The following is a 230,686-nucleotide window of genomic DNA, read 5'->3' as shown; positions in this document are numbered from 1 at the left end:
ACAGAGCCTGTAAAAGTAACTATTTTGGTAAATTCATAAGTAGTTCCTTTGCAGGCACTTCTTGAATTTTACCATCAACTTTTACCACCAAACTCTCACCCTTTGCAGCACTTTCTTCTGCCAATTTTCGTAAAGCCTTCTGCACTCCTAAACGAATTCGTTCAGAAAGATTGATATTTTCAATATTTACCTTATCGTTCATTATGGTATTTCGATTTTAGTGTTGACCAAATTTCGCTATTTGAAACGAATTCTCCAAATTTATCACCTTGAGCAATTATTTCGGGTATTAAATCCATGTTATCAAAAACCAGCCATCGATCACATATTGGAATATAAATGTTAAACAGGTTTTCTAAACCACGATGATATCGTCTTTCTATCACATCAGATGGAATATTGTGTCCCCCGTTTTCTACTCTCTTCTTTACACGTTGTATGGCTAATGAAGGTGAGTCGAGCCAAAAATAGAGTACAGTGACTGAATACCCCAGTTTTTGAGCTTCGACTACTAAATTTTTATAGCTTCGAGTGGAGAGCGTTGTTTCAAATGCAAAATCAGCTTTATTCTTCATCAATTCCGCTATACGCTCTAACATAATTCGTCCAGCTGATACAGCTACGCTTTGCGGGTTGAAAGGAGAAATACCTGCTGCTATGTTGTCGGCATTTACAAATTCCCTGCAATCTAATATCTCCGGTAACACGGTGTAACTAGCGGTTGTTTTTCCTGCTCCGTTGCAGCCAGAGATAATGTAGATATTTGGCATATGCTATTTTTTTGTTAAAATAGGGAAAATTGACCAAATTTTAATTTCTTATTTAAAATTGGTTATTTCAGTAGCGGTAGTTTACTCACTTCAAAAGCGGAAGGAGCACAAAGTTCGAGTAGGCTTTTTTTAACAGCTCTACGGTTTCCCGTAACAAATCCTTCCTTCAAACCAGTACCTTAGCCTTCCAGTTTGTAATCATCTTGAAAGTTAATATTGTAAATATATTAATTCAGCATAAATAATGTATATTAGGCTTGGGTATTAACCTTGCCCGATTGAAAAGTAGTATTCTATGATACTAACCACGACCAATTCCAGCCTTCCAATAGCAGCCAATGTAGTCATCGGCACCACTGTCTTTAGCGATATAGGAGCGAGCTATGTCGATTTCTTTGGTGGCCACTCTACCACCTATGAGAAGCAGATGCAGGAGATGTACAAGCGTGTTACCGAAACGCTCAAGCAGCGTGCACAGGCAATTCGTGCTTGCTATTATTGGGCTTAGTGTCGATATCGACGGAATTTTAGGATGTAATACCCAACTCTCGGTGCCAGTGATATAATCCTCCGGGGTCGAAGACATTCCCTTTTAAAAAACGCTGCAAAAACTCTGTGAGGGACGACGTCAATGCAATTTTAGGGTGCGTTGCATTAAATATTTCATATCGGCAATCTCCTAAATACCTTAATCCCCATATATCTGAATTAATCATATATTCTGAAAAATAAAACCAATTATTCCCATAGTTGTCTGAGTACTCCATTATTCCATCAAGTGGTATAATATTGAAAATATCTTCATTACAACCGAAACCATTACATAAGAGATAAAATCTTCTAAACTCATCGGGCAAAGGAAATCCAATTTTTTGCTCAAAGGTATCAATCTCCGAGAGCATTGCTCCAGGATAGATGTCAATTCCATCTTTCTCGTGCTTTTGTTTTATAGCTGTAATTAATTGTCTCATTGCTATTATGCGGTAAAACTGGCGGGGTATAACATCATCTTAAGATAAAGTTATTAAATATATTCGTCCATAAGTAAACGCAGTAGTAGTAAATGTAGTTCTGATAAAGTTAATACCTCCGTTCCAATTTCTCGAAACCTTCGGTGGAACCATAACAAGCATATCAAACTCTTTCGTTTAAATTTTCCATTGTACTCGTACAAAGCAACACTTTAAATTTATTGTCAGCGGCTTTGAATGTTAACAAGTCTCCCTGATTAATATCTGTTATTTTTAGCATAGGATGTTTAATCAATAATTTTAAAGTTCAGTTTGTTATTCCCTATTAAAAGGAGTAGTTCTTCGTTCGTTATACTTCCATCAATTTTTTTCGGTAGTACAACGCCAACCGGATGTCCAAAATTTAAGTATTCGGTGCTGTACATGTTTCCTGTCGAATCAATCAATCGTTCTGAGTCAGACCATTCGTACCCAATGAAATCAACTTGGTCTACTAATTCTTCAATCGTTTCCAATTCAATAATATCTTTGGGATATTTTAAGTCAATTATTATCGAAGGAAACACGGGAGGATTAAATTTGTCCTTGCTTTTCCAGTTTTTCAAGTATTTGGAAATGATTTGCTCAAGTTTGTTGAAATTGAAATTGTCATATATACTCCACATATCGTTAAACAACTCCCTATCTATGTCCTTTATGGGTTGAATGGAGCTTAAATGTAATTCTGCGTCCCTCAATCCCCTTATTGGATTTTTAAAAACATCAAAGGGAATCTTCCTTGTAATTGAATTATTTATATCGACAATTTCTACCCACCAATAATCAACACGTTTAAGTTTTTTTAATCTCTTATATTCGGCTAGTTTGCCCGTAAAAAAATAGTAAATCCAATTCCTCTTAATTTGTGAAGTAGAATTTAACAAGGAATCACTATATGATATTTGTAATGTTTGTATCATGCCATTATTGCTGACAATATTTGCTCGAACTTTTTGATTTTCTCCATTTTAATGATCACCGCCAGAATAGATCCACATAGGCTCTGTTTGACCAGCTCGTTCAAAACCATTCTTTTTATAAAAGTCTATGGCTTTCCCGTCAGCAGTAAGCATCTGCATATGAAAATCCTTATAAATCTCTTGCATTTTATCCATAATCAAACGCCCAACCCCTTTGCCCTGATAGGAGGGTAGCACTAGTAGATGCGGATAATAAACCACGAGATACCCATCGGAAATGGCATTCCCTAGGCCTACTAATGTTGTACCATCCCATGCCGTAACTAGAGAATGCGAGTTTAATAGTGCTTTAATCAGTAGTTCCGGTTTATTGGCTGCACTCCATTTATTGGCTTGATAAAGTTGTAGTATATCGTTTGCGTTTAAATCTCTATTGGCACTAAGCTGTAGGTTCATATATTATTCTGTAGTTTTTGTTGGTATATCTAGCAAATGTTGTTCGCTAGTAAATATGCGGACGAGTGAAAGAAATGCTTACTATTACTCGTAAACTTTCGCTCCTTTGAAAATATCAGCAAACGTTGACCACGCAGCTTTTTCAGCATCTACATTTGCGTCTGTATTATCATAATACCATTGGATATCTTCTGCGTATGAGGCCAAAGCCTCCAGAAAGTCGGGTAAAGTTTTGTTTTCCCAAGTTTCAGGATTTTGGAGCAGATTTTTATGCAGAAGATCAAGAAATTTAATGAAGCTTTGTCTGTCTGTGACTTTTAATTCGTACAATTGATTATCCATGTGTTTTTACATAATTGATTATAACACTTTTGCTAGTTTAATAAATAAATGTCCTTTATTATCAATTACTCGTAAATGTTAGTTGCAATATTTTGCAATAATAGCGGGTAATGGCGAGGGAGCTTACGGCAAGCGAATTAAGTCACCGTTATATGCTGTGCTTCCTGTCATTCTGTAGTCGGTAATAGTTTGTCAGCTAAATATTGTTTCCATTTTTTTCCAATAAATTCGCAGTTTCCGCTTTTGATTTGAGCATTAGGAAAGTCTGCAAGAATTGCTGTTAAGTCGTTCCAAACATCTTTCAATTCATCGTCCTTGTTTTCAAAATTTAAACTAAATTTTCCGTTTTCTGCTTTTATATGCTTGAGAAAAATACCTTCTTGTGTCGAGCTAATTCTATCCGCAAGTTGTATGTAGTAACCTTGATAGTCTGGATAAGGAACTTGCTCTGGTTGTCTTTCTTCACCTGAATAATAACGGAACAAAATGTCGTGTCCGTATTTGCTTAATTTTTCTTTCCAAAACAAAGGTCTCGGAACTTCAGAAAGGTCAGCGGTCAGATACACTTCTTTTTCACTTGTCCAAGGCTTAAATGTTGTTTTTATTAGCTCTTGTTCTTCAATGTCAAGGCTGTTTGTAACAAGGCGAAAAGTCGCAGGTGTAGCGAACTCTAAGCAAATTCCATTTTCAACTTCTCGTGCTTCAATATATTCAATGTAGTTGGCGTCACCAACATTTGTTACATCTATGTCAAAAGTCCATTCGTAAATTTTTGATGGAATGATTTTGAAAGGCAAAATGTGTCTTTCTGAATTTGCCTTATAATTTGCTTTCACATTATAACCAACAATAATTTCAAGCGGATTTTCTTTTATTGCCAAAACGTGTCCGTCTTCAAAATAGAAGTTGTCCGACAACCATTTGTCAAGGTCGTTGAATGTATGTATGGTAGTTTTTAGCATTGTTATATGATAGAGCGGCGACTTAGCGAAATAAGGTAGCCGTATCGAAGATACGAAAGTGGAGCTGTTTTGCCAAGTCGGTTGTAGTAAGCTGTCCTTCCTCAATCTTTAATAATTGCACCTACCTTAAAAGTTTTCTGTCCTCTGTCGGGCATAACGGAATTAATTCTATTTGCAAAAAAATCCTTGATTAATTCCCAGTTACTTATATTCATACTACCATTCCCGTTTTTGTCGAGGTGGTCAATAACATTTAAAGTACCAATAATTTCAAAATTGTCTCGAAACTTCATAAAGTCTTTTCGGAAAATTAAAAATCCGTATGAACCTAAAAAGTATGGCCGAGTCTCAGGATGAATTGACCACATTTTATCAAGTTCATTATCAGAATATTTGAAGTATTCACACTTTCTATTTCCTATTCCAAAGAATTCGATATTATTAATGTTTGAAGTCGTCGGTTTTTCGAAACTGTCGTAGGTCAATGCCGCGAAAGTAAACCATTGCGGACTTCTGTCCTTGCGCGTACTCGTACAAAGCAACATTTTATATTTATTGTCAGCGGCTTTGAATGTTAACAAGTCTCCTCGATTAATATCTGTTATTTTTGCCATAGAACGGTTTGTCTCTGCATTGCAGGTAACAACTGTTTTTGTCAAACTAATATATAAAAAGTTAATAGATTTTGGCAAGCCGATGTCATCTGCTTTTTTTTAATAAAAGTCACAGTAGAAATTCCATTCTTCTGTTTTCGCATTTTTAGCAAAATACATCGTTCCGCTATCAACTATATTCAAATTTGCTTTGTCGTCGGATGCAATTTGAAATACAAATTCAAAGTCGTTGCCAAAATATACACCTGGTTGACAAAAGCTTGGATAACCTCCAAGTTTGTGTCCATATTGATTTTCAGCTATATCATAATAACCTTCAATTATTCCCGAATCTTCAAGTTTTAATATTTCATCTTCCATTTCACTTGTTAAACCACCTCCGTCCCACACAGGATAATCTTCTTCTATTTTTGAAGGTTTTAGGGGGAATGGTTTTAGCACTGAATCAGGATTGTTTAAATCTTTAATTATTAATTTGTCTGATTTTTTATATTCTCGCAATACCCATTCATTTCCGTTGGCTGTTATATCCATTGGAAGTTCTTCTGCTATAAAAACAGTAATCACCATTGTATCAGCTAAAATATCAGGTCTAATTTCAATATCTTCTAAGCAAAGCTGAAACAAAGGAAACATTAGATTTCCATTTTTGTCTTTCGGAATTTCTTCATCTTCTTTGTATAAGTAAACTTTTCCTATCCAACTTTCAGAAATAGAATTTGTTGGCCTAAAACCTCCTGTTTTAAATTCTATAGCTTTTCTTACAATCTGTTGTTTTATTTTATTTACTTCATTCATTGTGAATCGCGTTTGGGCAATTGCAGGTAATAACTGTATTGGCGAAACTAATATACTAAAAGTTTCGCCTATCCATCCTTATATATGTATTTCCACTACCGTCCCAGACGATTAGACAATTTGTATCAAAAAATGACGCATAGTGTTTTCAGTCAGCTTAGACCGGGATAGTGGAATCTGTCCAATCTTGTAAGCTTTATACGTATGAAAATATTTGTGAAGAGGCTACGGTTTCCTGCAACCAGCCCTACTTCCAAACCAACACCTCACCCTTAAAGTTTGTAATAATCTTGAAAGCTAACAGCTGTAAACATATTAATTCAGCATATAGATACCAATTCCAACATTCCAATAGCTGCCAATGTTGACATCGGCACCACTGTTTTTAGCGATATAGGAGCGCGCTATGTGGTTGCTCTACCAGCTATGAGAAGAAGATGCAGGAAATGTACAATCGTTTCATAGAAACGCTCAAGCAATATGTCCACGCAATTTGTGTAATGCTAATATCGCGCTATGAGAGGCTTCATCCATCCAATGGCATATAAAAAATTTGAACCCTAAATATCTTTGCCATATATAATATTACTAATATTATTAGTAATATTGTAAAATGAAACCACTAGAGATCTTTTGCCGAAATCGGGTAATGCACGCTCAAATTACCGTGCATGATAAAAGCATGGGCATGAAAGATTATCATCTCTATAACAAAAATGGTCTTGCTTTTTATGTTTTCAGGAAATTTCAGGGCGTGTGGCAATTGGCATACGGTGTACTTGCCGATGACATCAAGGAAGCGTGCATTGACGCGCTTATACTTCGCTTTGATACGGATGTGCCTGAGTTGTTTTATCACCATAGAAAACGCCAGGTAGTGGAAGTTCGGGCCAAAGAATACAGCCTTTGGCATATTTATCTCAATTATGTAGGAAGTATTCAATATTATAGCTTTACTAAGCAGTTCAATTACCACCTTGATGACAATTGCTTATTGACCGATGATCACGTGCAAAAGTATATAGCCATGATCCAGCGTGGGGAATTAAAGTGGATAAAGGATGATATTCGATGAAAAAGAATATAAAAACAATAAAAAAACCTTGAGTCTGGGAGGATCTCAAGGTTTACCAATTACTACCTAAATTACTACCTATTTTTGAAAAGTACTATTAATACAATATCGAATCCTGTTTGGTTTTAAAAAAAAATTATTCCTTGGTGTTGAGAATGAAGTATTAGCTGTCTAGAAGGTTTTTGTTACTGGATTTTTAACGATAGATAATCTAAGCAGTAAAGAATGTTTTACATTGACAGATCAGGTGTGGATGATTTGGAGTACTCGTCAGGCTAACAATAATATTCGATGAAGTGAAATAGCATTATAAAATCAATTTTTTATCAGTTGGCAAGTTTTGAACAACAATCATCTATCGCTGTGTATTGATAAATCCCTGGAGCTATTTTACAGACGTCCATTTGTACGCGATCACCCGGTATTGGTCGGTTATAACGAGTCTGTCTTTTACGATAGTATCGCTTAAGTTTTAAATACTGTTTCTATTTAAATCTCCAAGCATCATTTTATAATTTGGTTAATATTAAGGTAGTTAATATCCCTAATGATTCAAAAAGGGATTGCTTCCTACCTGAAATAGCTCACATTTTTCTCTAATTTAAATAAATTAGTCCTACTTTGCACCAATAATAGACCTGAATTCCTCTTCAGAATAATTTTCTATAATACCGTGTTTGGTTTTCAGATAATCAAAGATAGCAAGATTGTCCAGCCCATGTGATTCCCGAAGTCCATCAATAATTGTTTTTAAATAGGAAATGCTAGGTTTAGTCGAGGATTGTGAATCCTGTTCATTTGTTATTGTAAAAATAGGATAACCATTATGCTCACCCAAGTATAATAGATTACCATACCATGAAGGCTGTTTAAAAATATAAGAGCCCTTTTCTATAGCCTTTTCAAAGTCAATTTCTAAGTTGGTGCTTGTATTGGTCTCCTGTCTAGCAATATCTATCAATTGGCTTTTTGTTATCAAATACATTCGTCCATAAGTAGATGCAATAGGAGTAAATGTAGTTCTGATAAAAGCAATACCGCCGTTCCAATTTTTCGAGACTTTCGCAAAGTAAAGTTCAGCGGAGATATACATTTGTTCACTGTCGATCGGAAGCGTTTTATCATTACATCCATTGTAAGTTGTGTTTGCACCAGCGGGCTGGCCTCCCTTTATATAGCAAAAAAACCTTTCTTGCAGCATGTTGGAGCCGTAACATGCGTACCAAACTTTTTCGTTCAGATTATTCATTTTTTAGTGTTTTTTGACTTCTTTCAGATGCCAGCGCAATTCCTCAGGAACTAATGCAAAGGCATAGCTAGAGATCCCAAAATCTTTTGAGAATAGTTCCCTATCATTTTGCCAAACTGTTATTTGATCCCAATAAGCCAGGAAGAAATCTCCTTCCTGAATAAAGTCCATCCAACCATCTGCTTTAATTGATGCTTGTTTGTCGATCAATATGATACCCGAGTAATTTTCTAGACTACCATCCAGAAACATTCCATCATGGCCTTCAATACATGATTCTGACCAGTCAAAGTCAAATTCAAAGCTCATACCCAACAAACTATTCAATTCATCAACAAGCTGGATTTGCACGAGTTTCCTTAATTTTGGCCCCATAGAACTTGAAAATCCATATTTACTCCAATTATCTTCCATAGATTCCTATTTATGTGTTGAAAGTACTCTTTTCAATTTAAAGAAAGTATATCCGATCAAGGGAAATATGGCTGAGAGAATAATATAGATGCATTTCGCTTGAAATTGCCAATTTATATTCAATGGGAGTGGCATTTCCTTGATGAGATGAGTTATTAAAACATCATATGCTATGTAATAAGCCTCAGGAATTAGCCATAAAATGGTGATACCTATATTTGTGTTAAACTGATAATTTCCTGTTATGAGTATACAAAATATTAACATCAGTAGTCCAATCAATGCTGGCCAAAATATAGAGAATATCTTTCTATTTCTTTTCGCTTGTAGGTATCCTGCATAAATAAGTGCTGCAACTTGAAATCCAAAAATAATCAGGTTAAAATTTAAACTCCCCGTAAAATATCTCAGCCAATCACCATCTGTGAACACCGTATAAGATGTCAAAGCGATAAAACTGAGATGTACAAATAGGGGAGCGTTAATTCTCTTCATTATCTATATTACGTTTGTGGAATCTCAATGTCTTTATCGATTTAAGAAGATCCTGTTCAGTTTGCGCTTTCAGGTTTGAACCATGAAGGTTAAATCGGACTTTTGAAGAGTCTCCCCATAGGCTGCCGATGTACACTCCGGTGTTTCCTTTTCCGGATATTCTCGGAAATACGATTTTCGCTCTTCTGTTATCGATAGTATCCCAGGATACATTTTGTTTTCTGTAAAGATCAGCATCGAGATCCAAATCCAATATCGGCATATCTTTTACAATAATATAGTTCGAAGAGTCCGTTGCACTTTCCTCCATCATCTGTCTGGTAATGACTTCTATGTTATGCTCTGTCAAACTATTGGAATACATCCCCAGATCGAAGTAAAGCGTATCGTTGTTGTCTACAGCAATTGCGCCGACATAACTGTCGATTCCGTTTTGTTTGACTTGTTGCCATTTATAGGGAACCTCAAGTGTAAATAGACCAAAATCCATTGTCTTTGTGCGAGATGGATCCTTGCAACCAGTAATGAGGATAGTAAGGGCAGAAATGTGGAATAGTTTTATGAACTGTTTCATGCTATGGCTTATACGTTGAATTTACAAAATTAGGCTGGACTATCCATCTATGGCTAGTATTTTTTATTATTAAATCGTAAACGGGTGGAGTGGAAGTGCCAAATTAATCATTAGCTTCGTGCAACATGATTTTCTTTTTAGATATAGACGGTGTCATGGTACATGCCAATCCACATAGGTATGTAGAGCAGGCAACTGATGACTTCTATGTATTCAGTAGTGCTGCTGTAGAGATATTTAATACAATATTCATTGCAAAGGAAGATCAGGTGATCCTCTCCACCTCGCACCGTGCTAGATATACAATAGCAAAATGGAAAAAGATATTTCTTGATAGGGATATTCGAATTGATTCACTTCAACTGTTGGATAATACTGAACAACATTTGATTGATCACTATACGCGAAAGATTGAAGACTATACTCAATAGGTAATTTCCTATTAATAGTTGTCGCATTGATTATAAGTCAATCAGAGAAAAACTGGAAAGCTGGATAATCTTTCAATTTGATAAAGTCAAATCTGTAGTAACAATTCCAATAGCTTATTATTCTACTTCGGATCGCCCTTTCATATAATGTGTTTTCAGTAAAGAATTCTTTGATCCAACTCTTTTGCTGCGGGGTAATGCATGCAATAATGGTCAAATGGATTTCCATAACATACTCACCTAATAGCTGCACTACATATGGAATGCTTTCCGAGGGAAAAAGATTCATTAGTTTCGCTATTGCTATTTCACGAATGTACCCATCATGATGACGGGTCATGAGACCTAGTTCCTCAAAATCCTTCATCGTTTCAACGTCATTTTTCGTTGTGGATCTATATATCCGATATGGAAATTGATTAACTTTTCCCTGCCATAGGACGTCGATTTGTTCCATTCTCATTGTTGTTTTTTGTTCATATCTCTATAACAAGGTTCTTATTAAACCCATTATAAGGTTCATTGATATAGCCGTGTGGATTGCATATAATTTCAGTGTTACCGATTTTATAATTTACGGGAGTATGTATATGACCATGAATCCAGTAGGAGGGTTGATGCTTTAAGATAAAGGCTTCCATATCCGAGACGTAGGCGGCGCTGATCGGATCGTCCAAATACTTCTTTGGTAAGGATCGCATGCTCGGAGCATGATGCGTCACTACGATGTTATGTTTTGCTTCGCTGACACTAAGACTTTCCATCAGCCATTGTCTCGAAGTTTGGTGGATTCTAAACGTATCGATGCTTCTTAATTTTACATAATTGTCACCTAATCTGATCTTCTTATAATCATTCATACGGCTTTGACATAGCGATCCATATGCAGCAGGATTGCCCTTTAACGAAAAATCAGTCCAGAGTGTGCAGCCATGGAAACAAACGAGGTTGATCTCCAAAGATTCATTTTCCAGCACATGGATGTTTGAATTGCTTGCAGCGTCTTTGATTTTATATAGTGTTTTCGGATATGCGCCCTTATAATACTCATGATTTCCCAGCACATAGATGATCGGTATATCCAATGAAAGTGATTTGAGCCAGCTGATCCCTTTTACCCCTAGATCCGTATCTCCAGCCAATACAAGTACGTCTGCTAATTTCAGATTGATATCGTTGTATCCAAATTCTCTATGCAGGTCGCTAATAATATGGATTTTCATCTTTGTCTTTTTGTATATCCTTATCTAATTTTATTTCACCATTACTAAATGACAGGGGATATGTATAGCCGCATTTTACAGCACGTCCATCTTGATATCCCGGTTTCCAGGGACTAGATTTTCTAATTAATTCAATTAATGCTTCACCTGTATGATAACCAATATCTTTGGTTATCTGAAAATTACTGAGCCGTCCATTTTTCTCAATCGTAAAATTGATAATCAGTTTGCCATTTACTTTTGCTTTCTTGGCAGCAGTTGGTATCTTATAATTTTTAACAATCCAATTTTTAAACCCGTTTGTACCATAAGGTGGCTCAGGAAATATTTCAATCATGTGAGGAGAAATATCCGCTATTGAGTCATCCAAAACAAGGGACTGACCAACAGCTTGCGATAAGATGCTTATCGATACAATACACATAAATGATAACTTGTGAACCCAAAAAAATCCCATTGTATTAATATATATAACTAAGCAACTAATTTACATATCTAATTTGTATCTTGATGCAACATCTTTAATCTAGTTATAAGGAAAGTATTGAACGATTATGTCACTTTCATAAACGATTTCAAATATCAGTTCTCTCCAAATATGGATGAATTTGAACAAAAGAGCAGTCGAAATCGCTCGGGACAAATTGGTGGATTCAATTACCAGTTTCATGGTGCGGGCTGCCGTTTAGAGAAAGACGGTATAGTATGTGAATTTGACTTTATGCCAACCAATGAATATCCCATAAAATTTTCTTTATGGAAAATGAGCGAATTTATTTTGACCAACAAGGTATATGGAATAGATAAATTAGAGGAATCGGAATTACATGAGGTACTACATACACTGGTTGAAGATGGGACTCTTGTCAAATTGGTATTAGGTGGCGTGATTTCGGAAATATACCAAATTTAACGCAAAATTCTATTTTCGGATATACTCCTTAGGTATAGGATGTTTTTTCAGAAAATCAATAGCATCTTCGTTTTTTTTCTTAAAAAATGAAGATGTATTATAAATATTTTGGCGATCTTGAGCCGTCATATCATGATTATTTTTATCTTTTTTATTCGTATTTGTGCTCATGTTTTAAACCTCCTGATACAAAGTTCGTTATTATTTTTTAAATATAAAAAACGCATCATAATTTTTACCTCTCTCAAAGGATTCCCACTTGTCTTTATAATAGGCTTTCACTTCAAATATTTCTTGAATATCTTCCCAGAATTCCGCTATTCCCATTTGATACAATCTCGTTCTGGATGCCGTACTACCTTTTGCCATTACGATGACTTGAGGATGTTTATGAATAAAGTCTAAGACAGCTCTAGCTACAGTAGTAAGGACCTTTTTTGTATCTAAATTATTTGATGTTGTTAGATCACTTATCTCTTTTGTACTAGGATCAAAATCTCCAAATCCAAGATTATATATGTTTTCCTCAATACTGATCTGTTGAAACTGAATTACTTTTCTTATGTTGCCTTTTGGGCCTATACTGAAAAATTCGTAATAGTGTATGTCAGGCGTTTTTTCAAAACTATAATACTCCTCATGCATAAAAAATTGGTTATTTATCCAAATAGGTTTGGTAATCCTGTTACTCTGGACTGGTACAAAAATACACAATTTCTCGGAAAGCTAAAAACACGCAACTTTATTCATCATAAAAGTTTCCGCTTTGCGTCCTCAAATTCGGCTTGTGTAAGTATTCTTTTTTCCATCAATCCATGTAATCGCTCTATTTCAGTAGCAGCATCCTTTTGGGGAATGGGGGAGTTAGGCACATAATTATGAACGATGAGCTGCGAAAAATATATACGGTTATATTTCAAATCAAAACTCTCTTTATTCATGGAGAGAAAAACGATAAAGTCAATCAAAGCGATAAATGCGGGTATAAGCGTCCAGCAGAAAAGGAGATAAAGGAAGCATAATCCGGTCTGCCCTAGGTAAAATCTATGTGCACCAAATCCTCCAAGGAAATGAAAATGTATTATCTTTTCGATTTAGGGAAACTAAAAATCGTGTTAATGCCCGAGGAACATTAACTTATGTCAAAGGAAATCCTGATAAACTAGTTTTAAAACTTATATTAGCGGAAGGTGGGGGAATGATAAGTATAGATGGTAAAGGTGGTCAATATAAACTTCACGTTCCGAATAATATTGAGTTGAAAAGAGTAAAATAAAAAACAATGTACAGTGCGTGATTAATATTTGCGCAATTTCAGATTAACACAATAGCTAAAACGCTTCTCTCTGTAAATCAGATGGAAGCGTTTTTTATTTAAGTATTCACTTTATTGTCTCAATAAAGCTGCTAACTAAATCTGTTACGATTTCCCGCAACCAATCCTACTTTCAAACCAATACCTTAGCCTTACAGTTTATAAAAATCTTGAAGTTAATAGCTGTAAGCCTATCAATTCAGCATACCAATTCCAACATTCCAATAGCTGCCAATGTTGACATCGGCACCATTGTCTTTAGCGATATAGGAGCGCGCTATGTGGTTGCTCTACCAGCTATGAGGAAGATGCAAGAGATGTACAAGCGTATCATAGAAAATTCCAAGTAACATGTCCACGCAATTTGTGTAATGCTAATATCGCGCTATGAGAGGCTTCATCCATCCAATGGCATATAAAAAATTTGAACCCTAAATATCTTTGTCATACACAATATTACTAATATTATTAGTAATATTGTAAAATGAAACCACTAGAGATCTTTTGCCGAAATCGGGTGATGCACGCTCAAATTACCGTGCATGATAAAAGCATGGGCATGAAAGATTATCATCTCTATAACAAAAATGGTCTTGCTTTTTATGTTTTCAGGAAATTTCAGGGCGTGTGGCAATTGGCATATGGTGTACTTGCTGATGACATCAAGGAAGCGTGCATTGATGCGCTTATACATCGCTTTGATACGGATGTGCCTGAGTTATTTTATCATCATGGAAAACGTCGGGTAGTGGAAGTTCGGGCCATGAAATACAGCCTTTGGCATATTTATCTCAATAATGCTTATGTTGGAAGTATTCAATATTACACCTTCACTAAGCAGTTCAATTACCACCTTGATGACAATTGCTTATTGACAGATGATCACGTGCAAAAATATATAGCCATGATCCAACGTGGGGAATTAAAGTGGATAAAGGACGATATTCGATGAAAAACGATATAAAAGGAATAAAAAAACCTTGAGTCTGGGAGGATCTCAAGGCTTACTAATTACTACCTATTTTTGAAAAGTACTATTAATACAATATCAAATCCTGTTTGGTTTTAAAAAATAAATATTTCTAGATGTTCAGAATGAAGTATCAGCGGTCTAAAGGTTTTCTATTACCGGATACCTAACTATAGATGATCTAAGCAGTAAAAAATATTTCACTTTGACGGATCAGGTGTGGATGATCATGGAAGAACTTTTTAACAAAAGACGGTTGTCCTTATCCAAGAGTGGGTTGATTTGGAGAATTCGTGAGGCTGAAAATAATATTCGATGAAGTAAAATAGCATTTCAGAATGCAATTATTATCAAGTGGCAAGTTTTGAACAACATTTTCAGCGAAATGAACAACTATCATCTCAAAATAATTTACGATCTTTACACTAGATGAATGCCCAAAGCCGGTTAACATCTAGCTCAAGCGGACATCTAGCCAAAACTGCCCCCCCTTAACGGTTATAAGGGGGGCTTTTTTTTGTTTAATTATTTATCTTGATTTCTTATTAGAACTGAAAGATTATCAGTTACGGTTTCCCGTACCATAGCACCTTTCAAACTCATACCTTAGCCTTACAAATTGTAATCATCTTGAAAATTAATATTTACAAACATATTAATTCAGCATAAATAATGTATATTAGACTTGGGTATTAACCTTGCCCTTTTGAAAAGTAACAAACCATGATAGTAACCAGTACTAATTCCAGCCTTCCAATAGCAGCCAATGTTGTCATCGGCACCAATATCTTTAGTGATATCGGAGCAAGCTATGTCGATTTCTTTGGAGGTCGCTCTACCAGCTATGAGAAGAAGATGCAGGAAATGTACAAGCGTGTCACCGAAACGCTCAAGCAGCGTGCACAGGCAATTCGTGCTGCTGCTATTATTGGGCTTAGTGTAGATATCGTCGAAATCTAAGGAAAGGGGAGTAAACTGTTTATGATTACTGCGGGGGGAGAGGTCAGTGACTGGAATTTTTTAGTTTTGGATGTAGCTAGCTAGGGGAAGATTACAGAAAGTTACTAACTAGTATTGACAAAAATTGAATTAAAAGCTTAAGAAAGGAATAACTATTCAAAATTCATGACCTTACCATATTTCCGAAGTTTGGCTTTATTCGCTTGAAGAGCGGTATGTTGTATTATAAAGCAATATTTTTTTTAAATTTTAGGTAATTGCCACTTTTTGATACTATATTTATAATATTATTTTATAGAAAAGTCATTTGTGCAGCGATGAATTGAATAATGTTCTCTTTCAAATATTATTAAGCTTGTATTAATTTGTTTGTAAGTTTGTTATTCATTTTCTTCTTAATTTTATAGGATAACATTTTTTCTTTATTGTATTTTTTTTATTTAACCTATTTAACCTAATTTTATGAGTAACCACATGAGAAAAGGCATTTTATTAATTTCAGTTATTTTATGCGCCTTGATTATTAAGGGACAGAACAAAGATTTTATACCTCCTTCTCCCGAAGTTAACCGATTGGTTGAATTTCACAAAATTAAGGCGAATGAATTTCAAGGGCTTCCTGATTACTCAGTGCCCCTATACGAAATTAACTCGGGAAAACTCAGGTCTGCAATTTCTCTTTTTTACTACTATACGGGGTTTAAGCCCCATGAAACTTACAGTAGGGTAGGACTGGGCTGGGGATTAAAGGCAGGAGGTAGTGTTTCGCGTGTCATTCGGGGAATTGCAGATGAAAGACCCTCTGGTAAATTGAAATTGAGCAGTACAATAAATTCGATAGCAGATCTTAATAGCCAGACTGTACTACAAGAGTATTACCAACTGAGAAAAGCTGTAGACGGTGAGGCTGATACTGAACCTGATGTATTTACTTATTCGCTTGGTGATAGATCCGATAGCTTTATCCTCCGTAGGGTAAATAACAGCGTCCAGGTTGTTACACTCTCGGGTGATACACTTATAAAAATTATTCCGCTAATTGATGTAACTAATTCTACGATTAGTGGATTAAATGGGTTTAAGATTATTGATCAGGATGGAACCAGTTATGATTTTGGTGAGGGAAGTGAAATTGAGAGGTATATGTATTCTTCAAATGGGGAGCCGACGACCTGGTTGCTGAACCGTATGGTCGATTACAATAAGATCGATACAATATCATTTGAGTACGAGCAAAACCCGAGACTCATCACTAGTGATGACAGCTATCTAGCTAGCGACCGAGTATACAACGCAACTCCTAGTACTTGTGTACCTATTTTTGATTACAACAACTCAACCAATAGTCAAATAAGTTATTATTATACAAAATATCTCAAGCAGATCAAATTTAGGGGGGGGGCAGTTGATTTTGTCTATAATAATATTAATCTTCAGAATGTAATTGTAAAAAATATGTTCCAGGAAGTTGTTTATAATTCCACTCTTTCTTATATGCCGCTTTCAACCAACCATCCGCACAGTAAATTGGAACAAATTAAGTTTTTGGATAATTCGACTTTTAAGTTTACTTATCTTTCCTGCCCAGATAATTATGATTTTAGAAGTTCGACCGGTTACAGGAGGGACTGGTATGGCTATTATTCTGGGTTGGGAAATTTTATTAACGAATCTTACGATGGCAATGGTAATGTAATGACCAATAGGAGACAACCCTCGCCGTTATTTACGAGTTCTTTTGCACTATCTACTATAGAGCTTCCGACGAAAGGTTTATATAATTTTGTCTGGGAGCAGAACAAAGTCTTGAAAAATGGAGTGTTGGATAATTATTATGGTATCCGTTTGAAGCAGATCAAATATAGTTCAGAAGATAGTCCAGCTATTATAGAAGAATTTAGATACGGTCTGAACGAAAATGGTGCGGGTGAACTGGCTGTCAGTATTAGTGATAGAGATCTGGAGACCTTCAAACTTGTTTTTACAGCAAATGAGCCCCACACATCTTGGAACTATGGAAATAGTTTTCCAGTGGATCTATATATGCCAATATCAAGTAATTACCCACGAAATATATATTACAGAAATGTAGCAAAATATATCGTCAATACTGTTACTGGGAAAAATATTCGGGAAACCTATGAATTCGAATTTCCTCTTATTTTTATGAATACTCAAAAAAAGAGTTATTTATCAAGGTATTGGCCACTTATCCCTGAGCCGGGATTTGAAAGCGTTCCGGGTTTCCCCGTTTTTGATGATTTGATTGGTAATGAATTCAACATTGCCCAACTGAAGAGAAAGAATATTTTTGATTTCAGGAATGGTCAGTACGTTCTAATCGGTTCTGAGAAGAATATCTACCGTAAAATTAATAAACAGCAGCTACAATATTTTAAAGCTGTTCGGATGGCTGAATATAAGAGAATCTTGGTCAACGGCCCGGTACTAAGTATTGAATACGAACCTCAGCTGGTTTCTGGGCTCGGCTTGAATGTTGCGGGAGCCTGTGTTACTTTCAAAGTGCCACCAATTATTTATAAACCCCTAACGATTGATATTGCGACTACAGTTCTTGATCAGTCTTTGAAAGTTGAATATTATGGGGCGGACAGTATAGTTAACCAGGCAAAGTATGAATATATAGGACCTAGATTGCAGAGTTCCATTTCCTCGGAAGTGGAAGAATATTCGACTTCCAGATTTCTTAAGACAAAAACGACTGTTTATGCAATAAAAAACTATTCCCAGTATCCCTTGCTTGTTACGGATAATGCTATCCAAACCAATTATGGACAACTATTATCTCAGTTTAACCAAAGTAATTTTTATCCGAGTCTTGCTGAGAGCAAATTTACCTTTGTGAATGATGGTACCGAAGTTAGAATGCGCTCGGTTAATAATTCCCAGGTAACGGAATACGGATACTTCAACAGTTCTAAAGTTTATCCAAAATATATTTACCAGGTATCAGATGTGGCAAATTCAATGACAAATGAATACCATGTGAAAAGAAATGGAACAACCGAATTTACAGTTTATGATAAATATGGAAATCCTGTAGAGATCAAGGAGCAGGACGGCAGACTTACAACCTACATTTGGGGCTACAAAGGAAAATATCCCATTGCAAAGATAGATAACACAAGTTACTCTCAGGTTTTTGCCATCATTGGACAGTCAACAATTGATCAGCTCAATTCTAGTAATATTTCTGATAACCTTGTTATGAACGTTCTAAAATTACTCAGGTCACAGCTTTCAAATGTAGAGATTACTGGTTTTACATACAAGCATTTGGTCGGGGTGACTGGAATAATTGATAACAATCTAAAGAAAAAAGAATTCCGTTATGACAGCTCTGGCCGTTTGGAAGGTATGGTTAATTTTGAGGGAAGTTGGTTGGAGCAATACAAATACAATTACAAGCATTAATTATGAAAAAGATTTGGATATCAATAATGCTTTTGGGAATGGCAAAACAGGCTACTTCACAACAGGTCGATTTAAAGCTCAGTTCTTATGGAGGACAGCCTACTATAACTGCTATCTCGAGTATTACCCTTCAGAACGGTTTTGTTATTCCTACAGGAAGCAATGTACGGCTATATATATCAAATACGGTCAATGTTGGTAGTTTGCCAAGTAACACTCAAAATTACATACTTACAAGGAAATTTAAAAAGGAGGGCGTCAATCTACTTAATATTGATAATGAAAGAAGTATTTTTGAAGAGAACCAGACTATTTCATATTTTGATGGACTGGGGAGACTGATTCAAAAAATAGATTTAAAGGCGAGCCCAGCCTATCGTGACGTAGTAAGTTATAAGGAGTACGACGAATACGGAAGGGAAAGCAAATTATATGAGCCTTATGCCGACAACCTTAGTAATGATGGTAGTTTTAAGACGAATGTAAAGCAACAGCAATTGGATTTTTATTCGGCTACAACAGGTTGGGATGATTCTACTCCCAAAACAACCAAACCTTTTTCAGTGATTTCTTTTGATCTCTCGGCTTTCGGCCGCACCTTAGAGCAGGGCGCAGTCGGAGAGCATTGGCAACCTTTCAGCTCGGAAATTGCGAATTCCGGCCATACCGTAAAGAAGTCCTATGAAAATAATATTGAGAATGAGGTGAAGTTTTGGTTTCCCTCAGTTGGAGGTGCAGATGGCACCGAATACTATTTACGTGGTAGATTAAAGAAAAATATTACTAAAGATGAGAACTGGATCGCGGGAAAGCAGGGTACTATCGAAAACTTTATTGATGATAATGGCCAAACGGTCTTAAAACGGATCTGGGAAACCGAAACAAAGAAACTGGACACATATTATGTATACGATGATTTCGGGGCTCTGAGCTATGTTATCCCTCCTGGATTCACTGGCAACACAATAGACGAAAACACAACGGATTTCTTTGAACTCATTTATGCTTATCGGTATGATGACAAAAGAAGACTAGTGGAGAAGAAGATGCCCGGAAAGGGGTGGGAGTATTTGATCTACAACCGCGGCGACAGAGTCATATTGACTCAGGATGCTAATCAACGGAGCGCTAAGAAGTGGTCTTATATAAAGTATGATGCTTTTGGTAAGGTTGTATCTTCCGGAATTTATACAAATTCGATAATTAACCAAACGACAAGAGTTCAAGTGCAGGCATTGGCTGATGCAGTCTCTGTACAGTATGAAAGCAGAAATGGGGCCACAACTTATACGAATGCGAGTTTTCCCAGTACTCTTTCACAGCTTCAGGAACTTATTGTAAATTATTATGACGACTATAAATTTAAACCCGTAACGACCCTTGCTGCAGGAAATGGAATAGATAGTACTTATTTGGTCAAGGGATTACTCACTGGGATAAAAGTAAGTAGGGAAGATGGAAGTTATCCACTGATGTCTGTTAACTATTATGATCGTTATGGACGGATCGTAGAAATTGTTGCGGATAACAATTTGTCAGGGGTTGACAGGACCGCTAATACTTATGATTTTACAGGAAAACTATTGACAAGTAATAGGCAACATAGTATCAACGGAACTAATTCGGTAACCAAGATATTGACCACTAATAATTACGATCACGTTGACCGGTTGGTGCAGATCAAAAAAAAGATCAATGAACAGGATGAGGTGATCCAGAGCAGGCTTGCCTATAATGAGATCGGTCAATTGAAGACCAAGTCCCTTCATAGTGAGAACGGTGGTGGCAACTTCATGACTAGCATTGGGTATACCTATAATGAACGTGGATGGCAGACCAAAGCAAGCTCAGCGCAGTTCACCTCGCAATTGAACTATAATGTCAATGGTACAACCGTGCTTGCTAATGCGCAGTATAATGGAAATATTGCGCAGCAAATGTGGGGCTATGCTGCTACCACAGGCAATACATTCACCTACGCTTACGATGCGCTCAACAGGTTGATGAGTGGAGTGAGTACAGGTACGGTGATGAGCGAGGTATTGACCTACGACGATATGGGCAATATCAAAACCCTTGTTCGTGACAATGGTACGGCGATTACGTACAACTATAACAATGCAAATAAGGGCAATAGGCTGGCCAGTCTTTCGGGCGGTTTGACCGGGGGATTTACCTATGACCTGAACGGAAATGCGACCAAGGACCGTACGGGGATGATCCTTAGCTACAATTATCTGAATCTTCCAAAAACAGTGAGCGGTACAGGTAAGAGCATTGCCTACACCTACGATGCATCTGGTGCCAAGCTTAACCGCAAATCTACGGTCGGCGGTATCACTACTGAGCAGGATTATATTAGCGGGATTGAATACATCAAAGCTAATGGAGCAAATCCAGTGATTGAACGTATCGCTACAGAGGATGGTTTTCTTTTGAACAGTTCAGGAAACTATAGTTACTATTATAACCTGACAGATCATCTAGGCAATGTGCGGGTGGTACTCAAGAAAGATGGTACGTCAACAGCACCTGTTGCTACAGTGATGCAGAAGCAGGATTACTATCCATTCGGTAAGACGAAATCTATTGCAACAAGTATCAATAATAAGTATCTTTATAATGGCAAGGAGATGCAGACCGACCTGAATGGTGGTACGCACACCTTGGGAGCTTCTTATGTACTGGAAGGACAGCTGGATTACGGGGCAAGGTTTTATGATGCTGAGATAGGGAGGTGGAATGTTTTGGATCCACTTCAAGAGGATGAATATTGGAGTGCATATGATGATACTTATGCTAAGGAACTTTCAAATTTGGGATATGATGTGGACCTTGCTGAAGGTAGAGTAAATGCAGGTAACTATTTTAGTTTATTAGGTCCACGCAATGTGATTACTGCTGATAATTCTGCGGTTCATTATAATTCAAGTCCTTATGCCTATGTATTGAACAATCCTCTTAGTTTTATTGATCCTATGGGACTTGATACAACTAAAACATTGCAAGAAGTTACGGTTACCGATTACAAAAAAATTAATCCTTGGGGACCTAGTTTGATTATGCTGGGGCAACCGGTTCTTCCGAAAGATGGAGTTATTGTTAAGTATTTTTACGGCCATGCACTTGCAGTAGGTAAGAACAAGAGTACCTCAGTTGCTTCTCTAGCTTCAAGAGTAACAGTACGAACAATTGAAAAAAAAGCAGGTGATAAAGTTGCAAAAGCTATAGGCAAGAAGACTGCTAGTTTAATTTTTAAGCGTTTGGGTGGATTATTAGGTAGAGCCATCCCTGTGGCTGGATGGGCGATAACATCAACTGATTTATGGGAATTTAGAAAAGAAATTGCAGCGGGCGCTAAAGCATTTAGTATGGGAGGAGGAGACTATTATAAACTTCAAGCGGATCCAAAGAATGGCTGGATGTATATAAAGTAAAGCATAACTATTATAAATAGAGCTTTCTTAGATTCTAAAATTATGGATATGGAAGATGAAATTTTAAACGAAATCAGAACATTCGTGTATGATGGTGGTTGGGGGTATACTTTACCATTTCCATTTTTGTTTAAAAAAAAGGAAATTAATAGGGATACAAAATTAGTAGTTGATTTAAAAATAACAGGTGATGATGCAGATGATTTTTTTATTGCCTTTGCTGAAAAATTTAACGTTGATATAAGCCGATTTAAAATAGGAGACTATTTTGGCAATGAAGAAGACTTTGTTTCCAGCCTGATCAAAGACCTCTTTAGAAATAAGGAAAAAGGTATAAAATCATTAAACATAGGTCAATTGGAAAAAGCGGTTATAGCTGGTCGTTTAGATGAGGATGTTATAAATTCTTAAATAATATTTTACTATAAATGCAGGAGGCTTAGTGGAGATTTCTGAAAGTCGGACTGCATTCTTTTGAGAATTTATCGGAAGAGATAATGTACAAAATGATATAAAAAACGAATTAAAACTTGTTTAGGTTGATTTTTTTTGCTGGTCCAAGTTATCCATATTGACTGGCCTCCGATTTCCGAATTTACCTCGTTAATGCTAGCGGAATCTCCAGCCAAACTAAAACCATGCATAAAAGCAGAAGTCTACCTGAATAATGAGGGAATCAGAAGAATTCAGAGATAAAACTCCAGCACCTTTAACATATACAGATTGGATAAATGGCCTAAATAAGTGAAGATGAGAAAAATTATAATACATGGAGACGATAGTTCTATTCTGTCTGTGCGACTTGAAGATATATTGAACTGTTTTGAAAGAAAAAAGGATGAAATTTTTTGGGGGTTGTTATGGGTATACGTGACAACAGTCCAAGAGGTGGATTGTGATATTGTTAAATTTGAAGAAGAAATCAACAAATCAAAGCGTGGCAAATTAATCTCTTTGGATAGCATATTGAACTTGTCTTCTAAAATCGATCAAGCAATTGAACTTTTAGTGATTGGCGACAGTAATATTGAAAATATCAGAAAATATGAGGGTGATAAGTTGATGTATGAAAATTGTGAATACATAATTGAGTTGGTTGATTCATCCTATTGGCTAGTCTGTAGTAAAGATGATAGTTTCATTGGGAATATCTTCGAAAAAATGCAGGGAGTTGAATATGATAATTAAATTGACTACTCAAAGTAGCGAATATAAAGCCCAATCCAATGAAAGATTAGGCTTTTCTTGTTATTGTATATAAGCTTTTCACGGCTTATGAGCCGTAATATCCGTTCGGCACTTAAATTAGTGCAAATGGATGGATCAAACTGGTGGATCGTCTTACAAATTAGGGGCTAGGAGAGGCTTCATCCATCCAATGGCATATAAAAAATTTGAACCCTAAATATCTTTACCATATACAATATTACTAATATTATTAGTAATATTGTAAAATGAAACCGCTAGAAATCTTTTGCCGAAATCGGGTAATGTACGCTCAAATTACCGTGCATGATAAAAGCATGGGCATGAAAGACTATCATCTCTATAACAAAAATGGTCTTGCTTTTTATGTTTTCAGGAAATTTCAGGGCGTGTGGCAATTGGCATACGGTGTACTTGCCGATGACATCAAGGAAGCGTGCATTGACGCCCTTATACTTCGCTTTGATACGGATGTGCCTGAGTTGTTTTATCACCATGGAAAACGGCAGGTAGTGGAAGTTCGGGCCAAGGAATACAGCCTTTGGCATATTTATCTCAATAATGCTTATGTAGGAAGTATTCAATATTATAGCTTTACCAAGCAGTTCAATTACCACCTTGACGACAATTGCTTATTGACCGATGATCACGTGCAAAAGTATATTGCCATGATCCAGCGCGGGGAATTAAAGTGGATAAAGGATGATATTAGATGAAAAAACAATATAAAAAGAATAAAAAAACCTTGAGTCTGGGAGGGGCGAATCCTGTTTGGTTTTAAAAAAAATTATTTCTAGCTATTGAGCACGGAGTTCTAGCTGTCAATAAGTTTTCTGTTACCGGATTTTTGACTATAGGTGATCTAAGCACCAAAAATATTTTACGGTGACGGATCAGGTATGGATGATCATGGAAGAACTTTTGATAAAAGACGGTTGTCATTGTCGAAGATAGGGTTGATCTGGAATATGCGAGACATTGACTATAATATTTGATGAAGTGAAATAGCTTTTTGGAATTAAATTATTATTAGGATATAATTTTTGAACAACATTTTTTAAGAAATGAACAACAATTATCTCAACTAATCTCGCGATCTTTACAGTAGATGAATGCCCAAAGCCGGTTAACATCTAGCCCAAGCGGACATCTAGCCAAAATTGCCTCCCTTAACGGTTATAAGGGGGGCTTTTTTTATTTTATTGTCTTACTAACAGGGTTGAATAAATCAGCTACGCTTTCCCGTAACCAGTCCTATCTTCAAACCCATACCTCAGCCTTACAATGTGTAATCATCTTGAAAGTTAATATCTGTAAACATATTAATTCAACATACCCCGACCAATTCCATCGAAGGGACGGAGATTTGATGATATAATGATCTAATAGCAGCCAACGTTGTCATCGGCACCAATACCGTTTGCGATATAGGAACAAATAAAAAAGTGATTATTTAATATGGCGACAGGGGATAAATTATAGAAGGAAAGCGATCGCCCAATAAGATCAGGGAAATGCGGCTAAAAGAATTGCACTCGATACCAACGATTTGGACAAATGGATCTTTAATGAAATAAATGACACCCTGCCCCAAAAGCCAGGTCGGAAAGGCTATGTAATGTACTGTTACCTCTAATAAAGTTTAAAGTGTTACACTTTTGTTCAATAATTGGCCATATTATGGAAATTTCCCTAAGGGATACCTATCTTACCTTGACAATTAACCAATTATAGATCAACTATGAAATCGTTTATTTTGCCATTTTTATGGTTATGTTTTGTCGCGTGCAACAAAATAGCAACTTCAAAAGAAGAAGCTGAATTTCTGAAATCAGCAAACTCGACTGTCCAAGCTAATTTAAGCACAGCAGTAACAACTTATCCGCTGCCCAGTGGCCTGCCAAATCAGTACAAATCAACGGCCTATACTGTTAGTGCCGGTGGGAATCCAGTCGGCCTCTATCAAGCTGGAAATAATGGCTGGGGAAATAGCGTTAGCTATGGTTACTTCGATTTCAGCGGCACTGTATCAGTATCGATCACCCCTTCCAGCGGCTTCAGCAGCTTCAAATTAGTACCTTCATCATTGGGTATTACAGGGGTGAGATCCGGCAACACGATTACTTTCACGCTCGCTCAGCCGACTAATATATCACTTGTATTAGACAACGATTACCAAGGAAAGATACTGCATTTATTTGCGCAGGAGCCCGAAGCTGATGTTCCATCTGCGACAGACCCCAATGTACTGTATTATGGTCCGGGATATTACGATTTGAGCGCACAGCCGCCATTAACCTTAAGTTCTGGAAAAACTTTATATATCAGCGGCGGAGCCGTTATCAGAGGAAGGGTAAAAATAGATAATGCGTCAAATCTGACAATAAGGGGTAGGGGTATTCTGCTCAACGATTACAACAGTCCCACGGATGATATCGCCCTGGCATTAGGCACAGTAAGCAACTCGACTGTCAAAGATATCATTGTCAATCGAAACGTAGGAAGCTGGACTTCTGCCATGCACAATTGTTCTTTTGTAAATGTAACTAATTATAAAGCTGTCAGTCCATATTTTGCTAGTTCCGATGGATTTAATATTAACAGTAGTCACGATATCACTTTTGATAAATCTTTTATTCACTCTGCAGATGATGCAGTCGCCATCAAAGGAATGTCGGATCAAATTCCCGCAAATTCACTGCCCGTTTATAATATAATCTACAAAAATGCACAATTATGGGCTGATGCAAATAACACAATCGGTATCGGTGCGGAGACACGCGCAGCCTATTTTCAGAATATTAAGTTTCAAAACATAGATATCCTATATAATTACGATGACAAAAATCATCCGGATGTGCTCCCTGATCGTTCCGCTATCAATATTTTTGCCTTGCATGGCACCTATTTTAATGACATAACCTTTGAAGATATCCGTGTAGAAAGAGCAAAGAGACTAATAAATGTTCAGATGGATGAAACATTTTATTTTGGTTCGTTGACCGGAAACTGGAATTGGCCCGGAGCAATGACAAACATACTTTATAAAAATATTGCATCCACATCTGGCGGCAGTAACGAAATCAAATTAATCGGTTGGAATGACAGCCATAGTATTGAAGGAGTGACCCTGGAGAATGTTAAGATTAACGGTAACTATGTTAAAGATTTTAAGGATAGTCATCTGACGCTGAATCAGTATGCGAATTCGGTCAAGATTATCAGTCCATCGGGTACAGTTAATAGCGATGTATATAATGCATCGACCGATTTTTCGTCGGTACAGGGAACCCGCAGGTGGTACTATAAATACTGGCAGGCTGGAATAGGAACAAGTTTGATGAGCTGGAATCCGGACGGATCCAATCATTGGCGCGGTTCGGGTAGCTATGACGCCATATGGAACGGTAGCGGTAACATCTATATTCATCCCGATAATAGCCAGCCGATACTTGTTTGGAATGCGCCAAAATCGGGTACCGTAAAAATTACCGGATTGGTTCGTAAAAATGATACCGGGGGCGGGGATGGTGTAAACGTAAGCATTTGGAAAAATAATGTGATGATTTGGCCATCCAGCAGTTGGCAGACTGTCGTTTATAATAATACTACTGGATTTTGGCATGACATTAATGTACCTGTCACTTTTGGCGACGAATTATCCTTTCGTGTGGATCAGCGTTCCAATTCAGGCTGGGACACTACATACTGGAATCCAGAAATTGCATATCAATAAGCATTTTTGCTATCCATTTCAATCGTCAGGATTGAAATGGATAGTGACTATTTAGCCTTTCTATAGTGACTTGGCGTTATACCAAAGAAATCCTTAAACTGCTTGCTAAAATAGTTTGCATTGGAATAGCCTAACTTATATGCAATTTCAGAAATACTAAAAGATGGATCTTTTAGTAGTGTTTTAGCATAATCAAGCTTAACTTTGATAATGAAATCAGTGGGAGTGAGATCTGTTATTTTCTTCAGCAAAAGATACAGTTGGGTTCTACTGATTCGCATCTCTTGAGCGAGTTGAGGGACTGAAAAATTATTCTCCGCAATGTTTCTAACGATAATTTCTTGCACTTTTAAAATAAATGTCTCTTCCTGTGAGTTTGCTTCTTCTTTGATACGCAATGGTTCAGCCTGACTGTAGTAGTGGCGTAAAGTAGCTTTATTTTTTAATAAACTACCCATTTTAGCCAATAGCTCCTGCGTGCTGAAGGGTTTATTGATATATCCATTTGCGGCTAATTCATAACTTTTAATTTTATTGGCAATGGTGTCATAAGAAGTCATTAAGATTACCGGAATATGTTTGGTCTTCGGATTGCTTTTCAAATGCTTGCATAATTCATATCCATCCATGATAGGCATCATAATATCGCTGATCACCATGTCGATCGGATTATTTCTAATGTATTCCAAAGCTTCTTGTCCATTGTGAGCAATGACGACATGGTAGGATTCCAGTAGTTTATTTTTAAATAGTTCTGCCAGATCAGTGTGATCTTCCACCAAAAGAATTTTATGTGTATTGCTTTCCGGCGGAACATCAGATCTTATCTGGCTGTTATCCGTGTAGATCACGTCGTCTATGAGCTCCATTGTTGCATGCAATTCGAGATCTGGGTCATCTGGAAGCTTTGATTCAAAATTAGCCACCGGTATTGTAAGCGTAAATTGTGTTCCAGCTTCTATACTGCTCTTCACATCAATCTGTGCTTTTATACGCTTTGTGAGTCCTACGACTAAAGCGAGTCCAATGCCATTATTGTCATAATAATTGCCGCTTGACTTTTGCCTGAAATAAGGTTCAAATATTTTTTCGATCTGATCTTGTGGTATATAGCTGCCCGTATTGCTCACATGAATAACAACTTCATTGGTATCTTTTGAAACGCATAGTACAAGAGCTATCTGTCCACCCACCTCACAGTTTTTGAACGCATTGCTCAGCAGGTTGCTGATTATTTTTTCCAGTTTGTCAAAATCGAGGTCGACATTTACTTCTGACGCTGGGTGTTCAAATTGATATGCAATGTTTTTACGGTCAAATAAAGGCGCAAACATCGAAAAGATATTTTGACAAAATGTGATCAGATCCCCATTAATGGTATTTAATGGCAAATTACTGCTTTCAATTTCTCTAAATTCCATTAATTGACTTATCAAGAACGTAAGCCGTTTAACATTTTTTTGGGAGATTTCATATTCCTTGATGTTTTCAATCTTATGATTGGAAAAAAGGTCTTCCTGTATCGCCATAATAATGGCTAAGGGAGTCTTGAGTTCATGGGACATGTAGGTGAAAAAATCAAGCTTGCTTTTATTCAGTTCCTCTAATTTAGACTTTTCTACTTCAGCCAGTTTTATCTTCAAGATTTTCAAATGCCGTCTTTTTAAGAACTTTCTAAATAGGATGAGGGCTACAATCAGCAATGCTCCATATACACAGAGCATAATATTGCTCAGCAGGAAATGGGGTTTGATTTTGATCAGCAATTTTTTTGTTGCGATGATGTTATTGTTCAGATCTACTAACTTAACATGGAGTTCGTAATTTTTTGATTTTAAGGAAGTAAAAGTTATTGTTCCTGAAGCTTTCGAAAGTTCATACCAACGCTTGTCAATGTCTTTTAAAGTATAATATATGCGATAGTTTTCGCGGCTTTGCGGATCGAAATTTACTTGGTTCACCTCAATCGAAATCATATTTTGATCATAAGGCAGCACGATCTCATCCGTGTGATCAATACCTTTTTCAAAATACTTTTTGTTTCTGAGTTGGCTGATATTAAATATTTTAAAATCAGAAAAGTAGAGTAAAGGTTTATGTGCAGGAAGTGGATCAAGCTGTGGCGCCTTAAAAAAACATATTCCGTCAACAGATCCAAAATATAAGGTATCATTGTAATAGTAGGCGGAACGCTCGTTAAACCAAGACGTGTTTAAACCCCAACTGACATTGAAGTTTTTAATGGACCGGTCGGTATCAATACAATATAAGCCATTTGTTGTCGATAGCCAATACCGCTTCGAATTGTCTTTCTTGATACCATGTATTTGAATATTTATTTTCCCTAGACCGGGATAAGGCAGTAGATGACCATTGCTATCAATAAAATAAAGATAGTTTTGCTTTGTTCCCAAAAGAACATTTTCTCCATCAAGGAGCATGGAAAGGAATTGTACCCTATTTCCCTTCTCAAGTTCTTTCTTATATATTTTAGTTGTCTTTTTGCTCCAATCATAACATAAGATCTCATCGAGGCAGCAAATCCATATTAAATTATTGTTTACCGCGATGTCATTGATCGTCGAGGTCGTTTTAAGTAGGGTTGTAAAATTATCTTTATGGCGGTCATATATGCTTACAAAACCATCTGTCCCCACAAGTAGATAATCCTGGTTGAAGTTTCGTATGGAGAATATTCTATTATTTGGCAGCGATGATGCTTTGTTCTTATCATATTGGTAATGCCTGATTTTGTTGCCTTGATAAGCTAGGCAGTACAGACCGTTTGATTCTGACCCAGCCCAAATATTGCCCTGCGCATCTTCTTCAAGTGATATGATATTATCACTGATGTTGCTGTTTTTCTGATTGAACCTTTTTATTATCTGCGATTGCCCATTGTATACATTTATCCCGATGGCGTTGGTTGCCACCCAAAGCTGCTTTTTAGACGACATGAGTATATTGTTGATCACAATTCCACGGGCTCTTTCCGGATTGGTGACGTGTAAAAAATCTAGCCAAGAGTCATTTTTTGAAAGACAGAATGCTCCATTAAAATAAGTCCCCAATATCATGTCATCGAGCTTACTTTTGTAGATCGCACAGACAGTTGAATTAAGCTCATTGTCAAAATTCTCTATTAACATCCGATACTCTGTATACTGGTTGATATAGTCAAATACGGCCACGCCTTTGTTATGTCCTATCCAGAGTCTTCCCTCTGCGTCTTCGGCAATACTGCATACATTTTGGATCTGTGTGGGCTGCGGTAGCTGTGCCTTAAATTTATTTTGGATGGGATCGAAGCGCAGGATACCATGCCTTTTGGTTCCTACCCAAGTCAGATTTTTACTATCACAGTACAGAGAGGTAATCAGCACATCTCTGTCATAGCTTTCCGCGAAATTAAAACTGGCTAAAACATTTCCTTTTTTGTCACATTTGGCAACTGTGGTGAAAGTAGCTCCCCACAGATTACCTTGATTATCCACCTGAATCCTATTAAAATATACATTGTTATTGAGCACAGTAATCTTTTGTTCAGCCCATTTATATAACGTATTGTTGCATAGTATTACAACACCATCTATCGTCAAGGCCAAGGCTTTCGACGTATTATGCAATTCGGTTTTGATCAATAGACTATATTTGTTGGTGCTGAAATCATATCCATATATGCCATTATCCGCAGCAATGATCATTTGCTGTTTGAATGATTTAATTTCGATGATTTTACCCGGTTGAAAGATTGAGTCACTAATGGACTTTGGATTGTCCATGACGTGGGCGCCATCATATAGGTTAATGCCATCGCTCGTTCCGATCCAGATACGGCCAATAGGATCTTCAGAAATTGCGGTTACCCGATTTGAGAGAAGGCCATTTTCTTGTGTGAGCTTATTGTATTTTCTGATATGTTGTGCCCCCAGTGATAGACAGGTGAACAGCAGATAATAAAATATGAGAAATGTTTTTTGAGTCATTTTCTTTAGGCTTTGCTTATTCATCAAATAAACAACTATGTATAGATTATTAAATATAATATCGTTTATTTAATTGTAATATCGTTCAGTGCCTCAAAAAAAATTGATGAAAAATTAAATTCATCCATATTTAAACCAGATTATCTTTTTTAGTTGGAATAACTCCTTATTTTCGGGACAATGTTGCGGATCACCTTATTCTGCGGCACAATATAACCAATAACCAAATTTAGGAAGAGATGAACCGAAAAAAGTTAAACCATAATGTGCTCTATTTTCTCTTTGTTTTTCTATTAGAGCCACCTGTCGTTCATGCGGCGTGGAGAGCGAAAGCAATTTCTGTAGATCGCTATTGCGAACAGGAGATTCGCAGCGGACGTGTCATGGACCAGCAGGGAGTTCCACTTGCTGGTGCTAATATTAAAATAACGGGAACGCAGATAGGTACCAAGACCGATAGTGAGGGACGGTTTAGTATTAACGTTCGTTCTGGACAGAGTTTGCAAGTTTCATTTTTGGGTTATAAACAGACTGTTATTCAGGTCGAATCGGGCATGGGCGAACTGATGATCAAACTTGAGCAGGACAGTTTTGGACTACAGGATGTTGTTGTCGTAGGATTTGGAAAGCAAAAGAAAGTAAATCTCACGGGAGCAGTTACCTCCGTTTCCATGACTGATATAGAAAGCCGTCCCATTACAAACGCTTCCATGGCGTTAGCTGGAAAAGTGGCCGGACTACAGGTTACGCAAAATTCAGGACAGCCAGGTGCTGATGGCGGTACCCTAACCATCCGTGGCATCGGTACATTGAACAATGCGTCGCCGCTGGTGATCATAGATGGGTTTGAAGCAGCAATTAACGATGTGGATCCAAAAGATATTGCCTCCATATCCGTATTAAAGGACGCTGCATCGGCATCTATATATGGCAATAAAGCCGCTAATGGTGTTATTTTGATTACGACAAAAAGGGGGCAGGAAGGCAGACTGAAAATCAAATATGATGGATATGCCGCGGTTCAACAGGTGACTCGTTACCCAAAATTGCTGAATTCCTATGATTATCTGACACTACTAAACGAAGCGAAAACTAATTCAGGTTTCCAGCCACAATATGATGATGAATACATAAGCCATTATAAAGATATTAAGGATCCTGTACGCTATAGGGATTACAATTGGGCAGATTTTTATTTTAAGCCCGCATTACAGCAAAACCATTATTTGCAGCTTAGTGGCGGCAAGGAAAATATTGTATATGCTATTTCCGCAGGATACCTCAATCAAAAAGGTATTGTTGAGGGGACGAACTACGATAGATATAATTTCCGGTTCAATACACAACATTCATTTTTGAACAATAAAGCACGTCTGGGGCTTACTGTCTCGGGATATATCGGCAAGTCAAAGGACCTGATCGAAGGGGCTGGCGCGACGATTGCCCGAATTACCCAAATGGCGCCGTTTGTAGTTCCAAAGATAGAAGGGTATGGATGGACCGACTGGTTCTACAGCGATGCGATTAAAGAAGCAGGAGGAGGGCAGACCTTTGATAATAGCAATTTGAATACAATCGCAAATTTGACTGTTAACGTTACGTCCCGGCTCACATTTGAAAGTGCATTGAGCTATGTGACCAACAATGACCGGCAGCTGTCTTATGCGCCAAATGTAGATTTATTTCTGGTTACTCGGGCAGCCGACGGAACCAGCATCATTGGAAAAAACAATTCCAGAGAATCTTCCATTAGCAAAAGCTCAAATAAATACGGTACTATTTCTAGCTGGGCAAACCTTAATTATGCCTATGACTTAGCAAAAGATCATCATTTTAAAGCGCTGGTCGGTTTTCAGCAATTTCAATGGAAAGGCAATTATTTCCAAACATCAATCAGGCGACTGTCCGCCAATCTGCCTTACTTTAGCGTGGGTGACCCCTCCTCTGCCAAAAATAGTGATTGGGGAAGCAAGGAAACCTCAGTTGGATTTTTTGGAAGGTTAAACTATGATTATAAAGGCAAATATCTATTTGAGGGTAACTTGCGGTATGATGGCGCTTCCAAATTTGCACGGGGCCATAAATGGGGTACATTTCCTTCTTTTTCTGCAGGATGGCGCCTGTCGCAAGAGCGTTTTTTCAAGAATATTACCTTCGTTCAGGATCTAAAGATACGCGGCTCCTGGGGGATACTCGGCAATCAAAATATTGGCAATCCCTATGCTGGTGCAGATATATTAGCATTAGGGGGAAGGCAGAACAATTATATTTTTAACAACCTGGACAATGTAGGTGCAGCCGTTTCGGTCATAGCCAATAAGGGGCTTACCTGGGAACAGACTACACAGACTAATATCGGTGTTGACCTGCAGATTTTTAAGGATTTTAGTGTAACAGCCGACTATTATATCAAAAATACCAGCGGCATCCTGCTACAGCTGCCTATTTCCAGCACCTTCGGTTTTACAGACGTCCCCTTCCAAAATGCAGGAAAAATGCGCAATAAAGGGCTTGAGCTGACACTGGGATACCATAAGAAAGTCAACGAATGGCTATTTAAGGCGAATGTTGCTGTGGCCCACAATCAAAATCGCGTCACTGATCTGAAGGGAATGAGTCCAATTATTTACGATGGTGCAATATTAAAAGAAGGGGTAGAGTCTACTTCATTATTTGGGTACGACATCGAGGGCATTTATCAGAGTGAGAGTGAGATACAGCAGCACCTCCGGACCTTCGATGAGGATGGGTATTCCTTGTTAAATTCATACGCAGGCCTGCGGGCCCTGCCTGGAGATGTTAGGTTGAAGGATCAGAATGGTGATCGGATTATTAATGATAAGGATAAGGTCGTACTGGGTCATACCGCTCCTGATTATGTATTTTCTGCTGACTTGAATGTTCAGTACCATAGATTTGAGTTGCGTTCTCTGCTGGAGGGCACGTCTGGTGGCAAAGGATGGAGTGCAGGGCAGCTGGTTACACCATTCTTTAACGGAGGGTATAATGGAGCCAGCTGGCTTATGGACAGGTGGACACCTGAGCAGCCCAATAATACCTATCAGCGTGTTTACTTTGACAATCAACGCAGCAATCTAAAGTCCAGTTATTTCGTGGAAGACCTCTCATACCTTCGGGTTAAGAACATCGAAATCAGTTATAACCTGTCTGATCAGACACTTCGTAAGCTTTCGATCCAAGGCTGCAGATTTTTTATAAGTGGACAAAATCTGTTAACACTCACAAAGTATAAAGGCTTTGACCCGGAAGCTTCGGGCAATCCAAGAGAAGGGACAAGGATCGGAAACTATCCGCAAGTGAAAACCTACACCGTTGGCGTGAATTTGACATTCTAAACTAATCGACATGAACTCAAAACTATTGCTTTATACATTTATTATTTCAGGAATGCTATCCGCTTCCTGCCAAAGTTATCTGGATACGGTTCCCGAAGACAAAGTAACCCCCGAAAGCTATCTGACAGGAGTAGAGCAAGCTAACACGCTATTAAACGGAGTATACAATCAATTGTACTATGACAGTCCTGATAAGATGGTTCCTTATGTCTACGACAATATGAGTGATAATTCCTTCAATTCGCATTCCTGGGATCCTGCGCCACAATTTGCATCTGGTACACAGACAGGTGACAGTGATTTCACATTGGTCAAATGGAAATATAACTTTAGAGGCATCTCACGTGCAAATACATTGCTCAAAGGGCTCGCCGGCGCAGATGCGATCGCTAATTCGGAAAAGGCTAAAATCAGTGCTGAAGCGCGTTTTTTAAGGGCGTACTATTATTTTGACTTGGTCTGTTTTTATGGCGAGGTACCCATTTTGGACGAACAGACCGTTTTAAACAATCCCGAACGAGGCAAATTGGATGCGGTACTATCGTTTATAAACAACGATCTTGATTATGCGATAGATCAGCTGCCGGTCGCATTAGGAGGAGAGCGTGCATCCAAAGGTGCAGCTTTGATGTTGAAACTTCGGGTAGCCGAATGGATGAATAAGCCCGAGCTTGTCATTTCCCTGGCCCAGCAGATCCAAAAACTCGGTTATCAGCTGTATCCAAATTATTTTGAGCTTTTTCAACCCGCCGGTATTGAGCAAAACGATAACCCCGAGATTATCTTTAAAATAAACTACGCCAAAGATCTGCAGAGCAGCGAAGTCTCTAAAATTTTTGGGAATTGGAATAACTTTACGCCGACCCTGCAGATGGTTGATAGTTATTATTCCGCAAATGGATATCCAATCCATGACATCCGTACCGCTGACGGCGCATTTATCGGCGGAGACCCTACTTATAACAAAGACCGGCCTTTTGACAATCGTGATCCGCGGTTGCAGCTATCCATCGTTGTTCCCGGTTCCGAGTTTAGATTGGATGGCCAAGGTTGGTATCAGGCACATTACATACCGGCCAATTGGGATGTTGCCACGTCATTTACAGTGCGCAAATTTGTTGATCCCTATCTCAAAACACTGACCAACGAGACCACAGATCGAATTGTGATGCGTTATGCAGAAGTATTGCTCGCCTGGGCTGAAGCAGAGAATCAGCTCCATGGACCCTCGGCTCAAGTTTATGAATTGCTCGATAGAGTAAGATCACGTGTCGGGATGGTGAAGGTATCTCAGGCAATGCCCAATATTTCCCAGGCCGTTATGACAGAGGTAATTCGCAACGAGAGGCGTGTAGAGTTTTTTGCGGAGGGGAGGCGATGGTTTGATATCCGACGTTGGAAAATAGCCGAAACCGTTATGGTCGATGCATTGGGCTATGATAAATCTAAGCTTTCCTGGTATTCGGATGGCAATCTTACAGCCTACTGGCAGTATATTCCGATTGTCGTTGACCGTAGGTCTTTTAATCCCAACAGAGATTATCTGTGGCCGATACCGAATGAAGAGCTCAATGCTAATCCCAATATACAACAGAACCCAGGATATTAATGTTCAATTCCTTAAAACTGAAACGTATGAAGATAAAATCCATCTATTTATTCATGCTCCTATTATTGATGTCATGTACAGAAAAGATAGAGTATGTTAACCCTACATGGGTACAACAATTGTTACCGATGAATAGCACACAAATAAAAATTGATTATTTTGACAATGAGACGATGCAGGAATTCAGCTGGGTACAGCGGGAGGGAGCTACCTATACCTTAATGCTGGGCATTGACGAGGATTTTGACAATCCAATTCGATACGAAGTTGGAGCAAAAGCCAGCTATAAAATTCCCAATCAAGAATTTTTGGATGATCTGAAGAAACTAAATCCATCATTTAAGAATTCAGGTCGATTTTTTTGGAAACTAGAACAGCAAAATCAGGGAAAGGTCGAAAGTGTATGGCGCTATTTTGATGCTTTGGTTTCAGTATCCAGCTTTATCGACCCCCGGGATCAAGAGCATTACAAGGCATTACAATTTGTCTTGCCTGGAGGGAAACTTGTCACCATGATGTCCGAGAATCTTAGGGCGACGGTTTATGCGGATGGTACGGCGCTGCCACTTCCCCGAAAACTAGCTCCACAAGACAGCCCTGCTGCTGTACGAAATATAGCCGGAGGATTTTATTCATGGGGAACGGTTGTCCGCGACGAAGCCCTGGCGCGGGAGAAAGCGTTAGCTAATGAAAGTATTCAGGGTATTTGTCCCGATGGTTGGCATGTCCCTGCATTGCGCGAGTGGAAAGAGGTCATCAATTACCTCGGGCCAAACTCAGGTAATAAAGTCAAAAATCCACAGTTCTGGATCCAGAATGGTGTAATTACCGATGAGGTTAAATTCAATATTGTGCCGACGGGGTTTTATTGGAATGAAGGGCTTTCTTTTCTCACGGATCCGGGCTCGATGTGCGGATTCTGGACCTCGTCGCCAGCTTTAAAAGGCTATCAATATTCTTGGGAAACACTTTCAGCGGACCGCGCAGGTGAAGCATCAGCTGTGATTATTTACAACGATCCCGGTAATCCAGATATCAACACACAGTCAAGGAGCAGTGTAGGTGGAGGTAATTTCCACTACAATGTACGCTGTATTATGAACTAAATTTAAAGATAGCCATTATGAAATATAAAGTATATATCAGTTTCGTTTTCATTAGCGTAAATCTGTTTTTCTCCTGTAAGAATGATAATGAATTTTATGAGGTGGGCTTTCAGCCGACTACACTGCTCAAACCTGTGGCAGATTCCCTGATCATACTGGATAAGAATAACCCAAATACATTAGTTGGTTTCGAGTACTTTTCAAAAAGGCCCTATATAGATTACAATCTTCTTCTTGCTGTAGACCCCACGTTGACCACTGAAAGAAAAGTGATATCTGCCGGAGTAGGTGAAAAATATTTTTTGACTCACTTTGTGCTGGATTCGCTGATGAATACAATGCATTTTAAATCGGGTGAACAAGGAGATATTTATTGGAAAGTTGAAGCTAAAAATTCCGAATTCAGTACGACCGATGAGGTACGGCGCTTAAAAGTACAGCGGTTTAAATAACGATAAACCATAGGCTTAAAAATAGAAATTATGAATAGAAATTATATTCCAAAGGCACTCTTGTTATTCCTGTGCTCAATTTTGCTGGCCGGGATTTTAACAGGCTTTAAATGGATGTCTGATCAAAATGATGAAAAGATAACGATCGTTATGTTTGGTGATTCGATTACAAAAGGGGGAGATTGGGCAACATTATTAGGACGTAGCGACGTCAAAAATAGCGGTTTCCCTGGGTTTACCACCTCACATCTGGTCTGGCTATTGAAAGAAAACGTTATTGATCTGGCGCCCCGGGTGTGTTTTCTCGAGGGCGGTATCAATGACATAGGCGTAGGGATCCCTTTGGATCGTACCAAGAGCAATTACCGTTCGCTCATCAACGGGCTGCTGGAACATCAGATTACACCCGTCGTCCAGTCCATTCTCTACCAACAAGATAATCCGGAGAGTAAGGTTCAGGTCGATAGCCTCAACAGCTATTTGAAAGCCTATTGTCAAAACAAGAACGTTTACTATTTAGATATCAATGACAAACTGAGTTCACAGACAGGTCTTAAGGCTCAGTACACCACCGATGGCACACATATCAACCAGGAGGCCTATGAGATCTGGGCATCTGAAGTCAACAACCTCTTAAAATCTATGTTAAGGCATTCATCTCTTTAGGCGATTTTTATGACACGATTAACCTTTTTCACGCTTGGAATACTGGTTCAATTACTGTTAGGTTGGACAGATTTAAGTGCAAAAATTATCAATGTAACGCAGTTTGGAGTGCTACCGGATGACGGGCAAGACGACCGTCAGGCTTTACAGTTGATTTTGGATCGTCTCCAAGATGGTGATAAAATATACTTTCCAGCGGGTACCTACGCGTTTTCATCGGCATTGAGACTCTCTGGCAAGATCGGAATTGAGATTTATGGTAGCTTTGGTAAGAATACATCCACACTGATGGCTACCGGTTTCGATCCTTTCAGTTCCAATACCAGCTGGACAAGTTTATTGGAAGCCAACGACTGTAAAGATCTCATTATACGCGACCTTTTTATTGATGTCGATCGGCCCGTGAGTATCAATGGCACAGTCGTAAGCATAAGTCACAGTCCGGAAGGGTCATTCTATGTACTCGATCTTTTACCTGAGTTTTCTGAATATGCGGATCGTTTAGCTGAGCTCAAGATCATGCATCAGCTCAGCTATAATGCCGATGGAACACCCAATTATCATATTTCCACACATTGTGATCTTAAGAACGGAAATTGGCCACACATCGAAAAGCTAAGCGCGTTACGTCTGAAAATTTATAATGATGAGGCTCCTAAACTCAGCAAAGGCGAACTTATCAACCTGAGACTAAAGATTACGGGCAATCCCTGCTTTAGTTTTTTAGGTGTCAACACATTAACAATACGCGATATCACCATCTGGCAATGGCCTGCATTTGCGATGTACGTATCAGACCTAGCAGACAGTCGTCATCGCTCCGGGGATATGACGCTGGAGCGTATTCGTATGAAGCCCAAACCAACTTCCGGGCGTTTGATGTCGATTAGTGCGGATGGCATACATGTAGCCTCAATGGCGGGTACGTTTAAGGCCGAGCATTGTGAATTTGTTGGATTGGGCGATGACGCCATTAATATACATAGCCGGTTGTGTAGTATAGGTCAGGTCAACGGGGACTCAGTTCTATTAATCAATGGCTGGACGAAAGCTCCTGTCGAAGATGATTGGGCTTTCAAACATGATATCATTGAGTTTCTGGACGGGAAGACAGGGTTATCTAAGGGCAAGGCAAAAGTAAGGTTCCGCGACAAGGGACAATACCAATTACAATCTATTCCAAAGAATATTAATGTAGGTGATTTCGCCGCAAAAGATACGCGTACTCCATCAACAATTATACGGAGTTGTATGGTTTCAAACAGCCGTGCTCGCGGATTTGTAGTTCAGTCCAAGAAAGTTGTTATCAGCAATAATAAAATATGGAATATTTCTGGTCCAGCGATCTTACTTTCCTGTGATATGGAGCGTTGGTTTGAAGCGACGACTGTGAAAAAGGCGGTTATAACGGGCAACAGAATAGATAACTGTGGCAAGTACCTCAGGTGGGACGATACCCTGACAGGTTATGGCGCCATAGCCGTTAAGACAGGGCACGAAATAGGAGGGATTGACAAGCCCGCGGGTGTACATCAAAATATAATCATCCAGGCAAATGCGATCAGCGACTGTGCAAATTCGGCAATCTTTGTATCTTCGACTGATGGCGTTAAAATTAGGAAGAATGATATCGGGAATTGTAGTAATCGTTCCAGTATCCCATATTATGGCAATTATGCAATTTACTTGAAAAATTGCATCAATGTTGATGTTGCCGATAATATGTTTAGCGAGGTGAAGGAATTAGTAGGGAGAGACTAGTTGTTGTATAGTCATAAAGATGTCGTTTCAGCGCCTGTAATAAAACATTGATGTGTTTTTTTAATAATGTGATCGTTGTCGCTTGCACAATTTTTGGTCGCTATTAAATATGTTCGATCCGTAAATGTTTGCACATATCATAAAATTAGCACTTAATTTTTATCAGAGATTAGGGGAAACCAGAATTATTTAAGATAATATGAAACTCATCTTAAATAGAAATTATCATTAAGTTTTGGTGAGTAGCATGATTGTTATATCTATTACGGTTTCCCGTAACCAATCCTACATTCAAACCCATATCTTAGCCATATAGTTTGTAATAATCTTGAAAGTTAATATCTGTAAACATATTAATTCAGCATAAATAATGTATATTAGGCTTGGGTATTAACCTTGCCCGATTGAAAAGTAGCATGCCATGATAGTAACCACGACCAATTCCATCTCAGGAAGGGATATTTCACGATATAATGATCCAATAGTTGATTTTGATCAAAAGTTATTTTGACATGGGATATCTTCGCATAACACTTTTTCAATAAGACTTTGTATAGCTAACACTTTTAAAATGATAAGAGTATTTTTATTTTTTATCGCATTTACATTTACAATAGAAAATGTATTGTCTCAGAAACTTTATGAATGGAAGCCACCAGCGGTGAATTTTGCTGTTCGTAATGATATATCTATTAATGACACTGTTTTTTTAATTATAAAAGATAGAAGGGTAAGCCCTGAAAAACTCAAATCAGACACAGATTCAAAACAAATTTTATCAACAATAACATCTGATGTGAAAAGAGCATTTCCGAATGTTTTGATAAATGATAAACTCACTCCAAAAGAGGGTAAATTTAATATAATAATTAATCTATCATCTTATGGTGCCGGATTCGGAACAGAAATTTCAGCTGGAGTTGGAGTGGTTGGGGGGAATATTAATTCTTTTATCTTTCCAAAAGGAAAATGGAATGCGATTACAGCACTTACGTGTACAATGATTAAATCTAATAAAAAGGAAACAAGAGAGTTTTCAAATGTTTCATCGAAAGACAATCTGTGGGGCTATAAGAGCTCTCGAAAGGCATTGGAAGAAACATATTCATCTACAATTAACAAGTTGCTCCTTTACATTGAAGACGCATTTATGTTTTAATTTGATATTGATTGAAATTGGCGTTTCTTTTCAGTTCCAGTATTCTTTTGGATAATGGAAATGGAAGTATATTTTTAATAGACTTTCTTTACTTATTGTGACGAAAATAACAAGGCCGATGAATGCGATAACATATAGTGTAAGCGTCTGGCGGAGAAAGAGAACAAATAAAGATATAAATTAACCCTAGATATTTTTTATGAATACAATTACAGAAAAGTTACTGGAATTGGAAAAAGATGAACATTTTCAAAAATTGAAAGAATTGTTACAGCGGCAGAATATTTTCCAAATTTTAAAATTAGATAGGTACGAGATACGACATTCTAATTTTATTGCCTGGCTGTTGAATCCAGATGAAAAGCATGGTCTTGGTACTCTATTTCTAGATAAAGTTTTAGGAGATCTTATCCCAAAAGAAGTGCTTTCTAAACGCGGTGCTTTTAAATGGATAAAGCGAGAGTCTGTTAATGACATCGATTTATTTATTCAATTTGATGATTTGATTATAGCAGTCGAAAATAAGTTTGATAGTGATGAGCATTCTGATCAACTAACAAAGTACCGAGAGTATGTCGATCAACATTTTGTTCATATCTCAAATCGATTTTTTGTTTTTCTTACGCCTGGTGGTAAATTAACAATATCAAATAATGAGTATAAAATTTATTCTTATGCTACCATAGCCAAACACTTGAATCATATTTTGACAGATAAAACAATTAACATAAATGTTCATAGTAGAATATATATAGATGATTACTTAAAAGCAATACAAGCTACCTTAATGAAAACAAACCCTGAGAACCTACTTGCTGCGCAATTGTACAATCAATACAAGGATGTATTCGATTTTGTAAAGGAAAATATCAATTCGGACGTCAATTATATCACCCATCAGTTTAACCTGCTTCTAGAACAAAATGTTCCCAATTACGTAAGAGGGTCTGAGTATTATAGTTTCAGTAGATTTACGACTTCTCTTATTACCGAGATCATGAAACCTATAAAAAATACTACTAGTCGCGCATGGAAAGGAAAAGAACCATTTTTATTCGAAATATCAATGGAAAAAGAAGAGAGAAGGATTGTATTTCTTGTAGGTGTTTCTGATTTTAATAAAGAATTGAATCAATTTATTCATCAATTATTTACAAAGAATGGCTTGATTTGCTTAGATCCTATGACACCATGGAAAGTGTATAATATCACTAGTATTTATTTTGATTTTAATAGTTATAAAGATGATGACTATATAAAACAAAGATTTGATGAGATATATCAGATCGCTAAGCGAACAATTTTATTGGTCGAAAGTCTCATCCTAAATAATCGAGTGAATATAGATCAGCTCTACAAGATTCAAAATATTTGATTGTAATTAAATGTTGTTATGGGATACATTCCTGTCGCGTCAAAGGCTAGGATCTATTAAATACAAATAATAATCTAAGAAAGCTTTATTATACCCAACTTATGAATTTAAAAGATATCCAAAAACGATTTAATCTCGACCAAGTGTGGATAATGACCATACAGGCATCTTTCCAGAGAGCAAAAGTATATAAAGGCCATACAAATAAATATCAACGAAAACGTGAATTGAGGAAACAGATTGAAGATTTGGCTCATCAATATGATAAAGTGGTTTCAGATGAGCAGCACATCCAAAATATTTTATCGCTGAGGTGTCAGGACGATATTGGACTGAACATTAATTTCGGTGTCGCTCAAAAACTCTTGAATCTTTATCTTAAATATTTATGGACATTGGGGTATTTGCGATATCCACCCCCTCACTTTCCCGTCGATCGAATGATTCAACAGGCATTAAAATATGAATTCTTATTTAACTGGACGGAATTGGATAACGTCGAAACCTATAAACGATTTATTGAATTTGCCAAAGTTAGGATGAGTAAAGAATCATTTGATTCTATAGCTGAGTTAGAATTGGCAATATACAATGGTTGGATTAATAGAAATCGGAGTTAAAATTATGATTTAGCTATTGGACTGAACAAAATGCATAGGTTTCAATGTCGATTTAATTCAATTACATGAATTTCATATTTTATATAATCAATGAAATTTAAAAACTAATTATGTCTGAGACTTCCGAAATAAACTGGCAAGACTACGAGGCCATTACTAAATACGTATATGAGTCCCTCGGTGCGCAATATGGTATCAAGGTCTTAGGTTACGGCAATACATGTAAGTTGAGAGGTAAATCTGGTGTAATGCATCAGATTGATGTCTTGACGGAGCAATTTGATGGTAAGAAAAGCATACGCACTGCGATTGAATGTAAATACTGCAAAGAGAAAGCAAATAAGGATATTGTTATGAAACTATCTGAAACTATGCTTGACTTGGGGATAGAAAAGGGAATAATTGTATGCAAATCAGGATTTACCAAAGATACTGTAATGTATGCCGAACACAAGGGCATAAAGCTAGTTAAGCTCTGGGAAGCTGGAGAAAGTGATGCGGATTACAAGAAGGAAATAGAGTTTGGAACTTTGGATATTCGTCTAAACATCACACGCACTCGTGCTAATATAACCAGTATAACCTTTGGAGATAAAACTATTCATTTTGATCCTTTGATAGGTGCGGCCTATTTATTTAAACTTCATGATGCTTCTGGAAGAGAAGTTAGCTTAAAGCCATATCTGCTAGAATTTGCTTCTGAGATTACCAATAGGAAAGAGGTTCTAAAAAATATTTCTCTTGATTATTCAACAGATAAAAAATTATTCATAGATGTTGAAAATAGAGTATTAACCGTTGAGAAGTTCTCTGTTACTGGGTTTCTAACAATAGATGATCTAAGCACTAAAAAATATTTTACGTTGACGGATCAGGTGTGGATGATCATGGAAGAACTTTTTGATAAAAGACGGTTGTCATTATCGAAGAGTGGGTTGATCTGGAGCTTTCGTGAAACTGATAATAATATTTGATGAAGTGAAATAGCCTTTTGGAATTAAATTATTATTAGGATTCAATTTTTGAACAACATTTTCTAAGAAATGAACAACAATTATCTCAACTAATCTCACGATCTTTACAGTAGATGAATGCCCAAAGCCGGTTAACATCTAGCCCAAGCGGACATCTAGCCAAAATTGCCTCCCTTGACGGTTAACGAGGAAGGCTTTTTTTTTATTGTCTTCTTAAAACAGTTGAATAAATCAGCTACGGTTTCCCGTATCTTACCACTCTTCCAAATCCATACCTTAGCCTTACAGTTTGTAATAATCTTGAAAGTTAATATCTATAAACATATTAATTCAGAATAAATAATGTATATTAGGCTTGGGTATTAACCTTGCCCGATTGAAAAGTAGCAGGCCATGATAGTAACCACGACCAATTCCATCGAAGGGAGGGAGATTTCACGATATAATGATCCAATAGCAGCCAATGTTGTCATTGATACCAATGTCCTTAGCCATATAGCAGGGAGCTAGTATTCAACGTTGGAAATCAGGACTTGGAATTACGTCGACTGTAGTATGATTATTAGTAAACAAGATTAATAAATTAACTTTTATGGAAATTAAAATTGAAATGCCGAATATCGGTGATGGAGATGCTATTATCGTTCATTTAAAAAGAGGGCTTGAAGACTTAGTAGTTCTTATAGACGGCGGTAATGCAAAAGATGCAGATAAAGTAATACAAAAGCTTGACCCAATTTTAACCAAAACTGGAAAGAGTGGTCCAGATTTAGTTATTTGTACGCATTATGATTCAGATCATATTGGTGGACTAAAAAAAATTGCCCAACACTACCAAAATAAAATTGGGACAGTTTGGGTTCATAAGCCTAATATTGAGGATTTACAGAAGACTATTTCAACTTCTAATGACTTGCTTCAACATAGAAAATCCGAGGAAGTCAATGCTTTAAAGCAACTTTTTCTTTTAGAAGAGAATTATTCTAGCTTTCAAAATGTTCTGCTTGAAAGTTATAATGATATGGCGGAATTTGTTGATTTCCTAATCAATACGAGCATTCCAACTATTGAACCATTTACAGGTTGTCAGTATCCAGGTTGGGAGGAGGTAATAATGGTGCTTGGGCCATCTGAATCTTTTTATAAAACATTATTACCTAATCTTAAGAATTCGAAATCACAAATAGGAGAACAGTTGTTATATGAATCATTTGTAAACAAACCAAGAGGTATGAAAACTTTGATGATGATGGGATTTCCTTGTCAGACCTTAGATAAAACGCCTAAAGCTCAAGTGACAACAGTAAATCAATCAAGTATAATAATAAGTATAGTTGTAAATCGTAACAAATTTTTGTTTACAGGAGATGCAGCTATAAACTCATTTAAAGAAATACCAGGATATCCAGATACCATTAAGGATATTTTTTGGTTAAAAGTGGCTCATCATGGGAGTCGAAATAATAGTTCTAGCGAACTTTTCAACATAATGCGACCGAAATATGCGTTTGTGTCAGGAGATAGGCATATAGATCAAGAAGTAATCGATTGCTTAAAAGAAAAATCTGTCAATGTAAAAACAACGAGAGATGATAATGATCTATCATTTAAATATCCTTAATACAGTCTTTAAATGGATAGGAATAAATTTAATGCCAATCCCGTCGAAGGGAGAGAGATTTCACGATATGATGATCCAAGCGCTGCCAATGTTGCCATCGGTGGCAATATCTTTAGCGATATAGGAGCAAGCTATGTAGGTATCTTTCTTGGTAAGTTAAAATTATTAAAATCTAATGGCTCTATAGTTCGGTATATTTTCACTACCATCTATCGACTAACTAATTAACTCTATTCAAAAATAATTTAAAACGATATCGAAATGGAAACAAATAACACAGAAGAGCTTGAAAATCTAGAACTTGATAAAGACCTAAAGAGAAAAGAGGACATTCTTAAATTGAATGAAAATATAAGATCAAATAATTTTGATAGATTAAAAGATAGGGTTGCTTTCATTTTGAGTTATTTCCCGCAATCGCGAAATTCCGATGCGGAATTAGCTTGGAACTATTGGAAATATTTTGAGCATGAGATTTTGGGTGATGGGGAGCTTACAAAAGATAAATTATTCAAGTTAACAAAGCAAACATCGCTTTCAAGAGCAAGAGCTAAGATTCAAAATGAGTATAGACTATTTCAAGCTGATCCAGAGGTAAAAAAATTTAGACGAAAACTAAGGGAAGAGTTTGAAACAGATAACGTTAATGATAAGCCTTTAGACGATAACTTTTTTGTTTATGTAGATGAGTCTGGTAAAACGAACGATTACCTAATTATAGGATCAATTTGGTTGTTTTCCTTCGGTCCCTCTTTGAGACAGAAACAAAAAGAATTGTTTGATTGGAAAAAGCTAAATGATATCAGATTCGAATTTCATTTTAAAGATTTGAAGACTAACAATCTAGATAGATATAAGCAATTCGTCGAGAAGTTCATTGGTTTAAATCCTGAGATTAGTTTTAAAGCTATTGTATTAAAACGGAAGGGTGTTTCAGATAATGACAGAGCCTTAGAAGATCTGACAACTCATTTGCTTTATGAGGGAGTGCTGCAAGAACATAACTCAAATAGAGCTAAATTGCCTCGAAATTTAACTCTTACAATAGATAGAGAAGAGGATGGACGAGATAAGCTTAAACTAGCTAATATAAAGGAAAGAATAAGGAGTCAAAAAATTAATGGGTTATATTTATTAAATTTTGTCGCTGAAGATTCTTTTGGAAATGAATATATTCAAATGGCTGACCTTCTAACTGCTTCCTTAAGCAGGATAGTAAATTTTCCTCAAAATACTGGTGCTAAGGACGAATTTGCACGTTATCTGTTGAGCTTACTTAAAGTCGATGTTGAATCTTTTAAAGATGATAATTATAATGACGTTCTTAATGAAGCTGACACAGCTAAAATTTTCAATTTAAATTAGATTTATCCATTTTTTAAATACCCACGATAAATAATTTTTTGATCGTGGGTATTTTTATTTACTTTTTCCGAAGATTTAGCTGTTACAATCTATACTTGTAGATCATGTATATAGACATTTGATATATGCTAGAGGTTGTTTTTTAGCCAGTTTGAACATTCATTTGAAAAGCCAGTCCAAGCACCCTCGCCGCTTAGCCCTACAACGAGTAGCTCGTCGTTGGAGTCAATGAAAGTCATTAGATGGTTCCTAATTAGAGTGGCTGTAGATGTTGATTTAATTATAAATGTGCTATCTAAACAATGCCACCAAGTGCCAAGTTTTTTTATTTCGTCAATTAGAGTTTCGTAATCTTGGCCGGTTCTGTTTAAATCATAGCCAATTAAATAGGTTTTTTTCATATTTTTTATATCTTAAGAAAGCAAATCTAATACAGCTAAAATTATATTATCTACGGTTTCCCGTAATGTAAAATATATCAAATTTCTCAATTTTTAGATTCTTGAAATAAACAATTGTAGGTATTAGAATCAAAGAAATCGTTATGTAATCTATTGGTTATATTTCTTTTTACTATATTAGTATTAACGATAAATTGCCATTTTATGAACAGAAGACTACCACATTTATATTTAAGAAACCCATTTGGGGTTGTTAATAAATTTAAGAAGGATCGAGGTATTGAAAAGACAGATCTTATCGACCAAAATCCGGAAGCCTATCGTAATCATAAGCAAAAGTTGAATGGCTCATTTAACCAATTATTGCTAGATCGAGAGAAACGTCTTAGAAGTAAGACTCTTATAAATGTCAATATAGATATCGTTGAGATTAGATTTTTAATTCCATTTAGTAATGGTGTCAATTTTAAAACCCGAACAAGATTTCTAAATGAGTTTGGTTTAACAGCTGTTATGTTGGAAGATTTTAATAGGACAGTACTATTTGCGGTAGAAAATCAAGCCAAATTCAACGAATTTCACAGAACTTTACTTAAATACATTAATAGTAGTAATCAGACCTCTCCTAAAAATACGGATTACGCTATTATGACTACTATTTACGATATAAAATATCATACTGCTGACGATATCAGAAACCATTGTAGTGATGATTTGATTCTAGAATTGATTAATAATACCGCACCGATATTTCAGCAATATGATCATCAAAAAGGAGCTCTTAAAGAGAGGTTGGAAGATTTAAAACGATTAGGTAGCTTACAGGACTTCAAGTTTGACCCATATGAAAAGATGGTTCAACTAGAGGGTATCGAATCTTCACAATTAAATTTATTAGTAAACAACTTCGATATCCTTGCTCAAGGGCATTCTTTAAGAAGTGTAGCTGTAAGACCTAATCAATATAATCAAGAGGAGTTGACTTGGAATTTACGTATTGCTCCGAAGAATAGATCGACAACGATTGGGGTAATCGATAATGGAATACGTAGAATTCAACCTATAGAAGCGGTTATATTAGATGAAAAACTTGACATTACAAATACTCAGGATGGACATCAGGCAATTCATACACATGGCACAGTAGTGGCCAGTTTAGCAGCCGTTGGAGAGTCTTTTTTCTCTGGTGATAGGAATATTGAAGCTGATGCAAAGATATTCTCTATAAAGATTTTAGAAGACCTAAATGGCTACATAGATGTAGTTAGTGTTGTTGAAGCAATCAGGCAAGCAAACCTTGTATACGGAGTGCGTATTTTTAATTTATCTGTTTGTGCTCAAAGTAAACGTTATAATGAAGCCCCTTCACACTTTGCTTATTTATTGGATAAATTAAGTTATGAATTAAATATACTAATATTTATCGCTGCTGGAAATATGCCTTATGACGACTTACAGGGGATGCAAGCAATACCTAGTCAAAGACATCAATACCCATTTCATTTTTATAATCCCCCAGAAAACGAAATGGAACTTCATAATTGTGTATATACTAATATCTGTATTCCCGCCGAGAGCATAAATAATATGACAGTAGGAGCACAGGCCGAAAATTTTAGGTCTGAAACACGTACAGATTTAAGCCTAGATAAGAATTTAGCGGCTTATTATTCAAGGAAAAATCATTATGACTTTAAACAGAAAATTAATGGTGGTGAATTAAGTATAAATCATAGTAATAAAAACTTGTTTAAACCGGATATATTAATGCCAGGAGGAGATCTGCTAACTCCAGAATCTTCGATGCAAGTGATTGGCTTTGGAGAGCTAGGATCCGATTTTTATGCATTTGATGCAGGTACAAGTTTAGCATCTCCTTTAGCAGCAAATTTAGCTGCTAAATTGCTAAATACGTATCCTGAAATTTCTATACAATCTGTCAAAGCACTATTGATAAATTCTGCGGAAAACTATCCGTCAAACTATTTGGATGAGTTAATAAAAGTAAGAAAAGATGAATTAGCTATAGAAAAATATGGAATAGTATATAATAAACTAACTAGCAAAAGCAAAACAAATATTACTAATAGTGTGATATCAGCAGATGATCTTCACCGAAATCTATCCGGCTATGGAAAACCAAATGTTGAACAATTATTGTATTCAAAGGAAAATACAGTCTCTATACTTATTGAAGATTCTATACAACAAGATCATCATAAAGTGATCTTAGTAAAAATTCCAGATTACTTATTAGAGGGTAAAGGTAATGGTGCTTTGGATATTAAGGCAACTTTATGCTTTAAAACAAATCCGGCTTGGGGTAATCATGTTGACTATAATCCACTCCATATTTCCTTTAACTTTGCAAATTCTTTGATTAAGAATTCAATTGACGAGTTAGCAAATGTCCTTGCTGACCGTGATCACGATCTTTATGAGAGATATTGGACACCAAAGTTACATAATTTGAAAGAGAGGATGCAGAGTGGTAGCCTAACCGAAGGAGAAATAAAGCAATTCAATCTTTTAAAGGGAGTTCAAAGAAATAAAATACTCGGAGTCAAATCAAAAATACAAAGCTGGTCGGAAGATTTCTTTCCTCTAGTAAATAAACCTCTATCAAATCGGCAACAGCATTCTATTAAAATAAATAAAAATGAGTTACGAAAAATAGGTAATCAATTAGCTATCGTAATGAGATGTGCCATTAAAGAAAATCTAGATACGGAATTAAGCGAATGGGCTCGTACTATCAGAGATCATCAGTTCTCATTAGCTCTATATTTAGAAGATAAATCTAATAATCCCAAAGGAAATTTGTATGAAGAGTTAAGCGTTGTCAATATATTGGAAGCTATCCCTAACGTGATAGAAGATCTCGATCAAGAAGCAGATTTGGACGTATAATTCTCTGAGATTATTGATGTAAAAAAATGCCTTAGCTTATTTAATAGCTAAGGCATTTTTTTCTTGCTCTAATAGATCTTTCCAGATCTGAGTATCTATTTTTGGTTTGATACTTTTTACAGACTTTATAGCAAACAAACTTCGTTTTATTGCATTGATCAATGTCTTTTGAATACTGTAATAGGAGAGGCCTTTAGCACTTTCTATTAGTTCAGTTTTCGAGACCTTTTTATCAAAAATAAATTGGTCTTCCTTGAGTACCAAATTGATCATCTTTTCTATTTGCTCTTTTTCTGGCAACTCCAATGAAATAGAAAGATCAAAACGACGAAGTAGCGCCTCGTCCAACATGTCTTTCTGATTGGTAGCAGCGATTACCATGCTACTTTGAGGTAGATAATCAAATAATTGCAAAATGGTATTAACTACCCGTTTCATTTCTCCATGATCTTGGCTGTAGTCACGAACTTTACCAAGAGAGTCAAATTCATCGATAAAAATAATGCAATCTTCCTGCGCAGCTTTACGAAATATCTTCGCGATATTTTTACTAGTTTCACCCAATTTTGATGAAACAATGGCTCCAAGGTTGACAACGATCATCAATTTATTAAGCTCGCCGGCAATAACATAAGAAGCTAAAGTTTTACCACATCCCGACGGGCCATAAAACAAAAGCTTATTGGAGACCGGTAGATTGTATTTCGACAATAACTCACTTTGACGATGTTCCTCAAGAAAATTATTCAATTTATCAGCAGCGGCGTCGGTTAGTACCAAATTATTGAGTGTATAATCTGAAGTGAGCTTTTCTAAGATTAGCTCATCAGTCTCTCTGTCTTGTACTGTTTGATAATGCGTAGGCGAACCGACCTTCATTAAATGATTGTTCTGCTTACGTAGAGAATCCTTTAATAACGATTGAAGCTGCAAAGCAAAATTCACCTTTTTGGTGTTCTTATTATGTTCAATAAATTCGTTCAACGTAGACAACAGTTTGTCCTGGTCATTTTCCAACCCAAAACGTGCAATGTCTTTTATATAATCTTGTTGACTCATTGTATTAAACTTTTAATGGCTTATCCATTTGGATATATGCAAATATAACAAATATTAGATATTGATATATTGTTAAACTGCGAATTCTTACTTTGAAAAGATGGCCGGCGACGGTTTAAATTAGAATTATTAATTTATCAATTCAGCTCTCACTCCATCCTCGCCAGCAATTAAGCGCCATAGTTTTACGTCTATATTTTCATTCTCGAGTTTCCTTTGGAAGAATTTTGCCTGAATAACATCGTGAGTGCCCATTAAGACTTGAAACCCTTGATCAGTTATGTAATCTCGAAGGAGGTCGAATACACCAGAAGCATGAACAAGATCATGATGTTGAGTTGGATCATCTAGTAACAATGATTTCCACGGCGTCCATTTATAGGTACTAGCCATAGAAAGCATAAAAGTTAATTGTAAGTCTGTCGCTTGGGCTTCGCTAGCTACTTCCATTACACTTACCTGTTCATCATGAAGGTTAATTTTAACTTCTGCCTGAGATTTATTTCTATATGAGTAACTCTCTAATTGTGTCTCTACAAAGCGAGGGTTTACAACAATTTTTTTTAGTAAAGAAACCCATAACGGATTTATGGCTTTGATTTTATCGTGTACACCATCAACTTCTTCACCGATTTTACGATATAATTTTTCAAGGGCGGCTTTTCTTTCTTTTATGAAAGATAGTTCTCCATCTATTATTGATAATCGTTCCTTCATGTTTGATAAATAGACTTGCTCTTCTTGGCTCTCACAAATCTCTTTAATTTCTTTATCCAATGTAGTAAACTTTTCTGCTGCGTTCCAGCGACCTAGTTCGTCACTCATCTTATTTAGATCTTCTAATCCTTTTTTAATAAGTTCATCATTCAGGATGAGTATATTTTTTCCTATGTTAAGATTGCTCAATGAAGGCGGTTCAATTAAGTTACCATCTTTCCATTCTGCTAAGATTTCATTCTGCTGCCCTTGTAACTTCGAAATTGCCATATTTAGGTCTGTGATTTGTTCTTCGGCTTCTCTTCTAAGCTTCACAATTTGTTCACTAGCCCTAGTGTTGTCAGTAATTTTTAATGTTGTAGCGTCAATTTCTGTAGCTATAGTAGAAATTTGTGAGTCTAATAAATCTGTGTTGATTGATAAAAGAGATTGATTTATCTTTTCAATTTCACTTTTTATACTTTCAAGAGATGCCGTAAGTATACTGATATTTGTTTCATTGGATTGAATTGTATCTCTTGTCTGGTCTCTAGCCGTTATTAGTTCACTTAATTCTTTTGAAGATGGTTCTTCCCCAAATTCTGTTTTATCCTTGACAATCTTTTCTATACTTATATTGTTTTTTTCTTTTTCACTTATTAACCATTCGTTTGCTTCAGTGACATTGCTTTTGTCAGGAAATCTAGGGATGCATTTTTCATTAATAAATTCTTGAGCATTTTTTAATTTATCCTCATTTTCAACTAAACTTTCATTGATTTTACTTAATGTTGTTTTTTCATTTTGTATCTGCTGTTTTTTAGTGTCAACTTCTGTTTTTAATGTATTGTTAGTTTCAATTTCACTACTGATGACAGGATCTATTTGTTCCAATGCCAAAGCTATTTGCTTTGAAAGTTCATCAGGTTCATATTCTGCGTTACAAACAGGGCAGTTTCTTTGGTCATCAGGTAAATTTGTTGCTATAATACCTACTGCACCAAGAATAGCATCGGAAGCATTTTTTAGGGAATTAAGTTTGGTTTGGCTTTCATTAAATAACTTTTCTATTTTTACTAAATCAGTTTGAAAATCTTCTATTTTTTTCTGATAATCTGCTTTTTGTCCTTTTTGATTGTTAATAAGATTTTTTATTTCAATCACTTTTAGCACATGGGTATTCCAATCCTCGATTACCGATTGTAGTGAATTTAATTCCCCTTGCTTTTTTAGTGCTTCTGCTTCACTCGCTCTAATAGAATTGAACGTAGCAATTTTAGCGTTGAGCTTGTCAACAAGTTCGCTCTCTGATTTTAATTTTAATTTTTGTTCAGAAATAGAATCGGAGATTGACTTGATAGATTTTTCTGTCGATGCTGATTTTGTTTCTTCCTCTTTCTTTTTATCTAATAATCCTTTCGATTTTTGTAAGTCTTTTTGTAAGTCTGTCTGTTCATTAAAAGTACCTTGGAGTGCAATCAATGAAGTCTTTAATGGTGCGATATCTGTATCCGCTTTCTGTATTATGTCTGTTTTTCCAGCAATCTGCTTCTGCTTTTCTGCTATTTCTGTGTTATTGCTTTCAAAAAGAGAAAGTTTGCTTTCAAGATTTGAAAGATTAAATAAACGCTTTTGATTATCTTCTTGTAATTTGAGTATAATGGAGTTTACAAGTCCTCGATAGCTAGCTACGGCATCTGGATTTTGATCTATGTTTTCCGAATCTGATGAACCATCAAATTGTTTGTGAATGCTTTGAATTTGGTCAATAATTTCGTTTAAAGGCTTAAGGACATAGTTTAACTTTGTAGCATCGCGTTCTTTTAATTTATCTTCAAAAATGGAAATCTTTTCTTTATGTTTGTCCTTCTCGTCCTTTTTTTCATTTATAGTTTTAGTAGCAGCACTCAAAGTATTTGATTTTGTTTTGGCAATGGCGCTTAAATCTTTTCCAATAGATAACTTATCTAACAAATCTCCTGCCTGAGAAGACTCTCCTTTTTGTATAAACCAGTTATTTCCACGTTGCTCTATAAGATGCGTAAGTCTTAAAAGAAATGGAATATCTTTTATGGAGTATTCTGGAAACAATAAATCATGATTTCCAGATATGCTAGGTTCTGCACCTTTTCTGTAATTAACCTCACAGTAGTTTCCATTATCAAAATCTAATCTTACATCCACACCATTTTGTTTGTCACGGATTAATGATAATGGTGGATTTGCTAAACGTTGAATAGAGCCAGTCAATGCAAACTCTATAGCTTCGAAAAGAGTTGTTTTTCCAGTTCCATTTGGAGCGAGAAATATATTAGCTCCAGAACTTAATTCAATTTCGACATCCTTGCCAAAACGTCTTGCGTTACTTATTGTTATTTTTTTAAGATGCTTCATTGCTTTCTGATTGGTTATTTATCAATGTATTAAAAAGGTCAAAACTTGACATGCCAGAACTAAATGCTTGTCGCCACTTGACTTTTTCTTCATCATTAAACCATGCAAATTCTTGTTCTAAGACTGAAAAAGCTGAAATAAGTGGGTCTTGGCCTAAATCCAATGGAGTTGGAGCCTCAACTTTTGTTATAAATGTTCTTTCCAAAAATGATTCCTTAGTTTCGTTTGGACGCAATACAAATTTTCGACAGAAATCCTCACTAGACTCAATCCTTAAACATTCTTCAATTGAAAGCTGAGTTTCTTTAGTCCACATGATAGCAAGATAGATATCAGCCGTTTCGGGATCTAAAAGTAACTCCTTACATAATGCAGCCCATTGTAAAACATCTTTTAGATTGCTATCCGAATTTATACCTACTACAAGTAGCGTTTTGAGAGATGGTTCTGAAGTTTCTAGAGGGCGAAAAAAACGAATTAGTTCTTTGTTTTGAAGATTTTCAGAAGCTACCTCGATCATCTCGTTTTCAATTGTCCCTTGACTTATTATTGAAAAACGAGCTTCAATCTGGTGATGGATATACGATATGAATTGGTCAAAAGTCATGATATGTTATTGTTTAAAGTTTCAGTAAGTGACACGTTATAGATTTTGAGTTTTTGTTTTAGATAGGTTTGAAGTTCATCAATACTTCCTTTTTTGATAATTGAATCAAAAATTCGGTTTTTGGTTATTAATAATTTTGGACTATTTCCTGATGCTAAAGAATGATCAAATTTAGCAGAGTTGCTAATCGATTCTTTATAAATCACACCTTCTGGCTGTTCACTTTGTGAAAGAATTAGAATATCGTATGCTTCTTTGCCAATAAGGTCGTCAATAGATTCTTCCTCGTCTATCTTCCTAACTCTTCTGCCTTTTCCAGCTGGTCCACTCCACCAAGTAAGTCCTATAGCGCCGATACTTAATCCATCTTCAGTTTTCATAATTTCTTCGCCAATTGGATCCAATGCCACTGAAATAAGCAAGCAGTTAAATACTGCATCCGCGATTAATAATTTTGTCTTAGGTCCTATTCGTAGGTGTCCCAAAATTTCGTCTCCTTCAGCATTAGGATGTACAATTTTTTTTAAAAGAGAGGTCAGCTTTGATTCATCATTTTCTATAATTTGTTTCCAAACATTCCAGCGTGTTTCAACTGCGTCTCTTAAGTTTGGTGATTGGCTAATATCCATTTGTGATATTCTTATAAATATTTTTTCAGAAACTAACTCCCACGTCTTTTTTGCCATCTGATTAGTCATATCTTTCGCGAAAGCTTCACGTTCGGAATTTGAATTTATATACATTCCTCCCATTAAACTATAAGGCGCATTATTACTAGAGATGGTAAGATTTTCTAAATCATCCTCTTTATCTCCGAGTGTGCCTCCTAGTTTACTTTCAATGTTTACTTTCCAACCATCCCAATTAGTACATAGTGCATTTACATTTCCTTGGAGATGTATAGCCAATTGAAATACCACTTCGTAAATAGGAGAAAGAGAGGTGTTTACTTGAGAAAAATTAATATGTAAAGCTCTATCTCTACTATTTGACCATAACAATGGTATTATTTTAGACGGCCTTTCAATATGCGTATTACTTTCCAGATCGTGAATCCCAGATATTTCCCATTTGTCATTTATATTATTTATCTGAGTCCATGTTTTTTGGCTATTTAATAAGTAATCTTTTAATTCAAATAATAATTGCCTTGGAGAGATACTTCCAGTGTAGGCTGAGTTATCTTGAGTATATGATTTAATACGTGACAATACATTAAGTGGCTCACTAAAAATTCTTGACAACTGATTTATGCTATCAGAATCAATATCAGTTTCTGTTCTATAGTCAACAATTTTTAATTTTAATAATGCTTTTAGAATATGATCCCAATCACTAAATCCACACCACGTTGTTAACCAGTTATATATATTTATCGCAGTCGCATCTCTAGCGACATTCTGCAAGTTATAAAGGCCTTGATTTGTTGTCGTAGAATTAATATGTAATCCTATAAAATCTTTCAAATTTCGTATCTCAAGATTTCTCTTTATTGATGGTCCTTCATGAGGAAGACATAATATAAAGCTATAGATATTAGAATTTGTCGTTGAGTTATATGTTAATATCCAATTAGCCAATGATAACATTGATCGATCCAATGGTGTTAAGTCTGTAGTTCCATTTTTGATACAGTTACTCAAAGGGGCAAAATCAGTTTGTTGTCTTTTTATTTGAAGATGTTTAAACTCATATAAACTCTCTTGTATTACAAAATCATCCCAACCTGTTATATCGCCTTGTTCTGCTCCTATGCACAATATATGTTTTCTTCCTTCAACAAATGCGCATAACATTTTTGATATTTCGTTTGCAGCTATTGTTTGCTCATATACTGCTGTTCGGTCTAATCTTAATTTAGCTAGCATTAATTGTTCTGTTTTAATTTTAAAAAATATTCTCAACAACTACCATACTCTTCCCGCTCTGCTGTTTGCTCACTTTAATCTGTACAGGGATCCTTTCCGTCATTTCCTGCACGTGAGAGATGACACCCACTTTACGTCCCTGATTGTGCAGGCGTTCAAGAGCATCCATAGCGATATTCAGTGTATTAGGGTCTAGCGAACCAAAGCCTTCGTCAATAAATAAAGATTCCACTTTCATACGGCTAGATGACAAAGAAGCAAGGCCTAATGCCAAGGCAAGCGAAACCAGAAACGATTCGCCGCCCGAAAGGGAATAGACGGTGCGCACCTCATCGCCCATATCCTGATCTACTACCTGAAGAGCCAATGAAAGAGGTATTCGTTCGATTTTGTACCGGTTGGTCAGTGCTTGCAAATGAATGTTGGCATAGCCCAATAACACATCGAGCGTGTATTCTTGGGCAATCTGACGGAATTTTTTACCGTCGGCCGAACCGATGATTTCATTTAGTTTGCTCCAGTTATCCTTGATAGCTTCCTGCGCCGCAATACGTTCCAGCAAGTCACCAATATTCTGTTTATGCACAGCATCTTGTTGTAGGCGGAAGCTGTTTTCCCCTTTTTTGTGTTTATTAGTTTCCAGAGCCGATTTTGCTACGGCATTGAGATCGATGAGTTCCTCAACTGCTCGGTCGGATATACTTTTTTCTTTGTGGGTGTCTAAAGCATGTTTTCGTTCCGAAAGAACGCTACTCGCTTTGGTTACTTCCTCGTCCATCGTTTGCAATTCCCCGCGTTCTTTAGCCATCCAATCGCTGCTCATTGACAATAAATCATGGAGTTCCTCAATGGTTAACGATTGACTGTTCTTTGTGTTGAAATCGTCAAGCCAACCCTGCATTTTTTCCAATGCATTTTGAGCATCGGCTTGTAAAGCTATTATTGAAGCGGCCAATTCATCGTATTGGGTTTGGGCTTTGGTGCTGTTGATATTGAGTTGTTCCCTAGTTATTTTAAGCTGCTCGAGTTGCTGCTGAGCATCCTTTATTGCTTGCTTTAGCTTGGTCTCCGTTTCGCTTGCAGATTGACCTACAAATATCGAATTGCGCTCCTTAAATAAAGCTAGATACAGTTTATTTTCCGCAACATGATTTTCCGTTTTTTTGCTGACATCTGAAGCGAGACTTTTAGCTTGGTGTTCCAGTTGGCTTATCGTGGCTTCGAGTGCTGTATGTTGACGGGTATATTGATCCATCCTTTCGCTTTTTTCTTTCCAATCGCGGGCAAAGGTTTCAATACGCTCAACGAATGCTAGAGGTGAAGCTTTCCAATTTTTCATCCATTCTGGAGCGGTGAAATAGGGGGAGAGCAGCCGTTCAACACTGTCTAAATCACGTGATGCCTTATCACGATCTCTCGTATGGCTGCTTTGCTGTTCTTTGTAAATAGCCAGTTGGTTTTGGATGTCTTTGAGTTGATTGGCAAGGCTATCGGTCTTTTCTTTAAGTTGGTCTATTTGTGTTTTGCCAACTTCTATTTGTCGCTTTTTCTCAGTGTAAGCTTGTATTTGCGCTTGCAGATCACCCTGTTTGATTTTAAGATCCTGTAATTTTGTTTCAATCCAGGCTGCTTTTTCAGCACTGGCTATGGCCTTACTTTCGTCGGCAATATCAAATTGTTCCCAAATTTGCTTTTTAGAGACTAATGCTACTTGCCTTGCTGCAATTTCTTCACTTTGGCTCTCAATGTTTTGCTGTAGCATCTTACTTTCCTGTTCCAGGGCTATATAGAGGTTATTGCTCGCGTGATAGCTCCGATCATGTTCCTCGAATGATTTTTCCAGTTTCACCAATACATTTTCCAATTGCGGATTATGAAGCACATAGGGATGACTTATGCTTCCGCAAACAGGGCAAGGCTCGTTATCCACTAAAGCCGCCCGCAATGTTTCTACGTTTTCGGTCGATGCCAGACGAGCTTGATGTAAAAGCTGCTGCGCCGTATCGCGTTGTGCCTTTTCCAACGGCAGCTGCTGGGCTAAATTTTGTAAAGATTCCTGTTTTGTTTGAAGGTCAGACTTATCATTTGCCTGTTTTTGGTTTAGTGCTTCCAATTCCGTAAGTGCACCATAAAACAGTTGCCAATGTGCCTGTGCTTTTATAGTGTATTCAACCTGTCTGTCTGTTTCGGATTTATCTAAGCCCAAAGTTTCGATAGACGTTATTTGCAACTCTTTGGATAGTAAATCATTACTTTTCTTTAAAATTTCCAGGCGATCTAACTTTTGCTTCCAATCAGAGTCTATCATCGAACTCTTGGCTTCGTCTTTATCATATTTATCTTGTATTTGTGTCAACATAGCGGATGATTGCTGCGCTATTTCTAAAAACTGCTGCGCATCCTTTAGTTTCGACAAGATGAGGTCCTTATTTTCCGCAATCGGGCTGCGGTATTTGTTGTCTGCTTTCCAGTCGGTGATATCTTTTATTTGATTAGCAAGGTTTGCAAACTCCTCTTGTTTAGCCTTCTGTAAGGTTTGATGTTGATTATTGGCTTCAACAGAATTTTCAGCTTCTTCTTTAAGTTTTTCTACCTGTTGTTTTTTCTCCGCCAGCCGCGTATCAAGTCGTCTAGCTTGCTCCAGTAGGGGAAGGGCATTGGTTAGTACATTGTTTTTTTCTAAAAGATTGGTTTCGGCCACCTCCAAATGCTTTTCGAGCTTTTCTTTATCATCCTGTAGGACGGCGATGTTTGCTTTTATTTGTGCGAGGGCTGTTGTTTTGTCAGCATGCTGCTGTTGAGCATGTTTCAAGGCATCTGCCCAGCTTTTGGTTTGCTGTGCTTGCTCAACAGTTTTCAGTTTTTGTTTGCGTGGCTGGGCAGAGCTTTGGATCTCCGTTGCAACATTTAATGCTGTGTACGCTAGATTAAAATTAGATTGCAAATTAGCGAGCTGTTCGTACCAAGAGATTTCAGTAGTAAGTTTTTCAATTTCTTTTTCTAAAGCTTTGATCTCGATTTCCAGTGTCTCCTGTTCATCTGAGAGCGTCTTCAATTCTTCTTCGGTGAGCGTGATGATTCCTTCTTTACGAAGATTAAGGTCACGCAACAGCACTTCTTCAGCTCTGTATTTTTCATAAATCTTTTTCGATATTTCCGAATATATATGAGTGCCAGTCAACTTTTCAAGCAGAGAAGCTTTTTCACCCTTATCGGCTTTCATAAAAGCTGTAAAATCGCCTTGAGCTAGTAACACAGACCGGGTAAACTGATCGAAATTTAGACCTACCAACCTTGCAATCTCACTTAACGTTTCAGCTTTTTTGGCTGGAAAATCGATATTCGTAGTTATATTTTTTAACGTCACAGCATCAGATTGCATGCTACCATCCGCTTTATTTCTCGCACGCCTTACACTCCAAGTAGCACGATGATATTGTTCGTCAATACCGACAAAATCTACTTCAGCAAAGCCATCCGCGGTACCATCGCGCAAGATGCTCCGCACATCACCCTGATTTAGGGTGCTCCCTTCAACATCTCTAATTTCGATACCAGATTCTTTCGCCTGCAGATACCGCGGTGTCTTTCCGTAAAGAGCAAGGCACAAGGCATCGAATATCGTAGATTTTCCAGCGCCAGTAGCTCCCGTAATCGCAAATATGCCAGCGGATGATAATGGCTCGGAAGTAAAGTCAATTTCTGTCACTCCCTCTAGGGAAGCTAGGTTTTTAATTCTTATAGCTAATATCTTCATTCTACTCGGCTGTTTGATTGACTTCTTCCACTACTTGTTGAAAAAGATGTAGGATCTCTTCGGGTACGGCACTATTATATCTCGATTGGTATATTCTTCCAAATACATCAATCGGCTTTAATTCCTGCAACTGCTCTGGAGCGATGAGTTGATGTTGCACCGTTTTGGAGTCAGGATACTTCACATCAATTTTCGCAAGTCTCACTTTCTTCTTCTGCAATGTCACCTCTACCTTATGCCTCAATGCTGGTTCAGGACCTTCTAAAAATACACGAACTTCCAGATAAGGTATTGTAGCTTTGTTAGCTTGATCAGAAGGAGGTAGTTGTTCAAGCAAAGCAATGACATCATGTAAAGGCTGGTGTTTTAACGGAACTCTCAGCAGCGGTACAAACAATGGTATCTCGATCGATCGTAGGTTACGCATCTCGTCGTCGAGATCAAATGCGATGACTTGGTGCTTGTAGTTAATTTCTGAGAAGGACATAGGCAGGGGACTGCCAGCATAACGCACATGGTCTTTGCCGCCTATTTTTTGCGCCTTATGAATATGTCCAAGAGCAACATATTTTATATCATCATGAAAAGCCGTCGCCGGAATACATTCTACACCACCCATAATTGGTCTTTCTGTTGTATCTAGCTCAGTTATTTCAGCATGGTGCGTATGTAGATGCCCCATCGATATAATGATTTGATCGTCCTTAATTTTTTCTTGCGCACAGTCAAATAACTCTTTATAAAGTGCGGTTACACCCTCTGTATAGGGGTTAGAGCAGTCAGGTATGGCTGGGTAATCTCCCATACGCAGGAATGGTACAGCAAGGCAGTATATCTTGATTCTTCCAGCCTGGTCATATATCGGTACAATCAACTTTTCATAATCTATTTTTCCTTCCGCATCTTTCTCAACCAATCCAACAATATGAATTTTTGAAGACAGGAGTAAAGGCTTTGGCGCCTCCAGGCGTGATGCAGAGTCATGATTTCCGGCAGTGATTATAATTTGTAGATCTGGGTTTCTAGAAGTAGCTTGATTCAAGAAGGAATAAAACATTCTGATCGACTGAGCCGACGGATTTGATATATCAAACACGTCTCCGCTAATAAGCAGTACTTCAATTTTTTCATGATGCAATGTTTCGACCAGCCATTCTAAGAATTGCTGATGTTCATAGGTGCGATCATATTCGTGAAATAATTGGCCTATATGCCAGTCTGCTGTATGAAGAATTTTCATTTTTAATAAATGGCTAGTTCATAAATCGTCCTTTTGAACTCGTTTTTATCACGACGGAAAAAAGGTGTGATGGTCTAATAATATGTGAGTACAATATAATAATTGTAATTTAAAACATAAATTTTTTAAGCATTATTTTTACAGCGTTTAATAAAGAATTACAAGAAAAAGTACTTTACAGTTATACTTGGGAAAAGTACAATGTCTAATTTTTAAATTTTTACGGGAAACCATATCTGGCTTAAAGATTCGATAAATATTTTGAGTATTGTTAAATCATTGGATCATTCTTGAAAGAAGTAGGATCCAATGATTTTTACAGTTTTGCCGCATATATGAAATGGGTTTATTATAATAGTATGTAGGACTTTACTTCTTTAAAAGTAATAATTTCCTCTTCATTAGTATTAGTTTTAGTATTAGCTTCACCCATAAATTTAGGCCCATTAAAAAATTCAGAAATGTCTATATTCCTTAAGTCAGGATTGATTGTATGTAGTATTGACAAGAATTGACTTATGCAGTTCACTGCCATTCTGATGTCAAATGGTTCATGCATATCAATATATACTAAATTTGACATGTCATTGCCTTTTAATTTTAGATTTCCTTCAGAATAATAGGCATAAAATGAGGATTCATTATCTAGGCCAATTGACGTTAGAACAATAGTTAGTTGATTATTCATTTTTTTAAATTTTAATTAAGAAATTGTGTTAAAATAGGTCGTTAAGCCTTTAGTGAGAAACAATGCATGCAGGATTAAAAGTAACAGAATAGCATTGCCGTTGCCGAAGTTTAATCGGCTTCATTAGCAAAATACTTAACAAGAGCCTTTATACTTTAGTAGAAAACAATGCATGCAGGATTAAAAGTAACAGAATAGCATTGCCGTTGCGGATGTTTAATCGGCTTCATTAGCATAATACTTAACAAGAGTCTTTATATCATTGAGTAAAGACTGATTAGAAGTAGCATGTTTAAAATGCTAACAGCACTTTTAAAATAGAGTAATTAAACACATTAAACACCATTGATTTCAGCATGATAACAAATAACCTTTTCGCCGATACCATTTTGGTATTTCTTCAAGAATAGTTATTTTCTGTAAATAAACAAGATTTTTTATCAAAATTAATCAGTAATTTCCAAATTCCCCTTCTCAATCTCGAAAAAGTAACTAGAAACAATTGTAGCGATTAAATAGCAGATTATTGGTTGCATAACTCCAGCTGTATTAAACAAACAGATTTTGGTACCAGTGCCAAGAATTGCGGTAGAAATCAAAATTGGTCTAACCTATTTTGTGTTTATTCTGCTATGTTTTTTAAGCCCGTTCAAGAGTAAAATATAGATAATTAGGGTTGGTATAGAGAAGACAAGACTTAAGGCCAAAAGCATCAGTGTAACCACCATTGCTTCTTCAGCACCTAATCCCGTTGCTAGAATAAAAAGAATGGCACCAATTAATAAAGTGCTTCCCGGTTCTGTTTGGGTAGCTCGTTCAAAGCCGTTCCTTATATAAAATTCAATAGCATTACCGTCTGCAGTAAGCATTTGCATGTGAAAACCCTTATAGATCTCTTGCATTTTATCCATGATCAAACGACCAATCCCCTCACTTTGATAGTAAGGTACAAGACATTCAATCTATCATACTTCTTCATAGTGCAAAACCTGCGGAAAAGGATCATAATAGTCGTGCAGTAAGGTTTTCCATTTCTGGTATTGCGGAGACTGTCGGAATCCAACTTCATGTGCTTCGACAGAAACCCATTGCACTAATAAAATGTATTGGTTGTCTACCTCTATACATTTCTTTAAGGAGTGTGTTATATATCCGTCGATAGATGATATATACTGGCTAGCTATTTGAAAATCATTCTCAAACTTCTCCGCTCTACCAAGTTTTACATTTAAAATAGCTACTTCTAAAATCATCGTTTTTTTATTTTTTTAAAATTAGGATTAGCAATATCAGTCAATATAAAAATCAATTTCTTACCAATTAAGTGAAGCCAGATCCTTAATTATGGCCATAACAAATAATATTATCAAAGTACAAAAAAACAGATGCCCCCATAAAAAACATTGTTCGTTTTTTCCTTGGTTCTTCTTTTGCTTGATAGCTTTTCCAGCTATAATATAAACCCATTGGAGGAAATATTAATGCAATTACTAAAAGTAATAGTGTAAGTGCAGATACCAATATTGGATAATTCTTCCGTGAAGGCGGCAAAAGCATAATTATTAAAATCAATATTAATGTCGCAATAGTATAGAATTTGAATATTCTTATAGATTTTTTTAAATAATGTGGTTTCGCAATTTCAGACATATAATCCCTTTTAAGATCGATATTTGTAATTTACTCAATTTTAATTCTGTTTTCCAAATCAGATGTTAATAGGCTTTTCATGCATAACAGATAAAAATTATTTTTCTGTTTTTAATGAGATTTTTAATTAGCTATGTATTTAATTTTCAGATTGAGGTATCAGCCAATAGTCGGAGCAGTTCCTTTTGTATATTCTCTTTATTTAAACCTAGACTTTCAAAAATTAAATTTGTTTCACGTATATCTCTGAGCAATTTAAAAAAATCTACTTTCCCGTATTTTTTTATGCCATATTCACAAACTATACTTGCTACCACATAGCTGGCTGGAAAATCATGTGTCCAATAAGTCCTGTCAAATATATTGGATTGACAAACTTTCCATATATCTATCCGATTGACTTCTTTCTTGAATTTGGCTTTAAGTTGTTCATAAGATAGCGTTCCGCTTCCGCCTAAATAAGTAGCAAGTCCCTCATCGAAAAACTGATTTATCCCGGGAATAGCTTTTCTGATATACAGATGACTGATTTCGTGAGGATAATATTCCGAATTATTTGCCGACAATACATTGTTTTTGTAAACGACGCCACCGGTACTATCTGCATACATCATCGGATGATATTGAAAACCCTGCATATTAAAAAACTCTTCTACTGTCGATGCAGAATAGTAGGTAAAAGGGATCCTGGGAATATCAAAATACTGAGACATTTTTTTATTAAACTTTATCTGTGAATTGATGTCTCTATAAACGTTTTTTAATCTATTGCGACTTATATAGTAGACAATTTCTTCCTTTTCTTTCTTTTGCCAGGTCTGCTCAGTAAAATTTAGATAAGATGAGATTTTTACTGTATCGTTATTGTATTTTGCTATTACATTGACCATAGCTTTTAGAATAGGTTTACTGGATGAGATAAAACTGATCTTGACAATATATTGCTTCTGGGGAACCCAAGGTATAATCTCCATTACGCAAGGATTGAAAACACGCTGACCGCTATTATTGTTCTCCATATTCTGCAAGAAAGAAAACGGACTTCCAAATCGATCAAAGTCAGATTTTTCACAAAATTTATACCTATTAATATTGGTATAGTCGTCCCTTACTCTTAAAAAACTATCGACAGTATTGACAATTTTTTGATTGACCGGTATATTTAAATCAACAATGGGAGACACTGCAATCGGTGGTGTATCCTGGCAATAAGCGGATAATAATAAGCTGCAAAGATTTAAAAGTATTAATAAGTATTTCATAATCAATTTTAATGATCGCCACCGGAATAGATCCACATCGGCTCCGTTTGTCCTGCTCTTTCGAAGCCATTCTTTTTATAAAAGTCTATAGCTTCTCCATCAGCAGTAAGCATTTGCAAGTGAAAACATGTTGTACCGTCCCAAGCAGAAACTAAAGAATGCGAATTCAATAGTGCTTTCACCAGTAGTTCTGGTTTATCGGCTGCACTCCATTTATTGGCCTGATATAGGGTTAGAACCTCATTTACGGTTAAATTTTTATTGGTTTTAAGATCAATCTTCATATTCTATGCTAATGATTTAAATTAATATTTATTTGATGATTGTCTTATCTATGTCTACCGTATCGATTACCTGTTTTAGCGTTCTTATATGTTCCGCCTTTATGAGAGCTACCTTTACCACTTTTATAAGTGCCGCCATGGCTAGTAGTGTGTCTTTTTCCTGGATATTTTATCCGAGCACTTAAATTCTGGAAAGATAGGCTTAGCACGATAATCGTGCATATAGCAATTACTTTTTTCATGTATTTAATGGTTTAAAAATGAATATTAGTTATTAAGACAATAAGAATACATTATTATTCAATTAAAAGTACTTTTCTGTCCTTTTCTCTTCCCCAGGAGATCTGCCACATTCTACCGTCTATTTGATCGAGAAGAATAAAATTAAAAATATTAGTAGTTGGATAAAGAAAAAATCTGCCATTCTTTTCTTCATCCTTATCTACTAAAAGTGTATCTGATAATGTACTTACAAATCTGTTTTTATTGCTTGTATCCCATTGAACTTGCCACATTTGTCCATTTCTTGTATTCAATTTGATAAATGTGAACATATTTTGTGTAGGGAAAAGCTTGTATCCAACTGTACTATCCGAAGAATTAATTTGAATAGGTGCATTAGATATATTTTGAGCAAAAGATTTTGCTACAAACAACAGCAAGAATAGTGTGATAAATCTTGTCTTCATAGTAATTATATAATTTTTTTTTCAATTTGCCGAATAAATGATTTCGATTCTGACAGGGAACCATTATCTATTAATCTCTCCATTAGTCTATCAACAGTTTAGAGAAGCCAGATCCTTAAATATGACCATAAAAAATAGTAGTATCAATGTACAAAACAAAGATGTCCCATTAAGAACATTTTCCGCTTCTTCATAAGTTCTTCTTTACCTTTATAATAATCCCTTAAACTGTAATACAAGCCACACGGGGTAAAAATTAATTTGTACTCAATAACTTCCAATAGATCATTCCTTCATACTCTTTAACCACATTGAAATTTAGAAAAGTTAATATCTTTTGTGAAGCCAAATTCTCTTCTGAACAATTGGCTGTAATTGCTTTAACTCCTTCTTGCCTAAATGCCCATTCTATTAACCCTAAGGCAGCCTCTTTTGCATATCCTTTTTTAGTTTCGGTCTGAACAATGCCATATCCAAGATCAACCTCACCATATTCATTGGGAGCTCCTTTAAATCCAATATCCCCCATTAATATATTTGTATTTTTATGAATAACCATCCATGATTCAAATCCGGTAGGCGATTTTACTTTTTTTAAATTATTTATAATTCTTGGCAATGTATCCAAAGTTTCCATATCTGGCCAATCTCTAGTAGGCATAATACCTAAATCAGTAAGACGTGAAGTCGAGCTCGATAATGCTTGCTCACAAATCTGTATTGTAAACGGTAATAATTTTAATCTATCTGTCTGAATTTCCAGTGGCATACTGATAAGTTTTTAAATTCATTTAATCTGTTTGGCCTGAATTCTTAATTTACAGGAATCTGTTTCAATTTGAAAATATACTCATCTTCGATATTGATTTGTAAATCAAAAATTTAAGATTAGTAAGATATCCGATTTCTTTGGTTGAAGAAAGTGAAAACTTTGTATTCACCTCATTTTTAACCTCTATACAAAATTAATATCAACAGGCTTTTCAGGCATAAAATCTTTTAGGCTACACTCTAATCCCATCGCCAGTTTGTTTAATTGGTCGTAGGTGTACATACTCGGAGAGTTTTCTATTTCAATCTGGCCTATATATCCAGAAGTTACTCCAAGCAATTTAGCAAGTTTCGCTTGGCTGACTTTTTTTCCATTCCTTATTTCTCTCACCAATTTAACAATTTCCCATTCTATTTTAGTCTTTGGTATTTTTTCAGCCATAAATTTTTTAAATTATTTGCATAGCTATAGCTAAGTCCTTATATTTGCTTAGTGATAGCTAAGTTTTAATTTGCTATCTGATTTTTTATTTATGCCCTTAATTATTGGGGCATTGAGTTAACTTGAAAATATTAAGTGTTTTAAACACTTTGATATTATTGACGAGTCTCCAACTTTCCACTTGGTACCTGGGAAGGAGGCGGTAAGGTTAGCTCATTACCTGCGAATATTGTATCTTTGCATACGCGCGGGAATGAGCCTTGCTGAGTAGCCGCTTCCGGGTACCACCTTAAGTTTACTTAAGGCCTAGCTAATGCTTTAGGGCCTTAGCGAAAGAGTGGCGAAAGGCAAGGTTTCATTCCTTCGTTATTTTGGAACTCGTTCACATAAAACCAAAAACGATTATGAGAACGAAACGAACAAACACCACCCATTATCCGCATTCGATCAGAGATCGCATGAAGAGGTATTCCCGCAAATCACTTTTAAAGAACATATTCCGCGCGCCCGAATAGGTTGCGCTCCATCAAACACAGGCTGTAAAGAGCAATAAAAAGGGGAGGTCTTAACTTTCCTTAAAATGAAAAGAAAGCTGAACCCAGTTCAGTCTAATGTCCCGCTATTTACACCTGTAACCGACCTTTACACTTATATAATTGCATTAAAAGGTAATATTGGCCAATAATACAGCTTGATTTAATATTGCACGTTAAAATTAAGCAATTTTTCATTGAGTCCAAACTTTTTATCCGTAGTTTTTATTGCGATCCAATATTGTGTTAGGTCGGTATTTACTTCTTTCCGGCAGGGAGCGCCATAATGAACCCTATTTATGCCTTGAAATTGTATCTCGGCGCTTTTCGGACTTTTAATATTATTTGTCCATTTCGCATAGATCACATTTGATCTGTGCAATGACAAGCCTTTTGAACGTGAAAAATCGCGAAGGGGAAAGCTATGCCTTTAGTTGAGCGAGCATCAAAAGGTTTGTCGTACTCGATGAAACTAAGTTATGAACCAACACGCAAACAATCTGCTACCATTTGAGCTAGCATGTTATGAAATATACGACAATGGATACGATCCATTACATACCATTCGGGAGTTCTGGTCCCAACATGCCATCACCGACTGTCAGGAAAGCCTGTGGACACTCTTTGAAAACTATAGAAAGGGCATCGTACAGGAAGATGCTGCCGATGTGAAGCAGATGCATACCTTTTTGATGAAACTGTGCCGTGTGCTAATGGCTTATTTCCTGGTGCACTTCCGCAAGATCGGTATCGATGCGGTGCCATTCACCTTTGCTGAACCTACCGATGCCATTACGGCCGATCTGGAAGCCAAGCAAAGGATCCACAGTTTCTTTAACCGAATTGCAGAATAATACCTAATCCATAAGCAGATGACAAAAAGAGCCAATCTTTACGCTGCCTTATTGGATAAGGGAGCGCTTGTAATGCTATTCGCATTGTTTTTCAATCTTGTTAATTGTTCTTTAAAGGTGTTAAAGAATACAACAATGGTTTTTACTTGCATTGCTGTATTTTATATGTTTAGTTTATCGGCTCAGACGCCCCGCAAGGACAGCGGGGCCAATGGGCTCAATGGCCTCACAGCGCTCAATCCCGGTGATCCTATTCCCGAAGCTGTATGGAAAATGCCATTAGAACTTAATTATTTTGATGGAAAGAAAAAGATTGTAAAGCTGGCCGACTATAAAAACAAGCTGATCATATTGGATTTTTGGTCCACAGGGTGCGCATCCTGTATCGAGGGAATACCCAAAATGGAGCTCTATCAACAACGCTTTAAAGATGATATCGTCGTTCTGCTCGTAAATAGCAAGCGTAATAAAGATACAGCGAAGCGTATAAAGACGAGATTTGAAAAATACAGGTTTGATTTTAACTATACGCCGATCTTGCCAACGATACTGGATGATACGGTCTTAACCGCTTTGATAGAGCACAATACACTGCCGCGTATAGCCATTATAAACAGGGCGGGTGCTTTTATAGGAACCACCTCATCAGCCAGCCTGTCCGAACAGCATATTAGCGCCATGCTCAAGACGGATAAACTACCTTTCGAAAGTGAAAGAAATATCCTTAATAAGGTGATCGACCATGTCGATATGCCCTTATTGATCGATACAGTGGGGTTGACCTACACCTCCACAATAGCGCGATATAAAGTGAATTACAACGGCATTTACCCGAATGTTTACTATAAGAACGGGCAGACATTATTACAGACTGGAAACGCTACCGTCAGAGCCATGTATCAACATGCTTTTGCGGAGGTGTTCAAAGATAAAGTATACGGTATCTATGTATTTCACAGTTCAGTGCCATCCAAATTTAAAAAAGTGCTGAACGATCCGCATACCTATTTCTGGTATCAGTATTTCAACAGGGACTCGGTAGACAAGTACAGCATCAACCAGGCGTTTCGACGTGCATTGGTCGATAACTTTGGGGTGGATGTCAAACTCAAATTTGGTTTTCAGGATGTCTATATCCTAAAAATTGACCCCTCCAATAAAAGCATTTTGTCCAAAGGTGGTATGCGAATGCAGTCGATCGAAGAGGGAAGCTCTGCGCTGATCATGCAGAATACAAGCCTCATTAGCATCGCGAATTTCTTGCGTACAACTTTGGATAGACCCGTCTTAGTCGAGGGAAAGGATCTTCCAAAAGTGGACCTTATGCTGCCGTCAAATTTCTATGACTTGGATACCGACAGCAAGATAGCACTGTTGGCCAAGAGGGGGATTATCCTCAGTAAAAGTAGAAACCTGCTCGAGTATCCATTTTTCTATAAACCTATTGAATAAACGACCATGTTAAAATATATGATATCGGTTCTGTTATCCTTTTTATTGATCGGCATAGCAAAACCACAGCAAAAAGTTTGGGTAAAGGGCACCATCCTCGCTAAGCGGGATAAATCGCCCATTGTGGGCGCTACCATAAAAGAACAGCGCAGAAACAACCAGGCAGCGAGTTCTGTTGGCGGGAAATTTTCCATACAGGTAAGTGATGACACAGATTCATTGGTCTTTAGCTACGTAGGCTATAAGACCGCCACTGTCGCAACCAAGCAGCTTCTAACACAACAGATCATCCTATTGGTGCAACAGGACAATTACCTGGAAGAGGCAACTGTCAATACGGGTTATCAGGTACTGAAACCAAATGAAATAACGGGAGCGGTAGATGTCGTTTCCAACAAGACCTTGAACGAACAGACAGGAACAAACATCCTGCAGCGTCTGCGCAATGTGGTACCTGCATTTCGCTATGACAATAATCCTGTTAAAAATACGGACCTCAATAAATTGAACATTTCGATCCGGGGATTGAGTACGATCAATGGAAACCTCGATCCACTCATTGTGCTGGACGGATTTATCTACGAGGGCGACATGGCCAATATCGATCCGAATAGCATCGAACAGGTTTCGATTTTGAAAGATGCAGCAGCCTCGGCGATTTGGGGAGCACGTGCTGGCAACGGAGTCATTGTCATCACATCCAAAAAAGGACGGATCAACGAAAGTGCGCGTATATCTTTTAATTCCACCTTCATGTTGCAGGAAAGGTCGGCCTATACTAATCTGTATCGGGTGGACAATGGTACCTTCATGGGTATTGAAAAGATGCTGTACGATAAGGGATATTACAATTTTAATATCAATACCTTGAAATATGTGGCCATGACACCGTTTGTGGATCTATTGGATAAGAGGGCAAAAGGCTTGATTTCTATAGCGGATTCGACGAAATGGGATAATTTTTACAGAACACAAAATGGAGCTCAAAATTATATGGATAATTTTGTTTCCGATGCGGTTACCCAGCAGTATGCCTTAAATATCAGTGGCGGCGGCCAAAGCAATTCGTATAATTTTGGGTTAGGCTATACGCGTGCAGGTACCGAACTGGCAGCGAAGACGAGGAAGCTAAACCTACAGCTCAGCAATAGTTTTAGGCCGACAGAGAAGTTACAGATAGACCTGTCGGTGTTATTTACAGATCAGTTAATGCAATCGGGCAAACCGGCATTCAGCTCTTTTGTTAATTCAAACAAAGCAGTGCCTTACCTGAGTTTCTTTGGGCCTGAAGGGGAGCAAATCCCTTTTGAAAGAGAATATCGTAAACTGTACCTGGATCAAAACTATTCGAATGGCTTTCTCGACTGGAATTATTATCCCTTGTCCGACCATGCAAATTCGCAGACATCAAATAAACTGCGGGAGCTCTACAGTAATCTGGCGTTGAACTATAAACTGTCCTCGTACCTGACAGCTTCTTTGTCTGGTCAGTACCAACAGCAGCAGGTGTTGGCCGGAGGATTGGATAATAGCAACAGCTATATAGCAAGGCGTACGGTCAATCAGTATATGCAGGTAGATAAGAATACCGGAGCAGTGAAATATAATGTGCCTAAAGGGGGCATATTGCGCACAAACAATGGAACAGGATCGTCCTATACATTAAGAGGGCAGCTGAACCTGAATAAATCATGGCCGGAGCATCGTGTAATCGGCGTAATCGGTGCTGAAATGCGCGAGCGTTTGTACAAGGAAAATAGCCAAACGGCCTATGGGTATACGGAAGACCCTTTATTGACAGTTCCTGTCGACTATGTCAATACCTATCCCATCAATCCGACCAATATCAATATGAATGTGGTCGGCACGCCTTCTTTTCTCAAACAGGTAAATCGCTTTGTTTCGCAATATGCAAATCTAAGTTATATCTGGCAGGATAAGTATGGGGTATCGGGTTCGTTCCGGAAAGACGGCGCCAATGTTTTTGGTGCTGCGACCAATGACAAATGGTCCCCACTTTGGTCCGTGGGACTATTCTGGGAACTGGGTAAGGAAAATTTTATCGAAACGAATTTTATCGATCACTTAAAATTGCGCGCCACCTACGGCTACAGTGGCAATGTGGATCTCCGTAAGACAAAAGATCCCGTGGGCGGCGTGTCGGTCGATCGAAATTCAAACCTGCCCATCATCATGATCACTTCTCTAAACGATCCGTCGCTCCGTTGGGAGAAAATAGGTACATTAAACATCGGACTGGATTACGCATTTTTTAATCGCCGCATAGCGGGCTCAATCGACTGGTATAATAAAAATGGACGGGATTTGTATGGTTTATCCAATTACGATTATACATCATGGGGATACCAAAGTACAATTACTAAAAATATCGCCGCCATGAATGGCCGTGGTTTGGATTTATCGTTAAATACGGTTAACCTTGATGGAGCGATCCAATGGAAATCACGGCTGACCCTCAGCTTTAATAAGAATAAAACCACAAAGTATTACTCAACCACTCCAAATACGCTAAATACATTCATTAGTAATGGTTACGGGATCACGCCGATGGAAGGCTTTCCGCTCAATGGTCTTTCGGCTTATAAGTGGATGGGTGTAGACGCTAAGGGCCAGGGTTTGGGCCTACTGGATGGTGAACCGTCGGCAAATTATAGCGCAATCCGCGCCAGTATTGCAAAGAATCCACTGCATTCGGAAAGTATGGCCTTTATCGGATCGTCAAAACCACAGGTATTTGGCAACCTCGCAAATACCTTCGCATGGCGTTCTTTCGATCTTTCGGTGAATATCAGTTATGCGGGCGACTATTATTTTCGAAAACCTGTCACCTCTTATACGACACTATTTTCCACAGGCATGGCTTATCCGGATTTTGAGCGCAGGTGGCAAAAGCAAGGTGACGAGTTGACAACCGCCGTACCCGCCATGTTCTATCCGGTCATATCCAGTGCGGACAGTTTCTATGGGAGCGCGGATATCAACGTGCTCAAAGCTGACCATATCCGTTTGGAATATATCAACTTCTCCTGGCGGAATTCGCTAAAAATAAACAACAGAGCAGTGCAGCTACAGATTTATGGTAATGTATCCAATCTGGGTATTTTATGGCGGGCAAACAAGGAACGCATTGATCCGGAATTTCCGTATCGCATAGCACCTACAAGAAATTACGCACTGGGATTAAAATTAGATTATTAAACGACAGCGATGAAAAAGATAAGATATTATTCGGTTTTACTGGTTTTGATGATGGTCATGGTGACCTCATCCTGCAAGAAATTTCTGGAAGAAAAGGCGAATGCATCCATGGTGGTGCCACGTACCCTAGATGATCTGCAACGTATATTGGACAACGCCCAAAGTATGAACGCCGGCCTATCCTCCATGAGCGAGGCTGCATGCGACAACTACATGATCACAGAGAAACAGTTCAACAGTCTGCAGGAAGAATATAGGCGAAACTATATTTGGGACAATTACGAATACTATTACAACAACGACTGGGCAAAAGGGTATACCGTCGTTTACAACAGTAATCTTGTACTTGATTTATTGAAGGAAATTGGGCGTACTACGGACAATGCGCAGCAATATGATCAGGTGCTGGGGGCTGCATTGTTCTTCCGTGCGAGCCAATATTTGAATTTACTATGGACATACACCAAAGCATATAATGAATCCACAGCGGACGCTGACCTTGGTATTGTGCTTCGGGAATCGGCAGACTTTAATAAAAAGTCTGTCCGTAGTTCCGTTAAACAATGTTATGAAAGGGTAGAAGCCGACCTATTGCAAGCGGCGGAGCTACTGCCTAACAAAACTATTCATGTGAACAGACCTGCAAAATCAAGTGCCTACGGTATGCTTGCCCGTTATTTTCTGTCCAAAAGAAGTTATGTAATGGTCGGTCAGTACAGTAGGCTTTATCTGGAAAACCGAAGTGAGCTGATAGACTTCAATGACGATAAACAGGTAAATCAAAACGCCACTTATCCATTTGAAAAATTCAATAAGGAAATTGACTTCTACCAAGAGCTGAGTGTAAACTATTTAGCTGTATCGCGCGCGTTCGTAGATCCGGTAGTATACAGTTCCTATGCTGCGAACGATCTGCGAAAACTGCTTTATTTTAAAGATAATGGAGCAGGGATAATCAACTTCAGAGGGAATTACAATCCGGCAGAAGCACTTTTTGCTGGCATTGCTACGGATGAGGTCATGCTGATGCAGGCGGAGAGTCTTGTACGGTCGGGGCAAGTGAAAGAGGGCATCGCGTTGCTGAACAAGCTTTTATCGACACGATATAAGACCGGCAGTTTCCAACCTTATGAGTTTAGCGACCCAAAGAGTGCGTTGGAGCTGGTACTGCATGAGCGGCGGAAGGAACTCCTGTTTAGGGGGCTGCGCTGGATGGATATCAAGCGGCTGAACCTCGAGGAGCGGAATATCTCTATTGTACGCAGCGTTGCCGAACAGGTTTATACACTCAAACCCAACGAAAATCGTTTTTCCCTACCTTTACCTTATGATGTTATACTGGAAACCGGCATGCCGCAGAATCCGAAATAACCAATACGGCCCCTAAATGGGGCCGTTCAATGTGAAAATATGTGCAGAGCAGAATTTAATCTCTGTTGATCGGGTTAAATGCCGTTGTGCTACTACCACCCGTTCTGGTCGGAATATAATCGTTGGAAGAAGGACTGCTTTCTTGCGCACCAAGTTGTATTTTGGCAGGGTCCAATTGTCCGGTAGTTGTTAAGTCACTGGAATCGACCTCTTGCGCACAAGCTTTACTGTTTCCATTACAATCTTGACCGTTGGGTGTAGTGGTCCAATTGGACTCGTCCTGTACTTGTGAGGGATCCGAAGAATCACCATGGAAATACAGCATTACACTGGCAAATGATTTGCCGGATAATTTTTCAACAGCTTTTGCGCCATTAAAACATACTGCGAAGGCTATCGCTAACATCATGTAGCCTTTGCGATTAAAGATACTAGTCATATGACTATCCTCCTTTCTGTACAGCAGACAACTGTCATTTTTTGTCTTTATTATAACGAGTTAGCCTGCGACAATTTGTGTTTATAATTTACTATAGTTTTTTTCTGAAACTACAGTCTGATTATCTATATAATATTTATTATTAGTTGATTGAGTGCTTTTATTTAAAATTTTTGTACGGATTAGAGATGCAATAAGCGACACGATAAATAGAATACTATTGATCCATAAATGGGTGATCCGATTAACATTTGTCAGAAAACTGCTGCACATGCAAGGCGCATTTTTGAGTATACCAATTACGCCCAATGCGATATAGATGCTAAACAGCAGGATCAACAGAAGTGAAAGTCTCCAGCCCAGAGATTCCAATTTCCTATTTGGCATAAAAAGCAAGATTGCCAGCAAGATCTCAAGTAGTGGCATTAGCCAGGAAAGGATTGGAGCAAAGTCACCGATAAGTGGTTGTTGAACTAAAGAGAGCTCAAATGCTTCATGAATCCATATCTTGTCCATGCCAACATAGAGCCAGAATAGGATCATTCCGCCTCTTATGATTTTATAAATCCAATGGTATATTTTATCTCCTCTCATGTTATTGACAATTTATCTGCTGCGATTAATGGGTTCACCTTAACAGGCTTTTACTTTCTCAACCATCTTATACCAAAGTTCGCCAGTAAAAAGCAAGTGGGATATACAGAATCTGGACTCTTGTATATACAGAATCTGGGTAATGGATGCCAATAGCCATAAAAATGTAGAATAGGGGCGTGTCAAATCATTGGTTATTGCGCTTGAAATATGCCGTTGGTGTCATGCCCGTTTGATTTTTAAAAAAGCGGACAAAGCTGCTGGGCGATGTGTAGCCGAGTTCATAGGCAATTTCGTCGGTGCGCATGCCATCCGCTATATACTTCTTGGCAAGGCGTACCATAAACGCTATTTTCAGCTCCTGGGGACTCTTTCCATAATAGCTATGGATGAGCTGATGCAGATAGTCTTTACTGATTCCAAACCGGTAAGCAATATCTTCCAGTTTAAAATCCTGGCCATGCGCTGCCACAGCCTGTTTGATGGCTGAATAGGCTGCTTTGGACTGTGCTTGCGATTGCGATATCTTCTCATACTCTTCAAAAATCTTTTCCTTCGATAGCTGGATCAGTTTCTTGATGGCCCAGAGGATATTGACCTCGCTATCCAGGTCGCTTTTTTTGATTTTTGCCGCAATGGACTTCATCAACGAAACTGTCCTGGGGCCCACACGAAAATCAATGCTGCAGCAGGATTGCCTATCTCGGTTGCGGTAGGCATCAATGAGATGATGCAGGAATTGGAAGGGGCGCTCGTTGCCATCCCGGAAAATACTGCCGCGGAAATAAAAGTTTACAAGCGTACAGCTGCCTGCAGGAATGTATATTTCATAATCGCCTCTGTTTAAGTAGAAATAACGTCCGCGATTGCAAGTGATGCTGTAACTGGTCTGCTGGCCGACATCCTTGATCTGGACCGCGGACTCGTCACTAAAAACATAGATGATGTGCATATCGGAGCGCTTTACCCTTACCGGGATGACGATATCGCTTGATACCGCAACATCCAGCAGGTTGATGTAGCCGAGCAGCCCATCAAACTCCTGCAGGCAGGCTTGGCCAGAGGGGTGTCGGTAGTGACTGATCTTTCCATTAAATAGTGCTATTTGTGGCTGAATAGTCGATTCAGCAAGCGGACAGGACGCGCCAAAGACAGATTCAAGATGGAGATGTAATGCTTTTTTCATTCGCTTTAGGCGTGTAAGTTTCCCCCGGCCAGGATTGCGGGATGATTATGGGGAGTGATTTTTCGATAAGGTCCAATTGCTTTCCTACTGTTTTAAATTTTTATTTATCTGATTACTATTTAGTATAAATATGGCGTTTATTTGGTCACGGATGCAAGTGTAGTGTCCTAACCTCCGCTATTTTGGAGGATAATTTTCCTTTTAAGCGCCGTAAATCAGTTTTTAGTAAATTTTATTTAGTAAATTGGGTGATTAAATAATAACATAATAACAACCTAAACCAATTAAGGGAATTTGAATGAGCTTATGAAGGGATTAAAACTAATTGCGCTGAGCCTGCTTATCGCCGTGCTTTTTAATTTGATCGGAACGAACGAAATCGGGCTAAAGCCTTTTTGGCCGCCCATGTCTTGGACCTATGTATTCCAATTTGCCCTATCCATCCTCTTGCCTGTGCTGTTTACGCAGGCGCTCCTAAAAGTTTTTTGGACCCATTGGCAGAAGCAATATCCCGATCTGAAACTGCTCGATAACGGCAAGATCAACACCAAGAGTTTGCCCCGTACTAAGCGCATCAGCGCGATTCTATATACCGCCGCAGGGAGTATATCCATGCACCTGGGTTGCATGTATGTGTTGTTTGATCGCATCGACGGTCAGGATAAGCTGTTAAGCATCTATTACTTGTATTATTTGCCCTGGTTGAGTACAGGGTTGGTCGCCAATGCAATCGTTGTGTTCTGTAAAGGCAGGCTATGGTGGCTAACGTCGGAAAACGTAATGGTCTTATTTGAGAAGGAGATTGTGGCGCAGCATCGCCTTGTTGAAAATAACAGCGAAAGCGCAGCGCGCCCGCAACTGCCGACGGTGTCGGATGCGTATATCGTACCCGGTTTTCTTTTTGATGTGCTGTATCATAGCAGCCCCTTCAATATCGAAAACTTGCAAAAAGATGCGGTACGGATGTTTGATGTACCCTTCTACTTTTCGCATAAAAGAAAAAAAGAACTTATTCTGATCGACGGCAGCCGAGTGGACGGCAGTCATTTTGTGCAGGAGCTGGAACAGCTGGGCCTCGACAAATGGTACTTCCGTATCAGTAAAACGTGCCGGGTGAATATGATGCTCGTGCGTTATCCGGTGGATCCGTATGCGACGCACCTGGAGTTTAGAAAGGAGGTGTTCGATTATCTGCATGCTAAGATGTCTGAACTGGAAATCATGAGCCTACTGCTCGTCACGGAATGGATGCGCAAAGAAAAAAAACTAAAGGAATTTATCGATAACCTTCATACACTGCGGCATGAGAACTGGGATCGCCTTATACCGCTAAACTGATGTATCCCGCAATTGTAAACTGCGATAGACCAAGCGCGGCAGCCAGCCAGTTAGTCAACCAGTCAGTCAGCCAGCCTGCTGCCGATGATCTGTTCCATATCGCAGCGCTGATAGTGTCGTATTTCCATTGATTGCCCAACTTTCTTGGCACTTTCTCCCGACCAACTCCTGCCTTTACAATAATCTTGCTCGTATTGGGCTCGGCTTTTCCTCGGAATAAATTCGATGAGCGCCCGATGCCGTCCCGATGAAATCCCGATGAAAGCTGGGAGTTGATAGGGAATTGATTGCGTGTTGACTTTGCAATGCTATCAATTTTTTTCTGTGTTAGAAAACTCAACGTTGAGACAAATTCGGTCTGTAATCGGTTAGGTTTCCGATGCTCTTCGGTCAGCTGTAAGTCTTTAGGTGATTTGCTTTTTGTTCTTGATTTATAGTTTTTTATCTTTTTCCAATTTCCGAAAACAACCGATCGACATCTTTCTTGGCAAACAGTCCGGTTCCCTCTGCCATTGTGGTCGCCGAGCCGCAGGCGATGCCCATCTGAAGGACCTGTTCGAGATCGCCCTCTCGGGCTAAGACAGACACCATGCCGGCGACCATACTGTCCCCCGCGCCCACAGTACTGCGTACTTTTACCAGTGGGGAAGGCAGCTGAATTCGTTCTGTTTCTGAATACAAGATAGCGCCCTGTGCACCTAGCGAGACCACGATCAGCGTTGCTTTACCTTCCGATATGAGCTGCTGGGCTGCCATGTCCAGATCGGAGTGCCCCAATTCCTCTTTCCCCACAAGTGCAGCAAGCTCCCCGGCATTCGGTTTGATCAAAAAGACACCTTCCTCCAATGCAACGTGGAGTGAATCGCCAGAGGTATCGACAATTATTTTACTGCCCTTGGTTTTGTACATATGGATCAGCGACCGTAAAAACTCGGGCGGTACACCAGCCGGCATACTACCGCTGATAACGACAAAATCCGGAATATACTTCAGTTCCGCAATTGAGGCCATGATCCCCTCCAACTCGTGGGATTCAACATGTTCTCCTGGAAAGCCGAATCGATATTGCTGATTGGTTGAACGGTCAACCACAATAAAATTTTCGCGGGTTTCGCCATTTACCCGGATAGGATCGACGGCAATATCTTCGAGCTTCAATAAGCCTTCGAGCAAGCTGCCAGTCTTTCCACCGGATGTAAAAAGGGCAGTAGAAGCCAGGCCGAGTCTCTTCAAAGCCCGCGATACGTTAATTCCGCCGCCACCTGGTTGGTATATCGGTTGTTCACAGCGCAATTTCTTTTCGGGAACGATATGCTGTACGCTGCTACTCTTGTCTACGGATGGATTCAGGGTGATTGTTAAAATAGATTTTGCCATTTTTTTACGTTATAATTGCGATTCAGAGATAAAATAGTTTATTGTCGAAATGCACTAGCCGATAATTTAAATAAAGCTACTGATTATTGTTGATAGTGTGCGGCCTTATCCACCGAACTTAAAACGAGCGGTTGAAGTAAGCCGGATCGTCGTCAAGACACCTTCATCATCCGTCAAAGGAACCTTGTAGATTGTGGGCACGTAGTTGAAAGCACACGAAAATGCCAACCGCCAAAAAAAAGCCATGCGTGGGCACGGCTCAATGATAGAAGTGGTTGTTAGCTTAAACAGTGGATGGGGAAGTGAAATACTTCCTCAGGAACCAAAAAGCCAGATTAACCAGTGCGATCAAGGCAGGAACTTCAACCAATGGGCCAATCACGCCGACAAAAGCCTGTCCGCTATTTATGCCAAATACGCCGATGGCAACAGCTATAGCCAGTTCAAAGTTGTTTCCCGCGGCAGTAAAAGCAATTGCCGTACTCTGCGAATAATCTGCGCCAACTTTCTTGCCAGCGATAAAGCTAACAACAAACATCAACGCAAAGTAAATCACCAACGGAACAGCAATGCGCAGTACGTCGAAAGGAAGCTGGAGGATCATTTCCCCTTTAAGGCTGAACATGACGACAATGGTGAACAGCAAAGCAATCAGCCCATACCTACGTGCCGGTCAAGAAATTTAAGTTTCGAATGCATGGGCTTAGAGTCTAATGGTATGGAAAACATAGAACATCGCTGTTGCGATCTGAAGACTCCGCTGTTCGTAAACCTGAGTCTGCTGCGGCGTTCCGTCTGATACCTTGGGATCTTCAAAAGTAAGGGGTATGCGCTTGTCTGCACCGGCAATAAAAGGACAGCCACCGTCAGCCTGGGAGCAGGTCATAATTGCCGCAAATTCAGTTGATGGGTTGAACGGACTGTCATACTTTTTTGAAAATCCGATCATGGGCACCGCATTGTCGCTGTGCTTTATAGCATATACCGGATTATCGCCCTCCGCAATCGTAAAGATCTGAAAGCCCTGGGCTGTCAACGTTTCTGCAACCTGTGGGAAAAGCGCCGTTTCTTCTGTACCACCTGAGTAGCAGCAGACATTCGGTATCTTGAAATAAGTGGCGGCAGTTTGCGCCCAAATCTGGGCCAAATGGCTCCGGCGTGAGTTATGGGTACAGATAAAGTTCAGGTTTATGGGTTGCTTAGCTGTTACCTTCTGCTGGATATAATCTATCAGGAGCTGTAAGGCGGCTTTGCGCTCTTCACCAGCGAACTGTTCCCATCCCAACTGTCCGATCGTATCGGATAATGTAGGGTACATCATGCGAGTTTAATGGTTTAGCAGCATCCCGAACCCGGCGTGCAGCTGGATGATTGATTGACCGATAGCTCAATAAGCTTCTTTTTTTGTTTTTCAACGGGAATACCGCAGGCATCCTCAGCAAGACAGGCAGTTGTGCGGCTTTTTAAAACAAAAGTCTTCCCATTGAAATCAAGTCCATATTTACCGATGGTATCGCGCTGATATTCTACTTCGATCTCTGCATCTTCCAATCCCAACTTTTCTTCCGAAAGGTTAATAATGTGGAGCAGCTTGGCGGGTTTCAGGCGGTGCTCGTGATCATCGGCATTCCAAAGCTGAAAGTTTACCGTTTTCTCCTGACGGATAACACCGCCACAGTCAATAAAATTTTTTGTGATCTGGCCCACTTCGGTTACGTGGAAGTGCTCGGGAACCAATGTTCCGTTATCCAATTGGAATTCAATAGTTTCCAATGTTGGTAGGATTTCTTTGATTTCGGATAGTCTCATGGTATTGAATTTAAATTAGTATAATTATATATTGCAATATTACGATATTATTAATTAAAAAAAAGCGCTACGGACAGCAGCTATTTACTTTTACTTCCTGGTTGAAAAACGTATTGAAATTGCGCTGCACCGACTTCCATACCGCTTCGTCAATACAATAGCAAACAGACTTTCCTTCAATAGTGCCATGAATAATACCTGTAGCTTTGAGTTCCTTTAGATGCTGCGAAATGGTTGCCTGGGCAAGTCCCAGTTCATCCACAAGATCATTGCAGATACAGGCTTTCTTATCTATAATGTACTGAAGTATGGCAATTCTTGCAGGATGGCCCAATACTTTGAACGCTGAAGCCACTTTATTCTGCTCGTCCGTAAAAATCTCTGTCTTCGTAAGTCCCATCGTGAAGCTTATTTAATATTGCAATATTACGATGTTAATAGGTAAAATACAAACTGACATAAAAAAATGTCAGCTTAATTGGGTTCGCTGCGTTTTGCCATTATTTCGCCAAAATATTCAAAAAGCAGCTCCGCAGGTATCGCAACCCAAAAGTCTGGCTCATTTTTTTTCTTGTGGTATCTCTTCTACCAGAATTTCGTTTCCGGCCGCATCGTAATACGCGCAGGTCATTTTGTCGAGAAAGACCGTCCATTTTTCGATACCGCATGTCGCACTCATCGCTATAAAAGTGGCGTAATCTGTTTTGCCCTGTTGATGCTCTTTTAGCGCTTTCTTAAACTGTTCCGCATCGACAGTACGACCAAGTATTAATGGCTCATGGCTAGCTGCTGAGCTGGTTTTGAAATGATTATCCCCATAATAATCGGAATGGCCATCTACAACAAAAACTTCGTAAGCGGTAACACCCAATTTTTTGATGTCTTGGATATAGGCAGGGAAGTCCGCGCCTGATTTTACTTTGCTATGCGCAGCCTTTAGTTGTTCTATTGTAAACATGTTTTCTTAATTGTGTGCGTTAAAGACCTGTGAACTATCCTTCCATTCAGTTGTGAAGTAATGAAACAAAAGCATCAAATCGCCAAAACGGTGTTGTTAAGGTTATGTTATTTTTTAGTAACTTGATCGAACTAAAGATAATGAAAACAGACTTAAAATAATGCTTGAACAGTTTAAAAAACACCTGGATAAATTTATAAAAATTTCCGATGATGAATTTGTCGAGATAACCGGATATTTCGAGCGGCAGCGGTTAAAGAAGAAAGAAAACCTATTGACTGAAGGGCAGATCTGCAAAGCCAATTATTTTGTGCTGGATGGAATTCTGCAAAAATTTTTTATTAACGAAAAGGGGGGGCAGCAAACCACTGAATTTGCGATTGAGAACTGGTGGATGACAGAGACCTTCTCTTATATCAATCAGACAGCCACAGCGTTTTACATCCAGGCTGTACATCCAACGGAAGTCCTGGTCATTCGCAAGCAAGCCTATGATGAACTGCTCGAGAAGCATCCGGCCCTGGAAAAGTATTTTCGCATGGTGTACCAAAAAGCGTATGCCGCAGCGCAGATGCGTATCAAGTTCCTTTATGAATACTCTAGGGAAGAACTATACCTTCATTTTCTCAAAGACCAGCCGGCCTTTCTCCAGCGCGTACCGCAATATCTTGTGGCATCCTATCTGGGCTTTACTCCCGAATATCTCAGCGAAATACGCAAAAAAAATCTTTCTTAAACCCGTTTAAGTTTTTCCGGTTTTTCATTTTCCAATTTTGTAGTAGCAAAACAAAAAATAAGAAACATGGAAAAACGAATCAACATCAGTACGTCAGAACCACAGGGCTATAAAGCCATGTTGGGATTGGAAGGTTATCTTTCCAAAATTGACATCTCAAAAACGCTTAAAGAGCTCGTCAAAATTCGTGCATCACAGATCAACAACTGTGCATATTGTATCAACATGCACACCAAGGATGCCATTAAAAACGGTGAAAGACCAGAGCGTATCTTTATATTGAGTGCCTGGAGGGAGGCAACCAAATTTTTTACCGAAGAGGAGCAGGCCATACTGGCAATGACAGAGGAAATAAGCCTTATCCACGAGCATGGATTAAGCGAAGAAACCTACAGCAAGGCGACGCAATTTTTTACTGAAAATCAGATTGCCCAGATCATTATGCTCATCGTGACCATCAATGGCTGGAACCGTATTGCCGTGAGTACGCATCTACAAATAGAGGATTAAACATCAGTAATACAGGGAGCTGTAGCAATAATCGAGAAGCATTGCTTTAGCTCCCTTTATTTAATTTTGAATACACCACGGTGTCAATAAATTTTCCCTTATAAAATTCGTTCTCTTTGAAATAAGCTTCTCTTACAAAGCCGCATTTTTCCAGTACGGTGCTGGAAGCTATATTCTCCGGATCGACTAACGCTTCGATGGAGTGAAGTCCCATCGCCTCAAAGCCGTAGTGGACGACTGCCGCAATCGCTTCAGTGATATAGCCCTTCCCCTGAAATTCCGGGAGCAACATATAGCCAATTTCTGCACGATAATGCTCAGGCTTAATGTGGTAGAAGCCTATTGTTCCGATCATAGTAGGGTCACCCTTGATGCTGATCTTCCAATTGATCATTTCATTGGCCGCAATTTTTTCATCCGTCACCCGCAGGAACTCGGCAATCTCGTCTGGCGAAGTTGCCATGGGGCGTGGAATGTATTTCATAATCTGTTCATCAGAACGCAAGCGATAGAGCTGTGGTATATCCGTTGCATCTGCCCGTCTGAGGGTTAACCTGTCGCTGTGTAGTTCAGGAAATGCAGTGAAATCTAGTGTTAACATAGTAAGTTTAATGTAATGACACGCTATTTCTCTAAAAATTTAGACGATAGCTGATTCAATTGCAATGATAATAAATACGGAAACAAATCCAGCTGTTAATTTAAATTTTAGAATAACTAAGCGGCCTTCTGCGCTTCTTTTTGTGAGGGCAAGCCCCTTAAATTGCTTCCGTCACTCGGACTAATTTTGAAATACTCAATTAACGAAAGCATCGATAAAACGGCTATTAACTGGAGCGCCAAACTAAAATCGCGCATCTGGTAAACCGTATCCTGATAGTAACTGCTTGCCAGGTGCAGCGTCACTGCGCCCAGCGCGATACCCATACCGAGCGCCATTTGCTGCGCCGTATTGTACAGGGTATTGGCATTGCTCATCTTTTCATTCGGTACGTCTGCGTAAGCCAATGTGTTGAGGCTCGTAAATTGAAGCGAGCGCGTTAGTCCGGAGAAGAAGAATACGATGGCCACCAGCCAAATCGGCGTTTGTATGGATAGCAGGGAGAGTCCGGCAGTGACAAGCGTCAGGATAACGCCATTGCCGATTAAGACTTTTCGAAAATCATATTTCCGAGTGATCCACATGGCCACGGGCTTCATGCTCATACTTCCCAGCATATTGGCCATGTAGAGGAGACCGGCGTGAAATGGGCTCAGTCCAAAACCGAGCTGTAACATCAGGGGCAATATAAATGGCGCTACATTGATCACCATACGCGTGATCGAACCCGAATACACCGTAATCCGGAAGGTCTTTACTTTAAGGATACTGTAATCGATCAGCGGATATTTGATGCGTTTGGAGTGCCATACGGCGACGGCCATAAGCGCAAAGCTTGCTAAAATCGTCACGATCGGTTTTGTATAATTGCCGTTGGCAGCACCGATCATTTCAGTCCCCAGCATAATGCCGGCAAGACCGATACCGCTGATAAAAAAACCGACGATATCAAGCGGACGGTTATTTTCTGAATCCATCGCCGGGATAAATCGATGTACTGCCCACAGCGCAAACACGCCGACGGGTACATTGATAAAGAAAATCCAGTGCCAGCTGAAATAGGTGGTGAAAAATCCGCCCAGCACAGGGCCGATAATTGGGCCCAATAGTCCGGCCCAGGCAATATAACCGATCGCTTCAACCAGATCTTTCTTTTCGGTGTGCTTTAGCACAATGAGACGTCCCACAGGCACCATCAGGGCACCGGCGGTACCTTGGCAGATGCGCGCTAGCACAAAGGTTGTTAGGCTGATACTGAGCCCACAGGCGATAGACGAAAGGATAAATCCAATAATCGCCATATTGAACACTTTTTTTGCACCATAACGGTCCGCAATCCAGCCACTGATCGGAATAAATACTGCTAACATAACGGTATAAGACGTAATACCCGCGCTGAGGTGTACTACATTTGTCTCAAAATCATGAGCCATTTTGGGTAAGGCCGTGGATATCGCTGTGGTGTCGAGCATCTCCATAAGCAGCGTGCCCCCGACAATGAGCGATATGATGCGTGATTCTTTCTTCATTTTGCTCTTCTTCAATCCCGAACGGGAAATATTTGCCACAAAAGTAAGCGGATCTCATCAAAGAAAAGTCATGTAAAGGCTATTTTTACCCGATAGTGATGGAGTTATTGTGTCGATGCAGTCGGATGGAGAGGGGGGTGGATTTTAGATTTTTATAATGATTTTTGATATTTATTGAAAAAAGTTTAAATTTATGTCACTTTACTATTACTAATCTATCTGTAGACTTGAAAACAATATCGATCACTGGTGAGGAGGATCTATTACAGAAATTACGGCGTGGCGATAGGAAGGCATTTAAAGAACTTTACGATTTATACCACCGCCGTTTAACCTTAAAGCTTGTTTACCTGCTCAAATCCGAGGAGTTAGCACAGGATGTGCTTCAGGATATTTTTGTGAAAATATGGGAAATCCGTGAAACCATAGACCCAAGCGGTAACTTTGGAGGCTTATTGTATAAAATGGCTGCTAATTTGGCGAAAAATGTGTTTCGCAAGAGCATCTATGATCAGCTTATGCGCAGCGAGTTTGCCAAAAACGATAGCTATTCGCCTTTTGAGGATTTGGACGATGCATCCAATGCAAAGACCATTTTAAACATCGCCCTCGATAGGTTAACGCCGAGGCAGCGCGAGGTGTACTGCCTGCACAAGATTGAAGGCTTGAGCTACCGCGAAATAAGCAAATTGTTAAGCATCAGTGATTCGGCCATTAACCATCACATCCAGCAGGCCAATAAACTGCTTAAAGAAATTCTAAAGACAGATCGTTTATTAATCATGCTATTAATTTCCTTTTTTGATAGCTTTTGATGTGTTGTACGCCCTTTTTTGTTGATAATAACGGTAGACTGTCCATAATATGCAGCTCTTTCATCCGTTTTCAGCGCTAAAAAGCTGCATTTTTAAATTTTGTTTTAATTTTTTTAAAATATTTTCACTTCGGGGTGCTATTTTTCTTTTGTGGCGTGTATTCATTGTATAAGAGCCCTGGAATAGGGCTTCGAAAATAACAAGAACACCACAAATGAGAAACCTATTTCTGAAATATCTTAATAATACAATCAGTGCAGAGGAACTAAAGACCCTCTGCCACTATTGTCAGTTAGATGAAAATGATGCAGAAATTGATATCCTTCTAAAGGAATATTTCCAAGCCGAATCTTTTGCGGATGATGCAGCAGTTTATCGCAATTTGGAAAAACAACGCGAGGACTCTTGGGAAAGCATAGAAAAACGGCTGAATGATGACCGGGCTCCAAAGCGGCTGACGCGTTCCTTCAAGTTGAAATTGAGTATCGCCGCCAGTGTATTGATTTTGGGCTCTTTTTCTTTTTACATGATCGGCCGGTTAAAAGCCGACAAAACACAGGTAATCGAACTGCAGGACCTGCAGGCGAATCGGCAGCAGGCAAAACTTATTGTTTCGGATGGCACCGTTTACGATTTGAATGGAAAAAACCACGAGGTCATTTCCGATAAGAGCGGTATACGCTATAAAAATGGGGATACGCTCGCCAAGGTCAATTCCAGCAAATTGGTAACGTTATTGACGCCTAGCGGCGGGAACTATACGCTGACATTGGACGATGGTACGCGTGTATGGCTAAACGCGCAGTCGTCCTTGCGGTACCCTACATCCTTCAGTGGTGGAAAGGAACGCGTCGTCGAACTCAAAGGTGAAGCTTATTTTGAAGTTGCCCACAACAGCAAACAGCCCTTTATCGTCAAGACGGCTATACAGAAAGTGAAGGTGCTGGGTACATCTTTTAACATCAATGCCTATGCAAATGAAAATAGGACCATTACGACCTTAGTAACTGGGCGTGTTCAAATCAACGATAAATCGGATCGTAAACTGCACATATTGACCCCGCAGCAACAAGCGAGCAACGACGGTACATCGGTAGCGGTGGAAAATGTGGATACCGATCTTTACACGGCCTGGAAAGAGGGCACCTTCAGGTTCAGGTCAACGCCCTTGCCAGTCGCACTGCGACAGATTGAGCGATGGTACGATCTGGAAATTGATTATAAAGATATCCCCGAAAATATTAGAATACATGCGTCCATTTCCCGGGATAGCAATCTGTCAACCGTATTGCATGCATTGGAAAAAATTACAGGTTTAAAGTTTAATGTAAAGGGAAGGAGTGTGCGTATGGTGAAATAAAGGACTATACTTCTAAAATCGGTTCTTATAAAGAATAGTTGATGGTGTGGGGACACCACCAACATAGAGATCCGATATCTGACGATATTGAAAAAACTATCAAACTATCTAATCATTACAAAATTATGAATTATTTCCTTTTCCACAAGGGTAAGGGGAGCTGTGTATTGCCTCGGAGGTATGATCAACTAGCCATTCCATATACATTTTCAAAAATTCTCACGAGAACACTGTTTATATTCATCCTATTAATGGGTGGGCTATGCGCATCACACGCGCAGACCGTGTCGCTCAATTTAAAAAATGCCTCATTTGTAGAGGCTACAGAAACGATCAGTAAACAGACAAGATATGACTTCTCTTATAATGATCAGATCTTAAAAAAAGCAAAGCCGGTAACCTTAAAGGTCGTCAACGAACCTTTAAACAATGTGTTAAAAAAACTATTTGCGCAGCAGCCTTTAAGTTATGAGATCAAAGACCGGATGATCATTATTTTTGAAAAAAGTCCAACCGTTCCCAGACGGGGCGGGTCCGTTTTATCCGTCACGCCGGTCAATGGTCGGGTAACCAATGAATCGGGCAATCCATTGATTGGTGCCACCATCAAAGTCAAGAATGAGGCGTTCTCTACACGAACGGATAAGTTTGGCAACTTTGTGATTCCGGCCCAATATGTCGACGCTATACTCGAAATACACCATTTGGGGTATGCCAAGCTGGAGGTAAATGCACAGCGGGCCCGAACGGTGACCTTACAAATGACGGCCGCTAAGCTGAGCGAGGTAAACGTTGTAGTCAATACGGGATACCAAAAAATTGATAAACGGCATCTTACGAGTGCGGTAACAACACTAAAAATGGATGATATCCTAACGCCGGGCATCAATACCATTGACAAGCTGCTGGAAGGAAGGGTACCCGGCTTGGTCTTTATGGAAAATTCGGGTCAGGTAGGGGCCGCACCTAAATTGAGAATACGCGGAACATCAACCATCTTGGGCAACAGAGAACCCTTGTGGGTGCTCGACGGAATAGTGTTGACCGACCCCGTCAATGTAGACCCCCAGCAGATCAACGACCTTGATTTTGTTAATCTGCTGGGAAATGCCATTGCAGGTTTGAATCCAGAGGATATCGAACAGATTGATGTGCTCAAGGATGCCTCGGCAACCGCCTTATATGGCGCGAAAGCAGGTAACGGCGTTATCGTTATTACAACAAAGAAGGGAAAACCCGGAAAACCGACCATTAGCTACTCAACTGCTGCGACCTATACCAGAAGACCGCGCTATTCGGACCGAAATATGTATATGATGAACTCGCAGGAGCGCATGGACGTGTCGAAAGAGATGATCGATCGGGGTATGCATTATAATAATGTAACGGAATGGGCAGGCTATGAAAAAGCGCTTCAGGATTATTATAAAGGACAGATTGATTATGCTGAGTTTAAACAGCAGAGTGATTATTATGCCAATATCAATACAGATTGGCTTGGTCTGCTGACCAATGATGCTTATTCACACAATCATACACTAAGTCTCTCCGGGGGAGCGCAGGATGTGAGATATTATTCATCCATCGGCTATCTGGACGAACGCGGCGTTATTAAAGGCGAGGGAGCAAAACGCTACTCGGCGATGATGAACCTCACGGCGGATTATAAAAAATTCATGGCGCAGATTTCTTTTAATGGCAATTATTCAAAAAGGAACTATTCACCCACGGACTTAGGGGTAATGGACTATGCGTATAATACAAGCCGAACGGTGCCAGCCTATAATCCGGACGGAAGCCTGTTCTTTTATCCACGGACCGATGGCTCTTTGATCTATAACTATAATATACTGAAAGAACAGGAAAATAGCGGCGATGCGACCGACCTCATGGCAGCCAACATCAAGGCTTTCCTAAAGTACAAGATGTTACGTGGGCTGGATGTAGAAGGAACATTTGCCTATGGTATTAGCAGCAATAACAGGGAGCTATATTATACCAAAGACACGTACTATATCCATAAACTGCGCGCTGATCGATCTTTTCGTAATGACCTGAGCCCTGTTGGTGGCGAGCTGCAGCGCAGCGAGTCGCGCAACCATAACTATACGGCTCGCCTGCAGGCCAATTATGTCACATCGTTGGGCGCGGAAAAAAAACATCTGGTATCCGCGACGGCTGGTATGGAGATTAAGTCCAATGAATACAATGAATTTGATATCACCCGGAGAGGATATTTTAAGGAGATGGGCGGATATTTTGATATTGTACCTACAGAGTATACCGCTTATTATCAGCGATGGATGACCACAAAACCGGCATTGGGCTACTACGGTAGGCAGTTGACCAATGAGTTAGCTTGGTATGGCACTGCAGGATACTCCTGGAACGACCGCTATATATTCAATGTGCATGTCCGCGGTGAACAGTCAAACCTATTCGGAAGACGGTCTAACAACAAATTTATGCCCATATGGGCGCTTTCTGGAAGGTGGAACATGAAACAAGATCTGCTCAGTAAGGTCGAGTGGGTCAATGATCTTGCCATGAAGGCCTCCTGGGGATGGCAGGGCAATATGCTCCCGGGTCAGTCTGCGTACATGATCATCCGGCAGTCTTTAAATACCGATCCTTATTACAATTCGACATTTTCCAATATTGTAAATTATCCAAATCCTGATTTGAAATGGGAGCGTACCTCGTCGTCCAATGTAGGTGTGGATTTCGCCCTTTTTGGAAATAAAGTAAAAGGTACGTTATCCTACTTTTACAAGAAAACGAAAGATGCTTTCCTCAATAAAACAGTATCGGAGATCAACGGATTACAGTCTTATGTCATCAATAGCGGCACACTTGAAAATAAGGGTGTTGAGGTGGCATTAAGTATCACGGCTATCGACAATGCTGGTCTGGACAAGTCCCGCCGCGGTTTTGTATGGCGTTTTGACCCGCAGTTGGGGCAGGTGCTCAACAAGGTATTGAACCGGGCCATAAACAACCGGAATAATGTACTGATCGACAATCTGACCTATAATAATTTTCTGAATGGAAGTGTGCAACTTGCGGGTAAACCCATCAATACGTTTTACTCCTATAAATTTAAAGGGCTAAGTGCTGTGGATGGATCCCCAATTTTCTATGGAACGGAAGCTGAACAGGCGGCTGCGTACCAGGAGAAATACTCCCAAATGGAAAAAGAAGATGTATACCTCGAAGTGATGGATGAATCGGGGCGTCGTGAACCCTTTATACAGGGCGGACTATCGAATTACTTTGGCTGGCGCAACTTTGGATTCTCGTTCAATCTGACCTATTCTTTAGGAAACAAAATTCGTTTAATGAAAATTGCTTCGGGTTATGCATCGACCAATGTCTACCCGCAACAGAATATGCGCAAAGAATTTGTCAGAAGATGGCGCCAACCAGGCGACGAAGCCTATACCGATATCCCTGGCCTGCAGGTTTCAAACAGCATCAACATGTCTTGGTGGCAAATGTATCCGGCAACAGAATATAATCTAGGTGGCAGTGCGTATGAAATGTACGATAACTCGGATGTACGCCTGGTGAGTGCAGATCATCTGAAGCTGCAATCGGCCTCTTTGCGATACAATTTTGCGGAGAAGATGACCAAGAAGCTTGGGCTGAGCGCTGCTTATGTCAGTATTACCGGCACCAATCTGTTTATGCTCAGCAGTAAAAAGCTCAAAGGCCAAGATCCGACACAGTCTGGTTCTACCCCCAATATTAATCTTTCAGTAAGGCCTACCTTTTCGGGAAGCCTTAATGTATCCTTTTAAATCGAGTCTATTATGAAATATATGTATTTGATATTACCATTGATTTGCCTCACAGCTTCATGTGGCAAATTCCTGGAAGAGTACTCAACAGATCAGAAATATGTAGAAACCACAGCAGATCTTAAGAGTCTGATGATCGGTGAAGCCTATATAAATAACCTTACATTTTCGATCTTCGATCAGGCAACCATGGGTACATTAACCGCAGAGACGGGTATCACGGCTCCTTGGTTACACGTGATGGATGATGATAGTGAACCTTTTTTAGTCGATTATGTGGCGACCGATCAATTGACGCCATTTTATATGTTATCGGGTTTTCACAATTGGAGTCAGGAACCTGCACGCAATATCCTTAACATGGAATGGACAGACGTGTTTTGGCGGAAGCTCTACAAACGTATCGGTGCACTGAATGCCATTCTTTTTCAGGCGGCAAGTCTAGCGGAAAAGACGCCCGGCGATGAGGAATTGAAGCACCTGCGCGGTGAAGCTTATTTTCTGCGGGCTTATTATTACTTCCTGTTGCAAAATACGTATGGTTCACCGTATCGCAAGTCCACCGCTGCTGCTGACGAAGGGGTGCCCCTAAAGGTCAGTGAAAAGGTAGAAGACCATTATTTTAAACGCGATAAGAATGAAGCGATTTATAAGCAGATGGTAGCAGATCTCGAACAAGCTGCAAACTACCTCAGCAATTATAATCCTGTTTCCAAATTACAGGTGGGCATTGCGGCGGTCAAAATCTTACAGAGCAGGGTGTATCTTTATATGGAAGATTACGATAAGGTAGTAGCTTCGCTGGATGGCTTCGAATCGTTGGGATATACGGTATCTGACCTGAATCAATATGTGCAAAATTCCAGTTTTAGCGCCCGCAGTTCCAGTGAGACAGTGTTTACCATGGGTACAAATATGATTCCCACGGTTTTTTTAAACGATTCGATGGGTGCGTATGGCGGCAATGACCGCCGTGCATCGGCCTTCAAAAGCTCAGATAACCTGATGGAAACCTTCGAGCAGGAGGATTTAAGACCAGCAGCTTTCTTTACGCGCTCGACAAAGAATAAAGCCTGGTTGCCTGCCAAATACCGTACATGGAAAACCTATAATGATCCTGAACAGGTGTCTTGTCTGTTTTCTTTCCGGGCTGCCGAGGTTTTATTGAACCGCGCCGAGGCGATGGCCATGCTTGGCTCAGACGTTCAGGCACGAAATGAGCTGCAGACGCTTCGTCAAAAGCGCTTAAAGAATGCAACGGCGGCAGTAATACCGCAGTCTAACGCCGAGCTGGTTGATTTTATCCGGCAGGAGCGCCGCCGCGAGCTGTGCTTTGAAGGCCACCGTTGGTTCGACCTGAGACGATATGCAGTCAACTCCAGGTATCCGCTGCCAGCTTCATTTACCGTTAAACACCCGGCATACAATTACGATGCGCAATCCAATGCGTATACACGCGCAGGGTATTATGTGCTCCAAGGTGTCCAGCAGGATGCTGCTAGTTGGCAGGTGCCTATACCGAAGTATGCTATAGAGTTTAACCGTGGCGATCTAACCAATCCTGTGCGTCCGGAACGTGCTGTTCAACCCTTGTAATTCCGTCTTTATGAAAAATATACTTTATATGATTTCGCTCATCGTTCTTGCGCTGACAGGGGGATGCAGCAAAGAGGAGACCACCGCTTTTAACGACTATGACAAAAATTGGTTGGTGGTAGAAGATGATGCCAATGATGCTTCGACCCATGCAAGATACCTTTTCTTTAAAGAAACGGGAATACCGGTATTTGCAAATGACACGATTGGCACGCAGCAGCGCATCGATGTTTTTGGAAAGGAGTATACCCATTATGAAAAGCTATCCATGAGTTATTCGCTGGGTGGGGTGCAGACTGGGGCTCCGCCGCTGGTACAGTCATTTACCTATTGTAATAAAGCCGATGTGGCCACTGCGCTAACCTTTCTCCGGGAAGAAATAATTCCAGTGTTGCCCCAAGGAGTGCATGTCCCGAGCATTCTTTTGGTGGATAATATGACGAGCAATGCTTTTGGATCGTATGCTTTTAAGGGTTTCAATACCGTAGTGATCGCGCAGGTATCTAAAATTACGGGTATGGATGCGGCCACAAGGGCCAATTACAAAGCGGCAATTTTAAGGGCCTTACTGACCAATACCATTCTGGAGAGCAGATTCAACAGCTTGCTGGACAAATTTTATGCAGTATCCAGAAAGTATGTACCCGATCGGGATGCCTATGGTCTTTATATCTATTTATTAAACAGCTCCGTGAAAGGACTTCCTAATGGCGTACCCATCACGACTCAGGCAATAGGCTTTTTGGGTACTGATCCCCGAAATTCCTATTATACCCCCATATCGACATGGATGGATGTGTGTATGTACCTCGAGGCGGCTGTGGCAAATACACAAGCACAGTTTAAACAGAAATATGGCGACAATCAGCGCATTATGGATAAGTATGCCATCATACGCCAGATATTGGAGCAGATAAATTTTAAAATACAATAAGCCAATACGTAGTAAATAAAACAATTGTTTAGCAATTTTTAAAAATGAACAAAAAAACAAATAACATGAGAAACATCGTAATGTTAATGTTGGGAGTTACGCTTTCGACATCGCTTTCTGCGCAGACGACAATCGGGGGAAAGTTTAGTAAAATATTACCGAATGGTGTAAATGTCGATCGGGTATTTTTCTCCAAACCGGACGATGGGGGGCTAATGACGGTGGAAGAAATGCTAAAATCAAAGACTGACCAAACTTTTCAGGCAGAGCTTAAACCGGCCGACCTGAATGTGATCCGGTATGTTGGAGTTTTCGAGGAGCAATATCCGGTTTACCTAAAGCCCGGTGAAAAATTAACGGTAGAAGCCGGGGATGGCAAAATAAATTATTCGGGCAGCGTGAGCAAAGAAAATCAGGTTTTTGCGGCTTGGTACAAGCTTATTGCGCCGTTAAGAAATTACGGCTATACAAAAAAAGGGTATACGCTTCCTCCTGATCGCTATGTTTCTCTGCTTGATTCCTTGGAGAAACCGGTACAGGATTTTGTGAAAAATATTCGTACAGGCAACGATAGCTTCGATAAGCAGGTCAAATATTTACTTCCCTACAGTTATAAGTTTGACGTATTGATGCCGTTGGCTACAGGTCTTTCCTTTAAATCCAAAAACGAATATCCTGCCCAGGTCACTCAATTGATCGATCAAGAAAAATTTGCCGATGCGAATCTATGGTCGCTCCCCATGGCCTATAATTATATGACTAATTTGAGTTTCGTAAAATACATTCTTTATAATAATAAGCAAGGAATTGCAGCAGAGATGCTCGTTCCGGAAATTGCAGATAACCCACTTCGAGCCAACTTTGTGTTGGCACATGCGCAACGCGGGACGACTCAAAGTCTCGTTAAGTTTTTGGAGGGGAATAGTAAATATATGATGAATGATAAGCAGAAAAAAGAATTGGCGCTGTTGCTTCGCCGTGCCAATTTGCAAGTTGCCGGCGGATCGTGGATTGATTTCTCTTACCCTGATGTCAATGGTAAGATGCACAGTCTTTCCGAAAATCTCGGAAAGGTTGTGTTGCTAGATCTATGGGCAACGTGGTGCGCCCCTTGTCTGGCGGAGGTGCCGGCACTCGAAAAATTAGAGAAAGAATTTCAGGGAAAAGATGTTGTTTTTATTAGTTTATCGCTGGATACCGACAAGGCAAAATGGCAGAATATGGTCAAACAAAAGCAATTGTCTGGTGTTCAGCTTTTTTCAAACAGCGAGCAGCGCTTTATGCAGGATTATGAAGTTACTGAAATTCCGCGTTACATTGTGTTTGACAAGAACGGTAAAACGGTCAATTTCAATGCGCCAAGGCCTTCTGACCCTAAATTGAAAACACTAATCGAGTCAAATCTTTAAAATTATCTTAACCAAAATAAAATGAATAAAATTTATACAGCGTTTCTATTCACGTGCTGCTTGTTGTGGCAGGTGACTGTATCCGCACAGGGAATTAATTTTGAGCACCTCACTTTAAATGAGGCCATTTCCAAAGCGTCTAATCCTGCAGATCCAAAACTGATTTTGATCGATTGTTACACGTCCTGGTGTATTCCTTGCATCGAAATGGCTTCGACGGAATTTCCCAAAAAGGTGGCCGGCGATTATTTCAATCCCAAATTTATATCCGTAAAATTTGATATGGAGAAGGGGGAAGGAAAGGAGATCGCACAAAAGTACAATGTTAAAGCGTACCCGACTTTTCTGCTGCTCAATGCCAAAGGGCAAGAACTCAATAGGGTAGTCGGTAAATCGACAGCGGAGGAATTTATCGAAAAAGTGACTGTGGCGCTTGATCCTAAAAATTCACTTCCGGGTATAAAGGCTGCCTATGAGGAAAAAAAGAGCATGGAAACCGGGATGCCCTATGCTTTGGCGTTATACCAAAATTCCCAAGATCCGGTTCCGGTGCTGGACGAGTTATTTGAAAACGCCCAAGATTTTGAGCGTTTTAGCAAAAACTACCTCGAACTGGCCCTGGGTACCACCAAATTTGGCAGCCCGTTCTTCAGGAAATTGATGCTGGAAAAAGTGCGGATAGACCAGGCAATAGGTTCCGAAGTGGCCAATAGAATCATCTTTGATAAAGTCAGAAAGGACATGTATTTTATTGCCAATGAAAACGGTGCGCGCTTCAATATAGCTTATACCCCAAAAGAAGTGGAGGAGGTTGCCTATACCCTCTCGCTCTTAAAGCTGGATCCCAATGTGCCTGAACACCATATGCCCAAGGTTGCACTATATGTTGCAAACAATGACCTGGATGGCATGATCCGCTACTACAACCGATACATCGGTCGATTGCGCTCCGATGATGTTTTTAAAGGTATTTTTGATGGTATTCTGTCGAGTAAGCTGAAAAAAGCTTCTCCAGAACAACATGCCGCTATCAAAGCCTATTTTCAGAATCAGGCCAACCGACTCAAAAAGGAATCAATGCAGTATCAAGAATATACAGATAATATCAAATAAACCAGCTCCGCGCAGTTGCTGCGCGGAGAATCAATAGCATATAGAAAATGGGTAACATAAACATTGGAAAATATCTGGTTGCGGTTATTGTCGCTGCTGGATTGACCGTTGGAAAAGGGAAAGCGCAGGTTTTTACAAATGATGCAAAAATAATGGCTGGGTATGAACGTTCGATAGATTCGTTGCTTGCATCAGGTGAATCGTTGAGTGGCGAGCTGGCACAAAACCAGCTGAAGGAAGAAAGAAGTAGCGTTAAAATTAATGCTGTAAAACCTTTAAAGCGAATGCTAAAGGCTAATGCGCTTTACAACTTAGCGAAGCAGGCAACTGTCATGACAGGCTGTGCCTATCTTTGTCCCAAGTGTGATAAGGTGCACCTTAGCGAATCTTCGGGGTATATCATCGATCCGAAAGGCATCGTTGTCACAAATTATCACGTGATGGCGACCTATGCTTTTATGAAAGATGGCAACAAGCCCAAAGGGTTCTTTGTGCGCCTCTCTAGTGGAAAAACCTATCGCGTAAAATCTATACTAGGTTCTTCGAAAATAGACGATCTTGCGATTTTGCAATTGGATACCCAAGGTGAAGAGTTACCGGCCCTGCCATTGGCAGAACGTGCGGAAGTAGGGGATAAGATCTACGTGCTCGGGCATCCGAAAGGTATGCACTACTATTTTTCACAGGGCTATGTCAATAACAAATATTTGGAACAGACCGGCGAACCGAACAATAGGACGTACCGCGAAATGATGGCTATTTCGGCCGACTATGCAACGGGCTCCAGTGGCGGCCCGGTCTTGGATATCTACGGCAATGTCGTCGGAACCGTTTCCAATACAAACATGTTGTTGCACAGCGACATGAATCCGAGTGTACAGATGGTCGTCAAAAACACGGTCCCCGTAGAGTCGCTGCGGAAAATAGTGTCACCGCTGTAATGATTGAGGGGCCACGTAGGAATACGCTGGCCCCTTTTATCCATACCGGCGTTGTATCCAATCAATATACCGCTAAATCAGGGCTTCGCATAGGGCAGCCGTTCAATCCGATTGGTGGTATGATAGCTATCGAGCCCGCTGCTGGTTACTGTGCCGGCTTCTTCGATATCAATATAGCCATCTTCCTTGACATACGTATCCGGCACCAGCACCGTTGTAATCTGCCCAATGACCAAGGTGGTACCATTCAGCTCAATGGCTGTTTGCTGCACAAAATTACAGGCAAATTTGAGTGTACTTTCGCGCACAAAAGGAGCGGGGATGTTTTCCAGGTATTCAGGGGTGAGCCCAACCTGTTCAAATTCGCTCACGCCTTTTGGATACTTGGCGCTGCACTGGTGCGCCTGTTGTACGAATGCAGGTGAAACATGATTAATGGTGTAACATTGCTGCTCCAGAATATTATCCAATGTACTGCTAAAAGGAGTGGCCGGCCGAAGGATAATACCACAAAGTGCAGGATCTGCGCCCAGGTGGAATAAGCTACTGAACGTAGCTAAATTTTCACTTCCGTCGCTGTTGTTGGTGCCGATCAGTACCAGGCTTTTAAACCCGCCCAGTGAATTGATAAAATTGGCCCTGTATCTTCTTTCAAATGCAGCAATGGCGTCTTTAGTATAAATCATCGTGTCTAAATGCTTATGTTCAATTTTCAGCGACCCTGTGTAACAGCCTCCTGGACAGGAAGCTACAGAAAGCTGATGTGATATACGAATAGTACCTTCTGGCGGTAACAGGTTATCACCGTTAAATTGATGCATAAATATACTACAAACATCGATTGCAACATCATGTTTACAAAAACTTTTGCTATGGCAATGTTGCATTAGCGTAGTACGTCATTGTTTATATTTGTAGCGTATGCAGATCAAATTGCATGCATTAGAAGTAATACAACCTATGTTAAGACGAGTCATATTTCAATTTCTCTTACTGGTGAGTGCGATGCTGCTAGTTGTAAAGCCTTTGATCGGCTTTTCACTCTACCATCAGGCAAAAGCGCAGGGCGAGAATGAGTTTATCACCGTTATCAAAGCCTTTAGTAAACGCAAACAGGAATATTTGGACTGGGTGGATGCAAACGATGGTGTCTGCCTGACGCTATCGCCCTTTCGCCACTTTGTGGCCAAAGTGAAGGAGTTTTCCATCACTCATTTTTTTAACACTTTTGTTCCAAATTTCGACGCGTTTTCTACCGGGCACTTCCTGTCTAAGATATTGCCGCTAGAACGGCTTTACCTGCGTAATCTCCAGCTCACCTTATGATAAAAAAGCCATTTTAATCGTATGGAATGGTTCCCCGTGGGACTACAGACATTCATCTATTTAAAATAAGCTTTTTATATGTTTCAGAAACTTGTCCTTATGGGGCATGTGCTGCTTTGCTGTAGCCTATTGGGCTACGGTCAGGAGCGTCATGTGCCTATCAAACTCAACGAACTGCTCGCTTCGGTAACGCAGCATGCGCCCTCTTTGCGAACCGACTATGTGTGTACACAGGTACAGCAGGCCCGTGCCGCCGAAGTGAAAAATAACCGTCTGCCAAGCCTCCAGCTGTCGTATCAGGCAGATGTCGGATCCAATAATAATGTACCGGGGCCTTACTTCGGATTTGGCCTCGTGCCGACCAACAATGGCGGTATCCGCGCCGGTAATAAGTATCAGGCGGTGAGCAGCAATCTTGGCATCGCAGCCTTCCAGTGGGAACTGTATAACTTTGGTCAATTCAACGCCCAGGACGCACTCGCCCAGTCGGAGATAAACGTCGAAAACCGCCGTTTTGATCAGTCTAAATACGACTTACAGTCTTTTACCATCTATAGTTACCTGCAATTATTAAAGCTGCACGACCTGATCGGTATTCAGTCGCGCAGCATCGCCCGTAACCAGGAAATCCGCCAATCGATATTTGCACTCGTCAAAAGCGGTATCCGGGCGGGGGTAGATACCAGTATGGCCGATGCCGAAATATCGCGGAGCCAGCTTAGCCTCATCGAGCTGGACAATCAGCAGCAACAGTTGCAGATCCAGCTGGCCACGCTGGCGGGGATATCGCCAACTCAGATTGTAGCCGATACCACGGCCGAAAAGATTCTCTTTGAGCAGGTAAAGAATGCCCCCATTGCGCTCGATGGTGGCCGACAGCATCCGATGGTCGCCTATTATAATGCATTGTTCGATAAGACCAAGATGGAAGAAAAGCTGGTTGCCAGCAGCTACCGCCCCAAGCTGTTCCTCTCCGGCGCAGTCTGGGGAAGGGCTTCCAGTGTCCATAGCGACAATAGCTATGGGGCGCTCACCGATGGCTTGGGCTTGCAGCGTGGCAATTACCTCGTTGGCCTGGGCATCAACTACAACCTATTCGACCTGCGCCGCAAAAAGGTAAAACTCCATACGCAGCGCCTTATGGTGGATGAGGCGGGCCAGAAACTACAGGAACAACAGGCCAACATTGCCATGAATATTGCACAGTCGGCCGCCGAAGTGGAAACTGCCGGAAGACGGCTCAAGGAAATACCGCGTCAGACCAAGGCTGCAAATGCCGCCTACCGTCAGAAGTTTTCCCTCTATAAAAACGGTCTCATCGACATCGTGGAGGTTAACGTAGCCCAGAACATGCTCTATCAGGCAGAGCGCGATTACATCACGGCCAAGTACAATTATTACCTGGCATTGTTTCACCAGGTGGTGGCACAGAACAATGTCGATGGCTTTCTTCAACTTTTTAACTAATCACTTATGTCACTAGTCACAGCTGCTTTACGAAGGCCCATTACCACGGTGATCATCACGCTGAGCCTGTTGCTCTTTTCGGTGCTCGCTGTACTGAAAATACCGATAGATATCTTTCCGCAGCTCAATTCGCCGACAATTTACGTCATCGAATCATACGGCGGAATGTCCCCGCAGCAAATGGAAGGTTTCTTCTCCTCGCGGATGCAGGATCAGTTTCTGTATGTAAATGGAATCAAGAATATATCCGCCAAAAATATTCAGGGCCTTACGCTCCTGAAACTTAGTTTTTACGAAAACACCGATATGGCCGAGGCCTCGGCGCAGGTGGCGCTGCAGGTAAACCGGGCGATGAAGTTTTTCCCGCCTGGAGCCTTGCCACCACAGGTGGTCCGTTTTGATGCCTCTTCACTACCGGTGGGGCAGCTGGTTCTTTCGTCGAAAACCAGAAGCCTCAAAGAGATCTACGATATGGCGAGCACGCTGGTACGGCCCACATTTTCGTCGGTACCGGGGCTCTCGGCACCGCCGCCCTTCGGCGCCAACTCCAGAACGATCACGGTGAATGTAGACCCCAATAAACTGCGGAGTTACAACCTCACCGCCGATGAGGTGGTGATGGCCTTGTCCAAATTCAACGTGATGTCGCCATCGGGTAACCTGCACCTCAATAATACGATGTATGTAACCACCATCAATTCATTGATCAAGAATGTCGCCGACTTCGCCGATATCCCTATTCTGACAAAAAATGGGATTCCGATTTACATCAAAGATGTGGCACGGGTATCGGATGCTTCGGACGTGACCGTAAGTTACGCCCTGATCAACGGGCGGCGCTCGGTTTATATTCCCGCCGTCAAGACATCGGATGCATCTACCTGGGCCGTGGTGAGCAACCTCAAAGCCAAATTGCCCGAAATCCAGAATCTGCTGCCCGAGGATGTCAAGGTGTCTTATGAGTTTGACCAGTCCGTGGCCGTAATGAATTCGGTGCAGAGTCTTTTGCACGAAGGCGCGCTCGGTGCTTTGCTTACCGGCCTGATGGTACTCTTGTTTCTGCGCGACTGGCGAAGCAGCCTCATCGTCATTGTAACCATACCGGTGTCCATTCTGATCGGCGTACTGCTGCTCACCTTGTTTGGCCAGACCATTAATATTATGACCTTGAGCGGATTGGCACTGGCCATCGGTATTCTGGTCGATCAGGCCACGGTGACCATCGAAAGCATTCATCAGCACCAGGAACAAGGGGCACACAAGCGTAAGGCCATCTATCAGGCCTGTCAGGAAATTGCGGTACCATTGCTTTTGATCCTGTTTTGTATTTTGGCCGTATTTGCACCTTCCTTTATGATGACGGGCATACCGAGGGCGATGTTTCTGCCGCTCTCTTTGTCCATCGGATTGACCATGATCGCTTCTTATTTCATGGCGCAAACGCTGGTGCCCATTCTATCCAACTGGCTGCTCAAAGAGCATCACATTGGTCATTTCCAGTCGGATTCGCCTGGATTTTTCGATAAGATCAAAAAGCGGTATCGCTTTGGCCTGTACCGCTCCATGCAGCATAAGGGCAAAGTGATTGTCGGTTATCTGCTGCTCACGGTCGCTCTTGCTGCGGCAGCATTTATGTACATCGGCAAGGATATGATGCCCAAGGTCAACAATGGGCAGTTTCAGTTGCGCATCAAGGAACCGGATGGGACTAGGCTCGAACGTACCGAAGAGTCTGTCAAGCAGGTGCTCCAAGTAATCGATAGCACGGTAAACCACCAGGTGGCCATCAGTTCGGCCTACGTGGGTCTGGTACCCAGCAGTTATGGGGTCAGTAACCTGTATGTATTTAATACCGGGACGCATGAGGCGGTGATCCAGGTGAACCTCAATGCGGATTATCATGTCAATATGGATGAGCTTAAAGATGCCTTACGGCGTAACATCCACTTTAAGCTGCCCAAATTGCGCCTCAATTTTGAGCCTATTGATATGACCGAAAAGATTATGAGCCAGGGGGCGGCAACACCAATCGAAGTGCGCGTTGCCGGAAAGAAAATGGACGAACTAAAGGTCTATGCCGATAAAGTGGTCAGCTCACTGCGGCATATCGACTATCTGCGCGATGTGCAGATCGCGCAGCCACTACGCTTGCCGACGATTGCCATTGCCATCGACCGGCTCAAAGCCTCACAGCTTGGTCTGCAGATGGATGATATTGCGCGATCGGTAACTGCGAGTACCTCGTCCAGCCGATTTACGCAAAAGATCCAATGGCTCGACGAAAACAATACCTATACGTATCAGGTACAGGTGCAGGTGCCGGAATATGTGATGAATACCATGGACGAACTGCGGGAGATTCCGCTGGTAAAAGGGCAGCTCACGCCCACCTTGGGGGATATTGCCACGTTCAATACCCAATATGTACCGGGAGAGTATGACCGGCAGGGGCCAAGGCGGTATTTGACAGTGATGGCCAATATTCATCAAAAGGACCTGGGTACAGCAACAGCCGATGTGCAGCAGGCGATTCGCGAGCTTCCGGCGCCGCCGCGCGGTGTTATGGTGGAAATGAAGGGGATGTCGACACTGTTGCTCGATACCATGGGCAGTCTGCAGCTCGGTCTGGCCTGTGCTGTTGTTGTGATCTTTCTGCTGCTGGCCGCCAATTACCAAAGTGTCAAGCTTTCGCTGACGGCATTGGTGACTATTCCAGCCGTAATACTGGGCTCGCTGGCCATGCTTTTGCTCACAGGGTCTACGCTCAACCTGCAGTCTTACATGGGTATGATTATGTCTACGGGGGTGTCGGTCGCCAATGCGATCCTGATCGTGTCCAATGCTGAAACGCTGCGGCTCGACTTTCGCAATGCCCGTACAGCGGCTTTGGCCAGTGCAACCACACGGCTGCGTCCCATCTTGATGACCAGTATGGCCATGATTGCCGGCATGATTCCCATGGCCATGGGCATGGGTGAAACAGGCGAACAGGCTGCTCCGCTGGGCAGAGCCGTTATCGGCGGGCTGTTTGCATCCACCTTTGCCGCCCTTTTTGTATTGCCGCTGCTGTTTGTGTGGATGAAGGAAAAATCATCGTTTGATTCCGAATCACTTTTGCCACAGGACGAGCCCGATCATCGGTCTTTATCCACCGAAACCCATCCGCAGGAACTGCGATGATAAAGGCCGCAAGGGGGATTGCAAAGGAAGAGAATAGTATTAAAGATAAAAACGCCAAAGGCATGCGGTCTGATTGAATGCGGCGCGCATGCCTTAAAGAAAATACCAAATCATGAACAATAAAATAGAACGGATAAAAAAAACAGGCTTTATACTCGTGCTGGCAAGCTTACTTTCGGCTTGTGGTAACACCGAAAAGCCGATTGATCTGACACCGAAAAGTCCGGCCAAAGCCAGTACCTACCAGACCACCGTAATACAAGAAAAAGTAATGTCGAGCAGTGTACGCCTGCCCGGCAAACTCAAACCCTTTAACGAGGTAAATATCTATGCCAAGATGAACAGTTTTGTGAAGCATATCTATGTGGATAGAGGAACCCTTGTAAAAAAGGGACAGCTGTTGATGCAGTTGGAGGCACCCGAGATGTTGGCAGCGGTGCAAGCGGCACATTCCCGCTTTGTGCAGGCTCAGGAGACGGCTTCGGCAAGTAAGGATAAATATAAGAGGCTTAAAAATGCAGCGCAGGAGGAGGGAGCAGTGTCACCCCTTGATCTGGACAATGCGTTATCGAAGATGAAAGCGGACGAAGCGGTTGCCATGTCGGAAAAAGCAAATGTGGAGGAGGTTGAGATGCTGCAGTCTTACTTGAATATCAAAGCGCCTTTCAATGGGGTGATTGTGCAGCGTAACGTCTCCGAAGGTGCACTCGTAGGACCGGGAAAAGGGAATGATCAACCGCTATTGATCTTGCAGGATCTCAATAAACTCCGGTTGGAAGTACAGATCCCCGAGACTTATGTCGATAAAGTGGATCTCTCGAAGAAAGTCACCTATCGTTTTAATAATACACCGAATAAGGTATTTGATGGGATGATTGCGCGTTCGGCAAATTCTTTGGGTGCGATGCAGTCCGAAGCCATAGAGGTGGATGTGCCCAACTCGGATAACAGACTCAAGCCGGGGTTATACTGTGAGGTGGATATTCCCTTATCTGCTGGAGCGAATTCGTTATTGGTACCCTCCAATAGTATTGTACGTTCGACAGAAAGGCAGTATGTGATTCAGCTGATAGACGGCAAAACGCATTTTGTGGATATCAAAGAGGGAGTGTCCACCCATGATTCGACCGAAGTTTTTGGAAAGCTGAATCGGAGTGATCAAATCTTGCTGCATGCCAATGACGAAATAAAAGAGGGGGTCAAACTGCCTTTGGAAGAGTAAGCATACTGTGTGATTTAGTAATTTTGAAAGGCCTCCGAAAGGCCTTTCAAAATTTGATTAGCCATGGGTTTTGACCAATGACTCAGACGTTATACCTAAAAATTCATTTTCTGCAGCACAGCAATTGGATGCAACTATTCGCGTTAAAAAAAGATGATTTATTATCATTTTTTAAAGCAAAGACCGTCGCTTTTGGCACGATTATTTATCGATATTCATACTTTCATCGCATTCGTTTTGGCGTAATTGCCATAGTTTAAAAATTTTAGAAGGTTTATATTTATGCAAGGCACAATTGACAGGATAAACAGCGAGCACCATCGTTCGCAGGTTTTCCGTTTAACTTACAAAGGACAGGATTACCAGTTGATATTGTTAAAAAAATCTTTATCGAAGCTCGATACAGAGCTGCCAATTTTGCTGGATGGAATTGACCAAAAATTAGTAAAGAAAGGCGACAGCTGGTTTTTTGAAAATATGCATTCCGATCAGCACTTTGCTACCGAGATCTGGCGTAATCTATCGCTTCGGTACCGCCTTTAAGCCAAAATAAATCTTGCCTCGTCTTCATGTGGACAATAAAAGAATTGTGCAACTCGGCCAACCTCGAGGCAATTTGTTGTAATTGTTTGATTTTCGTCAGCTATTGTTTCTATTTAGTCACCACCGCCGCCGAACGATGTGCTAACTTTGTCCTATAATATGAATTGATATGGAGACAAATAAAGTATGGTTTATAACGGGAGCGTCCAAAGGTATGGGGCTGTCGTTGGTAAAAAAACTCATTGAAAAAGGCTATCGCGTAGCAGCGACAAGTCGAAAATTAAGCGCTTTAATTGACGCTGTGGGGAATGTAGACATGGCGCATTTTTTACCTCTTGAAGTGGATTTGACAAGTGACAAAGCCATCCGTGAAGCTGTCGAACGGACAGTTGCACACTTTGGGAAAATTGATGTGTTGGTGAATAATGCAGGCTATGGGATAGGGGGAGCGGTGGAAGAAATAGATCAGGACGAAATCAAAGATAGTTTTGACATTAACGTCATGGCCGTCGTCAAAACCATGCAGTCCGTCATGCCTTACTTCAGGCAGCAACGATCGGGCAACATCATTAACATTTCTTCTATTGCGGGTTTCGCCCCTGGAATTGGCTGGGCAATGTATGCTGCTACAAAATATGCGGTAACTGGGCTTTCGGAAGTCATGGCAGAAGATGTAAAGGAGTTTGGCGTGAAGGTGACGGTGGTGGCGCCGGGGGCATTCCGCACTGCGTTTCTGGACGACAGCTCGCTTGTTTTGGCCAAAAGGAAAATCGATGGCTATAGTGCGGTAAGGGCCTCGCACGAAAGATATGCGGCGATGAATGGAACCCAGATCGGTAATCCCGAACTGCTGGCTCAGGTTTTTATCGATCTTGCAGCACATCCCAATCCGCCTGTGCGCCTCTACCTCGGAAGCGATGCCTACAAAAGGGCAAAGGAGAAAATCACGCTGCTTTCGGAAGAGCTGGAAAGTAATAAGCCTGTTTCTTATACTACTGATTTTAAGGAAATTTCTTAAGCGGCAAATAAAGGCGTTGTCATTGTCGAGTGACAACGTCTTGTTTGATTTTCGTATATTCAACACATGGAAAAATTGCAGTCGCTGGAGGAATTTTACCGGTCTAAATTTGACCGCATTCCCGAGAATATCCGACATGGGGTAGGGCATTTCAATGTCTTTAAAATTGATGAATACATAGGGAAGCATACGAAGCCAGTGGTCTATAGCCGAAAAGATTATTATAAGATCACCCTGATTATCGGTAGAAACAGAATACATTATGCCGACAAGGTGATCGAAATAAAAAAGCAGGCCTTGTTTTTTACCAATCCGCAGATTCCCTACAAATTTGAATGGATTGACGATTATAAGTCGGGATTCTTTTGTGTGTTTACGGCATCATTCTTTCATCATTTTGGCAACCTCAATGATTACGAAGTGTTTAAACCGAATGCCTTACCCGTATTTGAGCTGACGGATGGACAACTGGAAGATATCAAACAGGTGTATGGGAAGATGCAGGATGCCTTAGATTCGGATTATGCGCATAAATACGATCTGCTGAGAAATCTTGTGTTTGATCTGCTGCACTATACGCATAGCATGCAGACGGCTTCTAAAGTGGAAAAGCAGCAAGCAAATGCATCTCAACGGATTACGCATATGTTTCTGGAACTCTTAGCACGTCAGTTTCCGATTGAGGATGCGCGGCAAAGGATCGGCTTTCGTTCGCCCTCGGAGTTTGCGGGCCAGCTTGCGGTCCATGTCAATCACCTCAACCGTGCCGTCAAGGAGATCACAGAAAAGACTACCTCCACAATTATTGCCGACCGTCTGCTGCAGGAGGCCAAAATATTGCTGCGGCATACGGAATGGAATGTCTCCGAAATCGCTTATTCTTTGGGTTTTAAAGAGGCTACTCATTTCAGTAATTTCTTTAAAAAAAAGATGCAGATGACACCGCTCCGCTTTCGGGAAATGGATATCGCTGGTTAAATCTGTGATTATTGAACTATTTATGGCCGTCTGGTGTTCTCAAAAAGAACTGTAGATAAATCGTAACGATAAGATTGAAAACATAAATAGCAAAATATGAATGGATTGAATAAAAATATGTTAGGCGGATTGCTCGGTGCGCTTGTACTCAATGTAGTCCATAGTGCTGCCAAAAGGTTTGACTCCAAAGCTCCTGAAGTGGATAAAGTGGGTGAGGAGGCGATGAAAAAAACGGTGCGATTTGCTGGTTTTAAACCGCCAAAAGGTAATGCATTGGTCGCAGCCACCTTTGGGGCCGATGTCGCATCGAATGCGATGCTGTATACGCTTATCGGATATGGCAGTCAGAACAACCTGCTGCTCAAAGGGGCACTGCTGGGTACTTTGGTGGGCGTAGCGACATTGACTATCCCAGAACAGGCCGGACTGAATGCCGAGCCAATAAAAAAGACCGATCGTACCAAGTTAATGACCGTTGCTTGGTATGTAATCGGCGGAATAGCGGCTGGAATGGCGATGAAGGCCATGGGAAAGAAATAATAACAAACAATTTCACCGCGTTATGTACAGGGTGTAGTACGCTGCGCATAACGTGATGAATTGATAAACAGTTTTATGGCCGAAGAGGCAAAGCATAATCGTTAGTCTAACATAAAATTTTCCTGATCCTTCGTCAGTACAATCGGATCTGTCATTATTTTCTGGACATCGCTGAAACTGGCATTCCGAAAGTTCGCAACAAATTTCTCGAGATGAAAAGCATTTTCGGGTAAGAAAGATAAGGCATTATTCTTCGCATTGCCCTGAAACTTTGTGATAACAGGCTGCATCAGGTGGTTGTATTTTTGACAGGCGGACGGCAGGTCATCGGGCTCCAGAGCGATATAATGAGCCAAAGCTTTAGCCCCGTAAATAGACAGTGAAGCGCCCATGCCCGATAGCGCTGTAGGACAATAGCCTGCATCTCCCAGCAACACCATCCTGCCATTGAGCAAGTTTGACGTATGTACCATGCCCATTTTGTCGATGAAAAATAAACCTTCATCCAATAAGCTGTCCAGCAAATGGTTTACTTCAGCATTGTACCTTCCAAAAGCATTTTTAAGAATGGACGGTGCGCTGTTTCTCAACGTTTTGAGGTCTTCAAAACTGCGTATATAACACTGGATGGCTATCTCATCTTCTGCGATGGGATAGATCGACAGCATCTTGTCTACATCGATATAGATTTTAAAAGCACCAACTTTCTTGTGGTGATGTTGCCTTAATTTGCCGCCTACGTACAGCATATTGAAATCCTCAAATTGTACGTTATCAAAATACTGCTGACGAGTAGCGGAACGCAGTCCTTCCGACACGATAATTAAATCGACACACAGCGTACTCCCGTTTGAGAGCTCGACTTCTGCATAATCTTCCTTTTCATTGACTTGTACCAGCGTGGTGTCAAATAGGATATGGACATCGTTTTTGATGGCCTCGTACAATACCTGGTGCAATCCGCCCCGCGATATCAATACCGAGCGTTCGATGTTTTCATTCATTTTGTCATAAGCGATGTGCTGGATAACGGTGTCATTGGTTTCAACAAAATCGACTGTCTCGGAAGGGGATGATGCTGCCTGTAGCGCCCCGCTAAGCCCGAGCTCGTCCATGATTTTAACACCGAAGCTCTTTAGGGAAATAAGAAATCCAGCCTTGCTGAATGAAGGTGAGCGATCAACTAGCGTGACACAATGACCTTGTTGCGCCAGGAAATTTGCTGCGGTCAAGCCGGCAATTCCGGCACCGGTAACTAAGATATGTTTTTTCATTGCTTTTATTTGTAAGGATTAATGCAAATTTATGCATACTTTTAAGGCTAAAATAGTTCAATAAAAAGCAAAATTAGTCCAAAAAAATGAGTAGTGTCGCTAAAAATGTAGAAATGAGCTACTGGGTGGATCGCTTGGGCGTTTCGCTATCGCCCGACAGATCCGAATTGGAAATGCTCGAACTGAATGAGCTCAAGATGGTCGATCTGTTGCCCGAAATGCTGCTTATGATTCGTTCGGTAGTGGCCAAGCAAACCTTTTGCTTTCGAAGGGAGCCGATCAAAATCATCGAAAATGGGGTGTCCATTTCGTTTCAGAATATCATTCATTCACCCTCAACTCCGCAGGTACAACCACATGTCCGCATCGTACCCTTACATGTGGCAACCGAGTTGACATTTCCAAAAGCCGTCAATATCCAGCAGGTAACCATTCTGGTGAGTCTCGATTATTTAAAAAGTTTCATTGGAAAAGCACACCGCACATTCGATTATCTGTTTAATAACGATAAAACGCTCTGGATTGAAGAATTTATGTCGCCAGAAATAGCGGCAATTGCCAATGAGATAGCGAAGTTTAGCTGTGGTGAACCACTCTCTGATGCCTTTTATAGGTTAAAATCACTCGAGTTACTCTTTCATCTGTTTAAAAACCTGTCTGCCAGAACGCAGGTCACTCATCAGCAATTGACAAAATATGAACTCGAATCGATCTATCGGGTGAGGGATCAGCTAGCGAACTACATGGACCGGCCTTTTCTTCAGGAAGAATTAGTTAAAATAAGTGGTATGAATGTCATTAAACTTCGTAAGCTTTTTACACAGGTTTTCGGTATGGGAATGTATCCATATTACCAGCGTCTGCGTATGCAGGAGGCTGGACGGCTTTTACGGGATGAATTATTATCTGTTTCTGAAACTGGCTACCGCTTAGGATTTAGCAATTTAAGTTATTTTGGCAGATTATTCGAAAGCCATTTCGGATCTAAACCGAAAAAATGGATGCAGCTCCACAAGCCTACTTCCTCCGGATCTAAAAAACAGTACGATACATGATGAGCCTATTTTGACATGGCTTCCAACACTTTTAAATGCGACCTAAAGGCAGTCCCAAAGCTACGGAATTCGTTGTACTTTATTTTATACTCGCTACAGGTCTGCTTGACGATGCGGTTGAGTGCGGGATAATGCACGTGACTGATCTTTGGAAAAAGATGATGCTCAACCTGAAAATTAAGTCCGCCAAGCAACCAGGTAAGTACCTTGTTGCGGGTAGCAAAATTTGCGGTGGACTGGATCTGGTGGATCATCCATTCTTCTTCGACCTTAGACTGGTCAATGGTTTTGAATTCGGTCTCCTCAACCACATGGGCCAGTTGAAATACAGTGGCCAGACTCATCCCACATACCGCACCTGAAATCAGCAATCCGATAAGAGTGGGCAGCCACCCCACGAAGATGACCGGAATAATGACAAATAAGCTGATGTGAACAAGCTTACTGACCCAGAAAATAATACGCTCGCTGAGCGGAAAATGAAATCGCTCAATTTTATCACCCATACGGCCACGAAAATACTTCTCATAATCCTGGTAAAAGATCCATGCTAAATAGGAAATCCCATAAAGCAACGGAAAGTAAAACCGTTGATAGCGGTGGTGCTTACGCAGTTTCTGGTCGTGATGTATACGCATAAACTTGACCTCGATATCGTGGTCTTCGCCATCGATGTTGGTGTAGGTATGGTGGGCGATATTATGTTTGAGTTTCCAAAAGTAGATATTACCGCCCAATAGATTGAGCGAGTAGGAAAGTAAAGTATTGAGGCGTTTGTTGTCTGAAAAAGAATTGTGCCCCGCATCGTGCATGATATTAAAACCAATGGCAGCCAGGTTGATGCCAAAAATGAGGCATAATACGATGGCAACGCTCCAATGCAGGGGGGCGAATACGAGCAGGCTATATAACACAATGAAGCTAATGAGCAGGATAGCCGCTTTCAGGTAAATTTTACGATTCCCTGTTTTGGGTTGTAGTGAACTTTGAAAATACGTATTGATTTTTTGTTTTAGCGTTTTAGAGAACAATGTATTTACATTGCTGAATTTTACAGACTGGGACATTTGACTTTTTACGGGAGAGATATGCTTTCTTTTTTTACGATTCGATCTTGAGTGATTGAATTGGTCTAAAGGTACGGTAATTTATTCGAATGATTGTAATAATAAAGTTAAAGATTGTTAAAGCTTATCGTTCTCCTAAATTCAAGTGGGGAGACCGATGTTTTCTTTTTAAATAATCGATTGAGGGACTGTGGCTGTTCAAATCCGAGCTGATAGGCGATTTCGGCGACAGAAAGCTGAGAGCGTGAAAGCAGATTTTTTGCTTTTTCGATGATCTTATGCTGGATGTGGTTCTGTGCGCTCTCACCGGTTTGCGCCCGCAGTAGATCGCTTAAATAGTTTTTTGACATATTCAAACGTTCCGCAAAGTACCCTACCTGCGGAAGGCCGGTGTGTTCTGTGCCGGCGTCAAAGTATTCATCGAGCAACTGCTCAAACCGGCTAACCAATGGTATATTGTGTGCTTTACGGGTGATAAACTGACGGTCATAAAAGCGCTGTGAATACACCAGTAACAACGCGATAAAACTGACAATGGCATCTTGGCTGTAGCTGTCAATGGTACCTTCATACTCGCTCAAAATACCCTTTCCGATCGTTCTGATCTGCTGCTTTTCCTTTTCGGATAGGAAAAGTGCTTCATTGACCTCATAGTCGAAAAAACTATAGCTACCGATGTTGTTTGCCAGCTCATAGGTACGGATAAAATCTGGATGGAAAACAACGGAATAGCCAACTTTGACATCGGAGCTCGTCGGATCTACAGTAATGGCCTGACCGGGTTTAAAGAAGGTCATTAGGCCCTCCCGAAAGTCGTAGTGATGGGGGCCATAACGCAACACGCACTGCGCATCTTCCTTGACGGAAATGCAGTAGAGATTGAGTAGAAAGGTGGTTTCTACCGAGGGATGTGTATGCTTGTTCTGCGAGAAATCGGTGATACTGAAAAGCGGGTGCTGCGGTTTGGGCAACTGCAATGCCTCATGATATTCCGCGATGCTATTTATCTTAACGAATGCTGGTTCTTTTTTTGACATGGTCGTATGGCCTATTAAATATCGTTGACATGGTCGTATTGCCTAGTGTATGATACGCTAATTTAAGTAAAATGTCATGCGCTTTGGGCAAACATGACATTTATATTTTCTAGGATTGCAGCGGTATGCTGACATCGCGCGATCCGGTATCGAGTCCTACGGGTAGAATAGCCTCAATGCGTTGGATCTCCTCGGGGGTCAGCAGGATTTCGGTGGCCGCAATATTTTGCTCCACATAGCGTACCTTTTTTGTGCCAGGTATGGGCACAATGTTTTTTTGGATGAGCCAGGCGAGGGCCAGCTGGGACGGAGTAACTTGTTTTTCTAAGCCGATTTGTTCAAGCTCGCGCACGAGCGCCACGTTTTTGTAAAACTGCTCGCCCTGAAAGCGTGGAATAAGTCTGCGAAAATCATCTGCTGGAATATCGTCCGGCGACTTGATCTGTCCCGTAATAAATCCGCGGCCCAAGGGGGAGTAGGCGACTAGGCCGATGCCGTGCGCTTGTGTGAGTTCGTATACGCCGTTGGTTTCTACCTCACGTCCGAATAGGGAAATTTCGTTCTGCACTGCCGTAATCGGAAAGGTGGCATGTGCTTTTTTTATTTGCTCGGCACTGACTTCTGAGATGCCCAGGTACCGGACTTTGCCGGCTTTGACCAGTTCGGCCATGGCACCGACAGTTTCTTCAATAGGCACATTTGGATCAGGCCGGTGCATATAGTATAGATCAATTACGTCGGTATCGAGGTTTTTTAGGGAGCATTCGATTGACTTTTGGATATAATCTGGCCGGCCATTGATACGCCAGGTCACTTGACCGCTGGCATCAATCTCAAAGCCGAATTTGCTGGCGATGATAAACTCATTCCGTTTACCTTTGATGGCTTTGGCGATAAGTTTTTCGTTTTCAAAAGGACCGTAGAGATCGGCAGTATCCAAAAAGTTGCCACCCAGTGCTAAGGATCGATGGATGGTCGCAATGGATTCTTTTTCGTCGGCCTTGCCGTAAATATCGCCTGTGGACGCAAAACTGCTCATCCCCATACAGCCGAGCCCTATCATTGGAATTTCGAGCCCTTGGCTGCCTAGTTTTCTTGTTTTCATTTGCTGCTTTTTTTTGTTAATCAAAATTACGGTTCAAGACCCGTTGGCCACTTACCCCAATTACAGAATAATGTAACCGAATTACGGATCGTTATGTATACTTGGCCCGTATACCTTTTCCGTACGTGCTCCGATGATCAGAGCAACCAAGGGATTTCCTTGATGGACTGGCAGAACGAGGTGACCGCACGGCAACGAATGTCGGCACAGCGATGACGAATTGTAAACAGCTGCAGTTAAATATTAAATCGCTGAACAAATCGATCATAAAAACGCTTAAATTACATCAAAATTGAGCGCATGATAGGCTTCAATGGATAATTTAAATAATCATGATGAGAAAATATTGTTGTATACTGCTTCTTCTAGCAGCGGTAGTTGGAAATGTACAGGCGCAAATAGTAACGACTAAACTGCTCCCGCAGCGCATACCCGCAAGTTTTGACCGTGTGAAGGAAGCGGTTTCCGACATATCCGGCAGGTACGGAGATAGCAAAATACAGGTCACACCGCTTGCAGCAACCGATACGACGGCTACCTTTGAAATTGAAGAAGAGGGTTTAAGTATCGAAACTGTGGTGGACGACGAAAAGAAGTTTAATAAACTAGTCGCTGAAGCGGCAAAGGACGTTTCCAAACCGAGTATTCATATCTTGCATACCTATACGTTAAAGGATAGAAAATTGAAAGTGCCACCGCCAAGAAAGATTTTCTTCTCTCCGGAGTACGGAGTAACCTGGACGTTGACCCTAAAAAAAATAGCAGACAAGGAAACGGAGCTCGTACTTAACTATAAATCGATAGCGCCCGCATTTGCCAAGAAGATTGAGCGTGAATTTGAAATTGATACCTATTACAACAATAAGATCGTCAAAATTGCTGTCGATGATATCCGGATGCGTCATCTGATCCGTGAAATTTTAATCAATCAAATGCATGTCGACCGGGATTACCCTGCACCAACATATCCGGCGTCTAACTAAAAGAATTTGCTCAGCAATTTGCTAGATAAGGTAATGGCCGAACACGGGGTTCGGCCTTTTTATTATAGGCTATTTTGCATTGGAACATGGCACACTTCGCTGTTGGCAGTGGCTAATTAGGACGGTCGTCAAAGCCCGTTAAAGGTGCCAACTTTTGTAGGAATTCATCTGTTACAATAATTGTAATACTAATAATATTATAAATGTGTACCTTTACCGCGGTTCATAAGGGCCGCTAACTTCAATCAACTGTATGATTAATTTGTATGGTGCGGATTCTACTTTTACAGTATCCCAAAAACATCTCGCTCAGGCGCTTGAACAAGCTCGTATGGGCTTTTGGGAAGTAAGCCTGGTAGAAAATAATTATATGTCTTGCACGGATCAGTGCAAAAGAAATTTTGGGTGGGACACGACGAAGGAATTTAGTTACAGTGATATGCTGGGCTGTATCGTAGAAGATGACCTGGAGGCGATGCAAGATTGCGTGGCCCGATCTATAGAGCTCCAAATTCCGTACCATGCCGAATATCGTGTACGTCATAGCGATAAGAGTATACATTGGATTGAGGCACGTGGATGGGTTACTTATGACGAGGCCGGTTATCCGCAGGTCATATCGGGAACAACGCTTGATATTACCGAAAAGAAAGAACTGGAAATTTTGCGCGACGAAATGTTGAGCATTGCCATGCATGAAATCAAGACTCCGCTGTCATCTGTGAAAGGAACACTGCAGATGCTGGAAAGGAAATTGGAAGTACAAGAAGATACGCTATCGAATAAATTGATTCGCAATGCGCTTAAAGCCACCGAGCGTATCAACCGATTGCTAAATGAAATGGTTGCACCTGTGATGGTTATGGCCAGGGGCATTACATTGGATAAGACCGAAATAAACCTATCACAACTCATCCTTGAAATAAGCCAAAACGCTGGACTGGTGTTCCCTGAAAGTGATATACAAGTGCATATACCTGAACAGGATGTCTTTTTGCATGCTGACGGATATCGTATTGGACAGGTCATCACCAACCTGATCAATAACGCGATTAAGTATAGCGACGGAAAATCGCCCGTGCATATCAATGCGGTAGCCCTTCAGGATGAAGTATCCATCGTGGTGAGTGATCTGGGGATGGGCATAAAATCAGAAGATCGGAAAAAAGTATTTGAGAAGTTTTATCGGGCCAATAGTGAGGGGCATATCGAAGGACTTGGTATTGGACTATTTCTATGCGCCGATATCATATTGCGACACGGTGGCCAGATCAAGATCCTTGAAAAGGTGGGACCGGGTACTGATATCTCTTTTACACTCCCTTATAACAAATAGGACCACAACGCTTCAATAAAAACATCCGCTATACATGCACCAGACTTTTGTTAAGCAATGAAGCTTTATAAAACGACTTTAACGTGGCGTTTAAAGATTGCATATCTATTTTCATTTATTTAAAACTATTGTTGTTGAATGCAAGTTCTGATTTAAATGACCGGAATAATGATTTCCTTTTTTCTGTTCATTTAAAGATGGAAAAAGATGAAAAGAAAAATAATAGTTTGCGATGAGAGCTCAATGGTATTGGAGGCTCTTTCATTGGTTTTAACGGATGAGTATGAGGTGTATACCATTTCCCAATCAAAAAAACTGATAGGTGCAGTTGAAAGCATTCATCCCGACATCCTGCTCATGAGCGCAGAAATGCATTGGCAGTTTGACGGTAATCTGATATTGCAAAGTCTTTTTTCTAAAACCTTCAAAAATATACCGGTCATCATGATGTCTGCCAATCCGGCGGATAGTGATGCAGCAAGGGCATGGGGTGCTGATAGTTTTTTACCAAAACCTTTGGACTTAAATGAGCTATACTATCAGCTCGAGAAATGTACAAAAGTGACGTGCAGGTCGACAGCTTGATCGGCATGCAGTGAAAGTGCTATGGTCGGTTTGCTGACATGAAAAACGATGCGGTATAGTGGGAGAATCAGAAAGCATGGGGTATGGTAAACCAAAAATTACTACCTTTACCCGGTGTGCTATCCACCCCGATTTCACCACCATGCCGACGTACGATTTCAGCAGAAATATACAGCCCCAATCCGAGGCCAGAGTATTTCTTACCGTCGGGATAGACGCGGTAATAGCGTTCGAAAATTTGATGCTGTAGTTCGGGAGCAATACCTTCGCCATAATCCCGCACATGGATCTTAACATAATCCGATTTCTTTTCGATACGCACATCAATTTGATAGGATTCGGGGGCATATTTGATCGCATTATTGATCAGGTTGGAAACGACTTGTTCGATACGCTGCTCATCGGCATTGATCACGGCGTCAAGATCGCCGATCAAGTTGAGCTGATGCTTGCCGATAATATTGATATCTTGGAAGCAGGAGCGGATCACTTTAGCCGCTTCAATGGGGGTTCTATTGAGTTTTAACTGCCCCAAACTAATGCGGTGCATATTGAGCAGGTCATCTACGAGTGCTGTTATTTTTTTGACACTGACGCCCGACATGTCAATCAGTTTGCTGATGGTGGCGTCTGCCGATTTATCCTTGAGCATTTCCAGCATCTGTATTGTGCCCCGTAGACTGGTAATGGGAGTTTTGAGCTCATGGCTGGCGATACTGAGAAAATCCTCTTTCTGGGCTTCGTAATTTTTGCGTTTGGTCACATCTACTGTTACGCCGATGAGGTCTAAAGGTTTCCCTTCGGCATCATAACGGGTTAGCCCCGAAGAATTGATCCAATGTAGGGAACCATCGGGCCAGCAAGTAAGATATTCGGCCTGGTAGGTTATATTTTTAGCAATGGCTTCCTGAACTTTTTGCTCTACCGCCTCACGATGCTCGGGTACAATGGCTTGTATAAAATCTTTAAATTGAAAGTCCTCTGTTGGGGGAAGACCAAAATGACTTTTGCAGGTGGCCGATGCATGGTTTTTCCAGTTTTGAATATCGAGGTGGTAGGTCCCCAGTTCTCCTGCCTTTAGAGCCATTTCCAATTGCTGGTTGAGCCCTTCAAGGTGCTCTTTCTGAAGGATACGCTCGGTTACCTCATTGGCAATTACAATGATCGATTCTGTTTTCCCATCTTCGCCCTTGACGGGTTCATAAATAAAATCAAAATAATGTTGACTAATCTCACCTTCGTAATCAAACAGCACGGGTGCCGTATCACCAATATAGGTTTCCCCACTGGTAAAAACGCTATCAAGGATTCCAAGGTAGGGCTGATCGTGCAATTCTGGCAATGCAATGGCTAGCGGCTTCCCGATTACCGCTGTCGTTTTACCCCAGATTTTGAGCACCATATCATTGGCCACTTCAATCTTCATTTCGCGGCCTGTTAAAATGGCGAAAGCAATTGGTGCTTTGGTAATAAATGATTTTAAACGCTGCTCGCTCTTTTTCAGATTCTTATTGAGCAATAGCGTGATGTCATAGGATTTATACAGCTTGCTGTTGGTGAGCGTGAGCTGCTCGTTGGTAGCCTCCAGCTCGCTGTTGAGGTCGAGCAGCCGCTGCTGCATATTGGCTAGGTTGATATTAGTGGAAGCCACTTCTTGGACATTTTCAATGGCTGCATAACGTAAAGCGACCTGATCCATTGCAGTACGGGCAAATGACGACAGCATGCGCTCTTCGGCGGCACTAAATCCGCGACATTCATAATCAGCAATACTGAATGTACCGATATGAAATCCATCGGGAGTGATCAATGGGGCAGCAGCATAGAAGCGCAGTCCATGTACCCCGCCAAAATTAGCCTCTGTGCTGACCAACACCTTGCCTGGTTGGATGATGTGCGATAGAAGGCTGTCCTTACGGCTAATCTGTATCGGATCGATGCCGATAGCTGACTTAACAAAGATCCGTTCTGCGTCAACAAAGCAGAGTATTAGTATCGGCGTCCGAAAAACCTGTGCCGCTATTTCCAATAGGCCATCAAAAATTTTTTCGGAAGGGCTATCCATAATTTCGTAACGCTGCAGTGCGGCAATCCTTTCAATTTCCCTGCGTGGTGTAGCCGCTTCGCTGAATACATCTTCTGTCATATGACCGGATTATCTTTACGTAAAGATAACCCAATCTTGGCAGATATGCTACGCCGATGCAATAAAATTAATTTTTGTATAATAAAGCTGTTCGAAGTCGTCAGTTAGCTGTGCTGGCTCATTAATGAACATGGTTTAATACCTCAACCTCCTGAAATGTGAAACCTACGCGTATGGCTTTCAAACCGATCAGACCTTGTAGGTCTTCCACCTCAAACTGTTCGATATCAGCCTCAAGCAGGCCTTTGTGCTGAAGCAGGTTGATATAGCCCAGGTATTCGGTTTCTTCGTGAATGGTGGAATAGACTATGACCAGTTTTCCTTTTTGGGTAATGCGTTCCGATTTTCCTTTAATCTTGGCTTTGTCGATGCGTTTCTTGGCAATTTCATACCGTACATTGTAGGAACCATCGATATCAAACTGTTTTTCGTCCATCCGGAAACGGATGGAAATAGGTGTTGCAAAGACAAGCACAAGGGAGGTCACCTCCAGTTGATGTGGCAGTGAGGGCTGCAGCAACTTAAATTCGTGTTCCATTGCGCACATGACCTGCAGCTGCCATAAGCGTAAGTTGCGCAGGTAATACAGCTCAAAATTGCGTTCGGGCGCAATGGATGCACCGATATACATATTGTGTTCGATACCATCCGTTTTGTAGCGTTCGTAATAATGGGGGAAATATTCCTGGGCTTCGACCTGTTTTTCGTCCAACACGGCCACGAGCTTTTTATTGATCAGGGTGATGGAACTGTCATAATCGCGACGCGCCTCATAAAAACCACCGATTGCTAGGTTGATACGTTCAAAATAACGGTCAATTGCGTCGACAATGTTAGTATCTCGCGTGTTTTTTCGGAAGTTTTCCAGGATAGGATGGATGTCAGCATTAAAATAATCGAGCATCTGCTGTTCGGTATCGGTCAGAAGCGCATGCTGAAGTGCCGCCAGGTTTCTTTCCAGATCGAAAATCTTCTGCTCAAACAGGGGTAATTTTTGTGTCTGATTGATGGCCCTGAATAGGGTGATCAAAGCACTGTTTTGGTTGGACAGGTCCTGCCTTATCGCCTGGTTGCGCGATTCGGATGACCCCTGTACGTCGATCTGTCCGTAAAGCGGATACACATGATCGAAGACAATCTCCTGCAGGGCATAGTCTTTCCCGAAAGCGCGGTCGTTCAGAAAGTGGACAGCTTCTTCCTGAAACCGCCATTTGACACTTGGGTGGATGGAGGTGTATTCCTTTTGGATCACTGCCTCGATCTGATTTTCTGTCTCGGAAAATGCTTTGGACACTTTATCTTTAATAAAAGGCAAAATAAAGTTGAGCTTGTTGGCATTGACAGAATTGAGTTCGCGTACACGCGACGATGACATCTCCAGCAGACCCAAAACTTTGCCGCCTTCGACAAGGGGCACAAAAATAAAACTCTTGACCTGCTGTTGCTTCAGCTTATTGATAAAATAGGCCTGTTTCGAATCAGTGATGGGCATCTTGTCGATATCGGGCACGACAAGATATTCATCTTTTGTCAGCAGGCTCTCGAGGGTGTCGCTGCAGAGCATCTCTTCACACTCGGTGATTGTGGAATCGTAGAGCAGATGGCTGTAAAGCTGTTTTTCGACAATCCGTAAGTTGTATTCGTTTCGGACCTTTTCAAATGAGGTGAGACCGATGCGCAGATCGCTAATTTTGTAGATAGACCTAAAAATATTTTCAATTTCTGCCAGCTGGATCGCACTCTTCTCGCGGAGTAGATTACTCTTGAAGCTCGATACCGCATTTTCAATGGTGGCATCAAAAAGGGTCATTATGGCAAAGCCTTTTAAGATCCAGCTCCGTTCGGGGAATTTGGATTTCCATAAGGCAATATCCGAAAAATTGTCGATCAGTTCAATAATATCGTCTTCTGAAAGATGCACAGCGCGTTCAGTGGGGATCACATCCATAAAATCGGCATTGAACAATACGCGGTAATGATGGATAATATTATTTTTATCTGGAATATCCAAAAATTGGGGCGCATCCATAGCGTCTACCTTAAAGCCATAATACTGGCTGATGATGACGCAGCAATTGAGAATATAATAGGTGTCGGGAGAGATGTCGCGAAGACTGAATTCATAGTGATCGCCAGCATCGCGTAAGATTTTTTCGAGCCTTGCGGTGTGATTGAACGTGTAGAGATGAAAGGGAATCGTAACGGCCTTGATCTCATTGTGTGTTAGTGAGCTCGGGAACAGGTCTGCCAACAGTACCCTGATGATGGGCTCGTAGCGCAACAGATCGTCAGCTTTCTCCACACCTTCGATTAGTTGGGGATATTTCTTGATTTCGTCCAGTAACGAGCGCGCGTAAGCTGCCTGAAAATCGATCGGCGATAAGGCGGCCTTTTCAAAGGCGGGTATAATCTTGTGAAAAGCGATCAGGGTTTTGAACGGACTGGAATCAAAGGCGAAATTAAACTGCATAATGGTTGTTCCCGACTAAATTAGATTATTGCTGGAAGATGTACAAAAATAAAAAATAATCGGCGATTGCAGGACGTATTTTTAATACATTTTTCCGTTTTTACGGAAGGATGTCATAGCGGCTCCGTTCACTGCTGTCTAGCTATAGGTTAAAAATAGTAAAAGCATCAAACTGTATGGGCATGCGCTTGTTCTATACACAAAAGACATAAGCAAGCGGAATCAGATCGCACAGAAAGAATGATAGGAGGTTGCTTAAAGCAGCGAATAACTTGAGCTCAGCGATCGGGAAATGAAGGCAGAGGTCAGAAGGCTGGCAACAGCAATAAGGATATGACAATGTATATGAAAATTAAAAACTAATACCATGGAAGAGAGAACTACATTTACCGGGATTCCTGTGACCAACGACGAAGGAATAGAAAAGTATTTTGATTTTGAAGTAGGTCGGGAGGAAGGCCAAAACGAATATGCACGCATTACAATGGATGGATGCCAGCTCATCTTAGATGAACAACTGGCTTATCTCAGCGGTGATCTGCCGGAAGAATGGCACAGGCCAGCGATCGATAAACTACTCTTTTTATTGTCGGTAGACCGTAATAGTGATGATAACGCAGAGTCGCACTAGGTAAAAATAAGGTTGTGTACAGCGAATCGTCTCTATAGGCTACTGGATCGAAGGGACGATGGGTAGGCTTGAAGTGTTGGATGGTGCGGAGAAACAGTCTATGGAGTATAAACAAAAAAAGCTCATCGTATGATGAGCTTTTTTTGTACCTAGGGCGGGAATCGAACCCGCACTCCCTTAACGGGAACAGGATTTTAAGTCCTGCGTGTCTACCAGTTCCACCACCTAGGCAGGTGAGCGAAAAACGAGATTCGAACTCGCGACCCCAACCTTGGCAAGGTTGTGCTCTACCAGCTGAGCTATTTTCGCATTGGAATTACTATTCTTTCAATCGGTCAGAACCTCGCGTTCTTCCTTTTCGGTGGTGCCAGCTGGATTCGAACCAGCGACACAAGGATTTTCAGTCCTTTGCTCTACCAACTGAGCTATGGCACCTTTTCAACGTGAGCTGTTTGCCTTATTGATGATGCAAATATAGACGGATTATTTGAATTACGAAAGCTAAATGCGCTTTTTTTTACGTTTAAACGCCAACCTGCTGATTTTTAAGTAAAAAAAATAAGGGGCTATCCGTATGGAATAGCCCCTGTATAGTTTGTTGATGCTGTCGATTACGACAATTTGCCAACTTCTAAGACCAAATCAACAATTTTGTTTGAATAACCCCACTCGTTATCGTACCAAGATACCACTTTAACGAAGTTGTCATTCAATGAAATTCCAGCTTTCGCATCGAAGATTGATGTACGTGCATCACCTAAGAAATCTGAAGAAACAACTTCGTCTTCAGTATAACCCAAGATACCTTTCAATTCACCTTCAGAAGCTTCTTTCATTGCTGCCTTGATATCTTCGTAGGAAGCACCTTTGTTTAAACGTACTGTCAAGTCAACAACTGAGACGTCTGCTGTAGGAACGCGCAATGACATACCTGTCAATTTACCTTTCAATTCAGGAAGAACCAAACCTACTGCTTTAGCAGCACCTGTAGATGAAGGGATGATGTTTTGGTATGCACCACGGCCACCTCTCCAGTCTTTTACTGAAGGACCATCCACTGTTTTTTGTGTTGCAGTTACGGCGTGAACTGTAGTCATCAAACCTTCAACGATACCAAATTTATCATTTAATACTTTAGCGATAGGCGCTAAACAGTTTGTTGTACATGAAGCGTTCGAAACGATATTTTGATCAGCTTTCAATTCTTTGTGGTTTACACCCATTACGAAAGTAGGGGTATCGTCTTTTGCTGGAGCAGACATCACCACTTTCTTAGCACCTGCATCGATATGTTTTTGAGCCAACTCTTGTGTCAAGAAGAAGCCTGTAGATTCGATGATCACTTCAGCACCTACTTCATCCCATTTCAAGTTTGCTGGATCTTTCTCAGCTGTAACGCGAATAGTTTTTCCGTTAACAACCAAATTACCGTCTTTTACTTCTACAGAACCGTCAAATTTGCCATGTGTTGAATCATATTTCAACATATAAGCCATATAGTCTGGTTCAACTAAGTCATTGATACCAACAATTTCAATTTCTGGACGATTGATTGCTGCTCTGAATGCTAAACGACCAATACGGCCAAATCCGTTAATTCCAATTTTCATATTCTTAATTTTTATTGATATAATATTTAATTAAATTGTGTATTGGTTCCTTGACTACAGTTCCAATACTGATATTAAATTCTTCTGTGGCAACTTCCCGGAGGAGGTTCTCATAATTGAACGCAACCGAACCGGTAAAGTTTACGTCACTGTCGGGATATTCTTTCATTAGCGGCTTGATGTAAGTTTTAATAAACGTACGAAGCCCGTTTTTAACCAGCTGATTGATGAATAAATGATCTTTGTTGTCAAGTACAAAATCGGTGAAGGAATTCAGAAAATTTGTCGGTTGAGGTGCAAAATAAACCCGTTCCAAAATCATTTTCTTATCAATATTAAATTGTCTTTCCAATTTGTCCCGAAGATCAATAGGGAGAGATTCTGTCATATAATGTTTGAGCAGCTGCTGGCTGTTCCAATTTGTTGCTCCCTCATCGGCTAGGATGTAGCCTAGACCATAGTTATTATCAATGATTTTTTTCCCTGTATAATAAGCTGCATTCGATCCACTTCCTATAATCCCAATGATGCCTCTTTCGTCGCCAAACGTAGAAATCGCCGAAGCGATTACATCATGGTCTACCCGCACACGAGCGTTGACAAAAAAACGCTCCAAGACATTCTTTATTTTATCCTTGCGCTCCTTGGACGATGACCCCGCACCAAAAAAATAAATCCGCTTTATTTTCTCGGCGTTGTTGATCAGATTGGTGTTCTTGTGCAGGTGCTGTAGTATGGAACGCTCATCTTGAAGATAGGGATTGATCCCGTTCATGCGAAAACCAGTGGTTATACGGCCTTTATCGGCCAATCTCCAGTCCGAAAATCGCGATCCACTATATACTACTGCTATCATGTCTGTTCAATTTATGATTATAAAATCTCAGCCATTTCCAATAAATCAGGGCTAAGTTTGATTTCCTTATTGCTGATTGCTTCTTCAATTGGAGTTGTTTGGATTTCATTGCCACGCAGACCTACAGTTATTCGTGTATTTCCTGCCAATAATTCATTGACAGCAGCAAAGCCCAATCGACTAGCAAGCACGCGGTCGAAACTCGTCGGAGAACCACCACGTTGCAAATGCCCTAATATACTAACTTTCGTGTCGTAATGATCAAACTTTTCTTTTACTTTTTTCGCTACATAATATGCTCCACCGTTTTGGTCGCCCTCAGCAACAATAACAATAGAAGATGATTTCTTCTTTATAGCCCCATCTTCCAGGTGGCGGATCAAATCGTCAATAGCCGTTTCTTTTTCAGGAAGTAAAATAGCTTCGGCTCCGCCTGCAATACCGGCATTTAAAGCGATACAGCCTGAGTCTCTACCCATTACTTCCACAAAGAAAAGACGCTCATGCGAAGCTGCCGTATCTCTGATTTTATCAATTGCTTCAATAACGGTATTATTGGCCGTATCGTACCCAATGGTATAATCTGAACCATACAAATCGTTGTCTATCGTTCCCGGTATTCCTACTACGGGAATGTCGAATTCTTTGGAAAAAAAGTTTGCACCGGTAAAGGATCCATCACCGCCGATTACCACCAAAGCGTCAACACCGGCAGCTTTTAGATTATCGTAGCCTTTTTGACGGCCTTCTGGTGTTTTGAACTCCATGCAACGCGCCGTTTTCAATATTGTACCGCCACGTTGGATGATATTACTGACCGAACGTGTATCCATTTCTATAAAATTGGCATCGATCAGGCCTTGATAACCTTGGTAAATACCAGTAACTTCTAATCCCTTATGTAATGCTGTACGAACTACAGCACGTATACAGGCATTCATGCCAGGAGCATCACCTCCGGATGTTAAAACGCCTATTTTTTTAATTTCTTTTATCACACGCAATATTTTAGGTGATACGAATATAAGATTTTTATAGTGTATATTCTACACTTTGAATAAATTTTTCAATATTTTTTTGCGCATCACGTTTAGGAAGCGTATAATTGTTACAGATAACCCGATGATTAGTAACCGCTAAATTTAGCTCAGTATATTGCACATAAATAGATTTAGAAGTTTTGTATAGTAATTTTACCGTAGACTGTGTCATATTAGGCTTTCACGAAGGAGAATTAAAAGTTCTTCTGGCCGAAAGAAATGAATATCCTTTTAAGGATTGGTGGGCATTGCCAGGCTTTTTCGTGGATAACGATGAAGAGATGGAAGATGCCGTAAAGCGGATTTTGTATGAAAATACAGGTTTGAAAGACGTCTTTATGGATCAGCTCCATTCCTTTGCGGGTTTAAAAAGGCATCCAAAGGGAAGAATTTTGACCGTGGCTTATTACGCCCTCATTCAATTGGACAGTACCAAACTGAAAACTAAGCCTGTTACAAATTACATGAAACAGGCCAAATGGTTTCCTGTTCGTAATGTACCCGAACTGGCCTTTGACCACAAGCAGATTTTGGACCTCTGTCTGGAAAGATTGCAGCGCCGCCTCGCATATAAGCCTATCGCTTTTGAATTGCTGCCCGAAAAATTTACCCTCACCCAATTACAGCTGGTCTATGAGGGAATATTGAATAAACAACTCGATAAACGCAATTTTAGAAAGAAAATGCAAAATTATGGGTTTCTAAAAGAACTCGACGAGGTACAGACCGGTGTGGCGTATCGCGCAGCAAGACTCTATAAATTGGACAAACGGAAGTTTCTCAAACATTTTCAGAACACGGTCGCATTTTGATCGTACACATTTATCCTATTAAAGGCAAACTTGTAAAGTTTGCCTTTTTTGTTGTCAGACCAATATCAAAATTATTACAATTTCAAAATTTATTTTGTACGGCATGTTACTTTTTATATTTTTGAACAATTTCTGATAAAAGTCAGAAAGTTGAAAGGAGTTTTTTGAAGAATGGAAGATAGAAAAGATCAAATCATCGAGGCGGCGATACGGCGCTTTATGCATTACGGTTTTAGTAAGACTACGATGAATGAAATTGCGGAGGATATAAAAATTACCAAGGCAAACTTGTATTACTATTATTCGGAAAAGAATGCACTTATACGCGACGTAATTGTGCGTTTGACAGATGAGTATAGGGAAGAGGAGGAAAAAGTCGCTGCGGCACATGAAGGTACAACCTACGAGCTGATCATTAAGATTTTGGAGCTGCGTGATGCATTTGTACGGAAATACTATATGTTGCACATGAACGAAAATCTGGAATGGATAAAGGGGCTTTCTATGCATGATTTTTTTCAGTGCCTGCATGACCGGGATGTAAAAGCGCTATTTGAGATTTTGCAGACTGGTGCCGAAAAGGGGGAAATCGATGGTGAGGAACTCTATAAGACCGCTGAAATCTATGTGGAATTGATGAAGAGTCTCTCGCTGATGTGCAATATTTCGGATATCATTTCGGGCATACCAAACCAGGACCGTTTTGATGAAGTATTGCAAAAGCAAAAGTTGGCTACCAAGCTTTTTTTTAATGGTATAAATAAAAAGTAGATATAAAATTAGGATAAACAAATTAGGAATGAAAACAATCAGAATACTAGCCAGCCTTTTATTAGGTACGATGGTTTTCCAAAGTCATGCACAACAACAGTTAACCTTAAGTGACGCCATTAAGTTTGCGTTGCAAAATAAGGCTGACGCAAAAAAAGCAGGTCTTGATATTGCGAATGCTGAGCACAAAATTGCGGAAGTTAAATCAGGAGCATTGCCGCAGGTGAATTTTAACGGTGGAATTACCTACAATCCAATGATCCAAAAAGTTGCGTTACCAGGAGAGCTTGTCGGTCAGCCGGGAACAACTGTCATGGCCGCTTTTGGGCAAAAATGGCAATCTACCAATACCATCAGTTTAAACCAACAGCTGTTTAACCAGACGGTATTTACGGGACTGAAAGCCGCTAAAACGACCCGCGAATTTTATGTGATCAATAAGACTTTGACGGATGAGCAACTGATCGAGAAAGTGGCTAATAGTTATTATGATGTTTACCAGTCTAAATTGCAGTTAAAAACTGTAGATAATAACCTGGAAAGTACCACCAAAACAAGGGATGTGATCGAAGGGTTGGTTAAAAACGGATTGGCGAAAAAAATTGACCTGGATCGTACCAATGTCGCCGTGACAAACCTGAAAGCTTCTAGGCAACAACTTATTAATGCGGTGGAACTGAAAGAAAATGCATTGAAATTTGTTATCGGCATGTCGATGTCCGAGCAGATTACCATGCCGACTTCAACATTTGAAAACGTAGCACTGGATGCGATATATGATCCGCTCGATGTGTCGAATAGGACAGAAATTCAGGTGCTTTCAAAACAGAATGAATTGCTTGAACTGAATAAAAAGGCAGAAATCTCCAAATATTATCCGACGCTGTCGTTGACCGCTAACTACGGAAGACAGGGACTGGGGCCTGTATTCCCGATATTTTCTAAGGCCCAGGGGGTAAATTGGTCTGGCTTTTCTGGTATCGGACTGAACCTTACCGTTCCTATTTTCAATGGTTTCCTCACACGGTCGAAAGTTCGTCAGGCGCAGATTGATATTGATAAATTGCAGATCGATATTGCCGATACGAAGCTAGCATTGAATATGGCTGCTGAGAATTCGCGGGTTCAGATCAAAAACTCGTTATTGACTATCGAGTCGAACCGTAAAAATGTGGATCTGGCAAAATCAGTATTGGATGATACCAACAACAATTATAAAAATGGCCTAGCGACATTGACTGATCTGCTGGATGCTGAAAATGCGTATGCAGATGCGCAAAATAATTTAAATACTTCTTTGCTGGATTATAAAATCGCTGAGGTTCAGCTGATCAAAGCGAATGGAAAACTTAAATCATTGATTAACGAATAATTGACTAATACAATATGAAACGCGGAATTATTACCCTACTTATTATTGCTGCTGGTTTAGCAGGAATATTTTTTGTGTTAAATAAGAATAAAAAGAAAAATGAGGCCGAAACAGCGGAGGTTGCCAAGAAAAATGCAGCAATCGCCGTACGTATCGATACAGCGAAAGTGTCGTCCATGGATTTACGCTATACCGCAAATGGCACTTTCTCACCAAAACAGGAAGTGACCGTGTCGGCCCAAACTGCCGGCAGAGTAGTCAGAGTATTGGTGGATGAAGGTTCCCGGGTGAGCGCCGGACAGACTTTGGCGATCATTGAAGGCGATAAACTGAATGTAAACGTAGCCAATGCGCAAGCCGCATTTACCAATGCGCAGGCTGATCTGCAACGCTTTGAAAGTGCTTACTCTACCGGAGGTGTAACCAAACAGCAGTTGGATCAGGTGAAATTGCAGTTCGAAAATGCCAAGAATAATTTAAAAGCATCTAAATTGAATGCAGGCGACGTGACTATCAAAACGTCAGTATCGGGAATCGTCAATGCGCGTAAGATTGAACCGGGTACCTACCTGAATATTGGCGCTCCAGCCTTTGATATTGTCAATGTAGCCACCTTGAAATTGCGCGTTAACGTCGATGAAAAGAACGTCGCAACGTTAAAGATCGGTCAGTCTGTTGACGTGAGTGCAAGTGTGTATGCAGATCAGCGCTTTACAGGAAAGATAACGTTTATTGCCCCCAAATCGGACGGTAGCTTAAATTTTCCGGTAGAGATAGAGGTCAACAATGCATCAAACAAGTTGCGTGCAGGTATGTACGGTACAGCAATCTTTGGTGAGGGTGTTGCCACCAATACCTTGATCGTGCCGCGCAATGCTTTTGTAGGTAGTGTGAGTGACAATAAGATTTTTGTGCTCAAAAATGGTAAAGCAATTGAAACAACGGTCAAATCGGGTAGAAACTTTGGTGATTACATCGAGATTTTAGGTGGTTTGCAAGATGGTGATCAGGTGATTGTATCGGGTCAGATCAATTTATTTGACCAAAGCCCTGTAGAAATTATTAAATAGAGAATACTGTAATCAATAGCTGATGAAACGCTGTCTTTGCACGGCTATTTAAAATAAAATATTCTAATGAAAATTACCGAAATATCGATAAAACGCCCCAGTATCATTATCGTATTATTTATAATACTGACATTGGGTGGGTTGTTTTCTTATACGCAATTGGGCTACGAACTGGTCCCTAAGTTTGAAATTAACGTAATCACGGTACAAACAATCTATCCGGGGGCATCGCCTGCGGAAGTAGAAAGTTCGGTCACCAAGAAAATAGAAGATGCGATTTCTTCGTTGGAAAGTATTAAAAAGGTGGAGTCGACCTCGCTCGAAGGGGTTTCGATTGTGATGGTTACCCTGAATAACGGTGCAGATGTCAACTTCCTCCTTACAGACGCCCAGCGAAAAATCAACGCTGTCGTCAACGATTTGCCGGACGATGTGAAGACGCCTTCGCTCTCCAAATTCTCGTTTGATGATGTGGCAATCATGAGTCTGGCCGTCACATCCAACTTGTCAGAGAAAGAGCTTTACGACTTATTGGACAATAAAATCCAACCGGTTTTTGCACGGATCAATGGTGTAGCCAAGGTTGACATGATCGGTGGCGAGGAACGCGAAATACAGATTTCCGTAGATCCGAAAAAAATTGAAGGTTATGGACTGACAATTTCTCAGGTGCAACAGACTATTGCATCGTCCAACCTGGATTTTCCTACAGGTAACGTCAGTACCCGCGACAACCGTACAACGATTCGTCTTGCAGGTAAAGTAACCTCTATCGAAGAGTTGCGCAATCTGCCTATCACTACACCTGCAGGCGTGCAGATCTATCTGCGTGATATCGCAGATGTGCAGGATGGTATCAAAGAGATTGAAAAGGTGGCACGTTTGGACCGCCAAAACACGATATTGCTACAGGTATTTAAACAGTCTGATGCGAATGCCGTGGCTGTGTCTGAGGCCGTAAAGAAAGTTATCGCTGTACATGATAAAGATGGAAAAGTTATTAGTGGGGTAGAGAAGGATTATGCGGCACAGAATATTAAAATTCTGGTGGCTAATGACTCTTCTGATTTTACCTTGAATGCCGCTGATAACGTTATTCACGATTTGATGATCGCCATTGCTTTGGTGGGTTTTATCATGCTGTTCTTCCTGCAAAGTTTGCGTAATGCTGCCATTACCATGGTTGCGATCCCGCTTTCCTTGATTGCGACTTTTATCGGTTTGCTACTGATGGGGTATACCTTAAACCTCATGTCCTTACTGGGACTGTCACTGGTGGTAGGTATCTTGGTGGATGATGCGATCGTGGTGATCGAAAACATTCACCGCCATATGGAGATGGGAAAAAATAAAGTACGCGCGGCGTATGACGGGGCTTCTGAAATTGGATTTACGGTAACGGCAATCACCTTGGTCATTGTCGTCGTGTTCCTTCCAATCGCCATGTCAACGGGATTGGTGGCCAATATCCTTGCCCAATTCTGTGTGACTGTCATCATCTCGACGTTATTGTCCTTATTGGTATCCTTTACCGTCGTACCTTGGTTGTATTCACGCTTCGGTAAATTGGAGCATCTGAGCAAGAAGTCGCTGTTTGGCCGTATCATCCATGGTTTTGAAAGTGGATTGAACAGCTTTACACATTGGGTTGCAGGTTTGTTAACCTGGTCATTAAAGAATGTTAAAACCAAATTGGCTACCTTAGGTTTGGCGATCGGTTTACTTATTGCATCATTCGCGCTGGTGGTTAAAGGGTATATCGGTTCGGATTTCTTTCCGAGTGTAGACCGGAAAGAATTTTTTATCCAGCTGGAACTTGATAAGGATGCTTCTTTGGAAAAGACGAACTTGTTAACGCAGAAAGCCGAGGCATATATCACGGCGAAGCCAGATGTCAAGGAAATCATTACCACAGTAGGTCAGTCTTCAGACGGAATGGCGTCGACAACAGGCTCACGTTATAAATCGGAGATCCATGTGATTCTCGACAAAGAAAATTTTGAAGGCAACTCGCAGGTGTATTCAGCAACTTTAAAACGCGAACTGGAAAATAAGCTGATCGGTGCCAAGATCAAAACGGTAAACGTGGGTATCATGGGAGCGGAACAAGCACCATTGAAATTGACCATCATTGGTGCCTCGGTCGAAGATGCGCAGGAATTTGCTGAGAAAGCAGCAGATCTATTGCGGAAAATTCCAGGATCTGCAGGGGTTAAGTTGACTTCCGAAGCCGGTAATCCGGAGATCAATGTGAAGATAGACCGCGATAAAATGACTTCGTTGGGATTGAACGTATCTACCGTAGGTATGACCATGCAGACAGCATTCTCCGGTAATACGGATAATAAATATAGAGCAGGGGATAACGAGTATGACATCAATATACGCTATAACGAAAGTGGTCGTGCAACGATCGACAACGTGCGAGGCCTTAAATTTATCAACGATAAAGGCGCTTCCATTTCATTGGATCAATTTGCTGAAGTGACTTATGGATCGGGACCTACTTTGTTAGAACGACGCGACAAATCGCCAGCCGTATCTATTCAGGGGCAGGCCATCGGTAGACCGATGGGTACTGTCGCTCAGGAGTGGCAGGCGCAGTTTGAGAAATTGCCGCGTAAACCCGGAATTGTATTTGTATGGGGTGGTAATATGGAAAACCAAAGTGAAGGTTTCGGTACATTGGGAATCGCTTTGTTGGCATCTATCATCTTAGTATACCTCGTTATGGTCGCATTGTACGACAGTTTTATCACACCTTTTGTCGTGTTATTCTCGATTCCATTGTCGTTTATTGGTGCATTGCTGTTCCTGGCACTAGGAAATCAGACTTTGAACATCTTTACCATTTTGGGTATTATCATGTTGATTGGTCTAGTTGCTAAAAATGCGATCATGCTGGTCGATTTTGCAAACCACCGTAAGGAAGCCGGCGATAATACGCACGACGCTTTGGTCGCTGCCAACCACGCGCGTCTTCGCCCGATCCTGATGACTACAATTGCGATGGTTTTCGGTATGATCCCTATTGCGATCGCTACTGGAGATGGAGCAGATATGAACAGGGGGCTCGCTATTGTTATCATCGGGGGTCTGTTGTCCTCCCTGTTTTTGACTTTGGTTGTCGTGCCCGTGGTATACTCTATTTTTGATAGTCTTCAACGTCGTTTTGGAAAGAAAGAAAAGACTGACTATGAAGCCTTGATGAAGGAAGATTACGACCATGTGGACGTGGCAGAACATTAAAAAATAAGTAAATGTAATATCCAAAAAAGGCGGTTAATATGTGTTAACCGCCTTTTTTGTATTAATTTTAGGTTAATCAATCGATTGCATAAATATTTTTTATTACATTGCGTCGCATTAACAAAATATACACTTAAAATTGAGACAAGCATGTGTGGAATTGTAGGATACACAGGTTATCGTCAGGCGTACGGTATCGTCATTGACGGATTGAAAAAGTTAGAATACCGTGGATATGACAGTGCTGGAGTGGCATTGCATAAAGGTGATCAGATCGATGTTTACAAAAAGACAGGTAAAGTCGCAAACTTAGAAGAGTATGTGTTCGGTCAGGATCTCCAATCAACTACAGCGATAGGCCATACACGTTGGGCAACACACGGTGAGCCTTCGGACAGAAATGCACACCCCCATTATTCTAATAGTGGACGTATAGCCATGATCCATAACGGGATTATTGAAAACTACGCTTCTTTGAAGTCGGAATTGATCAACAAAGGGTATACGTTTAAGAGCGATACGGATACAGAGGTGCTCGTCAATTTTATTGAAGAGATTCAATCTCAGAACGAATGCTCGCTAGAGGAAGCTATTCGTATTGCCTTGAAACGGGTAGTAGGAGCTTATGTGATCCTCGTATTGGAGGCAGGTCATCCGGATCGTATTATTGCAGCGCGTAAAGGAAGTCCTTTAGTTATTGGTATCGGTAAAAATGAGCATTTTTTGGGTTCAGATGCTTCGCCGATGCTAGCCTACACCAAAGAGGTGGTATACATCAACGATTACGAATTGGCGATCATTACGCCGGACGAACTGATATTGAAAAATCTAGGTAATGAACGCATCACACCTTACGTTCAAAAATTAGATCTTGAGTTGTCAGCAATCGAAAAAGGCGGTTATGACCACTTTATGCTAAAAGAAATATTCGAACAACCCGATACTATTTTCGACTCCATGCGTGGTCGGCTAGACCTGCAGTCGCATCAGATTACCCTGAGCGGTATTGAGAAGTTTGCAAACGAAATCAGTAATACCAACCGCATTGTGATTGTCGCTTGTGGAACAAGCTGGCACGCCGGACTTATCGCAGAGTATATTATTGAGGAACTGTGCCGAATTAATGTGGAGGTCGAATATGCCTCGGAATTCCGCTATCGTAATCCCGTTATCCATCCTGGAGATGTAATTTTGGCCATCTCTCAAAGTGGTGAGACTGCTGATACGTTAGTCGCTTTGGAAAATGCCAAAAAACAAGGTGCTATTATTTTAGGCGTTGTCAATGTGGTGGGATCTTCTATCGCGCGTCTTTCGGATGCTGGTGCCTATACACATGCAGGACCTGAAATCGGCGTAGCAAGTACCAAAGCGTTTACAGCACAACTGACAGTACTGAACCTAATTGCTTTAAAAATCGCTTCATTAAAGGGTTCAATCAGCGACGAACGTTACCAGACACTTGCTCGGGAATTGAATGAAGTTCCGAAGAAAGTGGAATGGATCTTAGATACGCAGGTGGAGAAAATCAAACAGATTGCCAAAAAGTATAAAGATGCCCGCGACTTCCTATTCTTAGGCAGGGGATATAACTTTCCGGTTGCCCTCGAAGGTGCCCTGAAGTTGAAGGAAATTTCATACATCCATGCCGAAGGTTACCCGGCAGCGGAAATGAAACATGGTCCTATCGCATTGGTAGATGAAAACTTACCTGTTGTATTTATCGCCACTAAAGATGCTTATCACGAAAAGATTGTCTCGAATATCCAAGAGATCAAAGCACGTAAAGGAAAAATCATCTCGGTTGTCACCCAAGGCGATACTGTTTCTGAAAGTTTATCGGATGATTTTATGGAAATACCAGAAGCCGATGAAATCATTGCACCATTGATTTCTGTTGTGCCACTGCAACTCCTATCGTATTATATTGGCGTAGAGCTGGGATTGGATGTGGATAAACCACGTAACTTAGCTAAGTCCGTAACTGTAGAGTAAGGAGGCTGATGAGTATATTGAAGAAAAAACCTTTGGAGCAGCTGGGATATGGATTTATCCCAGCTGAATTTATTCCAGCAGGACAGGACGAATATACCCTGCGTTTTCAACAAAATCCGCGGAATGACTTTCGGGATTTGACGGATGAAGAGATTCAGCAGTTAATCAAAAACGGCAACTGGTCCAGCGACTGGTCCAAAGTTAAAGTATCGGCGGTGTTTGATCCAAATCAGATCCAACATTGTAAATTCTATGGTCTGGTCCGTATCGGAAATCTGAGCCCAAGTTACCTGGACTATCGCAATTTGAAATTGCCTATAGGCCTGTATCATTCGACGATTGTAAGTTCGGATTTTGGCGACGATGTTGCTGTCCATCACGTGGGTTTTCTGTCTTACTTTATCGTTGGTAATGAGGTGCTGTTAAGCCAGATTAAGGAAATGGAAACAGGCAGTACAGCGAAATTTGGCAATGGTATCCTCCGCGATGGCGAAGCGCCCGAAAAACGGATACAGCTGGAGCTCTGCAATGAAAATGGTGCACGCTCGGTCTATCCTTTTGATGGCATGCAGTCTGCAGACGTCTACCTGTGGACCCGTAATCGACAGGACCATGTGCTGCAACGCCGATTTGGGGAATTAACTGATCAGAAATTTGGCAGTCAACGTGGCTTTTACAGTCAGATCGGCGACCGTTGTGTCATCAAAAATACCTTCACGATCAAAAATGTAAAGATCGGAACTGATGTATATATCAAAGGGGTCAGCAAACTGAAAAATGTGACAGTAAATTCCTCGCAGGAATCTTATACCCAGATTGGCGAGGGCTGTGAGCTTGTCAATGGTATCATAGGCTACGGCTGCCGCATATTTTACGGTGTTAAAGCCGTGCGTTTTATCTTGGCTTCTTATTCGCAGTTGAAGTACGGTGCCCGTCTGATCAACTCGTATCTGGGAGACAACTCCACCATTTCCTGTTGCGAAGTATTAAATTCTTTGATCTTCCCGGCACATGAGCAGCACCATAACAATTCTTTTCTATGTGCGGCGCTCGTGATGGGCCAAAGTAATATGGCTGCGGGAGCTACGGTAGGATCCAATCACAACTCTAGAGCAGCGGACGGTGAAATTATCGCGGGACGTGGTTTTTGGCCGGGACTCTGTGTCAGTTTAAAACACAACTCCAGATTTGCATCGTATTGTCTTATTGTCAAAGGAGATTTTCTGCACGAGTTGGACATTAGATTGCCTTTTACGTTGGTGAGCAATGACGTACAACATGATCAGCTGGTATTGATTCCGGGCTATTGGTTTATGTACAATATGTACGCGCTGGTGCGTAATGCCAATAAATATGAAGCCAGGGATAACCGACATTTCAAAAACCAATATTTTGAATACGATATGTTGGCACCGGATACGGTGAATGAAATGTTTGAAGGAATGGATCTGTTGGCTTTGGCCGTTGCAGATAGTCTTCATACCGCAGCAGGTAAGGAAGCGCAGGAGCGTATTATTGCCGGCCGGGCACTGCTCGCCAACAATATGGATCTCAAGAACCAGACCATTGTGCTCCAAGGAGCAGAGAATTCCCGAAGACCTACCGTGATTCAAAAAGTAGGTGAGGCGTATCATTTGTATCGCTCGTTTATCAAATACTACGGTGTGTTGCATTTGATGGATGCACTCGAGGACGGTCTTTCGCTGCAGGATATCATTGAATCCTTAGCGGATAAGACGCGTACAAGCTGGCAGAATATAGGTGGGCAGCTGATCGAAAGCAACGCGTTGCAAACTTTTCTGAATGATATTAAATCTAAAAAAATAGATTCTTGGGATGAAGTCCACGAGTTCTATCATGATAAGAGTAAAGCTTATGCCTTGGATAAACGTGAACATGCGCTCTTGTCTTTAATGGAGATTCTAAATTTAGAAGGGATGGCTTTATCAGCAGATAAAATTGTATCTTTGTTGGATCAGGCACTCGGACACCGAATCTGGATTGGTGAACAGATTTACAAATCGCGCGCTAAAGACTACAAAAATCCATTCAAAAACATGGTGTATGCCAATGATGAAGAACGTGATATTGTGGTAGGAAAGCTGGAGGAGAACTCCTTTATCAATCAACAACAAAAAGAATTAGAGACATTTAAGATAAGGGTTGCTAATTTGAAAGGGCAATTTTAAAAGAAAGGCTTCCGCTCGGAAGCCTTTTCTTTTTTGAACTCCACATTGCCTCAAGAATCTCCCACACTGCCCGAAAATCCGCGCTGCTCTCGAGCGTGTGTTACAGTTCTTTAATCATTAATCTTATCAAGAGGTTTGCGTTTATTCTCTTTGATCTGTTTAAAGTGACTCGGTGTAAGTCCAGTAACCTTTTTAAATTGATTACTTAAATAAGCAACACTGGAGTAATTGAGTTTGTAAGCAATTTCACTCAGGGTGAGTTCGTCATAAACCAATAACTCTTTGACATATTCAATTTTCTGGCCAATGAAATATTTTTCGATGGTCATGCCTTCCACTTCTGAAAAAAGATTGGAGATGTAGTTGTAGTCGTGATGTACTTCCTTGCTGATAATTTCGGAAAGATTGAGGTTAGTATCATTATGCTGGTTGCGGATAAGATCCAAAACAAGATGTTTGACCTGCTCAATGATTACCGTTCTTTTATCATCAATGAGTTCAAAGCCAAGCCTGGAAAAGGTGGCAGCAAGTTGCTTGGTCTCCGCTTTGGTTAGTTCTTCTTCGATTTCAACCTGACCCAAGGAAATATGTTTGATATGGAGATTGAGCTTGGCCAATTCATTTTCAACGACCATAATGCACCGATTGCACACCATATTCTTTATCGCAAGTTTCATATGTGAATTATTTTAAATACAAGTTACCAATGTAAACCCAAAAATCGATAATTTATTGGACATGGGGTTGTAAGATTTGGAGATTATCTTGTAGTATTTTTTAAAGCGTTACGGTTTGATTTCAATTGGAGTGCCAATTGGAACTGCTTTAAAAAGTTCATCAATCTCCGAGTTAGTTAGCGCCATACAACCTAAAGTCCAGTCCATGTGCCGCTGCAACTTGCCGATAAAGCCCATACCATTTCTAAGCCCGTGGATCTTAATGTCGCCGCCGGCTGCCTTTCCTAAGGCTTTGGCCTGGGCGATATCTGCTTGATTGGGGTAGGAGACCCCAAGGTTTTTGTGGTAGTCGCTATACTGATTTTTGTCGTTGATCGTATATAGACCCTCAGGTGTTTTTAAATCGCCTTCAAACTGTTTGGCACCGATAGGTCGCCTACCCAGTGAAATCCGGTAAGTTTTTAACAGCCTTCCGTCACTATACGCTAATAGCGACCTTTTCGATTTGTAGACGACAAGCTTGTCGACTTTAGCATTGTTACTTAGTGCAAGTTCCGGATAGCTGTTGTAGCCCAACAGCCCCAGAGCAATAAGGATAAAGAGAGCGATAACCGTTTTTAATACTATTTTACGTTTTTTTTGTCGCTTCATCTTTGATACGTTTTAAAAGTGTATAAATGGGTAAACGAAGTGCCAGACACTGCGCTGGCACTCGGTTTATTTTTATGCTTTCGTTTTCCGGAAGATAAAGTACAATCCGACTAATATAAAAGGTATACTCAATAACTGACCCATGTTTAGAGCCATGCTTTGCTCGAACGCTTCCTGGTCGATTTTAAAATGTTCCAGAACCATACGCGCGCCGAACAATAAGACCATAAAAATGCCGAATAGCTGACCTCTCTGACGGTTGGGATTTGACTTGAATAGGGAACCGATGATGATAAAGATCAAAATATAAGCGATAGCTTCATAAAGCTGTCCGGGATGACGGGGTATATTGTCTACACGTTCGAAGACAATAGCCCAAGGAAGGTCGCTGGGGGTTCCAATGATTTCGGAATTAAAGAAATTCCCAATACGGATAAGTGCGCCGGCAATAGGGACAACGACAACGAGTCGGTCTGCCAGCCACAGAAAATCGGTTTTCGTTTTTCTGCAAAATAAATAAAGAGCGACAAGAATCCCCATGGCCCCGCCATGGGAAGCTAGGCCTGCAAAGCCTGTGATATGAAATCCTGTATTATCCCACTTGAACGGTAGGAAAATCTCCAGGATATGATCTTTATAATACTCAAAATCGTAAAACAGGCAGTGCCCCAATCGTGCTCCGATTAAAGTGCCCAGAAAAATATAAATTGATAGTTGATCTAGCTGCTCCTGTGTACGGCCTTCTTTTTTGAAAATACGCAACATAATGACGTATGAGACAAAAAATGCCAATAGCCAGCACAATGCATAATAACGCAGGGCAAAGGCGCCGAAGTTGAACATTTCAGGGTCAATATTCCAATGTATTGCACTTAATATTGAATTCATAAATTTTATAGCTGTTTAAATTACTTTGGAGTAAAGATAAGCTTTAATCTCATTTTTTTGGGTATAATTTGCTTAAACAGGAGCAACACGATCATGGCGTTTGTTATTTCCGGTAGGCAGGCCTTCTTTCTGCTATTATTTTCCAAAAAACATTTTTACTTTTGCAATTCATTGAAATTTTCATATTTTGACGAAAGTAAATAGAAAAGGAAAAGATGGCAGAAAAAAACAAGAAAAAAGAGCCGAAACACAATACGATTGTGACTAAAGATTCGCTTTCATTTTTTGAAAAATATATCAACAACGCTTCTCCGACAGGATTTGAGTGGGATGGACAGCGTTTATGGCTGGATTATTTAAAGCCTTATGTCGACGAGACGTTTGTAGACAACTACGGTACTGCCGTGGGTGTAATTAACCCGAAGGCGGAGTACAAAGTGGTTATAGAGGCTCATGCTGATGAGATTTCTTGGTTTGTCAATTATATAACAAAAGACGGGCTGATCTATGTGATACGCAACGGTGGTTCGGATCACCAGATAGCACCCTCTAAGCGCGTGAATATTCATACGGAGAACGGTATCGTTAAAGCCGTATTCGGCTGGCCGGCTATTCATACACGTTCGGGCGAGAAAGAAGAGAACCCTACATTAAAAAATATCTTTTTGGATTGCGGTTGCAGCACCAAAGAGGAGGTCGAAGCATTGGGTATCCATGTCGGTTGTGTGATCACCTACGAAGATACATTCTCTATCCTGAATGATCGTTATTATGTCGGACGTGCGATGGACAATAGGGCCGGTGGCTTTATGATCGCTGAGGTGGCACGCTTGCTAAAAGAGAATAAAAAGAAATTGCCATTTGGATTATATATCGTAAATTCGGTGCAGGAAGAAATTGGTTTACGTGGAGCAGAAATGATTGCAGACCGGATTAAACCGAATGTCGCTATCGTTACCGATGTAACGCATGATACGCAGACTCCGATGATTAATAAGATCACGCAGGGGGACCTGTTCTCAGGAAAAGGCCCGGTATTGTCGTATGCACCAGCAGTGCAGATCAATTTGAATAAGCTGTTGGTGAAGGTTGCTGAAAAGAATAATATTCCTTTCCAGCGTCAGGCTTCTTCCCGTTTTACTGGAACTGACACGGACGCATTCGCCTATAGTAATGGTGGCGTACCCTCGGCGTTGATTTCTTTGCCACTGCGATACATGCACACGACAGTAGAGATGGTTCATAAAGAGGATGTCGACAACGTGATCAGACTGATCTATGAAACATTATTGAATATAGAGAATGGTCAAGACTTTAGAACATTTACAAAGTAGAATAAAGTAGAATTTAGAATATATTAACTTATCATTAGAATTATTATGGAAAATAACCAAAATCAAAACGAATTGAGCATCGAGTTGACAGAAGAAGTAGCAGAAGGAATCTACTCAAATCTTGCGATTATCACTCACTCTAATACTGAATTTGTGGTTGACTTTATCCGTGTGATGCCAGGAGTGCCAAAAGCAAAAGTGAAATCAAGAATCGTTTTGACTCCGGAGCATGCTAAACGCTTGTTAGGTGCATTGGTTGATAACGTGAATCGTTTCGAAGCGTTGAACGGACCGATTAAAATGGATGTAGGCGCTGTTGAACAACCTCAACAAGGTGGTGACCCTACTGTAGCATTTCCTTTCGGAACTCCACAAGGTCAAGCATAGTTGATAAAAGCGATCCCTAAGATATAAAAAGCGTCAATGATCCCATTGACGCTTTTTTTTGTCCTTAATTTAACAATTACTGTTGTTTCGCCCTTAAGAACGAGCTTCAAAATGTACTATAGCAACGTTTTATCGCGCCTTCTGAAATCCTATCGTACCTAATCTTTTCGGATTTTCTCCATATAAACGAACTTATGTACTCAAAAGTTGTTATCTATGGATGCTGGCCATTTTAGTGCATGCGACATACTCGGATATTACCTATGGATAGCCCTTGTACCAGGCCTTTACTTTTACTAAATTTAGATAACTAATTTCAAAAAGGAGAATTATATGGATATTCAAGTGCGGAACTTGACAAAGAAGGATTATGTTGATTTGAAAAAATCGATGGAACAGGCATATGATGGTGTAGGTGAAACCTGGTCGAAAGAAAATATTCAAGACCTGATCGATTTATTTCCAGAAGGACAATTATGTGTGGAGATTGATGGGCATGTTGTCGCTTGTGCCCTGTCCATTATTCTGAATTCAAAAAAGAATAATATCTACGATAGCTATTATGAGATTATTGATAATGGCAAGTTTACCAAGCATAGTGATGATGGCGATACCCTCTATGGGATAGAAGTTTTTGTGCATCCCAGTCATCGGGCTCTTCGACTTGGACGCCGGCTTTATGATGCACGTAAGGAGCTGTGCGAACAGATGAACCTCAAAGGTATCATTGCTGGCGGTCGGATACCCAATTACCATAATTATGCAGATAAAATGAGTCCGCGGGTGTATATTGAAAAGGTCAAGCGCAAAGAAATTTTTGACCCCACTTTAACGTTTCAGCTTTCAAACGATTTTCACGTCAAGAAAATCCTCAAGCATTATCTTCCTGAAGATGCTGAATCGATGGAGTTTGCTACGCTCCTCGAGTGGAACAATATTTATTATGAGGCCGAGACGCGATCGATTTCGACAACAAAGCAAACCATCCGTCTGGGGTTGGTGCAATGGCAGATGCGTTTATTTGATAATCTTGATGCATTTTACGATCAGATTGAATTCTTTGTGGATACAGTAAGTGATTATGGAACCGATTTTATTATGTTTCCCGAGTTTTTCAATACGCCGCTCATGAGCCCGTACAACGATCTTCCGGAACGTTTGGCAATGGAAAGGCTTGCGCAGCACACTGCGGAGATTATTGATCGCATTCAGCAATTTGCCGTTTCCTATAACGTTAACATTATAGCAGGCTCTATGCCTTTGGTAGAAAATAAAAAACTCTACAATGTTTCTTACCTCTGCCATCGCAATGGTAAACTGGATCAGTTTAAGAAAATCCATATTACACCGAACGAATTTAAATACTATGGTATGGTCGGGGGGAGTGAAGTGAAGGTTTTTGATACCGACTGTGGTAAGGTAGGGCTATTAATCTGCTACGATGTCGAATTCCCTGAGTTGAGCCGAATCTTGGCAGACCAGGGCATGCAAATTCTCTTTGTTCCCTTTATGACCGATACACAAAATGGTTATATCCGTGTGCGTACCTGTGCGCAGGCCAGAGCGATAGAAAACGAATGTTACGTAGCTATCGCTGGTTCTGTGGGCAATTTGCCGCGTGTGAACAATATGGATATTCAATATTCGCAGTCTGCTGTCTTTACGCCTTCAGATTTTGCCTTTCCAAATAATGCCATTAAAGCGGAGGCAACCCCAAATGCCGAAATGGTACTGATCGCCGACGTTGATCTGTATGCACTTCGGGATCTACATGAATATGGTACCGTTAAAATCAAGAAGGATCGGCGTAAGGATCTATATGAAGTAAAACTTTTAAAGTAATTTTATATATGCTTTTAATTTAATAAAATATGATACAAAAAGTCAAGTGGGGAACGCTGTCGATGGTTTTCATGATGATGTCATGTCAGTCAAATAAGAAAAGCGATACAGCTCAAGAGATCCGGACCAGTTTTTTTGACGTTTCGGGAATGGATACCACGGCGCATCCAGGGGATAATTTTTTTGAGTATGCGAATGGAGCCTGGATGAAAAATACCCAGATCCCGGCATCAGAAACAGGATGGGGGTCATTTTACATTCTCGAGAATGAAAATTTGGAGAAGCTCAGATCTGTTTTGAAAAACGCAGCAAAATCAGCTGACAAGAAGGGATCCGATCAGCAAAAGGCAGGCGATTTCTATGCCAGTGGCATGGATACCGTGACCATCGACAAATTGGGAGCAAAGCCGATCGAAGGAGCAATCCAGAAAATCAATGGGTTGAAAAGCATCGAAGAACTGATCGCTTATGCTGCAGATGGATTTAAGGAGGGTGATGGAGACCTCTTTACATTTTATGTCGCTGCGGATGATCGGATCAGTACGAAAAATGCATTGCAATTTTTTCAGGGCGGACTTAATCTACCTGAAGCAAGTTATTACCTCGATCAGGATGATAAAGCAAAGAAAATCAGAAAGGCTTATGTGGCCTATCTGGTTAAATTGTTTGGACTGATCGGAGAGGGTGCCAACGCACAAAGATTGGCAGAGGAAGTACTTCAACTGGAAACCGCTATCGCCAAATCTCATGCGACTCCGGTAGAATTGCGTGATCCCGTTAAAAATTATCATAAATTTGCGGTGCAGGATTTCCAAAAACAGACGCCAAATCTTAACTGGAGGGATATCCTAAGTCGTTTGGATATCAAAACCGATACCATGCTCGTGCAGCAACCTAAGTTCTATCTTGCTTTAAATAATCTGTTGAAATCACAATCGCTAGCGACCTGGAAGACAAAGCTCAAAGCAGATTTAGCAAATGCATCGGCTAACGCTTTGAGCAAGGAATTTCGAGAAGCTAAATTTGAGTTGTTTGGAAAAATATTGAATGGTCAGCAGCAGGAGAAAGAACGTTGGAAATTAATGGTGAGCTCCGCAGATCAAAACTTGGGGGAGATTGTCGGAAAGTTATATGTGGATGAATATTTCAAACCTGAAGCAAAGAAACGGATGCTTGAATTGGTCGACAACCTACAAAAGGTGTATAAAAGTCGCATCGAGAAATTGGACTGGATGACACCGGAGACAAAGAAGAAAGCAATCGAAAAATTGGAGGCTTTCACCAAGAAAATCGGTTATCCTGAAAAGTGGAAAGATTATAAGGACGTGGAAGTTGCCAAAGATACCTACTATGCCAATTTACAGTCTGCAGCCAAACATGCTTATAAAGAAATGGTAGGCAAAATCGGTAAACCGGTTGACAAGTCGGAATGGCTGATGACAACACCTACCGTAAATGCATACTATAATCCGCCTTACAACGAAATTGTATTTCCAGCCGGGATATTGCAATTTCCATTTTTCGATGTGAACGCAGACGACGCAGTAAACTATGGCGCTATTGGTGCCGTTATCGGCCACGAGATGACCCACGGCTTTGATGATCAGGGGCGTCAATATGATAAAGATGGTAATTTGAGCGATTGGTGGACTGCGGTCGATGCAAAACAGTTTACAGAGAGGGCCAATCAGGTAGCGAAGTTATATAGTAGTTTCACCTTGTTGGACAATCAACATGTGAATGGTGAACTCACGTTGGGCGAAAATCTCGCTGATATCGGAGGACTCAATATTGCCTATGACGCCTTTAAATTGACCAAGCAAGGGCAAGGGCAAGAGAAAATCGATGGTTTTACACCGGATCAACGCTTCTTCCTGAGTTTCGCGCAGGTGTGGCGCGTAAAGAGTAGCGATGAAAGAATGCGGTTGCGTTTAAAAGTCGATCCGCATAGCCCCGAACAATTTCGCGTAAATGGCCCAGTGTATAATATGGAGGCTTTCTACAAGGCATTTAATATACAGCCCACGGCAAAAATGTATGTGGCACCCGAGAAGAGAGTTTTGGTTTGGTAATAACTTTTGGGCACGAATGGTATTGTCTTGATGCTGGTTAGGGCAATACTATTCACAAAATAACGTTTAAGTAGAAATGAAAATGTAAATTTGTCTTTGAATTATGATAAAAACTGATTACTTTTGCCCTTCATTTAATAACACATTTAATTAATTAACAATGTACGCAATAGTAAATATAGCAGGACAGCAATTTAAAGTTGCAAAAGACCAGTTCCTTTTTGTACACCGTTTACAAGGAGATGAAGGCGCTAGTATTGAATTTGACAATGTATTGTTAGCAGAAGACGGTGGTAAATTTACCATTGGTACACCTAGCGTTGCTGGTGCAAAAGTTTCGGCTAAAATTTTGTCTCATTTAAAAGGCGATAAAGTTATCGTTTTCAAGAAAAAACGTCGTAAAGGCTACAAAAAGAAAAACGGTCACCGTCAACAATTTTCTAAAATCCAGATTACTGGTATTACGTTATAATTGAATTTTTAATCAGACAAACAGTCTTAAATTAAGATAAAGAAATGGCACACAAAAAAGGTGCAGGTAGTTCGAAGAACGGCCGTGAGTCACATAGCAAGCGTTTAGGTATCAAAATCTTCGGTGGTCAACAAGCAATCGCTGGTAACATCATCGTACGCCAACGCGGTACACAACACAATCCTGACACAAATGTTGGTATTGGTAAAGACCACACATTGTTCGCTTTAGTAGACGGTAAAGTAGTTTTCCGTAAAAAAGCTAACAATAAATCTTATGTATCTGTAGTTCCTACAGAACAAGCATAAGGTTTTGCAACAATATTTAAGAGGCATCAAGAAATTGATGCCTTTTTTTTTACTACTTATCTGCTTTTTCCTTATGCCAGCGGCCGCACCAGGCCACCTCGGAAGCTGTTGCAATAGCGCACTAACACCATCTTAAAAAGTTTGGTTGCAGCACACTACTGTTTAAAAGTCTCATCCCACTGTACTCAATTTGTTAGGGTTGATAATGAACTGTTTAAGGTTTTTAAACAGATTTAAATTGTTATTTTCTGTTAAATGTAACTGCTTTGGTACAATTTTTATAAAATATTAGTGTTTCTAAAATAAACACCAATTGATGAAATATCGACAGAGACTGAATAGGGCTTTCCACGCAGCAGCAGCGACGCCGGCTTGGTTTGTATATCTGTACACGATGTGCGTGTGTAGACGAGATGATTTAGATATTTTATGCCTATAAAAGAGCGAAATGTGATGGATTCATGTGTCCATATCATGCAAAAAAGAACGAATAAATACTTACATATGAAATACAATAAGTTGGGATATGTTATGTGCGCTGGATTATTTGCCTGTTCATTCTATTCCTGTAGTTCCATTTATATGCCCAATGTGCCATCCGCGCCAATGTTTACAGAAGCGGGGGAAGTATATGTGTCGGGTAATATTAATACCAAAGCCAATGTATCGGCAAACCTCGGTGTAGCTGTCACTGATCACGTGGCGGTGATTGCCAATGGTTCCTATGTAGATAGTAGATCCAATATCAAAGACTATGCGCAAAAGATGGGAGAGGCAGGAATAGGCTATTATACACGGTTTGGTCGTAAAAATAATCGCGTATTTGAGGTTTATGGCGGTTATGGGGTGGGAAATACGAGTGTAATAGATAAGCGTTCATCGACAATGGGACAGGCAATTGTGGAAACGAAGGACATGGATTTTGACAAAGTGTTTGTACAGGTCAACTTTTCATCGGAAAAAAAGGATGCCCTGAAACTATTTGGTAACCGGCATGACATCGATTATGGTACCATCATCCGTCTGAGCAATATGCGCATGAAGAATTTTGCGATCGATGGCCTTCCGGCAGAAAAAGAGGAAAATATGCTGGTAGAACCTGTATTTTATACCCGGATGGGGCTTGGAAAAGGGTGGAAGCTGCAGTATACAAATGGTATGGTTTTCGGTCTCAAAAGTAATACCTATTTAAAAGCAGGATATCCATTGTTTACGTTGGGAGTTTTATATAAATTTGGAGGAAAATAGCGGCTATGAACAAGAAAATATTATTGGCGTTTTTTGTAGTGCTGGGTTTGTTTATTTCCGGCTGTGGAGTAAATCGACAAAAAGCGCAGATCGAGAACTTGGCGAAATGTAAGTTCGATGTAGAATCAGTGGATAGTATCCGGTTGGCAGGCACATCCCTGCAACGACTGATCAGAAATAATCAGATTGACTTAGGAGCCGCGCCAAGCTTAGCATTGGCGTATTTGCGGAAGGATATCCCTTTAGACGCCGTAATCCGGCTTAAAATAGATAATCCAACGCTTAAGAAAGCGTCCATTAATAAATTTCAATATATCATTCTTTACGGTGGGCAGCAGCTTGTTGAAGGTATTGTCAATCAGTCCTTACAAATAGAACCCGGAGAATCTACGGTCGCTAATGTACGTATAGCAACCAACATCTACGATTTGTTGAAAAATTCGGATCTACAGGATTTTTTAATGTCAAGCGATGAAAATAAAAAAGGAATATTCACGTTAAAAGTGAAACCTTCAATCAATATCGCCGGTCAATCTGTTTTCTATCCAGGTTATATTACCATAGATAAAGCGGTAAGCCGCAAGATCCTGCTTTAGCGTATAAGCGTAAGCGGCTAGATAATAAGGTTTTTCATGAAAGTGGAAAACCTTTTTTGTTTATTCGGCGGGCAAAGGATTGGTCAGAGGCAGTTTACCAACTGCTTTCAAAACTGTGGGCCTTGTTGAAATGGGGTAGATTTTAGGAGCTGATTTTTCCATTGTTGCGATTTTTGGAGGGTGGTATGTGATTTTGCTAAACCGTTATTATAAATGGACTATTATGTGAAGAATTAAACTGTAATAAAAAAGTTATAGTGTCAAAGTGTAAAGTATACACCTTATTTTATATTTTAGTCCTTAATTACAAACCTAAATATGTTTAAAAAAATCTTTATTCCTGTTTTATTATTTACTGGCGTACATGCTATGGCGCAAAAGGCCTTCGAGCCATACGAGCAGTCTATTGAAGGAACTAATTTGACATTCAAAATGCTCGCCATCCCTGGCGGTAATTTTAAAATGGGAAGTACGCATGGAGGTAAGGAGGATGAAAAGCCTGCGCATGAGGTTAAGTTGGATCCGTTTTGGATGGGTCAGTATGAAGTAACATGGGATCTGTTTGAGCCATTTCTCTATAAAGACTATGAGATTGCAAAGAGCAAGGACGGACAAGTAACCAAAGAAATCGATGCTGTTACCCGACCGACCAAACCGTATTTGGATATGACTTTTGGTTTTGGGAAAGAAGGACATCCAGCCTTGGCAATGACCCATTACAATGCCATCCAATTCTGTAAATGGCTATATGTGCGCACCGGGGTGTTTTATCGTTTGCCCACAGAGGCGGAGTGGGAGTATGCTGCCAGAGCAGGTTCCAAGACAGCGTATTTTTTCGGTGATCAAGCAACGCAACTAGCAGATTACGCTTGGTTTAAAGAAAATGCGGAAGAGAAAACGCATGTTGTCGGACAAAAGAAGCCGAACCCCTGGGGGCTTTATGATATTTATGGCAATGTAGCCGAGTGGACTTACGACCAATATAAAGCCGATAGCTACAGCGAAGGCACGGGAAAGGTGTTGACCAACCCGGTAGTGGTACCAACTACCCTCTATCCACACGTTGTCCGTGGTGGTGCATTCGATAGCGCTGCTGATGACCTTCGTTCGGCGGCTCGTGGAGCATCAGATCCAGTATGGAAGCAACTGGACCCGCAAGTACCAAAAAGTAACTGGTGGTTTCCAGAAGCACCTTTCGTCGGACTGAGATTGGTAAGACCAGCTACTCCGCCTAGCCATGAGGAGATTATGGCGTATTATGATAAAAAACCAATTAAAGATTTTTAAAAATAAAATAATCAATATAAAACTGTTATGGAGAATCTAGAAAGAAGAGATTTTATTAAAACTTCTGCTGTAGTAGCCGGTGGCGCAATGTTGAGCTCGTTACCGCTATCGGGCGCATATGCTGCAGGTTCAGATGTCATCAAAGTTGCCTTAGTCGGCTGTGGGGGCCGGGGAACAGGAGCTACTTTCGATGCACTGAGCTCGGGAATGAACATTAAGGTTGTGGCTTTGGCCGATGCCTTTAAAGATAATTTAGATAGTACATATAATACTCTCAAAGAAAAATGGCAAGATAAGATCGATGTGAGCGACAACCATAAATTTGTCGGATTCGACGCTTATAAAGATGCGATTCAATTGGCAGATGTTGTTATCTTAGCCACGCCGCCAGGATTTAGACCGGCACATTTCGAAGAGGCAATCCGCCAGGGTAAGCATGTTTTCATGGAAAAACCCGTCGCCGTTGACATCCCGGGAGTGCAACAGGTGTTGCGGGCAGCGGCAGAAGCGAAGCGCAAAAAACTGAATGTTGTTGTGGGGTTGCAACGCCGTTATCAAACAAATTACCGGGAGGCTATCAAACGTATCCAAGAAGGTGCCATCGGTGATGTTACATCGGGACAAGTGTATTGGAACTCGGGTGGTGTATGGGTGCGTCCACGCAAACCGGAACAGACAGAAATGGAATATCAAATGCGTAACTGGTATTATTTCAACTGGTTGTGCGGTGACCATATTGTCGAACAGCATGTGCACAATATTGATATCGCCAACTGGGTAAAAGGAGCTTATCCGGTATCGATTCAAGGCACAGGAAGTAGGGCCCATCGTACCGGTAAAGAGTATGGTGAAATATACGACAATTTTGCATTAGAGTTGACCTATGCGGATAACAGTGTTGTCTACAGCCAGTGTAGACACTTTGAAGGAATTCATAACCGGGTTGACGAACAATTCCAGGCAACCAAAGGACGGGCTTATCTCTCTGCAGGTGGACAGGCTGTATTGTACGACTGGAAAGGAAAAGAAATCTATCGGCATGATGCTAAAGGGAATCCAAACCCCTACCAACAAGAACATAAAGAACTTTTTGCGGCCATTTCTAAAGGCGAATATAAATTTGATAATGCTGAATACGGTGCTTACAGTACATTGACAGGTATTATCGGACGTATTGCTTGTTATACAGGTAAAGTAATCAAGTGGGACGAAGCATTGAAATCGACCATTAAATTGGGCCCTGATGTACTCGCATGGGATGCAAAACCAAAATTGCTGCCAGATGCAGAAGGCTTTTATCCGGTAGCAGTGCCTGGCCAAAATACCAACCTCTATATTTAAGCTTTTGGGCTGATGAAATTAAAGTGGTATGTGTGTGTCCTATTTTTTAGTATCGTTTGTCGCATGCATGTACAGGCGCAAACCCCATTGCCTAAATTACACAAAATAAGGCTGGAAGGTCCCGCGCAGGGGACACAATACCATATCACTTATTTTGCTTCCGACAGTCTTTTGAGACGGTCGGAAGTTGATAGTATATTGATGGCGATCGATTTGTCGATGTCAATATATCGCAAGGACTCGAAAATATCCCAGTTCAATACCGATTCGGTGAGGTCTATTGTCATGGATAACCACATGGCCAAGGTAATAAAAGCTTCCTTTAAGTATCATAAATTATCACGTGGTCAATTTGATATTACGATTGCTCCGTTGGTCAACCTTTGGGGTTTTGGTGCCTATAAGAGTCCGGTAATTCCAGATTCGGCGACGGTATTGAAAGTGAAGCAACTTGTTGGCATGCAGTATCTAAAGGTCCGTGGCAGCCATCTGATAAAAAAGAAAGATGGAATTAAAATTGATGTCAATGGTATTGCACAGGGTTATACGGTAGATGTTTTGGCGGACTATCTTGAGCGAAAGGGAATTGTGAATTATATCGTTGAGGTCGGTGGTGAAATCAGGGCTTCGGGTACGCCGCCTGGAGGGCAGGGGTTTTCCATTGGCATTGTTCAGCCAGATGATGATGGTGGTGAAGAATTGATTACTGCTGTGGCGCAGCTAAGAGAAGGAGCGCTGACCACAGCTGGTAGTTTCGAAAAGTATATTCAATATAAAGGGAAAAAATTGGGACACCATATCGATCCCGTTTCAGGTTTTCCATATCAGAGCGATATCCTAAGTGTCAGCGTCTATGCAAAAACTGCTATGGAAGCAGATGCACTGGATAATTATTTTATGGGCATGGAACCCGATAAAGTGATGACAGAAGCCAAAAAAATGAAAGGTGTGGCAGTATTTGTCATTTTTAAAAATAAAAATCAATCCATTCAAGCGATTTATTCGGAGGGATTTGGTAAATTATTTAAAAATTAATCAATTATAAAATAAAATGAAGAGATCGGATTTTATTAAAGGTAGTCTTTTGGCCACTGGAGCCGGACTAGCTGGTCAGACTTTTGCGTCAACAAATCAACATACAGCTAATATGATGGATAAAGGTAAGACATTCAACCTAAATTACGCACCCCACCAAGGGATGTTCAAAAATTATGCAGGTGATAATTTTCTGGATGAAATTCGTTATATGTATGATTTGGGCTTTCGTGGTATAGAAGATAATGGTTTTTTAGGGAGAACTTTGGATGAGCAGAAAAAGATCGGTGATCTTTTGGCTAAGTTAGGCATGACTATGGGGGTATTTGTGGTGGACGGCGGACAAAACTGGATGCCATCATTGGCGACCGGCAAACAAGAGTATTTGGACAAGTTCGTCGAAACATGCAAGAAATCTGTAGAAGCTGCCAAGCGTTGCAATGCAAAATGGCTAACGGTAGTGCCAGGATTTTATGAACGTAGACTTCCGTGGGGCAATCAGTTTAGCAATATCCTAACAGCTATGCGCAAAGGCGCCGAGATCTTTGAGCCGCATGGTTTGGTGATGGTATTGGAAACATTAAGTGATACACCAGATTTGTTTTTGCAGCAAACACATGAGACGTATGCCTTATGTAAGGCCGTGAACAGCCCATCCTGTAAAATTTTATATGATATCTATCATATGCAGCGTACCGAAGGCGATTTAATTGCCAACATGAATCGTTGTTGGGACGAAATTGCCTACATTCAGATCGGCGATAACCCTGGAAGAAAAGAGCCAACTACAGGTGAAATTAATTACAAGAACGTATTCAAACATATTCACGGTAAGGGATATAAGGGAATTATGGGGATGGAACATGGTATCTCCAAGCCAGGTAAAGAAGGCGAGGATCGCTTGGTGGCAGCGTATCGCGAGGTGGATAGCTTTTTGTAATATTTTAATAGTGTACTATTGACAATTAGATTTAATTTCTTAAATTGAGCTGGTAAAACCAATTAGTAGTATTGTAAAACACCATTTTTTTTATGATTTCATCAACAATTAAATTTAAACTATCTTTTATGATGTTCCTCGAATTTTTTATTTGGGGGGGATGGTTTGTCACATTAGGTACTTTCTTGAGCAAGAATTTGAACGCTACAGAATTTGAAAAAGCTAATGTATTTTCAACGCAATCATTGGGTGCGATTATCGCTCCTTTTATTGTCGGAATGATTGCCGACCGCTATTTTAATGCGGAGCGTATTTTGGGTGTTTTGCACTTGGTTGGTGCCGTATTGATGTATCAGATGTATGGTGCTGCAGACATGTCGACATTTTATCCGTATGTATTGGCTTATATGATTCTTTATATGCCAACATTAGCATTGACAAGTTCAGTTTCGTTTAGGCAACTGACCAATCCTGAAAAACAATTTTCAGGTATACGCATCTGGGGCACAATTGGCTGGATCGTTGCAGGTTTAGTTATCAGTTATTTTTGGGATGCAAAAGCTTCTGAAGGGGCATTGAAAAATACCTTTTTATTATCTGGTGTTGCTTCTTTAGTTCTTGGTGTATTTTCGTTTGCTCTGCCTAAGACTCCGCCAGTTAAATTGGATGAGGGCGAAAAACCTTCGTTTGCATCAATCATTGGCCTGGATGCGATTAAATTGTTGAAAGACAAGAACTTTTTGATCTTTTTCGTTTCTTCGGTATTGATCTGTATTCCATTGGCATTTTATTACTCCAATGCTAACCCTTTTCTTTCTGAGATCGGGTTAGAAAATGCAACTGGTAAAATGACTATTGGTCAAGCATCGGAAGTATTGTTCTTATTGGCCTTACCAATCTTCTTTACAAGATTTGGCTTTAAGAAAACAATCCTGGTAGGGATGCTGGCTTGGGTAATTCGCTACCTTTTATTTGCTTATGGCAATGCGGGCGAGTTATCGTTCATGTTGTTGATCGGTATCGCACTGCACGGTATCTGTTATGACTTTTTCTTTGTTTCAGGACAGATTTATACAGATAGCAAAGCTGGTGTTAAATACAAATCGGCTGCTCAGGGCTTAATTACTTTGGCAACTTACGGTGTTGGACAGTTGATCGGTTTCTGGGTTGCGGGCTATGTCGGAGACAAGTACAAAGATTTGAAGGCAACAGACCTGGCGGCTTTCTGGAATCATACCTGGGTCGTACCAGCAATTATCGCAGCGGTGGTATTCTTTATCTTTCTAGCCCTTTTCAAGGACGAAAAGATCGATAGTACAAATGCTGCACACTAAACAGAAAAATAACTATTTAAAAAACAAATAATTAGAAGAGAGATGGCAACAAATACTTATGACGCAATTGTAATCGGTTCGGGGATAAGTGGTGGATGGGCTGCGAAAGAATTGACAGAGAAAGGGCTGAAAACAATTATGCTTGAGCGTGGTCGTAACATCGAACACATCAAAGATTATACTGCGCCAAATAAAAATCCATGGGAATGGCCTCATGCTGGCGGTCGTACGCAAAAAATGATCGAAGAGTATCCAGTTTTGCGTAGAGATTATCCATTGAACGAGAAAAACCTGGATTTTTGGGTAAATGAAAAGGAAAGCCCTTATACAGAAGTCAAACGTTTTGATTGGTACCGTGGGTATCATGTCGGCGGTAGATCGCTTATGTGGGGAAGACAATCTTATCGTTTAGGCGATTTGGATTTCGAAGCTAACTTAAAAGACGGTCACGGTGTGGACTGGCCGATTCGTTATAATGAAATTGCCCCTTGGTATAGTTATGCTGAAAAATTTGCCGGTATCTCGGGTAATCGTGACGGTGTGCCGTCTTTGCCAGATGGAGATTATATGCCTGCAATGGCGATGAATATTGTTGAAAAAGACTTGGCGGAGCGTTTGAAAAAACAATACGGCGGTCAACGTCATTTCATCATGGGTAGAACGGCCAATATTACCGTTCCGCATCACGACCGTGTAAATTGTCAATATCAGAACCAATGCTGGTTGGGTTGTAATTTTGGTGCTTATTTCAGTACACAATCCGCAACTTTACCCGCTGCGAAAAAAACAAATAACCTTACATTACGTCCTTTTTCCATCGTAACTAAAATTATCTACGATAAAAATACGAAAAAGGCAAAAGGTGTAGAAATTGTCGATGCTGAAACAAATCAAACCTATGAATTTTTCGCAAAGGTCATCTTTGTTTGTGCATCTGCATTGAACTCAACGTGGGTATTGATGAATTCTGCTACGGATGTTTGGGAAGGCGGTCTCGGTAGCAGCAGTGGTGAATTGGGGCACAACCTGATGGATCACCATTTCCGTTGTGGTGCCGGAGGTAAGATTGATGGTTATTTGGATAGCTACGTGTACGGCCGCAGACCAACAGGTTTGTATGTGCCTCGTTTTGTAAACGTAGAAGGTGATACCAAAAAACGTGATTATGTTCGTGGATTTGGATACCAGGGTGCGGCAGGTCGCGGACGTTGGTCTGGTGCTGTTGCAGAAATGGAAGTTGGCGGGGCATGGAAAGATGCAATCTGCGAACCAGGTGACTGGACCGTAGGTTTTACCGCTTTCGGAGAAACACTGCCTTATCACGAAAACAAAGTTACGCTCGATAAAAGCAAAAAAGATAAATGGGGATTACCTGTATTATCATTTGACGCGGAGATCAAGGATAATGAATTAAAGATGCGTGGTGACATGCAGAACGAAATGAAAGAAATGTTGGAAAACATTGGCGTGAAAGATATCTATACCTACGATAATGTATATGGCTTCGGTCAAGGTATCCACGAAATGGGAACCGCCCGTATGGGACGTGATCCAAAAACTTCCGTTTTAAATGGTAACAACCAAGTGTGGGATGCATTGAACGTCTTTGTGACTGATGGTGCTTGTATGACTTCTGCAGGTTGTGTCAACCCTTCATTAACGTACATGGCCCTTACTGCTCGTGCAGTTGACTTTGCAGTAAGTGAATTGAAAAAAGGTAACATCTAATAGCTAAAGATTGATAACAATGGAAAATAACGCAAATAAGACGAGTAGAAGAGGTTTTATAAAGAGTGCCGCAACCGCTGCGGCGGCTTTTATGATCGTCCCTCGCCATGTATTGGGCGGAAATGGCTTTACAGCTCCAAGCGACAAATTACAAGTAGCAGGTATCGGTGTAGGAGGCAAAGGTTTTAGCGACATCAACGCGTTTCATGATTCAGGGAAAGCAGATTTAGCTTTCTTGTGTGATGTGGACGACCGTCGTGCAGCCGGTGCATTAAAACGTTACCCTAAAGCAAAATATTATAAAGACTATCGCGAGATGTTGGATAAGGAGCACAAACGTATTGAAGCTGTTTCTGTTTCGACTCCAGATCATCAACATGCAATTCAGGCGCTTGCCGCTATGCAATTAGGTAAGCACGTGTACGTTCAAAAACCGCTGACACACGATGTTTGGGAAGCCAGAGCATTGACGCATGCCGCTAAGAAATATAAAGTAGTGACCCAAATGGGAAATCAGGGGGCATCGAATGATGGACCACGTTTTGTGCGTGAATGGTACGAAGCTGGTCTTATTGGTGATGTACATACTGTATATTGTTGGACAGACCGCCCGGTATGGCCTTCAGGTATTGCTTGGCCTACAGGTAAAGCTGAGATTCCGAAAGAATTGGATTGGGATCTTTGGTTAGGTACTGCACCTTACAAAGAATATGTCGACAAATTGGTGCCTTTCAACTGGCGGGGCTGGTGGGATTATGGTACAGGAGCGTTAGGGGATATGGGCTGTCACTTGTTGGAAGTTCCTTTCAGTACCTTAGGGCTGACATATGTACAAGATGTACAAGCAACTGTCGGTTCTGTATATGTGGATGAATTCAAACGTGGATATTTCCCTGAAAGCTGTCCGCCATCAAGCCACGCGACATTAACATTTCCGAAAACACCGCGTACTAATGGCCCTGTCACGTTACACTGGATGGATGGTGGTATTCAGCCTGCCCGTCCAGATGAATTAGGTCCAAACGAAATTTTTGGTGATGGTGGTAATGGAATCTTACTTGTGGGTACAAAGGGAAAAATCCTTGCTGATACTTATGGACAGAATGCACGTTTATTACCAACTTCGAGAAAAGAGCAAATTGCCCAAAAGTATGCTCGTGTACCAGGACAAGAAAGTGGACACTATGCACAATGGGTAGAAGCTTGTCAGGCTGGATACGGTAAGAAAGAGGTGAGTTCGCCATTTGAAATCGCCGGTCCGTTGACAGAAGCTTTATTGATGGCTAATTTGGCAATTAGAGGAGCTGATTTACGTATCGATGGCAAATATCCTGGACGTAACCTGAAATTGTTGTGGGATAACAATAATATGCGCGTTACAAACTTTGATCATGTCAATCAGTATGTAAAACGTAATTACAGACAAGGTTGGGAAATGAAATATAATTTCTAAAATTAAGATATTTAGTAGTATGAATAGAAGAGAAGCATTACAACGAGTTGCCTTAATTTTAGGAGGTACCGTTATTGGCGCTAATTTATTTTTGGAAGGTTGTACACGTTCGGCAACGAAAGATGTGCAAGCATTATTTGAAGCTAAAACGACCGATTTATTAGGCGACCTAGCTGAAGCAATCTTGCCAGCTACCGCTACCCCGGGAGCGAAAGAGGCAGGAGTAGGAAGTTTTATTCCTGTCATGGTACGTGATTGTTATACAGAGAAGCAGCAAAAAGCGTTTTTAGATGGTTTGGGCAGTTTGGACGATAAGTCGAAAGAAGTGAAAGGGAAACCATTCCTGGAACTTTCGGCGGAAGATAGAACGGCGGTTGCGGCGGCTTTAGATAAAGAAGCGAACGAGTTTAACAAAAAACAGGCTGAAGATCAGAAAGATATTCGGGAGAAAAATAGAGAGAAACAGAATGAATTGTACAATTATGTGGATAATGATCCACCTCATTGGTTCACCATGTTTAAACAGCTCACGTTGACCGGTTTCTTTAACTCTGAACTGGGCTGTACGAAGGCACTGCGCTATGTGAAGATTCCCGGAAAATTTGATGGTAACCTTCCCTACAAAAAAGGAGACAAAGCATTTGCTTAACAAAGCTTGCAATAGTAAAGATAAAAAGGAGGCCATGGTCTCCTTTTTATTTTGTCTCGATTGCCAGGGCAAAATGGATCCGCTGCTGTTTAGTAACGGTCATGAAATATCCCTGATCGGTAGAATCACCATTGATTTCTACAGTATCATTATAGCGCAGTTCACGAAGATAGTTCATCTCCAGCGATTTGATCTGATTAGTTAAGACGAGCTCCATAGGCAACCTGTCCATACACCAGTCGAGATATTTGACATTGTTGGCGTGGTTGACAATATCCAGATCGGAAAGTTTTACGATATATTCATCCCTATTTTTGACCGTGCTGGAGATATCGAGTTTCGAAAACGGCCGCTGAGTAGCCGGACGGTCGGGGTATGTCACAAAATCCCCAGTCGAAATTGCGAGTGTTTCGGAACTTCTTTTCACCGTATTGATGACAGCCCAGTAACTGCTTGATGTCACATAAAGCTGCCCATTCACTGTAATTTCAAAATTTCTGGTCGAGCGCGCGCCTTCTAATTCTTGTACCCAGGTCTTCACCTTGACAATATCCATCCATTTGGGTAATCTCGCAATCTCAATTCGTATACGGCTTAGTACCCACGTTTGGTTATGTTTGGCCATTTCTTTAAATCCAAAACCCGCTACATTGGCATGCTCTCCAGCGGTGAGCTGCAAAATATTAGACAAATCGGAGAAGCGGATGCGACCATTGGAGTAGCACTGGGTGAAATTAATTTCCCACTCTCTTTCGAAAACAGAACGTTCCATATAGCATATATTTTCGGCAAAAATAGATAATATGAATGATTTGTGCCATCCTCACACTATGAAATGACACTATATTCAGATAACGCGCACTCGCCCCAAGGTGCAAACGTTTTTTTATTGTAAAATAAATGATAGTTTTCTATTATAGTATTGATTTTTATAAGTGGAATTGGTAGATTTAAATAAGCCAATGGCAGAAAGGAATAAAATAAGATTGGCTTTTGCGCGTTATCAATAGTGTAACGCAAAGAATATTTTTACACATTAAATGCTCGTATTATGGTTGGACAACTAATAGCTAAAGAGGAAATTCCTCAGTTTAAATTTATCCCGGCGATTGAAGATAAAACAGCTACCTTTATGGATAAATTGAAAGGCGCGCTTCGGTTGGGAAATGAGTTTAAATCCAAAACCGAAATTGCCTTTCAGACAGATTCCGGACCAAAGCGTATCGAAACCACTGTGTGGTCTTTAACCGATAGATATATTCAGATTAAGAGTGGCGTTTTAATACCATTAAAGTCTATTATAGCAATTGATTATTAAGCAATAAAACGAGAGGCTCCTAATTTAAGGAGCCTCTTGTTTTATACGATTACATCTTGCCTGTTGGCAAAAAGAGTTTATTGTCTTTTCTTCAAAAGGGAGCTTTTGTAAACCGTAATTTTTAGTACGATTCACCGGTCAATTCTTTTAGTCGTATCTCCGAGACTTTAGCATCGTATTGTGCAGTATAACTACGCGTCATTGCATTTATGTAATTTAACTGCGCTGTTCTTACTTCCAACGTTGTTATGGTACCGATCCGGAATTTATCCATGGTGATGTTTAAATTTTCTTTTGCCAGTTCCTCATTTTTCCGTTCTACATTGGCCAGTTCGATGTTGGTAATATAGGTTTGAAACAAAGTCCTTACCTGAGCCTGTATATCTTGTTTTTGCTGTTTTATCTGTATTTCAGAACTTTTAATCTGAAATTTGGCGATACGTTCGTTTCTGTTTTGCAAAAAGCCATTGAAGATGTTAAGGGATGCTGATACACCGTAGGTGAGACCTCTATTTTTGTTTTCTGTAGAGAAACCAAGTGAGGAGTGAGATTCGTTCCAATTATACCCACTATTTAAACCAATTTTAGGGTAACGTTCGGCTTTCACTGCCTTTAGGTTGAGTTCGGCGACACGATTGTTGATGATGGCAAGCTGAATTTGAGGATTTTGTTGATCAGCAATTTCGATGAGATTACCCAGTTTAAGATCCGTATCCAGTTTCATTTCATCTTCAACTTCAAAGTCTAGGCTCAAATCTCTAGTCATCAATTGGTTGAGGTAAGTCTTGGTGTTTTTAAAGCTTTCGAGTTGCCTGAGCAGGTTTGTCTGATCGGTATTCAGATCGACTTTAGCATTCAGCAGATCGAGCTTGGAACCTTTTCCGATCTGCAGGCGATTTTCGGCCAGAGTAACCCGATATTGAGAAAGTGTAATGGTTGTATCTAAAGCGTCAATCAATCGTTTTTGCTGTACAAGATTATAATAGGTGGCTATGACTTCACTGAGTTGTGTAATGACCTCATATCTAATCTCCGCTTCACCCTGACGCTGTATCTCTTTAAATCGATCTCTACGCGCAAACATACCCAATCCGTCAAATATCGTCCAGTTTAAGTTAACGCCATACGACATATTGTCATTTTTTGCATTGGAAACCTGCTGTACTTGTCCATCGGCCCTAACCTGTCGTGAATTCTGAACCGAATTGCTTCTGTTAAATGTGCCGGTTACTGCGGGAAGCATACCAGCGCTTCCCAAACTGGTATTCTCGATATCAATGTTGTTGTCATTTTTAGCCAAAAGAATATTGAAGTTATTGTTCAACGTTGTTTTTAGCGCATCTTCCAAGGTCAATATCTCTTGGGCACGAGCTTGAAACATGATGGAGCAAAGCCATATTAGTAGGGTGAAATTTCTCTTCATGTTTTAATTATTCGTAGCTTTTAATGTTATCAAATTCTGGTCTATGCTTTTTTTGTCGTGACCACATATAGTAGATGGCCGGGATGATGAACAAGGTCAGAATAAGCGAAAATATGGTACCCCCGACGATTACTACCCCCATTCCAATTCTGCTGGTCGAAGCAGCACCGAGCGACATCGCAATTGGCAATGCACCGAGTGCGATGGCCAAACTGGTCATTAAGATTGGTCTAAGACGCGATTCGGCTGCATGCATGATTGCCTCAAATTTTTCCATTCCTTCTTCTCGCATCTGGTTGGCAAACTCGACAATCAGAATACCATTTTTGGTGACGAGGCCGATTAGCATGATTGTCCCAATTTGGCTGAATATATTCCAGGTTTGGTCAAATAACCACAAACTGATCAGGGCGCCGGCTACAGCCATCGGTACCGTAAGGATAATGATAAATGGGTCGAGAAAGCTTTCAAATTGAGCCGCTAGGATCAGGTAGATAAGCAACAAAGCAAGGCCGAAGGCAAATAGGGTATTGGAGCTACTCTCAACAAAATCACGCGATTCACCGCTAAGATCGGTCGTAAAGCTCTGATCGAGTACCTTTTCCTTTATACGGTCCATTGCAGCAATGCCGTCGCTCATACTCATACCAGGAGCCAAGCCGGCGGAAACGGTAGCGGACATATAACGGTTGTTATGATAGAGTTGGGGCGGACTGCTTTCTTCTTTCACACTTACAACGTTGTCCAATTGGATAAGCTGCCCCATGTTATTGCGAACATAGATGGAAGAAAGATCCGTTGGGGTCGCCCGACGGTCATTCTCAACCTGGCCAATTACTTGATATTGTTTACCATCCCGCATAAAATAGGCAAATCGTTGACCGCTCAGCAACAGTTGTAAGGATTGAGATACATCCAGTACAGATACGCCAAGGCTCAGCGCTTTTAGACGGTCAATTTCGACATGAAGTTCTGGTTTGTTGAACTTTAGGTTGATATCCGTTGTCGAGAACGTTGGATCACTGTTCACCTCAGTCATAAATTGAGGTATTTTTTCCTGCAGCTTTTCGAAATTCTGCGCCTGAATAATATACTGAACGGGTAATCCGCCTCTTCGGTTCATGGATATCGTTGGCGTCTGTGAAACATTGACGCGAACAGCATCGTATTGTTTGGTCCACTTGGTCAGTTCTTTGGCGATATCGTCCTGCGATTTCTGACGTTCACTTGGGTCAACCAACGTCATCCGGATACGGCCGGAGTTGACCGATGCGGCGCCAAATCCCGGCGAAGTGATGTTAAGACTGATCTTATTCTCCGGGATCGAATCATACACCAGTTTATCAAGTTCCTGCATATAGCGATCCATATATTCATAGGTGGCACCCTCTGGACCTGTTACATTGACAGAAATATTACTTCGGTCATCATAAGGTGCAGTTTCCTTTTTAATGGACGAAAAAAGGATTCCAATAATCACAAAGCAGATGATCAGGATTGGAAAGCTGATCCATTTAAATTTCATGAATTTGTCAAGGGTATTGGCATACCCCTTGTTCATCTTGACAAACATGGGTTCGGTCCAATTATAAAATTTCGTCTTCTTGTGTCCACCACCCTTGATCAAATAGGCATTGAGCATAGGGGTGAGGGTCAGGGAAACAAATGCAGAAACCAGTACGGCCGAAGCGATAACGACCCCAAATTCGCGAAATAAACGCCCCACAAAGCCTTGAAGAAATATAACAGGTAAGAATACGGCTGCAAGTGTGATTGAAATCGAGATAACGGCAAAGAAGATTTCCTTCGAGCCCTTCAAAGCAGCCTCTATGGGAGACATACCTTCTTCCACTTTCTTAAAGATATTTTCCGTCACTACAATCCCATCGTCGACGACAAGACCTGTCGCGAGTACAATAGCGAGCAACGTAAGTACATTAATCGAAAATCCGAAAATGTACATAATAAAAAAGGTTGCAATCAATGAGACGGGAATATCCAGAAGAGGCCGCAATGCAATACCCCAGTCGCGGAAGAAAAAGTAAATAATCAAGGTAACCAAGATAATTGAAATCAGCAATGTCTCGGCGACTTCCTCAACAGATTTCTTAATAAATGTGGTGTTGTCAGAAGCAATGTTAAGGATAATATCTTGGGGTAGATCTTCCTTGATCTGATCGAGCATTTTATAAAAATTATTGGCAATATCGAGGTAGTTTGTACCGGGTTGAGGAATAATCGCTATACCAACCAATTGCTTCCCATTGCTGACCATTTTTGTTTCCAGGTTTTCGGCATCTATTTCTGCCCGGCCAATGTCGATGAATTTGACAATACGGCTGCTATCGGATTTCAGAATGATATCATTAAACTCTTCGGGTGTAGAAAGATTTCCTACTGTCTTTACGGTGAGCTCCGTGGTGTTTCCGACAATTTTTCCAGAGGGCAATTCAACGTTTTGGTTATTCAGAGCCGTGCGGATATCCGAAGCCGTAATGCCATACGCAGCCATACGGTCGGGGTTGAGCCATAATCGCATGGCGTAGCGTTTTTGACCATAAATTTGGGTACTGCTGACACCTGGAATCGTCTGTAGTCTTTCCGAGATCACATTTTCTGCGTAGTCGCTCAGCGAAAGTTTATCGCGCGTTTCACTTTGTAGCGTCAACGTGATGATAGGATCGGAATCAGCGTCAGCTTTGGAAACAACGGGTGGGGCATCAATATCCTGAGGTAAACTTCGGATGGCCTGAGAGACCTTATCACGGACATCATTTGCCGCCTCTTCAAGATTTTTTTGCAGACCAAATTCGATGGTAATATTACTGGACCCCTGGTTACTGGAGGAGGATATATTCCGGATACCATCGATGGAATTGATAGCCTTTTCTAAGGGCTCGGTAATCTGAGATTCAATGATATCTGGATTTGCACCCGCATAGTTTGTTCTAACAGAAACAATAGCCGGGTCAATGGAGGGGTATTCGCGGACGCCCAAAAAGCTAAAACCAATGTAGCCAAATAATATAATGGTGATATTGACGACAATAGTTAAAACCGGGCGTTTAATAAAAATAGCAGATAAATTCATGCACAGTTAGTTAGCTAATGATACCTTAACTTTTGATCCATCTTTTAACGACAGGACACCTGTGGTTAGAACGGTGTCACCGGCACTGATCCCAGATAAAATGACAATATCTTTGTCCGTACGTGCACCTGTTTCAACCTTCACTTCTTTGGCTAGGCCATGCTGTAATACAAACACTTTTTTTCCGTCCTGAACAGGTACGATGGCTTCAGTTGGAATGGATATCGCATCGTTTTCTACCTCGATTGGAACGCTAACGTTAACAAATGATCCTACTTTCAACTTTCCCTGCTCATTATTTGCGCGGGCTCTGACCGTGAGCGTTCTGGTGTTAAGTGATACTTGAGGTTCTATAGCGTAGATGTTTGCTTTCATGACGGTTGGGTCATTAGCAACACTAAACTCGATCGGCATATTCACTTTAACGATACTGCTGTATTTTTCGGGAACTGCGAAGGTGATTTTTACCAAGTTGTCCTTGACCAGATTTGTGATCAGCGTGGTGGGCGAGACAATGGCTCCAACAGAAATATTACGTAATCCAATCATCCCACTAAATGGTGCCCTGATGGTGGTCTTTGATATTTGTGCCTGGATCAACTGGATCTGTGCGGCTGAAGTTTTTAAGGCCGCACTGGCAATATCAAACTCCTCCTGACTGATAGCGCCTTTTTGCAACAGCAATTTGGCCCGGCGTTCATTTTCTGCATTGAGCTGATTGGTCGTTTGTGATTGTCTTAATTGCGCCTGCAGTTCTATATCATCAATCTTGATCAAAGGTTCGCCCTGCCTGACCCGCTGTCCTTCTGCAAAATATATTTTGGTAATTCGACCACTGACTTCACTTCTGACTTCGACCTGCTCTTCTGCATCGATGCTTCCCGAAAGATTGATCGATCTATCGGCGACAGAAGATTTGGCAATGATTGCCTGTGCCGGCACTGGCACATCTTTTTTCTCCTTCGGCTTATCGGTTCCCTCTTTATCTTTTTTAGCAGTAAGCAGAAAGTATCCACCTCCAAAAACAGCGCAGGCCAAAAGAAGGTAAATGATCGATTTTTTATTCATATGGTATAGTATCTTATGTACTTTTTACATTTAACTGGTAAATATAGGTTTATTATAATGCCGATACGGGTTGTCAAAAGGATTTTACAATACACACAAAACTCAGGCAAGAAACTGCACTGTGCGTTTACTGGGAGCGAAGGGAGATAAAAAAAGCTAGAAATTCATTTCTAGCTTTGCGTCTACTATTTTTTTGATTTTGTTTTTTGTTCAATTTCTTTTGGCTCCGCATTATCTACTTTTGGCTTGATTGCTGCTCTTGACAAATGTGGTCTTCTTTTTCCAAAAGAACCATTCGATATTTTTCCTCTTCTGGTTTTGATGTCACCTTTTCCCATAGTGTAAAATATTTTGGTTTTAAAAATTATATATAACCTAAATATAGGGATTTGTTTTTAAAGATTCAACTGTTTTGTCTTCAAATGATGGGAAAAATGCGTTTTTGAACATCAATTTTGAAATTTTGGGTAATGGTATCGAAAAATAAATTATTGACTGGCTTGTTTTCAGCAACCAAATAGGGGATTTCCAATATGTTATCTTTTAATTTGATACGGTAATAGCCATATAGTAATCCTTTGGTCGTCTGAATGGATTCGATTTTCTGCACGGCCTCGATATCCTTAAAAAGGTTAAAGCTATAATTTTCTCCTTTTAATTGTTCAATAAAAACTTCATCAGTTTTGGCATTATACCATATTTGCTGGCTTTTTACCTTACTAAAATGATTGTTGAATAAAAATAGATAACCCAAAAGAAAGATTGCAATTGGAAGTAAGAACAGTACGATTTTTATCTTTATGAAAAGCAATACGACAATCAGCACGAGGATAACCCCCATAATGACATTGGAAATGGTTTTTTTTAGATTCGCCTGAATGACTGCGGGTGAAGCCTCAATCAATTGAAAGCCTGTTTTTAAATCCTTAGATACATCGGCGGCAAACCCAAAGAAATTAAATTTTTTGCGTATCATCAGATATGCAATTAGAATGATAAGTCCAATGATCAGAAACCGCATATTGTATACCTAGTATTGTTCGTCTTCGTTTGGGTATTTTACTGCTTTCACCTCAGAGACGTAATTGCTTACTGCGGTGATAATTTGCTCATGCAAGTTAGCAAAATGACGCATAAATTTAGGTTTAAAATCTGCATTCATGCCCAGCATATCGTTAATGACAAGTACCTGCCCATCGCAATCCGGTCCTGCACCGATACCTACCGTAGGAATTGTCAATGTTTCGGTCACTGTCTTGGCCAATTTAGCAGGTATCTTTTCCAAAACAATGGCAAAACAGCCGGCGTCCTGTAAAGCAAGCGCATCTTCGATTAGTTTAGCTGCCTCTTGCTCTTCCTTCGCACGGACACCAAAATTGCCAAATTTGTTGATAGATTGGGGAGTGAGGCCCAGGTGACCACATACGGGAATGCCTCCGGCAATGATTTTTTTAATGTTTTCTATGATTTCAATACCACCTTCCAGCTTCAATGCATGTGCACCAGATTCCTTCATCATACGGACGGCTGCGTTATAGGCCGCATTGGCAGATCCCTGATAGGATCCGAACGGCAAGTCTGCCAGTACCATGGCGCGCTGCGTACCCCTTGCCACTGACGCCGCGTGGTAAATCATATGATCAAGTGTAATAGGCAAGGTAGTTTCGTATCCAGCGAATACATTGGCGGCAGAATCTCCAATCAAAATAACATCAACACCAGCCTGATCGACCATTTTAGCCATAGAATAATCGTAGCTGGTTAGCATAGAAATCTTTTCCTGACGGTCTTTCATGGCTTGTAGCATAGCGGTGCTAACGCGTTTCATTTCTTTGTTTACAGACATCTTAACTTTTATTTTGTGTTCAAAAGTAAGCTTTTTATCATACATTGGCCAATATTCTGCCTTGTGTTTTGTATTTTTGCCAAATGATACAAAATGAGAATCGTCTATTTAAATTTCCCAAATTTTCAGACTTAATCATCCATGAGGATGAAAATTTGATTGTTATCAATAAGCCACCGTTTTTAGCTTCTTTGGATGAGCGCGAGGGTGGAGAGGTTAATATCCTTCGATTGGCGAAAAAATACCATCCGGATGCGCAGGTGTGCCACCGTTTGGATAAAGAGACTTCGGGTATTTTATTAATTGCCAAAAACCCAGAGACGTATCGTACAATTTCGATCGCATTTGAAAAAAGAAGAGTGAATAAGACCTACCATGCGATCATAGGCGGTACGCATACCTTTCAGAATTTGCTGGTTGATTTACCGATCTTGAATCAAGGCAATAAAAATGTATCTATTGACCGTGCCAATGGCAAAGCAGCAGAAACTATTTTCAATTCGATCAAATATTACAAGAATTATACATTAGTAGAGTGTAAGCCAATTACGGGACGTATGCACCAAATCCGTATTCACCTGGCAACACAACATGCAGCTATTGTGGGCGACGATATGTATCGCGGTAAACCGGTTTATTTATCTCAAATCAAGAAAAGAGGCTATACCTTGTCGAAAGATGAGGAAGAACAACCTATCATGAAGCGTTTTGCCCTACATGCCAAACATATCGAATTCGAACTGAATGGAGTTAAAATGGTTTTCGATGCGCCCTATCCAAAGGATTTTGCGACATTATTGAAACTGTTAGATAAGTTTGATTCGTAAATAGCCCAGTTACACATGAATCCGAAGACAAAAAAAATAGTCGGAAACGTTGTATTTGTACTGGTTATTGGTTTGCTGATTTGGCCAACAAGTAGAAGTTATTTTCAGCAAGCCCTAATGAAAATAGGCTTCTTTAAATTAAAATTAGAAGTTCCGCCGGACGCTAGAAAATCTTTTGCGACTTCGCCCAAGATAGGCACTGAGGTATCTTTTATAAACCAGCAAGGGGAGCCTGTAAAGATGGCTGATCTCAGAGGAAAGGTGATTTTTATCAATTTCTGGGCAACTTGGTGTGCCCCTTGCCGGGCCGAAATGCCCTCGATCAACAAGCTTTATAATACGTATAAGGATAACGTCCATGTCGTGTTTTTGATTGTTGAGGTGGAGGGTGATCGAGCGAAGGCCGAAGCGTTTATTAAGGGAGAGGGTTTGAGCTTACCACTAAGCTTTCCGAACAGTGATATTCCAAAGGAGTGGCTTTCTGGGCCTATTCCAACAACGCTCATGTTGGATAAGGAAGGAAATCTTGCCGCAAGGCATGAAGGACTTGCTGACTATTTCACTCCAGAGGTGACCAATTTTATTCAAGATTTAATCAATAAATAATTTTTTAAGATCTCTAAAATAAGCATGACAAGAGCAGAACTTATTCATCAAATAAAAGCGAAACGCTCATTTCTATGTGTCGGACTGGACACAGACCTAGCCAAAATCCCTGATCATCTTTTAGACGATGAGGATCCGATCTATAGCTTTAACAAAGCCATAATAGAAGCAACAGCTGATCTTTGTGTAGCCTACAAACCCAATATAGCATTTTATGAATGTTATGGAATAAAAGGTTGGCAATCGCTTCAAAAAACCTGGGCCGCTTTACCAAAGGATTGTTTCAGTATTGCTGACGCAAAAAGAGGGGATATCGGTAATACATCCGGACGTTATGCGATGGCATTTTTTGATGAAAAGGCTTCTGGTCTCGGATTTGATAGTATCACCATTGCACCTTATATGGGTAAGGATTCGGTAACGCCCTTTTTGGATTTTAAAGACAAATGGGCTATCGTGCTTGCTTTGACATCAAATGAGGGCAGCTTAGACTTTCAGAATTTTGAGAATAAAGAAGGGCTGCAATTGTTCGAACAAGTGATTGACAAAGTCAACACCTGGGGCACGCCAGAAAATCTCATGTATGTGGTAGGAGCAACCCGAGGTGAAGGATTTATCAAAATTAGGGAACATGCGCCAGATCATTTTTTATTGGTTCCGGGAGTGGGGGCACAGGGTGGCTCGCTCGAAGATGTTTGTAAATTCGGTATGAACAAAGATTGCGGACTTTTGGTAAACAGCACAAGGGGTATTATCTATGCTTCAAAAGGGACTGATTTCGCTGAAAGAGCACGGGAGGAAGCCTTAATTCTCCAAAAAGAAATGGAAGTAGAGCTGGTAAAAGCGGGTATTATTTCCTGATTTGACATTTAATAATTCATTCGTAATACTTACCTTTGCAGCATGCCAGAAAAAATTATAATTCTAGACTTCGGGTCTCAATACACACAGTTGATCGCACGACGTGTCAGAGAGCTAAATGTGTATTGTGAGATACACCCGTTCAATAAATTGCCAGAGTTTGACGATACCGTAAAAGGTGTTATCTTTTCGGGCAGCCCTTATTCTGTTAGACAAGAAGATGCGCCACAAATTGATTTTGTCGCTATTCAGGATCGCTTCCCACTCTTAGGCGTATGTTACGGAGCTCAATACATTGCTCAAAAATCAGGAGGCGAAGTGTTACCTTCTGAAATTCGTGAATATGGTCGTGCAAATCTGCAGTTTGTCAATAGCGAGAATGAATTATTGGCAGGCGTACCCACGCAGTCACAGGTATGGATGTCTCATGGCGATACCATTAAAGAAGTACCTGCAAATTTTGAAATTATAGCGAGTACAGATAAAGTTCGCGTAGCAGCGTATCAAGTGAAAGGTACCCGTACCTACGGTATACAATTTCATCCAGAAGTAACACATAGTACAGACGGTGCTATCTTATTGAAAAACTTTGTTGTCAATATCTGTGGTTGTGCACAGGAATGGACACCAGACGCGTTTGTTGAAACAACAGTATCTTCTTTGAAAGAGCAACTAGGTGATGATCATGTTATTATGGCTTTATCTGGCGGGGTAGATTCGACAGTTGCAGCGGTGTTATTGCACCAGGCAATCGGAAAGAAACTCCATTGTATTTTTGTGGATCATGGTTTGCTTCGTAAGGACGAATATGAGCAAGTATTGGATTCTTACAAAAATATGGGCTTAAATATCAAAGGAATAAATGCGAAAGATTTATTTTATGGTCGATTAGCTGGAGTTTCCGAGCCAGAAGAAAAACGTAAGATCATTGGTAATTCGTTTATTGATGTCTTCGATGAAGCAGCAAAAGAGATCCAAAAGGAATTGCCTGAAGGCATTGAAGCGAAGTGGTTAGGACAAGGAACAATTTATCCGGATATCATCGAGTCGGTTTCAGTTAAAGGGCCTTCGGCGACAATCAAATCACACCATAACGTTGGGGGCTTACCTGATTTCATGAAACTGAAAGTTGTGGAACCACTTAAGACTTTGTTTAAAGATGAAGTAAGAAGAGTAGGAAAAGCATTGGAAGTTGATCAGGCAATTTTAGGCAGACATCCATTTCCTGGTCCGGGCTTGGCAATTCGTATTCTGGGTGATATTACACCCGAGCGTGTACGTATTGTGCAGGAGGCTGATGCGATATTCATCAATAATCTGAAAGAAGCCGGTTGGTATGACAAAGTATGGCAGGCAGGCACAATTTTCTTGCCCGTGCGCTCAGTAGGCGTAATGGGTGATGAGCGCACTTACGAGCACGTCGTTAGCTTACGCGCGGTGGGTTCGCTAGATGGAATGACTGCGGATTGGATACATTTACCATATGATCTGTTGGCAAAAATTTCAAATGAAATTATCAACCATGTGAAAGGAATAAACAGAGTTGTATATGATATCAGTTCAAAACCACCCGCTACAATTGAGTGGGAATAAAATATGGGTTGCGGCGCTTGTAGCGTTATGCCTTGCAAGCTGTACAACCAAAAAAAGCACAGTATTGCGTTCGCCATCCTCTGGTCATGGCGAACAGCAAACTGCTGTTACTAAACCAGCAGTTGACAAAGAAAATACCATTGCCAAAATGGGCGATACCCAACATGTCAATGGCTATGCTGTGAAAAATAACCGCATTGCCTTGCTATTACCGTTTGAGTTAGGCGGTATTGCAGGCACAATTGTGAAAGAAGACGTGGAACGCTCTTCCTTGGCGCTGGATTTTTATCAGGGATTTCAGTTGGGTCTTGACAAAATTGCGAAGGAAGGTGCCTTGTTCGATTTGCAGGTGATTGATTCTAGAGACAATGTTGCGTATAATGCAACACTGGGTACAGCGGTTAATGTTAAAGATGCAGTGCTCGTGGTGGGGCCAGTATATCCGCGTGAGATTAAGAGCTTTGGACAGACATTTGCAAACAAGAACGTTCTACAGGTTTCTCCATTGGCAGCAACCATGGCTTCTGAATTTAGCCTCCCCAATTTGGTTTCTATAACACCATCTATTCGAACACACGCGGAAACATTGGCGAAGTATGTTGCAGAGCAATATTATAGTGGGGATCAGATTGTTATTTATGATGCTGGCGATGATGACAGCAAACAGTTTTTGGTCAATTTTGCAAACGAGATTACCAAAGCCAACCCGCAGGCTAAAGTAAAAACTGTCCTGAGCATCAATGAGCTTAACAACAGTCTTGTGTTGGCAGGCACCAATCATATCATTTCAGGGACTGCCAATAAAAATTTAGTAAAGGGCCTTTTGGATGCTATGGATGAACGCTTTCTGAATCCAGGTAATCAGTTTAAATTATATGGACACCCCAACATGGCCAAGCTTTCCTTTGAGAATTTCGAAAACATGGATTTTTATGCATTGACCATTACCTCATCCAACTTGGTCGATGAGACTGATGGCGATACCAAAAAATTTATTGGAAATTACAAAGCTGCTTATAAAGTTGATCCGTCCGAGTTTTCTTACAAAGGGTATGATGCTGCATTGTATTTTGGTCGATTGATACATAAATATGGAGTGGATTATGTCAGTCGAATGACGCAGGAAAAGTTTTCGGGATTGAATAGCGATTACAGATTTGAATTTTACCCAAAATGGGGCTATGCGAACAGATCGTTGGGCATGTTGGTCTATCACGATAAAAAATTTGAAAGAAAATAATCTTTGAATGGCTGAATTCAGTGAAAAACGTGTTCATCAGCAAATACGTAATTTTGAGCGAGCAATGGATGGTTTTGAAGCTGATCAACCATTTTCACGTTATTTAACAACTTTTTTTAAGCTGAATAAGCAAATGGGATCTTCAGACCGAAAGGCCGTCTCCCGTTTGTGTTATAATTATTTCCGTTTAGGGACGGCAGCTCCGCAGTTATCACAACAACGTAGGTTGGTACTCGCCGAATTTCTATGCGAACAGGAAAGCCCCTTAGTGGTGGTTCTAGAACCTTCCTACGCCGATAAACTTCAGCTTTCAATCCGTGACAAGATTACATTTTTGGAGTCCGAAGGCCTTTTTAAATTGGAAACCCTATTTCCCTTTACGGAGCATATCTCCAGAAAAGTGGATTTGACTGCCTTTTTGGAAAGTCAGTTCATTCAGCCCTATTTATATATTCGGGTAAAACGAGGGAAGACAAATTTCGTGCGCGCCATTTTAGACGGTAGTCAGATTCCCTATATCACTATTGGCGAGCAGACCATTGCATTAAATAATGGTACATCCTTACAGCGATTTGATGCCTTAGATGGAATTATTGAAGTACAGGATCTTTCTTCGCAACGTACGTTAGCGTATATGGAGCCAGGGGAAAATGAATCTTGGTGGGATACATGTGCAGCTTCGGGTGGCAAATCCCTGTTATTGATGGATGCTTGTCCCACCGTAAATTTGTTGGTGTCGGATATTCGTATGAGCATTCTTCGGAATCTCGATGAGCGTTTTGATCGTGCCGGAATAAAGCATTATCGCAAGAAAATAATTGATCTTACCAAAGATACATTTCAGCTCCTTGGGAGCGAAAAATTTGACGGAGTATTATTGGATGCGCCGTGTACAGGATCAGGAACATGGGGGCGTACGCCCGAAATGATTCGGCAATTTAGGGCCGATAAAATCGCTGAATTTAATGCACTTCAAAAGAATATTGCAAGTAATGTGGTGGGGCATGTAAAAGTTGGTAAGCCACTAATTTATATCACTTGCTCCATTTTTAGAGCAGAAAATGAAGATGTTGTCAGCTATATTGCTGATCATTTTGGTTTTGAAATAGCGCGTATGGATTATCTGGAAGGGTATACCGAAAAGGCAGATAGCATGTTTGTGGCGCGTTTGATAAAAAAGTAATATCTTATAGTAGAACGTGTGAAGGCTATTTTTTCCAAACGGAAAAAATAGCCTTTTTCATGACTATGGTTGTTTTAGTTGCATTCGTCAGTCACATTTACTGGGAATGACCAGCACTGGGCAGGTAGATTTGCGAATGACTGATTCAGAAACCGACCCTGAGATGAAATGATCAAAACCAGTCCGCCCATTAGAACCCATGATAATCAGGTCCGCTGACCATTCGTGCGATGCAGCCAGAATTTCTTCTTTAATGGATCCTATTCGATTAAATAAATAGACTTCGCCGGCACCAGTAAATTCGCGGCTTATTTTCTCAAGATATTTTTGCGCATTGTCCTGCTCCATTTCCGAAACCTCCGGAACGATGATAGGCTGCTGCCCCAATAACGGGTCGGCGCCAAAATTGGCAGGAGAAGTAGGGGGAATAACGGTGACAAGTGCTACGGCGGCTCCGAATACTTGAGCCATTTCTTTTGCATAATGTATTGCCTTTTCAGTGCATGGTTCGTCGTCGACAGCGACTAGTATCCTTTTGAATTTTGAATTTGTATTCTCCATATCTACTATTATTAATTTATCTTCGTCATATAATATATAATCATAGATTGGACGATTTTGTTTTATTAGCATATGAAATATGGTATTTGTACACTTGCTCTCGTACCGTTACGTCTAGAACAGGCACATCGTAGCGAGATGGTTTCTCAGGTTTTGTTTGGAGAGCTTTTTGAGATCCTGGATGAACAGCCGGATTGGACATCCATACGTTTATTGGAAACGGATTATTTGGGCTGGATCCAAAATGGACAGTTTCAAAAATTAGAGGGCTCAGATAAGGAGCAATATTTTTTAGGAAGGCGAACTGTGGTTGGAAGAGAGGGAGGGGTACTTTTGGACGAGACAACCCAACTGCAGCTCTGTCATGGGACCACGCTGTATCTAAATGAAGAGAACCGGATTAATCTGCCACTATTGGACTTGACTTATCAGGGGAGCATAAATTTATTTTCGAAGGAATTAGTCGAAAGTGAGCTCCAGCAACTCGCTTTGAGTTACAAAGATGTACCGTATTTGTGGGGCGGGCGTTCGGAGTGGGGAATTGACTGTTCGGGTTTCTCGCAATTGATTTACAGCTGCTTTGGACTTTATTTGCCCCGCGATGCTTATCAGCAAGCGGAAAAAGGGGAGACCGTCGACTTTATTTCAGAAATAAAGGTAGGTGATTTGGCGTTTTTTGACAATGCGCAAGGCCGGATTACTCACGTTGGTATTATGCTTGATCGCGATACCATTATCCATGCTTCTGCAAAAGTCCGTGTGGACCGCATGGATTCAGAGGGTATTTTTAATGCGGAACTGAATCGCTATACACACAAACTCCGAATTGTTAAACGGTATAACTAACATAGCAAAGGGCGATAAAATATTTTATCGCCCTTCTTTTTTCTTTTTTTTTCGTTGAGACTAGAATTTGAATGTCAAACCAAATTTAGCAGTATCAAAGAAGTTGTTAAAGCTATTGATGTTTGCATTAAATTCATTAGATGATTTAGCACCATCAACATCAACTTTCGATGTTCTGAATGACAATAAGTCAGTTAAACCAAAATTGATTGCAATTTTAGGCGTTACAAAGTAGTTGATACCCAAACCAGCGTTCGCACCGAAACCTTTTGTTTTAGCGATATCACTTGTGGTAGTTCCATTATTGATTTTTCCATCTTCTTGCGCATAACCAGCACCAAGTTGTGCATACGTTTTGAATCGTGAACCTAACTCAAGGAAGTAGTAACGTCCAAATGCACCTATACCGAATTGGTTGTTTTTTACATAGGATTCATTCGACTGATCTACGTTTTTTGTAGCTTTTTCATTGCCAACGTTTACATCTAAACCAACAGCAATCTTGTCAGAAACAAAGTAACCAACAGAAGGGTTGAAGTTAAATGAATTTGTTTTTGTTTGATTAGTTTTGTCGTTTGAAGTATTAGCGGATAAGTTACCTTCAACAATAACATCGCTCTTTTTGAAACCGAATTCTTGTGCTTGTGAAGCCAATGTCAAACCAGCTACAACTGCTAATGTAAGTAAAATTTTTTTCATGTCTTTTTTATTTAAAAGTTGTTTAAATGTGTCAGCAATTACTTCCTGACTTTTTAAATTTGTTAGTCAAATATCGAAATCATATTTTATTTTTTTGTCATTGGATTGTCTAGATGTTTGATATAATCGTAAATTATAGTGGATCAACGCCTTAAAATTTAATATAATTTTATTTTTACAGATTCTATTTAACGATAATGATATTGGGCTGACTTTTTGTTCTTTAATGTCAATTTTAAGTAAGAATAGAATAAAAAAGCCATTTGTCAATATTTGACAAATGGCTTTTTTATGATTATGTAACGGGATGTTACTCGAAATATTCTTTGATTCGCTCGAAGAATGACTTTTCACTTTTGCCAGGTTGAGGCTTAAAGTTCGGTGATTCTTTCAATTTATTCAACAGTTCTTTTTCTTCGATAGATACAGCTTTTGGTGTCCATATATTAACATATACAAGCTGGTCTCCCTTGTGGTAAGAATTAACCTCAGGAATACCTTTTCCTTTTAACCGTAAAATTTTGCCGCCTTGTGTGCCGGGTTCAATTTTGATTTTCGCTTTTCCGTCTATTGTCGGAACTTCTACGCTGGTACCTAATGTAGCATCTACAAAATTAATATAAAGATCATAGATGACATTTAGTCCGTCGCGTTTTAAACTTTCGTGCGCAACTTCTTCGATCAATATAATTAAATCTCCTGGTACACCACCACGCGGAGCCGCATTTCCCTTTCCGCTCATGGATAGTTGCATGCCTTCACTTACTCCTGCCGGAATATTGATGGAGATTGTCTCCTCGCCACGTTCAAGTCCTTCACCTCTACACGTTGTACATTTTGCTGTGATTTCTACGCCTTCACCATTACACGTAGGGCAAGTGCTTGTTGTTTGCATTTGTCCTAAGATCGTATTGGTAACTCTTCTGACTGAGCCCGATCCACCACAGGTTTTACAGGTATGGAAAGAAGATTTATCTTTAGCACCCGATCCGTCACAGGTATGACAGACGACTTGCTTGTTGACTTTTACCTTTTTCTCAACGCCTTTGGCAATTTCTTCAAGCGTTAACTTAACTTTTATGCGTAAGTTGCTTCCTCTTGCTACGCGGCGTCCGCCACGCTGGCCACCGCCACCGCCAAAGAAACTTTCAAAGGGATGTCCTCCACCAAAGATATCACCAAATTGACTGAATATGTCTTCCATATTCATGCCGCCGCCACCGCCGAAACCACCGCTGGCAGAATTACCAGCATGTCCAAATTGGTCATAACGTTGACGTTTCTGTGGATTGCTCAAGATATCGTATGCCTCAGCAGCTTCCTTAAACTTTTCCTCAGCCTCATGGTCACCAGGATTTTTGTCCGGATGGTACTTTATCGCTAGTTTGCGATACGCTGATTTAATCTCCTTCTCGTCCGCTGATCGCGAGACACCAAGTATATCGTAATAATCTCTTTTTGACATCGTCTTAATATTATTGACCTATAACTACTTTTGCGTGACGGATAACTTTGTCACCTAAGTAGTAACCTTTTTCGATCACGTCCACCACTTTATTTTTTAATTCTTCTGTAGCGGCAGGTATTGCTGTGATAGCTTCTTGTAATTCAGGATCGAAATCTTGGTTTTTAACGTCCATTTCCTTTAATCCTAATTGCGATAATGTTTGTCTGAATTTATTGTTAACAATATCCATTCCTGTTTTTACCGATTCAACATCAGTTGCAGTTTCCATGGCTGTTAATGCTCTGTCAAAATCATCCAATGTAGGCAACAACTTGCTGATGACATCTTTTCCAGCTGATTGAATCAATTCAACACGTTCTTTACTTGTACGTTTTCTATAATTGTCAAATTCGGCAGATAGACGAATGTACTTATCCTTTGCCTCTGCCAATTCTGCAGCCAGTTTATCTTCAGTAGACAGTTCTTCTGCTAGATTATCAGCAGGTAGTTCTTGTTGTTCAGAAGAATTTGTTTCTACTGGATCTTGGCTTTCATCGTAATAATTATCTTGCTCATTCATATCTTCAATGCTAAAATTAGATTCAAAAATTTACTCTATGCTTCATTTGTCAAAGTTTTTGCCAAACAATAAAATTCCGACAGCTTGTCAGATTTTATTAAAAAAGCCTAACAATTTGTCGGAATCAATATTTTTATATGTCAGTTTTCCGTCTAGATACTGACATTGTCCTGTAATATGCCATCGCCGGTTTTGATAATACGGGAAGGCATATTGCGGATAATGGTATAATCGTGTGTGGCCATCAATATGGCTGTTCCTGAGCTGGCAATGTCTCTTAGCAACAAGACAATTTCCTCTGATGTAGCAGGGTCCAGGTTACCTGTAGGCTCATCTGCCAAAATAATTTCTGGATTATTTAACAATGCACGGGCAATCACAATACGTTGCTGTTCACCGCCGGAAAGTTCATGTGGCATTTTCTTCAATTTGGAGCGAAGTCCAACTTTTTCCAATACGTCCAATATACGGCTATCAATCATTTTCTTGTCCTTCCAACCTGTTGCTTTAAGGGCAAATTCGAGGTTTTTCTCGATACTTCTATCCGATAAAAGGTGGAAGTCCTGAAAAACGATTCCCAGTTTTCTACGCAGGTAAGGAACATCATTTTCATGCAGTTTTTTTAAATCAAAACCAGCGATCATGCCCTCTCCATTACCAATGTATAAGTCGCCGTAAATTATCTTTAACAAACTACTCTTTCCACTGCCGGACTGACCGATAAGGTAGATAAACTCGCCTTTGCCGATATTTAAATTTACATTGGACAATACCAAATGTTTCTGTTGGAAGATGTCAACGTTTTTTAATGTAATAACTTTATTTTCAATCATGGAAGCTAAAATTCTAATTTTTTAATTTGTCCAAAAGGCATTTCTCTAACCAGTTGCATGATATACGCTGCCTTTTCTCCTAATCCGATCTTATCAAGTGATTTGTCCGGGCGGTCGACTCTAAAATATGCAAGCAAGGTGAAGGCATCATCTCTTAGTTGTACATAATCAGGGATTTTGGCGACACCTTTTACTTTAATGATATACATAGATTCAAAGTTAGTATTTTTAATGCAATTTCTTTACTACGAATTTTAAGGAAGCTTAACGGTTGGCAAATAGAAAATCAAGCGTATTCACGCCGTCAGCGTAATCATCCAGCGATGGACTTTGGCTTTCGCCAAAATGAAAAACGGGAGACGGTACTTCTAATGGCAGTTCGGATACAATACACTGGATGTTTTCTTGCGCCAATGTCAGTTTATTTTCGACTTCAGCAACTGTTTCGTAAGTTTCATAATAAACCACAGCAAGGGGAGAAGCTGTTTTTTCGTCTTCTTTGAGCAATAAAAATCCGTTATCAAAATGCTTATCGCCATTGATTAGATAGATGGATTTGTTATAGTCGTAATTGTTGGTATATTTAAAATGCGCTGTCACATTGTTGAATATCGCTATACCCTCAAAAAACTGCGCTATTGGATAATTTTTTGGTATAAATATTTTGGATATAGAGCGGCAACCCAGTCCAAAGTAATCGAAAATATCATGCCCAAGAGCTTCCAGCTGGCTAGGAGATTCCGCGCCCCCCAGTACAGCAACGCTATTTCGATTGCGGCGGATGATATGCGGCTTGGTACCAAAGTAGTAATCGAAATAGCGGGCGCTATTGTTAGATCCCGTTGCGATGACCAGGTCGAAATCTTTTAATCGGTCAACAATTTCAAAAGCATCGCCAAAATACGGGTCAATTTTATCCAGCAGACCCAGTACATAGGCCGTCAGTCCCGCGTCGTCAGATGATAATTTTATCTTGGCTTTAAAGCCACTGATCAGAACAGAGAGGATATCATGGAATCCAACTAAAGGTATATTGCCAGCAAGAATTAATCCTACAGTTTTTGTCGAATGCGTATCTGGGTATGGCGTCAACCAATGCGTAAGTTTCTCTATGGTAAGATTTTCTGCAATTGCCTGTAGCGCGCGTTCAACATTTTGTGGGGTATACCAGGGGTTTTTATGTTGGGCAGATTGGATGATCTGACTGGATTCTTCAGATGGCAGTTGAAGCTGCTCGCCTAATTTTACAAATGCATTTATTCGTTGTTCCTTTGTCAAAATATTAAAATTTTAAAAGATGAATACACAAATTTGTGTTATATTTGTGCTGTTAACATTAATCAACGTGAATCAACTAGCCTTATTGTACAATTCGACTTTGTTTCATATTGATAATGCAAAAATAGTTTATTTATCATAATTGTGAGGTTATAAATGGCGATTAAAATTACAGACGAATGCATTAACTGTGGTGCTTGCGAACCGGAATGCCCAAATAATGCAATATACGATGCTGGTGTAACTTGGAAATTCTCAGATGGGACGGCTTTGGACGGGATTATTGATTTTGGCGACGGCGTTACACTCGATGCCAATGAGTCTCAGGAAGCAATCTCAAATGAAGTCTATTATATTGTTTCGGATAAATGTACAGAATGTGTAGGTTTCCATGATGAGCCTCAATGTGCAGCGGTTTGCCCTGTAGATTGTTGTGTGGATGACGAAGATGTGCGTGAGTCTAACGACGAGCTTTTAGCAAAAAAATCTTGGTTACACGCGGAATAAGTTTATTGCTCCGTAAAAAATATTGGGCAGGAGAAGAAATTTTCCTGCCTTTTTTTGTGGCCTCGAATTTAGAGAAATCGATATTTTGTTGCGAAACATGGCTATTTGGAATAATAATATTTGCAAAAGCATAGTATTTTTTTATTTTTGTTCTTTTGACCATTAAAATCTTTTAAATGTTAAAAACCAAAATAGGGTTGATGACCCTAATCACAGTTACATTAGCTTGTATCATTGCTGTATTATACGAATTTGATGTTGTAGGCTTTTCGCATGAATTTCTAATGGCTGTCCGTTGGATAGTTGCTACCGTTCTGGTTGTCAATGCGCTTTTTAAGAAAAATTTGACCACCTGGATTTTGACCTGTATGATTATCGGGATCTTCGTTGGGTTGGATTTTCCAAATCTGGCAATTTCCTTGCAACCTTTAAGTAAAGGATTTATCAAATTGGTCAAGACAATTGTTGGACCGATTCTCTTTGCTACCCTTGTTTATGGAATTGCAGGACATTCCGATTTAAAGCAAGTGGGACGTATGGCATGGAAATCTATGTTGTATTTCTTCTGTGCTACAACATGCGCTATTTTTATCGGTTTAGGCGCTATTAATCTGACTCGGGCAGGCGTGGGGGTTGATGTTGCCCATATGCCGCATGAAGAACTTCCTGCTCCCAAAGAAAGCATGGATGAGCATATCCTTAAAACACTTCCTGACCATGTGCATCCCGTTTATAAATTTACTTCTTTTATACGTGACCTGTTTCCAGAAAACATTGTAAAATCTGTTGCTGATAATCAGGTTTTGCAGATTGTAGTCTTTTCGGTTTTATTCGGTATCGGATTGGCGATGGTGGATGAAAAGAAGCGTAAACCTTTGGTAGATTTTACCGAGAGCATGTCTGAAGCGATGTTTAAATTTACAAACATCATTATGTATTTTGCCCCAATAGGGGTTGGTGCAGCTATGGCTTATACCGTAGGGCATCTTGGTGTCGACATCTTAAAGAATCTCTTCATGTTATTGGCTACGCTGTATTTCGCTTTGCTCTGCTTTTTATGTCTGGTACTTCTCCCTGTCGCACTTTACCTGAAAATCCCTGTCAAACGGTTTATCAATGCAATTAAGGAACCTGTTTCGATTGCATTTGCGACAACGAGTTCAGATGCAGCGTTACCGAAAGCAATGAGTGCGATGGAAAAATTTGGTGTCCCACGTAAAATTGTGTCATTTGTCATTCCTACTGGATATAGCTTTAATCTGGATGGTACATCCCTTTACCTCTCATTAGCAGCAATTTTTGTGGCCCAGGCTGCAGGTATACATTTGTCATTTGGCCATCAGCTGATGATTGCCTTTACATTGATGATCACATCAAAAGGCGTTGCCGCTGTTCCAAGAGCTTCATTAATTATTTTGATTGCTACAGCTGATCAGTTTGGATTGCCTACATTTGTTATAGCTGCAATTTTGGGTATTGATGAATTGATGGACATGGCCCGCACATCGGTAAATGTTGTGGGAAACTGTCTTGCAACGGTTGTTGTCGCTAAATGGGAAGGAGAGTTTGATGAAGAAGCTCCTTATCGTGAAGATACAGAAGAACTGGTCTAGAAAAGTATAGGGACTGGTAAAATAATTAGTCTACCACTAAAAAGGCAGTTTTAACCGAGGTTAAGACTGCCTTTTTTATTATTTTACTGTGCCCTCTACATAGTACCAGAGGTCACCTTGTTTTTTGAAGGTAGACTTTTCATGGTGAACCTGCACGTGCATCTGTGCATCCAGATAATGTGCTTCGAACTCGACGGTATGGAGCGTAGATTTAAGAATATTAAGCTGCATCCATTTGTTCTCCATTGCCCATTGTCCGATGGCCTGTTTATTTTGAAACCTCCTTGTCGAGGGATGAAATGTATGGTATAAAAAATCGATTTCCTTTTTTACAAAGGCACTATAACGCGCGCGCATTAACGCCTCTGCTGTATTGGCTTTGGCATGGAAACGATGTATTTGTCGGCAGCATTCACCATAGGTAATGCCCGTGCCACAGGGGCATAAATCGGCTGATTCTATCACTTTTCTAAATTTTACCAGCCTTTAATCGCACCATTTTTGAAGACTTTTTTAGCAGTTGCTTCTACTTCCGGCGACTGATACGCCTGAATAAACTGTTGCACCTTCTCATCGTTTTTATTGTCTGCGCGGGCAACAATCAGATTCACATAAGGAGATTCTTTGTCTTCTGTAAACAAACCTTGTTTTTCTGGATCCAGTCCAGCTTGAGCGGCAAAACTATTGTTGATGATGGCAATGGTCACTTGCGGATCATCAAGAACGCGAGGCAGCTGTGGAGCTTCCATTTCGATGATTTTAATCTGTTTGGGGTTGCTCACGATATCGGTTACTTTAGGCTGTATACCTACATTTTCTTTTAGACCGATAATGCCTTCTCGTTGGAGAAGCAACAGTGAGCGTCCGCCATTGGTGGGATCATTAGGGATAGCTATAACGGCACCAGGCTGTAAAGCAGTGATCGTTTTTATTTTGTTTGAATAGGCAACAATAGGAAATACAAAGGTGTTTCCAACGATGGTTAATTTAGTGAAACCACGTTGTTTCGATTGCTCCTGTAAGTAGGGCTGATGCTGGAATACGTTCACATCGATATCGCCCTGATTTAATGCCTCATTCGGTACCACATAGTCATTGAAGGCCACCAACTCAACATCCAGATTGAACTTTTCTTTCGCAACTTTCTTAGCCGTTTCTGCAAGCTCCTTTTCTGGTCCTGAAACTACACCTACTTTAAGGATATTCTCTTTCTTTTCTTTGTTATTGCATGCCACAACCGTTAGGAGACTGAGGGCTAAGATTACAAATGCATAGTTCAATTTTTTCATATCATCCAATTTATGTTATCGATGGTTTACTTTTTTTGAGATGTAATCTCCTGTGTATTGCAACAGGAATACGATTAAAATTAATAAAATTAAAACAGAATTCATGATAAAAGTATCGTATCCGACATAACCATACTGATAACCAATCTGTCCCAGTCCACCAGCACCCACGGCGCCACCCATTGCGGAGTAGCCAACAAGTGTGATTAGCGTTATTGTTGCATTGTTTACCAGCGAGGGGAGAGCCTCAGGAAGCAAAACTTTAAAAATTACCTGTTTTGCGTTTGCGCCCATTGCTCTTGCGGCCTCAATCAGGCCGTTGGGAATTTCAAGTAGGCTATTTTCCACAAGTCGTGCAATAAAAGGCGCTGCGCCTATACTCAATGGAACCAATGCTGCGGACATCCCGATTGATGTTCCTACGATATGACGTGTAAACGGAATCATCCATACAATGAGTATGATAAATGGGATAGACCTAAAAATATTCACGAACAAGGATACAAGCTGGTGCATACCTTTGTTTTCGAGCAACTGATGTTTTCGGGTTAAGAAAAGATATATTCCAAGGGGTAGCCCTAGCAAAAAACCAAAGAAGCCCGACAGAAAAGTCATGGCTAAGGTCTCTAAAGTACCTGATAACAGCAGTGTAAATACCTGATCAGACATAGCCTAAGATTTTTGTTTGTGCATGTTTTTCTTTTAAGAAAGATATACTGTTTGTTATATTTTCTTGTTCTCCGGATAGTTCAGCCAATATAACCCCGAATTTCAGTTCACCAATATAGTCGATTTGTGCCGAAATAATATTTGTTTTGACGTCAAATTTTTGTTCCAAGTATGCTATAAAAGAGATGGACTCTTCATTTGAAGTGAGGTAGATTTCTACCAGTGGATTCCCCGTAGTTTTCAATCGTTCCTGTAAACTCAGCGGAATTTCAACTTCAAGTGAAGATTGAATAAAATTCTTGGTGGTTATTTCTTTTGGATTGGCAAATACTGCCTCTACCGGGCCCGTTTCGATCAGTCTTCCCTGGTCTAATACTGCAACCTGATCACAGACACTTTTTATAACATCCATTTCGTGTGTGATCAGCAATATTGTGAGGTCAAGTTGCTTATTTATTTTTTTTAGCAGCTTGAGGATGGATTTTGTTGTCGCTGGATCTAGCGCGCTTGTGGCCTCGTCGCAAAGAAGGATATAAGGGTCGTTGGCTAAGGCTCTTGCAATGGCAACGCGCTGCTTTTGACCGCCTGAAAGATTTGCAGGATAGCCTTCGGCCTTGTCTTCCAATCCTACCAAGCGCAATAGTTCAAGCACTTTTTGACGGATAAATTCTTTTGATTTTCCCTCCAGTTCAAGTGGAAAAGATATGTTTTCGTATACCGTTCTTGAGGATAAGAGATTGAAATGCTGAAAAATCATTCCAATTTTTCTCCTTTTCAGCATAAGACTACTGGCCGACAGCGACATCAAGTCTTCGTTTTCTATCATTACTTGACCACAATCTGGTCTTTCCAGCAGGTTGACACAGCGGATTAATGTACTTTTTCCAGCCCCAGAGGCACCTATAACGCCGAAAATTTCCCCTTTGCCAATAGACAGGGAGACATCTTTTAAGGCATCAATACGTGCGGCTTTTACTTCAAACGATTTGGATATGTTGTTTAGTTGAATCATTGACTCTGTCAGGAGTTAAATGTTTTATTTGGACAAATGTATGATCATGCCATAAATGTACACAAATGCCACGGATAAAAAAGAACCCATTACACCCTTTTTTATATCGTTTTGTAGGCCGAAATTACTTGCTTTGCCGACCCGAGTCCATCAATCCCGTATTCGATAATATCACCATCTTGAAGGAATCTTTGCGGCGATTTTCCCATTCCAGATCCTGCAGGCGATCCCGTAGAAATAATATCACCTGGAAGTAAGCTCATAAATTGACTTAAATAGGAAATCAACTTGGGAATGCGATAGATAAAATCGCTTGTATTGCCATCTTGCATAAGCTCACCATTGAGCTTTAGCCATATTCTTAAATGATCAACATCTTTTATTTCGTCTTTGGTCGCTATAAACGGACCAATAGGTGCGAACGTGTCACATCCTTTACCTTTATCCCAGGTTCCGCCGCGTTCGATTTGAAACTCACGCTCCGTAACATCGTTGTGCAGCACGTAGCCAAATACATGATTCAGTGCCTCTTCTTCCGTCACATAGGAAGCCTTTTTTCCTATAACAATGGCAAGTTCAGTTTCCCAATCTGATTTCACAGAGGACTTCGGAAGGGTAATTCCATCAAAAGGTCCGTTGAAAGCAGATACGGATTTCATAAAGACAATAGGTTCTGAAGCTTGCTCCAATTTCGTTTCTTTCACGTGATCATCAAAATTAAGTCCCACGCACAGAATTTTGGAAGGGGCTTCTAATGGTGCTCCGATACGCTCGTCATCAGCTATCTCCTTAAGCTTGTCATTATTCTCAATGACATAGGTTTGTAGTCTTTCCAAATTCGAGACATCCGCAAAGAAATCGCGGTTATATTGGAAATTTCCTACTGAAACATCATATCTCTTTTCGTTTAAAATGACTCCCGCCTTTTCGGAGCCCTTTGCGCCATATCTAAAAATCTTCATAAGCCGCAAATATACGGATTTTGTCCCAAAAAGGGCGGAAAGTAACAGCAATTAACCATTAATCGATATGTAAATTGTCTATACAATTATTATCCAAAAGCGGATATTTAAACGGAAATTTCTCCTGAACAATTTTTTTGTTACTTACCCATGTGCCATCGATTACCATTTCCTGTCCTTTTTTTCCCAGCATCCACCTGATCAAAAATGACGGTGTAGGAAGCTTTAGGTACAAAGGGCCATAAGTACGCCGGGCGATTCTTTTAATAAATTCACCAAGGGGAAGCGGTTCAGATGAGCAGGCATTGTAAATGCCTGCGAGGTTATTATTTTGTATGCCAAATAACAACATACGACAGAGATCATCCATATGGATCCAACTGAGCATCTGCTTGCCCGAACCCAATATTGGAATTGAACGAAAGGGTAGGAAGCGGCCGATCTCCTTTAACAATCCCTGGTCCTTGCTAATCACAACTCCAAAGCGGAATACAACAAGTCTTTTTCCCAACGTTTCAATAGGCTTAACACTGCCTTCCCAAAGGTTGCAAACCCAGGATAGAAAATTGCCGCCTTGTGGGTCTCCTTCTATAAAAGGCCTTTTCTGGTAAGGGTCGTCCGCTCCATACCAACCAATAGCGGAAGCTGATAGGACAGCTTTAACACGATTTGGTAGCTTTTTTAAACTTTGGTAAAGCAACTGCCCACTTTCTACTCGGCTGGCAATAATTTCTTGCTGATACGCTTTTGTCCAGCGCTTGGCGTTAAGATTTGCACCTGCCAGATTGATGATATAGTCAGCTTCTTGAATCGATTTGACATCTACCTCCTGTTTTTTGGGATCCCAATGTAAATACTTAACGTTGGCCTGCGCAGGATACGACTTGGGATTTCTGGTAAAAATAATCACATCATAGTGATTGGCAACCAATAGCTTTGTCAAATGGAGACCAATTGCTCCAGTACCACCCGTAATAACCACTTTCTCCATGAATCGAACGTTGATTTTAATAAATTAGTTTGAACATTTCACTCCTCCCTTTACTACTGATACTAAATATACTGTTTTGGTTTATAAAAATCATTAATTGACGTGTAATCACAAAAAAAAGGTTTATTTCTTTACGAGATAAACCTTTATAAACAGTGATAAGTTTTATTTAAACGATGCTATATGCTAAAGCGTCTGAATCGTACTACCGCATGTTAGCATCTGAGCGCCATAGTAAGGATTTTTGATCTCTTTTTGACGGCTCAACCAAGTCGCGCCTTTGCCTTTGTTAAACATGGGGCATTTTTGGTAATAAGTAGGATGCGCAGGTTTTGAGCTTTTGGACAAAGCATAAATTTCCTCAGAAAGTGTAACAAATGCTTCCCGTTGTGTGGTTATATCTTTTGCCTGTTGCTGACGCTTTACAGTAGCTTTGAGTGCAGTCATTTTTGCTTTCCAGACTTCCTGTTCCGTCTTCGAAAGATCGGCAATTTTTACTTCAGCAACGATATTGGAAAGATCATTTGCTAAGGATGCGGCACTTTTACTATTTGCTGCGACGAGTGCATCTTTGAGTAGAAAATATTGATTGTAGATCGCTTGAAAAGCACTTCCATTGTCGATGTTATCTGCTGATGCCGTTGGTTCAGTTGTTGTGCCTGGTGGACTAGCTGATGCTGTCGGAACCAAATTTCTTTCATACTGGCAACAACTATGTAGTTTAGTGTAAGTGTCCTCAGCAGCCAGGTATTTTTCATTGTCATAACCTGCTCCCGCAATATGCTTTAGTACAGCATCTAATGACGTTTTTTCAGCATTATAAGCGATTGTTGCTGTTTGCTCGTCTTCGTCCCAGTCTACTTTAGCATGAGCTGAAGCGCCGGCATTTTCTATTGTTTTTTTGCACATGGCACAATTTCCAGCGATTTTGACGTTGCTAGCTATTGAACTGTTGTCTTGTGCATAGTTTGTCAAAGCGGATAGCATGAACACCCCTGTTGCGATATAGTGTTGTATTTTCATAGCATGAAATGAAAGAATTAATAAAATAGTAGGATAGGCGTTTAATAGCCGCATCAATTCAAAGATAGTTTTTTGGGCACAACCTACCTATTATTTTAACGTTTTTTGACAGGATAGATTTGTATCAGAAGTGTTCACTCCAAGTTCTCTAGCGCAGGAGAAATCAGAGAGCTTGGAGTGAGAGAGGGAAAGCTATGTGGAAAATTTTGAACCATTTAAAATTTAAAACCAGAGAAAAAACCTGGCTTTTTCCATGTCTGCTTATATACATCAGCTAAAGGATCGTGATCAGAATAGACCAGGATTTCATCAAGCAGACGGTGGGCTTTTTTAAGATTCCCTGATTTATAGTTTACACGTGCTTCTGCTAACTTAACTGATTCAACGTCGTCGTCATAGGTCCAACCGCATTGTGTATATATACGATGAAATAGATCAATGTATTGTGTTACAGCATTGATGTCATTGCTTTCGGTAAAAAGTTGAATACCAAATTTTAACCAAAGCACATAATCATCAGGATCCATGACGGAGTGTACCCATTTGTCATTGGTTTGGAACAGGTGTAACCCATCGCGATAATCTTTCATATAGTAATGACTTTTGAGGATTAGATACAAGGTCTTCGCTCGATCAAAACTATTAATGATAAATGCTGGTTTATTTTTGAGATATTGTTGCGCAGCGGCGTTCATTGCCTTATAGTCGCTCTTTTCGTTGTAGAGTTGCATCAGTACATATTGCGGTTGTGCTTCATGAGGATATTTTTGTGCCATATCCTGGTAGTAAGAGATGCGCTTCGCCAAATTGTCTGCTTCCCGAATCCGATAAATTACATTCTCCACGCCGTTTTTCGACGCTTCAAAGTCGCGATAGTGATACTCATTCAGATTGGGATTATTTAGGTGAAAATTATAGCTGAATTCCAAAAACTGCTGGGCTCTGGATTCCATATCCGCTGAACGCCCAAGCTGATATTCGACATGGAGTTGGTGTACCAGCATGCGGTAACAAGGTGGAAAGGTAGTACCCTCGTTTTCAAGGGTAGCTTCCAAAGAAATCGGATAGGTGTCAAAGTACTGTTGCAGCACCTCTTCCAGCCGGAAATAATCTTCTAAAGTTGACAACGCATCCGCCCGGGTATAATGAAGTTCTTCAAAATCTGCATACTGCAACCCCTCGGAAGCAATAGCGTAGCACGTTTCCAGTTCACCCACCTCTTTGTAAGCCAACGCCAGATTATTGCAATTCATCGCCTGATTGTGTTTTCCTCCGAAATAGTCGCTTTCGTATTTGTATGCTTCAAAATAGTCTTTGAAAGCATCGTAAGCCTGAAGGTAGAGTTCGAGGATAAGGTATTGGAATGCCGATCGATCAGCTTGGCTTAAATTCTCCAATGAAGAGACAAAATCGGAGAGAACGACTGCTTCGTTGTAACATTCACGGGGAAGGTCATCGAACAAGGGGACTTGATTATAGACCTCCCCATGAGTCCTAAATGTGCATTCGACCAAACGCCGCCATGATGTTGCATTCCATTTTCGTTCTCCTACCAGCTCTAAATATGGAATCGCTTCAGCATAACGCTCTTCATCATAGCGATAGGCTGCCGCAAAGTGGTAACCGACAAAAGAGTGGGGATAAGCATCGATCAATTTGAGCGCATGGAGATAATAATAGTCGAGCGGAATTCCGATTTCTTCCGAATAATTACGCTCAATAATAAGCTGATAGTAGTACACATTAGGGTTTTCATAACCCTCGGCAATTAGCTCCTCAAAGCGATTATGCCATTTCACCAATTCTTGATGAATATGTAGCGCTGAGTTTTCGCCTTTTATAAGCTTTAATAAAATGTTTAAGGAAAGATCAATTGCTTGATTCTCATAAGCGATTTCCGCAAGATTCACATAGTCCATTTCATTGCTGCTAATGAAATGTTTAAAGTCGGATGCAATCAAATCCCAAATATTGGATGGATTGATCTGTTTATTGCGGTCCAACAGATAAATTTTTTTCATCCAAAAGATGGAGAAATTGTGATCCATGGCTTCCCGCTCATGTAGGAATGTATCTCTGATGTAATGGATACCGGCTTCTAAAACTGGCAGCATCGCTGTATCATCTTGGAGTCCTTCGTAGATATTGACTAAAAAGTTATAACCGTATATCGAACTGTTGCGTGAAGCGATTAGCTTTTTCGCGTATGCTACAAAGGTATCCTTATTGGCTTCGGTAACATGTAGATTTGGACGACCCATTTGGGCTAATGTTGCTTGATTGTCCAAAACATAATTCAGCATGTGATATAAGCTTGTTTCATTTTCTGGGTCGATGGTCAGCGCTTTTTGAAAATAGGGGATCATTTTTTCCTGAATAATATCGAAAACAGCATCTTGCCCCTCGTAATAGACCTGATCATGATAGGCGATAGCGAGGTATGTCCAAAGCATTACATCTTGATCGCTTAGCCGCAGTTGGTTTTCCCCTTCAATAATAAATAGATCTAGTTGTCCGCTGTAGAATAAGTCATAAATATATTTTTCTTCCATTTGTAAATTCGTGTCTTTGATGAATCTATTGCGTTAAAAACGGTTTAAAATACTATTTGGATGTCGAAAGCTTTTGAAAACTTGTACCACTCCATTGGAACTCTTCCTGCTTTTTTGTGATTTTAAAATTTGCATTTTCTGCATGATCGTCCAAAGCTTCCCCTTCTTCGATGTATTTATAAATAATCTGATTGTTTTTGCCATGTTCGGAAGGAAATAGCATCTTTTCATCGTAATAATAAATACCCGCATCAGCGACCGAATACCGACTTGGCAGATCGATAAGCTGCTTTCCTGTCCAGGCCATATAGTAATATTCCGATGGTATGCCACAGGCTTCACCCAAAAATTCCATACGCAAAATCTGCTTGACGTTTTGCAGACCCATTGCTGGAAGCAATTTACTTTGCGCGAAGGTTTGTCCAGAATAGGTGAAAGGATAGGTATGTTCAGCTAGAAAACCTCCTTTTGCATCGAGAATTTTGACACCTGTTGAGAAGAGATTCTGTCCGTCGCTATTTTCAGTCAAACGCTCAAAACCGTATATGTATTGCGAGCCATCTGAAGCACTTAGTTTTCCTAGCGCTAAGAGCCCCAGCCAAATAAAGCCGATTTTTTTGATGCCGTTTTCAGCATAGGTTATTTCATGCCAAGGGGCATAAAAATTTTTTATGGTATTTCCTTTAAATGGTGGGCTAGTGATTGTAACAATATTTCCTATCGATAGGGAATCGACGATGGCAGCCTTAAGATTAGGCTGCTCGCGCACGTAAGCTTTTGCCGCAAAGACGGTGGCCTGCTGACCGCACCGAACATTCCATAAGTTGAAGCTATCATCGAATTTTAAATTTTCCTGCGCTTTTGTGTATAGTGGCCCTACTCCTAAGGTAACTAAACAATACCCAATTAATTTTCTCATTATTCACCGTTCTTTGTTGCAAAAATAGACCAATTGGTCTATAAACATGATCACTGGTTTCAGGTATTTTTTATCAGTCGTAGGGCCAATTTTCATCTATTCACCAACTTCAACTAGACTATAGTTCAATTAACTCCTCTCAAACTTTTATGCTACCCAAGTGCAGGCTATCTGTATTACCTTCACCATAGCTTTCTACAAAAAAGATAAACACTTCGTAGGTAACTTCCTTTTTATGTTCTCGGATCTTAATGTTCTGTTTTCCAGATGATAACTTGCTTTTTGAGTCATTGGTCAAAATTGGATATTCAACTCTGTCATCTGTTGCACTATATAAAACTAAGAAGGAATTGTAGTTCTGGATTTTATTTTTATTCTCCAAATAGGTATCATATTCCCAAGTAACTTCAAGCACCTGACTTTCCTGATCAAAATCCATGCTGTAGGAATTGATGGGATTTGGACTTCCTTTCGCGATCATAAACTTTTGCCAGTCAATCGCAAAGCCATCATCTTGGCGAATAAGGGCTTCTTTCAAATTATACGACATCGCGGCGTCGTATGGCCTTTTAGGAGCGCTGTATGTCTTATACCCCAATTTTATGATCGGATTTAGCATAATGATGTGCGATCTCACCATTTTGAAACGTGTTCTAAAGAGCAACTGACCAGCACTGGGCTTTCGCTTTTTTACGCGAGGAAGAGAGCGTACATAATTTCCTGTTTTAGTCAAAACAAATACAACAGAACCTGCCTTTCCGGAGACCGTTCCATTAACGCCATTTTTAATGATTGCCATAATTGCTTATAAGGTTATAAACATTTAAGATAAACAATAAAGCTGGAATAACCTAATCCCAATTTATCCCAATAGACAATTTTAATTTATTATTTAGCTAGTGATCAGTCATTACTTAGTCACTACTGGCTGAATAATGACTGAGTAATCACTGGACGAGCACTGAACAAGCACTGTCTAAACGGCAAATTTGGCTACAAGTTAATGATGTCTTGCTGGCGTTAGATATTAACGGATTAAAAGTTCGGATGAACTATATCTTTGTAACAAAAATCTTGTCAAATCATAGCTGATAGTTGTGTAGCTGCTTTGTTGATAAAAATGAATTTACTTTTTTTATAAATAAACTACTAAGTATATAGATATTATTGTAAATAGTTTTATATTTGGGTAGTCGTTAACGATTGGCGTTGGCAACGATTACAAAATTATCTCATTAAATATTTTACAAGTATGAAAAACGACTACTTTTTCTATCGAGAGAGCAACCAAAAATGCTTCATTGCATCTAATTTTTATCTATTTATTTGTCGAATGCGCATGTGCTGAAAAGCACGACCTTCCTTCTGCTTATTGTCCGATAAGCATTCCATCTTATTTATAACAAGAGTACCAATGGCGTTGGCACTTGTTTGCATTTTCACATTAAATAGAATTTACGATGAAAAAACACAGAGTACTTTGGTATTCTCTTTTAGTTGTGCTTTTTCTGTACGCATTTGGAAGTGTACAGGCACAAGAACCCAGACCAATTATTAATGCATCGTTAATCGGTAAAGTTATCGATGCGAAAACCCAAGAACCTCTTACGGGCGTTACGGTACAATTGGAAGCTGTAACACATAGTGTACAAACGGATAACCGAGGTAATTTCCAGTTTGTGACAGGACAGAAGCTCCCTTTTACGTTAATAGTCAGTTTTGTAGGCTATGAGAAAAAACAGGTAGTTGTCAATTCTTCACCGACTGTAATAGCGCTATCGCCCATCTCAACAGACTTGGATGAGGTTGTGGTTGTAGGGTACGGAACCCAGAAACGTCGTGATCTCACTGGGGCTGTGGCGACCTTGCCTGAGAAGCTTCTCAGACAGCCCGTATCCTCGCTTGATCAGGCATTGAAAGGAGGAATTTCGGGCGTTCAGGTTACACAAACTTCGGGACAACCCGGCGGAGGTGTGAGTGTTCGCATTCGTGGCGGCGCATCCATCCAGGGGGGAATGAACCCCTCTATGTTATTGACGGATTTCCAGTATATAATCAAACAGAAAGTACAGGAGTAGGGAGCGGCACACCAGTAAACCCATTAGCAAGCCTCAGCCCAACAGATATTGAAAGTATTGAAGTGTTAAAAGATGCTGCTGCAACTGCAATCTATGGATCCAGAGGGGCCAATGGGGTGATTTTGGTAACAACGAAAAAAGGTAGAGCAGGACAGGTACAATTAAACTATGAGGGGAGTTTTGGAGCACAAAAAGTATTAAAACAAATCGAGGTACTGAATGCTCACGATTTTGCAATCTTGAGAAATGAGGCCTTGTACGATGCGAATCCCAACCTCGGAGCTTTTCAATACCGCAGTCAAACTGAAATCGATCAGCTAGGTGCTGGTACAAATTGGCAAAAAGAGGCTTTTCAAACTGGAAAGATTTATAATCAGCAGCTTTCTTTATTGGGAGGAGCTGAAAAAGTGAAATACTATTTAGGCGCAAATTATTTTGATCAGCAGGGTGTCATTGTCAACACTAATTTCAAGCGTGTAGGATTTAGATCAAATATCGACGCAAATCCTTTCGACCGGTTACAGGTTGGTGCAAATTTATCCATCAACAAAACTTATGCGCAAATAGCGCCGACAGGAATTGTCAATGCTTTGCTTATGATGCCTTCGACGGCAACTGTGTATGATGCCAACGGTGCCTATACATTACGAAATCCTTTTGAAAACATCTTTGCCAACCCAATAGCTACCTTGAAAGAAACGACAAATTCATCCAATGGACTACGGATATTGGGAACTTCTTTTGCACAGTATCGTATTTTAAATGGTCTACAAGCGAAGGTATTGGTTGGCGTTGACCTAAATGGCCGAAATGATAAATTTTATTTGCCATCTTACATCTATGAGGGGGCAGGTTCAAAGGGGAAAGCAAGCTTAGGGAATTTGGATGGAACCTCATGGCTGAATGAAAACACTTTAAACTATACGGCAAACACAGGAAAACATACGTTCAATGCTTTACTTGGATTTACTCAGCAAGAATCCAAAAATGCAATCTTCAACGCTGGAGCGGAAAATTTTGTGACCGACGACTTACTGTTCAATAACCTACAGAGTGGATCCACCATTGTACGTCCTTCTTCTGACAGCTACGCATGGGTATTGCACTCTTATCTTGCCAGGGTAAATTACAATTACGCAAATAAATATTATGTTTCGGCAAGTCTCCGTCGTGATGGTAGTTCCCGCTTTGGGGCAGACAACAAATGGGGAAATTTTCCGTCGATAGCACTTTCTTGGCGCACTGGCAATGAGTCTTTTTTTAAGGAAGCATTTCCTGGAGTAGATGATTTTAAGATTCGTACGAGTTTTGGAACCACGGGTAATCAAGAAATCGGGCAATATCAATCATTATCTACCTTATATAGCCTAAATTATCTGTTTGGAAACAACGTGGTCACTGGTTTTGCTCCGCAACGTATTCCCAACAAAAACCTCGGTTGGGAAAGCACTGTACAATATGATGGCGGGTTTGATATCAGTTTACTTAACAACCGTCTTCAATTTACAGTTGATTATTATTATAAAAAGACAAAAGATCTCCTGCTTAATGTGGAAATACCTTGGACCTCCGGTTATGCCTCTTCCCTTCAGAATTTTGGGTCTGTATCAAATAAAGGATTTGAATTGGGGTTGAAATCGCGGAATATCGAGGGATTGTTCAGCTGGAGCACAGATGTAAACTTTTCCCTGAATCGCAACACCGTACTGAAGATTGGTGACGGCGCCAGTTCTTATATTTCTGGAAATTATATCATTAAAGCTGGAGAGCCTTTAGGCACCTTCTATGGCAATGTTACCGATGGTATTCTGCAGTCGGGAGAGGAGGGTATTAAGGGTAAGTTTACAGGGAATGCGAGTCCTAAAGCGGGTGACCGTCTTTACAAAGATATCGATGGTGACGGACAATTTACGACTGCAAATGATAGAACGATTCTAGGTAATGCACAGCCGGATTTTATTTTTGGATTGACCAATAGTATGTCCTATAAAGGTTTTGATCTTTCGTTTCTCATCCAAGGCACTGTCGGGAATGATCTTCTGAATATTAATAGGCAGAATTTGGAGATGTTTACCGGTCAACAGAATGCATCAATTGATGCATTGGAGCGCTGGACTTCATCAAATCCGAGTCATTCTTATCCCCGGGCGAAGTTGGATCCAGCTCCTGTATTTTCGGACCAGTTTGTAGAAAGCGGCTCTTTTGTTCGGCTAAAATCATTGCATTTTGGGTACAGTTTTCCTAAAGAGTGGCTTCAGGACGCTAAAATAAAGGGACTCAATCTCTATCTAACAGCCCAAAATCTTTTAACCTGGACCAAATATAAAGGTTTTGATCCGGAGGTTACCTCAGGGAGCAATGTAAAGATAGGTACCGATCTGGGCATTTACCCTGCATCTAGGTCTTTTTCTGCAGGAGTTTCATTGACCTTTTAATAGATCTCTAAATGGGGATAGTGAGAAGTTCTGAGTTTTTTAGCTCATTATCAATAAAAAGCAATTCATCAAATGAAAAAAATACATGTTTTATCCACTGTCATTCTGATTTTTCTAACGGCAATTTCCTGCTCGAAATTGGAGGAGGATCCCGCAAGTGCTTTGGTTTCGGAGCAATACTATCTTAATCAGGATCAAGCCATAGCTGCAGTGACAGGAACTTACAGAAAGCTATATGAAACTGGGCAGTCTTTGTACAACAGCTTGCTCCAGATTGGTGTTGAAATGGCCACAGATGATTATGAAGCAGGGCCGAGGGCTAGAAATGCACATGTTAGAGCGCTGAGCAATCTAACCCATGATGCATCCAATGACCGTATGGAACAGCTCTGGAAGCAGAGCTACGATGCGATCAATGCTTCAAATGTCAATATTGCTAAAATAAGTGTGCTGTCTGCAAGTCAGATCGATCCAACTCTCCAACAGCGTCTGATCAACGAAGCAAAATTTTTGAGGGCACTCCACTATTTTAATTTAGTGCGTTGGTTTGGACCAGTTCCACTGGTAACGAGTCCAGTAGAGTCTTTATCTCCTCAAGAACTCTATGTGGCCAAAGCGACAGAGGATGCGGTGTATGGATTGATAATAGCAGATTTAAAATCTGCTTCGGCGCTTCCTAACTATAAGTCTTATTCGGAATCAGATAAAGGACGCGCCACTGCTGGAGCAGCCAAAAGTCTTTTGGCTAAAGTCTATCTGACGCGAGGAGATTGGGCCAATGCAAAATTATTAGCCAAGGAAGTTATCGATAAAGAAGGTTATGCGCTTTTCCAAGATTTTGCCAATGTCTTTAATATTGGGGAGAAAAATGGTATTGAACATATATTTTCTGCTCAATTTAAAGGCAATAGTGGCTATCAGGGGAATTCTTTGGCCAGTAGATCTGCGCCAGCCGATATTCCTGGCATAAATGGGGATTATGCAGATGCGCTTCATAGCGAAGGAGGATTATATAAAAGCTTTGCAACACGTGACAAACGTCTTTCTGTGACCTTTACAACGGGAATGGTGTCACCAATAGATGGTAAATACTATGCCTTAAACAAACCGCAATTTAGTAAATATTATGATGAAACGGTTGTAGGAAATCAGGGGCAGTCTTCCAAAAATATGCCGATCATCCGTTATGCGGAGGTATTGCTAATTTTTGCAGAGGCCGAAAATGAGTTGAACGGGCCGACTTTAGAAGCTCTTAATGCGATTAATGCGGTACGTCGTCGTGCAGGAATAGACGAAGTATCCGTTACGGAAACGAAGGATGCTTTTAGAGAATTGGTTTTTGAGGAGCGCAGAAAGGAGCTTGTTTACGAATATCAACGGTGGTTTGATCTGGTTCGCAGGGGAGCGACCTATTATGTTGCTAAGCTGAAAGCTGCCGGCAAGACGAATGCATCGGCTCGCCATATTCATTTTCCGACGCCACAAAGGGAACTGAATCTCAATCCTAATCTCTCGCAGCACCCCGATTGGATCAATCGATAAGGTATTAATCAAATTTTAAGTAGATGAAAACGACATATTTATTAGTTGCACTTTGCCTAACCATCTTACCAAGGATAAGCTGGGGACAGGACAATCGACCGAATATTGTATTGATTTTGGTAGATGATCTGGGTTTTTCGGATATAGAGCCCTATGGAGGAACGGACCTGCAGACCCCCAATTTGACTGCCTTGGCTAAAGAAGGAACGAGATTTCAGGAATTTTATAACAATTCCATTTGTGCCCCTACGCGTGCTTCTTTATTGACGGGGCAGTATGCGCATCGCGCAGGTGTAGGTTATTTTAATGTGAATCTTGGACTGCCTGCCTATCAGGGTTTTTTAAATCGGGAGTCACGGACGCTGGCTGAGGTTTTGAAACAGGCCGGCTACTCCACTATTATATCGGGAAAATGGCATGTGGGTGATGATTACGATCAGTGGCCGGCACAGCGCGGGTTTGAGCGGTCTTTCAATTTTGTTGGCGGGGCGTCCAATTTTTATGAAGTAAATGGACCGGAGCAGGCAACTGTATCGCTCATCCGGAATAATAAACCCTTTTATTTGCCAAAGGGACGTTATTTGACAGATGAGATCACGGATCAAGCCATTGGTTTTCTGAAAGAACAGCAGAAAGATAAAAAGCCTTTTTTCTTGTATTTGGCATTCAATGCCCCACATTGGCCCCTGCAGGCACCGGAAGAAGAAACTCAAAAGTATAAAGGAGTCTATCGTGGGGGATGGGATAACCTGCGTACGCAACGTTATGAAAATGCGCAGCAGAAAGGTGTGTTTCCTATCGGGCAGGCCATTGCCAAAAAAGACACTGCGCTACAGCACTGGGATAAATTGACCTATGATGAGCAGCAGTATTGGCAACGTCGGCAACAGGTCTTTGCCGGTATGATCGATCGCATGGATCAGAGTATCGGCCGCATAAGAAAAACGTTAAAAGAGCTAAAAAAAGATAAGAATACACTAATCATTTTTTTGTCTGATAACGGTGCCCAAGGTGGGGATCGCACACGCGTGTATACGGCAAGGAATACAGAGACTGTCGGATTACCAGGTTCCTATGATGTGCAAAACAGCAATTGGTCCCAAACCGGAAACTCACCTTTGAGAAGTTACAAAGATAATCCGTATGAAGGTGGCATTGGTGCCCCCTTCATTGTGTGGTATCCAAAAGAGGTGCGGGCAAACGTGATTAAGAAGGGGGTAGGCCATCTTATTGATATCGCTCCCACCTTGTATGACTTTGCAGGTGCGACCTATCCGGAACATGTCGGCGACACGGCGATAAATACACTTCCGGGGCTGAGTTTGAGACCGCTCTTGCGTTCAGATAGCAATCAGGTCGATCGGCATGTTCCGCTATTTTGGGAACGTGCAGGCAATCGTGCCGTGCGATATGGTAAATGGAAATTAGTTTCTTTATTTAAGGATGGTAACAAACCCGAATTATACAATATCGATGAAGACCGAAGCGAAAACAACAATCTTGCTAGCCGTTATCCAGCTATCGTGAAAGATCTCGAAGCAAGGTATAAAGCCTGGGCTGAAGAGAATTCCGTTGTGGATTACAAGCGTTTAAAAACAAACAATCAATTTCGATAGGACTATAAATGAAGAACATGAAAAAGATAATTTTGACATTATACCTTGTGGTTGCTACACTGTTAGGTTATGCACAACAAAGAAAGCCAAATATCATTTTGATTTTGGCCGATGATTTAGGCTATTCCGATATTGGAGCATACGGTTCGGAAATTTCTACACCCAATTTGGATCGTTTAGCCAATGAAGGGCTAAAGCTGACGCAATTTTATAACAATTCGATATGTGCGCCGACAAGGGCCTCCCTAATCACAGGGCAATATCAACACAAAGCTGGCGTTGGATATTTTTCCAACGATCTCGGACTGCCTGCCTATCAGGGTTATATTAATTCGGAATCACTGACCATTGCCGAAGTCCTCCGGTTGAATGGTTATATCACGGCAACCTCGGGTAAATGGCACGTGTCTGGAAAAGGGAAAAGTTTGCCCTGGGAGCGCGGTTTTGATTTGGTATTTCCAAGAGTGGAAAAAAATGCAGATTCAGGCGCGCCGACTTTTCAAGAACAAACCTATTCTGAAGGCTATCCCTTGGAAGATTCCTTTTCGACAGAGGTAATCAATCGTCAAGCTGAGGCGTTTTTGGATCAGATCAAAACGCAGGATAAACCTTTTTTTCTCTATTTGGCACATACAGCCCCACATTGGCCATTAGTAGCGTTGCCGCAAGATATCGCCAAATATAAAGGCCGGTATGACAATGGGTGGGAGGTGATACGTCAACAGCGCTTTGAACGCCAGAAACAATTAGGAATGGTGTCCCAAGCGACCCAACCATCGCTTGTTGATGAGGATATTTACGATTGGTCACGATTATCATTTGATCAAAAAAAACTGTGGTCAAAAAAAATGGAAGTGTTTGCGGCTATGGTCGACAGATTGGATCAGACTATAGGAAAATTACTAGATAAGCTAAAAGACAATGGACAATTGGACAATACACTGATTGTTTTCTTGTCAGACAACGGTGCGCCGGCCGAAGATCTTGTTCGCTGGTATCATGGCGCCCGGATAAATAAAGGACCGGTTGGGACACTGGGTTCTTATGAATCGCAGGGCAAAAATTGGTCATATGCCTCCAATACACCTTTTAAAGCATTTAAAGATTATACCTATGAAGGTGGGATTAATACCCCATTTATAGCTTGGTTTCCTGGTAAAATCGCGAAAGGCGTCAAGCAGGGCACTGGTCACGTCATTGATCTGGCGCCGACTTTCTACGATTTGGTTGGTGCGGTATATCCAAAAGAATACGAGGGGCATAAGGCGAATGCTTTACCAGGAAAGAGTTTGCTTCAGGTTTTGTTCCAAGATCAAGATACCGTTCGGCGACAAGAAGGTTTATTTTGGGAGCGCGCTGGTAATCGTGCTGCACGTATTGGAAAATGGAAACTTGTATCGAGCTGGCCGTCCTATAAATGGGAACTTTATGATCTTGCGCAGGATCCTACTGAACGGAACGATGTTGCCGGACAGCATCACGACGTCGTGTCTCGTTTGTCTACTGCTTATTTCCAGTGGGCGAAAGAAAACGGTGTTGTGGATTTTGCAGAATTGGAAGCTAAGGAACCCAAAAGTATGAAGGATTTTAGGGAAAGTAAAGTGCAGGAAATTCCGGTGCCGCGCAATTTCTAATTGCTTAAATGGTAAAAAAGCTTTCTGAGTTATCAGAAAGCTTTTTTTGTCTTTGGCGGAGAGGGCGGGATTCGAACCCGCGGTACCGTTTCCAGTACGACAGTTTAGCAAACTGTTCCTTTCGGCCACTCAGGCACCTCTCCTCGTTTTGACATTGCAAACATAAGGCAATTATTTGATTCTGCAAAGTCTAAATAATAAAAAAAATGCAAAAAAAATGTAACGTTGCAATAAGCGTTTGACAGTCAATTTGTTGTTTGACAATTAAAATTACATTGTTTTTTTGCTTAAATCGTAATCCACCCGAACATGATAGATACTTTTGAGCATCGCCTTAAATATAACCGCAGATTCCGTGATATCTTTTAAGGTAATGTTACTATTGTTGAACTGTCCACGCATCAATTTGTGTTCAATAATCTTATCGACAAGATTATTGATGGACTCTTCGGATGGCTCTTTTAATGCGCGGGACGCAGCTTCAACGGAGTCTGCCATCATGAGCACTGCTGTTTCTTTGGAAAAAGGAATGGGGCCTGGATAGGTAAATAACGACTCGTCCACCAATTTATCCGGATTGTTCTTCACGAAAAGGTTATAGAAATAATCTACACGGGTAGTGCCATGGTGCGTGCGGATAAAATCAAGGATAACGTCTGGCAATTGATGTTTTTTAGCAATATCGACACCCTTTATGACGTGCGAAATAATAATCTGTGCGCTTTGCTCAGGGGATAGCTCGTCGTGAGGATTCTTTTCTGTCTTTTGATTCTCGATGAAAAATTGAGGGTTAGTCAATTTGCCGATATCATGATAGAGTGCTCCGGCACGTACCAGTAGTGGATTTCCACCAATTTTATAAATCGCCGCTTCCGCAAGATTAGCTACCTGTAAGGAATGCTGAAAGGTCCCCGGGGCTTTGAAAGAAAGTTCTCTTAGCAATTTGGAATTACTGTTAGTAAGCTCCATGAGGGTAAGGTCAGACACGATACCAAACAATTTTTCAAAGGCATAAATCATGGGGTAGGCAAGGAGCGTAATCAATACGCTGACGAAGAATGGAAGGAGGTCGGACCAATAGATCGTGTCAATGGAACCATTTCTGGTCACCACCAATCCAATATAGGCGATCCAGTAGGTTCCCAGAATGATTGCCGATGAAATAAACAATTGCTCTCTTTTAACCAATGTTTTGATACTGTAGATCGCAACTATACCCGCCATAAATTGTAGAAAAACAAATTCAAAGCTATTTGGGACGAATAATCCTGCTAATAGCACCATCAATAGATGGATATTGAGCGCTACACGTGTGTCAAATAAAATACGAATGATAATGGGGACCGCACAAAACGGTATATAGTAAAGGTTGGGTATTTTGATTTTAATGGCCCAGGATAAAACGGCAAGCATACCGATGATGACGATCATGATAATGACGAGCAGTCTGTTATTAAAATAGATGTCTTTTCGAAACAGAAAAAGGAACACCATCAAAATAGAAAGCGCCAGCGAAATGATCAAAAATTGACCTAAAGTCACATAATTTTGGTTGCCGCTGATCTTGCCTTCGTCTTCGTATACCTTACGTAACGATTCAAGCTTTTGGTAGGTTTCATTGGAAATTATTTTATCTTTTTCGGCTATCAGTTCCCCTTTTTGGACAACGCCACGCGTAGCTGAAATGTTGGCAATTGCGTTTTGTTCCAAGGCCTCTGTCTGCTGATCATTATAAATGTAGTTAATGGTAATATAGTTTTTTAGTGTCTCCACCAGCCAGCTCTTTTGTTTTATTTTGGTCAGTTTGGGCATAATGTCGTCCATATAACTGTAGGAGCTCTCGATCGTATAGCAGTCGGCCGTATTTTTTTGGCTGGCGACTTTGTCTTGAATGAGCGTAAAATTATAATGCTTAGAGGCTGGGGATTTGTCGTTACTACGGTTTTGAAATCTATTGTTCAACGATAGGATACCTTTGCTATAGAGATGATTGAGGATGGCGTTTCCGGCATTTCTATAATCCGCTATATTTTCATGTGTCGTATCTAATTTGCTGCTCTGCCACTTTTCGGCCAGATCGGTGTTGAATTGATCAATTTGCTCTTTGCTGGTGGTTGTATTGGCATTGTAGATAGGCTGAATGGTATTTAAGATACTTTTCTTGTCCGCATTCAATTCTTCTTGCGTTTTTAATATGGCAAAATTGTAGGGCGATATTAGATTTTCGTGATTCCATACTTTACCTTTTTGAAATTCATAGCGGAAACGGGGTTGTTTGGGAAGAAATATACAGATCAAAAAGATGGTAATAAGTATTAATCCAATTTTGCGGACAAGGTTTTCCGTTGTATTTAATTCTCTTCTATATTTTATTTTTAGTCTTCCCACTGCGAGCTTTATTTTTATATGCTGTAAATATACAAATGTAGTTATAATTTATTTTCTGCAGCTTCTGCCAATTTTCGTTTATGGGCATTAAATAGTGTAAAGGCTGTGATGAACAAAAAATACTTGTTATCTTTGCAGAAAAAATACAACATGTCAACAAAATCACATCTCATTGCACCATCCGTTCTTGCTGCAGACTTTGCAAAATTATACGATGATATTATCATGGTAAACAACAGCGACGCAGATTGGTTTCATATTGATATTATGGACGGCGTTTTCGTTCCTAATATCTCTTTTGGATTTCCAGTTATGCAGGCTATTGCAAAACATGCAACTAAACCGTTGGATGTACATTTGATGATTGTTGATCCAGACCGTTATTTGCAAGTATGTAAAGATTCAGGCGCAGCAATTATTACTGTGCATTACGAGGCCTGTACACATTTGCATCGTACACTGGCTGCTATTAAAGAGTTGGGGTGTAAAGCTGGGGTTGCATTGAATCCACACACTCCGGTGGCTCTTCTGAAAGATGTGCTAGCGGATTTAGACTTGGTTTGCATCATGTCGGTCAATCCGGGATTTGGTGGTCAAAAATTCATTAATAACACCTATGCTAAGGTTCAGGAGTTACGAGCGATGGCTGCGGGTGTGAACGATGGCCTGTTGATTGAAATCGACGGGGGAGTAACGACTGCGAATGCAGCACAGCTATTGAAAGCTGGGGCAGATGTGTTGGTGGCCGGTTCATTTGTGTTTAATGCCACAGATCCTTTGGAAACTGTCAAAGCGCTGAAAGACATTGATATACATGTAGAAACGATATAAAAAGGATAGGTGGTTTAGTCAAATAAATCACCTATTTTTTTTGAACGTGAGGCAGTAGAAATAGCGGATAGGAAAAAAACGGGCATGATTGCACAAATGCTGTTTAGAACAATTCCAAATTGATTTAAATAGATGTAACGCATGCGTTTAAAGATGTATTTTCACTATTTTTGTATTTAGTCATAGGAGTTGATTTACGACAAATAAGTTAACTTCAAACATGAAGTGGAAGGGCTAAATTGTGATTTGTTCGGGAAACCGATAGATGGCTTATTAGCTTAATTATATTACAGTCAAGGTGGTTTAGCAAGACATCGTGTCTTTTTGGCTACCCTTAAAATAGAAAGATAGATATCTATGAGTATTTACAACGATTACGTACAAGAGGTTGTAGAACGAGAAGGCCAGGGTTTACATCCTAAGCCAATTGATGGAGCAGAATTACTAAGTGAAGTAATTGCTCAGATTAAGGATTTAAACAACGATAATAGAGCAGATTCTTTACGATTGTTTATTTATAATACACTGCCGGGCACGACCCCTTCTGCTGGCGTTAAAGCTCAATTTTTGAAGGAAATTATTTTAGGCGAATCTGTTGTTGCTGAAATTACACCTGACTTTGCTTTTGAGTTATTGTCTCATATGAAGGGTGGACCTTCTATTGCGGTGTTATTAGATTTAGCTTTGGGTGACGATGTAGTGATTGCAAAGCAAGCTGCAGAAGTGCTTAAAACACAAGTTTTCTTATATGATGCTGATACAGCTCGTTTGAAAGATGCTTATCAGCAAGGTAACGAAGTCGCTAAAGATATTTTGGAAAGCTATGCAAAAGCGGAGTTTTTCACGAAGCTACCTGACGTGCCGGAAGAAATTGAAGTGGTTACTTTTATTGCGGGTGAGGGTGATATTTCAACAGATTTATTATCCCCGGGAAATCAGGCGCACTCACGTTCGGATCGTGAATTACATGGTAAATGTATGATCACACCTGAAGCGCAGCAGCACATTCGTGAATTGCAGGCGCAACATCCAGGTAAAAGTGTTATGCTGATTGCTGAGAAAGGAACGATGGGTGTAGGTTCCTCTCGTATGTCGGGAGTAAATAATGTGGCACTTTGGACCGGTAAACAAGCAAGTCCTTATGTTCCTTTTGTCAATATTGCGCCGATTGTAGGTGGTACGAATGGTATTTCGCCAATTTTCTTGACAACGGTAGATGTGACCGGTGGTATTGGTATCGACTTGAAAAACTGGGTGAAGAAAGTGGATGAGCAGGGTAATGTTGTGCGTAACGAGAAAAACGAACCCATTCTTGAAGAAGCTTACTCTGTTGCAACAGGCACTGTTTTAACCATTAATACAAAGACGAAGAAATTATATCATGGCGAGCGTGAGCTGATCGATATTTCGAAAGCTTTGACTCCACAGAAAATGGAATTTATTAAAGCCGGTGGCTCTTATGCGATTGTTTTTGGTAAAAAGATCCAAACATTTGCTGCAGAGACCTTGGGCATTCAAGCGCCTACCGTATTTGCTCCTTCAAAAGAGATTACTATTGAAGGACAAGGCTTGACAGCAGTAGAGAAAATCTTCAACAAAAATGCGGTCGGTGTTACACCTGGTAAAGTCTTACACGCAGGTTCTGATGTTCGCGTTAAAGTAAACATTGTTGGTTCTCAAGATACAACTGGTTTGATGACCGCACAGGAGTTGGAGGCCATGGCTGCTACGGTCATTTCGCCAACAGTGGATGGTGCTTATCAATCGGGTTGTCATACCGCATCTGTATGGGATAAAAAAGCGCAAGCAAATATTCCAAAACTGATGAAATTTATGAATGACTTTGGATTAATCACTGCGCGTGACCCACAGGGCGTATATCATTCCATGACTGATGTTATTCATAAAGTTTTAAACGATATCACTATCGACGAATGGGCCATCATTATTGGTGGGGACTCCCATACGCGGATGTCCAAAGGTGTAGCTTTTGGTGCTGACTCTGGCACGGTTGCATTAGCGTTGGCTACAGGGGAGGCTTCGATGCCAATTCCTGAGTCGGTAAAAGTTACCTTTAAAGGGAGTATGAAAGAACATATGGATTTCCGTGATGTTGTTCACGCTACCCAAGCGCAGATGCTGCAGCAATTTGCTGGAGAGAACGTCTTCCAAGGTAGGATTATAGAGGTTCACATTGGTACGCTTTTGGCTGATCAGGCGTTTACATTTACAGACTGGACAGCAGAAATGAAAGCGAAAGCTTCCATTTGTATCTCGCAAGATGATACCTTAATCCAATCCTTGGAGATCGCTAAAAAACGTATTCAGATTATGATCGATAAAGGCATGGAAAACAAAAACAATGTTTTGCAGGGCTTAATTGAGAAGGCTAACAAACGTATTGAGGAAATTAAATCTGGCGCTAAGCCTGCTTTAACTCCGGATACAAATGCGAAATATTATGCTGAAGTTGTTATTGATCTGGATATCATTGAAGAACCGATGATCGCTGACCCAGATGTGAATAATGCAGACGTTTCCAAACGTTATACACACGATACGATTCGCGACCTTTCTTACTACGGTGGAAACAAAAAAGTAGATTTAGGTTTCGTCGGTTCGTGTATGGTTCACAAAGACGATTTGAAGATCGTTTCTAAAATGTTGAAGAACATTGAAAAACAAAAAGGCGCAGTTACTTTTGAGGCTCCTTTGGTCGTCGCAGCCCCCACTTATAATATTATTGATGAGTTGAAAGCAGAGGGCGACTGGGAATTCCTGCAAAAATACTCTGGATTTGAATTTAGCGATGCACTACCTAAAAGTACTGCACGTACAGAATATGAGAATATTATGTATCTAGAGCGCCCGGGTTGTAACCTCTGTATGGGTAATCAGGAGAAAGCCGCAAAAGGGGATACAGTCATGGCGACTTCAACACGTTTATTCCAAGGTCGTGTCGTGGAGGACAGAGACGGTAAGAAAGGAGAGTCTTTGCTGGCATCGACTCCTGTAGTTGTGTTATCAGCTATCTTGGGTCGTATTCCGAACATTGACGAATATAAAGCTGCTGTCGAAGGAATTAACTTGACAAAATTTGCACCTATTCCGACAAAATAGTAATAATTAGTGTTTAGTAACTTAATTAAACAAATAAATTAGAGAGATATGGCTTTTGATATTGATATGATTAAAAAGGTCTATAGCCGTTATGACGAGCGCATTGCTGCTGCTCGTCAGGTGGTTAATAAACCTTTGACTTTATCTGAGAAAATATTGTATGCACACCTTTGGGATGGCAATGCTACTGAGGATTATAAGCGTGGCGTTTCTTATGTTGACTTCGCCCCTGATCGCGTTGCTATGCAGGACGCTACTGCTCAGATGGCGTTATTGCAATTTATGCAAGCTGGACGTCCCAAAGTTGCAGTTCCTTCTACCGTTCACTGTGATCACTTGATTCAGGCAAAGGAAGGGGCAGATAAGGATTTGGCCCGTGCTAAAAATGAAAGCTCTGAAGTATTTAACTTTTTGAGTTCTGTTTCTAATAAGTATGGTATCGGTTTTTGGAAACCCGGAGCAGGTATTATTCACCAGGTTGTTTTGGAAAACTATGCTTTTCCGGGGGGAATGATGATCGGTACAGACTCACATACGGTTAATGCCGGTGGTTTGGGTATGGTTGCTATTGGTGTCGGCGGTGCTGATGCCTGTGATGTGATGGCTGGACTACCATGGGAGCTGAAATTCCCGAAATTAATCGGTGTTAAATTGACTGGTAAGTTAAGCGGATGGGCTGCTGCCAAAGATGTTATCCTTAAAGTTGCTGGTATCTTGACCGTAAAAGGTGGAACTGGAGCGATTGTGGAATATTTTGGCGAGGGAGCAGAGTCGCTATCTTGTACAGGTAAGGGAACCATTTGTAACATGGGTGCTGAAATTGGTGCGACAACTTCGACTTTCGGTTATGACGAATCCATGGAGCGCTACCTACGTGCTACGGGACGTGCCGAAGTCGCTGACGCGGCAAATGCGATTAAACAACATTTGACAGCGGATGCTGAAGTTTATGCTAATCCAGAACAGTATTTTGATCAGCTCATCGAAATTAATCTATCCGAATTAGAGCCATCGCTCAACGGTCCTTTTACACCAGACTTGTATACGCCAGTGTCTCGGATGCGTGAAGAGGCTGAAAGAAATGGCTGGCCTTTAAAAGTGGAATGGGGATTGATCGGTTCATGTACAAACTCATCCTATGAAGATTTGTCACGTGCCGCCTCTATAGCAAAACAAGCTGTTGATAAAGGTTTGATTACTAAAGCTGAATTTGGTATAAATCCGGGGTCAGAACAAGTTCGTTTTACAGCTGATCGTGATGGTTTGCTGAAAACATTTGAAGACCTGAATGCAACGATATTTACGAATGCTTGTGGTCCATGTATTGGTATGTGGGATCGTGTAGGGGCTGATAAACAAGAGAAAAATACCATCGTTCACTCATTCAATCGTAACTTTGCGAAACGTGCGGATGGTAATCCTAATACCTATGCATTTGTGGCTTCTCCTGAGCTGGTAGCGGCAATTGCAATTTCTGGCGATCTGGGCTTCAACCCAGTGACGGATACGTTGACGAATAATAAAGGTGAGCAGGTGAAATTGGATCCACCGGTAGGGGACGAATTACCTACCAGAGGATTCGCCGTAGATGATCCGGGTTACCAAGCACCGGCTGCTGACGGTAGTTCCGTTGTCGTTGATGTGGCGCCTACGTCCGACCGCCTCCAATTATTGCAACCTTTTGCGGCATGGGAAGGCACTGATTTGAAGGGTTTGAAATTATTGATTAAAGCGAAGGGGAAATGTACGACAGACCATATTTCGATGGCTGGCCCTTGGTTGAAATACCGTGGACATTTGGATAACATTTCAAATAATATGTTGATCGGTGCGGTAAATTTCTTCAATGAGAAAACAGATAATGTTAAAAATCAATTGACAGGCGAGTATGGCCCTGTGCCAGCAACACAACGTGACTATAAAGCACATGGTATTGGTTCAGTTGTCGTTGGCGACGAAAACTATGGGGAAGGTTCATCTCGTGAGCATGCTGCAATGGAGCCTCGTCATTTGGGTGTTCGTGCGGTATTGGTTAAGTCTTTCGCCCGTATTCATGAGACAAATTTGAAAAAGCAAGGAATGTTGGGATTGACTTTTGCAAATAAGGACGATTATGATAAAATTCAGGAAAACGATACCATCGATATTATCGGTTTAACTGAATTTGCTCCAGGTAAGCCCTTAACGCTGGTATTGCACCACGATGATGGAACACAAGAGGAGATCTTGGCAAACCATACGTACAATGCACAACAGATTGAGTGGTTTAAAGCTGGTGGCGCCTTAAATATAATTCGCAAAAATCAAGCACAATAGTGCTGATTAGCATACAAAAAAAGCCGCTTTCGTGTAAAGCGGCTTTTTTATTTTGTTTTGGAATGACATTTCTGTGATCTTCGTCATATTTTACTAATTCTCATTGAATTTATTTGCTTATAAAATAGAATGCCGGTACTTTTGCCCAACGTTTTTAGCACTGATATGAGAAAAATATTTTTAACAATTGGAGCGCTTGCATTGAGCGTTTCGGCTTTATTTGCACAAGAAAATCCCGAAATAGGAAAGAGTATTTTCAAACCAAAAAATTTGAGAACCGAAAGTAATAAAGGGAAATTCTTTTTCTTTTGGGGGTATAACTTCTCTTCCTATGCAAAATCTGATATTCATTTCACAGGTCCCAATTATGATTTTATTCTTCACGATGTAAAAGCTGCCGATCGCCCAACTAAATTTGGTTCGACTTATTTTGATCCAAGCCGGTTGACGATCCCGCAATTTAACCTTCATTTTGGTTATTATATCAAAGATAATTATTCCATTTCATTGGGATGGGACCACATGAAATATGTCGTCGATATACCTCAACAGGTAAAGATTTCAGGTTTTATTGGTGAAGAGATTTCTAATCCAGGTATCCCGACTGGAAACCGTGCCGGTCAATATAATGGTGAATTGATTACGGTAGATTCCGCTATGCTAACATTTGAACACACCGACGGTTATAATTTTGCTTCGGTGGGCTTGGAGCGTTACGATGATATCATCAACAATCGAAAGGGCCAACAGGTGCTGACAATGGAATCTGGTGTAGATGTAGGCTTACTAATCCCGCGTTCGGAGGTTCATCTTTTTGGTGAGGGAGCAAACCACTTTTGGAACATTTCTGGTTATGGCGCTTCGGCGAAAGTTGGTCTGCACTATCGGTTTTACAAAGGGCTGTATCTTCAAGGAAATTTTAAAACTGGATGGACTGATCTAACCAACATTCGTACAACTGGAAGAAGAGGGGTAGACAAGGCGTCGCAACAGATCTGGTTTTTTGAAAACTACTGGGCTTTAGGCTTTAGGTTTTAAAACCATATAAAAAAACAGGCTAACTTTAAAGTAGCCTGTTTTTTTATATGGTTTTTTCACTATACCGAGGTACACCTCAAATTTCGTCCAACTTAAAGATATCTTTTACCCGTATCCCTTTCTCGGTACGTTGTAGTGTGCAGCATTCGTGAACTGAATCGTGTTCGAAAAACAGGATATATTCGTTATCTACTATTTCGTTCCAGTAGCTATGGCGTTCTTCCATAGTAACTAACGGACGTACATCATATCCCATCACGTAGGGAATAGGTATATGACCTACCGAAGGGAGTAAATCTGCCATATACAGCATTGTCTTTCCTTTGTATTGGACCTGAGGTAACATCATGGATTCTGTGTGGCCATTTGAATAGCGCATGCTGATATCGCTTCCGAACGGATTGTGTACATCTTCAACAAACTTTAATTGTCCGCTTTCTTGTATCGGAAGAATATTCTCTTTTAGAAAAGAAGCCTTCTCCCGGGGGTTGGGATTAGTTGCCCAAGACCAATGGTCTGCATTACTCCAAAAATGAGCGTTTTTAAAGGCTGGAACAAGTTGATCACCTTCTCGCGCTATGGCACCACCACAATGATCGAAATGTAGGTGGGTAAGGATAACATCGGTGATGTCATTTCTGTCAAATCCAATATTTTTTAGTGATTTGTCTAATGTCGCATCACCATGAAGGTAATAATAGCTAAAAAATTTTTCATTTTGTTTGTCTCCAAGGCCAGTGTCGACTAGCATTAATCGATTACTATCCTCGATGAGAAGCAGACGATTTCCCCAGGTACACATATTGTTTGAATCGGCCGGGTTTGTTTTATTCCAGATGCTTTTAGGGACCACACCAAACATAGCACCACCATCGAGTTTAAAGAACCCCGTTTCTATAGCATATAATTTCATCTTCTTATTTTGTATTTACTTTTTGACCAGTACGTATAACCATTGTTTGCTGTTTTGCATAATCAACGTTTGCTTAAGCTCAAAATTTTACTCTTATTAATATATGTAAAGAATGGAACAATTTACGAAAAATAAATTATATTTTTTAATTAGCATAACTTGAATTGCTAAAAAAATATGCTAAAAAATGTAATTTATTTTATCTGTGTAAGTGATTGATAGTTAGTGTTTTGATTTTGTGTTTTTTGTACAATAAGCTTGATTTTTAGATAATTATGTTTTGTTTTTAGCGAAAATTGCCTTTAAATTTGAGCACATTTTAAAACAAACAAAAAATATGAAAAAGGGTAACATTGGAAACGCGCCTGATTTGAAATATTTGAAAATTGATAGCACGAAAAGTGTATTTTATCAATTACCCGTTTCTGAATTGGTTCAACATGCTTTGGCAAATCAAGAGGGGAGGCTTTCTGATACAGGAGCGCTTGCCGCTGATACGGGAAAATTTACGGGGAGGTCGCCAAAGGATCGCTTCCTTGTAGAGGACTCTTTAACTAAAGACAGCGTCTGGTGGGGGGAAATCAATCAACGGATGTCTCCGGATCATTTTGAGGCGCTATTTTCGCTGGTAGCCTCTCACTTGGCTGAGCGAAATATCTACATAAGAGATTGCGCTGCGGGTGCCGATCCGATTTATCAAATTGGTATCCGTGTTGTAACAGAGACAGCTTATCAAAGTATATTTGCCAACAACTTGTTTTTACGTCAGGAGCAAAATCAAGAAGTTCGGCCACCTTGGTCTATCTTAGCTGCTCCGACCTTGTTTATTAAAGATCCGCATGCATATGGTATCCTTAACGAAAATTTTGTTGCAATTGATTTTACGAAGAAAATTGTATTGATTGCTGGGACGGGTTACACGGGGGAAATTAAAAAGAGTATTTTTTCGATATTGAATTTTATTTTACCATTCGAGCATAACGTCCTTTCTATGCACTGTTCAGCCAATACTTCCAAAGATGGGGATACTGCATTGTTTTTTGGGCTTTCGGGTACTGGAAAGACGACACTGTCTGCTGATAAAAACAGGCGGTTAATTGGGGACGATGAGCATGGTTGGAGTGAACGGGGAGTTTTTAATTTTGAAGGAGGTTGTTATGCAAAATGCGTTGGTCTAACAGCCGATAAGGAACCGGAGATCTATCATGCCATTCGTTTTGGTTCGCTGCTGGAAAATGTGGTTTTGGATGAGCAGGATAAACCTGATTACAATGACATCAGTAAAACCGAGAATACGCGCGTGTCTTATCCAATAGACTTCATGGAAAATGCTGAAATAAGCGGTATTGCTAATGAGCCGGCTCATATTTTTTTCTTGACAGCAGATGCCTTTGGTGTACTTCCGCCAATTTCATTGTTGTCTACCGACCAGGCTGTCTATCATTTTGTAAGTGGCTATACAGCGAAGGTTGCAGGTACAGAAGTGGGAGTAAAGGAACCTATGGCTGCATTTTCAACTTGCTTTGGACAGGCATTTTTGCCGCTTCATCCCGCGAAATATGCAGCGTTGCTGCGTTCAAAACTTGAACAGAATCGTAATATCAAAGTCTGGTTAGTGAATACAGGCTGGATTGCAGGTCCTTATGGAATAGGGCGACGAATTAAACTTGCCTATACGAGAACGTTAATCCGAGCCGCAATCGATGGTTCATTATTAGAATCTCAGTTTAATAGACACGATATTTTTGGCTTAGATTATCCGACCAGTTGCGGAGCATATGTTCCCGAGCAAATCATGAATGCCCGGGGATTATGGAATAACGATGAGGCTTATGATATGCAGGCAAAACGCTTGGCGAAACTATTCATAGCAAACTTTGAAAAATTTAATAACGAGATGCCAGAGACAGTTCTCGCGGCAGGTCCTAAGATTGACCGTAGTGTCCTCGTTTAATTAAGTTTGCATTCGTACAACAAAAAGAGTAAACATGGGATTTCTCTTTTTGTTGTACGATTTTTTTTGGTGGGGATGAAAATCTTTAATCGTGTTTTTTAACGAAAGAATCTACTTGCTCCTGTTCGCTTCCGACAAGGGTATTGATAATAAGCTTAATAGCCGCCAATCGCGCTTTTTTCTTATTGTCTTTAACAATTTCAAACCAGGGTGATTTTTTTGATCCTGTTTTCTTAAAGAGGTTTTCAATATAATTGGTGTAAATATCCCATTTTTCCTGTGCCTGTTGGTCGAGCGTTCCTATTTTCCATCGCTTAAGAATATCTTCCTGACGCTCTCTTAACCTTTCGGCCTGCTCTTCTTTGCTGATGCTCAGAAATAACTTGATGACAATGATTCCATCGTCAATTAATTGTTTTTCAAATTCTGGAACCTGACTCATAAATAATTCGTGTTGCTCTTTGGTGCAGAATCCAAATACGGGTTCAACTACAGCACGGTTATACCAACTTCTGTCGAAAATTACAATTTCTCCGGCATTAGGAAGCTGTTTGATATAGCGTTGAAAATACCACTGTCCGGATTCTTCTTCGGTTGGCTTCGGTAAAGCGACAATGCGAATCTTTTTAGGATTTAAATATTGAGCTACGCGGCCTATTGTGCCGCCTTTGCCAGCAGCGTCCCTACCTTCAAAAATAATTAGTACCCGCTTCCCTTTTTCATTGATTTCGTATTGGAGCTTCAACAACTTGACCTGTAGTTCATAGAGCTCTTTTTCATAATCGTAAACATCGTTGAACTTTTTTATTTCAAGAATGCCATGTTGCTCCAGGTAATTTAAAACATCTTTGTTTTCGTGGATCTTCTGAAGTTCATTTAAATCGTATTCTGCCATAGGATATTTATTTAAGCGATCGTTTTTATTAAAGTTACTTATTGAATTGTTAAAAAATGTCAAATTTCAAATAAAATTAATGTTTGTAATACTAATATATGGCTACATTACGTTTATTAATCAGAACACCAAATGGATGTTCAAATAGATTAGACTTTTCATAAATTTAGGTTAATAATTGGTTAGGTTAGCTCGGAGTTCCCCACTTCGAGCTTTATTTTTTTTTTAACAATCAGACGGTATCCTTGAGAGCTAGTGTTTTAGCTATCATGCGAATGTCTTAAATGTTAAAAAATGTTAAACGGATATTGTCGACATAATGATTAGAAAAAAGCATCGTTTTTACTACAAATACTTTTCATAAATAGGTTAATATATGGCTAACGAAAGCTCAGAGTTCCCCACTCTGGGCTTTCTATTTAATTATAATTTATCAATAGCCGCAAGATAGGATTGTTGAATATGTTTAGGTATTGCATTATGTTTCTTTCAAATAGATAAGCGATCGTACTGGATTTGAAGATTGATTAAAAAACAATGGCCGAGATTTATAGTCCCGGCCATTGTTTTAAGATATTGTTTTGTGTTGTCAGGCCACTTCCCGTAGATCCACAGCCACTACTCGAGATACACCTTGTTCTACCATGGTAACTCCATAAATGATATCTGTGCTTGCGATTGTTTTCTTATTGTGCGAGACCACTATAAATTGTGAGTTTTTAGAGAAATCCCGGATAATATTGTTGAATTTATCGATGTTGGTATCGTCCAAAGGAGCATCCACCTCATCGAATATACAAAATGGCGCTGGCTTGGAAAGATATAGTGAGAATAGCAAGGCAGTAGAAGTCAATGTTTTCTCGCCACCCGATAGCTGATTAATAGACAATGGTCTTTTCCCTTTTGGTCTAGCGATAATATCGATATCTGAATCCAAAGGATTGCTTGGGTCTGTCAAGATCAGATCACAGCTATCTTCTTCGTTAAATAACGATCGGAATACTTTGACAAAATTATTTCTTACTGCATCGAATGTAAACATGAACTGAACTTTAGCGGTGTCGTCGATTTCTTTGATCGTTGCCATCAAAGAACCTTTTGCTTCGATCAAATCTGCTTTCTCTTTATTGATGAAATCATAACGTTCATTCATCTCATCGAAAGCCTCTTTGGCCATCAGGTTGATGGTACCGAATTCGTCAAGCTGTTTTTTGAGTTTACTACATTTTGCCGCCAGTGTAGCTTGGTCTTCTATAAGCTGAGGTACATCCTCTCGATCGATTAGGTCTTTAAGTTCAATGTTGAATTCGACGGAAAGGCGTTCTTTTAACGCATTCAAATCAATTTGAAGGCTTGTTTTTTTATCTTTAATTTCGGAAACAAGGAAATCGCTTTGTTCTTTCGAACGGCGTAATTGCGTTAACGAATCTTCTAGGTTATTGATTTTTTGCTTATCTGCATAATAGCTGTCTTCCAATTCTTTCAGTCCATCTTCTAATGCGATCTTCTGCTCGTACATGGCGATAAGATCTTGATCTTCATCGTCCTCAAATGGAATGGTGGTGCGCAGCGCTGATTGCACTTCAACCAGTTCTACACTATTTTTTTCTATACGAATTTCGTGGTCGTCTTTTTGTGTTTCTCTAAATTCCAGATCTTTGGTGATATTAGAAACTTTGTTTAACTGTTGGTGGTAAGCAATATTCTCTTGATTATATACAGTCGATTTTTCGTTGAGTATTTCAGAGATTTCATGAAATTGATCTTGCAGTAGCGCTAACTCGATAACGCTCTGTTCCTTCTCTAGGCGTAAGTTTTGTATTTGGGGCTCAGTAATTTTTAAATTCGACTCGATCGCTGTAATCTTCTCCTCAATATCTTTTTTGCGTGTTTGGGAGTTGCTGATGAAAGTTTGATATTGCTCTTGCTTTGTTTTGACGGTAATTAATTCATTATTGAGCCGGTTGAACTGAAAGCGCAACTCATTGATCAGCTCTTTCTGGGAATTGCCTCTTAAGGTTTCTAGACGAGCTGTTTCGGCCGTTATCTTATTTTCAAGTTTTACAATTTCTTGGTTGATTGTCTTGATCTCTTGGGATAGTACTTCGAGGTTTTTAGCTCTGCCAATACGTTTTCCTTCAAACAGTCCTACAGATCCACCTGACAGACCCAAATGATGTTTTGCATAACGTCCGTTTTTTTGCAAAATTACCTGTCCTGATTCGGGAAGTTTCTCATCCAGTTCTTTTTCATGCTCATGTTTAAGGATGAAAACCTGTTGGAGCAGTAAGGTGCACAAAGACGTGTACTTTTCGTCTACTGTAATCACATCCAAGGCCGACATCAAATTATTATTCGGTATAGGAGGTGGGGTAGGAGTCGTCGTTATTGCATCTAAAACAAAGAAATTTGCGCGTCCTTTTGCGGCGTCGCTTAGTAGCTGAATGGCTTGAACAGCATCCTGTTGTGTATCGACAACATAATGGTTCATAATGGGCTCGAGGTAATTCTCGATAGCCACTCGGTAATCTTCCTGACAAAACAATACATCTGAAAGAAGCGGAGGTTGTTTTTTCCAGCCTGCATTTTTCTTTAAAAAACGGATGGAGTCTGGAAAACCTTCTAAATTGTCAACGAGAGATTTTGTCAGATTATATTCGTTTTGTTTCGCATCTACCAGACGAAGGTCCTTAGCAAGTTGGGCTTTGAATTCTTCTAAGTTTGCTTGACATTGACTGATTTGCCCCTGAAGCTCTTCTTCCAGTTGATTTGCCGCATCGTACTGTAATTGCTGTGCTTCTACACGACCTTCCAGCTCTACAACAGCGGAATTGAACTGTTGTAATTCATTTTCTTTCGCTTCGGTATCCTCACTATTGCGAATTAGTTCTTGTAAAAGAGCCTCTTTCTGTATCGTAAATACGGCAAGATCTTTTTCCAATTTATAGATCTTTGCTTGTAAATCGGCGTTACTTTTATTAAAAATATCAAGCTTTCCTTTTGCAGATTGTTGCTGCCCTCTCAGTTCTTCAACTTCTGATTTATTCGACTCCAGGTTACTTTTTAATCCGTCCAGTTTATTTTGTTCGTCAAATAACTCTTCATTTAATCGCTTAATGGTATAGACTACGTGATTAAGTTGTTGTTTGTCGCTGTTAATATCGATGCTTAGACGATTTTCTTTATCTTGGAGATTTTTAATCTTTTCGTTTTTGATCTTTTTTTCAGATTCGTAACCACGAATTTTATTTACGAATTCCTGTGTCGTTTTCTGCTGTACCGACAGGTTTTTTTCCTGCTCTAAATTTGTTTGACGGAGCGATTGGAGTTCATTTTCCGCATGCAAGATATTCTGCTGTGCATTTTGTGCATCTTTTTGGACTTTGGATTCTTGTGTCTGAAGCCGTTCTAGTTCTGTCGAGAAATCTGCGATTTTATAATAGGCCAGATCGATACTGCTCTGTCGGTATTCTGACTTGAGTAAGGTGTATTTCTCTGCTTTTTTAGCTTGATTCTCTAACGATTTAAGGTTTTTTGTGATTTCAAAAAGCAGGTCGTCCACACGACTAAGATCGGCTTCGGTATCTCTTAATTTCGCTAGGGTTTGTTTTTTACGTACTTTATATTTCGAAATTCCGGATGCTTCTTCAAATAGGTTTCGACGAGAGTTATCTTTATTATTGATGATTTCGTCAATCATTTTCAATTCAATAATGGAATAACTATCCGCGCCCACACCGGTATCCAGAAACAAATCAGTAATATCTTTTAAACGACATTTCACATCATTCAACCGATATTCACTATCGCCGTTTCGGAATAATTTTCGGGTGACAGTAACTGTGGAGAATTCAGTTGGTAAAATATTATTGTTATTATTGAAGGTCAACGATACCTCTGCAAGATTTGCGGGCTTTCTATTTTTTGTCCCGTTGAAAATAATATTTTCCATTTTATCGGAGCGCAGCATCTTCGTACTCTGCTCTCCGAGTACCCAGCGTATTGCATCGACCACATTGGATTTTCCGCATCCATTGGGGCCAACAATCGCTGTGACACCGTCATTGAAGTTGATCGTGATTTTATCTCCGAAACTCTTAAATCCTTTAATTTCTAGTTTGGTTAACTGCATTTATACCAAATTTGTTTGTCGTTATAAGCTTGCGAAAATAGTAAAATTAAACAAGATTTTTTTCTTTCTTTATTCACATTTTCCTGTTTCAGGATCACATGAAGGGCCTTCTTCACCTCTTTGTTGCAGCGGAGCAGATTGGCTTGCTAAGCATTCATTTATGGTATTATTAAAAACTTCCATGGGCTGTGCTCCGGGGATGGCATATTTTCGGTCGAATACAAAGAAGGGAACTCCCCGCAGTCCTAAGTTAACGCCTTCTTGGATATCTTGCGCAACATCGTAAGCAAACTCATCCGATTCGAGCAAGTTTTGAATTGCATAAGCAGGAAGTTCGTATTGAGTCGCAATATGCGTAAGAACCTGGTTGTCATTAATATTTAGGCCGTCTGTGAAATGCGCTTTAAACAACGCTTTCTTAATTGGCGTACCTTTTTGGTGGCCTTGGGCAAAATGGATCAGGCGATGCGCTTTTCGTGTATTTACGACAACGGCTTTGTCAAAATTCAGGGCAATTCCCAGCTCCCTTCCCTGTGCACTGAGTTGTGATGTCATTGCAACCACATCATCTATACTCATTCCTTTCGTTTGTACGAGATAGTCATAAGTAGGTATTGCCGGTGCATCTTCGGGATAGTCGGGGTTAAGCTGATAAGATTTCCAGATAATTTCAGCCGCAGGCTTATTTGCGGATTCCTGAAGTGCCATTTCGAGCTTTGTCAGACCAATATAACAAAATGGACAAATGATGTCCGACCAAATTTCTATTTTCATATTTCTTTTTTTACTGCGTATATTGTAATCAAAAATACATATAATAACGATGATAATCTGTTTACATTGTTTTTCGAATGTCAACAGATTATTATTTAATGTTTATCCATGTTAGAGAAATCTTTTTTGAATCGTAAAGTTACTCTCGTCCTGGGCGGCGGCGGTGCTAGAGGACTGGTACATATTGGCATCATCAGGCGGTTGGAAGAGCTTGGTTTTGAGATAAATGAGGTTGTTGGATGCTCTATAGGTGCACTCGTTGGCGGAATTTATGCGCAAGGAAAGATGGATCTTTTAGAAGATTGGATGCTTCGGTTGACGAAGAAGTCGGTCTTTAACATGATGGATTTTAGCTGGAGAGGATTGGGCATGATGAAGGGGGTAAAGGTGTTCAACGCATTAAAGTCCGTCATCCCTGATGGTAATATAGAGACATTTCCAATTTTGTTCAAAGCTGTGGCTACGGATCTCAATTACGAAAAGGAGGTCGTGCTGGATTTTGGGAGCATGTATGATGCTATTCGGGCTTCCATCGCCATCCCGGCAGTGTTTACGGCGGTGGAAGAAAACAAGCATGTGTATGTTGACGGTGGTGTACTGAATCCATTACCCATAAATCATGTGACAAGGAAAGAAAATTTAATCATTGCGGTTAATCTTGAATCGAAACCAGACAAACAATATTCTGTCATCAAAAAACTCGATCCGAAGACGTCAAATTCATTGGATATCCTGCAGGCGTCTTACTATGTGATGCGCAGGAAAATGAGTCAGATGATAGTCGACTTGTATCGCCCGGACGTCGTTGTTGACATACCTTATAATATCTGTAATTTGTGGGATTATCATCGGACTGAATTTCTCGTTCAAAAAGGAAAGGATTATATAGAGCAGGCGCTAAAAGAAACAACGTCCGGGTAAAATAAATTTTAATCCGGACGTTGTTTTGTTCAATGGTGAAGATCGTTGAGCGCTCAATTTTTTGAGTATTTTATGCGAGCGATCTGTTTATTGAAACAAATTGGGATAATCGCTGATGATGCCATCCACTTTCATCGTTTTTAATTGTTCTATTTCTTCTTTGGTATTGACCGTCCAAGGAATTACTTTGATGCCAGCCTTATGGCATTGTTTAATATAATCGTTTGTCACGATTTTATATTGTGGGCTTATAATATAGGGTGTAAAACCGAGCTCCGTAATTGTTTGTTGGACATTTTTGCGTTCGTCTCCATCAATGAGGTAGGACACCCTGATCTGTGGGTAAGCCTTGTGTAGGTATTTAATTGCTCTACTGTCAAATGACTGAATGATGGTTCTTGTTGCGATTTTTTTATCTGTGATAACCTGAATGATTAGGTCGACAAACTCTTCTAGTCGAGGATGCAAGATACCATCTTTACCGTCTTTACTTTTAACCTCGATGTTGTAGAAAATCGGAGCGTTTCTTTTGTGTTGAGCATATGCTTCGGTACTATCAATAAGATCTGACAGTTTTGCGATACGTGTCACTTGTTTTTTCTGTTGCGGAAATGCTTTATAAAATTTAGATCCAATATCATATTTAATCAAATCTCGATAAAGCATGTTATAAACTTTTAAAGGTTTCTCTTTTTCTGAAATTTCAGCACCGTTGGGTTTCAATACAAATTGGGGATTGAGATAGTCATCGTGAAAAACGATCACTTTGCGATCTTTGGTGATATGGCAATCCATTTCTAGCGTGGTCACTTTTTCGATGTCTATCGCGTTTTTCATTGCAGCGATAGACTCTTCAGGATAGAGTCCCCGGCCCCCCCGATGGGCTTCCAAACTTAGTTTAGGGAAATTGTCTGAGTTTGCTTTTACAGACTCTTTCCTGGCTGAACAAGATACAAATGGTAATAATGTGCCCAAAATGGCAAATTTGAGAAAACTACTTTTCATTGTCTATCATATTTAAAAGAATAGGGAAGGTTGTTGTATTGCCCTTTCGAAGGTGCAAATATACGGATATATCTTATTTTTCATGTCTTTTAGATCGCTGAGAAATTTCGTTTTGCAGGTGTTTAACACATTTTTTGAGGCTAATTAGCCTGGTACAAATCTGTTTTATCAGCGGCTGATGGAATCGTAATGTTTGATGGTAGCAAATTGCTGTAGTGCGGTCTGTTATTTGTATTGGTCGAATAGGGGAATGAGGCCTTTGCTTTCAGCGGGATTTGGCGATTATCGTTATGAAATCTATTTTTTTTGTCTTTTTTGCAATAAATTATTGCCATTCCTTTCAGAATTGCCTTTATTTGCACAAATCTCAAATTAGATGGCGAAAAATTTATTGATAGTTGAGTCTCCAGCGAAAGCGAAAACGATAGAAGGATATTTAGGAAAGGATTTTTTGGTTAAGTCGAGTTATGGACATATTCGCGACTTGGTGAAAACCGATGATGCGATTAACACCGAAAATAATTTCGAACAAAAGTATGAAGTTCCATCCGATAAAAAGGCTGTTGTAAGTGAACTGAAGAAATTGGCTAAAGCTGCTGAAACTGTTTGGCTAGCATCCGATGAGGACCGCGAAGGAGAAGCGATTTCATGGCATTTATTTGAGACATTAGGATTGAAAGATGAGAGTACGAAAAGAATCGTTTTTCATGAAATTACGAAGCCAGCTATTCTAAAAGCTATTGACAATCCTCGTAAAATAGACTATAACCTTGTTAACGCTCAGCAGGCCCGGCGCGTGTTGGATCGGTTGGTTGGTTTCGAGTTATCTCCAGTTCTTTGGAAGAAAGTTAAACCTTCATTGTCTGCAGGACGAGTACAATCTGTTGCAGTTCGTTTAATTGTTGATCGTGAACGTGAGATCAATAAATTTGAGCCAGAGGCTGCCTTTAAGATTGTAGCGTTCTTTCATACTGGAAAAGTTAAAGATAGTTTCAAAGCTGAGCTTCCACAGCGTTTTGCTACGGAAGCGGAGGCTACCAAATTTTTGGAAGATTGTAAATCAGCCTTGTTTTCTGTCAAAAATTTAGAAACAAAACCTGCCAAACGTTCGCCATCGGCTCCGTTTACAACGTCAACATTACAGCAGGAAGCCAGTAGAAAACTTGGATTTTCTGTAGCGCGCACAATGCAGGTCGCTCAAAGGCTATATGAGTCGGGGCGGATTACCTATATGCGTACCGATTCTGTCAATTTAAGCGATACGGCAATTGAGGCGGCTGAAAAAGAAATTAAATCTGCTTATGGTAACCAATATCATAAGGTCAGAAAATATAAAACGAAGACATCGGGTGCACAGGAGGCACACGAAGCTATCCGTCCGACCTATTTTTCCGAGCATACCATCGATGGGGATGCTTCTGAGAAGAGGTTGTACGAACTTATTTGGAAAAGAGCTATCGCATCGCAAATGAGTGAGGCTGAGTTTGAACGTACGTTGGCAAAGATTTCCATATCAACGCGCTCAGAAGATTTGAGTGCTTCGGGAGAGGTGATGAAGTTTGATGGATTTCTAAAAGTTTATATGGAATCTTTGGATGACGATCAGGAAAATACTGTGGATGAAGATAGTGATAATGCTATCCTTCCACCGTTAACTGCCGGTCAACCATTGACTTTGAAAAGTATGTCAGCAACGGAGCGGTTTACACGCCCTCCTGCACGATATACAGAAGCCGCTTTGGTGAAAAAATTGGAGGAATTAGGGATTGGTCGTCCTTCAACATATGCACCTACTATTTCCACAATTCAAAATCGCGGTTATGTCGTGAAAGAAGAGCGTGAAGGTAAATCGCGTGATTACCGTGTACTGACATTGAAGGATGCTGAATTAACGGCAGTCACAAAAACCGAAATTACTGGTGCTGAGAAAGGAAAAATGTTCCCAACGGATATCGGTGTTGTGGTGAATGATTTTTTGGTTGAACATTTCAATGGCATTGTAGATTTTCACTTTACGGCTAATGTCGAAAAAGAGTTTGATGATATTGCGCATGGTTTGACGGAATGGACAAAAATGTTGCATGATTTCTATGGGCCATTTCATTCTGAAGTAGAGGATACTTTAGAAAATGCTGATCGTGCGAATAATGAGCGTGAACTTGGCGTCGATCCGGTTTCGGGAAAACCCGTTTCGGTTCGTATCGGTAAGTTTGGTCCATTGGTACAGATTGGTTCTCCGGACGACGAGGAGAAGCCCCGCTTTGCTTCTTTACGTAAAGGGCAGATGATTGAAACCATCACTTTTGAGGATGCCATGGAGCTCTTTAAATTGCCTAAAAAAGTTGGTTTATTTGAGGATAAGGAGATGACTGTTGCGGTGGGTCGATTTGGACCTTATATCCGGCACAATTCGGCTTTTTATTCTATACCGAAAGGATTGGATCCTTTGGACGTGACTGAGGAAGAAGCAATACAGATTATTAAAGACAAGCGTCAAAAAGATATAGAAAAAGTCATTCGCGTATTTGATGAAAATGAGGAAGCTCAAATTGAGCAGGGCAGATGGGGGCCATTCATTCGTTTTGGTAAGCAAAATTTGAAAATCCCTAAAGGGACGGAAATTGAAAAAATAACGTATGCTGATGTGTTGAAATGGGCTGAGGCTGATGCACCGAAAGGTAAAGCTACTAAAGCAAAAGCAACAGAAAAGAAAAGCGTAGCTAAAAAAGCTCCCGCAAAGAAGGCTCCGGCTAAGAAAACTACAAAGTCTAAATAAGGATGAAAGCAGATTTGCCTGAAAATATTGTCAAAGACATTATGATCGCCGTTGTTTTGGAAGGCGAGACCGTAGAGACAAAAAACTGGACCGTTTATGTAATTAATGATAAGAACATCGCAATTCAGAATGTGTTGATCAGCTCAAAAGGCTATGGCGAAAAGGATGGACGTCAGGTTACTACCACTACTTTACGCCATTTTATAGGAAATATAGCCGCTAAATCTTTTGATCGTGTGGAAGCAATAGACGAGCAGGTTTTTGGTTTGACAAACGAATATTGGGTGAGTTTCTATATCGACAACATCATTTACGATAAGAAATACATCTTCTTGCCCGAAAGCATAGTAGATGGCAACCTGATGAAAGTTCCGTTGGTGAATCAGCCGGGTGTAATTATAGGAGGAAACGAATAATGAGTGGGCGTCACAATTTCATTATCGCAATAGACGGATTTTCATCGTGTGGTAAAAGCACATTAGCCAAATCTTTAGCAAAGAAACTGAAATTTGCGTTTATTGACAGCGGTGCAATGTATAGAGCCGTTACGCTCTATTTTATCCGTCATAACATCGCCCTGGATGACCAGGCAACTATTGAAAGCGCGCTGAAAGATATCCATATCGATTTTATACCCAATGCAATAAAGACGGAAATTCATTTAAATGATGAGGATATATCTGAAGAGATTCGTCAGATGTATATTTCGGATAAAGTGAGTGATGTAAGCGCAATTAAAGCTGTTCGCGTGGCGATGGTTGCGCAGCAGCAAAAGCTAGGAAGCAGAAGGAACATTATTATGGATGGCCGGGATATAGGGACTACCGTTTTTCCCGATGCTGATCTGAAGATTTTTATGACAGCTGATCCTAAAGTTCGGGCTGCGAGGCGTTACCTTGAATTAACCGAAAAAGGGGAAGATGTGACTTTAGAAGAAGTCGTTGAAAATTTAGCAACACGTGACCGTATCGACAGTACTCGGGCAGAAAGTCCATTACGGCAAGCAGAAGATGCAATTGTATTGGATAATTCCAATTTAACACCTGAGCAGCAATTGCAATTTGTTGAAGAAGAATATTTGAAAGCGAGAGCTGCAAAAACTCAAGCATAGAAGAAAAAAAGCGGGGGAGATTTATGAATCTCCCCCGCTTTTTTTCTTCTATGTGTTTTTAATTTTACTATTTCACACTATTGATTTGCTGTTGTTCTAATAATTTACTCACATTATTTTTTTCTCCGAATTCCTCTGTTTGCTCTTGAAATGATTCCAGAAGAGCTTTTATAGCATCCGAATTATCTGCTGTACGTTGATAGATATCAGGAATTGTCTTTTCAATATTTTTATCGCCTAGCTCGATGTTATCAACTTCGATTTTGCCTATTTTTTCTAAAACAGCTTGTTGACTATTCCGGACATCTTCTAATTCTCTTGCTATTTTTTCCATCAATTGGAATTTCTTCAATTTATCCATATGCAATATCTTTTAGTTACTACAATAAGAACAAGGTGCTTCAAAAATTTGTTTTGTTTTTTTTAAAAAAGGACACGGGGCATTTTTTTAAAGGAATGAAAATATGGCTAAAGAAAAAGGCGAACCATAGCTGGTCCGCCTTTCCTACTTGCTTTAATTTTGTTATTAATTTGTTCGTCCTGGATAAACTTCAAGTGCTTTTTCTAAACAAATCATGGCATTATTAAGATCAACTTGATTAAGCACGTAGGCGAGTCTCACTTCATTTATACCAGCTCCCTCTGTGCTATAGAAACCCGTAGCTGGAGCCATCATGACTGTTTCATTGTTATACGAAAATTCTTCCAGCATCCATTGGCAGAATCTGTCTGCATTGTCAATTGGTAGTTTGGCGACGACGTAAAATGCTCCTCCAGGATTTGGGGAATAGACCCCTTCAATGGCATTCAGTCCTTTCACAAGGGTATCTCTTCGCGCTGTATATTCCTTCGACACAGCTTCAAAATAGCTGTCGGGTGTATCAACAGCTGCTTCACCTGCAATCTGTCCTTCCAGAGAAGGGCTTAAGCGAGCTTGAGCAAATTTAAGTGCAGTTTGGTATAGTTCTTTATTTTTTGTAATGATACATCCAATACGGGCACCGCATGCAGAGTAACGTTTTGATACCGTATCGAAGATAACGACATTATTTTCGAGCCCTTCCAAGTGCATTGGAGAAATAAACTCTCTACCGTCATAGCAGAATTCGCGATACGCTTCATCCGAGAAGAGGTAAAGATCATATTTTAAGCAAAGCTCGCGTAAAGCCTCTAATTCGGCTCTGGAATAAAGATAACCCGTAGGGTTATTTGGGTTGCAGATACAGATCGCTTTGGTTTTGGACGTAATTACTTTTTCAAACTCGGCGATAGAAGGGAGGGCAAATCCGCTTTCGATGTATGACATGATAGGTTTGATCACAACATCTGAGGAGCAGGCGAAACCGTTATAATTTGCGTAGAACGGCTCCGGAATAATAATTTCTTCGCCTTCATTCAAGCAGGCCTGCATTGCGATCGTAATGGCTTCCGAGCCACCATTTGTTACCAATATATCTGTAGGCTCGATATTATAATTCAGTTTATTATAATATTCAGCTAATTTGTTCCGATACGAGGCAGTACCTTCAGATGGCGTGTAGGCCCATACTTTGAACTCAATATTTTTCAAAGCATTAAGCATCACTTCAGGCGTCTGGATATCAGGCTGTCCGATATTAAGGTGGTATATCTTCTTACCTTCTTTTTTTGCTTGATCAGCATACGGCGTCAGTTTTCTGATTGGTGACGCAGGCATATTAAGCCCCTTTTCTGATAGTACTGGCATTATAGTTTTTTTAAAATTAGTCGTGCAAATTTAACCAAAATAAAACGAAAAAAGCCACATCATGATGTGGCTTTTTTCGTTTTATATTTCTAGTGTTATTATTCCACTATACCCTTTATATAGAGCGTCTTTACAGGAGTCTTGGTATTTGATTGTACTGTAAAGCTCTTTGTGAATGGAGCTTTGGCAGCTGCGTTATATGTCACTTTGATGGTGCCACTTTCACCCGGTTTAATCGGGGTTTTTGTGAATTCTGCCACAGAACAACCACAAGTTGGGACAACGTTTGAAATGATAATTGGCTCACTACCAGTATTTGAAAATTTGAAATTATACGAAACGGGTGTGCCTGCTGGTATTTTTCCAAAATCGTGGGTTTCTTTTTCGAACTTAAATTCCCCTTGGCCGGCCTGCATAGACGAAAAACCGATAAAGGAAATGATCACTGCTAAAATTGTTATATACTTTTTCATGCTTCTAAGATATTACTTTATGATTAAAATAGAACAACTGATATGCCAAATGTAGTATTTATTGCCAATTAATCTCCTATCTAACAACTTTATTACAGTTATATTATCCCTTCTTTAAGTAGGTCCTGAATATGAATAACGCCGGCATAATAATTTTTGTCGGATACCAATAGCTGCGTGATGTTATTTTCACGCATAATATGAAGGGCATTTGCCGCAAGTTCATTTTTATCAATGATTTTGGGTGATTTTCCCATAATATCTCCGGCGGTAATTCTCGCTAGATCGGTATGTTTTTCCAACATTCGTCGTATATCGCCGTCGGTGATAATGCCAACAATACGGTCTTCGTCCAGTACAGCCACGGCACCCAGTCTAAACTGTGTAATGGTAATGATAATATCACTGACAGTAGCCTGTTGTTGGACGCTAGGTTTTCCGTTCTGATCAGACAGGTCGCCCACCCTTAAGTACAATTTTTTGCCTAATGCTCCTCCAGGATGGTATTTGGCAAAATCTCTGTCCGTGAAATCGCGGCATTCCTGTAATACAACAGCAAGTGCATCACCCATGGCTAATTGCGCAGTTGTACTCGAGGTAGGGGCCAGATTGTTGGGACATGCTTCTTTTTCGACTGTGGTGTTCAAGATGTAGTCGGCATTTTTTGCCAAATAGGATTCCGTATTCCCAACCAAAGCAATCAGTACATTCTTTGTTTGCTTTAAAAAGGGAACCAACACTTTAATCTCAGGTGTATTACCGCTTTTGGAGATGGCAATAATTAAATCATTTTGCTGGATGATCCCGAGATCGCCATGAATAGCATCAGCTGCATGCATGAAGATTGATGGTGTTCCAGTGGAATTTAGTGTTGCTACTATCTTCTGTGCAATAATAGCACTTTTGCCAATCCCGGTAACGACAACTCTTCCCTGCAGATTTAATATGCGATTAACAATGGTAACAAAATCATCATCAATATATTGGGCTAAGGCAGCTACTGCTTTGGCTTCTTCTTGAATAGCTTGAATAGCTATATTTTTTATTTCGTAGTTGTTTTTCACAAAAAATACTCTTACTTTTATGTATTAGAATAGATTGCAAAAATAGATTATTTTTCAAGATTATTTCTTCATTTATCTATCTTATTTTTGCCCAAGGCGCAATGGAAATAGAAAAATCACTTTTCGACAATTTACAAGATTTTTTTGGTTTTGATACTTTTAAAGGAGATCAAGAGGCTATTATAACGAGTATTCTTCAACGAAGAGATACATTTGTAATTATGCCGACCGGTGGGGGGAAATCAATTTGCTACCAACTTCCTGCACTCATGAGTGAGGGGACCGCAATTGTTATCTCTCCGCTGATAGCTTTAATGAAAAACCAAGTAGATCAACTTCGTGCATTCGGTGGCGAAGACAGTATCGCTCATTTTTTGAATTCTTCTTTAAATAAGAGTGAGATTACCAGGGTTAAGGATGATGTGGTCGCTGGAAAAACCAAGTTGCTGTATGTTGCTCCTGAATCGCTTGCCAAGCAAGAAAATTTGGAGTTTTTACATCAGATAAAAGTATCCTTTGTTGCTGTTGATGAAGCGCATTGTATTTCCGAATGGGGGCACGATTTCAGACCAGAATATCGTAAAATTCGCCAGGTAATTAATGAAATAGGGCCGAATATTCCAATTATTGCGCTCACCGCCACGGCTACCCCGAAGGTACAGTCGGATATTCGTAAAAATTTACAGATGAATGATGCTGTTTTATTTAAATCATCATTTAATCGCAGTAATTTATATTATGAAGTAAGGCCAAAAAAAGATGTCGTTAAAGAGATTGTTCGTTTTATCAAAACAAAATCCGGGAAAACTGGCATCGTTTACTGCTTAAGCCGTAAGAAAGTGGAGGAGATTAGTGAAGTTTTAAACTTAAACGGGATTAAAGCTTTACCTTACCACGCGGGCTTAGATGCTAAAACCAGAGCGGATACGCAAGATAAATTTCTGATGGAGGATGTCGAAGTGATTGTGGCGACAATTGCTTTCGGTATGGGAATTGACAAACCGGATGTTCGCTATGTGATTCATCACGATATTCCTAAATCTATGGAAGGATATTATCAGGAAACTGGGCGTGCTGGACGTGATGGCGGAGATGGTTACTGTTTGGCTTTTTACTCCGAAAAGGACGTGGAAAAACTCACTAAGTTTATGAAAGATAAACCTGTGGCTGAACGGGAGATTGGTACACAGATTTTAAAAGAAGTTATCGATTATTCCGAGTCTGCTGTTTGTCGTCGTAAGCAGATCCTTCATTATTTCGGAGAAAATTTCGATGAACAAGGTTGTAATAACATGTGCGATAACTGTCGTTCCGCGAAGGAATATTTTGAGGCAGAGGAATCGTTGCGTGATGTACTGGAATTTATTCAGGAACAGGGAGAGAAGTTTGACGATCATCATGTGATTAACGTGATGATGGGACAAAATAATCAACCGGTGTCTTCCTATAAGCATGATGAGCATCGCTTATTCGGAAAGGGGAAAGACAAAGGCGTTATCTATTGGAAGTCTTTGGTCAGACAGGCTGTTCTCGATAATTTTATTGAAAAAGATATTGATCATTATGGTCTTTTAAAATTGACGGATATTGGCAGGCATTATATAGCCAATCCTTATCAGCTAAAATTTGTCATAAATCGTCCTATAGAGGGTAGCGACCATACAAATTCGGACGATGCTGGGCATGGTACAGGAGCTTTAGATACCGTATTGTTAGGCATGTTGAAAGACCTGCGTAAGAAAATAGCAAAGGGAAAAGCTTTACCTCCATTTGTCATTTTTCAGGATCCTTCGCTCGAAGAAATGTGTACGCATTACCCAGTTAGCATAGATGAATTGAAACAGATTCAGGGTGTCGGCAATGGCAAAGCGATCAAATTTGGGCCACCCTTTATTGCCTTGATCAAAGAGTACGTTGAGGAAAATGAAATTGACAGACCTGTGGACCTTGTCATTAAGAGTACAGCGAATAAATCCGCGTTAAAGGTATCTATCATTCAAAATATTGATCGTAAAATAGCTTTGGATGATATTGCTTCGGCTAAGGGGATTACTTATGAGGAAATATTGAAGGAAATTGAAACCATCGTAAATGCGGGTACTAAAATAAATATCAATTATTTTATTGACGAGATTATTGATGAGGATCGTCAGGATGAGGTGTACGACTATTTTAAGACGGCGGAGACTGATTCAATTAACAATGCATTGAAAGAACTTGGAGGCGATGACTATAGCTATGAGGATCTCCAATTGATGCGGATAAAATTTTTATCAGAGCTTGGCAATTAATTTTTTATAATTATATGATTAACAAATACATTCCTGAAATTAAGAACGGGACATCGCAGAATTTCTTTTTAATGGCGGGACCCTGTGCGATTGAAGGAGAAGAAATCGCTTTGCGTATTGCTGAAAAGATTGTTACTATTACAGATAAACTTAATATTCCCTATATTTTTAAGGGGTCTTACCGTAAGGCTAATAGATCTCGCCTCGACTCGTTTATGGGTATCGGTGATGAAAAGGCATTGAAAATTTTGGAAAAGGTTGGTAATACCTTTGGTGTTCCGACCGTGACGGATATTCATGAAAGCCATGAGGCAGAAATGGCTGCTGCATATGTTGATGTTCTTCAAATTCCGGCTTTTTTATGCCGGCAAACTGATTTGCTAGTTGCTGCCGCAAAAACAAATAAGGTCGTTAATGTCAAAAAGGGACAATTTTTGAGTGCCGGGTCAATGAAATTTGCAGTCGATAAAATTTTGGAATCGGGCAATGAAAAGGTTTTTTTAACTGATCGTGGCAACACATTTGGGTATCAGGATCTTATTGTAGATTATCGTGGAATTCCTGAAATGCGTGCTTTTAATGTGCCTACAGTAATGGACTGTACACATTCTTTGCAGCAGCCGAATCAGACTTCTGGAGTAACGGGAGGGAAGCCAGCTTTAATTGAAACAATAGCGAAAGCAGCAATCGCAGTGGGAGCTGACGGTCTTTTCATAGAGACCCATCCCGATCCAGCAAATGCGAAGTCTGATGGAGCAAATATGCTGCATTTGGATTTGCTTGAAGGTTTGATGGAAAAACTGATACGAATTAGACAAGCTATTTTATAGTATAATAAATAAATCGCAACAAAAGGGAGCCAATAGGCTCCTTTTTTAATAATCAATTTTATCAAACTTAAAATTCGTTATTGTATGTTCTCAAGAATAGTGTTGACAGTATATTTACTGTTATCTTTTTCTGTTATCAAATCGCAGGAGAATTATCGTTGGTTTTCACCACTTGAAGATGGGCATGTACAGGGTAGATTGGCAAATCAGAAACTCTCTGCCTTCAACCGGCTTCCGGATCAATTGGAAAGTCAAGTACGAAAACCTGTATGG

At 40.4% G+C, this 230,686-nt stretch carries 200 protein-coding genes, 4 tRNA genes and 1 pseudogene (1 of these 205 only partly in view); 106 read left to right on the top strand and 99 right to left on the bottom strand.

The window, feature by feature from the left end; translation table 11 throughout:
- Positions 1-19: 19 nt before the first annotated feature.
- Both J2X77_RS08285 and J2X77_RS08280 read right to left on the bottom strand, forming a co-directional pair.
- Positions 20-202 carry a hypothetical protein gene (locus J2X77_RS08285; RefSeq protein ID WP_310080160.1) on the bottom strand — a complete coding sequence of 61 codons (183 nt, stop codon included), beginning with the start codon at positions 200-202 and terminating at the stop codon, positions 20-22.
- Positions 192-770: a zeta toxin family protein gene (locus J2X77_RS08280; RefSeq protein ID WP_310080158.1), complete on the bottom strand. Its 579-nt coding sequence runs from the start codon at positions 768-770 to the stop codon at positions 192-194. Before J2X77_RS08280 ends, J2X77_RS08285 begins: the two co-directional genes overlap by 11 nt.
- A gap of 295 nt (positions 771-1,065) precedes the next feature.
- On the opposite strand from J2X77_RS08280, the gene J2X77_RS08275 reads away from it, so the two are divergent.
- A complete protein-coding gene (locus J2X77_RS08275; protein ID WP_310080156.1) occupies positions 1,066-1,278 on the top strand; it encodes a heavy metal-binding domain-containing protein in 213 nt (70 codons plus the stop codon).
- Positions 1,279-1,297: 19 nt separating this feature from the next.
- Here the strand turns inward: J2X77_RS08275 and J2X77_RS08270 are convergent, their stop codons facing one another.
- The 7 genes from J2X77_RS08270 to J2X77_RS08240 form a co-directional block, all read right to left on the bottom strand.
- Positions 1,298-1,741, bottom strand: coding sequence for an SMI1/KNR4 family protein (locus J2X77_RS08270; RefSeq protein ID WP_310080153.1), 444 nt, complete (start codon positions 1,739-1,741; stop codon positions 1,298-1,300).
- Between the two features lie 287 nt (positions 1,742-2,028).
- Positions 2,029-2,700, bottom strand: a complete 672-nt coding sequence (locus tag J2X77_RS08265) for a hypothetical protein (RefSeq protein WP_310080151.1) — start codon at positions 2,698-2,700, stop codon at positions 2,029-2,031.
- 48 nt (positions 2,701-2,748) lie between these two features.
- Positions 2,749-3,156 carry a GNAT family N-acetyltransferase gene (locus tag J2X77_RS08260; protein WP_310080150.1) on the bottom strand — a complete coding sequence of 136 codons (408 nt, stop codon included), beginning with the start codon at positions 3,154-3,156 and terminating at the stop codon, positions 2,749-2,751.
- A gap of 84 nt (positions 3,157-3,240) precedes the next feature.
- Positions 3,241-3,498, bottom strand: coding sequence for a hypothetical protein (locus J2X77_RS08255; protein ID WP_310080149.1), 258 nt, complete (start codon positions 3,496-3,498; stop codon positions 3,241-3,243).
- Between the two features lie 167 nt (positions 3,499-3,665).
- Positions 3,666-4,460, bottom strand: coding sequence for a hypothetical protein (locus J2X77_RS08250; protein WP_310080147.1), 795 nt, complete (start codon positions 4,458-4,460; stop codon positions 3,666-3,668).
- A 101-nt stretch (positions 4,461-4,561) separates the two neighbouring features.
- Complete coding sequence (locus J2X77_RS08245) at positions 4,562-5,074, bottom strand: hypothetical protein (RefSeq protein WP_310080145.1); 513 nt, start codon at positions 5,072-5,074, stop codon at positions 4,562-4,564.
- Positions 5,075-5,173: 99 nt separating this feature from the next.
- Positions 5,174-5,872: a DUF1963 domain-containing protein gene (locus J2X77_RS08240; protein WP_310080143.1), complete on the bottom strand. Its 699-nt coding sequence runs from the start codon at positions 5,870-5,872 to the stop codon at positions 5,174-5,176.
- 613 nt (positions 5,873-6,485) lie between these two features.
- Here J2X77_RS08240 and J2X77_RS08235 point away from each other — a divergent pair.
- Positions 6,486-6,947 carry a hypothetical protein gene (locus J2X77_RS08235; RefSeq protein ID WP_310080141.1) on the top strand — a complete coding sequence of 154 codons (462 nt, stop codon included), beginning with the start codon at positions 6,486-6,488 and terminating at the stop codon, positions 6,945-6,947.
- 616 nt (positions 6,948-7,563) lie between these two features.
- Here the strand turns inward: J2X77_RS08235 and J2X77_RS08230 are convergent.
- The 4 genes from J2X77_RS08230 to J2X77_RS08215 are packed head-to-tail and all read right to left on the bottom strand — an operon-like array spanning position 7,564 to position 9,679.
- Positions 7,564-8,196, bottom strand: coding sequence for a hypothetical protein (locus J2X77_RS08230; protein WP_310080139.1), 633 nt, complete (start codon positions 8,194-8,196; stop codon positions 7,564-7,566).
- A gap of 3 nt (positions 8,197-8,199) precedes the next feature.
- Positions 8,200-8,610, bottom strand: coding sequence for a hypothetical protein (locus J2X77_RS08225; RefSeq protein WP_310080136.1), 411 nt, complete (start codon positions 8,608-8,610; stop codon positions 8,200-8,202).
- 6 nt (positions 8,611-8,616) lie between these two features.
- Entirely contained in the window at positions 8,617-9,105 is a 489-nt protein-coding gene (locus tag J2X77_RS08220; protein ID WP_310080135.1) for a hypothetical protein, read from the bottom strand.
- On the bottom strand, positions 9,092-9,679 hold the full coding sequence (locus J2X77_RS08215; protein ID WP_310080133.1) for a hypothetical protein: 588 nt from the start codon (positions 9,677-9,679) through the stop codon (positions 9,092-9,094). Before J2X77_RS08215 ends, J2X77_RS08220 begins: the two co-directional genes overlap by 14 nt.
- Positions 9,680-9,804: 125 nt before the next feature.
- Between J2X77_RS08215 and J2X77_RS08210 the strand changes: the two genes are divergently transcribed.
- On the top strand, positions 9,805-10,110 hold the full coding sequence (locus J2X77_RS08210; protein WP_310080131.1) for an HAD domain-containing protein: 306 nt from the start codon (positions 9,805-9,807) through the stop codon (positions 10,108-10,110).
- A gap of 37 nt (positions 10,111-10,147) precedes the next feature.
- On the opposite strand, the gene J2X77_RS08205 is transcribed toward J2X77_RS08210, so the two are convergent.
- From J2X77_RS08205 to J2X77_RS08195, 3 genes are read right to left on the bottom strand one after another with little or no spacing between them, the layout of a single operon-like run.
- Positions 10,148-10,567 (bottom strand): hypothetical protein, encoded by a 420-nt coding sequence (locus J2X77_RS08205; protein ID WP_293938222.1) that lies wholly within the window; start codon positions 10,565-10,567, stop codon positions 10,148-10,150.
- Positions 10,568-10,586: 19 nt separating this feature from the next.
- Positions 10,587-11,333 (bottom strand): metallophosphoesterase, encoded by a 747-nt coding sequence (locus J2X77_RS08200; RefSeq protein ID WP_310080129.1) that lies wholly within the window; start codon positions 11,331-11,333, stop codon positions 10,587-10,589.
- Positions 11,314-11,790 carry an energy transducer TonB gene (locus J2X77_RS08195; RefSeq protein ID WP_310080128.1) on the bottom strand — a complete coding sequence of 159 codons (477 nt, stop codon included), beginning with the start codon at positions 11,788-11,790 and terminating at the stop codon, positions 11,314-11,316. Before J2X77_RS08195 ends, J2X77_RS08200 begins: the two co-directional genes overlap by 20 nt.
- Before the next feature lie 87 nt (positions 11,791-11,877).
- On the opposite strand from J2X77_RS08195, the gene J2X77_RS08190 reads away from it, so the two are divergent.
- The gene (locus J2X77_RS08190) at positions 11,878-12,246 is read left to right on the top strand and encodes a DUF6896 domain-containing protein (RefSeq protein ID WP_409050305.1); all 369 of its coding nucleotides are present in this window, start codon (positions 11,878-11,880) and stop codon (positions 12,244-12,246) included.
- 9 nt (positions 12,247-12,255) lie between these two features.
- On the opposite strand, the gene J2X77_RS08185 is transcribed toward J2X77_RS08190, so the two are convergent.
- The 3 genes from J2X77_RS08185 to J2X77_RS23710 all read right to left on the bottom strand — a co-directional run bounded on the left by J2X77_RS08185 (position 12,256) and on the right by J2X77_RS23710 (position 13,328).
- Entirely contained in the window at positions 12,256-12,417 is a 162-nt protein-coding gene (locus J2X77_RS08185; protein ID WP_209581852.1) for a hypothetical protein, read from the bottom strand.
- 30 nt (positions 12,418-12,447) lie between these two features.
- Complete coding sequence (locus tag J2X77_RS08180; protein WP_310080126.1) at positions 12,448-12,891, bottom strand: DUF6934 family protein; 444 nt, start codon at positions 12,889-12,891, stop codon at positions 12,448-12,450.
- A gap of 104 nt (positions 12,892-12,995) precedes the next feature.
- On the bottom strand, positions 12,996-13,328 hold the full coding sequence (locus tag J2X77_RS23710; protein ID WP_409050309.1) for an NINE protein: 333 nt from the start codon (positions 13,326-13,328) through the stop codon (positions 12,996-12,998).
- Here J2X77_RS23710 and J2X77_RS08175 point away from each other — a divergent pair.
- The 9 genes from J2X77_RS08175 to J2X77_RS08135 all read left to right on the top strand — a co-directional run bounded on the left by J2X77_RS08175 (position 13,295) and on the right by J2X77_RS08135 (position 27,305).
- A complete protein-coding gene (locus J2X77_RS08175) occupies positions 13,295-13,522 on the top strand; it encodes a hypothetical protein (protein WP_310080124.1) in 228 nt (75 codons plus the stop codon). The genes J2X77_RS23710 and J2X77_RS08175 overlap by 34 nt on opposite strands.
- Positions 13,523-14,045: 523 nt before the next feature.
- Positions 14,046-14,513, top strand: coding sequence for a hypothetical protein (locus J2X77_RS08170; RefSeq protein ID WP_310080122.1), 468 nt, complete (start codon positions 14,046-14,048; stop codon positions 14,511-14,513).
- 741 nt (positions 14,514-15,254) lie between these two features.
- Positions 15,255-15,491: a heavy metal-binding domain-containing protein gene (locus tag J2X77_RS08165; RefSeq protein ID WP_310080120.1), complete on the top strand. Its 237-nt coding sequence runs from the start codon at positions 15,255-15,257 to the stop codon at positions 15,489-15,491.
- 462 nt (positions 15,492-15,953) lie between these two features.
- A complete protein-coding gene (locus tag J2X77_RS08160) occupies positions 15,954-18,926 on the top strand; it encodes a hypothetical protein (protein WP_310080119.1) in 2,973 nt (990 codons plus the stop codon).
- 2 nt (positions 18,927-18,928) lie between these two features.
- Entirely contained in the window at positions 18,929-22,363 is a 3,435-nt protein-coding gene (locus tag J2X77_RS08155; RefSeq protein ID WP_209581912.1) for a DUF6443 domain-containing protein, read from the top strand.
- Positions 22,364-22,411: 48 nt separating this feature from the next.
- A complete protein-coding gene (locus J2X77_RS08150) occupies positions 22,412-22,774 on the top strand; it encodes a DUF1493 family protein (protein ID WP_209581916.1) in 363 nt (120 codons plus the stop codon).
- A 339-nt stretch (positions 22,775-23,113) separates the two neighbouring features.
- A complete protein-coding gene (locus tag J2X77_RS08145) occupies positions 23,114-23,551 on the top strand; it encodes a hypothetical protein (RefSeq protein ID WP_209581919.1) in 438 nt (145 codons plus the stop codon).
- 266 nt (positions 23,552-23,817) lie between these two features.
- Positions 23,818-24,285, top strand: coding sequence for a hypothetical protein (locus J2X77_RS08140; protein WP_209581921.1), 468 nt, complete (start codon positions 23,818-23,820; stop codon positions 24,283-24,285).
- A 1,025-nt stretch (positions 24,286-25,310) separates the two neighbouring features.
- Positions 25,311-27,305 carry a glycosyl hydrolase family 28 protein gene (locus tag J2X77_RS08135; RefSeq protein ID WP_310080115.1) on the top strand — a complete coding sequence of 665 codons (1,995 nt, stop codon included), beginning with the start codon at positions 25,311-25,313 and terminating at the stop codon, positions 27,303-27,305.
- Between the two features lie 47 nt (positions 27,306-27,352).
- Here J2X77_RS08135 and J2X77_RS08130 read toward each other — a convergent pair whose 3' ends face one another.
- Positions 27,353-31,291, bottom strand: a complete 3,939-nt coding sequence (locus J2X77_RS08130; RefSeq protein WP_310080113.1) for a response regulator — start codon at positions 31,289-31,291, stop codon at positions 27,353-27,355.
- Positions 31,292-31,530: 239 nt separating this feature from the next.
- Here J2X77_RS08130 and J2X77_RS08125 point away from each other — a divergent pair, with 239 nt between their 5' ends.
- From J2X77_RS08125 to J2X77_RS08060, 14 genes are all read left to right on the top strand, one after another.
- Positions 31,531-34,647, top strand: coding sequence for a TonB-dependent receptor (locus J2X77_RS08125; RefSeq protein ID WP_310080111.1), 3,117 nt, complete (start codon positions 31,531-31,533; stop codon positions 34,645-34,647).
- Between the two features lie 10 nt (positions 34,648-34,657).
- On the top strand, positions 34,658-36,256 hold the full coding sequence (locus J2X77_RS08120) for a RagB/SusD family nutrient uptake outer membrane protein (protein ID WP_310080110.1): 1,599 nt from the start codon (positions 34,658-34,660) through the stop codon (positions 36,254-36,256).
- A gap of 26 nt (positions 36,257-36,282) precedes the next feature.
- Positions 36,283-37,362: a fibrobacter succinogenes major paralogous domain-containing protein gene (locus J2X77_RS08115; RefSeq protein ID WP_310080108.1), complete on the top strand. Its 1,080-nt coding sequence runs from the start codon at positions 36,283-36,285 to the stop codon at positions 37,360-37,362.
- 17 nt (positions 37,363-37,379) lie between these two features.
- Positions 37,380-37,814: a hypothetical protein gene (locus J2X77_RS08110; RefSeq protein WP_310080105.1), complete on the top strand. Its 435-nt coding sequence runs from the start codon at positions 37,380-37,382 to the stop codon at positions 37,812-37,814.
- Positions 37,815-37,844: 30 nt separating this feature from the next.
- A complete protein-coding gene (locus J2X77_RS08105) occupies positions 37,845-38,480 on the top strand; it encodes a GDSL-type esterase/lipase family protein (protein ID WP_310080103.1) in 636 nt (211 codons plus the stop codon).
- A 9-nt stretch (positions 38,481-38,489) separates the two neighbouring features.
- A complete protein-coding gene (locus tag J2X77_RS08100; protein ID WP_310080101.1) occupies positions 38,490-40,241 on the top strand; it encodes a glycosyl hydrolase family 28-related protein in 1,752 nt (583 codons plus the stop codon).
- Between the two features lie 571 nt (positions 40,242-40,812).
- Positions 40,813-41,400, top strand: coding sequence for a hypothetical protein (locus tag J2X77_RS08095; RefSeq protein ID WP_310080099.1), 588 nt, complete (start codon positions 40,813-40,815; stop codon positions 41,398-41,400).
- A gap of 199 nt (positions 41,401-41,599) precedes the next feature.
- Positions 41,600-42,775: a PD-(D/E)XK nuclease family protein gene (locus J2X77_RS08090; protein ID WP_310080097.1), complete on the top strand. Its 1,176-nt coding sequence runs from the start codon at positions 41,600-41,602 to the stop codon at positions 42,773-42,775.
- A 101-nt stretch (positions 42,776-42,876) separates the two neighbouring features.
- Positions 42,877-43,395, top strand: a complete 519-nt coding sequence (locus J2X77_RS08085) for a hypothetical protein (RefSeq protein ID WP_310080095.1) — start codon at positions 42,877-42,879, stop codon at positions 43,393-43,395.
- A 110-nt stretch (positions 43,396-43,505) separates the two neighbouring features.
- Positions 43,506-44,369 (top strand): restriction endonuclease, encoded by an 864-nt coding sequence (locus J2X77_RS08080; RefSeq protein WP_310080093.1) that lies wholly within the window; start codon positions 43,506-43,508, stop codon positions 44,367-44,369.
- Positions 44,370-44,762: 393 nt separating this feature from the next.
- Complete coding sequence (locus J2X77_RS08075) at positions 44,763-44,879, top strand: heavy metal-binding domain-containing protein (RefSeq protein WP_310080091.1); 117 nt, start codon at positions 44,763-44,765, stop codon at positions 44,877-44,879.
- A gap of 82 nt (positions 44,880-44,961) precedes the next feature.
- Positions 44,962-45,990, top strand: a complete 1,029-nt coding sequence (locus J2X77_RS08070; RefSeq protein WP_310080088.1) for an MBL fold metallo-hydrolase — start codon at positions 44,962-44,964, stop codon at positions 45,988-45,990.
- 12 nt (positions 45,991-46,002) lie between these two features.
- Positions 46,003-46,218 carry a hypothetical protein gene (locus tag J2X77_RS08065; protein WP_310080087.1) on the top strand — a complete coding sequence of 72 codons (216 nt, stop codon included), beginning with the start codon at positions 46,003-46,005 and terminating at the stop codon, positions 46,216-46,218.
- A gap of 33 nt (positions 46,219-46,251) precedes the next feature.
- Positions 46,252-47,355, top strand: coding sequence for a DUF3800 domain-containing protein (locus tag J2X77_RS08060; protein WP_310080084.1), 1,104 nt, complete (start codon positions 46,252-46,254; stop codon positions 47,353-47,355).
- 128 nt (positions 47,356-47,483) lie between these two features.
- On the opposite strand, the gene J2X77_RS08055 is transcribed toward J2X77_RS08060, so the two are convergent.
- The gene (locus J2X77_RS08055) at positions 47,484-47,756 is read right to left on the bottom strand and encodes a SinR family protein (protein WP_205397818.1); all 273 of its coding nucleotides are present in this window, start codon (positions 47,754-47,756) and stop codon (positions 47,484-47,486) included.
- A gap of 204 nt (positions 47,757-47,960) precedes the next feature.
- Between J2X77_RS08055 and J2X77_RS08050 the strand changes: the two genes are divergently transcribed.
- A complete protein-coding gene (locus tag J2X77_RS08050; RefSeq protein WP_310080082.1) occupies positions 47,961-50,666 on the top strand; it encodes a S8 family serine peptidase in 2,706 nt (901 codons plus the stop codon).
- A 36-nt stretch (positions 50,667-50,702) separates the two neighbouring features.
- On the opposite strand, the gene J2X77_RS08045 is transcribed toward J2X77_RS08050, so the two are convergent.
- The 15 genes from J2X77_RS08045 to J2X77_RS07975 form a co-directional block, all read right to left on the bottom strand.
- Positions 50,703-51,725, bottom strand: a complete 1,023-nt coding sequence (locus tag J2X77_RS08045; RefSeq protein ID WP_310080080.1) for an ATP-binding protein — start codon at positions 51,723-51,725, stop codon at positions 50,703-50,705.
- A 129-nt stretch (positions 51,726-51,854) separates the two neighbouring features.
- Complete coding sequence (locus J2X77_RS08040) at positions 51,855-54,815, bottom strand: hypothetical protein (protein ID WP_310080078.1); 2,961 nt, start codon at positions 54,813-54,815, stop codon at positions 51,855-51,857.
- On the bottom strand, positions 54,802-55,422 hold the full coding sequence (locus tag J2X77_RS08035; RefSeq protein ID WP_310080076.1) for an ABC-three component system middle component 1: 621 nt from the start codon (positions 55,420-55,422) through the stop codon (positions 54,802-54,804). The genes J2X77_RS08040 and J2X77_RS08035 overlap by 14 nt, the downstream gene beginning before the upstream one ends.
- The gene (locus J2X77_RS08030) at positions 55,419-57,290 is read right to left on the bottom strand and encodes an ABC-three component system protein (RefSeq protein ID WP_310080074.1); all 1,872 of its coding nucleotides are present in this window, start codon (positions 57,288-57,290) and stop codon (positions 55,419-55,421) included. The genes J2X77_RS08035 and J2X77_RS08030 overlap by 4 nt, the downstream gene beginning before the upstream one ends.
- 19 nt (positions 57,291-57,309) lie before the next feature.
- On the bottom strand, positions 57,310-61,047 hold the full coding sequence (locus tag J2X77_RS08025) for an AAA family ATPase (RefSeq protein ID WP_310080072.1): 3,738 nt from the start codon (positions 61,045-61,047) through the stop codon (positions 57,310-57,312).
- Position 61,048: 1 nt separating this feature from the next.
- Entirely contained in the window at positions 61,049-62,287 is a 1,239-nt protein-coding gene (locus tag J2X77_RS08020; RefSeq protein WP_310080070.1) for an exonuclease SbcCD subunit D C-terminal domain-containing protein, read from the bottom strand.
- 349 nt (positions 62,288-62,636) lie between these two features.
- Positions 62,637-62,975, bottom strand: coding sequence for a hypothetical protein (locus tag J2X77_RS08015; RefSeq protein ID WP_310080068.1), 339 nt, complete (start codon positions 62,973-62,975; stop codon positions 62,637-62,639).
- Between the two features lie 611 nt (positions 62,976-63,586).
- A complete protein-coding gene (locus tag J2X77_RS08010) occupies positions 63,587-63,877 on the bottom strand; it encodes a hypothetical protein (RefSeq protein ID WP_310080066.1) in 291 nt (96 codons plus the stop codon).
- A gap of 63 nt (positions 63,878-63,940) precedes the next feature.
- The gene (locus J2X77_RS08005; protein ID WP_310080064.1) at positions 63,941-64,228 is read right to left on the bottom strand and encodes an antibiotic biosynthesis monooxygenase; all 288 of its coding nucleotides are present in this window, start codon (positions 64,226-64,228) and stop codon (positions 63,941-63,943) included.
- 85 nt (positions 64,229-64,313) lie between these two features.
- A complete protein-coding gene (locus J2X77_RS08000) occupies positions 64,314-64,625 on the bottom strand; it encodes a hypothetical protein (protein ID WP_310080063.1) in 312 nt (103 codons plus the stop codon).
- Positions 64,626-64,771: 146 nt separating this feature from the next.
- Positions 64,772-65,887 carry a hypothetical protein gene (locus J2X77_RS07995; protein ID WP_310080061.1) on the bottom strand — a complete coding sequence of 372 codons (1,116 nt, stop codon included), beginning with the start codon at positions 65,885-65,887 and terminating at the stop codon, positions 64,772-64,774.
- An 8-nt stretch (positions 65,888-65,895) separates the two neighbouring features.
- A complete protein-coding gene (locus J2X77_RS07990; RefSeq protein WP_310080059.1) occupies positions 65,896-66,171 on the bottom strand; it encodes a GNAT family N-acetyltransferase in 276 nt (91 codons plus the stop codon).
- Positions 66,172-66,467: 296 nt separating this feature from the next.
- A complete protein-coding gene (locus J2X77_RS07985; RefSeq protein WP_310080057.1) occupies positions 66,468-66,860 on the bottom strand; it encodes a hypothetical protein in 393 nt (130 codons plus the stop codon).
- A gap of 256 nt (positions 66,861-67,116) precedes the next feature.
- A complete protein-coding gene (locus J2X77_RS07980) occupies positions 67,117-67,629 on the bottom strand; it encodes a GNAT family N-acetyltransferase (protein ID WP_310080055.1) in 513 nt (170 codons plus the stop codon).
- A gap of 186 nt (positions 67,630-67,815) precedes the next feature.
- Positions 67,816-68,073, bottom strand: a complete 258-nt coding sequence (locus J2X77_RS07975; RefSeq protein ID WP_310080052.1) for a helix-turn-helix transcriptional regulator — start codon at positions 68,071-68,073, stop codon at positions 67,816-67,818.
- 1,012 nt (positions 68,074-69,085) lie between these two features.
- On the opposite strand from J2X77_RS07975, the gene J2X77_RS07970 reads away from it, so the two are divergent.
- From J2X77_RS07970 to J2X77_RS07955, 4 genes are read left to right on the top strand one after another with little or no spacing between them, the layout of a single operon-like run.
- Entirely contained in the window at positions 69,086-69,460 is a 375-nt protein-coding gene (locus J2X77_RS07970) for a hypothetical protein (RefSeq protein ID WP_310080050.1), read from the top strand.
- Between the two features lie 18 nt (positions 69,461-69,478).
- Positions 69,479-70,912, top strand: a complete 1,434-nt coding sequence (locus J2X77_RS07965) for a TlpA disulfide reductase family protein (protein WP_310080047.1) — start codon at positions 69,479-69,481, stop codon at positions 70,910-70,912.
- A gap of 18 nt (positions 70,913-70,930) precedes the next feature.
- The gene (locus tag J2X77_RS07960) at positions 70,931-74,131 is read left to right on the top strand and encodes a SusC/RagA family TonB-linked outer membrane protein (RefSeq protein WP_310080045.1); all 3,201 of its coding nucleotides are present in this window, start codon (positions 70,931-70,933) and stop codon (positions 74,129-74,131) included.
- Positions 74,132-74,140: 9 nt separating this feature from the next.
- A complete protein-coding gene (locus J2X77_RS07955) occupies positions 74,141-75,502 on the top strand; it encodes a RagB/SusD family nutrient uptake outer membrane protein (protein WP_310080043.1) in 1,362 nt (453 codons plus the stop codon).
- 55 nt (positions 75,503-75,557) lie between these two features.
- Here the strand turns inward: J2X77_RS07955 and J2X77_RS07950 are convergent, their stop codons facing one another.
- The 3 genes from J2X77_RS07950 to J2X77_RS07940 all read right to left on the bottom strand — a co-directional run bounded on the left by J2X77_RS07950 (position 75,558) and on the right by J2X77_RS07940 (position 77,721).
- The gene (locus J2X77_RS07950) at positions 75,558-75,911 is read right to left on the bottom strand and encodes a hypothetical protein (RefSeq protein ID WP_310080041.1); all 354 of its coding nucleotides are present in this window, start codon (positions 75,909-75,911) and stop codon (positions 75,558-75,560) included.
- A 111-nt stretch (positions 75,912-76,022) separates the two neighbouring features.
- A complete protein-coding gene (locus J2X77_RS07945; protein WP_310080039.1) occupies positions 76,023-76,535 on the bottom strand; it encodes a MauE/DoxX family redox-associated membrane protein in 513 nt (170 codons plus the stop codon).
- 187 nt (positions 76,536-76,722) lie between these two features.
- Positions 76,723-77,721 carry a helix-turn-helix domain-containing protein gene (locus J2X77_RS07940; protein ID WP_310080037.1) on the bottom strand — a complete coding sequence of 333 codons (999 nt, stop codon included), beginning with the start codon at positions 77,719-77,721 and terminating at the stop codon, positions 76,723-76,725.
- A gap of 306 nt (positions 77,722-78,027) precedes the next feature.
- On the opposite strand from J2X77_RS07940, the gene J2X77_RS07935 reads away from it, so the two are divergent.
- The gene (locus J2X77_RS07935) at positions 78,028-79,059 is read left to right on the top strand and encodes a hypothetical protein (protein WP_310080035.1); all 1,032 of its coding nucleotides are present in this window, start codon (positions 78,028-78,030) and stop codon (positions 79,057-79,059) included.
- On the opposite strand, the gene J2X77_RS07930 is transcribed toward J2X77_RS07935, so the two are convergent.
- The 7 genes and pseudogenes from J2X77_RS07930 to J2X77_RS07900 form a co-directional block, all read right to left on the bottom strand.
- A complete protein-coding gene (locus tag J2X77_RS07930) occupies positions 79,043-79,399 on the bottom strand; it encodes a hypothetical protein (protein ID WP_310080033.1) in 357 nt (118 codons plus the stop codon). The genes J2X77_RS07935 and J2X77_RS07930 overlap by 17 nt on opposite strands.
- Positions 79,400-79,500: 101 nt before the next feature.
- Complete coding sequence (locus tag J2X77_RS07925) at positions 79,501-80,436, bottom strand: 1-phosphofructokinase family hexose kinase (RefSeq protein ID WP_310080031.1); 936 nt, start codon at positions 80,434-80,436, stop codon at positions 79,501-79,503.
- A 283-nt stretch (positions 80,437-80,719) separates the two neighbouring features.
- Positions 80,720-81,091: pseudogene (locus J2X77_RS07920) on the bottom strand (arsenic resistance protein); the annotation flags it as partial.
- Between the two features lie 48 nt (positions 81,092-81,139).
- The gene (locus J2X77_RS07915) at positions 81,140-81,754 is read right to left on the bottom strand and encodes a protein-tyrosine-phosphatase (protein ID WP_310080211.1); all 615 of its coding nucleotides are present in this window, start codon (positions 81,752-81,754) and stop codon (positions 81,140-81,142) included.
- A gap of 17 nt (positions 81,755-81,771) precedes the next feature.
- Entirely contained in the window at positions 81,772-82,245 is a 474-nt protein-coding gene (locus J2X77_RS07910) for a DUF6428 family protein (RefSeq protein WP_310080029.1), read from the bottom strand.
- Positions 82,246-82,312: 67 nt separating this feature from the next.
- On the bottom strand, positions 82,313-82,645 hold the full coding sequence (locus J2X77_RS07905) for a metalloregulator ArsR/SmtB family transcription factor (RefSeq protein WP_310080027.1): 333 nt from the start codon (positions 82,643-82,645) through the stop codon (positions 82,313-82,315).
- A gap of 159 nt (positions 82,646-82,804) precedes the next feature.
- Complete coding sequence (locus J2X77_RS07900; RefSeq protein WP_310080025.1) at positions 82,805-83,203, bottom strand: DUF1398 family protein; 399 nt, start codon at positions 83,201-83,203, stop codon at positions 82,805-82,807.
- A 160-nt stretch (positions 83,204-83,363) separates the two neighbouring features.
- On the opposite strand from J2X77_RS07900, the gene J2X77_RS07895 reads away from it, so the two are divergent.
- A complete protein-coding gene (locus J2X77_RS07895) occupies positions 83,364-83,939 on the top strand; it encodes a Crp/Fnr family transcriptional regulator (protein ID WP_310080023.1) in 576 nt (191 codons plus the stop codon).
- A 66-nt stretch (positions 83,940-84,005) separates the two neighbouring features.
- Positions 84,006-84,449 (top strand): carboxymuconolactone decarboxylase family protein, encoded by a 444-nt coding sequence (locus J2X77_RS07890; protein ID WP_310080021.1) that lies wholly within the window; start codon positions 84,006-84,008, stop codon positions 84,447-84,449.
- Between the two features lie 46 nt (positions 84,450-84,495).
- On the opposite strand, the gene J2X77_RS07885 is transcribed toward J2X77_RS07890, so the two are convergent.
- On the bottom strand, positions 84,496-85,050 hold the full coding sequence (locus J2X77_RS07885; RefSeq protein ID WP_310080019.1) for a GNAT family N-acetyltransferase: 555 nt from the start codon (positions 85,048-85,050) through the stop codon (positions 84,496-84,498).
- A 116-nt stretch (positions 85,051-85,166) separates the two neighbouring features.
- Complete coding sequence (locus J2X77_RS07880) at positions 85,167-86,579, bottom strand: DHA2 family efflux MFS transporter permease subunit (protein ID WP_310080017.1); 1,413 nt, start codon at positions 86,577-86,579, stop codon at positions 85,167-85,169.
- Between the two features lie 227 nt (positions 86,580-86,806).
- Between J2X77_RS07880 and J2X77_RS07875 the strand changes: the two genes are divergently transcribed.
- From J2X77_RS07875 to J2X77_RS07840, 8 genes are all read left to right on the top strand, one after another.
- The gene (locus tag J2X77_RS07875; RefSeq protein WP_310080015.1) at positions 86,807-87,394 is read left to right on the top strand and encodes a sigma-70 family RNA polymerase sigma factor; all 588 of its coding nucleotides are present in this window, start codon (positions 86,807-86,809) and stop codon (positions 87,392-87,394) included.
- Positions 87,395-87,608: 214 nt separating this feature from the next.
- Positions 87,609-88,754, top strand: coding sequence for a FecR domain-containing protein (locus tag J2X77_RS07870; RefSeq protein WP_310080013.1), 1,146 nt, complete (start codon positions 87,609-87,611; stop codon positions 88,752-88,754).
- Between the two features lie 125 nt (positions 88,755-88,879).
- Entirely contained in the window at positions 88,880-92,554 is a 3,675-nt protein-coding gene (locus tag J2X77_RS07865) for a SusC/RagA family TonB-linked outer membrane protein (protein ID WP_310080012.1), read from the top strand.
- Between the two features lie 12 nt (positions 92,555-92,566).
- The gene (locus J2X77_RS07860; protein ID WP_310080010.1) at positions 92,567-94,150 is read left to right on the top strand and encodes a RagB/SusD family nutrient uptake outer membrane protein; all 1,584 of its coding nucleotides are present in this window, start codon (positions 92,567-92,569) and stop codon (positions 94,148-94,150) included.
- Between the two features lie 10 nt (positions 94,151-94,160).
- Positions 94,161-95,084, top strand: a complete 924-nt coding sequence (locus J2X77_RS07855) for a hypothetical protein (RefSeq protein ID WP_310080008.1) — start codon at positions 94,161-94,163, stop codon at positions 95,082-95,084.
- A gap of 65 nt (positions 95,085-95,149) precedes the next feature.
- Positions 95,150-96,493, top strand: a complete 1,344-nt coding sequence (locus J2X77_RS07850) for a TlpA disulfide reductase family protein (RefSeq protein ID WP_310080006.1) — start codon at positions 95,150-95,152, stop codon at positions 96,491-96,493.
- A 21-nt stretch (positions 96,494-96,514) separates the two neighbouring features.
- The gene (locus tag J2X77_RS07845; RefSeq protein ID WP_310080004.1) at positions 96,515-97,606 is read left to right on the top strand and encodes a thioredoxin family protein; all 1,092 of its coding nucleotides are present in this window, start codon (positions 96,515-96,517) and stop codon (positions 97,604-97,606) included.
- Between the two features lie 47 nt (positions 97,607-97,653).
- On the top strand, positions 97,654-98,547 hold the full coding sequence (locus J2X77_RS07840; RefSeq protein ID WP_310080002.1) for a serine protease: 894 nt from the start codon (positions 97,654-97,656) through the stop codon (positions 98,545-98,547).
- A gap of 77 nt (positions 98,548-98,624) precedes the next feature.
- Here J2X77_RS07840 and J2X77_RS07835 read toward each other — a convergent pair whose 3' ends face one another.
- Positions 98,625-99,368, bottom strand: a complete 744-nt coding sequence (locus tag J2X77_RS07835) for a flavin reductase family protein (protein ID WP_209581190.1) — start codon at positions 99,366-99,368, stop codon at positions 98,625-98,627.
- 100 nt (positions 99,369-99,468) lie between these two features.
- Here J2X77_RS07835 and J2X77_RS07830 point away from each other — a divergent pair, with 100 nt between their 5' ends.
- The 8 genes from J2X77_RS07830 to J2X77_RS07795 all read left to right on the top strand — a co-directional run bounded on the left by J2X77_RS07830 (position 99,469) and on the right by J2X77_RS07795 (position 108,821).
- Entirely contained in the window at positions 99,469-99,873 is a 405-nt protein-coding gene (locus tag J2X77_RS07830; RefSeq protein ID WP_310079999.1) for a hypothetical protein, read from the top strand.
- A gap of 78 nt (positions 99,874-99,951) precedes the next feature.
- Positions 99,952-101,340: a TolC family protein gene (locus tag J2X77_RS07825; protein WP_310079997.1), complete on the top strand. Its 1,389-nt coding sequence runs from the start codon at positions 99,952-99,954 to the stop codon at positions 101,338-101,340.
- A 6-nt stretch (positions 101,341-101,346) separates the two neighbouring features.
- On the top strand, positions 101,347-104,520 hold the full coding sequence (locus J2X77_RS07820; protein ID WP_310079995.1) for an efflux RND transporter permease subunit: 3,174 nt from the start codon (positions 101,347-101,349) through the stop codon (positions 104,518-104,520).
- 112 nt (positions 104,521-104,632) lie between these two features.
- A complete protein-coding gene (locus J2X77_RS07815) occupies positions 104,633-105,742 on the top strand; it encodes an efflux RND transporter periplasmic adaptor subunit (RefSeq protein ID WP_310079993.1) in 1,110 nt (369 codons plus the stop codon).
- Between the two features lie 282 nt (positions 105,743-106,024).
- Positions 106,025-106,285, top strand: coding sequence for a hypothetical protein (locus J2X77_RS07810; RefSeq protein ID WP_209581177.1), 261 nt, complete (start codon positions 106,025-106,027; stop codon positions 106,283-106,285).
- Between the two features lie 169 nt (positions 106,286-106,454).
- Positions 106,455-107,303: an SDR family NAD(P)-dependent oxidoreductase gene (locus J2X77_RS07805; RefSeq protein WP_209581175.1), complete on the top strand. Its 849-nt coding sequence runs from the start codon at positions 106,455-106,457 to the stop codon at positions 107,301-107,303.
- A 66-nt stretch (positions 107,304-107,369) separates the two neighbouring features.
- On the top strand, positions 107,370-108,281 hold the full coding sequence (locus J2X77_RS07800) for a helix-turn-helix transcriptional regulator (RefSeq protein WP_310079990.1): 912 nt from the start codon (positions 107,370-107,372) through the stop codon (positions 108,279-108,281).
- A 96-nt stretch (positions 108,282-108,377) separates the two neighbouring features.
- Positions 108,378-108,821 (top strand): hypothetical protein, encoded by a 444-nt coding sequence (locus J2X77_RS07795; RefSeq protein ID WP_209581170.1) that lies wholly within the window; start codon positions 108,378-108,380, stop codon positions 108,819-108,821.
- 101 nt (positions 108,822-108,922) lie between these two features.
- On the opposite strand, the gene J2X77_RS07790 is transcribed toward J2X77_RS07795, so the two are convergent.
- Positions 108,923-110,095, bottom strand: coding sequence for an FAD-dependent monooxygenase (locus J2X77_RS07790; protein ID WP_310079988.1), 1,173 nt, complete (start codon positions 110,093-110,095; stop codon positions 108,923-108,925).
- Between the two features lie 86 nt (positions 110,096-110,181).
- On the opposite strand from J2X77_RS07790, the gene J2X77_RS07785 reads away from it, so the two are divergent.
- Positions 110,182-111,150 (top strand): AraC family transcriptional regulator, encoded by a 969-nt coding sequence (locus tag J2X77_RS07785; RefSeq protein WP_310079985.1) that lies wholly within the window; start codon positions 110,182-110,184, stop codon positions 111,148-111,150.
- 5 nt (positions 111,151-111,155) lie between these two features.
- Here J2X77_RS07785 and J2X77_RS07780 read toward each other — a convergent pair whose 3' ends face one another.
- The 3 genes from J2X77_RS07780 to J2X77_RS07770 form a co-directional block, all read right to left on the bottom strand.
- On the bottom strand, positions 111,156-112,217 hold the full coding sequence (locus J2X77_RS07780; protein ID WP_310079982.1) for an acyl-CoA desaturase: 1,062 nt from the start codon (positions 112,215-112,217) through the stop codon (positions 111,156-111,158).
- A gap of 107 nt (positions 112,218-112,324) precedes the next feature.
- The gene (locus J2X77_RS07775) at positions 112,325-113,254 is read right to left on the bottom strand and encodes an AraC family transcriptional regulator (protein ID WP_293937117.1); all 930 of its coding nucleotides are present in this window, start codon (positions 113,252-113,254) and stop codon (positions 112,325-112,327) included.
- A gap of 109 nt (positions 113,255-113,363) precedes the next feature.
- Positions 113,364-114,359, bottom strand: a complete 996-nt coding sequence (locus tag J2X77_RS07770; protein ID WP_310079979.1) for an aldo/keto reductase — start codon at positions 114,357-114,359, stop codon at positions 113,364-113,366.
- A gap of 332 nt (positions 114,360-114,691) precedes the next feature.
- Here J2X77_RS07770 and J2X77_RS07765 point away from each other — a divergent pair, with 332 nt between their 5' ends.
- From J2X77_RS07765 to J2X77_RS07755, 3 genes are all read left to right on the top strand, one after another.
- Positions 114,692-115,342 (top strand): transcriptional regulator, encoded by a 651-nt coding sequence (locus J2X77_RS07765; protein ID WP_310079977.1) that lies wholly within the window; start codon positions 114,692-114,694, stop codon positions 115,340-115,342.
- A 253-nt stretch (positions 115,343-115,595) separates the two neighbouring features.
- The gene (locus J2X77_RS07760) at positions 115,596-116,678 is read left to right on the top strand and encodes a PAS domain-containing sensor histidine kinase (protein ID WP_310079975.1); all 1,083 of its coding nucleotides are present in this window, start codon (positions 115,596-115,598) and stop codon (positions 116,676-116,678) included.
- Between the two features lie 207 nt (positions 116,679-116,885).
- Positions 116,886-117,263, top strand: a complete 378-nt coding sequence (locus tag J2X77_RS07755; RefSeq protein ID WP_209581148.1) for a PleD family two-component system response regulator — start codon at positions 116,886-116,888, stop codon at positions 117,261-117,263.
- Between the two features lie 67 nt (positions 117,264-117,330).
- Here the strand turns inward: J2X77_RS07755 and J2X77_RS07750 are convergent, their stop codons facing one another.
- A complete protein-coding gene (locus J2X77_RS07750; protein WP_310079973.1) occupies positions 117,331-119,409 on the bottom strand; it encodes an ATP-binding protein in 2,079 nt (692 codons plus the stop codon).
- Positions 119,410-119,530: 121 nt separating this feature from the next.
- Positions 119,531-121,879: a GAF domain-containing protein gene (locus J2X77_RS07745; RefSeq protein WP_310079971.1), complete on the bottom strand. Its 2,349-nt coding sequence runs from the start codon at positions 121,877-121,879 to the stop codon at positions 119,531-119,533.
- A gap of 367 nt (positions 121,880-122,246) precedes the next feature.
- Between J2X77_RS07745 and J2X77_RS07740 the strand changes: the two genes are divergently transcribed.
- Positions 122,247-122,510: a hypothetical protein gene (locus J2X77_RS07740; protein WP_209581130.1), complete on the top strand. Its 264-nt coding sequence runs from the start codon at positions 122,247-122,249 to the stop codon at positions 122,508-122,510.
- Positions 122,511-122,656: 146 nt separating this feature from the next.
- On the opposite strand, the gene J2X77_RS07735 is transcribed toward J2X77_RS07740, so the two are convergent.
- From J2X77_RS07735 to pfkA, 6 genes are all read right to left on the bottom strand, one after another.
- A tRNA-Leu gene (locus J2X77_RS07735) sits at positions 122,657-122,741 on the bottom strand.
- Between the two features lie 5 nt (positions 122,742-122,746).
- A tRNA-Gly gene (locus J2X77_RS07730) sits at positions 122,747-122,819 on the bottom strand.
- Between the two features lie 53 nt (positions 122,820-122,872).
- Positions 122,873-122,945: transfer RNA gene (locus J2X77_RS07725), tRNA-Phe, on the bottom strand.
- A gap of 176 nt (positions 122,946-123,121) precedes the next feature.
- Positions 123,122-124,120 (bottom strand): type I glyceraldehyde-3-phosphate dehydrogenase, encoded by a 999-nt coding sequence (gap, locus tag J2X77_RS07720; RefSeq protein WP_209581127.1) that lies wholly within the window; start codon positions 124,118-124,120, stop codon positions 123,122-123,124.
- A gap of 4 nt (positions 124,121-124,124) precedes the next feature.
- A complete protein-coding gene (locus J2X77_RS07715; protein ID WP_209581123.1) occupies positions 124,125-124,976 on the bottom strand; it encodes a hypothetical protein in 852 nt (283 codons plus the stop codon).
- Positions 124,977-124,993: 17 nt separating this feature from the next.
- A complete protein-coding gene (gene pfkA / locus J2X77_RS07710; protein ID WP_409050308.1) occupies positions 124,994-125,971 on the bottom strand; it encodes a 6-phosphofructokinase in 978 nt (325 codons plus the stop codon).
- Between the two features lie 185 nt (positions 125,972-126,156).
- Between pfkA and J2X77_RS07705 the strand changes: the two genes are divergently transcribed.
- From J2X77_RS07705 to J2X77_RS07675, 7 genes are all read left to right on the top strand, one after another.
- On the top strand, positions 126,157-126,828 hold the full coding sequence (locus tag J2X77_RS07705) for an NrtR DNA-binding winged helix domain-containing protein (RefSeq protein WP_209581110.1): 672 nt from the start codon (positions 126,157-126,159) through the stop codon (positions 126,826-126,828).
- A 171-nt stretch (positions 126,829-126,999) separates the two neighbouring features.
- On the top strand, positions 127,000-127,599 hold the full coding sequence (locus tag J2X77_RS07700; protein WP_209581107.1) for a TetR/AcrR family transcriptional regulator: 600 nt from the start codon (positions 127,000-127,002) through the stop codon (positions 127,597-127,599).
- 28 nt (positions 127,600-127,627) lie between these two features.
- On the top strand, positions 127,628-128,971 hold the full coding sequence (locus J2X77_RS07695) for a TolC family protein (RefSeq protein WP_209581104.1): 1,344 nt from the start codon (positions 127,628-127,630) through the stop codon (positions 128,969-128,971).
- 14 nt (positions 128,972-128,985) lie between these two features.
- Positions 128,986-130,041 carry an efflux RND transporter periplasmic adaptor subunit gene (locus J2X77_RS07690; RefSeq protein ID WP_209581101.1) on the top strand — a complete coding sequence of 352 codons (1,056 nt, stop codon included), beginning with the start codon at positions 128,986-128,988 and terminating at the stop codon, positions 130,039-130,041.
- Between the two features lie 66 nt (positions 130,042-130,107).
- The gene (locus J2X77_RS07685; RefSeq protein ID WP_209581099.1) at positions 130,108-133,290 is read left to right on the top strand and encodes an efflux RND transporter permease subunit; all 3,183 of its coding nucleotides are present in this window, start codon (positions 130,108-130,110) and stop codon (positions 133,288-133,290) included.
- Positions 133,291-133,440: 150 nt separating this feature from the next.
- Positions 133,441-135,282 (top strand): glutamine--fructose-6-phosphate transaminase (isomerizing), encoded by a 1,842-nt coding sequence (gene glmS / locus J2X77_RS07680; protein ID WP_310079968.1) that lies wholly within the window; start codon positions 133,441-133,443, stop codon positions 135,280-135,282.
- 8 nt (positions 135,283-135,290) lie between these two features.
- Positions 135,291-137,471: a DUF4954 family protein gene (locus tag J2X77_RS07675; RefSeq protein WP_209581090.1), complete on the top strand. Its 2,181-nt coding sequence runs from the start codon at positions 135,291-135,293 to the stop codon at positions 137,469-137,471.
- 110 nt (positions 137,472-137,581) lie between these two features.
- On the opposite strand, the gene J2X77_RS07670 is transcribed toward J2X77_RS07675, so the two are convergent.
- The 3 genes from J2X77_RS07670 to lgt form a co-directional block, all read right to left on the bottom strand.
- Positions 137,582-138,148, bottom strand: a complete 567-nt coding sequence (locus J2X77_RS07670) for an AraC family transcriptional regulator (RefSeq protein WP_310079966.1) — start codon at positions 138,146-138,148, stop codon at positions 137,582-137,584.
- Positions 138,149-138,256: 108 nt separating this feature from the next.
- Positions 138,257-138,799: a murein L,D-transpeptidase family protein gene (locus J2X77_RS07665; RefSeq protein WP_209581077.1), complete on the bottom strand. Its 543-nt coding sequence runs from the start codon at positions 138,797-138,799 to the stop codon at positions 138,257-138,259.
- A 72-nt stretch (positions 138,800-138,871) separates the two neighbouring features.
- Positions 138,872-139,687, bottom strand: coding sequence for a prolipoprotein diacylglyceryl transferase (lgt, locus tag J2X77_RS07660; RefSeq protein WP_293884492.1), 816 nt, complete (start codon positions 139,685-139,687; stop codon positions 138,872-138,874).
- Positions 139,688-139,902: 215 nt separating this feature from the next.
- Here lgt and J2X77_RS07655 point away from each other — a divergent pair, with 215 nt between their 5' ends.
- From J2X77_RS07655 to J2X77_RS07580, 16 genes are all read left to right on the top strand, one after another.
- Positions 139,903-141,021, top strand: a complete 1,119-nt coding sequence (locus J2X77_RS07655) for a M42 family metallopeptidase (RefSeq protein WP_209581071.1) — start codon at positions 139,903-139,905, stop codon at positions 141,019-141,021.
- A 45-nt stretch (positions 141,022-141,066) separates the two neighbouring features.
- Positions 141,067-141,408 (top strand): DUF3467 domain-containing protein, encoded by a 342-nt coding sequence (locus J2X77_RS07650; protein WP_209581068.1) that lies wholly within the window; start codon positions 141,067-141,069, stop codon positions 141,406-141,408.
- 333 nt (positions 141,409-141,741) lie between these two features.
- Entirely contained in the window at positions 141,742-143,250 is a 1,509-nt protein-coding gene (locus J2X77_RS07645) for a carbon-nitrogen hydrolase family protein (protein WP_307186064.1), read from the top strand.
- A 29-nt stretch (positions 143,251-143,279) separates the two neighbouring features.
- The gene (locus J2X77_RS07640) at positions 143,280-145,322 is read left to right on the top strand and encodes a M13 family metallopeptidase (RefSeq protein WP_310079962.1); all 2,043 of its coding nucleotides are present in this window, start codon (positions 143,280-143,282) and stop codon (positions 145,320-145,322) included.
- Between the two features lie 160 nt (positions 145,323-145,482).
- A complete protein-coding gene (gene rplU, locus J2X77_RS07635; RefSeq protein WP_028068281.1) occupies positions 145,483-145,794 on the top strand; it encodes a 50S ribosomal protein L21 in 312 nt (103 codons plus the stop codon).
- Between the two features lie 44 nt (positions 145,795-145,838).
- The gene (rpmA, locus tag J2X77_RS07630; protein ID WP_046672918.1) at positions 145,839-146,102 is read left to right on the top strand and encodes a 50S ribosomal protein L27; all 264 of its coding nucleotides are present in this window, start codon (positions 145,839-145,841) and stop codon (positions 146,100-146,102) included.
- 504 nt (positions 146,103-146,606) lie between these two features.
- Positions 146,607-147,350 (top strand): hypothetical protein, encoded by a 744-nt coding sequence (locus J2X77_RS07625; RefSeq protein ID WP_293937097.1) that lies wholly within the window; start codon positions 146,607-146,609, stop codon positions 147,348-147,350.
- 5 nt (positions 147,351-147,355) lie between these two features.
- Positions 147,356-147,946 carry a hypothetical protein gene (locus J2X77_RS07620; protein WP_209581060.1) on the top strand — a complete coding sequence of 197 codons (591 nt, stop codon included), beginning with the start codon at positions 147,356-147,358 and terminating at the stop codon, positions 147,944-147,946.
- Positions 147,947-148,264: 318 nt separating this feature from the next.
- Complete coding sequence (locus J2X77_RS07615; protein WP_310079937.1) at positions 148,265-149,233, top strand: SUMF1/EgtB/PvdO family nonheme iron enzyme; 969 nt, start codon at positions 148,265-148,267, stop codon at positions 149,231-149,233.
- Positions 149,234-149,260: 27 nt separating this feature from the next.
- Positions 149,261-150,574 (top strand): Gfo/Idh/MocA family oxidoreductase, encoded by a 1,314-nt coding sequence (locus tag J2X77_RS07610; protein ID WP_209581036.1) that lies wholly within the window; start codon positions 149,261-149,263, stop codon positions 150,572-150,574.
- 12 nt (positions 150,575-150,586) lie between these two features.
- Entirely contained in the window at positions 150,587-151,609 is a 1,023-nt protein-coding gene (locus tag J2X77_RS07605) for an FAD:protein FMN transferase (protein ID WP_209581033.1), read from the top strand.
- Between the two features lie 16 nt (positions 151,610-151,625).
- The gene (locus J2X77_RS07600) at positions 151,626-152,549 is read left to right on the top strand and encodes a TIM barrel protein (protein ID WP_310079934.1); all 924 of its coding nucleotides are present in this window, start codon (positions 151,626-151,628) and stop codon (positions 152,547-152,549) included.
- Between the two features lie 95 nt (positions 152,550-152,644).
- A complete protein-coding gene (locus J2X77_RS07595) occupies positions 152,645-153,883 on the top strand; it encodes a nucleoside permease (RefSeq protein WP_209581274.1) in 1,239 nt (412 codons plus the stop codon).
- A 42-nt stretch (positions 153,884-153,925) separates the two neighbouring features.
- Positions 153,926-155,611 (top strand): GMC oxidoreductase, encoded by a 1,686-nt coding sequence (locus J2X77_RS07590; protein WP_209581029.1) that lies wholly within the window; start codon positions 153,926-153,928, stop codon positions 155,609-155,611.
- A 19-nt stretch (positions 155,612-155,630) separates the two neighbouring features.
- Complete coding sequence (locus tag J2X77_RS07585) at positions 155,631-157,064, top strand: Gfo/Idh/MocA family protein (protein ID WP_209581027.1); 1,434 nt, start codon at positions 155,631-155,633, stop codon at positions 157,062-157,064.
- A 19-nt stretch (positions 157,065-157,083) separates the two neighbouring features.
- Positions 157,084-157,713, top strand: a complete 630-nt coding sequence (locus J2X77_RS07580; protein WP_209581024.1) for a gluconate 2-dehydrogenase subunit 3 family protein — start codon at positions 157,084-157,086, stop codon at positions 157,711-157,713.
- Positions 157,714-157,759: 46 nt separating this feature from the next.
- Here J2X77_RS07580 and J2X77_RS07575 read toward each other — a convergent pair whose 3' ends face one another.
- Entirely contained in the window at positions 157,760-158,485 is a 726-nt protein-coding gene (locus tag J2X77_RS07575) for an acyl-[acyl-carrier-protein] thioesterase (protein WP_209581023.1), read from the bottom strand.
- A gap of 279 nt (positions 158,486-158,764) precedes the next feature.
- On the opposite strand from J2X77_RS07575, the gene J2X77_RS07570 reads away from it, so the two are divergent.
- Positions 158,765-159,031, top strand: coding sequence for a hypothetical protein (locus J2X77_RS07570; RefSeq protein WP_293884505.1), 267 nt, complete (start codon positions 158,765-158,767; stop codon positions 159,029-159,031).
- A 121-nt stretch (positions 159,032-159,152) separates the two neighbouring features.
- Here the strand turns inward: J2X77_RS07570 and J2X77_RS07565 are convergent, their stop codons facing one another.
- From J2X77_RS07565 to panB, 6 genes are all read right to left on the bottom strand, one after another.
- Positions 159,153-160,454, bottom strand: a complete 1,302-nt coding sequence (locus J2X77_RS07565; protein ID WP_209581020.1) for a TolC family protein — start codon at positions 160,452-160,454, stop codon at positions 159,153-159,155.
- 7 nt (positions 160,455-160,461) lie between these two features.
- Positions 160,462-163,545, bottom strand: coding sequence for an efflux RND transporter permease subunit (locus J2X77_RS07560; RefSeq protein WP_209581017.1), 3,084 nt, complete (start codon positions 163,543-163,545; stop codon positions 160,462-160,464).
- A gap of 6 nt (positions 163,546-163,551) precedes the next feature.
- Positions 163,552-164,613 carry an efflux RND transporter periplasmic adaptor subunit gene (locus J2X77_RS07555; protein ID WP_209581014.1) on the bottom strand — a complete coding sequence of 354 codons (1,062 nt, stop codon included), beginning with the start codon at positions 164,611-164,613 and terminating at the stop codon, positions 163,552-163,554.
- A gap of 185 nt (positions 164,614-164,798) precedes the next feature.
- Entirely contained in the window at positions 164,799-164,951 is a 153-nt protein-coding gene (locus tag J2X77_RS07550; RefSeq protein WP_209581011.1) for a 30S ribosomal protein THX, read from the bottom strand.
- Positions 164,952-165,031: 80 nt separating this feature from the next.
- Positions 165,032-165,589: a hypothetical protein gene (locus tag J2X77_RS07545; RefSeq protein WP_209581007.1), complete on the bottom strand. Its 558-nt coding sequence runs from the start codon at positions 165,587-165,589 to the stop codon at positions 165,032-165,034.
- Between the two features lie 54 nt (positions 165,590-165,643).
- Positions 165,644-166,459: a 3-methyl-2-oxobutanoate hydroxymethyltransferase gene (gene panB / locus J2X77_RS07540; protein WP_209581004.1), complete on the bottom strand. Its 816-nt coding sequence runs from the start codon at positions 166,457-166,459 to the stop codon at positions 165,644-165,646.
- 83 nt (positions 166,460-166,542) lie between these two features.
- Between panB and J2X77_RS07535 the strand changes: the two genes are divergently transcribed.
- Genes J2X77_RS07535 through J2X77_RS07510 form a run of 6 tightly spaced genes read left to right on the top strand, consistent with a single transcriptional unit; the run spans position 166,543 to position 172,769 of the window.
- On the top strand, positions 166,543-167,286 hold the full coding sequence (locus J2X77_RS07535) for an RluA family pseudouridine synthase (RefSeq protein WP_209581003.1): 744 nt from the start codon (positions 166,543-166,545) through the stop codon (positions 167,284-167,286).
- Between the two features lie 15 nt (positions 167,287-167,301).
- Entirely contained in the window at positions 167,302-167,892 is a 591-nt protein-coding gene (locus J2X77_RS07530) for a TlpA disulfide reductase family protein (RefSeq protein ID WP_209581000.1), read from the top strand.
- Positions 167,893-167,916: 24 nt separating this feature from the next.
- The gene (gene pyrF, locus J2X77_RS07525; RefSeq protein WP_209580997.1) at positions 167,917-168,753 is read left to right on the top strand and encodes an orotidine-5'-phosphate decarboxylase; all 837 of its coding nucleotides are present in this window, start codon (positions 167,917-167,919) and stop codon (positions 168,751-168,753) included.
- Positions 168,754-168,795: 42 nt separating this feature from the next.
- The gene (gene guaA / locus J2X77_RS07520; protein WP_209580994.1) at positions 168,796-170,346 is read left to right on the top strand and encodes a glutamine-hydrolyzing GMP synthase; all 1,551 of its coding nucleotides are present in this window, start codon (positions 168,796-168,798) and stop codon (positions 170,344-170,346) included.
- Entirely contained in the window at positions 170,303-171,586 is a 1,284-nt protein-coding gene (locus J2X77_RS07515; RefSeq protein ID WP_209580991.1) for an ABC transporter substrate-binding protein, read from the top strand. The genes guaA and J2X77_RS07515 overlap by 44 nt, the downstream gene beginning before the upstream one ends.
- A gap of 7 nt (positions 171,587-171,593) precedes the next feature.
- Positions 171,594-172,769, top strand: a complete 1,176-nt coding sequence (locus J2X77_RS07510; RefSeq protein WP_209580988.1) for an RsmB/NOP family class I SAM-dependent RNA methyltransferase — start codon at positions 171,594-171,596, stop codon at positions 172,767-172,769.
- Positions 172,770-172,856: 87 nt separating this feature from the next.
- Here J2X77_RS07510 and J2X77_RS07505 read toward each other — a convergent pair whose 3' ends face one another.
- Positions 172,857-173,330 carry a universal stress protein gene (locus J2X77_RS07505; RefSeq protein ID WP_209580986.1) on the bottom strand — a complete coding sequence of 158 codons (474 nt, stop codon included), beginning with the start codon at positions 173,328-173,330 and terminating at the stop codon, positions 172,857-172,859.
- A gap of 72 nt (positions 173,331-173,402) precedes the next feature.
- Between J2X77_RS07505 and J2X77_RS07500 the strand changes: the two genes are divergently transcribed.
- The gene (locus tag J2X77_RS07500) at positions 173,403-174,176 is read left to right on the top strand and encodes a C40 family peptidase (protein ID WP_209580984.1); all 774 of its coding nucleotides are present in this window, start codon (positions 173,403-173,405) and stop codon (positions 174,174-174,176) included.
- Between the two features lie 60 nt (positions 174,177-174,236).
- Here the strand turns inward: J2X77_RS07500 and J2X77_RS07495 are convergent, their stop codons facing one another.
- From J2X77_RS07495 to J2X77_RS07470, 6 genes are all read right to left on the bottom strand, one after another.
- On the bottom strand, positions 174,237-174,875 hold the full coding sequence (locus J2X77_RS07495) for an outer membrane beta-barrel protein (RefSeq protein WP_209580981.1): 639 nt from the start codon (positions 174,873-174,875) through the stop codon (positions 174,237-174,239).
- A gap of 310 nt (positions 174,876-175,185) precedes the next feature.
- Entirely contained in the window at positions 175,186-176,340 is a 1,155-nt protein-coding gene (dnaJ, locus tag J2X77_RS07490; RefSeq protein WP_209580978.1) for a molecular chaperone DnaJ, read from the bottom strand.
- Between the two features lie 10 nt (positions 176,341-176,350).
- The gene (locus tag J2X77_RS07485; protein WP_209580974.1) at positions 176,351-176,902 is read right to left on the bottom strand and encodes a nucleotide exchange factor GrpE; all 552 of its coding nucleotides are present in this window, start codon (positions 176,900-176,902) and stop codon (positions 176,351-176,353) included.
- 152 nt (positions 176,903-177,054) lie between these two features.
- The gene (locus J2X77_RS07480; RefSeq protein ID WP_209580971.1) at positions 177,055-177,735 is read right to left on the bottom strand and encodes a cell division ATP-binding protein FtsE; all 681 of its coding nucleotides are present in this window, start codon (positions 177,733-177,735) and stop codon (positions 177,055-177,057) included.
- 5 nt (positions 177,736-177,740) lie between these two features.
- Positions 177,741-177,944 (bottom strand): fructose-6-phosphate aldolase, encoded by a 204-nt coding sequence (locus J2X77_RS07475; protein WP_209580968.1) that lies wholly within the window; start codon positions 177,942-177,944, stop codon positions 177,741-177,743.
- A 55-nt stretch (positions 177,945-177,999) separates the two neighbouring features.
- Positions 178,000-179,013 carry an acyl-CoA reductase gene (locus tag J2X77_RS07470; protein ID WP_209580964.1) on the bottom strand — a complete coding sequence of 338 codons (1,014 nt, stop codon included), beginning with the start codon at positions 179,011-179,013 and terminating at the stop codon, positions 178,000-178,002.
- Between the two features lie 156 nt (positions 179,014-179,169).
- On the opposite strand from J2X77_RS07470, the gene J2X77_RS07465 reads away from it, so the two are divergent.
- A complete protein-coding gene (locus tag J2X77_RS07465) occupies positions 179,170-179,520 on the top strand; it encodes a 4Fe-4S dicluster domain-containing protein (RefSeq protein ID WP_209580961.1) in 351 nt (116 codons plus the stop codon).
- Positions 179,521-179,696: 176 nt separating this feature from the next.
- Positions 179,697-181,133 carry a dicarboxylate/amino acid:cation symporter gene (locus tag J2X77_RS07460; protein WP_209580958.1) on the top strand — a complete coding sequence of 479 codons (1,437 nt, stop codon included), beginning with the start codon at positions 179,697-179,699 and terminating at the stop codon, positions 181,131-181,133.
- A gap of 78 nt (positions 181,134-181,211) precedes the next feature.
- Here the strand turns inward: J2X77_RS07460 and J2X77_RS07455 are convergent, their stop codons facing one another.
- The 10 genes from J2X77_RS07455 to J2X77_RS07410 all read right to left on the bottom strand — a co-directional run bounded on the left by J2X77_RS07455 (position 181,212) and on the right by J2X77_RS07410 (position 191,349).
- Complete coding sequence (locus J2X77_RS07455; protein WP_310079920.1) at positions 181,212-181,598, bottom strand: YchJ family metal-binding protein; 387 nt, start codon at positions 181,596-181,598, stop codon at positions 181,212-181,214.
- An 11-nt stretch (positions 181,599-181,609) separates the two neighbouring features.
- Positions 181,610-182,422, bottom strand: a complete 813-nt coding sequence (gene metQ / locus J2X77_RS07450) for a methionine ABC transporter substrate-binding lipoprotein MetQ (RefSeq protein WP_209580954.1) — start codon at positions 182,420-182,422, stop codon at positions 181,610-181,612.
- A gap of 15 nt (positions 182,423-182,437) precedes the next feature.
- The gene (metI, locus tag J2X77_RS07445) at positions 182,438-183,091 is read right to left on the bottom strand and encodes a methionine ABC transporter permease MetI (RefSeq protein ID WP_209580951.1); all 654 of its coding nucleotides are present in this window, start codon (positions 183,089-183,091) and stop codon (positions 182,438-182,440) included.
- Positions 183,084-184,103: a methionine ABC transporter ATP-binding protein gene (locus J2X77_RS07440; RefSeq protein ID WP_209580947.1), complete on the bottom strand. Its 1,020-nt coding sequence runs from the start codon at positions 184,101-184,103 to the stop codon at positions 183,084-183,086. Before J2X77_RS07440 ends, metI begins: the two co-directional genes overlap by 8 nt.
- 101 nt (positions 184,104-184,204) lie before the next feature.
- Entirely contained in the window at positions 184,205-185,065 is an 861-nt protein-coding gene (locus J2X77_RS07435; RefSeq protein WP_209580944.1) for a fumarylacetoacetate hydrolase family protein, read from the bottom strand.
- A gap of 58 nt (positions 185,066-185,123) precedes the next feature.
- Complete coding sequence (locus J2X77_RS07430; protein WP_209580941.1) at positions 185,124-186,056, bottom strand: TIGR01777 family oxidoreductase; 933 nt, start codon at positions 186,054-186,056, stop codon at positions 185,124-185,126.
- Between the two features lie 186 nt (positions 186,057-186,242).
- Positions 186,243-187,079, bottom strand: coding sequence for a DUF3347 domain-containing protein (locus tag J2X77_RS07425; protein WP_209580938.1), 837 nt, complete (start codon positions 187,077-187,079; stop codon positions 186,243-186,245).
- A 215-nt stretch (positions 187,080-187,294) separates the two neighbouring features.
- Complete coding sequence (locus J2X77_RS07420) at positions 187,295-189,631, bottom strand: hypothetical protein (RefSeq protein ID WP_209580936.1); 2,337 nt, start codon at positions 189,629-189,631, stop codon at positions 187,295-187,297.
- A gap of 52 nt (positions 189,632-189,683) precedes the next feature.
- Positions 189,684-190,550, bottom strand: coding sequence for a hypothetical protein (locus J2X77_RS07415; protein ID WP_209580933.1), 867 nt, complete (start codon positions 190,548-190,550; stop codon positions 189,684-189,686).
- 139 nt (positions 190,551-190,689) lie between these two features.
- A complete protein-coding gene (locus tag J2X77_RS07410) occupies positions 190,690-191,349 on the bottom strand; it encodes a DUF6266 family protein (protein ID WP_209580930.1) in 660 nt (219 codons plus the stop codon).
- Positions 191,350-192,010: 661 nt separating this feature from the next.
- On the opposite strand from J2X77_RS07410, the gene J2X77_RS07405 reads away from it, so the two are divergent.
- The 5 genes from J2X77_RS07405 to J2X77_RS07385 all read left to right on the top strand — a co-directional run bounded on the left by J2X77_RS07405 (position 192,011) and on the right by J2X77_RS07385 (position 199,855).
- A complete protein-coding gene (locus J2X77_RS07405) occupies positions 192,011-192,628 on the top strand; it encodes a carboxypeptidase-like regulatory domain-containing protein (RefSeq protein WP_209580927.1) in 618 nt (205 codons plus the stop codon).
- The gene (locus J2X77_RS07400) at positions 192,550-195,063 is read left to right on the top strand and encodes a TonB-dependent receptor (RefSeq protein WP_310080203.1); all 2,514 of its coding nucleotides are present in this window, start codon (positions 192,550-192,552) and stop codon (positions 195,061-195,063) included. Before J2X77_RS07405 ends, J2X77_RS07400 begins: the two co-directional genes overlap by 79 nt.
- Positions 195,064-195,135: 72 nt before the next feature.
- The gene (locus J2X77_RS07395; protein WP_209580921.1) at positions 195,136-196,605 is read left to right on the top strand and encodes a RagB/SusD family nutrient uptake outer membrane protein; all 1,470 of its coding nucleotides are present in this window, start codon (positions 195,136-195,138) and stop codon (positions 196,603-196,605) included.
- Between the two features lie 23 nt (positions 196,606-196,628).
- Positions 196,629-198,221, top strand: a complete 1,593-nt coding sequence (locus tag J2X77_RS07390) for an arylsulfatase (protein WP_209580918.1) — start codon at positions 196,629-196,631, stop codon at positions 198,219-198,221.
- A 17-nt stretch (positions 198,222-198,238) separates the two neighbouring features.
- Complete coding sequence (locus J2X77_RS07385; RefSeq protein WP_310079911.1) at positions 198,239-199,855, top strand: arylsulfatase; 1,617 nt, start codon at positions 198,239-198,241, stop codon at positions 199,853-199,855.
- A 53-nt stretch (positions 199,856-199,908) separates the two neighbouring features.
- On the opposite strand, the gene J2X77_RS07380 is transcribed toward J2X77_RS07385, so the two are convergent.
- Positions 199,909-199,998: transfer RNA gene (locus J2X77_RS07380), tRNA-Ser, on the bottom strand.
- A gap of 127 nt (positions 199,999-200,125) precedes the next feature.
- Positions 200,126-202,243 (bottom strand): HD family phosphohydrolase, encoded by a 2,118-nt coding sequence (locus J2X77_RS07375; protein ID WP_209579148.1) that lies wholly within the window; start codon positions 202,241-202,243, stop codon positions 200,126-200,128.
- A 150-nt stretch (positions 202,244-202,393) separates the two neighbouring features.
- Here J2X77_RS07375 and rpe point away from each other — a divergent pair, with 150 nt between their 5' ends.
- From rpe to J2X77_RS07355, 4 genes are all read left to right on the top strand, one after another.
- Positions 202,394-203,074 (top strand): ribulose-phosphate 3-epimerase, encoded by a 681-nt coding sequence (gene rpe / locus J2X77_RS07370; protein ID WP_209579149.1) that lies wholly within the window; start codon positions 202,394-202,396, stop codon positions 203,072-203,074.
- A 357-nt stretch (positions 203,075-203,431) separates the two neighbouring features.
- The gene (locus tag J2X77_RS07365; protein WP_209579150.1) at positions 203,432-206,194 is read left to right on the top strand and encodes a bifunctional aconitate hydratase 2/2-methylisocitrate dehydratase; all 2,763 of its coding nucleotides are present in this window, start codon (positions 203,432-203,434) and stop codon (positions 206,192-206,194) included.
- A 48-nt stretch (positions 206,195-206,242) separates the two neighbouring features.
- The gene (locus J2X77_RS07360; protein WP_209579151.1) at positions 206,243-208,510 is read left to right on the top strand and encodes an aconitate hydratase; all 2,268 of its coding nucleotides are present in this window, start codon (positions 206,243-206,245) and stop codon (positions 208,508-208,510) included.
- 165 nt (positions 208,511-208,675) lie between these two features.
- Complete coding sequence (locus J2X77_RS07355) at positions 208,676-209,548, top strand: hypothetical protein (RefSeq protein WP_209579152.1); 873 nt, start codon at positions 208,676-208,678, stop codon at positions 209,546-209,548.
- A 76-nt stretch (positions 209,549-209,624) separates the two neighbouring features.
- Here the strand turns inward: J2X77_RS07355 and J2X77_RS07350 are convergent, their stop codons facing one another.
- The gene (locus tag J2X77_RS07350) at positions 209,625-210,461 is read right to left on the bottom strand and encodes an MBL fold metallo-hydrolase (protein ID WP_209579153.1); all 837 of its coding nucleotides are present in this window, start codon (positions 210,459-210,461) and stop codon (positions 209,625-209,627) included.
- 337 nt (positions 210,462-210,798) lie between these two features.
- On the opposite strand from J2X77_RS07350, the gene pckA reads away from it, so the two are divergent.
- A complete protein-coding gene (pckA, locus tag J2X77_RS07345) occupies positions 210,799-212,415 on the top strand; it encodes a phosphoenolpyruvate carboxykinase (ATP) (RefSeq protein ID WP_209579154.1) in 1,617 nt (538 codons plus the stop codon).
- An 85-nt stretch (positions 212,416-212,500) separates the two neighbouring features.
- On the opposite strand, the gene ppk2 is transcribed toward pckA, so the two are convergent.
- The 3 genes from ppk2 to J2X77_RS07330 form a co-directional block, all read right to left on the bottom strand.
- The gene (ppk2, locus tag J2X77_RS07340) at positions 212,501-213,310 is read right to left on the bottom strand and encodes a polyphosphate kinase 2 (protein ID WP_209579155.1); all 810 of its coding nucleotides are present in this window, start codon (positions 213,308-213,310) and stop codon (positions 212,501-212,503) included.
- 589 nt (positions 213,311-213,899) lie between these two features.
- Positions 213,900-217,442 (bottom strand): chromosome segregation protein SMC, encoded by a 3,543-nt coding sequence (gene smc, locus J2X77_RS07335; protein ID WP_209579156.1) that lies wholly within the window; start codon positions 217,440-217,442, stop codon positions 213,900-213,902.
- A gap of 69 nt (positions 217,443-217,511) precedes the next feature.
- Positions 217,512-218,216, bottom strand: coding sequence for a DsbA family oxidoreductase (locus tag J2X77_RS07330; RefSeq protein ID WP_209579157.1), 705 nt, complete (start codon positions 218,214-218,216; stop codon positions 217,512-217,514).
- Between the two features lie 108 nt (positions 218,217-218,324).
- Between J2X77_RS07330 and J2X77_RS07325 the strand changes: the two genes are divergently transcribed.
- Positions 218,325-219,137: a patatin-like phospholipase family protein gene (locus tag J2X77_RS07325; RefSeq protein ID WP_209579158.1), complete on the top strand. Its 813-nt coding sequence runs from the start codon at positions 218,325-218,327 to the stop codon at positions 219,135-219,137.
- Between the two features lie 87 nt (positions 219,138-219,224).
- Here J2X77_RS07325 and J2X77_RS07320 read toward each other — a convergent pair whose 3' ends face one another.
- Positions 219,225-220,142 (bottom strand): glycerophosphodiester phosphodiesterase family protein, encoded by a 918-nt coding sequence (locus J2X77_RS07320; protein WP_209579159.1) that lies wholly within the window; start codon positions 220,140-220,142, stop codon positions 219,225-219,227.
- Positions 220,143-220,518: 376 nt separating this feature from the next.
- Between J2X77_RS07320 and topA the strand changes: the two genes are divergently transcribed.
- Genes topA through cmk form a run of 3 tightly spaced genes read left to right on the top strand, consistent with a single transcriptional unit; the run spans position 220,519 to position 224,029 of the window.
- Positions 220,519-222,918 (top strand): type I DNA topoisomerase, encoded by a 2,400-nt coding sequence (gene topA, locus J2X77_RS07315; RefSeq protein WP_209579160.1) that lies wholly within the window; start codon positions 220,519-220,521, stop codon positions 222,916-222,918.
- 2 nt (positions 222,919-222,920) lie between these two features.
- Positions 222,921-223,334 (top strand): hypothetical protein, encoded by a 414-nt coding sequence (locus J2X77_RS07310; RefSeq protein WP_209579161.1) that lies wholly within the window; start codon positions 222,921-222,923, stop codon positions 223,332-223,334.
- On the top strand, positions 223,334-224,029 hold the full coding sequence (gene cmk / locus J2X77_RS07305; protein ID WP_209579162.1) for a (d)CMP kinase: 696 nt from the start codon (positions 223,334-223,336) through the stop codon (positions 224,027-224,029). Before J2X77_RS07310 ends, cmk begins: the two co-directional genes overlap by 1 nt.
- Positions 224,030-224,096: 67 nt before the next feature.
- Here cmk and J2X77_RS07300 read toward each other — a convergent pair whose 3' ends face one another.
- The 4 genes from J2X77_RS07300 to J2X77_RS07285 all read right to left on the bottom strand — a co-directional run bounded on the left by J2X77_RS07300 (position 224,097) and on the right by J2X77_RS07285 (position 227,292).
- Entirely contained in the window at positions 224,097-224,390 is a 294-nt protein-coding gene (locus tag J2X77_RS07300) for a hypothetical protein (RefSeq protein WP_209579163.1), read from the bottom strand.
- A 165-nt stretch (positions 224,391-224,555) separates the two neighbouring features.
- Complete coding sequence (locus J2X77_RS07295; protein ID WP_209579164.1) at positions 224,556-225,755, bottom strand: pyridoxal phosphate-dependent aminotransferase; 1,200 nt, start codon at positions 225,753-225,755, stop codon at positions 224,556-224,558.
- 98 nt (positions 225,756-225,853) lie between these two features.
- Positions 225,854-226,228 (bottom strand): DUF1573 domain-containing protein, encoded by a 375-nt coding sequence (locus J2X77_RS07290; RefSeq protein WP_209579165.1) that lies wholly within the window; start codon positions 226,226-226,228, stop codon positions 225,854-225,856.
- A 98-nt stretch (positions 226,229-226,326) separates the two neighbouring features.
- Positions 226,327-227,292 (bottom strand): SIS domain-containing protein, encoded by a 966-nt coding sequence (locus J2X77_RS07285; protein WP_209579166.1) that lies wholly within the window; start codon positions 227,290-227,292, stop codon positions 226,327-226,329.
- Between the two features lie 101 nt (positions 227,293-227,393).
- Between J2X77_RS07285 and recQ the strand changes: the two genes are divergently transcribed.
- The 3 genes from recQ to J2X77_RS07270 all read left to right on the top strand — a co-directional run.
- Entirely contained in the window at positions 227,394-229,583 is a 2,190-nt protein-coding gene (gene recQ, locus J2X77_RS07280; RefSeq protein WP_310079903.1) for a DNA helicase RecQ, read from the top strand.
- Positions 229,584-229,597: 14 nt separating this feature from the next.
- Positions 229,598-230,413 (top strand): 3-deoxy-8-phosphooctulonate synthase, encoded by an 816-nt coding sequence (gene kdsA / locus J2X77_RS07275; protein ID WP_209579168.1) that lies wholly within the window; start codon positions 229,598-229,600, stop codon positions 230,411-230,413.
- An 84-nt stretch (positions 230,414-230,497) separates the two neighbouring features.
- Positions 230,498-230,686, top strand: the start of a protein-coding gene (locus J2X77_RS07270) for an SGNH/GDSL hydrolase family protein (protein ID WP_209579169.1). Its footprint extends 912 nt past the window's final position; the window shows 189 of its 1,101 coding nt (coding positions 1-189); the start codon lies at positions 230,498-230,500; its stop codon lies beyond the right edge, outside the window.

This window comes from Sphingobacterium sp. 2149, assembly GCF_031455655.1.
Classification (GTDB): Bacteria; Bacteroidota; Bacteroidia; order Sphingobacteriales; family Sphingobacteriaceae; genus Sphingobacterium.
This window is presented reverse-complemented; position numbering and strand designations above follow the sequence as displayed.

Bases quoted from the DNA above. Each gene is read 5' to 3' on its own strand.
- J2X77_RS08285 (WP_310080160.1), bottom strand. From the start codon at position 202: ATGAACGATAAGGTAAATATTGAAAATATCAATCTTTCTGAACGAATT.
- J2X77_RS08280 (WP_310080158.1), bottom strand. From the start codon at position 770: ATGCCAAATATCTACATTATCTCTGGCTGCAACGGAGCAGGAAAAACA.
- J2X77_RS08275 (WP_310080156.1), top strand. From the start codon at position 1,066: ATGATACTAACCACGACCAATTCCAGCCTTCCAATAGCAGCCAATGTA.
- J2X77_RS08270 (WP_310080153.1), bottom strand. From the start codon at position 1,741: ATGAGACAATTAATTACAGCTATAAAACAAAAGCACGAGAAAGATGGA.
- J2X77_RS08265 (WP_310080151.1), bottom strand. From the start codon at position 2,700: ATGATACAAACATTACAAATATCATATAGTGATTCCTTGTTAAATTCT.
- J2X77_RS08260 (WP_310080150.1), bottom strand. From the start codon at position 3,156: ATGAACCTACAGCTTAGTGCCAATAGAGATTTAAACGCAAACGATATA.
- J2X77_RS08255 (WP_310080149.1), bottom strand. From the start codon at position 3,498: ATGGATAATCAATTGTACGAATTAAAAGTCACAGACAGACAAAGCTTC.
- J2X77_RS08250 (WP_310080147.1), bottom strand. From the start codon at position 4,460: ATGCTAAAAACTACCATACATACATTCAACGACCTTGACAAATGGTTG.
- J2X77_RS08245 (WP_310080145.1), bottom strand. From the start codon at position 5,074: ATGGCAAAAATAACAGATATTAATCGAGGAGACTTGTTAACATTCAAA.
- J2X77_RS08240 (WP_310080143.1), bottom strand. From the start codon at position 5,872: ATGAATGAAGTAAATAAAATAAAACAACAGATTGTAAGAAAAGCTATA.
- J2X77_RS08235 (WP_310080141.1), top strand. From the start codon at position 6,486: ATGAAACCACTAGAGATCTTTTGCCGAAATCGGGTAATGCACGCTCAA.
- J2X77_RS08230 (WP_310080139.1), bottom strand. From the start codon at position 8,196: ATGAATAATCTGAACGAAAAAGTTTGGTACGCATGTTACGGCTCCAAC.
- J2X77_RS08225 (WP_310080136.1), bottom strand. From the start codon at position 8,610: ATGGAAGATAATTGGAGTAAATATGGATTTTCAAGTTCTATGGGGCCA.
- J2X77_RS08220 (WP_310080135.1), bottom strand. From the start codon at position 9,105: ATGAAGAGAATTAACGCTCCCCTATTTGTACATCTCAGTTTTATCGCT.
- J2X77_RS08215 (WP_310080133.1), bottom strand. From the start codon at position 9,679: ATGAAACAGTTCATAAAACTATTCCACATTTCTGCCCTTACTATCCTC.
- J2X77_RS08210 (WP_310080131.1), top strand. From the start codon at position 9,805: ATGATTTTCTTTTTAGATATAGACGGTGTCATGGTACATGCCAATCCA.
- J2X77_RS08205 (WP_293938222.1), bottom strand. From the start codon at position 10,567: ATGGAACAAATCGACGTCCTATGGCAGGGAAAAGTTAATCAATTTCCA.
- J2X77_RS08200 (WP_310080129.1), bottom strand. From the start codon at position 11,333: ATGAAAATCCATATTATTAGCGACCTGCATAGAGAATTTGGATACAAC.
- J2X77_RS08195 (WP_310080128.1), bottom strand. From the start codon at position 11,790: ATGGGATTTTTTTGGGTTCACAAGTTATCATTTATGTGTATTGTATCG.
- J2X77_RS08185 (WP_209581852.1), bottom strand. From the start codon at position 12,417: ATGAGCACAAATACGAATAAAAAAGATAAAAATAATCATGATATGACG.
- J2X77_RS08180 (WP_310080126.1), bottom strand. From the start codon at position 12,891: ATGCATGAGGAGTATTATAGTTTTGAAAAAACGCCTGACATACACTAT.
- J2X77_RS08170 (WP_310080122.1), top strand. From the start codon at position 14,046: ATGAAACCACTAGAGATCTTTTGCCGAAATCGGGTGATGCACGCTCAA.
- J2X77_RS08165 (WP_310080120.1), top strand. From the start codon at position 15,255: ATGATAGTAACCAGTACTAATTCCAGCCTTCCAATAGCAGCCAATGTT.
- J2X77_RS08160 (WP_310080119.1), top strand. From the start codon at position 15,954: ATGAGTAACCACATGAGAAAAGGCATTTTATTAATTTCAGTTATTTTA.
- J2X77_RS08155 (WP_209581912.1), top strand. From the start codon at position 18,929: ATGAAAAAGATTTGGATATCAATAATGCTTTTGGGAATGGCAAAACAG.
- J2X77_RS08150 (WP_209581916.1), top strand. From the start codon at position 22,412: ATGGAAGATGAAATTTTAAACGAAATCAGAACATTCGTGTATGATGGT.
- J2X77_RS08145 (WP_209581919.1), top strand. From the start codon at position 23,114: ATGAGAAAAATTATAATACATGGAGACGATAGTTCTATTCTGTCTGTG.
- J2X77_RS08140 (WP_209581921.1), top strand. From the start codon at position 23,818: ATGAAACCGCTAGAAATCTTTTGCCGAAATCGGGTAATGTACGCTCAA.
- J2X77_RS08135 (WP_310080115.1), top strand. From the start codon at position 25,311: ATGAAATCGTTTATTTTGCCATTTTTATGGTTATGTTTTGTCGCGTGC.
- J2X77_RS08130 (WP_310080113.1), bottom strand. From the start codon at position 31,291: ATGACTCAAAAAACATTTCTCATATTTTATTATCTGCTGTTCACCTGT.
- J2X77_RS08125 (WP_310080111.1), top strand. From the start codon at position 31,531: ATGAACCGAAAAAAGTTAAACCATAATGTGCTCTATTTTCTCTTTGTT.
- J2X77_RS08120 (WP_310080110.1), top strand. From the start codon at position 34,658: ATGAACTCAAAACTATTGCTTTATACATTTATTATTTCAGGAATGCTA.
- J2X77_RS08115 (WP_310080108.1), top strand. From the start codon at position 36,283: ATGAAGATAAAATCCATCTATTTATTCATGCTCCTATTATTGATGTCA.
- J2X77_RS08110 (WP_310080105.1), top strand. From the start codon at position 37,380: ATGAAATATAAAGTATATATCAGTTTCGTTTTCATTAGCGTAAATCTG.
- J2X77_RS08105 (WP_310080103.1), top strand. From the start codon at position 37,845: ATGAATAGAAATTATATTCCAAAGGCACTCTTGTTATTCCTGTGCTCA.
- J2X77_RS08100 (WP_310080101.1), top strand. From the start codon at position 38,490: ATGACACGATTAACCTTTTTCACGCTTGGAATACTGGTTCAATTACTG.
- J2X77_RS08095 (WP_310080099.1), top strand. From the start codon at position 40,813: ATGATAAGAGTATTTTTATTTTTTATCGCATTTACATTTACAATAGAA.
- J2X77_RS08090 (WP_310080097.1), top strand. From the start codon at position 41,600: ATGAATACAATTACAGAAAAGTTACTGGAATTGGAAAAAGATGAACAT.
- J2X77_RS08085 (WP_310080095.1), top strand. From the start codon at position 42,877: ATGAATTTAAAAGATATCCAAAAACGATTTAATCTCGACCAAGTGTGG.
- J2X77_RS08080 (WP_310080093.1), top strand. From the start codon at position 43,506: ATGTCTGAGACTTCCGAAATAAACTGGCAAGACTACGAGGCCATTACT.
- J2X77_RS08075 (WP_310080091.1), top strand. From the start codon at position 44,763: ATGATAGTAACCACGACCAATTCCATCGAAGGGAGGGAGATTTCACGA.
- J2X77_RS08070 (WP_310080088.1), top strand. From the start codon at position 44,962: ATGGAAATTAAAATTGAAATGCCGAATATCGGTGATGGAGATGCTATT.
- J2X77_RS08065 (WP_310080087.1), top strand. From the start codon at position 46,003: ATGGATAGGAATAAATTTAATGCCAATCCCGTCGAAGGGAGAGAGATT.
- J2X77_RS08060 (WP_310080084.1), top strand. From the start codon at position 46,252: ATGGAAACAAATAACACAGAAGAGCTTGAAAATCTAGAACTTGATAAA.
- J2X77_RS08055 (WP_205397818.1), bottom strand. From the start codon at position 47,756: ATGAAAAAAACCTATTTAATTGGCTATGATTTAAACAGAACCGGCCAA.
- J2X77_RS08050 (WP_310080082.1), top strand. From the start codon at position 47,961: ATGAACAGAAGACTACCACATTTATATTTAAGAAACCCATTTGGGGTT.
- J2X77_RS08045 (WP_310080080.1), bottom strand. From the start codon at position 51,725: ATGAGTCAACAAGATTATATAAAAGACATTGCACGTTTTGGGTTGGAA.
- J2X77_RS08040 (WP_310080078.1), bottom strand. From the start codon at position 54,815: ATGAAGCATCTTAAAAAAATAACAATAAGTAACGCAAGACGTTTTGGC.
- J2X77_RS08035 (WP_310080076.1), bottom strand. From the start codon at position 55,422: ATGACTTTTGACCAATTCATATCGTATATCCATCACCAGATTGAAGCT.
- J2X77_RS08030 (WP_310080074.1), bottom strand. From the start codon at position 57,290: ATGCTAGCTAAATTAAGATTAGACCGAACAGCAGTATATGAGCAAACA.
- J2X77_RS08025 (WP_310080072.1), bottom strand. From the start codon at position 61,047: ATGAAGATATTAGCTATAAGAATTAAAAACCTAGCTTCCCTAGAGGGA.
- J2X77_RS08020 (WP_310080070.1), bottom strand. From the start codon at position 62,287: ATGAAAATTCTTCATACAGCAGACTGGCATATAGGCCAATTATTTCAC.
- J2X77_RS08015 (WP_310080068.1), bottom strand. From the start codon at position 62,975: ATGAATAATCAACTAACTATTGTTCTAACGTCAATTGGCCTAGATAAT.
- J2X77_RS08010 (WP_310080066.1), bottom strand. From the start codon at position 63,877: ATGCAAGAGATCTATAAGGGTTTTCACATGCAAATGCTTACTGCAGAC.
- J2X77_RS08005 (WP_310080064.1), bottom strand. From the start codon at position 64,228: ATGATTTTAGAAGTAGCTATTTTAAATGTAAAACTTGGTAGAGCGGAG.
- J2X77_RS08000 (WP_310080063.1), bottom strand. From the start codon at position 64,625: ATGTCTGAAATTGCGAAACCACATTATTTAAAAAAATCTATAAGAATA.
- J2X77_RS07995 (WP_310080061.1), bottom strand. From the start codon at position 65,887: ATGAAATACTTATTAATACTTTTAAATCTTTGCAGCTTATTATTATCC.
- J2X77_RS07990 (WP_310080059.1), bottom strand. From the start codon at position 66,171: ATGAAGATTGATCTTAAAACCAATAAAAATTTAACCGTAAATGAGGTT.
- J2X77_RS07985 (WP_310080057.1), bottom strand. From the start codon at position 66,860: ATGAAGACAAGATTTATCACACTATTCTTGCTGTTGTTTGTAGCAAAA.
- J2X77_RS07980 (WP_310080055.1), bottom strand. From the start codon at position 67,629: ATGCCACTGGAAATTCAGACAGATAGATTAAAATTATTACCGTTTACA.
- J2X77_RS07975 (WP_310080052.1), bottom strand. From the start codon at position 68,073: ATGGCTGAAAAAATACCAAAGACTAAAATAGAATGGGAAATTGTTAAA.
- J2X77_RS07970 (WP_310080050.1), top strand. From the start codon at position 69,086: ATGAACCAACACGCAAACAATCTGCTACCATTTGAGCTAGCATGTTAT.
- J2X77_RS07965 (WP_310080047.1), top strand. From the start codon at position 69,479: ATGACAAAAAGAGCCAATCTTTACGCTGCCTTATTGGATAAGGGAGCG.
- J2X77_RS07960 (WP_310080045.1), top strand. From the start codon at position 70,931: ATGATATCGGTTCTGTTATCCTTTTTATTGATCGGCATAGCAAAACCA.
- J2X77_RS07955 (WP_310080043.1), top strand. From the start codon at position 74,141: ATGAAAAAGATAAGATATTATTCGGTTTTACTGGTTTTGATGATGGTC.
- J2X77_RS07950 (WP_310080041.1), bottom strand. From the start codon at position 75,911: ATGATGTTAGCGATAGCCTTCGCAGTATGTTTTAATGGCGCAAAAGCT.
- J2X77_RS07945 (WP_310080039.1), bottom strand. From the start codon at position 76,535: ATGAGAGGAGATAAAATATACCATTGGATTTATAAAATCATAAGAGGC.
- J2X77_RS07940 (WP_310080037.1), bottom strand. From the start codon at position 77,721: ATGAAAAAAGCATTACATCTCCATCTTGAATCTGTCTTTGGCGCGTCC.
- J2X77_RS07935 (WP_310080035.1), top strand. From the start codon at position 78,028: ATGAAGGGATTAAAACTAATTGCGCTGAGCCTGCTTATCGCCGTGCTT.
- J2X77_RS07925 (WP_310080031.1), bottom strand. From the start codon at position 80,436: ATGGCAAAATCTATTTTAACAATCACCCTGAATCCATCCGTAGACAAG.
- J2X77_RS07915 (WP_310080211.1), bottom strand. From the start codon at position 81,754: ATGTACCCTACATTATCCGATACGATCGGACAGTTGGGATGGGAACAG.
- J2X77_RS07910 (WP_310080029.1), bottom strand. From the start codon at position 82,245: ATGAGACTATCCGAAATCAAAGAAATCCTACCAACATTGGAAACTATT.
- J2X77_RS07905 (WP_310080027.1), bottom strand. From the start codon at position 82,645: ATGGGACTTACGAAGACAGAGATTTTTACGGACGAGCAGAATAAAGTG.
- J2X77_RS07900 (WP_310080025.1), bottom strand. From the start codon at position 83,203: ATGTTTACAATAGAACAACTAAAGGCTGCGCATAGCAAAGTAAAATCA.
- J2X77_RS07895 (WP_310080023.1), top strand. From the start codon at position 83,364: ATGCTTGAACAGTTTAAAAAACACCTGGATAAATTTATAAAAATTTCC.
- J2X77_RS07890 (WP_310080021.1), top strand. From the start codon at position 84,006: ATGGAAAAACGAATCAACATCAGTACGTCAGAACCACAGGGCTATAAA.
- J2X77_RS07885 (WP_310080019.1), bottom strand. From the start codon at position 85,050: ATGTTAACACTAGATTTCACTGCATTTCCTGAACTACACAGCGACAGG.
- J2X77_RS07880 (WP_310080017.1), bottom strand. From the start codon at position 86,579: ATGAAGAAAGAATCACGCATCATATCGCTCATTGTCGGGGGCACGCTG.
- J2X77_RS07870 (WP_310080013.1), top strand. From the start codon at position 87,609: ATGAGAAACCTATTTCTGAAATATCTTAATAATACAATCAGTGCAGAG.
- J2X77_RS07865 (WP_310080012.1), top strand. From the start codon at position 88,880: ATGAATTATTTCCTTTTCCACAAGGGTAAGGGGAGCTGTGTATTGCCT.
- J2X77_RS07860 (WP_310080010.1), top strand. From the start codon at position 92,567: ATGAAATATATGTATTTGATATTACCATTGATTTGCCTCACAGCTTCA.
- J2X77_RS07855 (WP_310080008.1), top strand. From the start codon at position 94,161: ATGAAAAATATACTTTATATGATTTCGCTCATCGTTCTTGCGCTGACA.
- J2X77_RS07850 (WP_310080006.1), top strand. From the start codon at position 95,150: ATGAGAAACATCGTAATGTTAATGTTGGGAGTTACGCTTTCGACATCG.
- J2X77_RS07845 (WP_310080004.1), top strand. From the start codon at position 96,515: ATGAATAAAATTTATACAGCGTTTCTATTCACGTGCTGCTTGTTGTGG.
- J2X77_RS07840 (WP_310080002.1), top strand. From the start codon at position 97,654: ATGGGTAACATAAACATTGGAAAATATCTGGTTGCGGTTATTGTCGCT.
- J2X77_RS07835 (WP_209581190.1), bottom strand. From the start codon at position 99,368: ATGCATCAATTTAACGGTGATAACCTGTTACCGCCAGAAGGTACTATT.
- J2X77_RS07830 (WP_310079999.1), top strand. From the start codon at position 99,469: ATGCAGATCAAATTGCATGCATTAGAAGTAATACAACCTATGTTAAGA.
- J2X77_RS07825 (WP_310079997.1), top strand. From the start codon at position 99,952: ATGTTTCAGAAACTTGTCCTTATGGGGCATGTGCTGCTTTGCTGTAGC.
- J2X77_RS07820 (WP_310079995.1), top strand. From the start codon at position 101,347: ATGTCACTAGTCACAGCTGCTTTACGAAGGCCCATTACCACGGTGATC.
- J2X77_RS07815 (WP_310079993.1), top strand. From the start codon at position 104,633: ATGAACAATAAAATAGAACGGATAAAAAAAACAGGCTTTATACTCGTG.
- J2X77_RS07810 (WP_209581177.1), top strand. From the start codon at position 106,025: ATGCAAGGCACAATTGACAGGATAAACAGCGAGCACCATCGTTCGCAG.
- J2X77_RS07805 (WP_209581175.1), top strand. From the start codon at position 106,455: ATGGAGACAAATAAAGTATGGTTTATAACGGGAGCGTCCAAAGGTATG.
- J2X77_RS07800 (WP_310079990.1), top strand. From the start codon at position 107,370: ATGGAAAAATTGCAGTCGCTGGAGGAATTTTACCGGTCTAAATTTGAC.
- J2X77_RS07795 (WP_209581170.1), top strand. From the start codon at position 108,378: ATGAATGGATTGAATAAAAATATGTTAGGCGGATTGCTCGGTGCGCTT.
- J2X77_RS07790 (WP_310079988.1), bottom strand. From the start codon at position 110,095: ATGAAAAAACATATCTTAGTTACCGGTGCCGGAATTGCCGGCTTGACC.
- J2X77_RS07785 (WP_310079985.1), top strand. From the start codon at position 110,182: ATGAGTAGTGTCGCTAAAAATGTAGAAATGAGCTACTGGGTGGATCGC.
- J2X77_RS07780 (WP_310079982.1), bottom strand. From the start codon at position 112,217: ATGTCCCAGTCTGTAAAATTCAGCAATGTAAATACATTGTTCTCTAAA.
- J2X77_RS07775 (WP_293937117.1), bottom strand. From the start codon at position 113,254: ATGTCAAAAAAAGAACCAGCATTCGTTAAGATAAATAGCATCGCGGAA.
- J2X77_RS07770 (WP_310079979.1), bottom strand. From the start codon at position 114,359: ATGAAAACAAGAAAACTAGGCAGCCAAGGGCTCGAAATTCCAATGATA.
- J2X77_RS07765 (WP_310079977.1), top strand. From the start codon at position 114,692: ATGATGAGAAAATATTGTTGTATACTGCTTCTTCTAGCAGCGGTAGTT.
- J2X77_RS07760 (WP_310079975.1), top strand. From the start codon at position 115,596: ATGATTAATTTGTATGGTGCGGATTCTACTTTTACAGTATCCCAAAAA.
- J2X77_RS07755 (WP_209581148.1), top strand. From the start codon at position 116,886: ATGAAAAGAAAAATAATAGTTTGCGATGAGAGCTCAATGGTATTGGAG.
- J2X77_RS07750 (WP_310079973.1), bottom strand. From the start codon at position 119,409: ATGACAGAAGATGTATTCAGCGAAGCGGCTACACCACGCAGGGAAATT.
- J2X77_RS07745 (WP_310079971.1), bottom strand. From the start codon at position 121,879: ATGCAGTTTAATTTCGCCTTTGATTCCAGTCCGTTCAAAACCCTGATC.
- J2X77_RS07740 (WP_209581130.1), top strand. From the start codon at position 122,247: ATGGAAGAGAGAACTACATTTACCGGGATTCCTGTGACCAACGACGAA.
- gap (WP_209581127.1), bottom strand. From the start codon at position 124,120: ATGAAAATTGGAATTAACGGATTTGGCCGTATTGGTCGTTTAGCATTC.
- J2X77_RS07715 (WP_209581123.1), bottom strand. From the start codon at position 124,976: ATGATAGCAGTAGTATATAGTGGATCGCGATTTTCGGACTGGAGATTG.
- J2X77_RS07700 (WP_209581107.1), top strand. From the start codon at position 127,000: ATGGAAGATAGAAAAGATCAAATCATCGAGGCGGCGATACGGCGCTTT.
- J2X77_RS07695 (WP_209581104.1), top strand. From the start codon at position 127,628: ATGAAAACAATCAGAATACTAGCCAGCCTTTTATTAGGTACGATGGTT.
- J2X77_RS07690 (WP_209581101.1), top strand. From the start codon at position 128,986: ATGAAACGCGGAATTATTACCCTACTTATTATTGCTGCTGGTTTAGCA.
- J2X77_RS07685 (WP_209581099.1), top strand. From the start codon at position 130,108: ATGAAAATTACCGAAATATCGATAAAACGCCCCAGTATCATTATCGTA.
- glmS (WP_310079968.1), top strand. From the start codon at position 133,441: ATGTGTGGAATTGTAGGATACACAGGTTATCGTCAGGCGTACGGTATC.
- J2X77_RS07675 (WP_209581090.1), top strand. From the start codon at position 135,291: ATGAGTATATTGAAGAAAAAACCTTTGGAGCAGCTGGGATATGGATTT.
- J2X77_RS07670 (WP_310079966.1), bottom strand. From the start codon at position 138,148: ATGAAACTTGCGATAAAGAATATGGTGTGCAATCGGTGCATTATGGTC.
- J2X77_RS07665 (WP_209581077.1), bottom strand. From the start codon at position 138,799: ATGAAGCGACAAAAAAAACGTAAAATAGTATTAAAAACGGTTATCGCT.
- lgt (WP_293884492.1), bottom strand. From the start codon at position 139,687: ATGAATTCAATATTAAGTGCAATACATTGGAATATTGACCCTGAAATG.
- J2X77_RS07655 (WP_209581071.1), top strand. From the start codon at position 139,903: ATGGCAGAAAAAAACAAGAAAAAAGAGCCGAAACACAATACGATTGTG.
- J2X77_RS07650 (WP_209581068.1), top strand. From the start codon at position 141,067: ATGGAAAATAACCAAAATCAAAACGAATTGAGCATCGAGTTGACAGAA.
- J2X77_RS07645 (WP_307186064.1), top strand. From the start codon at position 141,742: ATGGATATTCAAGTGCGGAACTTGACAAAGAAGGATTATGTTGATTTG.
- J2X77_RS07640 (WP_310079962.1), top strand. From the start codon at position 143,280: ATGATACAAAAAGTCAAGTGGGGAACGCTGTCGATGGTTTTCATGATG.
- rplU (WP_028068281.1), top strand. From the start codon at position 145,483: ATGTACGCAATAGTAAATATAGCAGGACAGCAATTTAAAGTTGCAAAA.
- rpmA (WP_046672918.1), top strand. From the start codon at position 145,839: ATGGCACACAAAAAAGGTGCAGGTAGTTCGAAGAACGGCCGTGAGTCA.
- J2X77_RS07625 (WP_293937097.1), top strand. From the start codon at position 146,607: ATGAAATACAATAAGTTGGGATATGTTATGTGCGCTGGATTATTTGCC.
- J2X77_RS07620 (WP_209581060.1), top strand. From the start codon at position 147,356: ATGAACAAGAAAATATTATTGGCGTTTTTTGTAGTGCTGGGTTTGTTT.
- J2X77_RS07615 (WP_310079937.1), top strand. From the start codon at position 148,265: ATGTTTAAAAAAATCTTTATTCCTGTTTTATTATTTACTGGCGTACAT.
- J2X77_RS07610 (WP_209581036.1), top strand. From the start codon at position 149,261: ATGGAGAATCTAGAAAGAAGAGATTTTATTAAAACTTCTGCTGTAGTA.
- J2X77_RS07605 (WP_209581033.1), top strand. From the start codon at position 150,587: ATGAAATTAAAGTGGTATGTGTGTGTCCTATTTTTTAGTATCGTTTGT.
- J2X77_RS07600 (WP_310079934.1), top strand. From the start codon at position 151,626: ATGAAGAGATCGGATTTTATTAAAGGTAGTCTTTTGGCCACTGGAGCC.
- J2X77_RS07590 (WP_209581029.1), top strand. From the start codon at position 153,926: ATGGCAACAAATACTTATGACGCAATTGTAATCGGTTCGGGGATAAGT.
- J2X77_RS07585 (WP_209581027.1), top strand. From the start codon at position 155,631: ATGGAAAATAACGCAAATAAGACGAGTAGAAGAGGTTTTATAAAGAGT.
- J2X77_RS07580 (WP_209581024.1), top strand. From the start codon at position 157,084: ATGAATAGAAGAGAAGCATTACAACGAGTTGCCTTAATTTTAGGAGGT.
- J2X77_RS07575 (WP_209581023.1), bottom strand. From the start codon at position 158,485: ATGGAACGTTCTGTTTTCGAAAGAGAGTGGGAAATTAATTTCACCCAG.
- J2X77_RS07570 (WP_293884505.1), top strand. From the start codon at position 158,765: ATGGTTGGACAACTAATAGCTAAAGAGGAAATTCCTCAGTTTAAATTT.
- J2X77_RS07565 (WP_209581020.1), bottom strand. From the start codon at position 160,454: ATGAAGAGAAATTTCACCCTACTAATATGGCTTTGCTCCATCATGTTT.
- J2X77_RS07560 (WP_209581017.1), bottom strand. From the start codon at position 163,545: ATGAATTTATCTGCTATTTTTATTAAACGCCCGGTTTTAACTATTGTC.
- J2X77_RS07555 (WP_209581014.1), bottom strand. From the start codon at position 164,613: ATGAATAAAAAATCGATCATTTACCTTCTTTTGGCCTGCGCTGTTTTT.
- J2X77_RS07550 (WP_209581011.1), bottom strand. From the start codon at position 164,951: ATGGGAAAAGGTGACATCAAAACCAGAAGAGGAAAAATATCGAATGGT.
- J2X77_RS07545 (WP_209581007.1), bottom strand. From the start codon at position 165,589: ATGATACGCAAAAAATTTAATTTCTTTGGGTTTGCCGCCGATGTATCT.
- panB (WP_209581004.1), bottom strand. From the start codon at position 166,459: ATGTCTGTAAACAAAGAAATGAAACGCGTTAGCACCGCTATGCTACAA.
- J2X77_RS07535 (WP_209581003.1), top strand. From the start codon at position 166,543: ATGATACAAAATGAGAATCGTCTATTTAAATTTCCCAAATTTTCAGAC.
- J2X77_RS07530 (WP_209581000.1), top strand. From the start codon at position 167,302: ATGAATCCGAAGACAAAAAAAATAGTCGGAAACGTTGTATTTGTACTG.
- pyrF (WP_209580997.1), top strand. From the start codon at position 167,917: ATGACAAGAGCAGAACTTATTCATCAAATAAAAGCGAAACGCTCATTT.
- guaA (WP_209580994.1), top strand. From the start codon at position 168,796: ATGCCAGAAAAAATTATAATTCTAGACTTCGGGTCTCAATACACACAG.
- J2X77_RS07515 (WP_209580991.1), top strand. From the start codon at position 170,303: ATGATATCAGTTCAAAACCACCCGCTACAATTGAGTGGGAATAAAATA.
- J2X77_RS07510 (WP_209580988.1), top strand. From the start codon at position 171,594: ATGGCTGAATTCAGTGAAAAACGTGTTCATCAGCAAATACGTAATTTT.
- J2X77_RS07505 (WP_209580986.1), bottom strand. From the start codon at position 173,330: ATGGAGAATACAAATTCAAAATTCAAAAGGATACTAGTCGCTGTCGAC.
- J2X77_RS07500 (WP_209580984.1), top strand. From the start codon at position 173,403: ATGAAATATGGTATTTGTACACTTGCTCTCGTACCGTTACGTCTAGAA.
- J2X77_RS07495 (WP_209580981.1), bottom strand. From the start codon at position 174,875: ATGAAAAAAATTTTACTTACATTAGCAGTTGTAGCTGGTTTGACATTG.
- dnaJ (WP_209580978.1), bottom strand. From the start codon at position 176,340: ATGTCAAAAAGAGATTATTACGATATACTTGGTGTCTCGCGATCAGCG.
- J2X77_RS07485 (WP_209580974.1), bottom strand. From the start codon at position 176,902: ATGAATGAGCAAGATAATTATTACGATGAAAGCCAAGATCCAGTAGAA.
- J2X77_RS07480 (WP_209580971.1), bottom strand. From the start codon at position 177,735: ATGATTGAAAATAAAGTTATTACATTAAAAAACGTTGACATCTTCCAA.
- J2X77_RS07475 (WP_209580968.1), bottom strand. From the start codon at position 177,944: ATGTATATCATTAAAGTAAAAGGTGTCGCCAAAATCCCTGATTATGTA.
- J2X77_RS07465 (WP_209580961.1), top strand. From the start codon at position 179,170: ATGGCGATTAAAATTACAGACGAATGCATTAACTGTGGTGCTTGCGAA.
- J2X77_RS07460 (WP_209580958.1), top strand. From the start codon at position 179,697: ATGTTAAAAACCAAAATAGGGTTGATGACCCTAATCACAGTTACATTA.
- metQ (WP_209580954.1), bottom strand. From the start codon at position 182,422: ATGAAAAAATTGAACTATGCATTTGTAATCTTAGCCCTCAGTCTCCTA.
- metI (WP_209580951.1), bottom strand. From the start codon at position 183,091: ATGTCTGATCAGGTATTTACACTGCTGTTATCAGGTACTTTAGAGACC.
- J2X77_RS07440 (WP_209580947.1), bottom strand. From the start codon at position 184,103: ATGATTCAACTAAACAACATATCCAAATCGTTTGAAGTAAAAGCCGCA.
- J2X77_RS07435 (WP_209580944.1), bottom strand. From the start codon at position 185,065: ATGAAGATTTTTAGATATGGCGCAAAGGGCTCCGAAAAGGCGGGAGTC.
- J2X77_RS07430 (WP_209580941.1), bottom strand. From the start codon at position 186,056: ATGGAGAAAGTGGTTATTACGGGTGGTACTGGAGCAATTGGTCTCCAT.
- J2X77_RS07425 (WP_209580938.1), bottom strand. From the start codon at position 187,079: ATGAAAATACAACACTATATCGCAACAGGGGTGTTCATGCTATCCGCT.
- J2X77_RS07420 (WP_209580936.1), bottom strand. From the start codon at position 189,631: ATGGAAGAAAAATATATTTATGACTTATTCTACAGCGGACAACTAGAT.
- J2X77_RS07415 (WP_209580933.1), bottom strand. From the start codon at position 190,550: ATGAGAAAATTAATTGGGTATTGTTTAGTTACCTTAGGAGTAGGGCCA.
- J2X77_RS07410 (WP_209580930.1), bottom strand. From the start codon at position 191,349: ATGGCAATCATTAAAAATGGCGTTAATGGAACGGTCTCCGGAAAGGCA.
- J2X77_RS07405 (WP_209580927.1), top strand. From the start codon at position 192,011: ATGAAAAAACACAGAGTACTTTGGTATTCTCTTTTAGTTGTGCTTTTT.
- J2X77_RS07395 (WP_209580921.1), top strand. From the start codon at position 195,136: ATGAAAAAAATACATGTTTTATCCACTGTCATTCTGATTTTTCTAACG.
- J2X77_RS07390 (WP_209580918.1), top strand. From the start codon at position 196,629: ATGAAAACGACATATTTATTAGTTGCACTTTGCCTAACCATCTTACCA.
- J2X77_RS07385 (WP_310079911.1), top strand. From the start codon at position 198,239: ATGAAAAAGATAATTTTGACATTATACCTTGTGGTTGCTACACTGTTA.
- rpe (WP_209579149.1), top strand. From the start codon at position 202,394: ATGTCAACAAAATCACATCTCATTGCACCATCCGTTCTTGCTGCAGAC.
- J2X77_RS07365 (WP_209579150.1), top strand. From the start codon at position 203,432: ATGAGTATTTACAACGATTACGTACAAGAGGTTGTAGAACGAGAAGGC.
- J2X77_RS07360 (WP_209579151.1), top strand. From the start codon at position 206,243: ATGGCTTTTGATATTGATATGATTAAAAAGGTCTATAGCCGTTATGAC.
- J2X77_RS07355 (WP_209579152.1), top strand. From the start codon at position 208,676: ATGAGAAAAATATTTTTAACAATTGGAGCGCTTGCATTGAGCGTTTCG.
- J2X77_RS07350 (WP_209579153.1), bottom strand. From the start codon at position 210,461: ATGAAATTATATGCTATAGAAACGGGGTTCTTTAAACTCGATGGTGGT.
- pckA (WP_209579154.1), top strand. From the start codon at position 210,799: ATGAAAAAGGGTAACATTGGAAACGCGCCTGATTTGAAATATTTGAAA.
- ppk2 (WP_209579155.1), bottom strand. From the start codon at position 213,310: ATGGCAGAATACGATTTAAATGAACTTCAGAAGATCCACGAAAACAAA.
- smc (WP_209579156.1), bottom strand. From the start codon at position 217,442: ATGCAGTTAACCAAACTAGAAATTAAAGGATTTAAGAGTTTCGGAGAT.
- J2X77_RS07330 (WP_209579157.1), bottom strand. From the start codon at position 218,216: ATGAAAATAGAAATTTGGTCGGACATCATTTGTCCATTTTGTTATATT.
- J2X77_RS07325 (WP_209579158.1), top strand. From the start codon at position 218,325: ATGTTAGAGAAATCTTTTTTGAATCGTAAAGTTACTCTCGTCCTGGGC.
- J2X77_RS07320 (WP_209579159.1), bottom strand. From the start codon at position 220,142: ATGAAAAGTAGTTTTCTCAAATTTGCCATTTTGGGCACATTATTACCA.
- topA (WP_209579160.1), top strand. From the start codon at position 220,519: ATGGCGAAAAATTTATTGATAGTTGAGTCTCCAGCGAAAGCGAAAACG.
- J2X77_RS07310 (WP_209579161.1), top strand. From the start codon at position 222,921: ATGAAAGCAGATTTGCCTGAAAATATTGTCAAAGACATTATGATCGCC.
- cmk (WP_209579162.1), top strand. From the start codon at position 223,334: ATGAGTGGGCGTCACAATTTCATTATCGCAATAGACGGATTTTCATCG.
- J2X77_RS07300 (WP_209579163.1), bottom strand. From the start codon at position 224,390: ATGGATAAATTGAAGAAATTCCAATTGATGGAAAAAATAGCAAGAGAA.
- J2X77_RS07295 (WP_209579164.1), bottom strand. From the start codon at position 225,755: ATGCCAGTACTATCAGAAAAGGGGCTTAATATGCCTGCGTCACCAATC.
- J2X77_RS07290 (WP_209579165.1), bottom strand. From the start codon at position 226,228: ATGAAAAAGTATATAACAATTTTAGCAGTGATCATTTCCTTTATCGGT.
- recQ (WP_310079903.1), top strand. From the start codon at position 227,394: ATGGAAATAGAAAAATCACTTTTCGACAATTTACAAGATTTTTTTGGT.
- kdsA (WP_209579168.1), top strand. From the start codon at position 229,598: ATGATTAACAAATACATTCCTGAAATTAAGAACGGGACATCGCAGAAT.